Genomic DNA, 226,245 nt, shown 5'->3' with positions numbered 1-226,245 from the left:
CGTGCCGTCGGCGCACCGCCTCGGCTCACGGAACCGCCGCGGCCGTGGAAGAAAGCGATCGGCACGCCGGACGACTTCCCGAGTTGGGTCAGCTTGTCCTGAGCCTTGTAGAGCTCCCAATTCGAGGCGACGAAGCCGCCATCCTTGTTCGAATCCGAGTAGCCGATCATCACCTCTTGCACGCCGCCCTGCCAGCGGGTGGAGCGGCGGACCACCGGGATCGAGAACAGCTCCTTCATGATCGAGGGCGCGGCGCGAAGATCGTCGATGGTCTCGAACAGCGGAACGATCGGCAGGCAGCAGATTTCGGTGCCGGTGGCATCGAGGAAGTTGCCGGCTTCCTTGGCGAGGAGATACGCACCGAGGATGTCGGGGACCGAACGGGTCATCGACAGGATGAAGGAGCCGAAGGCCTCGCGGTCGAGCTGCTCGCGCATCTCGCCGACGAGGGCGAAAGTCTCCAGCGTCTCGCGGGCGTCGTCGGGCAGGCTCTCGAACGAGCGCTCGCCGTGCATAGGCCTCGCCAGTTCGGCCAGCAGCCAGTTCTTCCACTCCGCCGAATCGAGGGCGGGCGGCGTCTTGTTCTGGCCGTTGGCCTGGTGCCAGAGCGCGTGCAGGGTCTTCGTGGTGCGCGTGGTGTTCTCACGCAGGTCGAGGCGCACCGTGGAGAATCGGAAGATTTCCACCATGCGGCGCACCGGGCGCACGAGGTCTGTGGCCAGCGACGGGCAATTGGCGTCGGCGAGCCCGGCCTCGAGGTGGCGCAGGTCGTTGATGAGCCCATCGGCGCTGGGATAGTCCGGGCCGGTCGAGCGTAAGCCTTTGTTGCGCGCGATCGTCGCCTCGATCTTGCGCAGGATGCAGGTGAGGAACTGGCGATAGGCCTCGCCGGGATTGCGGCTGGCGATGGCGCGCCCGTCGCCGCTTTCGGTGAGCAACTGGGCCAGCTCCGACTTGAACGATGCCGGCACGGGGAGCGAGCGCTCGGTGAGGGAGAGTGTGCGGCCGAGTGCGGTGACGCCATCGCGATAGCGCCGAAGGGAGGCGAGCGCATTGCGTTGAAGTGTGGCGCGCGTCACCGACGAGGTGACGTAGGGGTTGCCGTCGCGGTCGCCGCCGATCCACGAGCCGAACTGGAAGAAGGCCGGCACCTCGAACTTCTCGTCCGGGTAATACTCGGCCAGGGATTCCTCCAGCGAGTAGAGGACTTCCGGCAGCATCTCGAACAGGGTCTCGTCGAAGAAGTGCAGGCCCCAGGCCACCTCGCGCTCGACGGTGGCCTTCTCCAAATGGAGTTCGCCGGTCATCCAGACGAGCTCGATCTGGTCCCGAAGCTCGTTCATCAGGCCGTTGCGCTCACGCTCGGTCCAGCGCGGCAGTTCGAGCTCGCGCAGGACGAGATAGATGCGGCGGAACTTCTCCAGCACCGTCACACGCTTTCCCTCGGTGGGGTGCGCCGTGATGGTCGGCCGAATGCGCAGGTCCTTCAGAAGGGCGTGGATCTCGGGCGCCTTGATGCCGTTCTTGACCGCATCCGCCAGGACCGCGCTGAAGCTGCCGGAGAGTTCCGCCCGCCCCTTGCTGCGCTCCACATGGCGACGCCGGCGCATGGCGGCATTCTGCTCGGCGATGGAGAGGAGTTGGAACCAGATGCCCTGGACCTGAAGCGCGCGGGCAAGAAGCTCCGGCGAGAAATCCGAGATGTTGGCCGTGCCGAGGAGGACGGCTTCGAGTTCCGGCTCGTGGCGGCGGGCGACTTCGAGCAGGGCGTGGAAGAGTATGTCGAGCGCTTCCTTCGACGAGGTGCCGGTGATGACCGGCGGCGCGAAGGGGTGGTCGAGCGATCCGACCGGGGCGTGGAGAGTATCGGTCATCGGATGGCCACCTCGAACAGAGTTGAGCCGATGGCCGCCGACATCGTGCGGGCAACGGTGAAGAGCAGCCGCTTCGGCAGCATGGAACGCAGCGCCGGAGCGATCAAGGGGGTGGTCTGGCGGGTTGGGCGAGGCGAGCAACGCTTTACCGGAAGTGGCGGCGCTGCCCCTCACTTCCGCTCGCTCAGTCACCACCCTCCCCCGCTGAGGGGGGAGGGTTCGTCGGCTTACGCCGCGATCTTGCGCATCACCTGTTCGACCGTCGAACCGAAATCGCCGGGGCTCGGGGCGACGGTCAGGCCGTAGGAGCGCATGATCTCGGCCTTTTCGGCAGCGCTGTCGCCGGTGGCGGAGATGATCGCGCCGGCATGGCCCATGCGGCGACCCTTCGGGGCGGTGAGGCCGGCGACGAAGCCGATGACGGGCTTCGTCATGTTCTCCTTGATCCAGGCCGAGGCCTCGGCCTCCTGCGGACCGCCGATCTCGCCGATCATCAGCACGGCCTTGGTCTCGGGGTCCTGCTCGAACAGGGCGAGATGGTCGAGGAAGGACGAGCCGTTGATCGGGTCACCGCCGATACCCACCGAGGTCGTGATGCCGATGCCCCGCTCCTTCATCTGAGCGGCGGCCTCGTAGCCGAGGGTGCCGGAGCGCGAGATCACGCCGACATTGCCCTTGAGGTAGATGTGGCCGGGCATGATGCCGAGCATCGACTTGCCCGGCGAGATGATGCCGGCGCAGTTCGGGCCCACCACCATGGTGCGCTTGTCCTTGGGGTAGCGGCGCAGATACCGCTTCACCCGCATCATGTCCTGCGCCGGGATGCCGTCGGTGATCGAGCAGATCAGCGCGAGCCCCGCATCGGCCCCTTCCATGATGGCGTCGGCGGCGAAGGGCGGAGCGACGAAGGTAATCGAGGTCGTGGCTCCGGTGGCCTCCACGGCCTCCTTGACGGTGTTGAACACCGGCACGCCGAGATGGGTCTTGCCGCCCTTGCCCGGGGTGACGCCACCGACGACGTTGGAACCGTAATCCAACATCTCCTTGGCGTGGAACGTACCCTTATCGCCGGTGATGCCCTGGACGATGATCGGGGTCTTCTCGTCGATCAGAATGCTCATGACGTATCCTCCCCTCGTCTCAGTGGCTGCGCTTGGCGGCGTCGCAGGCGGCGACGGCCTTGGTGGCGGCGTCCGACAGGCTGTCGGCGGTAATGAGGTCGAGCCCGCTCTCGGCCAGGATCTTCTTGCCCGCCTCGACATTCGTGCCGGCGAGCCGGACGATGAGCGGCACGTCGATCTTCACTTCCTTCGCCGCCTGGATCACGCCCTGGGCGACCCAGTCGCAGCGGTTGATGCCGGCGAAGATGTTCACCAGGATCGCCTTGACGTTGCGGTCCGAGAGAACGAGGCGGAAGGCCGTGGCCACGCGGTCGGGGCTGGCGCCGCCGCCGACATCGAGGAAGTTGGCGGGCTCGCCGCCCGCATGCTTGATCATGTCCATGGTCGCCATGGCGAGGCCGGCGCCGTTGACGATGCAGCCGATTTCACCCTCGAGGCCGATATAGCTGAGGTTGTGCTCGGCGGCCTGGGCCTCACGCGGATCGCCCTGCGAGGGATCGTGCATGTCGGCGATGTTGCGCCGGCGGAACATGGCGTTGTCGTCGAAGGACATCTTGGCGTCGAGCGCCAGGACGCGGTCGTCCTTGGTGACGACGAGAGGGTTGATCTCCAGCATGGTGCCGTCGCAATCGCGGAACGCCCGGTAGGCGTTCATGATCGTCTTCACGGCCGCCGAGACCTGCTTGATGTTCAGGCCGAGCTGGAACGCGATCTCGCGGGCCTGGAACTGCTGCAGACCGACGGCCGGCTCGACCACGACCTGGATCAGGGCTTCGGGCTCGTTGGCGGCGATCTCTTCGATATCCATGCCGCCGCGCTGCGAGGCGATGACGCGGACGCGCTCGGCCTTACGGTCGAGGACGTAACCGAGATAAAGTTCGCGCTCGAATGGATCGGCGGTCTCGATGTAGACGCGCTGAACCGGCTTACCCTCGGGGCCGGTCTGGAGCGTCACGAGGCGCTTGCCGAGGAGATCCTTGGCCGCGTCGCGGACCTCGTTATAGGTCCGGCACAGCTTGATACCGCCGGCCTTGCCGCGCGCACCGGCATGGATCTGTGCCTTCACCGCCCAGAACGAGCCGCCGAGTTCGGTGGCGGCGTAGACTGCCTGGTCGGGGCTGAAGGCCACCGCGCCCTTCGGAACCGCAACGCCGAATCCGGCGAGCAGCTCCTTGGCTTGATACTCATGCACGTCCATGTGCGTTCTCCTCGGCGTTTTTCCCTGGGACAGACACTCTCGTAAATTTCACTTCACGGAAAGAGCTTCTGCTGTAATATTTTTTTACATTCTCTTTCACTCCGCCTTTAATGGCGGCTGGAATGTATTTTGTAGACAAAAAGGCCGGCTGAGTTTGTTCTCGCCGGCCTGTCGTTGATCTTAGTTCACCTTGGCCTTTACGACCTCGTAGATCTTTTCGTTCAGTGGTCCTGCCGGCCCGAGCAATTCTTCGAGTTGCTTCAGGCGCTCGTCGGAAAATCCGCGATCGTCCAGGCCCTTGGCGTTGACATAGACGTTGAGCGCGGCGCTGCGCAGGCCGGCATGAGCGGAGAGAACTGCGACCCCGGCATCGGAGATGACGTTGAGATTGCCTTTCTCAGCCACGGCCTCGGCGAGGTCGATGACCTCGCGGCAGGCGCGGCAGCAGGCGAGCGGCACGTCGGTGGCGACCTTGAGGGCCTCTTGGATCCTTGCGGCGCGAGCCGCCTTCTCCTCGTCGGTGCCCTTGGGCAAGCCGTAGGCCCCCATCACGGCATCGAAAGCCTCGACGTCATCGGCGATCATGCCGGTGAGTTCGGCCCGGAGCGCCTCCGATTTGCCGAGGATCTCCTTCAGCTCGCCTTCGACCTCGACGTATTTCTTCTTCCCGATGGTGAGGTTGCACACCATGCTGAGAAGCGCGGCACCCATGGCACCGGAGATGGCGGCGGCTCCGCCGCCTCCGGGAGTCGGGGCCGAGCTTGCCAGCCCGTCGAGGAAGCTCTGGATGGTTTCGTTGGCAGGTGAGGTCTTCTCGCTCATGGGTCAGGCCATCGTCTTGGCGAGGGCGTAGATCTCCTCGGCGTCGAAGACCTTCTCGGCGCTGTCGAAGAGCTGGCCGACGCAGGCGCGGTGAAGCTTCAGCTTCAGGCCGCCGATGCCGAGGGCGCCGAACACCTTCTTGCCGTGGCGCTCCTTGCCCTTGTCCATGGCGTCGATGCCGCCGAAACCGAGGGGCGGCTGGGCGTTGTAATCGGCGATGAACTCAATGCTGGCCTCGTCCTTCCAATCGGCTTCGGCCAGAAGCTCGAGGCCGATGGCGCCGGCGGAGAAGACCAGGTTCTGGCCCTTGACGATGGCGGCGCGAGACGCGGCGTCCGGCGTGGCGGCAGCGCTGATCTGGACCTTGAAGCGCTTGTTGATGGAATCGGCGGCAGCCTGAGCCTTATCGAGAGAGCGACCGCACAGAACCACGGTGGCGCCTTCCTGAGCGAGGAGTGCGGCCGAGCGCATGCCCACCGGACCGGTGCCGGCCAGAACGACGGCCTTCTTCCCCTGAAGCGAGCCGGCAGCCTTCTGAACCAGAGCGACGCCTGCGGCGGCCGTGGTGTTCGAGCCGTTCGAATCGAGCATGATCGAAACGCGGAAGGGGCCGAAGAAGCGCTTCTTCACCGCCTCGAACACGGCCTCGCCAGCCGCCATGCTGCCGCCGCCCACGAAGATCGCCGTGGACTTCTTCTCGGAACCGCCGCGGGTGTAGATGGTCCCGTCCACCAAGGCGCCGACATTGTCGGGCGTCACGTTGCCGTAACCGGTGATGCGATCGGCGCCACCATCGTAGCCGACGACCACGTCGAACACGCTCGGAACGGTATCGGTATCGAATTGGAACAGCAGCTTCTTGGTCATGTCGTTTCCTCTGCCCGCGTCGCTGCGCGGCTGACGTATCGTTGTCATTGGCGCGTCTCGTCATATCGCGCGATGGACCGTCCCCATCGTCGTGGGGCGCCGCCGGCGAGACCGTAATTCCGGCTCGCCCTCGGTGCGGACTCGATCGGCGTCCGCATTCATGGTGTCCGGGGTATCGCCTTGCGACCCCCGAATGATTACGGCTCCGGGGAGCCGACTCGTCGTCGCGTTCAGCCTTCGACCACGTTCTGCGGTTTGCCCGCAACATAGGCCTCGACATTATCCACGAGCTGGTCGGCCAGGATCTGCATCGCTTCCTTGCTCGCCCAGGCCACGTGCGGCGTGACGATGAGGTTCGGCAGGTCGAGCTCGCACAGGATGTTGCCGTTCTTGGGCGGCTCGGTCATCACCACGTCGAATCCGGCGCCACCGATCGTTCTGGCCTTGAGCGCCTCGGCGAGCGCTTCCTCGTCGACGAGGCCGCCACGCGCCGTGTTGATCAGGATGGCGTGCTTCTTCATCTTGGCCAGCTGCTCGGCGCCGATCATGTTCCGGGTCTCCGGCGTCAGCGGCGCATGGAGGGTGATGACGTCGGATTCGGTCAGGATCGTCTCGAAATCCACGAGGCCTTCCTGCGGGAACACATCGTAGGCAATGACCTTCATGCCGAGCGCTTCCGCGCGCTTGGCGATCGACTTGCCCAGAGCCCCGTAGCCGACGATGCCCAGCGTCGAGCCGGCTATGTCGTGGATCGGATAATCGAAGTAGCAGAACTGGGTGGACTTCGCCCAATCGCCCCGGCGTACCGAATTCGCATAGGGCACGATGGCGCGCCGCAGGGCGAACATCAGGCCGATCACGTGCTCGGGGACGGTGTTGAAAGCGTAATTACGGATGTTGACGACAGTGATGCCGAGTTCCTTGGCGGCCTTCTTGTCGACGACGTCGGTGCCGGTGGCGGCGACAGCGATGAGTTTGAGATCGGGCAGCTGCTTCAACGTGTCGGCGCGCATCGGCACCTTGTTGATCAGTGCGATCTCGGCACCCTTCAGGCGCTCGACGATCTCTTCCGGCGTCCAGGTCGACTCGTATTCGGTATATTCATGCGGGAAATTGAATTCGCGCACCTTGGCATCGAGGGATTCACGGTCGAGGAAGACGATTTTGTGCGCCATTGGAACCCTCAAGCGACGTTCCGCGCCAAGCGCGACGTTACGCGATACACACTTCTATAGACGATGCCCCGAGGCCGGCGAGAGGCCGGCCCCGGGAAATCACGGTGATCAGGACTTCGCGAGCGGGTTTTCGCGCAGGTAGCTGGAGGCAGCGGCGACGCCGGAGCCTGGCTGCACCTTCACGCCGTTGTCGAGCATGGCCATTTCCGCGCCCGCGATGGCGCCGAGGAGCGAGAGCTCGTTCAGGTCACCCACGTGGCCGATACGGAACACCTTGCCGGCCACCTGGCTCAGACCAGCGCCGAGGGCGAGGTTGTAGCGCACGAAGGCGTGCTTGATGATCGCGGCGGCATCGACGCCTTCGGGAACGAGGATCGCGGTCACCGTGTCGGAGTTCCACTTGGCTTCCTTGGCGCAGGTCTTGAGACCCCAGGCCGCCACGGCCTGACGGGTCGCCTCGGCGAGCACGGCATGGCGGTGGTAGACGTTCTCGAGACCTTCTTCCCGCAGGCAGGCGAGTGCCTCGCGCAGGCCGTAGAGAAGCGGCAAAGCGGGGGTGTAGGGGAAGTAGCCGGCGCCGTTCTGCTTCTGGTGGTCGGCCCAATCGAAGTAGACATGCGCGAGGCGATCGTTCGGACCCGACGACGACTCGGCAGCCTTCAAAGCCTTCTGGCTGACGCAGATCACGCCGAGACCGGCGGGGAGCATCAGGCCCTTCTGCGAGCCCGCGATGGCGCAATCGACCTTCCACTCGTCGGCGTAGAACGGCAGCGAGCCGATCGAGGACACGCCATCGACGAAGAGAAGCGCCGGGTGGCCGGCCGCGTCGATCGCCTTACGCACGGCACCGATGTCGCTGGTGACGCCGGTGGCGGTCTCGTTATGGACCGTCATGACGGCCTTGATCTCGTGGTTCGTGTCGGCGCGCAGCGCCTCCTCGATCCGCTGCGGGTTCGCACCCGTGCCCCACTCTTCTTCCTGAACGATCACGTTCAGGCCGAGGCGCTGGGCCATATCGATCCAGAGGTGGCTGAACTGGCCGAAGCGCGAGGTCAGAACCTTGTCGCCACGGTGCAGCGTGTTCGTCAGCGCGGATTCCCAGATGCCGGTGCCGGACGCGGGGAACAGGAAAATGGTGCCTTCGGTGGAGCCGAAGACCGCCTTGGTCTCTTCGAACAGGGGCTTGGTCAGCGTCGGGAAGTCGACCGAACGGTGATCTTCCGAGGGGACGATCATCGCCCGCTGAACGCGGTCAGGAATGTTCGTCGGGCCCGGAACGAACAGATGATTCCGACCCGGTCGTCTCGTTGCCGCCATGTTGTGTCTCCGGTTCTTCTTTGGTTCGCGTGCACGCAGCGCACGACGCTGGGTTCGAATACGGTAGTCTAAGGTCGCGATCCGGCTTGGGTCGACGCCAGTGCGGTTCCTAAGCTTTGGATGAGGATACGACAACGTTGCCGAACGCCCGGCTCACGTTTTTCCGGCCGGATGCGATGGCATGGTCCGCGTCAATCGACGGGTGGCGTGAGGCCAGCCCCGAGGCATCTTCGATGCCCGCGAGGTCCGGAATGCTCGACGCAACCGCCTTCGACTGAATCAAGCCTCTCTCCGTTGGCCGGGGCGCGCGGTATTCGCACACTCCCATGGCCGTGGACGTCGTTTCTCACCTCGTCGGCGGCCTTGATTTTGCCTCGTGCGGGCTCCGGACACACGCTTTCCAGCGCGATCCGGTGGGTCACCTTGGACCTGACTATGCCGAGGTTCGCGGTCGAAGGAAAATGCAAAAAACTTCGTCGCCACTCAAAAAATTTGTGGCGCAATGCAGCATCTCTGCGCCTTGCTTGAAAGGGGTCCGCTGCGAAGCGAGCAGAGGTCGCGTCATCAAACTGATACGGGAATCCGGTTTGGCTCAACGCACCGAAGCCATTCGGAGTGGGTCGTGGGCGAAGATACAGAGAAGACGATCCGCGTGAGGACGCTCTTCCTGTCCGATATGCATCTGGGCACGAAGGGCTGTCAGGCAGGGTTACTGCTGGAATTCCTGCGGGATTACGACGCCGATGAGATCTACCTCGTCGGCGATATCGTCGACGGCTGGCAGCTCAAATCGGGCTGGTTCTGGCCGCAGAGCCACAACGACGTGGTGCAGAAGCTGTTGCGCAAAGTGCGCAAGGGCTCGACGTTGATCTACATCCCCGGCAACCACGACGAATTCCTGCGCGATTATCTCGGCATGACGTTCGGTGGGATCGAGGTGGTGGACGACCGGATCCACGTCGCGGCAGACGGCAAGCGCTACCTCGTCATCCACGGCGACCAGTTCGACATGGTCGTTCGGCATGCCAAATGGATCGCCTTCCTGGGTGACGGGGCTTACACGTTCGCGCTCTTCATCAACACGCATCTGAATACGATCCGGCGCCGCCTCGGCCTCGCCTACTGGTCACTCTCGGCCTGGGCGAAGCTGAAGGTGAAGAACGCCGTCAATTTTATCGGAAAGTTCGAGGAGCTTTTGAGCGCCGAGGCGAAGCGCGTGGGCGCCGACGGCGTCATCTGCGGACATATCCACCATGCCGCTCACCGCCAGATCGCCGGGCTGACCTATCTGAACACCGGGGATTGGGTGGAATCCTGCACCGCCATCGTCGAGCATTACGATGGCACCATGGAGGTGCTGCATTACCCGAGCGTGCTGCGGGCACGCGCTGCCGCCGAAGAGGCGGAACGAGGCGCGGTCCTCTCGAATCCGGCAAGGGCGGTCGCGTGAGGCTGCTGATCGCCACCGATGCTTGGCACCCGCAGGTCAACGGGGTGGTCCGTTCGCTCGAGAACATGGCCAGCGCCGGCCGCGAGCTCGGGTTCGAGACGGTGTTCCTGACCCATCAGGATTTCGCTTCGGTGCCGCTTCCGGGATATCCCGAGATACGGCTTTCCTATGCCACGAAAGGTAAGGTCGCACGCCTCTGGGCCGATCTTGCGCCGACCCATGTGCATGTGGCGACCGAGGGGACCGTCGGCTACGCGACACGCCGCTATTGCCTCTCGCATGGCCGCCCGTTCACCACGAGCTACCACACGCGCTTTCCCGAATATCTCGCCGCCCGCGCGCCCGTTCCGGAAAGTTGGAGCTACGCCTGGCTGCGGCGTTTCCACGGCGCGGCGAGCGGTACGATGGTATCGACCCCATCCCTCGAGCGTGACCTCGCCTCCCGTGGGTTCGGTAACCTGATGCGCTGGACGCGGGGAGTCGATACCGACCTCTTTCGCCCCGCTGGGCCGGATGACGTCCTGCCGGATACCCTGGTCGGGTTGCCCGGACCGTTCTTTCTTTTCGTCGGCCGGCTGGCGGTGGAGAAGAACGTCGCGGCCTTCCTCGATCTCGACCTGCCGGGCACGAAGGTTGTGGTGGGAGACGGACCGGACAGGGCGCGTCTCGCCGGCCTGTATCCGCAGGCGTGCTTCCTCGGCACCCTCACCGGGGCGGCGCTCGCCCGGATCTATGCGGCGGCGGACGTCTTCGTGTTTCCGAGCCTGACCGACACGTTCGGCATCGTGCTGCTCGAAGCCCTGGCCTGTGGCGTACCGGTGGCGGCCTACCCGGTGACCGGACCACTCGACGTCATCGGTGGCACCGGCGCGGGAATTCTCGGGCTCGACCTGCGCGAGGCCGCGCTTGCCGCCCTGTCGATTCCTCGTGAACGCTGTCGCGCGGAAGCCCTGCGCTATACCTGGAGCGAGAGCGCGCGCCAGTTCTTCACCAACATCTCGTTGGCGCACGGCACCGGCCTTCCCGTCCCCCGGCGCCGATCGTTCCGGGCCGCACCGGCCGTGTGACCAGGCGACGAGGGATGGCTCCGTGATCCCGCTGGTAGAAGAGATCGGCCTCCCACACGTTTCTGCCCGTCCATCCCGTGACCGTCGGACGGGACGGGTGTAGGCAGACGGCCTGATGCCCAGACCGTTCACCGATTCCGTCGCCCGCACCCTCCCCGCTCTCATCGGTTGCGACGAGGTCGGGCGAGGCGCCCTATCCGGCCCCGTGGTCGTGGCGGCGGTGTGGTTCGATCCGGCCGTGTTCCCGGCCTCAGTGCTCACCTGCCTCGATGATAGCAAGAAGCTCGATCGGGCGACGCGGGAGCGCCTGACTCCTTTGATCAGGGAACATGCCGAGGTTGCGGTTGCCGCCGGCTCGCGTGCTCTCGTAGACCGGATCAATGTCCGCGCCGCGACCCTCGCCGCCATGAAGAGAGCCGTCGAGAAACTCGGGCTCGATGCGCCCGTGGCCGTCGATGGCCGCGACAGCATTCCCGGCCTTGCTCTTCCGTGCCGGGCGGTGATCGGTGGCGACCGGCTCGTACCGCAGATCGCCGCGGCGTCCATCGTCGCCAAGACCTTGCGGGACGATCTCATGCGGGTCCTGGCCACCCGTCATCCGGCCTATGCCTGGGATCGCAATGTCGGATACGGGACCGCTTCCCACCTTGCCGGCCTGGAGAGAATGGGCCGTTCGGCGCATCACCGGGTGAGCTTCACCAAGCGTTTTGCTTCATCGCCCGCGGCAGTCACAACAGGCTGAGCTGAGCCCCGATGGCGGCCGTGCGGTCGAAGAGATCCGTGCGCAGGGTGATGCGTGAATCTGCATAGCCGAGACGCTGCTTTGCGAGCCGCATGCGTTGGGCGATGAGGTCGGCATAGGCGCCGCTGCCGGTCATCCGCCGGCCGAAAGTCGCATCATAGGCTTTGCCGCCGCGGGCCTCTCGCACGAGCGACATCACATGGCGCTGGCGTCCAGGATAATGTTCGGTGAACCAGTCGTTCACGAGGTCGTCGAGTTCGAGAGGCAGCCGCAGAAGGACATGCCGCGCCTCGACGGCACCGCATTCCCGCGCCCGCTCCAACACCGCCTCGATCTCATGGTCGTTCAGCGACGGAATGACCGGCGCCATCATCACCATGACCGGGATACCGGCGCGGCTCAGCTGGCGGATCGCATCGAGGCGCCGAGCCGGATGGGGGGCGCGTGGCTCCATGCGCCGGGCGAGGACCGGGTCGAGAGTGGTCACCGACATCGCCACTTTGACGAGTCCGAGTTCGGCCATCGGCGCCAGAATATCGATATCGCGGGCGACGAGATTCGATTTAGTGACGATACCGACGGGATGGCGGAAACGCGCCAGCACGCCGAGCACGGCGCGGGTGATGCCGTGGTCGCGTTCGATGGGCTGGTACGGGTCCGTTGCCGTCCCGAGGGCGATCGTCTCCGGCACGTAGCCCTGCACCGAGAGCTCCCGCTCCAGCAACTCGGCCGCGTTCGCCTTGTGGAACAGCTTCGTTTCGAAATCGATGCCCGGCGAAAGGCCCACATAGGCATAGTTGGGCCGGGCGAAGCAGTAGACGCAACCGTGCTCGCAGCCGCGATAGGGATTGATCGAGCGATCGAACGGCAGGTCCGGCGAAGTATTCCGTGTCAGGATGCTGCGTGCGCGCTCGGGAAGATCTTCCGTCGGCAGGCGCCGGACCGCGTCATCCGAAGCCCAGCCGTCGTCGAACGTCTCGCGCTGCGCCGGCTCGTAGCGACCGCTGGGGTTGGCCGTCGCCCCACGTCCCTTGCGTGCGCTTGTGGGGAAGGTGCTTCCCGCAAGCCGCCGAGCGGGGACGGCGAATGGGTCGTCGCATTCGCCGCCACCATCCTTCACCGCTCGGACCACGCTGCGAGTTCCGTCCCGGCCGGGTCCGTGAAATGAAAGCGACGGCCGCCGGGAAAGGTGAAGATCGGCGCTACGATCGTGCCACCTGCCGCCTCGACGCGGGCCTGCATGGCTTCGAGATCCTCGGCGTAGAGCACGGGCAACGGCATCGCTCTCGGTGCATCGGCATCGAAACCGCCATCGAGGCCCTGTTCGAAGGCGGCGTAGCGAGGGCCGTAATCGACGAATCTCCACCCGAAAGCCGTCCCGTAGAACGCTTTCACCCGGTCGAGATCGCCGCCCGGCAATTCGAGATAATCGATCTTACCATCTTGTCGCATCCGTGACCCCCAATTCGCCCTGACGCCAAAACCATACGGCGACTTTAGCCTTCGCTTTCGCCACCCGTCCTTACGATCCGAACATATCAGGAACACGACGGCTGGCGCTGCCCTTATTTCGAGCAATCGCCGGCTTATGACGCCCCGGAACGGTTTCTTGCGGAGCTTTCGCGGCCACCTGGCTTCTCCCACGCTGAAAATACGCTATGCGCGCGCATGATTTCGGCTCTGATCCATGTGGCGAGGCCGGCCGACCCCTTGGCGGTCGACCAGCTCGCCGACACCCTGGGGGCTCTCGTCGAGGGCGTTGCTGCCGGGCTCGTCGGCGATGCGGTGATCATCGCCCCAACCCATAACGCAGCGATCGATGCCGTCGCCGAGGCAACCGGCGCGACCTTCGTGGTCCGTTCGGGTGGTACGCCCCCTTGGTCGGCTGGTGCGAAGGCCGCGCGGCGGGAGTGGGTCCTCTGCCTCGAAGCAGGCGACGTTCCGGCCGAGGGCTGGATCCGCACGATCGATCGGTTCATCGGCACGGCGCGGCCGGAAATGGTCCTCGGGCGATTGCGCCGGCCGCATGCCGGGCTGCCGTCGCGTCTTGCGGCGCAGGGTGAGTCCGTGATCGGTGTCCGTGCGCCCCGCGCAGGGGACCTCGTGCGCCGCGACCGCCTGATCGCAAGCGGCGTCTTCTCGACCCGCCTGCATCCGCGACGGGTGAATGTGCGGCTCAACCGAGGGTGATCAGACTGGGATCGAAGCGCCGCGTCGAAGGTGTTCGTCCAGGCGTGGCATGATCTCGACGAAGTTGCAGGGCCGGTGCCGATAATCGAGCTGAGCCGAGAGAATGCCGTCCCAAGCGTCGCGGCAGGCACCCGGCGATCCCGGTAGGACAAAGACGAATGTCGCGTTCGCGAGTCCTGCCGTGGCCCGCGACTGGAGGGTGGACGTCCCGATCTTGTCGTAGGAGATACGGTGAAAGACCGCCGAGAAGCCGTCCATCCGTTTTTCGAATAGCGGCTCGATCGCTTCCGGCGTCACGTCGCGTCCAGTAAAGCCGGTGCCGCCGGTGGTGATCACGACGTCGACCAACGGATCCCGCGTCCAGGATTCCACTTGTGCCCGGATCGCAGCTACTTCGTCGGGCACGATGGCTCTGCCAGCGAGGCTGTGGCCGGCCGCGACGAGTCGCTCACACAGCGTGTCGCCGGAGCGGTCGTCTTCGGCGACACGTGTGTCGGAGACGGTCAGCACCGCGATGGAAAGCGGGATGAAGCTACGGGTCTTGTCTGCGGCGACCATGGCTAGGTGCTCTCGGCTCGGCGATAACGCTTCGTTCTACCCGTGAATGGGCCCGATGGTCGATCCCGACATATGAGCGTCCTCGGCCGCTGCCCAGTGCGGACACGATACCGTGCCCGGCTCTTGTCGCAGCTGCCGCCTCAGTTCCGCGCCGCGCGGAACGTATCGCAGGACTTGGTCTGGCCGCTCTTGTAGCCTGTCATGAACCACCGCATCCGCTGGTCCGACGAGCCGTGCGTGAAGGAATCCGGCACGGCGTAGCCCTGCGACTGCTTCTGGAGCTTATCGTCGCCGATGGCACTAGCTGCCTGCATAGCTTCCTCGATGTCACCGGGCTCCAAAGAGTTATACTTGTCGTTTGAGTTCTTGGCCCAGACGCCGGCGAGGCAATCGGCCATCAACTCCACGCGTACCGACAACTGGTTAGACTCGACCTTGCTGGATGCCGCCTGCTGGCGACCCTGGACCTTGCCCAGAATGCCCAGTTCGTCCTGCACGTGGTGGCCGACTTCGTGAGCGATCACATAAGCATAGGCGAAATCGCCTTTGACCCCGAACTTCTGCTCCATTTCCTTGAAGAACGACGTGTCGAGGTAGACCTTCTTATCGAGCGGACAATAGAACGGCCCCATCGCGGCCTGCGCCGATCCACAGCCGCTGCGCGTGCCTCCGGTGTAAAGCACCATGCCGGTTGGGCGGTACTGCTTGCCGGTCTGGTTCGGGAGAATTTCCTTCCAGACGTCCTCGGTATTACCGAGGATCGCAGCCGCGAAACGTCCGCTCTCGTCCGCCGGCTTTGTCTTGCGCTGGGCCTGGGTCTGCGGATCGACACGCTCCTGGCGCGGTTGTCCGCCGCCGCTCATCTGCTCGGCGCCACCGATCAGGATCGCGGGATTGATGCCTGTGACCCAGCCGATGATGCAGAGGATGACGATGGTGCCGATGCCGAGCCCGCCGGCACCGCCACCCGGAAAGCCTCCGCCGCCTCCACCGCCCTCGCCACGGCGGTCCTCGACGTTGTCCGAAGAGCGGAAATCTTCCCAGCGCATGATCTCGTCACCCTTCGTGGCGTAGCCCTACCGGAACCCGGTCGCCACTCGCATCACTGTCTTCGGTCCCGTGTGCCCGAACTAATCCCGCGGTGAAAGATACGGTTCCGCTTCCACCCCGGCTTTCGCCCTACGCTTTGCCGTCGAGGGTTGCCCTCAGCAGGCGGAAATCCCGCCACGCGAGACGTTTTTGAAGTGGCTGGCGTAGGAGATAGGCCGGGTGGAGGGTCGCCAGAGCGTTCACCTCCCGGTCACCCACCCGATAGGGATAGAACCGTCCTCGCGCCTTCAGGATACCGTCTTTCGTGCCGGTGATCGCCTGTGTGGCCGGACTGCCGAGGCAGACGATGATGTCCGGGTCAGCGAGTTCGATCTGGCGTTCGATGAAGGGTTTGCAGATCGACACCTCTTGTGGTGTCGGGTTGCGGTTTCCCGGTGGTCGCCATGGCACGATGTTGGTGACGTAGGCTTTTGTCCGGTCGAGACCGATCGCCGCCATCATCCGGTCGAGCAGTTGACCCGAGCGGCCCATGAACGGCTTGCCGACGCGGTCCTCGTCCGCTCCCGGTGCCTCACCGATGAACATGAGTTTCGACGCCGGGTTTCCGTCGGCGAAGACGAGATTCTTGGCTGTGAACTTGAGGGGGCAACCATCGAATGTGGCAAGCAGTGCCTCAAGCTCTTCGAGGGAGGCGACGTCGCGAGCCCGCGCCCGAGCGTCGCCCGCAGCCTCTCCGGGTTTCGCTGCCGCGGATTGTCCATAGGTCCGCGCCGGCGGGGCCGACGGCGCCTGCCCTCGCGCCGGCAACTCGCGGCGAGGCGGCACCGGATCGGCCTGCGGCCCCTCGTGAGACAGCTCGGCCCGCTGCGACGATACGGGGGATGGCGATCCGCGCTGTATCGTCGCCGGGCGCCAGGGCGCGGGATCGTCGGTTTCGGAGAAGCGATCGTGCGGGCGTTCGTCGAGACAAAGATCGACGCCGGATTCCACATGGAAGTCCAGTTCGGCGATCACGTCGCGCTGGTGGTCGGGGCCTTGGCTCATGGTTCTCGATGTGGCTCTTGCGGAGCCTGTGGACAACACTTCGCGGGGCGGGATCTACCATCGTCTGCATGGCTGCGGGACGGCCAGAACAAAGCTGAGACCATCCGCAGGCTTGCGTTCCCAGCTTGGAATGGGTTGAGAGTGTTCGCAATCATAACATCGCGCATTCGACGGCTGGTCTCGATCGGTTTCGGGTCGCGCGGCAGGAGGAGTTTATAGGATGGCGTTGCCCGAGCGCGAGGGTATGGATTTCGACGTGGTGATCGTCGGTGCGGGGCCCGCTGGCCTTGCCGCCGCGATCCGCCTCAAGCAGATCGCCGCCGATCTCACCGTCGTCGTGGTCGAGAAGGGGTCCGAGGTCGGCGCGCATATCCTGTCCGGCGCCGTGATCGATCCGCTCGGGCTCGACCGACTGCTCCCCGATTGGCGTCAGGACGAGGCCCGGCCGCTCAAGACCGAGGTCGAGCGCGACGAGTTCCTGTTCCTGACCAAGAACAGCGGCATCGCGCTGCCGAACTTCGCTTTCCCGAAATTCATGTCGAACCACGGTAATTTCGTCGGCTCGCTCTCGAACATGACGAAGTATCTCGGCGCCAAGGCCGAGGAACTCGGCGTCGAGATCTATCCAGGCTTTCCGGCCTCGGAAGTGCTCTACGACGATGCCGGTACCGTCATCGGCGTGGCCACCGGGGATCTCGGCATCGGCAGGTCCGGCGAACCGCGGGACGACTACACCCGCGGCATGGAGCTGCGCGGCAAGTACACGATCTTCGGCGAGGGCGCGCGCGGCTCGCTCACCAAGACGCTGATCGACCGCTTCCAGCTCAACCGGGACAGCGATCACCAGAAGTATGGCCTCGGCGTCAAGGAACTCTGGCAGCTGAAGCCGGAGACGTTCGAGCCCGGTCTCGTGCGCCACACCATGGGCTGGCCGCTCTCGAACAAGACCGGCGGCGGCTCCTGGCTCTACCATTTTGACGATCACCTGCTCTCGGTCGGCTTCGTCACGCATCTGAACTACGAGAACCCGACCCTGTCGCCGTTCGAGGAGTTCCAGCGCTTCAAGACCCACCCGATGATCCGCGACGTGTTCGAGGGCGCCAAGCGCATCGGCTACGGCGCCCGCGCGATCATGGAGGGTGGCTGGCAATCGGTGCCGAAGCTCGTCTTTCCGGGCGGCTGCCTCGTCGGCTGCTCGGCCGGCTTCGTCAACGTCCCGCGCATCAAGGGTTCGCACAACGCCGTGCTCTCCGGCATGCAGGCGGCCGAGGCCATCGCGGCCGCCCTCACCGCCGGCCGGCAAGGCGACGAACTCACCGATTACGAGACGGGCTGGCGCGACAGCGACATTGGCCGCGACCTCAAGCGCGTGCGCAATGTCAAGCCGCTCTGGTCGAAATACGGCACGCTCGTCGGCGTAGGCCTCGGCGGCCTCGACATGTGGTCGCAGACGATCCTCGACGCCTCGCCCTTCGGCACGCTCAAACACGGCAAGCCCGATCATCTCGCTACCAAGCCGATCTCGGAGGTGACACCGATCGTCTATCCGAAGCCCGACGGCAAATTGACCTTCGACCGGCTCTCCTCGGTCTATCTTTCGAACACCAATCACGAAGAGGACCAGCCGCCGCATCTCAACGTCAAGGACGCGGCGCTCCAGAAGTCCTCGGAGCACGACGTCTATGGCGGCCCCTCGGCGCGGTACTGCCCGGCGGGCGTCTACGAATGGGTGCAGGAGGGCAATGGCGTGCGCTACCAGATCAACGCGCAGAACTGCGTCCACTGCAAGACCTGCGATATCAAGGACCCCAACCAGAACATCAATTGGGTGACGCCGGAGGGGCCGGGCGGGCCGAACTATCCCAACATGTGAGGACGCACCGGACCCTAACTGCCCGCCATCCTTTCGCCTTGCGAGGATGGCGGGAAGAGTTCAGTGTCCCCGCCCGATCGGCATCGGTCCCTGACGGACGATGCGCTACAAACGCGACTGGTGCCCATGAACGGAAACGCCGCGACCCGCCGGACCCTCTCGGCTCTCGCCCTGTGCCTCGCCGCCTCCGTGGCGACGTCGGTCACGGCCCTGGCCGCCCAGCCCCGGGAATCGGCTCCGGTGACGGAGTACGAGCCGGCCGAGTCGCTGGAGGGCAACTTCCTGTCCGCCTATATTGCTGGCGCGTCCAAGGACACCTCCGCCGCCGCAAGCTTCTACCGCGAGGCCGTGAAAGCGGACCCGCGCAATGCGGAACTGCTCGAGCGCGCCTTCGTGTCGCTTCTCGCGGACGGAGCACTGCCAGACGCATTCCGCGCGGCCGAGCGCCTCACCGCCCGCGATGGATCGAACGGCCTCGCGCAGCTCAGCCTTGGGGTTCGCCAGATCAAGGCCGGCCAGTTCGCGCAGGCCCGCCAGAACTTCGCCCGCAGCGGACGGGGTGCTGCAGCCGATCTCACCAGCACTCTCCTGACCGCTTGGGCCTATGCCGGTGCCAATGATGGCAAGCGCGCCCTCGAAGTGGTGAACAAGCTGAAGGGTGAGCGCTCATACAATACCTTCCGCGACTTCCACGCCGGGTTGATCGCCAACCTCGTCGGCGATCAGGCGGAGGCGGAGCGCCGGCTCAAGGCCGCCTACGACGCCGACCAGAACACTCTGCGCATCGTCGATGCCTATGCCCGGTTCGAAGCGCAGGCCGGCCGTACGGACCTCGCCATCCAGGCCTATACCGCCTTCGATCAATTGCTGCCGCGCCACCCGATCGTGCGTGACGCCCTCGACAAGCTGAAGGCCGGCAAGCCCCTCACCCGCCTTGTCAACACTGCTCAGGAGGGCGCCGGCGAGGTACTCTACGGGCTCGGCTCGGCCGGATCCACCCAAGGCGACGAGTTGCCCGCCGTGGTCTATCTGCGCCTCGCACTCTATCTCGCCCCCGAACACGCCCTCGCCCGCCTGACCCTCGCCGACACGCTCGACCGGATGAAGCAGACCGAGCGCGCCAACGATGCTTATGCGCAGATGCCGGCATCTTCGCCGCTGAAGCTCAACGCCGATATCCAGATCGGCCTCAATCTGGAGCAGATGGGCAAGGGCGAGGAGGCGACCCAACTCCTCGACGCCGCCATGAAGGAGCATCCCGACAGCATCGACGTCGTGACCGCCCTCGGCAACGTCCAGCGCTCGCGCAAGAAGTACGAAGAGGCGGCGGCCACCTACAGCCGCGCCATCGAGCTCATTGGCAAGCAGCCGGCCTCCAATTACTGGACGACCTTCTACTTCCGCGGCACCGCCTACGAGCGGGCCAAGCAATGGCCCAAGGCCGAGGCGGACCTCAAGAAGGCGCTGGAACTGGTTCCGCCGAACCAACCGGCGGCGCGGGCGCAGGTGCTCAACTACCTCGCCTATTCCTGGGTCGACCAGAACATGAATATCGATGAGGCCTTCACCATGCTGAAGCAGGCCGTCGATGCGAGCCCGCGCGACGGCATGATCATCGACAGCCTCGGCTGGGCTTATTTCCGCCTCGGGCGCTACGACGATGCCGTGCGCGAGCTGGAGAAGGCCATCGAACTCAAGCCCGGCGACCCCACGATCAACGACCATCTGGGCGATGCGTACTGGCGCTCGGGCCGGAGGCTCGAAGGCAAGTTCCAGTGGCAGCACGCCAAGGACCTGAACCCCGAGCCGGACGATCTCGTCAAGATCAACGCCAAGCTCAAGGATGGCCTGCCGGAACTCGAAAAGCCCGCTGCCACCGCCGAGAATCCTCCCGAGGCGGAGAAGGTGAATCCGGATCTGCCGAAGGGCGCCCCGGCTCCGAGCGAGCCCCCCGGCGCGGCCGACAAGAAGACCGGCGGCTGACACCGGCTTGACGGGTGGGGGATCGCGGGGCCAGACCGGCCGCGCATTCCCGCGGTCGACAGATCCGCCCCTCTCCGACAGAGCAAGCCGTGCCCATCCTCGTCACCCGCGCTCCGGCGAAGATCAATCTCACCCTTCACGTCCTCGGCCGTCGTGAGGGAGACGGCTACCACGAGCTCGAAAGCCTCGTGGCCTTCACCGGTTCGGGGGATACGCTCAGCCTGGAGCCCGGCACCAACCTAACCCTGGACGTGTCGGGACCCACCGCCGGACCGGCCGGTCCCCTCGACGACAACCTCGTGATCCGTGCCGCCACAGGACTGGCCAAGGCCATCCCAGGGCTTCGTCTCGGTGGCTTCCACCTCAGCAAGCGTCTACCCGTGGCAGCCGGGATCGGAGGCGGATCGTCGGATGCCGCCGCCGCCCTGCGGCTGCTGGCGCGCCTCAACGACCTTTCCCTCGATCACCCCGCAATCGTCGAGGCCGCCCGCGCCACCGGGGCGGACGTTCCCGTCTGCCTCGATCCGCGCGGTCGGATGATGAGGGGTGCCGGAGAGGATGTCGGACCGTCGCTGGGTTTCGCGCCGTTGCCGGCCGTGCTGATCAATCCCGGTGTGCCGGTCGCCACCGCGCCGGTCTTCAAGGCGCTGGGGCTGACGGCGGGGCAGCGCCACGCTGGCGAGGCCCACCCGCTCCTCGCGCGAGGTCTCGGCTTCGGCGAGATCCTGGCGGCGGTGACGCCGGCTCGTAACGATCTCGAGGCGCCGGCGCTCACGGTCGCCCCCGTCATCGCAGATACGCTCACGGCCCTGCGCGACCGGCCGGGATGCCGGCTCGCCCGCATGTCCGGCTCCGGTGCTACGGTGTTCGGCTTGTTCGCCACCCGATCCGATGCGGTTCGGGCGGCTGCCGCCATCCGCGCGATGCAGCCATCCTGGTGGGTCCGAGCCGCTTTGCTGCGGTGACGGCCTTCCCTGCACGGCTCGTGTGACGAGCCGTGATCGGCTGGCCGCTTTCGGCTCAGTGAGCCCGGGCGATGCAGAAATCCACCACCTGAAGCAGGGCTGATTTCATCGGCCCGTTGGGGAACAACGCCAGGGCGTCACGGGCGATGGCGCCGTAATGCCGAGCGCGGTCGATCGTGTCTTCAAGGGCCCGGTGCTTCCGTAGGATGGCGAGGGCCGTGTCGAGATCGGACTCTTCGACCTGACCGTCCTGGAGTGTGCGACGCCAGAAGGTCCGCTCCTCCTCGCTGCCCCGTCGGAAGGCCAGGACGATCGGCAGGGTGATCTTCCCCTCGCGGAAATCGTCGCCGACATTCTTGCCCATCGAGGCACTGGTGCCGCCGTAATCGAGCACGTCGTCGATCAACTGGAAGGCGATCCCGAGATTCATGCCGTAGGAGCGGCACGCCGCCTGCTCCGCCCTTGGGCGGTCGGCGATCACCGGGCCGACTTCGCAGGCGGCGGCGAACAATTCCGCCGTCTTCGCGCGGATGACGGCGAGATACTCGTCCTCCGAGGTCTCGGTGTTTTTGGCGGCGGTGAGCTGCATCACCTCGCCCTCGGCGATGACAGTCGCGGCGGCCGAGAGGATGTCGAGAGCACGTAGAGAGCCGACTTCCACCATCATGCGGAAGGCTTGGCCGAGAAGGAAATCACCGACGAGCACGCTCGCCTCGTTGCCCCACTTGATCCGCGCCGCAACGCGGCCGCGCCGCATGTCGCTCTCGTCCACCACGTCGTCGTGGAGCAGGGTCGCGGTGTGCATGAACTCGACGCTGGCTGCGAGCTTCACCGCCCCCTCCCCGGCCCCGTAGCCGCAGAGATCGGCGGTGGCGAGGGTGAGGATAGGGCGAAGGCGCTTGCCCCCGGACGCGATGAGATGGTTGGCCACCTCCGGAATCATCGCGACATCGGATCCGGTGCGCGACAGGATGGTCGCGTTCACGCGCTCCATCCCCTTGGCGACCAGGGCCACAAGATCGTTCAGGCTCGACTCCGGATCGGAGCGGCCCTCATCGAAGGAAACGACGACACCCAAACTCGATGCCTCCCGAGCTTTTCACACCAGGCAGATCCCGGCGGCGCACCCGCCGCTCGGGCCGATCCGCTCGGCCGGGCTATCCCCCGTGACCAACATCCACGCGGGCACCCCTTCGCATGCGCGCCGAGGCGCTGCAACATCCCGCGTTTCTCGCTGTATACAAAGGGTGGCGGCAGGGAGCCGCCGATGGGGCGGGTGGACGCATGAGAGAACTCATCCGGAGCAACGACATCGTCCTGATGGGCTTTGCCGAGTCGCTCCTTCAGGGGGCGGAGATTCCGGTCCTCGTCGCAGACATCCACATGAGCCTGCTGGAAGGTTCGATCGGCGCTTTCGCACGAAGGCTTCTCGTGCCCGACGACCATGCGACCGAAGCGCGCCGTCTGCTGGAGGATGCCGGCCTCGCGCACGAACTGCGCGATGCCTGAAGTAGTTGGCGAGCAGGCGGAGCTTAGGCCGAATCTCTGGCTCGGCGGACGTCTTCGTCTGTATCAGCCGCCGCGAGGCGCCCACCGCGCGGGGACGGATGCGGCATTACTGAGCCGGTTGGTGCGACCGAAGCCGGATTCCACGATCGTCGATGTCGGTGCGGCAAGCGGAGCGGTGGGTCTCGCGGCGGCGCTAGAGGAACCGAGCGCCAGGATCGTCCTCGTCGAGAGAGACGCGGACCTCGCTCGTCTCGCCCGCAGGAATATCGAGGAGAACGGACTTCAGGGTCGGGCGGTCGTCATCGCCGCGGACGTCTTCTCGGTCGAAGCCCGCCGGGCGGCCGGGCTCGGACCCGAGATGGCCGACATCGTGCTCACCAACCCTCCCTTCTTCGAGGTGGAGCGTCACAGGCCATCGCCCGTCGCGGGGAAAGCCTCGGCCCATACCTTCGCGGAGGGCGGGCTCGAACCCTGGCTGAAGGCCTGCCTCGATGTGCTGAAGCCCGGAGGGACGCTTGGCCTGATCCATCGCGCCGATGCCCTCCCCGACTGCCTCGCCGCCATGAAGAGGCGCTTCGGAGGGATCATGGTTCGACCGGTCCATGCGCGAGCCGGGCGACCCGCGATTCGCGTTCTGATCACGGGCATCAAGGGAAGCCGCGCGCCTTTTTCGCTGGCGCCGCCGCTCATCCTGCATGGCGAGGACGACGTGATGACGCCGGAGGCCGACGCTATCCATCGCGGGCAGCCCTGGCCGGCTTGAACAAGGCGACGGCGAGGGCATAGGCCCCCGCCGCCAGACGATACGGCACGTTCGCTGAAGCGTCAGTAGAACCGGCGCCAATGGTGGTGGCGGTGGTGCCAATGCCGGCGGTGCCAGTGGTGACGATGCCAATGATGACGGCGATGCCAGTAGGGCCGGCGCCATCCATAGGCGGGACGGTGGTAGCCGTAGACCGGGCGGTAGAAATGTGGCCGCCAATAATGCCGCCTGTAGCCGTAATGCGGCCGGTGCCAGACGTGACGACGATGCCAGTGATGGCGGCGGTGCCAGCGGTGACGGTGCCAATGGGCCTGCGCCACAAGCGGCGTTGCGGCAGCTCCCTCAATGGCGGTGACGGGCAGTGGAGCGGCGCGCGCCTGGTTCAAGGAACCATAGGCTCCGCCCAATACCCCCATCAGAACGACCATCCACGTCGCGATACGCATGATGCTCTGTCTCCCTCCTCTTGTCCGGGCGTCGCCCGGTGGCCTCCGCGCTGCGGCACCGTGCTGCAACCCAGGCAGAGAAAAACGGCGAAGCCTGTAAATCGGTTCGGTCATCTCCATTTCGTGACTGTTGCCGGGTGGGGAGATGTCGCTCGTTCCCCAATCCAAGCGGCCCAGAACTTTCCAGCGAGACGAGACTGATGTCCCTTCCCCTGCCACGCTTCCTCGACCCAATTCTCCCCAAGGCGTGGCGTGGCCGCAAACCGACCGTGGCGGTTATCCGTCTCAGCGGCGTCATCGGTGCCGTCTCGCCGTTGCGGTCCGGCCTTTCCATGGCCACCGTGGCCTCGAGCCTCGAGAGCGGCTTTGGAATGACCGGCATCTCGGCGGTGGCGCTGGTCATCAACTCGCCCGGAGGATCACCGGCCCAGTCCCATCTCATCCACCGCCGCATCCGCGCGCTGTCGATCGAGAAGAGGGTGCCCGTCTACGCCTTCGTGGAGGATGTCGCTGCGTCCGGCGGCTACATGATCGCCTGCGCGGCGGACGAGATCATCGCCGATCCGACATCGTTGATCGGTTCGATCGGGGTGGTCTCGGCGGGGTTCGGCTTCGACAAGCTCATTGAACGGATCGGCATCGAACGCCGGGTCCATACTCAGGGCGAAGCCAAGGCGATGCTAGACCCGTTTCGCCCGGAGAACCCGGAGGACATCGTCCGCTTGAAGGCGATCCAGGCGGATGTGCAGGATCTGTTCACCACGCTCGTGTCCGAGAGGCGTCCCGCGGTTCGAGCTAGCGGCGACAACCTCTTCACCGGCGCGGTGTGGACCGGGCGGCAGGCGCTGCCGTTGGGCCTCGTCGATGGCCTGGGTGATGCCCGCTCGACGTTGCGGGCGCGGTTCGGGGACGACGTCGTGCTGAAAGTCGTGGCCGAGAAGCAGGGTTCGTTCGTCAGCAGGCTCCTGCGCCGGGCCGTTCCGGGCTCCACGGTCGTCGACGGCCTTGCCGCCGACGCCCTCGCGGCGGTCGAAGAGCGGGCGGCCTGGGCTCGCTACGGGTTGTGAGGTCTCAGCGAGTCGCGATGGTGCAGGCCGAGGACGGCGCGCCGTAGCCGGAATACACCACGCGCACTTTGCGGGTGCAGGTCTCGGACAAAGCAGGAGCCGGCACGCTAGCGACTTCGATCGGCGTCACCAGAGCGGGCATGGCGACGAGATCGGTCTTGTCCGTGGTGGCCAGCGCATTCGATGCCCCCATGACGAAGGGCGTTGCGGTCAGGGAAGCTGCAATGAGAGCCGCGAAGACAGTGAACGACTTGCGCATGGTCCGGTTTCCGCAATGTTCGCCGGTCGGTTGCGACCGGGCTGATCCCTTGATTTGTGCTAAGAACTTAGATCAAGCGAGACAGTTCCGGACGTAATGGCAATCGTGGCGGAAATGTGTGCCGCCGCGCACCCGCGTGGGTGCGGGGCTTCGGCTTGACAGCGCGGGCACGCCTCTTAAACGCTGGCCGCTTTCCCGCTTACCGGAAGCTAGCCATGTCGAGCGCACAAGCCCTGCCGAGCGCTGTCGATCTCGCCCCCAAGACCTCCTTCCAGGGCTTGATTCTCACCCTGCAGAATTTCTGGGCGGCGCAGGGCTGCGTGATCCTCCAGCCCTACGACATGGAGGTGGGCGCCGGCACGTTTCATCCGGCGACGACCCTGCGCGCCCTCGGGCCGAAACCCTGGAAGGCGGCCTATGTCCAGCCGTCCCGCCGGCCGAAGGACGGGCGCTACGGCGAGAACCCCAACCGGCTGCAGCATTATTACCAGTTCCAGGTCATCCTGAAGCCGAACCCACCGAACCTGCAGGAGCTCTACCTCGCCTCCCTCGACGCCATTGGTGTCGACCTGAAGCTGCACGACATCCGCTTCGTCGAGGACGATTGGGAGAGCCCGACATTGGGCGCCTGGGGCCTCGGCTGGGAGTGCTGGTGCGACGGCATGGAGGTGAGCCAGTTCACCTATTTCCAGCAGGTCGCCGGTGTGGAATGCGCACCGGTGGCGGGCGAACTGACCTACGGGCTCGAGCGGCTGGCCATGTATGTGCAGGGCGTCGAGAACGTCTACGACCTCAATTTCAATGGCGGTGCAGGCGACGAGAAGGTCACCTACGGTGATGTCTTTCTCCAGGCCGAGCAGGAATACTCGCGCCACAATTTCGAGGCGGCGGATACCGCGATGTTGTTCCGCCAGTTCACCGACGCGGAGAAGGCCTGCCGCACCTATCTGGATGCGGGCGCGCCGGCGGAAGATTCGGGAACCCACCGGATGGTCCAGCCTGCCTACGACCAGTGCATCAAGGCGAGCCACGTCTTCAATCTGCTCGACGCCCGCGGCGTCATCTCGGTGACCGAGCGCCAGAGCTATATCCTGCGCGTGCGCGAACTGGCCAAAGCCTGCGGGGCCGCCTGGCTGAAGACGGCGGGCGGCGGAGCGGGTTGAGTCGCGGCACTGCTGCCCTTGCACGACTTCAGGCGCCCGGCGTCGTCTTCGTGACATGCCCGGTCATTCTCTTACCTTCGCATGATGATCGTCGGGCGCGCCCTTGGCGCCGACGACATCCTGGAACAACATCTCGGACGCCCGCTCCCCATGCCTGATCTTCTCCTCGAACTGCGCTCCGAAGAGATTCCTGCCCGCATGCAGCGGCGTGCCGCGGAAGATCTGAAGAAGCTCGTCACCGACGCATTGGTGGAACGCGGCTTCCTCTACGAGGGAGCGAAGGCCTTCTCGACCCCGCGCCGACTGGCGTTGCATGTGGCAGGCCTCCCGCCACGCGGGAAGGACGTCCGCGAGGAACGCAAAGGGCCCCGCGTTGGCGCGCCGGACGGAGCAATTCAGGGATTTCTCAAGAGCGCCGGTCTCGCGAGCCTCGATCAGGCGACAATCGTCACCGATCCGAAAAAGGGCGAGTTCTATGTCGCCGTGATCGAGCGGGCCGGCCGCGAGACGCTCGACGTGCTGGCCGAGATCCTGCCCGCCATCCTCAAGAGCTTCCCCTGGCCGAAATCCATGCGCTGGGGCGCAGCGTCTTCCCAGCCGGGGAGCCTGCGCTGGGTGCGGCCGCTGCAATCCATCGTGGCGACCTTCGGCCCCGAGACCGAGACACCCGAAATCGTGCCTTTCACCGTGGACGGGATCGCGGCCGGCACCACCACCTACGGGCACCGCTTCCTGGCCCCGGATGCCATCGAGGTGCGGCGGTTCGACGATTACATCCAGGCGCTGGAGCGCGCCAAGGTCGTGCTCGACCCGGATCGGCGCAAGGACATCATCCTGCACGATGCGCGTGACCTGGCCTTCGCGCGCGGTCTCGAACTCGTGGAAGACGAGGGCCTGCTCGACGAGGTCGCCGGCCTGGTCGAATGGCCCGTCGTGCTGCTCGGCACCTTCGATCCGAGCTTCCTCGACATCCCGGCCGAGGCGATCCGTGCCACCATCCGCGCCAACCAGAAGTGCTTCGTGCTGCGTGAAACGGGCTCCGACACGCTGGCTCCCGCCTTCATCCTGGTCTCGAACCTGATCGCCAGCGATGGCGGCCTGGCGATCACCGGTGGCAACGAGCGCGTGGTGCGCGCCCGCCTCTCGGACGCGAAGTTCTTCTGGGAGACCGATAAGGCGATCAGTCTCGAAGACCGTCTGCCGAAGCTCGACAGCATCGTCTTCCATGAAAAGCTCGGAACTCAGGGCGAGCGGGTGAAGCGCATCGCGTCGCTGGCGCGCGGGATAGCACCCAATATCGGCGCGGATGTACAACTCGCCAGTCGCGGCGCTCAACTTGCGAAGGCCGATCTCGTGACCGAGATGGTTGGAGAGTTTCCCGAGCTTCAGGGCCTCATGGGCCGCAAGTATGCGGCGCTTCAAGGCGAACATCCGAGTGTCTGCGCGGCGGTGGAAGAGCATTACAAGCCCGTCGGTCCATCCGACCGAGTACCGACCGATCCTGTTTCGATCGCCGTGGCCCTGGCCGATAAGTTCGACACCCTTGCGGGTTTCTGGTCCATCGATGAAAGGCCCACCGGCAGCAAGGATCCCTACGCGCTTCGTAGGGCAGCCCTTGGCGTGGTCCGGCTGATTCTTGAGAATGGATTACGTCTGAACCTCCGAGAGGATGTGCTGGAGGACGCCTTTTATGTTCAGAAGAACCGTCACGTCGTCGACATATCCCTTTCCGGGAATGACGAGCACGATATGGCCGCGCTGGAGAACAATGGCAGCCTCGACAACCCCATGCCTGGCGATCTCCTCAACTTCTTCGCCGACCGCCTGAAGGTCTATCTTCGCGACCAAGGCGCCCGCCACGACCTGATCGACGCCGTCTTCGCCCTGCCCGGCCAGGACGACCTCCTGATGGTCGTGCGTCGGGTCGAGGCGCTGGGCAAGTTCCTCGAGACCGATGACGGTAGGAACCTGCTCGCCGGCTACAAGCGCGCGGCCAACATCCTGCGGATCGAGGAGAAGAAGGACGGGCGCAGCTACGAGGCCGAGCCCGACCGCGTCGCCATCGCCGCCTCCGGCGAGCCGGAGGAGCAGGCTCTGTCCGAGGCGCTGGTGACCGCCCGGGAAGCCGCGTCTGCGGCCGTGGCGGCCGAGGATTTCTCCGGGGCCATGCGCGCTTTGTCGATCCTGCGCGCGCCCGTTGATGCTTTCTTCGAGAAGGTCATCGTCAATGCCGACGATCCGGCCCTGCGTGAGAATCGCCTCGCCTTGCTCAACGCCTTGCGGGCGGCGACCCGGGAGGTCGCAGACTTCTCGAAGATCGAAGGATAGTGCGCGACCCTACCTGCGATGGGAGAATTTGGCGGGTTGGGGGGCGAAATGGGAACGGTCTAGCTCGTATCGCCGTTGGGCGCATGGTTTTGAAGGAGATTGCCATGCGTCATTCCATGCTTGCCACTGCTGCCCTGCTGACGCTCTTCGGGGTTTCGGCGGTTCAGGCCCAGACCACGATCATCGAGCGCGAGGCGCCCGAGCGCGTCATCGTCGAGCGGCCGGAATCTGAGTCCCGTACCGTGGAGACGCGCGAGACCCGTGACGGCTGCCGCGTGAAGTCGGTCACCCGCGAGAACGAAGTCGGTGACCGCAAGACCGTCACCCGCGAGAACTGCGACTAAGCCCTTTCCGCTCCCTCCCCGATATCGGGGAGGGGCGACGGCCTACAGAGGCTTCTCGTAGCGCCAGGCTTCCATGCTGTCCTCGTAGTACTCTTCGAGGACAGCGAAGCGCACGTAGCCGTGACGCTCGTAGAGTCGGATGCCGGCGCCGTTATCGGCTCTCACTTCGAGTCGCAGCTTCGTGCATCCATGCGCTCGTGCGTCGTCTTCCGCGGCATCGAGCATGATGCCGCCAAGACCCTGACCCGCGCGTCCGGGAGACACCGCGATGGAGGAGAGCCTGCAACTGCGGCTTCCCTTGCGGCGCTCCAGCGTGGCCGCCGCCACCAGGATCGAGCGGTCTTCGGCATCCAGAGCGACCAGCAGCGACATCGACGGAGAGCCGATGGCATGGCGGATCGCCCGCCGTTCCGCCCGGTCTCCCGAAAACGCCGCGTGTTCCAGGGCGACCAGGGCGTCGAGGTCGCCCAATGTCGCCGGACGGATGGTGACCGGAGCGACCGTCTGCCGTTTGTGGGCTTGGGCGCTCACGCTGTGGTCCAGGGATAGACCCAGGTTTCCGACAACGCTCGACCGCTAGCGCGCAGGAAGGCGCGGAGTTCGGTAGATTGGTCCGCCGCGTCGAGGGTGATGTCGATCGCTGCCCGCAATCCTCCGATATGCGGGTTCGGAGTGAGCGAAGTGGCGGTGATCCGTCCCTGTGAAGCTCCGGCTACCACCTCCACCTTACTCGGGTCCGAGAGATAATAGGGCAGCTCGCCGCCGGCGAAATCGATGAGGAAGCGGCGGCTCAACGTCCCTTTCGCCTCTTCCCCCTTGGCGGCACCGCTGGCGCTTGTGGCGGCCAGGAAGGTATTGGCCACATATCCGCCCGGATGCAGTCTGGTGTTCGAACTCCTGGCGCGCACGCGGTACGACATGCGGACCGGTTCGCCGGCCGGATAAGGCTGCTTCGGACGCCAATAGGCGACGATGTTATCGTTGACCTCGGTATCGGTCGGCAGTTCCATCAAGGTCACGGCGCCCTCGCCCCAGTCACCCTCGGGTTCGACGAAGTAGCTCGGCCTCCGCCCATAGGAGGCTTCGAGGTCTTGGTAGGATTCGAAGGCGCGGTCCCGCTGCATCAGTCCGAACCCCTTCGGATCGCGATCGACGAAGGACGAGATGCGTCGCACCTTCGGATTGTCCAGGGGGCGCCAGATCCATTCGCCCGATCCGGCCGCGATCTGAAGACCATCGGAATCGTGGAGTTCGGGCCGGTAATCGTCGGAATGGTGCCGGTCGTTCTCGCCGATGAAGAACATCGAGGTGAGCGGCGCGACGCCCACCGATGGGAGCGCGACCCGCGGGAAAAGCGTTGAGCGAACGGCGACGCTGGTCTCGTCGCCCGGCTTCACCGTGAAGGCGAAGGCACCCGTCACCGAGGGGCTATCGAGAAGGGCATGAATCAGCAGCGAATCGGCGTTGGTCTCAGGCATCGTCACCCAGAATTCGCGGAAGACCGGGAATTCCTCCGGAGCGCCCTCCCCCTCGACGTTGAGGGCGAGCCCACGGGCGGATAGGCCATACAGCTGATCGCGTCCAAGGAAGCGGTAATAGCTGGCGCCGAGAAACACGATGAGTTCGTCGAGCAGGTTCGGCTTGTTGAGGTAGCTGTGGAAGCGGAGACCAGCGAAGCCGAGATCGACCGGCAGCGGCTTGTCGAGCTTCGTCCGTCCCATGTCGAACAGGCTCGACTGATAGGCGATCGGCGTCGCGATGCCGCGACGCACGAGGTTCACCGTGACGGGCCGGTTATAGAGGAAGCCGACATGGAAGAGCTGCAGCCGGAACGGACTGTTCTCTCCGCCGAGAAAGGCCTTGTCAGGCTTGAAACGGATGTCACGCCAGGCGTCGTAATCGAGCTTTGCGATGGGAGCCGGAAGGGGCGGTACCCGCGCATCGTAGGCGACCTTGGCGAGCTCCTCGGCGCGGCGCTCCACCTCCTCGAAATCGAAGGATTTGGGTGCACGCCCCTCCTGCGCCGTCGACGCTGTGCCGGCGACGGACAGGGCGGCGATACCGGTGAGAAGCGCGCGGCGGGTGGGCTCGGTCATGGTCCTGCGGCTCTGGTCGGTGGTGAGGGACGATCGGGCTTCCCCGCACGGTCCCATCCAGCCCACCTCACCCCGAGGTGCCCATCCGAGCGGGCCTCGTAGGAGCCTCCCAGAGGTCGCAATGCGTGATGGAGCCCTGCCTCGAGGCCTCCGCTACGCTCTGGCACCTCGGGATGAGGCGGTGGATCGGACTGGTTCGATCAGCATGAAAACCGCCTGCTCAATGACCCGTTCGTGACGCCTTGGAAAGGGCCTACCGACACGGGTGCGCTTTTTGGGTCACATTGAGGCGGTAAGGTCGGGTTTCGGATGAGAGGAAACCGGTTTTTCCTTGTCGCGGAGACGCATCGAACGTATATGTGCCTTGCCCAATTTCGCACGTGCCTGTGGCCGCGTGTCGGTTGGTGGGCATCCGGCCAACTGCCGGACAGCCGCCAGGGGTCTTAAAGGATCGATGGTCGACAGGGTGGATTCCCTCCGGCCGGCATCCAGGTGGCAACACCGGACCCCGACAACAACCGGCAGCCGGAGGCGAAACCGGCGAACCCCGCTCTCCACGGGGGACGCAGCTTAAAGCAACGACGAACGGGCTTTTTTGGTCTCGTCGGCCCTCCAAAGGCCGGCACCGAAGAGGCTTGTTTCTCTTTGCCCGGCGTGCGGTGGGGATCTCCCTTCCAATCCACGGCAGCTTCCGGGTGCTGATGCGCCCGCGGTCGACGACGTGTCTCCAAAGCACGTCGCGTATCGCGTCGCGTCGCCCCCAGACGCCGGACGGCTCATGGCCGTCCAGATTTCGATAGCGCGCCCCGCGAACGGGCGCTCGCGAACCTGTGGGTTGGAACGACCATGACCGATCGTATCCGTGATTTTCTGCGCGCTCGCCGTGACATGGGCCAGGACGAAGGCCCGGTGATGGTGCTCGACCTCGATGTCGTGCGCGACAACTTTACCGCCTTCGCCCGCGCGCTGCCCGATACCCGCGTCTTCTATGCCGTGAAGGCGAATCCGGCGCCGGAAGTCTTGCGTCTGCTTGCCGAGATGGGCTCCTGCTTCGACACGGCCTCTGTGGTCGAGGTGGAGATGGCTCTGGCCAGCGGTGCCACCGCCGACCGGATCTCATTCGGCAACACCATCAAGAAAGAGCGCTGCATCACCCGTGCGCTCAAGCTCGGCGTTCGCCTGTTCGCCGTCGATTGTCAGGTCGAGGTCGAGAAGATCGCCCGTGCTGCCGAGGCCGCCGAGGTCGAACTCGGCTCGGTGCAGGTGTTCTGCCGCATTCTCTGCGACGGTGCCGGTGCCGAATGGCCCCTGTCACGCAAGTTCGGCTGCGTGCCGGAGATGGCCGTCGATGTTCTGGAGCATGCCTGCCGCCAGGGTCTGCATGCTTACGGCGTGTCGTTCCATGTGGGTTCGCAGCAGGGTAACACCGAAGCCTGGGACGGGGCGCTCGCTTCCGCCTCCACGATCTTCCGTGAATGCGCCGACCGCGGCATCACCCTGTCCATGGTCAATCTCGGCGGCGGCTTCCCCACCAAGTACCTGAAGGCGGTGCCTGGCGTGGAATCCTACGGCGATGCGATCTTCCGCGCCCTCACCAAGCATTTCGGCAACCAGCTGCCGGAGACGATCATCGAGCCCGGTCGCGGCATGGTCGGCAATGCCGGCATGATCGAAGCCGAGGTGATCCTGGTCTCGAAAAAGTCCGATGCCGAGGACGAGATCCGCTGGGTCTATCTCGATATCGGAAAGTTCGGCGGCCTGGCCGAAACCATGGACGAGTCGATCCGTTACGCGATCCGGACGGAGCATGACGAGGACCGCATGGCCCCCTGCGTGCTCGCGGGACCGACCTGTGATTCAGCCGATGTCCTCTACGAGAAGGTGCCCTACCCGCTCCCCGTCTCGCTTTCCATCGGCGACAAGGTGCTGATCGAAGGGGCCGGAGCCTACACCACCACCTACGCGGCGGTGGCGTTCAACGGCTTCCCCCCCCTTCAGCAATACGTCATCTGACCGCCATATAATCGGAGCTCGGGCGGCTTAACCGCCGCCCGGCAGCGGGCGAGGACGGTTCCATCGCATGTGACTGGTGCGGGATCCGCGCCGTCACGTCAGATGGGTTGACCAGCCAGGACTGGGAAAGGGCACGGCCTTGATCGAGATTCGTGACGAACGGTCAACCGATGTTTCGGCTCGGGAGCAATTGCTCGATACTTGCTTCGGCCCGGCGCGATTCCTCAAGACGTCCGAGCGGCTGCGCGAGGGGCGCCTTCCCGCTCACGGATTGTCACTGACCGCGGAACTGAATGGCCGGATCGTCGGCACCGTCCGTCTCTGGCATGTGGAAGCGGGACGTGGACGGCCTGCCTTGCTTCTGGGGCCGCTCGCGGTCGATCCATCGCTCCAGGGCCATGGCCTCGGCAGCACTTTGATGTGGGCCTCGATCGGTAGGGCACGCGCCCTCGGTCACGGCGCCATCGTCCTCGTCGGCGATGCGCCGTATTACGCCCGCTTCGGTTTTTCCGGTGATCTCATGAGTGGGTTGTCCATGCCGGGCCCGTTCGAAAGGACGCGGTTGCTCGGGGTCAACCTGCGCAGGGGCGCGCTCGACGGCGCGACCGGCATCCTCTCCGCTTCAGGCATCCTGGATGAGGCTGCCTGTCCGGAGGGATTGGATTCACGACGACAGGCGGCGTGAGCGCTAGACGGCAGTCGTGGTCGTCGCCTGCTCGCAGCGGCGGCGGAAGGCTGCATCGTGCTGGCGGCGAACGGCACGGATCAGAGCTGCCGCGAGGGTGATGACGCCAGGATCGCGATCGATCGGCTCTTCGGCCGGCGCGGGGGTATTGGCGATAAACAAGGATAACATCGGAACTCCGTGATGTGGCGTTCTGGCGTTTCCCGTCCCGTAGGTGTGTCGATGTCGTGTTTGTTGCATTGCAATATCGGCGTGTCGCGGATCATTCGCAACGGTGCCCAACGGGAAGGCGACCCGCGTCTGAATCATGCGTCGACGTAACTTCATGTTAATGATCTTCCCTCGTGGACCACTCGTGGTCCACGAAGCTGAAGCCGGCGATGTGGTTGACCACACGCCATCAACCGGCCACTAGCCCGTCGCCTGACCGTCATTTCCGCCGACTAAGGACGTGCCTCGCTCGTGAGTTCGAGCGGGGCCGAGAAGAAGGATTGCCCGCATGACCGAAGCCGCCACCTCCTGGCCCGTCCACGGCCGCATCAGCGGTCCCATCGTGATGATCGGCTTCGGCTCGATCGGCCGCGGGACCCTTCCGCTCATCGAGCGTCATTTCGAGTACGACAAGGCGCGCTTCACCGTCGTCGAGCCCTCCGATGCGCATAAGGCCCTGGCCGATCAACATGGCCTCCGCTTCGAGCAGGTGGCGCTGACCAAGGACAATTACCGCGAGATCCTCACGCCCCTCCTCACCGAGGGCGGCGGCCAGGGCTTCTGCGTGAACGTGTCCGTGGACACCTATTCCCGCGCCATCATGGAATTGTGCCGTGAACTCGGCGCCTTCTACATCGACACCGTCGCCGAGCCCTGGCCCGGCTTCTATTTCGACAAGTCCAAGGGCCAGGGCGACCGCACCAACTACGCCCTGCGCCAGGACATCCTCGACGCACGCGCCGCGAACCCCGGTGGCACCACCGCCGTCTCGTGCTGTGGCGCCAATCCAGGCATGGTTTCCTGGTTCGTGAAGCAGGGGCTCCTCAACGTCGCGTCCGATCTCGGCCTGACCACGCCCGAGCCGAAGACCCGTGACCAGTGGGCCGCCCTCATGCGCGAGGTCGGCGTCAAGGGCATTCATATCGCCGAGCGCGACACCCAGCGCGCCAAGGGCCCGAAGCCCATGGGCGTCTTCGTCAACACCTGGTCGGTGGAAGGCTTCGTTTCCGAGGGCAACCAGCCGGCCGAACTCGGCTGGGGAACCCACGAGACCTGGCGCCCGGACAATGCCCGTGATCAGGAGAAAGGCTCGCGCTGCGCGATCTACCTTCTCCAGCCCGGTGCCGACACCCGCGTGCGGTCGTGGACGCCGACGGCCCAGAGCCAGTTCGGCTTCCTCGTGACGCATAACGAGGCGGTTTCGATCTCCGACTATTACACCGTGCTGGAGGGCGAGCGCGCTGCCTACCGCCCGACCTGTCACTACGCCTACCACCCCTGCAACGACGCGGTGCTCTCGCTCCACGAGATGTTCGGCAAGGCTGCCGAAGTGCAGGAGAAGCACCACATCCTCGACGAGAACGAGATCGTCGATGGAATCGATGAACTCGGCGTGCTCCTCTATGGCCACGAGAAGAACGCCTATTGGTTCGGCTCCCAGCTCTCCATCGAGGAGACCCGTCGCATCGCCCCCTATCAGAACGCCACCGGCCTTCAGGTTACATCGGCGGTCCTCGCCGGCATGGTCTGGGCGCTTGAGAACCCCGAAGCCGGCATCGTCGAGGCCGACGAGATGGATTTCCGTCGCTGCCTCGAAGTCCAGATGCCGTATCTCGGTCCCGTCGTCGGCGTGTACACCGACTGGACCCCGCTGAGCGGGCGCCCCGGCCTGTTCCCCGAGAACATCGACGAGAGCGACCCCTGGCAGTTCCGGAACGTCCTCGTTCAGAGCTGAATGGACGAACGGAGCGCGGGATCGTCCTCCCCGCGCTCCGTGCCCTCTGCTTGGCGCCAAGGGCCAGACCATGATGGGCGAGGACTCAACGCCACGTCTTTTCCCAGGCCGCGCTGTGGAGCCCAAGATCCCGCCCGAGCACGACTGCATCGCGGCTTCCTCTGCACGGATGTTGCAGGGTTTCGGCGGGATGCTACCATCCCGTATCCGATCGGGAGCCCCCGCCATGGCCGTCGCCGCGCGCCGCGATACCCGCATGACCGTCGCCGAGTTCCGCCTCTGGGCCGAGCCCCGGCCCGACGAGGAACGCTGGGAACTGATCGACGGCATAGCCCTGCTGATGTCGCCGCCTTCCGCGCGCCACCAGCGCATCGTTTCCAACCTGATCCGACGCCTCGACGAGCTCGCGGAACGCCGGGGCCGCAACGCGCTTCCCGGCCTCGGCGTGCTCAGCGCGGCGATGGACGAGGTCAGGGTCGAGGCCTGGCGCCGGACCGAGGCGGGGAGCTGGACGGTCGAGGCCCTTTACCGTGACGACAGCCTCTACCTTCCCGAACTCGGTGGCGCCGTGCCGGTCGGCGCCCTCTATACCGGACTGCCCCTCTGAGCCTCCCATCGCCCTCGCCGCGTCAGGTCCCGCCCTTGCCCCACTTTGAAGATTTCTACGCCGACAAGCTGCGCGGTTCTCTGGGAGTCACCGATGCGGAATCCGTTCTCGACCTGCGTGGGACGAACCGTCCGACGGCCGAAGCGTCCTTGAACGACATGCTGGAGCGCAGTCGCTTCGGCAAAGGCAAGACCGTGGCGATCCGCTTCGATCCCCCGCCGGAAGGCGGCGGAGAGACCCTGTTCCAGCCCGTCGGCAGGCTGTTGCTGGACGCGAAGCGCAAGGGGATCGTCGATCGACTTCAGACACTTCCGGCCGGCGATGGCCTCGGCTTCTATGTTGCGCTCGCCGGCAAGGCGACACGCGCCGGCGACTAGGAGGCTCCGGTCTCGTGCCGGCAAAGAAATGACGGCCATGCCGGAGCGGTCCGAGCCCGAACGGCGTTGGAGGGAACGCGGTCCGTCCGCTCGTCTCCGCCACAGGTCATCGTGAAAGTCTCCTCGTGAAGCGAATGGGCCGCAATACGATCGAGCGTCTCGCCCGCATGGGGTTCGGTGCGAGAGGCATCGTCTATTGCATCGTCGGCGGGCTGGCGCTGCTCGCCGCTCTGGGCCAGGGCGGTCGGGCGGGCGATAGCGAGAGTGCGATCCGGTGGGTCTTCCTCGGACCGTTCGGGGCCATCCTCGTCGGGCTCATAGCGCTGGGACTGTTTTGTTTCGCCGCCTGGAGGTTCGTCGAATCCGTCACCGACGCCGACCGGCACGGCACCTCGGCGAAGGGGCTCGTCGTTCGGCTGGCGCATTTCGGCAGCGGCATCGTGGCTGTCGGCCTCGGCATCACGGCGGCCAGTCTCGCCCTCGGCCTCGGCAGACGCGCCAGCGGCGGCGGAGGATTGCAGGATTGGACCTCGTGGCTGCTGGCCAAGCCATTCGGCCCATGGCTGGTCGGCCTCATCGGCCTGGGCATCATCGGCGGAGGAATCGCCTTCCTGGTGAAGGCCGGGAAGGGCGATGTCACCGACCGGCTCTCTCTCGACGAGGCCCATTGCCGATGGGTCAAGCCGTTGGGTCAGTTCGGATACGCTGCGCGCGGGGTCGCGTTCGTGATCATCGGCGGCTTCGTGCTGGTCGCCGCGTGGTACCAAGCCTCCTCGGAGGTGAAGGGTTTGGCAGGCGCTTTCTCCGCCTTGCGAGCTCAGCCCTACGGTTCCGTCCTTCTTGGCATCGTCGCCGCCGGGCATCTCGCCTTTGGCGTGTATGGCCTGATCCAAGCCTGGTACCGCCACATCGACGCACCGGATCTCGACGAAACCGACGATGCCGTCCTGCGTGCCGTGCGCAATCTGAACTGATGTGTAGCCCCGTGGTTCGTGGGGTGCGTTGACAGAGGGGCGTTCCGTCGCCGATACCGCGCCCGGCCCGGAGCCCATGCAGCAGCGCATCTACAAGACAGCGGTGATGGTGGTCCACGATTGCGTGGCGACCGTCCTAGCCGTGACACTCACCTTCGTTTTCCGCTTCAACGGTGAGTTGCTCGCCGAACGCCTCGACGCGCTTCCACTTCTGCTGCCGCCGTTCGTGGCTTTCGCCGCGCTGGTCTACGGTCGGTTCAAGCTCTACCGGACAAAGTGGCGCTTCGCCTCGCTCCCCGACCTCGCCGGAATCGTCAAGGCGGCGAGCGTCCTCGCCCTCACGCTCCTCGTCGTTGACTACGTGCTCGTTTCGGCGGACATGTATGGATTCTACTTTTTCGGAAAGATCGCCATTGCCCTGTACTGGGTGCTGCAGATCTTCCTGTTGGGGGGCACCCGGCTCGCCTTCCGCTACCTGAAATACACGCGTTCGCGGCAGAGCCAAGCTCGCAGCGCCACGACCCCGACGCTGCTGCTCGGGCGTGGCAGGGATATCGAACTCCTGCTTCGCGCCATCGAAGCGGGCTCGGTGCGGCGCCTGTCCCCCAAGGGCATCCTTGCGCCACGCGCAAACGAGACCGGCCAGATCATGCGCGGCGTCCCCATCCTGGGGGCCTTCTCCGACCTTGAGCGAGTCGTCGCTAACCTAGCCAGTGAGGGTACCCCGGTACGCCGCCTCGTCGCCGTTCCAAATGCCCTGACACCGGAGGCGGAGCCCGACGACCTGATTGCCCGCGCCCGTCGACTCGGCCTTCCGCTGTCGCGGGTCACCAGTCTCGGCGAGGGCATGCGCGATGCCGAACTGGCGCCCCTGGAGATCGAGGATCTCCTCTTGCGACCCACTGTCTCCATCGACCGGCCGCGCCTCGAGCGTTTCCTTAATGGGACGCGCGTCATCGTCACGGGTGGTGGGGGTTCCATCGGCTCCGAGATCGTCGCCCGGGCCGTGGCCTTCGGCGCAGCATCCGTCCTTGTCGTGGAGAATTCAGAGCCTGCCCTGCATGGCATCCTGAGCCAGCCCGCCATCGCAGCGGCCGATGTCACCGGTGCACTCTGCGATATTCGCGACCGCGAACGTCTGCACGAGGTCTTTGCCGGTTTCCGACCGGATTACGTGTTCCACGCCGCAGCCCTGAAGCAGGTGCCGTATCTGGAGCGGGACTGGTCGGAGGGCATCAAGACCAACGTCCTGGGTTCCATCAACGTCGCGGATGCGACGGTAGCGGCTCGTGCGCGCGCCATGGTGATGATTTCCACCGACAAGGCGATCGAGCCCGTCTCTCAACTCGGCGTCACCAAGCGCTTCGCCGAGATGGTGGCCCAGGCGCTCGATTCCGAGCAAGCGACCGCGTCGCAGGGCAAGCCGACTCGTTTGATCGCGGTGCGGTTCGGCAACGTGCTCGGCTCGGTCGGTTCGGTGGTGCCAGTGTTCAAGGCGCAGATCGCCCGAGGCGGCCCGGTCACGGTCACCGATTCGGAAATGGTGCGCTACTTCATGACCGTGCGCGAGGCCGCCGACCTCGTTCTGACCGCAGCCTCGCATGGCGACCGCGAGGGACGCTGCCTGTCTCTGACCGCCCCCGAATCCGACCAGCGGGCTGCAGTCTACGTTTTGAAGATGGGTCAGCCCGTGCGCATTCTCGATCTCGCCGAGCGGATGATCCGGCTCGCTGGTTTCGAGCCCGGCGAAGACATCGAGGTGGTCTTCACGGGCTCGCGGCCGGGGGAGCGTTTGAACGAGATCCTGTTCGCCCGCGAGGAGCCCCGTGTCGCCCTCGACGGGATCGACGGTGTCATGGCGGCCAAGCCCGTCTTCGCCGACCGTACCGTGCTGGAGGGCTGGATCGCCGCGCTGAAACAGGCGGTCGCCAATCATGACAGGGCCGCCGCCGATCTGGTGTTCGAAACCGCTATTCCGGATTACCGCAACCGGCCGAAAGCGGTTCCCGCGTCTCAACCCGCGCCGATGACCATCCCCGCCTAGGCTGCACTCTCCATGCGGGCCAGGGCCGCAAGCCCCTGGGATGAGGTCGATTGCGGGGACCAACCCAGCGCAGACAGCCCCTTGGAGTGCGCCACGAGGTCGCCGGAAAGGCGCTCGAAAATCTCACGCCGACCCGTCATCCGGCAGGCGAGACCGAACAGGCTCGGCGGACAGGGTACGAGACCGGCGCGGCGGTCGAGGCCGGCCCGTAAGGCCGCGATCATGCCGGGCAAGGTCAAGGCGTCCGGCTCTGCCGCCACTAGTGCCCGGCCAAGCGGTCCTTCGTGACGAAGTACCGTGAGGATGGCTGCCGACAAGTTCTCCACCGAAATCAGGGACCGACGCCCCGTCAGGCTCGCGAGTGGGAGGGGATAGGGTGTTCGCGCGAGCCGCAGGAGCGCGGCCATGTTGCCCTTCACCCCAGCGCCATAGACGAGGACAGGGCGCAGGGCGACCCAGTCGATCCCGATCTCGGCCAAGGCTTCCTCGGCGGCGAGTTTCGAGCGGCCATAGGCATCGGTGGGATTTGGATGATCGACTTCGGTGACGGTTCCGGCCGCGCTGATGCCGGTCTGCGCCCTGATCGAGGAGAGGAAGACGAAGCGCCCGACCCGCGCCTTGGCCGCTGCTTCGGCGAGACGTCGCGTCGCCTCGATGTTCGAAGAGCGGTAATCGTCCTCCGGCGTGCCGGACATGGCATGGGCGAGGCCGGCCGAATGGACGATGGCGTCGACGCCGGAAAGGGCCGCCGCCATGTTCATGGGCCGGCTCAGGTCGCCCACCACGGCGCCGCTGGCGCCGGGCGGCAACTCCACTGGGCGTCGCAGCAGCACCCGGACCCGGTAACCCTGATTCGCGAGCGAGCGCAGCAGGTGACGGCCGATAAAGCCGGTGGCACCGGTCAGCGCGATGACGTTTCCGCTCAAGCGGCGATTCCTTCTCGCAAGGTCGAGAACCGACGCAGCGTCGCGGCGACCAGGGCCGCGCCTGCAGCAAGTGCTGCGAGCGTGACAAGCCGGGACGGCCAAAACAAGGTGGCGCCCGCCAGAACCGCCAGCGCCGTGTTGAGGACGAAGACCCGCCCGACCACCTCCGTCACCGTGAAGCCGTTCGAGGTCGCGCGCTGGTAGTAATGGCTGCGATGCGCCTTCCAGACAGGCTCGCCCTTGGCCGCACGGCGCAGCAGCGTCAGCGTGGAATCGGCGATGTAGTAGAGCGGAAGAAGGATTGCTGCCGCCAGACCGTGCTGAAGGCCGAGGCGGTAGAGCAGCCACGCCACCAGAAGGCCGATCGGCAGGGACCCGACATCCCCCAGGAAAAGGCGGGCCACCGGGCGATTGAAGGGTGCAAAGCCGATCAGCGCACCGAGGAGGGACGCGGCCACGAGGGTCGGCAGCGGCGGTAATTCCCCGCCGAGTCCGGCGAGCATCAGCGCGGCCGAGACCGGCACCATGGCCGAGACCGTCATCCAGTCGAGCCCGTCCATGAAGTTCGTCAGATTCACGAACCAGACTCCGGCCAGGACAGCGAGGGAGCGCTCAGCAATGAGCGGAATCTCGGGTAGGAGCCGTCCCTCCACCGACAGGACAAGGCCGGTCACCGCAAGCGTCTGGAGACCGAGTCTCAGCGTGGCCGGCATCGGCCTGATATCGTCGACAGCACCCACGATGGCGAGGAACACCGTCGCATGAGCGAGGACCAGCGCCTCCATCGTCGCTGGCATAGGCTGCATCAGGGATGCCAGGAGCCCACCGGTCGCCAGGATGGCGAGGACGATCGCGATGCCGGCCCCTTGGGGGGTCGGCACGCTGTGGCTCGACCGCGCGTTCGGCCGGGCGAGCGCATAGCGTTGAAGGATCGGTTTGAGCAGCACTATCAGGACCGCGCTGAGGCAGGCGGCCAGCGGTACGGCGACGAGCGGCGCGAAAGGCATTGTCTTGTGAGGGTCCGCTGATGTCGCGAGGTCGTGCGGAGTGCCTACCCGTTTTTGCCGCTGGCGGGGAGAGTGCACCTTTCGGAGAGGCAGCCTCTCCGAACCGGTTGCATAGGCACCTTCCCCCGAAGAGGGAGGAAGGTACGTAGACGCGTCAGAACACCTTTTCGCCGCCCTCTCTGACGGAGGATCCGCCGATGCCGGCCGCGGCATCCGCCTTCTCTGCAGCGCGCTTGTCGAGGGCGCGGCCCACCACCTTGGCGATGCCGATCATGATCGTGTCGAGGATGTAGTCCTTCGGCGTGTAGACCGCCGTGACGCCCATGTTCTTGAGGACGAGTTCGTCGTCCGGCGAGATGATCCCGCCGACGACGAGGGGGACGTGGTCGAGGCCCGCCTCCCGCATCTTCGCCTTTACGTCGCGCACCAGCGGTACGTGACTGCCGGACAGGATCGACAGTCCGACCACGTGGGCGCCGGTCTCCTTGGCTTTCGCCACGATCTCGGCCGGGGTCTGGCGGATGCCGTCATAGGTCACGTCGAATCCGACGTCGCGGGCGCGGAGCGCGATCTGCTCGGCGCCATTCGAATGGCCGTCGAGACCGGGCTTGCCGACGACGAGCTTGGGCGTCTCGCCCAGGCGCTCCCCGAGATCGGCGATGAGGAGCTTGGCGTCCTCGGCCGCACCCGAGGAGATCGTCTCGAGGCTGACGCCGGTGGGGGCTCGGTATTCACCGAAGACCTGGCGCAGGCGCGTGCCCCATTCGCCGGTTGTGACGCCGGCCTTCGCCGCCGCGATCGAGACCGGCATGATGTTGGCGCCCGAGCGCGCGGCGGCTTCGAGTTCGTCGAGGGCCTTCTCCACGGCCTTGCCGTCGCGCTTGGCCCGCCAGTCGCGGATGCGCTGCTCGGCTTCCATCTCCACCGTCTCGGAGACCGTGAAGATGGCGCCCTCCCCGGCAGTGAGCGGCGAGGGCTCACCGGCCTGGAACTTGTTGACGCCGACGACAACCTGATCGCCCGCCTCGATGGCCGAGATCCGCTTGGCGTTGGATTCCACGAGAGCGCGCTTCAGCGCCCCGGTCTCGACCGCCGCCACCGCGCCGCCGATGCCGCCGATCTCTTCGAGGGCCTTGCGGGTCTCCGCCTTCAGAGCTTCGACCTTGGCGTCGATGACCTTCGAACCGTCGAAGATGTCCTCGTACTCGAGGAGGTCGGTCTCGAAGGCGAGGATCTGCTGCATGCGCATGGACCATTGCTGGTCCCAGGGGCGTGGTAGGCCGAGTGCCTCGTTCCAGGCAGGGAGCTGCACCGCACGGGCGCGGGCGCGCTTCGACAGGGTGACGGCCAGCATCTCGATCAGGATGCGGTGGACGTTGTTCTCGGGCTGCTGTTCCGTCAGTCCGAGCGAGTTCACCTGGACGCCGTAGCGGAAGATGCGCTTCTTCGGATCGGTGATGCCGTAGCGCTCCTGGGCGATCTCGTCCCAAAGCTCCGAGAACGCCCGCATCTTGCAGATCTCGGTGACGAACCGCATGCCGGCATTCACGAAGAAGGAGATGCGGCTGAACACGTCGGCGAAGCTCGCCTCGTCGAAATCGGGGTCGTCGCGCACCGTGTCGAGCACCGCGATGGCGATGGCCAGCGCGTAGGAGAGCTCCTGCACCGGCGTCGCCCCAGCCTCCTGCAGGTGGTAAGAACACACGTTCATCGGGTTCCACTTCGGCACTTCCTTGGTCGTGAACAGGATCACGTCCTTGGTCAGGCGAAGTGATGGGGCCGGCGGGAACACGTAGGTACCGCGCGACAGGTATTCCTTGATGATGTCGTTCTGCGTCGTACCTTGGAGGCCGCTGAGCGGCGCGCCCTGCTCCTCGGCGACCGCGAGGTAAAGCGACAACAGCCACGGTGCCGTGGCGTTGATCGTCATCGAGGTGTTCATCTGCTGCAGCGGAATCTGATCGAACAGAGTCCGCATGTCGCCGAGATGTGCGATCGAGACGCCGACCTTGCCAACCTCACCGCGCGCCAATTCGTGGTCGGGATCGTAGCCGGTCTGCGTCGGCAGATCGAAGGCGACCGACAGTCCGGTCTGCCCCTTGGCCAGATTGCCCCGATAGAGTTCGTTCGATTCCTTGGCGTTGGAATGGCCGGCATACGTCCGGATGATCCATGGCTTGTCGCGCTTGACCTCGGCGACGGTCGCACTCGCGCTCATTCCACTGACTCCACTCGATTCCAAGGCTGCGCGATCTCACGCTTATTGTGCGGCACCCTAACCAAGCCTCGGCCATACGTCATCTGGCCGATGGTCCAACTTGGCGGTCGACGGCCCAGAATGCTTCGAAAAATTCTAGACGACAGGATCAAGCGAATTGAAGAGCGCTTTGTCCGGCAACTGAGGTGAGCTTCCTGTAAATCCTTGACCTCGATGCGGAATATCGAAAACGAGCCGTTCCGCATCAAAGACTTTATTATGAATACATCAATAGGCGGCGGGTCAGCGCACGCACTCGAGGACGCAGCACCCGATCCTGGCCTTTTAGGGGGCCTTGGAGCAGTCCAGGTTCGTGGATATAGGGTCGCACAGAAAGAATAATGGGAGAGCCAAGATGTCGGCGAGTGCTGCCTTGAATACGACCGAGGGCAAGGACCTCTACGAGCTGGGTGAAATTCCGCCCCTCGGCCATGTTCCGGCGAAGATGTATGCCTGGGCGATCCGGCGCGAGCGCCATGGCCCGCCGGAGGAGTCGATGCAGGTCGAGGTGGTGCCGACCTGGGAGATCGGCGACGACGAAGTCCTGGTCTACGTCATGGCGGCTGGCATCAACTACAATGGTGTCTGGGCCGGCCTCGGCGAGCCGATCTCTCCCTTCGACGTGCACAAGGCCGACTACCATATCGCCGGTTCGGATGCCTCGGGCATCGTCTGGGCCGTGGGCGCCAAGGTGAAGCGCTGGAAGGTCGGCGACGAAGTCATCGTCCATTGTAACCGCGACGACGGCGACGACGAAGAGTGCAACGGCGGTGACCCGATGTTCTCGCCTTCACAGCGGATCTGGGGCTACGAGACGCCGGACGGCTCGTTCGCGCAGTTCTGCAGGGTCCAGTCGCGCCAGCTGATGAAGCGACCGCAGCACCTCACCTGGGAAGAAGGTGCCTGCTACACACTGACCCTCGCCACCGCCTACCGGATGCTGTTCGGCCACGCTCCGCACACGGTGAAGCCGGGCCAGAACGTGCTGATCTGGGGCGCCTCGGGCGGTCTCGGCGTGTTCGGCGTCCAGCTCTGCGCCGCCTCCGGTGCGAACGCCATCGCGGTCATCTCGGACGAGTCGAAGCGCGACTACGTGATGAGCCTCGGCGCCAAGGGCGTCATCAACCGCAAGGACTTCGATTGCTGGGGCCAGCTGCCCAAGGTGAACTCGCCGGAATTCCACGCCTGGACCAAGGAAGCGCGCAAGTTCGGCAAGGCGATCTGGGACATCACCGGCAAGGGCAACGATGTCGACATCGTCTTCGAGCATCCCGGTGAGGCGACCTTCCCGGTCTCCGCGCTCGTCGTGAAGCGTGGCGGCATGGTGGTGTTCTGCGCCGGTACCACCGGCTTCAACATCACCTTCGATGCCCGTTACGTCTGGATGCGCCAGAAGCGTATTCAGGGTTCGCACTTCGCGCATCTGAAGCAGGCTTCGGCCGCCAACCAGTTCGTACTGGACCAGCGCATCGACCCCTGCATGAGCGAGGTGTTCCCCTGGGATAAGATCCCCCAGGCGCACACGAAGATGTGGAAGAACCAGCACCCGCCCGGCAACATGGCCTGTCTCGTCAACGCTCCCCGCGCTGGGCTCCGCACGCTGGAAGACGTGATCGAGGCCGGCCCGAAGCGCTGAGATCGAGGAAGGTGCTCAGCGCTTGCCGCCGCCCTCGGCCGGCAGGTGCTGGGCATAGGCCTCGCGTTCTTCGCGCTCCTTGATGAGATCGGCATAGGCCTGGCGCATTTCCGGTGACACGGAAACGCTCCGGGCCTTTTCCTTTTTGCGCTTGGGCGCCTTCTTGAACTGATTGCTCGTCTCGTTCATCGCGTCGCCCCGGTTGTCCGTCGACGATAAGCATAGCCAAGTTGCGTGACGGCTACGAGATGGCACCGCCTGCTTTCGAGATGCCAAGGCGACTGGTAAGGAGAGGAAACAGGATCATCCGGTGATTGCCCTTCCTTTCCCGAGCGCGGGAGAGGCACGGGCGACGGGCCGGTTCACGAACGGCGAAGCATCATGGAAAAGTTCACCACCCTCACCGGCGTTGCCGCGCCGATGCGCATCACCAATGTCGATACCGACCGGATCATCCCGAAGCAGTATCTCAAGACAATCAAGCGCACCGGTCTCGGCAAGGGGCTGTTCTCCGAGATGCGCTACAACGACGATGGCTCCGAGAACCCGGATTTCGTGCTCAACCAGCCGGCTTACCGTAATGCCAAAGTGCTGGTGGCCGGCGACAATTTCGGCTGCGGCTCGTCGCGGGAGCACGCGCCGTGGGCGCTCGCCGATTTCGGTATCCGCTGCATAATCTCCACGAGCTTCGCCGATATCTTCTTCAACAACTGCGCCAAGAACGGCATCCTTGCCATCATCGTTTCGCCGGAGGATCTGGAGAAGCTGTTCGACGATGCCGAGCGCGGCTCCAACGCCACCCTGACGATCGATCTCGAGAGCCAGACCATCAAGGGGCCTGATGGCGGCACGCTGCATTTCGACATCGATGCCGGGCGCAAAGAAAGCCTGCTCAACGGGCTCGACGAGATCGGCCTGACCCTCATGCGCGCGCCGAAGATCGACGCCTACGAGGAGAAGCTCGCCGCGCGCGGATTTGCCTGAGCGCCGACATCATCACGGTTCGTTTACCATGCGCGCGGCTTAAAGGTCGGGAAACGCCGAAAACCGCCGGGAGACCGCCCATGACGTCGCGCGCGAAGCTGACCGCCCTCCTCTGCCTCGCGAGTGCGGCAGCGTCCGTTCCTGCCAAGGCCGACTTTCGCTCCTGCCTCGCCTCCCTCCAGGGCGAGGCGGCGGCGCAAGGGATCTCAGCGCAGACGTTCCGCGCGGCGACCGACGGGATCGCCTTCGACGACAAGGTCATCGAACTCTCCCAGGCGCAGCCCGAATTCAAGACGCCGATCTGGGACTACATGGCCGCCCTCGTTGACGAGGAGCGGGTGGACGACGGCAAAGCGGCGATGAAGCAGCATGGCCAGGCTCTCGCCAATGCCGAGGCACGCTACGGTGTCGACCGCTACACCATCGCCGCCGTCTGGGGGGTCGAATCGAATTTCGGCAAGAACCTCGGTAAGATGCCGCTGGTTCAGTCCTTTGCCACTCTGATCTGCTCGAACCACCGCCGCGCGGGCTTCTTCAAGGGCGAGCTGATGGCGACCCTGAAGATCATCGAGCGCGGCGACATCGACCCGTCCCGCTTGACGGGGTCATGGGCCGGCGCCTTTGGCCAGACCCAGTTCATGCCCACCACCTACCAGCGCCTCGCCGTCGACGGCGACGGCGACGGGCGCCGTGATCTCGTGGATTCGGTGCCTGACGCGGTGGCCTCCACCGCCAACTTCCTGCGCGTGGCCAAATGGTCGAACGGCCAGCCATGGGGCTACGAGGTGCGTGTGCCGAAGGGCTTCAATGCCGGGGCCGCCGGGCGCAAGAACAAGCACGCCGTGGCACATTGGGCCTCCATGGGTGTCACCCGGATCGACGGACGCCCGCTCTCCGGCGACGGCCCCGCCGGCATCCTGCTCCCGGCCGGTATCAACGGTCCGGCCTTCCTGGTGACCCGGAATTTCGACGCGCTCTATTCCTACAACGCCGCCGAATCCTACGGTCTGGCCATCGCGGTGCTGTCCGACCGCCTGCGCGGCCGCTCCGGTGTCCAGGCGGAATGGCCTACCGATGATCCGCCCCTGTCGCGCGCCGAGCGCCGCGATCTTCAGACCAGATTGGCGGCCCAGGGCTACGATGTCGGCGAGCCGGACGGTAAAGTCGGCGCCAAGACCCGAGACGCGATCAAGGCCATTGAGCGTAAGCTCGGCATGCCGCAGACCGGGCGACCGGGTGGAAAGGTGCTCGAGGCCCTACGTCGGGGATAGTGGTGTGAAGGGGTCGGGACGTCTTCATTCGATCAGCCGACCCGACCTCCGATCTGCCCTTTCCGGGACGCTGATGAAGCTGACCCATCCTCCGAGGCGGCGCCGGCCGCTGCCTCGGGCTATGATGGCCGGGGCTCCGGCCTGAGGGAATGGTTCCGAAGATATCCTCTCCTCACTTGGACCCAAGCGGCCTGGTCGCTTTCGTAAGATGATGCAGATATCGATCGATACTTATCGAGATCTTTTTCGGAAGTGAAATCTCTATTTATTTTGCTATGTGCCGCCATCTTGCTGATGGTCTTCTTCGTATTGCCTTGGCGAGACCACGTTCGGATCGCGTCAGGAGGTTAATCCGCGCGTTCGAACACAATGTCAGGCCTTTCCTCTTGGCCCGTGTGACGCCGCACCCTGTTCACGGACTGGGCTGACTGGCGCAGGATTAGGCATTGTTGGCCGTCCGTTGACCCTTATGTAGCTGAAACATGCACTAAGGAAAATCATGCTGTATAAAAATGTAGCAATTGCCACCGTGCTCATTCTCGCAACGGCTTCCTCGGCGGCGGTTGCCCAGATTGCGGGGAAGCGCGGCGTTCAACAGCGTCATCAAGATATCGATGCGACCCATGCGATCGACCAGCGCTATGAGCCGTCGCGGATGTTGAGCCCTGCGCCGAAGCAGGAAATGAAAATGATCCCCTTCCCCCGTGGTGGTCGGATGGAGATGATCCTCGTGCCGGCCAATCCGTCCTCGTAGATGTTGCAGTCGAGGATGGGGGGCGAGCATGTCTCGGGATGCGAGACTGCTTTGGGATGGATGCCGGTGCGGCGTCCATCCGCCAACGAAAAAGGCCGGGCAATGCCCGGCCTTTCGCAATTCTAACGAGGCTCGCCGTACAGCTTATTCGGCTGCGGTCTTGGCAGCGGACTTTGCGGCCTTCTCGGCCTTGCGGGCGTCCTTGTTGGCCTTCGAGGCATCGGCCTTGGCGGCCTTCTCGGCGGGGCGGTCGGCGCGCTCGACGATACGGGCGGACTTACCGCGACGGTCGCGCAGGTAGTACAGCTTGGCGCGACGCACCTTACCGCGACGCACGACGGCGATCGAATCGATCATCGGCGAATAGACCGGGAAGACGCGCTCGACGCCCTCGCCGTAGGAAATCTTGCGGACGGTGAAGCTCTCGTTGAGGCCGCCACCGGAGCGCGCGATGCATACGCCTTCATAGGCCTGCACGCGGGTACGCTCGCCTTCCTTCACCTTCACGTTCACGGTCACCGTGTCGCCGGGCTGGAAGTCGGGAATGGTCTTGCCGAGCGCAGCAATCTGCTCCTGCTCGAGCTGCTGGATGATGTTCATGGTCAAGTTCCTGCCGGTGCGCGCCCGCGATCCCAGGAGGGGAATGCGTGCGTCAGGATTTCGGCATCCTGTTTTGAGTTGCCGCGGGCCATACAGGAAGCGTCGGCCCTTGTCGACATCCCCGTCGAAGAACACGAACGGGCCTGTCCACCGCCCGGTGCGTGCAGGTTGAGAAAATCCCGCATACGGTCCACATGGATGGGTAAGCGCGGGGCGTTCCTCGCGCCCTTCCCGGCCGGCCTTGAACCGGCGCAGCGGACGAGGATACGACACAGCCATGTTCATCCAGACCGAAGCCACTCCTAATCCCGCCACCCTGAAGTTTCTGCCGGGGCGCGTGGTACTTCCCGAATCGACCTTCGAGGCTCGGGATGCCGAAGCCGCTGCTCGGTCGCCGCTGGCCCAGCGCCTCTTCGACGTACCCGGTGTCGCCGGCGTTTATTTCGGACACGACTTCATCTCCGTGACCAAGATCGAGAACGAGCACGGCTGGCCGCAGGTGAAGCCGGCGATCCTCGGCGCGATCATGGAGCATTTCCAGTCGGGCGCCCCGGTCCTGGCAGAGGGCGTCGTTCTCGGTAGCGACGATGCCGAGGAATTCTACGATGCGGCGGATCACGACACCGTCGTCACCATCAAGGACCTTCTCGAGACCCGGGTGCGCCCTGCGGTTGCCAGCGATGGCGGCGACATCACCTTCCGCGGCTTCAAGGAGGGCGTGGTCTATCTCGAAATGAAGGGCGCCTGTTCCGGCTGCCCTTCCTCCACCGCCACGCTCCGGCATGGGGTGCAGAACCTGTTCAAGCACTTCCTTCCCGAAGTGCGCGAGGTCCAGGCGGTCTGATTGCCGTCGCAAGCGCGCAACACCCTGCGTCCTTCGTTGCTTCCGAGGGCCGTCCCGCACTGACGGGGCGGCCTTTTTCATCGTAAACTCATGCGCCCGACGGGCATCCCGATCTGGAGTGACGTTGCGTATCCTGGCTATCGACACGGCGCTGGACGCCTGCTCCGTCTGCATCGCGACGGATCTCTCCGACGATCTCCTCGCCGAAGAATCCATGACCTTGGCCCGTGGCCATGCCGAAGCGTTGCTCCCGATGCTGGAGCGCGTGATGGCGCGTGTCGAAGGCGGGTTCGAGAGCCTCGACCGGGTCGCGGTCACCGTCGGTCCAGGGAGCTATACCGGCCTTCGCGTCGGCCTGTCGGCCGCTCGCGCCGTTGGCCTCGCGACGCAGGTCCCGGTGGTCGGCGTCACGACATTGTCCGCGCTCCTGGCGCCCTTGCTCGCCACCAACGGCCAGGGCCTGATTGCCGCGGCGATCGATGCCCGGCACGGCTCGGTGTATTTTCAGGCCATGAACATGGCGGAAGGCATCGTCGTGCCCCCGAGCCTCCTGCGGATCGAGGAAGCGGCCGATCACGTCGGGCGTAGCCCCGTCACCCTGGTTGGATCCGGCGCGCCGGCACTGAGCAGCCTGCTGAGATCCCGTGGCGTCGCGGCATGTATCAGTGATGCCGGCCCGCCGCAGATTGCCTGGATCGCCTCCCTCGGCATGCTGGCCGACCCTGCCCAAGCCATGGCGCGTCCGCTCTACCTGCGTGGACCGGACGCCACTCCCCAGGATCACGCGAGGCTGGCCCGTCGATGATTCGTCCCGTCTCTCCGCTTTGGGCTCTCGATTGGTGGCTGGCCTGGTGGGACGCCTGGGGCGGCGAGCCCTACGTGACGCCTCTGCGCGATTCTTCCTCCGCCTCCACCCTTGCCCGCCTGCACGCCACCTCCTTCGCGCGGCCCTGGGATGCCCATGAATTCGAGCGGATGCTGTGCGAACGCTCCACCGAGGCTCACGCCCTCTGGCGCGCCGGCACGATCCAGGGGTTCATTCTTTCGCGCCGCGTCGCCGACGAAGCCGAGATCCTCACCGTCGTCCTGGCACCTGCCGCACGGGGCGGTGGCCTGAGCCACAAGCTCGTACGCGAGCATCTCGGGCATCTCGCGCTGAACGGCGTGCGCCATGTCCATCTCGAAGTGGACGAGGGCAATGCGGCTGCATTGAAGCTCTATGCTCGGCACGGTTTCCAGCGCGTCGGCGAGCGCACGGGGTATTACACCCGCGCCGATGGCACTCGCGCCACCGCCTTCACCATGACTGCGACCCTGTCGTGATCCGCGCTTCTTGATCGACGTCGGACGATGACGCGTCTCGGCACCGCCCTTCGGCTTCTCGTCTGCGTCCTGGCCTTCGGGGTGCTGGTCGGTCCGCATCTCCTCAGCTTGAGATTCGGGCGCGGCCGGATCGCTGCTCATGCGCCGACCTACTTCCACCGGATCTTCCTGGCGCTGTTCTCCGTGAGGGTGACCCAGAGCGGCACGCCCCCTGCCCTGGGGGAGCCGGCCCTCGTCTTGTCCAATCACATCTCCTGGCTCGATATCCTCGTCCTCGGATCCTTGCGGCCGCTCTCCTTCGTGGCGAAATCGGAGATTTCCGGGTGGCCCGTCGTGGGAACCCTGGCCCGGCTCCAGCGCACCGTCTTCATCGACAGAGCGCGCCGTGCCGCGACAGCCAGCGTCAACGCCACGGTGGCGAGCCGGTTGACCGATGGCGATCTCATCGTTCTCTTCGCCGAAGGTACGACGGGTGACGGGACACGTCTGCTGCCGTTCCGCTCGTCCCTCGTGGGAGCCGCCCGCGCCGCCATCGATTCCGAGGGCGGCACCCGCGACCGCGTCCGGCTCCAGCCCCTCGCCCTCACCTATCCGCGCCGCAACGGCCTGCCCGTGATCCGGTCCGAGCGGCCGGGCATCGCCTGGTACGGTGACATGGAGCTGGCGCCGCATCTTGCGGTGTTCCTTCGAGAAGGGCCGATCGACGTCCACGTGGTCTGGGGCGATCCCATTGCCTTCGAAGCCGGCACCGACCGCAAGCGCGCCACCGCCATGGCCGAAGCCTCGGTGCGCAGGGCGATGCAGGCATCCGTAACGGGCCGGTGGGAGGGCGTAGCGGTGGCGCTGCCCGTCGCGGAGCCCCTCATCGCAACGCTCCCCTCCTCGAATGTCGCTGCCTGAACTCCTTCGGCCGTGTTCGTAATGTCGCAAGGAAGCGACGGGCCGGGTGAAACGTGCTAGCACCGCCGGCAGCAGGGGGCGTCCGAGCGACGCCCGAGGTCTATCCGGTGCTGGAACGGTCGCGTTGAAGAAAGCCTACGTCAAATCCTACGGCTGTCAGATGAATGCCTACGATGCGGGTCGCATGTCCGACCTGCTCGGTAGCCAGGGCTATGCCGCCACGGAAAGCGTCGAGGACGCGGATGTCGTCATCCTCAATACCTGCCACATTCGCGAGAAGGCCGCCGACAAGGTCTATTCCGAACTCGGCCGACTGCGCGTTCTGAAATCGGCTCGTGCCGAGGCTGGGCTGGACACACGGATCGTGGTCGCGGGCTGCGTCGCACAGGCTGAGGGCAAGGAGATTCTGGCGCGTTCACCCGCCGTCGACGTGGTCGTGGGCCCGCAGAACTATCATCGTCTGCCCGATCTTCTGGCTCGTTCCGGCTCGGCGCGCGTCGTCGACACGGAGTTTCCCGTCGAGGACAAGTTCGACCACCTGCCCATCAGGCGGACGGCTGCGGTCTCGTCGTTCCTCACCGTGCAGGAAGGCTGCGACAAGTTCTGCGCCTTCTGCGTCGTCCCCTATACGCGCGGGGCCGAGGTCTCGCGCTCGGTGGAGGCGATCCTGGATGAGGCGCAGAAACTCGTTCGGGGCGGTGCTCGCGAGATCACGCTGATCGGGCAGAACGTCAACGCCTATCATGGGGTCGGCGCCGATGGCGCATCGGTGACGCTTCCCACGGTGATGCGCGCGCTCGAAGCGATACCGGGCCTCCTGCGCCTGCGCTACACCACGAGCCACCCCAACGACATGGCTGACGATCTGATCCGGGCGCATGGGGAAATCGCCGCGCTGATGCCTTACTTGCACCTGCCGGTTCAGTCGGGCTCCACCCGCGTGCTGCAGGCGATGAACCGCAAGCATACGGGCGATGCCTATCGCCGGCTCATCGAGCGCGTGCGCCGGGTGCGCCCGGATATCGCCCTGTCCTCCGACTTCATCGTCGGGTTCCCCGGCGAGACCGACGTGGAGTTCGACGAGACGATGCGCCTCGTGGCCGAGATCGGCTTCGCGTCGGCCTATTCGTTCAAGTACAGCCCGCGCCCCGGTACGCCGGCCGCCGAGCGCGAGGACGCCGTGCCCGAGGCCGTGAAGTCCGAGCGCCTCGCAGCACTCCAGGCCTTGCTCGATGACCAGCGCCACGCCTTCAACGCGTCCGCCGTGGGCCATGTCGTCGAGGTGCTGGTGGAGAAGGCCGGACGTCATCCGGGGCAGGTCGCCGGCAAGACACCGCATCTCCTGCCCGTCCAATTCGACGCTCCGGCCGCCACCATCGGTACGATCGTGCCCGTGCGGGTAGTCCGGGCCGGCTCGAACAGCCTGTTCGGCGAAGCCGTTACCGACGAGGCGGCGGCCGCTTGACGAGGCTCATGCCACGCTGCCGCATTTCCATCCCGGGAGACGGGATGGCCGCGTCATGCCGTCCCGACCCCATTCGTGACGCTCAGCGATACTCACAGCAAGGAGCCTTTGCGTGCCGGCATCTGACGGTCTGAGTGGACGGGGAGCGCCCCTTCGTGGGCGTGGGCCGGCGGCGCGGGTGGGAGAGATCGTGGAGACGGTAGACGTCTCCCTGACCTTCGATGACAACCGGCTCGCCAGCCTCGTTTTCGGCCAGTACGACCAGAACGTCGCCCATATCGAACGGCGTCTGGCCGTCACCGCCACGGCCCTGGGCAACCACCTCGTGGTGAAGGGACCGCCGGATGCCGCCGAGAGGGCGCGCAAGGTGTTCGAACGGCTCTATGCGCGTGTGAAGGCCAGCGGCACCGCCCTCACCCTCGGCGATGTCGACGGCGCGATCCAGGAGACGACGCTTCAGGGCAACCTCTTCCCCTCCGCGGAGGTGAGCGCCGAGCCGGATCGCCCGCATTTCGACCAGATCGCCACGCGCAAGCGCGGCGCCGTGCGGGCCAGGAACGCGGCCCAGGACACTTATATCAAGCTTCTTCGCAACCATGAGCTCGTCTTCGCCGAAGGCCCCGCCGGCACCGGCAAGACCTGGCTCGCGGTGGGCTACGCGGTGTCCCTGCTGGAACAGGGCCATGTGGAACGGCTGATCCTGTCACGGCCCGCCGTCGAGGCCGGCGAGCGTCTCGGCTTCCTGCCCGGCGACATGCGCGAGAAAGTCGATCCCTACCTGCGTCCGATCTACGACGCGCTCTACGATTTCATGGAGGCGCGGCACGTTGATCGCAGCCTGCAGACCGGCGTCATCGAGATCGCGCCGCTGGCCTTCATGCGCGGCCGGACCCTGACCAACGCCGTGGTCCTGCTCGACGAGGCGCAGAACACCACCTCGATGCAGATGAAGATGTTTCTCACCCGTCTCGGCGAGAACTCGCGGATGATCATCACCGGAGACCCGAGTCAGGTCGATCTCCCGCCCGGCCAGAAATCCGGGCTCGTCGAGGCCGTGAACATCCTCGATGGTGTCGAGGGGATCGGCCGGGTGACCTTCCGGGACGTCGACGTGGTGCGCCATGACCTCGTTCGCCGCATCGTCACCGCCTACGAGACGGCTGCCCATGGCGAGGGCGATGCGGACCGCTCGCCCATGTCCCGCCGCAGGCCGCTTTCGTGATGCCGGGGTCTGAGATCGAATCCGAGATCGACGTCGCCGTGGAGGACCCACGTTGGGAAACCGTGGTGCCGGACCTCGAGGCTTTCGTTATCCGGGCGGTAGAGGCAGGACTTGCCATCGTGCCCGATACGCCCGCCCATCCGATCGAGGTGAGCGTGCTGCTGACCACGGATGAGGTGGTCCAGGACCTCAACCGGACCTGGCGTGGCAAAGACAAGCCCACCAATGTCCTGTCTTTTCCTGCTTCGCCGCAACCCGCCCATGCTGGTGTCGCGGTGCCGCTCGGCGATGTCGTTCTTGCGTATGACACGATGCTGCGCGAGAGTGCCGAGCAGGGAAAACTGCTTCAAGACCACCTCGCGCATCTTCTGATCCATGGCACGCTTCATCTTCTCGGCCAGGACCACGAGACCGGCGACGCGGACGCGAACGCCATGGAGGCCTTGGAGACCGAAGCCTTGCACGGCCTCGGCATCGCCGACCCCTATGCCGAGTGAGGGGCGATTCCGCCCGCAATTCCAGATCAGAGAGACATGACGAACGATCGAAGTCGCGGCGCGGCTCAGGCTGCGCCCAGTAGCGGTGACGGTGAGGCTCAGGCGCGGGAGCCCTGGTACGACCGTCTGCTGCACGCCTTCCATCTCCGGCCGCGCGATTCGTTGCGCGACGATATCGAGGATGCGCTGGCCGAACCCGATTCGGGTGAGAACCTGTTCTCCCCCCTCGAACGGGCCATGCTCAAGAACGTCCTCGGGCTGCACAAGGTGCGGGTGGACGACGTGATGATCCCGCGCGCGGACATCGTCGCCGTCTCCATGGAGACGAGTCTCGGCGATCTGTTGAAGCTGTTCCGCACCGCCGGCCATTCGCGCCTGCCGGTTTACGGCGAGACGCTCGACGATCCGCGCGGCATGGTCCACATCCGCGACTTCGTCGATCACATCGCCGCCAAGGCTGAAGCGACCACTCGCCGACCGAGCGCCGCGATCGCCACTGCACTTCCCGATACGGCGGGCGATGTCGCAGCCGTGGTACCTCCGCGCCCGCGCCGTGGCACTCGTGCCCTGAAGGCACTCAACCTCGGCAATGTCGATCTTTCGGCGACCCTGGCCTCGACCCGGATCCAGCGCCCGGTCCTGTTCGTGCCGCCATCCATGCCGGCCATCGATCTGTTGGTACGGATGCAGGCGACGCGCACGCACATGGCCCTCGTCATCGACGAATATGGCGGGACCGACGGGCTCATCTCCATCGAAGATCTCATCGAGATGGTGGTCGGCGATATCGAGGACGAGCACGATGTGGCCGAAGGCCACCTGGTTCAGCGCGTCGAGGGCGATGCCGACATGTTCATCGCCGATGCCCGCGCTGGACTCGCCGAGGTATCCGAGGTGAGCGGCGTCGATCTCGTCGCCGCGGTGGGCGAGATGGCCGAGGAGATCGACACGATCGGCGGCCTCATCGTCACGCTCGCCGGACGCGTTCCCTCGCGCGGCGAACTCATCACCGGGCCGGGCGACCTCGAATTCGAGGTGCTCGATGCCGACCCGCGCCGGGTGAAGCGGTTGCGGTTGCATCGCGGCCCGATGAAGATCGCCCCGCTCATACCCCTGGCCCTTCCGCCGCCGAGCAGCAGTCCGATCGCCGAAGCCTCGTAGCGCCTCGTTCCGGATCGAGCGCCCCGGATCCTGCACCAGGCTTTCGTCTCACATCAGCTTTTCCCGAAACGTGACGGTCACGTCTCGGGCTGATGCCTCAGCCGGGATGACCCGAAGATGAGCTACGCCTTCGACGGTGCCGGGTCGCGCCCTGCGCCCCTGCGCGGAAGCGCGACGGGGCCGCTCGCTCACCTCGCGCAATGGATCATGCTGACCTCCGGCTGGCGTCGCCTGCTCGTGTCGATCGCCGCCGGCGTCGTTGGGGCACTGGCCATGCCGCCTTTCGGTGCCCTGCCCGCCCTCGTCGTTTCGCTGAGCATCGCCGTCTGGTTGATCGACGGTGCGGCAACGGGGCGGCGGGGAAACCGTGGCGCGGTCCTCGCCTGCGCGGTCATCGGCTGGGCCTGGGGCTTCGGCTACCTCACCGCCGGTCTGTGGTGGCTCGGCTCCGCGTTCCTGGTAGAGGCGGACGAGTTCTTATGGGCGTTGCCCCTCGGTGTGATCGGCCTGCCCGCGGTGCTCGCGCTGTTCTACGCCGCGGGTTTCGCGCTGGCGCGCGTGCTCTGGTCACAGGGTCCCGCACGTATCGCCGCTCTCGCTGTCGGCATCTCTGCTTCTGAGTGGCTACGCGGTCACCTCTTTACCGGGTTTCCCTGGAACACGCTCGGCATGGCGCTCGGCCAGAACCTTTGGCTGATGCAATCCGCCTCGGTGATCGGGCTCTACGGCCTTACGCTTCTCGCTGTCCTGATCGCGGCAGCGCCCGCCACCCTCGCGACCGGCACAACGGCACGAGGGCGTTACGCACCGGCCCTGGCGGCCTCCGCCGGACTCGCCGCGATGGCGCTGTTCGGGATCGTTCGTCTGCCGCCGACAGCCACGGCGACAGTGGAAGGGGTACGTCTGCGGCTGGTCCAGCCGAACCTCAACCAGGACGCCAAGTTCCGCCCGGAAAATCGGGCCGACATCATCGACTGGTACATCGGTCTCAGCGATCGTGCCGCCGCGCCGGACCGTACCGGCATCGCAGACGTCACCCACGTGATCTGGCCCGAATCGGCGTTCCCCTTCCTGATCCAGCGCGATCCGGACTCGCTCGCACGCATCGCCGCCGCTTTCCCCCCGGGGCGGCAGCTCATCACCGGCGCGGCCCGCGCCGAGGAGCCGTTGCCGAATGAGCGCCCGCGTTTCTTCAATTCGATCCTGACGATCTCGTCCGGTCCGAAGCTCGGCGACATCTACGACAAAGTCCACCTCGTGCCGTTCGGCGAGTATCTGCCGGGGCCACTCGACGCAGCGTTGAGGGCGGTGGGTCTACGCCAGTTCGTGTCGATTCCCGGCGGATTCACGCCCGGCGCCCGGTCCGGCCAGCGTCTGCTCGACATCGCGGGACTTCCCCCCGTTGTCGCGACGATCTGCTACGAGGCGATCTTTCCCGGCGAAATCCTGCCCGGATACGCGCCCGACGGGTCGTCTCCCGTTCCGGGGCTGATCCTTAACGTCACCAACGATGCCTGGTTCGGCGATACGCCTGGGCCGCGCCAGCACTTCGCCCAGGCCCGATTGCGGGCCGTGGAAGAAGGGTTGCCCATGGTGCGCGACGCCAATACCGGCATCTCGGCGGTGGTCGACCCGTATGGACGCATTACTGCCAGCCTGCCCGTGGGGGTAGAAGGCATCCTCGATGCGGATCTCCCCGTTCGGTTGCCCGGCCGCACAGTCTACGCCGTCCTGCGTGACCTGCCCTTCGCCGGGATGCTTGCCGGCCTCGGCCTCATCGCCCTCTTGGTAAGGCGCCGCATCGCGTGACCGATCCCACCTTGCGGAACGCCCGCCCGGTCCTCGTCGGGCTCGGGATGATGCTGGTCGCGTTCAACATGCGCCCCGCCCTCACTTCCCTCGGTCCCCTACTGGACGCCATCCGCGCCGAGACTGGCCTGACCGCCGCGGGGGCGGCGTTCCTGACGACCCTGCCGGTCCTGTGCCTCGGCCTCGCCTGCGTGCTCGGCCCCGTCATGGTCCGGCGGACGGGGGCGGAGCGTGGTGTGCTGGTCGCGATCCTGGTCATCGCCCTCGGCTCGGCCCTGCGCGGGCTCGGAGGGCTCCCTCCCCTTTTCGCCGGGGCCTGTATCGCGGCCGTCGGGATCGGCCTTGCGGGCGTCCTGTTGCCCGGATTGGTGAAGCGAGACTTCTCCGGGCAGGCCGGTTTGATGACCGGACTCTACACGATGGTTCTCTGCCTCGGCGCGGCGACGGGCGCCGGATCGGCGGTGCCCCTGGCCGATGCCTTCGGAGGCTGGACGCGTGCGATGGCGGCCTGGGCCGTACCGGCCGTGGCGGCGGCCATAGCCTGGATCGTCTTCGTCCCCCATCGCGAGAAGGGGCCGCCGCCCGCCCGCCGCCGCCCGCTCTGGCGCGATTCCCTCGCCTGGCAGGTCACCGGGTTCATGGGCCTGCAATCGTCCCTCGCCTACATCACTTTCGGCTGGCTCCCGGTCGTGCTGCAGAGCCGTGGCCTATCGGCGGTGGAGGCCGGATTCGTCACCTCCATCATGAGCATCGGACAGGCGCCGAGTGCCCTCCTCGTGCCGGCTTTCGCCGCGCGGCTGCGGGACCAGCGCGGTATCGCGATCGCCCTTCTCATCCTGTCGGCGGCGAGTTTCCTCGCCCTCGTTGATGGACCGGTCGCACTCGTTCTCCCGTTCGGCATTGGGCTCGGTCTCGGAATCGGCGGCTTGTTCGGCCTCGCCCTCACCATCGTGGTGCTGCGCGCCCGCGATGCGGTCGGCGCGGCCGATCTCTCGGCGATGTCCCAGGCGGTGGGCTATTCCATCGCCGCCCTCGGCCCGCTGGGGTTCGGCCTGGCGCACGACCTTTTCGGGGGCTGGCGCGTCTCGGCCGGTCTGTTCTGTGCCATCGCCCTGGCGTCCGGAATCTTCGCCCTCGGCGCGGGCCGCGACCGGAAAGTCGGCGCGGCTTCCGCCGCGGAATGACCGCATAAAAAATCCCCGCGATCACGAGGATCGCGGGGAGGTCATGGTTCAGTCCGAACGACCGGAGCTTATTCGGCGGCGACGCGATGCGCCTGGCTGCCGTCCGTGTAGGTCTCGGCCTGGAGGCGCTTGCCCGGAGCCGCGCGGCCCGGCAGCGGCGGCAGGGCCTTGGCCTTCTCCAGATCGATGCCGGCACCTTCGGCAACGCGACGGCCGTAATCCTCGTCGGCATGCCAGAAGTGCCAGACCATCCGCAGTTGGATGGCTTCCGGGCACTGCTTCATGTCGCCGACGAGATTGGCGATCAGGTCGTCACGCTCCCAATCCTGGAACGAACGGTAGCGGACGCCGGCCTGGGTGTAGTCGTCCTCGGTGCGCGAGGTCTGGTAGCGGCCGAGCTGGCCCTGGACCGGCTGGTGGTAGTCCTTGGCGGGCTTCGGAGCCTCGCGCAGGCCCTCGGCCAGCGTCGAAGGCTCGTAGTTGATGTGCCGGTTCGGACCGGTGCCGTCGACCGAGTAGGTCATCTGGCCGTCACGCTGGTTCGAATAGACCTTCACGCCGGGCTGCGGCGCATTGATCGGCAGCTGCAGGTAATTGGCGCCGACGCGATAACGCTGCGTGTCCGAATAGGATAGCGTCCGGCCCTGGAGCATCTTGTCGTCCGAGAAGTCGATGCCGTCCACGAGCACGCCGGTACCGAAGGCCGACTGCTCGACTTCCGCGAAGAAGTTGTCCGGCACGCGGTCCAGCACCATGCGGCCCACGGGCAGAAGCGGGAAGTCCTCGACCGGCCACAGCTTGGTGTCGTCGAGGGGATCGAACGACAGGTGGTCGTTCGGGCCGTCCGGCATGATCTGCACGCAGAATTCCCACTCGGGGAAGTTGCCCTTCGAGATGTTGTCGTAAAGGTCACGCGTGGCGTGGCCAACATCCTTGGCCTGGATCTCGGAGGCCTGCGCCGAGGTCAGATTGCGGACGCCCTGCTTTGGCTCCCAGTGGAACTTGCAGAGCACGGCTTCGCCCTGGTCGTTGACCAGCTTGTAGGTGTTGACGCCCGAGCCCTCCATCTCGCGATAGTTGGCGGGAATGCCCCAAGGCGACTTCAGGTGAGTCACCATGTGGATGGCTTCAGGGTGCTGGGACACGAAGTCGAAGAAGCGCCACGCCTCCTGACGGTTCGTCACCGGGTCCGGCTTGAACGCGTGGATCATGTCGGGGAACTTGATCGCGTCGCGGATGAAGAAGACCTTGAGGTTGTTGCCCACGAGGTCCCAATTGCCGTCGACGGTCTTGAACTTCACCGCGAAGCCGCGCGGGTCGCGCTCGGTCTCCGGGCTCTCCTTGGCACCGGCCACGGTGGAAAAGCGCACGAACATCGGCGTCTTCACGCCGGTCTCGTTCAGGACGCGGGCGCGGGTGTACTTGGAGGCAGGCTCGTTGCCGATCTTGCCATAGGCTTCGAAATACCCATGGGCGCCGGCGCCGCGGGCATGGACGACACGCTCGGGAATACGCTCACGGTCGAAATGAGTGATCTTCTCGATGAACTGGTAGTTCTCGAGGGTCGCCGGTCCCCGCTCGCCGACCGTGCGCGTGCTCTGGTTGTCACGGACCGGATGGCCCTGGCGGGTGGTCAGTATCGGGCGTTGATCGCTCATGCGGAACTCTCTCCTAGAATGTCGGGACGATCCGGATCGGGCGTGCGGTCTCGCGTCGCCATCCTGGAATCGTTCTGAGACACCCTTATGAACCGTGCCCGATCGTTTGGCTAATGCATCGTCGCAAAGGCTGCGATAGACAGAGCCTATGAATGTATCGGGTCTGTCCCTCCGGGATCTGGAATATGCCGTCGCCGTTGCCGAGGAGAATCACTTCGGACGGGCGGCCGAACGCTGCAATGTGAGCCAGCCCACACTCAGCGTGCAGGTCCGCAAGCTCGAAGAGGCCTTGGGCCTCGTTCTCTTCGAACGCGGCAACCGACGGGTGATGCTGACTCCGGCGGGTCAGAGCATCGTCCGCCAGGCCCGCACGGTGCTGGCCGAGGCGCAGCGGCTGCTGGCTCTGGCGAGCGAAGGGCGCGGCGCGCCCCTTACCGGACGCCTGGTCCTGGCCGCCATCCAGACCCTGGGGCCGTATCTGTTTCCCCTCGTGCTGAGAACATTGCGGCAGGAATTTCCTATCCTGTCCCTGGCATTGAGCGAGGCGAAGACGGCCGAAATCCTGGAGGGGCTGCGCGACGGCAGGGTCGACGCCGCCTTGATCTCCCTGCCGATCCCCACGTCCGGTCTCACCGTCTCGCCGCTCTTCATCGAGCCGTTCCTGCTCGCTTGTCCCGCCGATCATGCCCTCGCCCAGGGCGGGGCGTTGCGGGCGACGGACATTGCCGGGCCGGACCTCCTTCTCCTCGACGAGGGTAATTGCCTTCGCGATCAGGCCGTCGCCGCGTGCGGGGCCGGCTCCGCGGCGGGCCGCCATGCCACCTCGCTCGAAACCCTGCGCTCGATGGTGGCGGCCGGCGCCGGCTACACCCTGCTCCCCGCGCTCGCCGTGCCGGCCGGGGCCGATGCCAGCGGCCTTACCGTGACGCGCGGCTTCGATCTCGACGGGCCGGGCCGGACCATCGCTCTGGCCTGGCGCTCCAGCGACCCGCGCGCCAGCGGCCTTGCGCATCTGGCGAGCTTCTTCAGGGCGCACGCGCCCGCCGGGACAACGGCGTTTCGCGACGATGCCCCGGCGGGTCGTGACAGCGTCGCCGAACCGGTGTAGCGCCGGCTGCCTTCCCAAGAATGGTCTCCCGTGATCAGCCCGCGCTCCCTCGGCCTCTGGACGGCGCTCGTCGCCGCCTCGGCGGTCATCGCCTACAGCCTCACGCTCGCGCAGTTCCCGGCGGCGCTCCTCCTGGGGCCGATGCTCGTCGCCATCGCTTTCGGGGTCGGCGGTGCGAGCCTGTCGTTGGCGAAACCGGGTTTCCAGGCGGCGCAGGCCATCATCGGCTGCCTCGTCGCCAAATCCGTGACCGCCGACATCGTCGGGACACTTCTCGATGACGGGCTGCTGATCCTCGCCGTGGTGTTGGTCACCGTCATGGCCGGCGCCCTTGTCGGCTGGGCGCTGACCCGCCTGCGAATCCTCCCGGGTAGTACCGCCGCCTGGGGCTCGTCCCCTGGCGGAGCCGCCGCCATGACGGCCATGGCGGAAGAATACGGCGCGGATCCGCGCCTCGTCGCCTTCATGCAATATGTCCGCGTCGCTGCCGTGGTCCTGTCGGCCTCGGTGGTCGCCCGCATCCTCACCGACACATCGATTCCGGCAAAGGCCGCATCGCTGGAGGAGGCCAGTATCCTCCCTGTGCTGGTGACGCTCTCAGTCGCCGGGATCGGCGCCGCGCTGGCCCGCTTTCTGCGACTGCCGGCGAGTGCTCTCGTCGGGCCTATGATCCTGGGCGCCGTGCTCCACGCCATGGGCCTCGTCTCGATGGCCCTGCCGGAGCCGCTCCTCGATCTCGCCTATGCTTGTATCGGCTGGTATGTCGGCCTGCGTTTCACCGTGCAGACGTTGCGCGAGACCGTCGCCGCCCTGCCGGGCATCCTCACCGCCACCCTTGCGGTCATCGCCCTTTGCGGCGGCTGGGCCTTCGGCTTGACCTTCCTGCTTCCGGTGGACTTCCTCACGGCGTTTCTCGCGACGAGCCCCGGTGGGCTCGATTCCGTGGCGATCATCGCCGTCGGCTCGAAGGCCGACGTCTCCTTCGTCCTGGCGGTGCAGACCCTGCGCCTGTTCGTCGTCCTGATCACCGGACCGCTTCTGGCCAAGTGGATCGCGCGCGGCGCTCCGGCGGATCGCTGAAAGCATGCGCGCGCTCTACTTCGCCTTCCTGAATTCCTGGCGCGGGCTCGTCTTCGGCGCCCGGACCGAACGGGCCTTGCGCCTGGAGCTCGTCCTGTTGGTGGTCGGCGTTCCGGCGGCCCTTCTGCTCGGCGGAACGCTCTGGATCCGCGTGGCACTCCTGGCCAGCCTGCTCCTCATGCTGGCGGCCGAATTTCTGAATACGGCGATCGAGAAACTCTGCGACCACCTCCACCCGGACCACCATGCGCGGATCGGCGTGGTGAAGGATCTCGCATCCGCCGGGGCCTTCATGGCGCAGGCCGTGGCGGCCCTGGTGTGGCTGGCAGCCCTGGTCGACAGGTTCTTTTAAAGTCGACCCTCGTTCGCCATCTCCGCTACGGGCGGCGCCTTGTCCCACCGGGCCGGTGGATCGCCCCTCGCTTCTTCGTCGCCTCGGGCGTATCCCGAGGCACACCCGACATCGATTCTGAACCCCCGACGGAGCACGCGTCTCCTTGACCGACTATATCCGCAAGATCCTCACCGCCCGCGTCTACGACGTCGCCATCGAGAGTCCGCTCGATCCGATGCCGCGCATGTCCGCGCGCCTGGGGCGCCCGATTCTGCTCAAGCGCGAGGATCTGCAGCCGGTCTTCTCGTTCAAGCTGCGCGGTGCTTACAACAAGATGTCCGGCCTCTCCTCCGAAGTCCTGGCGCGCGGGGTCGTCTGCGCTTCGGCCGGAAACCACGCGCAGGGCGTCGCCCTGGCGGCGGCCCGTCTCACCGTGCGCGCCGTCATCGTGATGCCGCGCACGACCCCCGCCATCAAGGTCGATGCCTGCCGCGCGCGCGGAGCCGAGGTCGTGCTGTTCGGCGATACGTTCGACGAGGCGCTCGGCCATGCCCGCCAATTGGAAGGCGAGCAGGGTCTCACGTTCCTTCACCCGTTCGACGATCCCGATGTGATCGCCGGACAGGGCACCATCGGCATGGAGATCCTGACCCAGCATTCCGGGCCGATCGAGGCGATCTTCGTGCCGGTCGGCGGCGGCGGTCTCGCCGCCGGCATCGCGACTTTCGTGAAGTACCTGCGGCCGGAGACGAAGGTCATCGGTGTCGAGCCGGACGATGCCGCCTGCATGGCGGCGGCCCTGGCCGCCGATGAGCGTGTCGTTCTGCCGACCGTGGGATTGTTCGCCGACGGTGTCGCCGTGCGCCAGGCCGGCGAGGAAACCTTCCGTCTCTGCCGCGAGCATCTCGACGGGGTCATCACCGTCGATACCGACGCCATGTGCGCGGCAGTCAAGGACATCTTCGACGACACCCGCGCCGTCTCCGAGCCGTCCGGAGCCCTGGCTCTGGCCGGTGCCAAGGTCTATGCGGCGCGCGAGGGCGGCTCGGCGGGGACGCTGGTGGCGATCTCCTCCGGGGCCAACCTCAACTTCGATCGCCTGCGCCACATCGCCGAGCGTGCCGAGATCGGCGAACAGCGCGAGGCGCTCCTCGGCGTGACGATCCCCGAAGAGGCGGGTTCCTATCGCGCCTTCATCCGCCATCTCGGCCCGCGTGCGATCACCGAGTTCAACTACCGTTACGCGCCCTCCGCCGAAGCGCAGATCTTCGTGGGCATCAACTTGCCCGGCGGAATCCCCGAGAAGCGCGACCTCATCGCCGGCCTCAGGGCCGACGGCTACAGCGTGGTCGATCTCAGCGACAACGAGATGGCCAAGGTGCATATCCGCTACATGGTCGGCGGTCGCTCGACCGAACTCACCGACGAGCGCATCTACCGCTTCCAGTTCCCGGAGCGTCCGGGTGCCCTCCTGCGGTTCCTCGACGGTTTGGCGGACGGGTTCAACATCACCCTGTTCCACTATCGTAACCACGGCGCCGATTACGGCCGGGTGCTCGCTGGAATCAGCGTTCCCCGAGAAGAGCGCCAGCGCTTCGATACCGCCCTGGACGATCTCGGATACCCGTATGTGGATGAAACGGACAATCTCGCCTACCGCCTGTTCCTGGCAACGGGAGAGATTGCCCGGTCGGAGCTTGAGGTTTCCGATCGTACTTCTGGCTAATGAAGGCGCTGCAAGTTTCGGTTGAAGCGCGGTCGCGCGGGCACGCTTCAATGAGGGAAAGGCGTCGAGGCCTCGGATGAAACATTTTTTTGATGTTTGCCTTGGCGTCCTTCCACGTAAGCCAGGGGCATGCCGAAACAGCATTCCTCGGCCGTGAAAATTACGCAGTCCCCACTCTAAGGAACACTTTCTAAATTTGTCATAGGATAATTTGCGCCCTAGTTTCTCCAGGGACCTACTTCCTTATGTCCATAGCCAGCAGTCTCAACGTCCGCCTTCCCGTTATGATCGTCGGTCTGGCAATGGTCAGTACTGCCCTCATGGGCAGCCTGAGCTGGTATTCGGCTAGGTCCGGATTGACATCCGCTGTGCAAGAGCGACTGGAATTCGCCGCTACGGCTCGTAAGACCGGGCTGGAACTGATCGCCGACCGCGCCCGCGGCGATCTGATCGCTACCGCCGGCAATAATCAGGTCTCCAGCAATGTCGGCGATCTGGTCGAAGCCCTCGATCCCAATAAGGCCGATTATGCCGGCCTCGTGCAGGCCTTCACCAGCCCGACGACCGTGCAGGAACGCATGGCCGTCGAGGGTACGGGCACGATGTATGGCCGACGCCACGCCAAGGTTCAGGAAGTCGCCCGCAAACTCCTGGAGCGTCCCGGCTATGCCGACCTTCTCTTCGTCGATGAGGAGGGGCGCATTGTCTACACCACGACGAAGGGCGCGGATTTCACCCATAGTCTCTCGGAGCCGGACCTGCAGAAATCCGGTCTTGCCAAGCTGATCGAGCGCCTGAAGACCGCCGAGCCCGACAGTGTTCTGTCGCAGGACTTCGCCGCCTATCCCACGGATTCCGGTCCCTCCGCCTTCATGGGCCGTGGCATCTACCGTCGCGCCAACGTCGCCATGGGAACCGGCCAGGCCGCCTCGCGGATCGGCTTCCTCGTGCTGCGCGTGACGCCCGCCCTCTTCGACGCTTCGCTGTCCGAACGGAACGGCCTGGGCGATACGGGACAGGTCATGGCAGTCGGTTCCGATGGGCTGCTGCGTGGTAACCCACCCCTGAACTCTGCCGTGAAGGCGGGCATGCCCGTCACGATGGCCGGGCTTGACGCCGAGAGCCTGAAATCCGGCAAGCCCTTCGTCTACGGCAGCGGCGACAAAGCCCGCCTGGCCGCCACCGCCTCGATCTCGATGCTGGGTTCGCCCTGGACGATCGTCGCCGAGCAGGCCCAGAGCGAGGCGCTGCATTCCGTTAACAGCCTGACGAAATCGCTGCTCATGTCGGCTCTCGCGGTTCTCGCCGCCACGGCTCTTCTCGGCCTGCTCTTCGCCCGCAGCATCGTCCGGCCTCTCGGTGCCCTGGCGCGTGCCCTCCAGGCCTTGGCCCGTCGCGAGACCCTCGACGAGGTCCCCGGCAGCCGTCGTGCCGACGAGATCGGCGAGATCGCCCGCGCCGTCGTCACCATCCGCGACATTTCGCTGGAAGACGCTGCCCACCAGCTTCAAACCACCGAGGCCTCCCGCATGCGCGCCGAGATCGAGCGCCGCGCCCTGCTCAACGAACTCGCCGACAATTTCGAGCGCTCCGTCGGCCGCATCGTGGATGGCGTGTCGTCCGCCTCGGCGAGCCTGCATGATGCGTCGAACAGCATGACCATGACCGTTGACGGCACGGTCAGCCGTTCGACCTCTGTCGCTGCTACCGCCCACCAGACTGCCGGCAACGTCAACGCGGTGGCCGCGGCCGCCGAGGAACTCGGCGCCACGGTGCAGGAGATCGGCCGTCAGGTCGAGCAGGCCGCCGATATGTCGCGCTCCGCCGTCGAGGAGGCGAGCCGTACCGCGGAGACCATGCGCACGCTGTCGGTTGCCGCGACGCGCATCGGTGACGTGGTCGGCATGGTCCAGCAGATCGCTTCGCAGACCAACCTGTTGGCCCTCAACGCGACCATCGAAGCCGCGCGTGCGGGCGAAGCCGGACGCGGGTTCGCCGTCGTGGCGGCCGAGGTGAAGAGCCTCGCCGAGCAGACCTCCCGTGCCACGGCCGAGATCCACCAGCAGGTGGAGGCGATCCAGGGCGCGACCAACGGCGCATCGGGCGCGATCCAGGGCATCGTCTCGCGGATCGAGAGCATGAGCATGGTGACCAGCAGCATCGCTGCGGCGGTCGAGGAGCAGAGCCTCACCACCCAGGAGATTGTCCGCAACATGGGGCAGGCTTCGGCCGGGACCGGCGCGATGACCAAGGACATTGAGGAGGTCGCCCGCTCGGCGGCCGAGGCCGGCACCTCCGCCGGCCGGGTCCTGGTGGCCTCGGAAGACCTGTCGACACAGTCCGACAGCCTGCGTTCGGAAGTCGGTCAATTCCTCGCGACGGTGCGGGCCGCCTGACCCATCATGGGCCTCCCGCGTCGACCGAGGGTTGACGCGGGAGGCCCGGAACGTCCACAGCCGGCCCCATTCCTGGAGGCCAGCCGATGCCGCCGTTGCTCGCCCTGCCCTTTCCCGCCATCGATCCGGTGGCGGTGGCGATCGGCCCGATCACGATCAAGTGGTACGCCCTGTCCTATATCGCCGGCCTCGTCGGCGGCTGGTTTTACGCACGCCGGCTGGTGGCGGCGGACCGGTTCTGGGGTGTCGTGCGACGACCGAGCCTCAACGACATCGACGACCTCATTGTCTGGGTCGCCCTCGGCGTCGTCCTCGGCGGTCGCATCGGCTACGTCCTGTTCTACAATTTGCCGCTTTATCTCGACGATCCCCTCGAGATTCTGGCGATCCGCAACGGCGGCATGTCGTTCCACGGCGGCTTTCTCGGCGCGGTGCTGGCGATGGTGCTGTTCGCCCGATCGCGAAAACTGTCGCCCTATACCCTTCTCGATCTCGCCGCCGTCGTCGTTCCCATCGGCCTGTTCTTCGGCCGCATCGCCAATTTCGTGAATGGCGAATTGTGGGGGCGGATCGCGCCGGATTTCGCCTACGCGGTGGTGTTTCCCTCCGGCGGCCCGCTGGCGCGGCATCCCAGCCAGCTTTATGAGGCGGTCACGGAAGGCGCCCTCCTCTTCGTGGTGATGGCGTTGGCCGTCCGTCGCTTCGGTTTCCGTAAGCCAGGTCTCCTCGGCGGGATCTTCGTCCTCGGCTACGCCCTCGCCCGCACGTTCTGCGAATTCTTTCGCGAACCCGACCGGCAACTCGGATACCTGTTCGGGACGGGGGACTGGCGCTATGGCGGCATCACCATGGGGATGCTGCTCTGCGTGCCCATGGCGCTGATCGGCCTCACCTACATCGCCCTCGCGCTCCGCGGCGTGACGCGGCCGCGCCGGCCCGTCGAGGAGACGGTGCGGGCTGATACGGCATGACCACGCCGCTCTTCGTCGAGATTCGCGACGAGATCGTCGAGGCGGGGCCGATGAGCCTCGCCCGCTACATGGCCCTCTGCCTCGGCCACCCGATCCATGGCTATTACCGCACCCGCGATCCCCTCGGCGCGCGCGGCGATTTCGTGACGGCCCCCGAGATCAGTCAGATGTTCGGCGAGCTGATCGGGATCTGGATCGCCGTCACCTGGGCCTCCATGGGAGGGCCGAGCGATCTCGTCCTGACTGAACTCGGCCCCGGGCGCGGTACGTTGATGGCCGATGCCCTGCGGGCGCTGGGCCGGGCGGCGCCGTATTTCCAGCCCGCCGTCCATCTCGTGGAGACGAGCCCCCTGCTTCGGGCGGCACAGGCCTCCCGCCTCGGAGCCGTGTCTCCGACCTGGCACGATGGGATCGAGACCCTGCCCGAAGGGCCGATGATCGTGGTTGCCAACGAATTCTTCGATGCGCTTCCCGTTCGCCAGTTCCAGCGTACGGAACGCGGCTGGTGTGAGCGTCTCGTCGGCCTTTCGCCGGATGGCGGTCGTCTCACGTTCGGTCTTGCCGCCGAACCCGATCGCGAGATCAGCGCACAGGCGCCGGTCGGCGTGCTGATGACCGTTCCAGCACCGGCCCTTGGCATCTCGCGAAATCTCAGCCGCCGGATCGTTGCCCAGGGCGGCGCGCTGCTGGCCATCGATTACGGGCATGCCCGACCCGGATTTGGCGATTCGTTCCAAGCGGTATCGGCTCACCGCTTCGCCGATCCCCTGCTGTCTCCCGGTGAGGCGGATCTGACGACCCATGTCGATTTCGCCGCCCTCGGCCGAGCGGCCAGGGGTGAAGGCGCCCGTATCGACGGTCCGCTGGACCAGGGAGCGTTCCTCCTGAACCTGGGACTGCGCCAACGCGCCGATCGCCTGAAAGTCGGGGCGAGCCGTGCGCAGGCCGACGCGCTCGATACCGCGTTTCATCGGCTCACGGCATCGGGAAAACGAGGCATGGGCAGCCTGTTCCAGGCCATTGGGATCGCCGATCCAAGACTGCCCGTTCTCAGCGGTTTCAACCCGGCCTAACTACGATCTCGGCGGTCTGCGACGACGCTCGGGGCACGGGCGATGCGGTCGCGCAGGTCCTGCACCTACCCAGGATCTCTCGAAGACTTCGAACAGATGCGGCCGGAGGTGGAGGTGGTCATCGCGCCTATCCGTGCCACTCGAACAGCTTCGCTCTATCGAGCCGAACCTCCTCCGGCTCGGATTGCCGAACATTGGCGTTGGGCCTTGTCCGGCCGAGGATTTGCCGAGATGACGCCTGACGCATAAGAACATTCGCCACACCGGGCGATGAAGCGAGGCCCAAGCGCATGAAGGTTGTCGATCTCGATCGGGAAACGGTCAAACGCGGGCTCGACGACGGTTCGATCCTGCTCATCGATGTGCGGGAGCCGCACGAATATTCGGCCGGGCATATTCCGGGTTCGGTCACTCACCCGCTATCGACCTTCGACACGCAAGCGTTGTCGGCCCTCATCTCCGAGGACGGGCGCCGCCCGGTGTTTTCGTGCGCGGCCGGTGTCCGTTCGGTTCATGCCTTGGCCGCCGCGCAATCCGCCGGGATCCCGGTGGAGGAGCATTATGTCGGCGGGTTCAAGGACTGGTATCGTGCCGGCGAAACGGTCGAGTCCTGAACATCCGGTGTCCGAAGTCCGGCCGGTCGGCGGTTCGGCGATTATTCCACGCCTCAATCCCATCGCTCCACGGGCTATGTGCGGCAGCGCACGACATCGCGGGAACGGTGCCTTTAGCTCGCTGGGCGCAGGGAAAAGCAACATGATCAAGCGTCCGCTCTCCGGATGGTCGTCCGCGATCCTCCTGTCCGCAGCATTTCTAGCCTTCGCATCTCCGGTCTCCGCGCAGGCGCCCGGTGGGCCGCCTCCCAAAGTGACCACGGCCAAGCCGGTGGTGCGTGAGATCGTCGAAACCGACATGTATACCGGGCGGTTCGATCCGGTAGAGATCGTCGACGTCCGGGCGCGGGTCACCGGTTATCTCGAGAAGGTCAACTTCGTGGATGGCGCGACGGTGAAGAAGGGCGACCTGCTCTTCGTCATCGACCGCCGCCCTTACAAGGCTGCCCTCGACCAGGCCAAGGCCGCCCTCACCTCCGCGCAGGCCGGGCTGACCTTCTCGCAGACTGACCTCGAACGCGCTCAGACCTTGAGCCGCTCGGGCAACATCTCAGAGCAGGTGACGGATCAGCGCCGTCAGGCGTCGCAGACGGCACAAGCCAATGTCGACAGCGCCGATGCCCAGCTTCGACAGGCTCAGCTCAATTACGACTTCACCGAAGTCCGCGCCCCGATCTCTGGCCGGATCAGTCAGCGCCTCGTCACCGAGGGCAACATTGTCATCACCGATCAGACCCAGCTGACGACCATCGTCTCCCTGGACCCGATCTATTTCGGCTTCACCGTCGATGAGCGCTCGTTCCTGAAATACCAGGGCAGCCTCGGCATAGGCATGGGCCAGACCCAGAAGGGCAAGGGCGTTCCGATCCTGATCGCCTTGACCAACGAGACCAAGCCCACCCGCAAGGGCACGCTCGACTTCGTGGATAACCGGGTCGACAACGCCACCGGTACGGTGCTGCTGCGCGCCACGGTCGAGAACCCGGACGGCTTCATCAAGCCGGGCCTGTTCGGCATCGTTTCGCTGCCGGCGACGAAGCCGTTCCAGGGTATCCTGCTCCCCGACGAGGCCATCTCGGCGAACCAGGACAAGCGCATCGTCTACATAGTGGCCGACGATGGTTCTGTGAGCACCCGCGACGTGAAGCTCGGGCCGAAGGTCGATGGATACCGCGTGATCCGCGAAGGCTTGAAGGGCGACGAGAACGTCGTCGTCAACGGCCTGTCCCGCGTCCGCCCCGGCGCCAAGGTGACGGCAGAGGCGAGCACGCTGCCGCCGAGCCGCAGCTGACGCGACCCCATTCTAGACCGGGCCCGCTCGTTTCCGCCTTCCGTTTTAGGGGCGTGACATCAGGCGGGCTCGTGACGGCGAACGAAGAAACATTCCCGCAGAGGTTGCCCAGGGCTCCTATGCGGCGAGAGGTTTGACCGATGCGCTTTGCCCACTTCTTCGTCGATCGGCCGATCTTCGCGTCGGTGACGTCGATCATCTTCCTGATCCTCGGCTACGTCTCCTACGAGTCGCTGCCCGTCGCGCAATATCCCGAGATCGTTCCGCCGACCGTCGTCGTGCGCGCCTCCTACCCGGGCGCCAATGCCGAGACGGTTGCGGCGACGATCGCGACGCCGATCGAGCAGGAGGTGAACGGCGTCGACAACATGCTCTACATGACGTCGTTGTCGACCAATGACGGCAACATGCAGCTGACCGTCACCTTCAAGGTCGGCACCAACCTCGATATCGCCAACGTGCTGGTGCAGAACCGCCTTTCGGTGGCGCAGCCGCGTCTTCCGCCGGACGTGCGCAACCTCGGCGTCACGGTGCGTAAGTCGTCGCCCGATCTGATGATGGTCGTGCACCTGCTCTCGCCCGACAACACCTACGACCAGAACTACCTCTCGAACTACATCTACCTGCGGATCCGCGACGAACTGCTGCGCCTCGATGGCGTCGGCGACATCACCGTGTTCGGCGGCAGCGAATACGCGCTCCGCATCTGGCTCGATCCGAACAAGCTGTCCGCCTACGGGCTCTCGACCACCGACGTCATCTCGGCCCTGCAGGAGCAGAACGTCCAGGTCGCTTCCGGCGCCCTCGGCGCCCCGCCCGCGCCGAAGGACAACGCCTTCCAGCTCGTCGTCCAGTCCCAGGGCCGCTTCCAGACCCCGGAGGAGTTCACCGAGGTCATCGTCAAGGCCAGCGACGGCCGCCTCGTGCACGTAAAGGACATTGCCCGCACCGAGATGGGCCAGAAGGACTACACCACGCAGTCCTTCCTGAACGGGACCCCCGCCGTCGGCGTCGGCGTGTTCCAGCGTCCGGGGACGAACGCACTCGAAGCCGCCTCGCAGGTGCGGGCGACGATGGAGACGATCAAGAAGAGCTTCCCGCCGGGGGTCGAGTACCGCATCGCCTACAACCCCACGGAGTTCATCGAAGAATCGGTCCACGAGGTCTACAAGACCCTGTTCGAAGCCGTGGCCCTCGTGGTCGTCGTGGTCATCGTCTTCCTGCAGAGCTGGCGCACGGCGCTGATCCCCGTGATCGCGATCCCGGTCTCGCTCATCGGCACCTTCGCCGCCATGCAGGCCTTCGGCTTCTCCATCAACAACCTGACCCTGTTCGGGCTCGTTCTCGCCATCGGCATCGTCGTCGACGACGCGATCGTCGTGGTGGAGAATGTCGAGCGCAACATGGCCGAGGGACTCTCGCCCGGAGACGCCGCGCACAAGACCATGGACGAAGTGGGCGGCGCGGTACTCGCCATCGCCCTCGTCCTGTCGGCGGTGTTCATCCCGACGGCGTTCATCCCGGGCATTTCCGGCCAGTTCTACAAGCAGTTCGCGTTGACCATCGCGGCCTCGACCATCATCTCGATGTTCAACTCGCTGACGCTGTCACCGGCGCTCTGCAAGCTTCTGCTGAAGCCCCACCACGAACATGCCAAGCCGAAATTCTTCCTGACGCGGTTCTTCGGCTGGCTCGCCGACTTGTTCAATCGGGGCTTCGACAAGCTCTCGCATTGGTATGCGGCGACGATCGGCTTCCTGACCGGACGCATGATCGGCTTGCTCGGTATGATGGTGGTATATGCCGCGATCATCGCTGGAACGCTGCATGTGGCCACCACGACGCCCACCGGCTTCATCCCGCAACAGGACCAGGGCTACCTCATCGGCGTCGTCCAGCTGCCGGCGGGCTCGGCTCTGGAGCGCACTACCGCCGTGGTGCGGCGGGCCGCCGACATGGCCCTGAAGGTCGACGGCGTCGCCGATGCCGTCATCATCTCAGGCTTCGACGGGGCGACCTTCACCAACACCACCAACGGCGCCGTGATGTTCCTGGTCCTGAAGGGGGCAAAGGAGCGTGCCACGACGGGTAGGACGGCGGCGGCCATCACCGGCGACGTGTTCAAGGCCACGGCCTCGATCCAAGAGGCCCGCGTCCTGTTCATTCCGCCGCCGCCCGTCCGAGGCCTCGGTACCGGCGGTGGCTTCAAGATGCAGATCGAGAGCCGCCAGAACTCGGCCATCGCTCCACTGCTGGCCGCCACGAACGAGATTCTCGGTCAGGCGAACCAGAGCAACGACGTCCAGCGCGTGTTCACCACCTTCGGCAACGACACACCTCAGCTCTTCATCGACATCGATCGCACGATGGCGCGGATGCTGAACGTGCCGCTCGCCTCGGTCTTCGCCACGCTGCAGACCAATCTCGGCGGTGCCTACGTCAACGACTTCAACACGTTCGGCCGTATCTATCAGGTGCGTGCCCAGGCCGACGCGGCCTTCCGCCTGGAGAAGGGCGATATCGAGCGGCTGAAGGTGCGTTCCTCCACCGGCGCTCTGGTGCCGATGGGAACCCTCGCTTCGATCCGCGAGATCAGCGGGCCGCAGATCGTCCAGCGGTTCAACCTGTTCTACTCGGTGCCGATCCAGGGCGATGCCAAGCCCGGCGTGTCGACCGGCCAGGCGCTCGCAGCGATGGAGAAGATCGCTCAGTCCCTGCCGGAAGGCTACGCCTACGACTGGACCGAGATCGCCTTCCAGCAGAAGGCGACGGGCAACACCGCGATCTACGTCTTCGGTCTCGGCGTGCTCCTCGTCTTCCTGGTGCTCGCGGCGCAGTACGAATCCTGGGCGCTGCCGCTGGCGATCATCCTCGTCGTGCCGACAGGTGTGCTCTCGGCCTTGGGCGCGGTCCAGTTCAGGGGGCAGGACAACAACATCCTGACCCAGATCGGGCTGATCGTGCTCATCGGTCTGGCGGCGAAGAACGCAATCCTGATCGTGGAATTCGCTCACCAGCTCGAGGAGACGGAGAAGAAGGGGCCGGTTGCCGCTGCGGTGGAAGCCTGCCGCCTGCGCCTGCGCCCGATCCTGATGACGGCCTTCGCCTTCATCCTCGGTACGGTCCCCCTCGTCATCGCCACCGGTCCCGGCGCGGAGATGCGTCAGGCTCTCGGAACCGCCGTCTGTTTCGGTATGATCGGCGCGACGTTCTTCGGGCTGTTCCTGACCCCGGTCTTCTACGTGGCGATCCGCAACATACTGATCTGGTTCGCCAAGAAGCGTGGCAAGGATCCGCACGACACCACCCCCGACAAGCACGATCCCCACGCGACGCCGTCGCACGCGTGAAGACGACAAGGTCCGGCGCATGAAGCTCTGCGCCGGACTCGCGGAAAAGGGGTTGCACGGGAAGGACCGTGAAGCTAAGACCCCTCAGCCCGTTACAGGGCGTCGAAGCGGAGCGCAGCCCAGTCAGCGCGTTGGTCCTCGGACCAAGGACTGGATCGGTGTCTTTCGCAATCGATCGGGAGTCAGGACGGTTCTTGACGGAGTATAGCGCAGCCCGGTAGCGCACCTGTCTGGGGGACAGGGGGTCGCAGGTTCAAGTCCTGCTACTCCGACCATTAAAACGCGGTGACATTGGCCTTCGAGCTTATGTCGTCCGTCCTGACGGAAAGGCCGGGGTGCGCAGCCCCGGCCTTTTTTGTTTGCCCGGGGATTCCGGATTTCGGCATCGGCTCCGGATGCATCGCGATACGGCTGAATTGAGATCAGACGCCGATCGGGCGGCGGGGACGGCTACGCGGCCGGCGAGGTCCGGTGTACCGAACCTCAGGCCGTCAGCCTGCTGAAGGTCGCACCGATGGTCTCCTCGCCGCGCCATACCACGCGGCAGACTTCCATCCCCGCGACACAGGAGGAGTACAGGATGAACGTGTCAGGGACCTGGATGGCTTCCGGGAGGGTGAGGCGCACACCGGAGGCGGACATGTCGTAGACGATGCAGGGGATCGTCGTGTGTTCGTCTATGGCGATCAGGCCAGCCTCGTCCTTGCGGAGCCGCTCATCGATCCGACGCTCACTCATACAAACCTCGCCATTTGCGCCTTCGAGGATGGGTGAGCGCCTGCGAAGGAAAGGCGAGCGCGATGGATCAAATACGATGCATCGCGGCTCAATCCCGTGTTTTCCGGCCCGTCAGAAGAAGATCGGCCGCGCCGCCGCGTGATGTTCGGCGAGGATCGCGCCCGTCGCCGGGTCGATTTCTTTCAGCACCGCGTCGTAGCCCCAGAGATCCGCCAGATGCTGCAGGACGCGTCTGGCATCGTCGGCCTGGAGCGTGATGCGGTTCAGCGCCTTGTGATGGACGATGAGGCGGCGGTCGCCCTCCAGGTCGACATCCACCACCTCGATATCGGGATCGAGCCAGGCGACGTCGTATTGTCGTGCGAAGGATCGGCGTAGCTTGCGGTAACCGCGCTCGTCATGGATCGCCTCGACGCGCAGTTCGGCTTCGTCGGGATCGTCGACGACGTGGAACAGGCGCATGTCGCGCATGAGCTTTGGGCTGAGGAACTGCGCGATGAAGCTCTCATCCCGATAATTCGCCCAGATGTCGCGCAGGGTCGCCATCGCGTCACCCGTGCCGGCGATCTCGGGGAACCAATGCCGGTCTTCCTCCGTCGGCTGCTCCACAATGCGGGCGATGTCCTGCATCATCGCGAAGCCGATGGCGTAGGGATTGTGCCCGCCATAGCCGCGCTCGTTGTAGTTCGGCTGGCGAATGACGTTGGTGTGCGACTGCAGGAATTCGAGATAGGCGGCTTCGTTGATGAGCCCCTTCTCCGACAGCGAGGTCATGATCCGATAGTGGCAGTAGGTGGCGCAGCCCTCGTTCATCACCTTGGTCTGGCGCTGGGGATAGAAATACTGCGCCACGAGACGGACGATGCGCAGGATCTCGCGCTGCCAGGGCCGGAGCCTGGGGGCGGCCTTCTCGAGAAAATAGAGCAGGTTCTCCTGCGGTAGCTCCAGCAGCGCCTTGCGGCGCTCCAGGGCCGCATCCGGCCTGGCGCCGGCGGTCTTTTGCGGGAGGGTTCGCCAGAGATCGTTGTAGATCTGTTCGCCATGCTCAGCCCGCTCCCGCTCGCGACGTTGCTCGGAGGCGAGGTCGGGCCGTTTCTTGCGGGGATAGCGATGGATGCCCTGGCTCATCAGCGCATGCGCGGCGTCCAGCACTTGCTCCACGGCATGGTGGCCGTAGCGCTCCTCGCATCGGGAGATGAAGCCCTTCGCGAAGTCGAGGTAATCGAGGATACCCTCGGCATCGGTCCATTGCTTGAACAGGTAATTGTTCTTGAAGAAGTGGTTATGGCCGAAGGCGGCATGCGCGATCACCAGCGTCTGCATCGTCGCCGTGTTCTCCTCCATGATGTAGGAGATGCACGGATCGGAATTGATGACGATCTCATAGGCGAGCCCCATCATCCCCCGCCGGTAACCGGCCTCGTGCTGGGCGAAATGCTTGCCGAAGGACCAGTGCTTGTAGAACAGCGGCATGCCGATGGAGGCATAGGCGTCGAGCATCTGCTCGGCGGTGATGATCTCGATCTGGTTCGGGTACCAGGACAGGCCGAGTTCCCGCGCCTCGGCCTCGCACGCGTCATGAATGCGGCGGATGGTGTCGAAATCCCAGTCGTTCCCGCTGAACAGGGGTGTCTGGCGGCCCGAGATCGTTTGGGGAAGCGTGAGTGTCATGCGTGGTCCCGATCTATGCGTCGGTATAGTCCGCCCGCCTCATCGCTGAAGACCGAGAGGCCGGAACAGGTCTTCCCTCCTCCGTAGCGGGACGAGGGTCGCGCGCGAGAGCGCCGCTCACCCCTCCGCCTCCGCCCGGGCGTCCTTTCGCCCGAACAGGTCGCGGAAGACGGGGTAGATGTCGCGGCGGTGGTTGACCTTGCGCATGGCGATGGCGCCGCCCGATTTGGCTAGCCCCTCATAGGTGCGCCAAAGGGTGGTGCGGTGCTCCACGAAGCCGGCGCGAGGACCGTTCTCGTCGCCGACTTCGAGATAGGCGAAGTGCTGACAGGCGGGCAGGATATGCGCCCGCAGCAATTCGGTGGCAGTCGGCCCGTCGCTGGAGACGTTGTCGCCATCAGAGGCCTGCGCGGCGTAGATGTTCCAATCATCCGGGCTGTAGCGCTCGGTGATGACCCGCTTCATCTCCACCAGGGCCGAAGAGACCAGCGTCCCGCCGGTCTCGCGGGATCCGAAGAACGTTTCCTCGTCCACCTCCGTCGCCTTGTCGGTATGGCGGATAAAGACGATCTCCACGTGGCGGTAGCGCCGCGTGAGGAAGATGTGCAGCAGGATGTAGAAGCGCTTGGCCAGATCCTTCATGTGCTCGGTCATCGAACCGGACACATCCATTAGGCAGAACATGACCGCCTGCGCGATGGGGCGCGGATAAGGCTCGAAGCGGCGGTAACGAAGATCGATCGGGTCGACATAGGGAATGCGCCGGGTGCGCTCGCGCAGGGCTTCGAGGGCGAGCTTCATGTCCGGAAGAAGCGGATCGGTCCCGTGGGCGTCGGCGATCCGCGCCTCGAGTTCCGCGATCTCGTTCGGCTTCGGCCGCTTCAGAGCGATGCGGCGCGACATGGAATTGCGCAGGGTGCGCGTCAGGGCGAGGTTGGCGGGTGAGCCGGACACCGTATAGCCCGCCCGACGCAGTCCCTCGGTTTCCACTACGGAGAGGCGTCGCTTGGCGAGGTCGGGGAGTTCGAGGTCTTCGAGGAAGAGTTCGAGGAACTCATCCCGCGTCAGCACGAAGTTGAAGGCGTCCTCGCTGTTCTCGGAGCCTTCACCGCCCTCCCCCGAACCCTTTCCGCCGCCGCCGCCGGGTGGACGCTCGATCCGGTCTCCCTCCACGTAGGTCTTGTTGCCGGGAAGAATGTAATCTTGAAATCCGGTGCCGGATTGCCGGCTGAATCTCGGTTCGCGAACGCCGTCGCCCGGAACCGTGACGCGGCCATCCTTGCCGAGATCCTTGATGTCCTTCTCGCGGGCCGATTCTCGCACGGCACGTTGGGCCATGTCTTTGACCCGGCGCAGGAAGCGCTGACGGTTCGCGAGGCTCTTGCCTCCTGGATTCAATCGACGGTCGACGATGTGCATCCGGTGTTTTCGCCCTCGCCTTCAAGACTCTGGCAGTTCGCTGGTCGTGGCGGGCGGACATCGATGATGCCCGCCCGTCTATCCGTCGCGACGGGACGCGCTCGGAAAGCTAGCCCGCCTGTTTCACCCTCATGTACCATTCGACCAACCGTCGAACCTGCCTTTCGGTGTAGCCGCGCGCCACCATGCGGTCGACGAACTCGCCATGCTTCTTCTCGGTGTCGCCGTCCTTCTTCGAACCAAAGGAGATCACCGGAAGCAGTTCCTCCACCTGGCTGAACATCCGGCGCTCGATCACCTCCCGCAGCTTTTCGTAGGAGGTCCATAACGGGTTGCGGCCGCCATGCTGGGCCCGCGAGCGAAGGGCGAACTTCACCACCTCGTTGCGGAAATCCTTGGGATTCGCGATGCCGGCCGGCTTCTCGATCTTGGTGAACTCCTGGTTCAGGAGTTCACGGTTGAGCAGTTGTCCGGTCTCGGAATCCTTGAAGTCCTGGTCCTCGATCCACGCATCGGCGTAGTCGATGTAACGGTCGAACAGGTTCTGGCCGTAATCGTGGTAGGATTCGAGATAGGCTTTCTGGATCTCGTGGCCGATGAACTCGGCATAACGCGGCGCAAGCTCGGTCTTGATGAATTCGAGGTAGCGCTTCTCCGTTTCCGGCGGCAATTGCTCGCGGCGCAAGGCCTGTTCGAGCACGTACATCAGGTGCACCGGATCAGCTGAAACCTCGGTGGTGTCGTGGTTGAACGTCGCTGCCATCACCTTGAAGGCGAAGCGCGTGGAGATGCCGTCCATGCCCTCGTCGACGCCTGCCGAATCCTTGTATTCCTGCATGGAACGGGCGCGGGGATCGACCTCCCGCAGGGATTCGCCGTCGTAAACGCGCATCTTCGAGAAGGCGTTGGAATTCGCGTGTTCGCGCAGGCGCGAGAGCACAGAGAAACGCGCCAGCATCTCCAGCGTGCCGGGAGCGCAGGCCGCGTCCGCCAGTTCGGAGCCCGAGACCAGCTTCTCGTAGATCCGCTGCTCTTCCGTCACCCGCAGGCAGTACGGCACCTTGATCACGTAGATGCGGTCGATGAAGGCTTCGTTGTTCTTGTTGGTCTTGAAGGTCTGCCACTCGGACTCGTTCGAGTGCGCCAGGATGATCCCGGTGAAGGGGATCGCGCCGATATTTTCGGTCCCGACGTAATTGCCCTCCTGCGTCGCCGTGAGCAGCGGGTGCAGCATCTTGATGGGCGCCTTGAACATCTCGACGAATTCGAGAACGCCCTGGTTCGCCCGGTTGAGGCCGCCCGAGTAGGAATAGGCATCGGGGTCGGCCTGGGACAGCGTCTCCAGGCGGCGGATATCCACCTTGCCGACCAGGCTCGAGATGTCCTGATTGTTCTCGTCGCCGGGCTCGGTCTTGGCGATGCCGATCTGGCGCAGGCGTGAGGGCCGGACCTTGATGACCTTGAACTGCGAGATATCGCCGTTGAACTCGTCGAGGCGCTTCAGAGCCCAGGGGCTCATCAGCCCGGTGAGACGGCGGCGGGGAATGCCGTAGCGCTCCTGGATCTCGGCCCCCAGCACTTCGGGGTCGAAGAGGCCGAGGGGGCTTTCGAAGACGGGCGAGACCTCGTTACCGGCCTTGAGCACATAGATGGGGTGGACCTCCATCAGCGCCTTCAGCCGCTCGGCCAAAGACGACTTGCCGCCACCCACCGGGCCGAGCAGGTAGAGGATCTGCTTGCGCTCCTCCAAACCTTGCGCGGCGTGCCGGAAGAACGAGACGATCCGCTCGATCGTCTCCTCCATGCCGTAGAATTCAGAGAAGGCAGGGTAGATCCGGATCGTCCGGTTCATGAACACCCGGCCGAGGCGGGCATCCTTGGACGTATCGACGAATTCCGGTTTGCCGATCGCATCGAGGATGCGTTCGGCCGCTGTCGCATACATCAGGGGTTCGTCGCGGCAGGCCTCGAGAAATTCGGAGAGGCTCATCTCCGTGTCGCGGCGTGCTTCGTAACCCCGGGTAAAGCTCTGGAACAGGTCGTTCGTCGATGGCATTGGCATCCCGATCCCTTCACGACTGACGTAGCTTCATCCTGTCTCGGCTAGGATGCAACTGACAGGCCCAGTTTTGTCGCAGTGCGGTCGCGACGGCAATTGAGCGTGGGAAGCTTGCCACAGTGCGGAGTCCGGCGGCGTGGATACAGGCCGCCGGACGCGTCATGCCTGAATGGTCTCAGGCTAGGCTCACAGGTCGGTGGCGCCCTTCTTGCTCTCGTCACCGCCCTTTGTGGCCGAACCGCCGACGGTGATGTTGATCGTCTGGGTCGTGGTCTTCCCATCGGCCTTCTTCACCTCGACCACGACTTCGTCGGTTCCGGTGAACCCGTCCTTGCTCTGGTAGAAGACACCCGTCGCGGCGGTCTTCTTGTTCGGGCATTTGTGGCTCGACGGGGTCGTGACGCTGCCGGTCTTGGTGATGAGCGATCCGTTCTTGGGCGACGTGCTGATGCGGATCTCGGGCATCGAGCCCGGCTTGCAATCGTCCTTCAGGTTCGAGGCGATGAGAATGCGGACGCTCTTGCCGGGTGCCGCGGTCTCAGAGCGGGTCGCGGTGTCCTGGGCGATAGCCGGGACGCTGGCCAGGGCGAGAAACAAGCCTGCTGCGAGAGAGGTCTTCGATTTGACGGCGTACATCGGGCGGTCTCCGGTGATGCCTGGCGACCTTATGGGACGAAAAAAGTGCGACCGCCGTGGCCGGATGCATGTGGGAGGGCGCCTGCCCGCCGTCGAGGGCACCGGAACGTTTCCTTCGCGAGAAGGGGTCCGCACGCTCTCGGACACAAACGATCCATCAGGTGCAAAACGTCCCTCGCGCCGACCCCGATGGACGTCTCAGGAGTGAGCCGAAGGATCCGACGGGTCGCGGAGATGCCGTAGAGCATCCCGGCACGCGTAAAGGTCGTCCAGCACTGCCCTCAGAGCCTGTCGATCGAGGCTCTGGCGCTCGTCGCCGGCGAGATGGCTGACCGCTTCGTCCTCTGCCTCAGAATCCCCGGCGTCCAGATCGCGCTGGCTCGGCGCCGCCACCTCCGCTTCGCCTCGGCCGACCGATTGCACGAAGCGGATGCCATTCTCCTTAAGGACACGCTGGGCACCACGGATCGTGTAGCCCTGGTCGTGAAGCAGGCGGCGGATGCCCTTGATCAGGTCGACGTCTTCGGGCCGATAGTAGCGCCGACCGCCGGCACGCTTGACCGGCCTGACCTGGGTGAACTTGGTTTCCCAGAACCGAAGGACGTGCTGCGGAACGTCGATATCGTCGGCGACTTCGCTGATGGTGCGGAAGGCGCCGGGGCGCTTCTCCAAGGTGTCGCGGTGATCCATCAGGCCGGGGATGCTCGCCTCGAAGGAGCCGTCCCTGCCGGAGGTCGGATCGGTCGGAACCTTGGCTGCCAGCGGCATGATAGACCTCAATCGTCGTCCTGTTCCGCGACGCCGTTCACGCCGTTGATCCGGGCCTTGAGCACGTTGGAAGGTTTGAACACCATTACCTGGCGCGGTTCGATGGCGACCTCGACGCCGGTCTTGGGGTTGCGGCCGACGCGCCGGCCCTTGCCGCGAACGACGAAGGAACCGAACGAGGACAGCTTCACCGTTTCACCGGATGCGAGGCAACTGCAGATTTCCGACAACACGGTCTCGACGAGAGCCGCGGATTCCGTCCGCGACAGGCCGACCTGCTGATAGACGACCTCGCTCAGATCGGCGCGTGTGACCGTCTTCCCTGCCATGCGTCATTCCCCAAACGAATCGTATTTTCTAACGTATCTCTATGATTGGACACGCTAATCTTCGTTTGCCCCGCGGTCAACCGCGCGTCCGATCCAAAGCTTGGCCATGCCATGGAAGCGTGGCGCGCCCTACCAACGGATGAGTGAGGCGCCCCAGGTGAAACCACCGCCGATGGCTTCGATCATCACGAGATCGCGGCGCTTGATCCGACCGTCCTTGCGGGCCGCATCGAGGGCGAGCGGGATGGAGGCCGCCGAGGTGTTGCCGTGCTGGTCGACAGTGAGGACGACCTTGCTCCGGTCGATGCCGAGCTTGTCGGCGGAGGCTTCGATGATGCGCCGGTTGGCTTGATGCGGCACGAACCATGTCAGGTCGTCCGCGCTCGTCCCCGTTGCGGCGAACGCGTCGGCGATGACATCCGTCACCGAGCCTACCGCGAAGCGGAAGACCTCCTTGCCTTCCATCCGCAGGTGGCCGGTCGTGCCGGTGGAGCCGGGGCCGCCATCGACGTAGAGCTTCTCCCGGTGCCGTCCATCGGACCGCAGGTGGCTGGTGAGTACGCCACGATCGTCACTCGTCCCTTCGCCGTCCTGGGCTTCGAGCACGATCGCCCCTGCCCCATCGCCGAACAGCACGCAGGTCGTGCGGTCTTCCCAATCGAGGATTCGCGAAAAAGTCTCGGCGCCGACCACGAGCGCGCGTTTCACGCTCCCGGAGGCAATGAACTTGTCGGCGGTGGCGACGCCGTAGACGAACCCGGCGCAGACTGCCTGGAGGTCGAAGGCGAAACCCGACCGTATCCCCAGCCCCGCCTGGATCTGGGTCGCCACGGACGGAAAGGTATGGTCCGGCGTGGACGTGGCGCAGATGACGAGGTCGATATCCTCCGGACCGAGCCCGGCATCTTCCAGGGCAGCGGCAGCGGCCTTGATGCCCAGGGTCGATGTGGTCTCACCGGCATCGGCCAAGTAGCGCTGACGGATACCCGTGCGCTGGACGATCCATTCGTCGGAAGTGTCGACGGTCTTCGTCAACTCGTCGTTTGTCACCAGGCGAGCGGGAAGGGCCGAGCCCGTTCCCGCCACTACGGAGCGTATAACCGCCATGTCAGATCCGATCCGGCATCGACCACCTCATGCGGAGGCGGCCATGGGCGTGAGTTCGAGCATGTCGCGAATGGTCCGCATCAGGTCGTGACGCGCCATATCGTGCGCAAGATCGACGGCGGCTGCGAAACCATGGGCATCTTCCGAGCCGTGGCTCTTGATGACGATACCCTCCAGACCGAGGAAGACGCCACCGTTTGCCCGGCTCGGGTTCATCTTGTCGCGGAGTGCCTTGAAAGCCTGCCGGGCGAAAAAGTATCCGATCTTGGCCGAGAGGGTCCGGCTCATGGCCGCGCGCAGGTAGCTGCCGATCTGCTTGGCTGTGCCCTCCGCGGTCTTCAGCGCGATATTACCGGTGAAGCCTTCGGTGACCACCACGTCCACGGTGCCCTTGCCGAGGTCGTTGCCCTCCACGAAGCCGTGATAGGTCAGGTTCGGCAGATCGCTTTCGCGCAGGCGCCGGGCAGCTTCCTTCACCGCCTCGTTGCCCTTCATCTCCTCGGTCCCGACATTGAGCAGGCCCACCGTCGGCTTATCGAGATCGAACACGATCCGGGCCATGGCGGCACCCATCAGGGCCATCTCCACCAGATGCTCGGCGTCGGTGCCGATGGTGGCGCCGACATCGAGGACGACGCTCTCGCCGCGCACGGTCGGCCAGAGGCACGCGATGGCAGGGCGCTCGATGCCGGCCAAGGTCTTCAGGCAGATCTTCGACATCGCCATGAGCGCACCGGTATTGCCGGCGGAGACGGCCGCATCGGCCTCCCCGTCCTTCACGGCCTGGATCGCGCGCCACATCGAGGACTTGCCTCGGCCCGAACGCACGGCTTGGCTCGGCTTCTCGTCCATGGAGATCGCCACGGTGGTATGGCGGATCTCTACGGCGCCCTTCAGGCGCGGTTCGGCCGCCACCAGCGGGGCGAGGATGGCCTCGTCCCCGAACATCAGGAACGTCATCTCGGGATGGCGCTCGCGCGCGATGGCGGCGCCGGGGACCACGGTCGTAGGACCGTGATCGCCGCCCATGGCGTCGAGCGAGATGCACACTCTTTGAGACATGTGGTTCGGCCGGAGGCCTCTTTCAGGACGGACAGACCCCTCTTGCAAAAGGGTCGATGAGACGCCCTTCGGCAAGAAGGGATGGTCGAGAGGCATGGACCCGCATGGGCGGGCCCCTCCTCGGCGCGGCGGAAAATAGCGGTTCGAGCCCGGCGGGCAAACGAAATCTCAGCTTTTCCGGAATCCGTATCGCGACTTCGGCGCCGGAACCCTGAAAATCCGTCGCTCGGGCCGAGCGTCAGGCCTCGTCGCGCTTCAACGTCTTGAGGATGGCCAGCGGCGATTCCGTCGCGTCGGTGACGGGCTCGAAGTCGATGCCGGGCTTGCGCGGATACGGATCGAGGCCAAGCGCCAGGAATTCGGCGGTGACCTGTCCGAGGTCGATCGTACCGTTGACGATCGGGTCCGGGATATCGGCCTCCTCGTCTCCGGCGTCCTTTTCCGGCTCGTGATCACTGAACACGATCTCGACCGGTTCGGAGATTTCCGCCTCGAACGGTTCGAGGCTGATTGTGCAGACCTGCGTGACGAAGGCCGAGACCGTGCCGGTGATGACGAGGCGGGCGGACGTTCCGCTCCAGTGTAGCCGGCCCACGAGATCGCGGATGGCCGGAATCCGGAAATCCGCCGCCAGCGCCGCTTCTTCCTCGGGGGTCGCATCAATGACGATCCCTGCCCTGTCCCTGGGCAGGCGGTCGACCCGGAATGGCCGCGACAATGGCCCGGCCGTCGACTTTGCCGTCATGTCAGATGTCTCCTGATTGGCTGAGGGTGAGCGGGGAGGGAAAGCCCGGCCCGTGCGAGACGATTTGGTCGAGGTCGCGCGCATCGAGAAGATCGACGCTTATCAGCACGTAGCGCGCGAGGCCGGCACCCGCCTCCGGTGTCTCGGTGCCGATGACGTTGCGGGCCAGGGCAGCCTTGAGGCCGTCCTCGTCCCTCGCATCCAGGGCGCCGTCGTAACCCGCCGCGCGACCGTAGAAGGCCGCACCCAATTTCTTCATGCGCTTGGGCACGCCGAAATCGCCGATACCGAGTTCGCGCAGTGAGGAATCGAGCTGGAGGAAGACCGCGTTGACCAGATCCTGGGCGATGTCCGCCGCGGGAGCCGGCAATTGGTTCATTCGTCGCAGAACCATGATGACGTGGAGCGTCAGGCATTCGAAACGGCCCTCCACGGTGTCGGGGACGCCGAGATGGGTATAGAGCCCCGGCGCCCGCGAGGCTTCGTTGATCCGCAGATGCAACGCCTCGACGACGCTGGCGCGCGCCGAGCTTCGCTTGAAGAATCGCGAAATCATGCCGTCCACCGGAGGCGCGAGGGGTGTGGCCGAGCTTGCCTTGTCAAAACCATAACCTCGCGGTACGGCAACCGACAGCCAGGGCGCAAGCTCCACCGGAACGTCCAGGTGGAGATCTGCACCGAGCTATGACGTTCAAACGTCGTGTTGTCTCAACAGATCAAGGGTGGCTGATGTCGCGCCGTTTCGTCTCGTCGATCAGCCGTCTCGTCGTCATCGGCCTTGTCGGAGTGGGAATCTCCGGCTGCATCGGTGAGGATCTCCGGCACGGATACCAGATCGATCAAGCCGCTCTCGCCACGGTGAAGCCTGGCATGAGCGCGGAGCAGGTGCTCCAGATCCTCGGTACGCCCTCCACGGTATCCACCGTCGGCAACAAGACTTGGTACTACATCACCCAGAACTCGCGCCGCACGGTGCTGTTCCTCGGGGAACAGGTGGAGGACCAGAAGGTCACCACCGTCTATTTCAACGCCGGCTTCAAAGTGGAGCGCATCGCCCTCTACGGCCTGCAGGACGGCAAGGTGTTCGACTTCATCGAGCGCACCACGCCCACGAGCGGCGCCGATCGTGCCTTCCTTGGGCAGCTGTTCCGCGGCCTCACCCGCTACGAGCCCTTCGGTAGCGGCTCGGGCGCTAGCATTGTGCCCGGGGCCAAGAACGGCCTGTAACCCCGTTTCCTAGGGAAACGAAAAAGCCGCGCGCCCATGGGGCGCGCGGCTTTTTCGTGTCGACTGTCACCGCGGAGCGGTGACGTCCTATACGAAGTCCCGGTGAGCCCGCCCCATGGGGGCGCTCACCAAGGCCGGGTGTTACGCCGCCTTCCGGGCGATGGCGGCGAGCGCTTCGCGCGGATCGATGCGGCCGTCATAGAGCGCACGCCCGGTGATCGCCCCGGCGAGCATGGCGCAATCGGGTTCGAGCAGGCGATGGACGTCGTCGATCGAGGCCAGGCCGCCAGACGCGATAACGGGGATCGTCACGGCCTGCGCGAGGGCGAGGGTCATCTCGATGTTCAGGCCCTTGAGAATGCCGTCGCGGGCGATGTCGGTGTAGATGATGGCGGCAACGCCCGCATCCTCGAACCGGCGCCCCAATTCCTCGGCCGTGGTGCTTGAGGTCTTCGCCCAGCCTTCCACCGCCACGCGACCGTCCTTGGCATCGACGCCGACGGCGATCTTGCCCGGATACAGGCGGGCCGCTTCGCGTACGAAGGCCGGGTCGCGTACGGCGGCCGTGCCGATGATGACCCGGCTGACGCCCTTCTCGATCCAGGCTTCGACCGTACGCATCTCGCGGATGCCGCCGCCGAGCTGAACCGGAAGGTTGGTGCGGGCGAGGATGGCGTCCACCGCCGACGCATTCATCGGCGCGCCCGCGAAGGCCCCGTCGAGGTCGACGACGTGAAGCCAGGAGAAGCCCTGCTCCTCGAACACGCTCGCCTGCGCGGCCGGATCGTCGCTGAAGACGATGGCCTGCGCCATGTCACCCTGGACGAGGCGAACGCAACGCCCTTCCTTCAGATCGATCGCCGGAAACAGGATCACGGTGGATGTCGCTTTCTGAATGTCAATGAGCGGTGGGGCGTCTACGGACGCCAACGCAGGAAGTTCGCGATCAGCGCCAGACCGAGATGCTGGCTCTTCTCGGGGTGAAACTGGGTTCCGGCGACGTTGTCGCGCGCAACGAGGGCGGTGACCGGACCGCCATACTCGCTATCGGCCACGACATCGCGCCGGTCCACCGGATCGAGGGCGTAGCTATGGACGAAATAGGCGTGCAACCCGTTCTCGCCCGTGGCGATGCCATTGAGAAGCGCATGCGGACGCTCGAGCCGAAGGGTGTTCCAACCCATATGGGGAACCTTCAGGTCGGGGTCGGACGGGCGGATCGGGCTGACATCGCCGGCGATCCAGCCGAGCCCCGGCGTGACCTCGTATTCGAGGCCCCGGCTGGCGAGGAGCTGCATGCCGACGCAGATCCCGAGAAATGGGCGGCCGCGTTCGTGGGCGGCATGCGTCATCGCCTCGACCATGCCGGAGACGGAATCGAGGCCCTTGCGGCAATCGGCATAGGCGCCGACGCCGGGCAGCACGACGCGGTCTGCGGACGACACCACGTCGGGATCGCTGGTGACGACGATGCGGGTCGCGCTCAGTCCAGCCTCCCGGGCGGCGCGCTCGAACGCCTTGGCGGCCGAATGCAGGTTGCCCGATCCGTAATCGATGATGGCGACGGTCTCGGACATCACGAACGACGCGGCTCGGCGAAGGGGAACATGCCGATGGCGGTATCGACCGGTCGCGCCGATGCGGCAGGATAGGCGCTCGGACCCGGCCGGACCACGGGGGGAGCCGTCAGCCAGCGGTTCACGGCCTTCATCTCGGCCTCTTCGGCGGAATGGGCGACCACGGCGTCACGGTCGGGACGACCGCGCCTGGCATAGGTCCACCGGCGCAGGCTGGATGCCTCCATCCCCACTAGAAGGAGCAGGAGAATCGTGATGAGGAAGCCCGCGAAGGTGCCGAGCCCCAGGAAACGGCCGGCGAAACCGGCTGCCACGAGGAGGGACAGCACACCGAGACCGGCCAGCCAGAGTCGATGAAAGAAAAACCAGAGCGGACCGAAGACGAAGGCCTGGAGCGAGAACCCGTCGGGGACCATGACCGCCCGGTCGAGACCGTGAGATTCGCCCGCGACGGCATCCGACGGCAGGTGAATGGTGTAGGTGCGCATGCGTCTGTCCGCCTCTTCCCGCCCCTGAAGGCCCTACAGAGAACCCTTCGTCGAGGGAATCCGACCGTCTTCGCGCGGATCGACCGCAACCGCTTTCCGCAAGGCACGGGCCAAGCCCTTGAAGCAGCTCTCCGCGATATGGTGCGCGTTGTCGCCGTACAAAGTCTCCACATGCAGGGTGATCCCTGCATTCATGGCGAAAGCCTGGAACCACTCACGCACCAGCTCGGTGTCGAACTGCCCGATCTTCTCCACCCTGAACGTGGTGCGGAACACGAGGAAGGGCCGTCCGGAAATGTCGATGGAGACGCGCGTCAGTGCCTCGTCCATGGGCATGTGGATATCGGCGTAGCGCGCAATTCCACGCTTGTCGCCCAACGCCCGCGCAAAGGCCTGCCCCAGAGCGATGCCGGTATCCTCGACGGTGTGGTGGTGGTCCACATGGAGATCGCCGGTGACCTTGGCCTCCACGTCGAACAGCCCGTGCCGGGCGAAGAGTTCGAGCATGTGGTCGAAGAAGCCGACTCCCGTCGAGATCGTCGATCGGCCGGTTCCATCGAGTCCGATGGACACGCTGACGTCGGTCTCCGCCGTCCGGCGGCTGATGCTTGCGGAGCGCATCGCTGAGGGTTCGCTCATGGTTTGACCGTCACGGACAGGGCCGCCTTCAAGAGCATCGGCTCATGGGGGACATCGCCCACGAGCCTATGCCGAACGAGAACTCCGGACCGTCGATCCGGATCGCTATCGGGACCGACGCTCTAGAGGCAAATGCCTTCCTCTGGGAAGGCCTTGCTGTCGAATGCTGCCAGGTCAGGCGTCGAGTACGCGTCCCGCCACGGCATCGAGCTTGGCCAGGAGCTCCGGATCGCGGTGGGACGGTGCGGTCATGATTGCGCCGTCCAGGGCACGGTGGGAGCCCGCCGGGCATTCCTCGCGCTCGGCCGGGAAGTCGCGGGCGATCCGCGAGATGAGGCGGGCCGCCTTGTCGGCATTCGCGCGCGCGACCGCGACGACTGAGGCGACGTCGACATCGGCATGGCCCGGATGCCAGCAATCGAAATCCGTCACCATGGCGATGGTGGCGAAGGTGATCTCCGCCTCGCGGGCGAGCTTGGCCTCCGGCATGTTGGTCATGCCGATCACGTCGTAGCCCAGGCCCTTGTAGGTCCGGGATTCGGCGAAGGACGAGAATTGTGGGCCTTCCATGCAGACATAAGTCCCGCCGCGATGGACGGGCAGTTCCTCGGCAGCGGCGGCTGCCGCGATGCGCGCCTGAAGGGCCGGCCCTACTGGATGGGCGAAGGGCACATGCGCCACGCAACCATTGCCGAAGAACGACGATTCCCGGCCGTGAGTCCGGTCGACGAACTGGTCGACGAGGACGAACAGGCCGGGATGAAGCTCGCTCTTGAACGAGCCGCAGGCCGAGACCGAGACGATGTCGGTGACGCCGGCGCGTTTCATCACATCGATATTGGCGCGGTAATTGATGCCGGAGGGAGAGAGGCGATGGCCCCGTCCGTGACGGGCGAGAAAGACCACCTTGGTCGCGCCAATCCGACCGATCCGCAACGAATCGGAGGGTTCGCCCCAGGGCGAGACGATGGCTTCTTCACGGATGTCTTCGAGGCCTGGCAGATCGTAGACACCGGATCCGCCTATCACGCCGAGCACTGCTGCGGTCATGCCGAATCTCCTGTGTTCGTCATCGAGGGCGCGCCGGGCGTGCCCGCAGGGTGGAAACGAAAACGGGCCCGCCACAGCGAGCCCGTCGGTCGTGAACCGCCTTTAAGGGGCTCAGCTCGTCTTGTGAAGCTCCGGCTGCAGGCCGTGGACCTCGCCGCCCACATCGGCCCAGACCTTCTTCTTCACGTAGTAGAGAAGGCCCGACAGGATGAGCAGGAACAGGATCACTCGGAAGCCGAGGGCCTTGCGGGCTTCCATATGCGGCTCGGCCGCCCAGGACATGAACGCCGCCACGTCGTGCGAATATTGCTCGACCGTTTCGGGAACGACGGGATTGCCCTCTGCACCCTTGGCGTAGGTCACCTGGCCGTCGCTCAGGGGCTTCGCCATCGCGATGAGGTGGCCGGGATAGTACTTGTTGTAGTTCGTGCCCGCCGGGACATCCATTCCCTTCGGCGCGTCCTCGTAGCCGTTCAGGAGCGCGTGGATGTAGTCCACGCCCTGTTCCGAATAGCCGATGAAGGGCATCGCATCGAAGATGAAGTAGGGGAAACCGCGCTCGTAGGTGCGGGCCTTGGCCAGCACCGAGAAATCGGGCGGGGCCTTGCCGCCATTGGCGGCCGCCGCCGCCTTATCGTTCGGGAAGGGAGACGGGAAGGCGTCGGCCGGGCGGCCGGGCCGCTCGAACATGTCACCCGCGTCGTTGGGGCCGTCCTTGATCTTGTACTCGGCTGCCAGAGCCTTGACCTGACCGGCCGAGAAGCCCGGACCGCCCTTCTCGGCGAGGTTGCGGAACTTCACGAGGCTCATGCTGTGGCAGTTCGAGCAGACCTCACGATAGACCTGGAAGCCGCGCTGCAGCTGGGCCTCGTCGAACTTGCCGAAGATTCCGGCGAAGCTCCACTTCTCCCGCGGCGGGTTGGGCGTGGAGTGACCGTCCTCGGCGCTGACCGAGGCAGAGCCGAGAAGGGTCGCGACGAGCGTGACGGCGAGGATGCGCGATGTGTTCATGCTTTTCACGATCCGCACCTCAACCCTTCGACGATGGTGCGGCGGCCGCACCGGCTGGCATGCCCGAACCGCCATATTGCGGATGAGGTCCGGTCACGCTTTCCAGGATCGATCCCGGCATCGCCTTCGGCGTTTCGAACAGCCCCACCAGCGGCATCACGATGAGGAAATGCGCGAAGTAGTAGGCGGTACAGATCCGCGACGCGAGGACGTAGCCACCCTCGGGCGGCTTGGCGCCGAGCCAGCCGAGCACCACGCACACCGCCACGAACAGCCAGAAGAACTGGCGGTAGATCGGACGGTAGTTGGACGAGCGGACACGGGACGTGTCGAGCCAGGGTGCGAAGGCGAGGATGATCACGGCGCTGAACATCAGGATGACGCCGCCGAGCTTGTCCGGAACCGCGCGAAGGATCGCGTAGAAGGGCAGGAAGTACCATTCCGGCACGATGTGGGCCGGCGTCACCGAGGCGTTGGCGGGAATGTAGTTGTCCGCGTGGCCGAGGTAGTTCGGCTGGTAGAAGATCCAGTAGGCGAAGAAGACAAAGAACACGACGGTGGCGAACACGTCCTTGATCGTCGCGTAGGGCGTGAAGGGCACCGCGTCCTTGCCGGTCTTGATCGGGATGCCGGTCGGGTTGTTCTGGCCGGTCACGTGGAGCGCCCAGACGTGAAGCACCACGACGCCGAGGATCATGAAGGGCATCAGGTAGTGCAGCGAGAAGAACCGGTTGATCGTCGGGTTGCCGACGGAATAGCCGCCCCAGAGCAGGCTCTGGATGGTGTCGCCCACGACCGGGATCGCGGCCAGGATGTTGGTGATGACGGTGGCGCCCCAGAAGCTCATCTGGCCCCACGGCAGGGTGTAGCCGAGGAAGGCGGTGGCCATCATCAGGAGGTAGATGATCACGCCCAGGATGTAGAGCACCTCGCGCGGGGCCTTGTACGACCCGTAATAGAGCGCGCGGAAAATGTGGATGTAGACCGCCACGAAGAACATCGAGGCGCCGTTGGCGTGCATGTAGCGCAGCAGCCAGCCGTAATTCACGTCGCGCATGATGTGCTCGACCGAGTTGAAGGCGTTGCCGGCCGAGGGGTCGTAATGCATCGCCAGCCAGATGCCGGTGACGATCTGCGCCATCAGCATCGCGATCAGGATCGCGCCGAAGGTCCAGAAATAGTTCAGGTTGCGTGGGACGGGGAACGAGACGAACGACGAATGGACCAGCCCGACGATGGGCAGCCGCGATTCGAACCACTTGGCGATCCGACTCTTGGGGACGTAGGTGGCGTGACCGCTCATGAGGTTACCCGCTTCGAAGTCTGTTTCGCTCAGGTCCGTCGCTGCCGGACCCCTCCCCTCATCGCTCGTAAGCGATGCTGCCGAAGTCAGGCGACGGCCTTGCCGCCGTCTTCACCGATCCGGATCTTGGTGTCGTTCAGGAATGCGTAGGGCGGAATCGGCAGGTTGGTCGGTGCCGGTCCCCGGCGCACGCGCCCGGACGTGTCGTAGAGCGAGCCGTGGCAAGGGCACGACCAGCCTTCATACTGGCCCTGGTGCCCGATCGGCACGCAGCCGAGATGGGTGCAGTTGCCGTAGACCACGAGCCACTTGGCGTGGCCTTCCTTCACGCGGGCGGAATCGGGCTGCGGATCCATGAGCTCGCTGAGCTTCGTGTCCTCCGATTCCTTGATTTCCTTCTCGGAGCGGTTGCGCACGAAGATCAGCTTGCCGCGCCAGAACACGTTGACGATCTGGCCTTCCTGAATCGGCGACAGGTCGACCTCGAGGGGCGCACCGGCGGCGATCACCTCCGCATCCGGGGCCATGGACGCCACGAAGGGCCAGGCCAGGGCACCGGCGCCCACGGCGAGACCGGCTCCGGTCGCCAGGAACAGGAAGTCGCGGCGGGACCCGTCGTGACCTGATGAGGGAGGGGTGTTCGCCAAGATCGACACTCCGGTACAGGATGGCTCCGGTTCGGCGACCCGCAGAGTGAGGGCGCGCCGCTTCCGTTCGCCGAGATTTAGAGGCGCTCGAAAGAAGCGCGTAGGGCAGACGCAGACACGATTGCACAAATCTGTGCAATGCGACCGGGCGTCACCCGAGACGAGCCTTCTGAGGCAGGTTTCTCTGGCACGCCAGATGCGAACCTGTCTAGAGTAGGCCCGTGACGGGAAACAGTATTCGTCACGAGCGCGAAATGACGCTGCCGCTAAGCCATAGCCAGCGCCGCACCAGCATCACGGCGACCACCGCCAGACCGGCGCAGAACCCCATCCAGATCCCCGATCCACCGAAGCCCAGGCCCCAGGCGGCGAGGATGCCGGACGGGATTCCGACGATCCAGTAGCCGAACAGGGCGATGGCCATGGGCACGCGCGTATCCTGCATGCCGCGCAGCGCGCCGAGGGCGACCGATTGGATGCCGTCCGCCATGGCGAAGAGCGCGGCAAAGCCGATGAAGGTGACGGCGTAGGGGATGACGTCGACATTTCCCGGCGCGTCGAGGTCGAGAAAGAGGCCGATGAGCGGTCTCGGCAGCGTCACCTGGACGAGCGCGCATGCGCTCATGAAGCCGAAGCCGAGGAGGATCGCGATGGTGCCGGCCCGGCGCATGGCCATGCGGTCCCCCGCCCCGAAGGCCCGGCCGACCCTCACCGTCGCGGCTTGGCCGATGCCGTTGGGCACCATGAAGCAGATCGCGGCGATCTGGATCGTCACAGCATGGGCCGCCAGCGGGGCCGTGCCGAACAAGCCCATCCCCAGAACGGCCGCCTCGAACAGGCTCGCCTCGGCCAGTCCCGTCGCCGCCATGGGCAGGCCGAGACGGAACATGGTGGCGAGGCGCGCGGCATTGGGACGCCAGACACCGAGGAAGAGCCGTCGCCGGCGAAGGGACGGCGCCAGCATCATCACGCCGACGAGGGCGGCCAAGGACAGAAACGCGGCGAGCGTCGTGGCGAGGCCGACACCGACCATGCCGAGGCCGAGCAGCCCCGGCCCCTCGAAGGCGAGCCAGATCGCGAGCCCGACATTGACCGGCAGCGCCGCGATGCTGATTGCGAGGGGCCAGCCCGGTCGTTCCAGGGCGGACAGACTGGCGCGCAACGCCATGAAGGCGAGCGCCGGCCACATCGACCATTGCAGGGCGCGCATGTAGAGCCCGGCACCCTCGGCGAGCTTCGGTTGCTGCCCCATGGCGAGCAACAGCGACTCGGTGTGCCAGAGCGCGAGCATCACCGGGACGATCGCGATGGTGACGGCCCAAAGCCCGGCACCGACGATACGGCGCACGTCATGCTCGGCCGAATCTCCCCGGCCGATGGCGCCCGCGATCAGGGGAGAGACCGCCGAGGCGAGGCCGATCCCGCAGATGAACAGGATGAAGTAGAGGCTCGTCGCCAGGGCGCCTGCCGCCAGCGGCTCCGCCCCGAGACGCCCGAGCAGAACCACATCGGCCGTGACCAGGCCGTGCTGAGCGAGATTGGTCAGGATTAGAGGCGCGGCGAGCACCAGCGTCGCCCGCAGTTCGGTGAGCCACGGACCGCGCGAGGGCCGCTGCCGCTCAGCTGCCCCAGCCGAAGCATTGAGGGCGATCATTCCGCCGCGTCCTCGTAGACGGTCGGCGAGACGTCACCGAGAAAGCCGCCGGACTGGCGCTCCCATAGGCGCGCATAGAGCCCGCCGGTGCGGATCAGTTCCGCATGGGTCCCCTCCTCCACGATGCGGCCGGCATCGATCACGATCAGCCGGTCGAGAGCGGCGATGGTGGAAAGCCGGTGCGCGATGGCGAGCACCGTCTTGCCCTGCATGAGGGTGTCGAGACTGTCCTGGATCGCCGCCTCGACCTGGCTGTCGAGGGCGGATGTCGCTTCGTCGAGGATCAGGATCGGCGCGTTCTTCAGGATGACGCGCGCGATGGCGATGCGCTGGCGTTGGCCGCCGGAGAGCTTCACGCCCCGCTCGCCGACCTGGGCGTCGTAGCCTGTCCGGCCCCTGTTATCGACGAGACCGGCGATGAACCCGTCGGCCTCCGCCAGATGCGCCGCCCGCTGGATCTCCTCCAGCGTCGCATCCGGCCTGCCATAGGCGATGTTGTCACGGATCGAGCGGTGCAGGAGCGAGGTGTCCTGGGTGACCATGGCGATCGCCTCGCGCAAGGAATCCTGCGTGACGCCCGCGATGTCCTGACCGTCGATGAGGATCCGGCCGTTCTGGATGTCGTGCAGCCGAAGCAAGAGCGCGGTCAGGGTGGTCTTGCCCGCGCCGCTGACGCCAACGAGACCGACCTTCTCGCCCGGACGGATATGGAGGCTGAAATCCTGGATGACCGACGGCGTGCCGTCGCCGTAGCGGAAGCCGACCCTGTCGAAGCGGATGTCGCCCCCGTCGACCACGAGCGTCCGCGCGTTCGGAACATCCACGATCCCGTGCGGGCGCGAGATCGTCTGCATGCTCTCCTGGATCACGCCGACATTCTCGAAGATGCCGCGCACCGTCTGCATGACCCAACCGGACATCGCCATCAGCCGCAGCACGAGGGCGAGACCCGCTGCCGCCTCGCCGGTGGTCATTCCACCGCTGCGCCAGAGCAGGAGACAGGCGGTGGCGGTGGCGACGATGAGCGCGCTGTTGAGGATGCCGAGCAGCGTCGTCGTGGTCGTCACGAGCCGGAACTGGTGGAGATGCGCCGTGGTGTGGACGTCGATGGCGTCGCGCACGGCCGCGCGTTCTTCCCGGTCGCGGGCGAAGAGCTTCACGGTGAGGATGTTGGTGTAGCTGTCGACGATCCGCCCGATGAGAATCGACCGCGTGTCGGCGGTCACGAGGGAGCGCGCTCGGGCACGGGGCACGAACCACCAGGTCAGCACCGAATAGGCCGCCACCCAGACGATGACCGGCAGGGCCATCCATAACGAGATGGAACCGAACAGGCCCACTGCCGTCACCGCGTAGATCGCCACGTAAAGAAGCGTATCGATGAAGACCACGGCCAGTTCGCGCACGGCCGGTCCGACCTGCACGACCCGGTTGGCGAGCCGTCCGGCGAAATCGGCCTGGAAATACGAAAGCGAGTGGCCGAGCGTATAGAGATGCGTACGCCAGCGGACCTGGTTGGTCGCCTGCGGCACGAGCAGCTGGTTGGACATCACCTCGTGCAGCCAGATCGTGAAGGGACGAACCACGAGGAGCAGCATTGCCGCGAGGCCGAGCTTCCATCCGTGGTCCTGCAGGATCATGGCCCGGTCGGCATTGTTCAAGAGGTCGATGAACCAGCCCATGAGCAGGTAGAGCGATGCCTCAACTGTCCCGGCGGCCACTGCCACGAGGAACAGCATCACCAAGGCGGTCCGCATCGGCCTGAGATAGAAAGCGGCGAAGCCCGTCACCGTCTTGGGCGGCATCCGCCCGTCTTCGAAAGACGCGAACGGGTCGATGCGGCGCTCGAGCCAATCGAGAAACATAATCTGGTCCGGTGTTGGAGGCTTGCCTGAGGTAGTGGGCCTTGACGACGTGCCAACCGCGAGGCGATGCCGCAGACGCAATGCAGCCGCCCGGTCCGATGCTCCGTCTCGCTCTCTACCAGCCTGACATTCCCCAGAATACGGGGACGATCCTGCGGATGGCGGCGTGCCTCGACGTGGCCGTCGACATCATCGAGCCGGCAGGATTCGATGTGTCCGACCGGCACCTGCGCCGCTCAGGACTCGATTATCTCGACCATGTGGCGATCACGAGGCATCGCTCCTGGGCCGCCTTCTCGCAGTGGCGGGAAGAGACCGGAACACGGGTCGTCCTCGCCACCACCGCCGGCGCCCTTCCCTACACCGCCTTTGGCTTCCTCCCCGGTGACTGCATCCTGCTCGGACGGGAATCGGCGGGTGTCCCCGCATCCGTCCACGAGGCGGCCGATGCCAGGATCGTCATTCCCATCCGCAAGGGAATGCGCTCGCTCAACATCGCCGTGGCGGCGGCGATGATCCTCGGCGAGGGGCTGAGACAGATCGAGTCGTGTGCGTGACAAGATTTTGAACGGTGTGCAGTTGAGCACTTGAACGCCGTTCAAATATCGTCAAGACCATGAGTGTGAACAGCGTTCAAACGCCGGAGGCACACCATGCTCAAGTTGTTTCGGCTCCTCGCCCGCGGCGCAGCCGCCCAGGCCGAGGAAGCGGTGATCGATCGCCACGCCTTGCTCATCCTCGATCAGCAGATCCGCGAGACGCGGGTCTCGTTGGAGCGCAGCCGGCTCGCCCTCGCCGCCGCAATGGCGGGTGACAAGGCGGAAGAACGGCGTTTCGCCGAGGTCGAAGCCCGCGCGGCGGATCTCGAAGAGCGTGCCCTGGCGGCGCTGACGGCGGGACGCGAAGAACTGGCGTCTGAGGCGGCTGAGGCCATCGCCGAGCTCGAAGCCGAACGGGACGCCATCGGTGAGGCGCGCCTGAGATTTGCCCGCGAAGTCGCCCGCATCCGCTCCGTCGTCGCCGACGCGACCCGTCGTCAGAGCGAACTGGAGCGTGGACGCCGCATCGCCGCCGCGGCGGAGGCGGCACGACGCCTCGGCGTTCAGGCCAACCCCAATGATCGGGCGACGCTGAAGGAGGCGGAGGCGACCCTGAACCGGCTGCGTGCCCTCCAGACCGAGGCCGCCGACACGGAAGCGGCGCTCGCCGAGACCGAGCCCGGCCTCTCCATCGCGGAACGGCTCGAGCGCGAAGGCTTCGGCGCCAGCACCCGCCCGAGCGGCGGTGCCGTCCTCGATCGCCTGAGGCGCAGGGTCGAGGCGCGCACGACGGTCTGAACCCCTTGCTGCCTTTCATCCAAGCTTCGCTTCATCCTCTCCTTATAAGGACCACGACCATGACCATGAACAACGAGACCACTCAGCATTCCGGCGCCTGGGTCACCTTCACCTACGCCTCCTTCATCGGCTCGGCGGCCATGGTCGGCCTCGGCATCCTGTTCATGCCCATGGATATCTGGATCAAGGGCTACCTCGCCATGGGCACGATCATGCTGGTCCAGTCCTGCATCACCGCCACGAAGACGATCCGCGACGTCCATGAGGGTCGCCGCATGGTCAACCGGATCGAGGACGCCAAGACCGAGCGTCTGCTGATGTCGGTGGGTAAAGATTGACCGGACCTCGATTGACGATGGGCGGGAGGGATGGGACATCCCTCCCCCATGACGATGTCCGACACGACTCCGCCACCGCCCCCCGAGGCCGAACTCGCGCTCCTCAAGGACGAGGTGACCACGTGGTTCGCGAGCCTGCGCGACCGGATCCTGGCGGAGCTGGAAGCGATCGAGGCGGAGGCCGTAGGGCCGTTCCATCCCGATGCCCCGGCCGAGGCCGGACGCTTCGTGAAGACCCCCTGGAAGCGCACGGACCATAGCGGCACGCCCGGCGGCGGCGGCACCATGTCGATGCTGCACGGGCGCGTGTTCGAGAAGGCCGGTGTCCACGTCTCGCAGGTCTTCGGCGAGTTCGCGCCGGAATTTCGCGCTCAGATGCCGGGCGCATCGGAAGACCCGCGCTTCTACGCCACAGGCATCTCGCTCATCGTCCATCCCTGGAACCCGCATGTTCCGACGGTTCACATGAACACCCGCTTCGTCTCCACGACGAAGACGTGGTTCGGCGGCGGGGCCGACCTGACCCCCGTCCTCGACCGGCGCCGGACGCAGGACGATCCGGATACGCTGCGGTTCCACGCGGCGATGAAGGCGGCGTGCGACGCCCATGCGCCGGCGGCGGATTACGACCGCTACAAGGCGTGGTGCGAGGAATACTTCTTCCTCAAGCACCGCAACGAGCCGCGCGGGATCGGCGGAATCTTCTACGACTACCACTGGACCGGCGATCCGAAGGCCGATCTCGCCTTCACGAAGGATGTCGGCCTCGCCTTCCTGGATGCCTATCCGGCGATCGTGCGCGCGAACCTCTCGACGCCATGGACGGAGGAAGACCGGTTGGAGCAGCAGGTGCGGCGCGGGCGCTACGTGGAATTCAACCTGCTCTACGACCGGGGCACCATCTTCGGCCTGAAAACGGGCGGCAACGTCGCCTCGATCCTGTCCTCGCTGCCGCCCACCGTGCGCTGGCCGTGAGCGACGACCTTCCGACCCGGTTCGCGCCCCAGCAGGACGCGGCGCTCAAAGCCATCGCCGAGTGGCGCAAGGCCGGCGGTCCGCAGGTGTTCCGCCTGTTCGGCTATGCCGGCACCGGCAAGACTACCCTGGCGCGCCGGATCGCTGACGATGTCGAGGGCAATGTCGTCTTCGGCGCCTTCACGGGCAAGGCCGCCTCTGTGATGCGGTCGAAGGGCTGCCACGACGCCGCGACGATCCACAGCCTGATCTATCGCAGCAAGGAGACCGAGGAGGGAGGACCGGCCTTCACCCTCAACCGCACCGGCCCGGTCTCGAAGGCGGAACTCGTCGTCATCGACGAGTGCTCCATGGTCGATTCGGATCTCGGCAACGACCTGCTCTCCTTCGACAGGCCGGTCCTGGTTCTCGGCGACCCCGCCCAATTGCCGCCCGTTCGCGGCGGCGGCTTCTTCACCGAGGCCGAGCCCGACGTGATGCTCACCGACGTCCACCGGCAGGCCGCCGACGACCCGATCGTGCGTATGGCCATGACGATCCGTGAGGGCGGCCGGCTCAGCATCGGCGAGTATGGCGAGAGCCGCGTCGTCTCGCGCCGCTCCCTCGACCCGTCGAGCGTGCTCGAATGCGATCAGGTCCTTGTCGGGATGAACAAGACGCGGCGGCTCTACAACAACCGCCTGCGGGAGCTCGCGGGCCATACCGATCCGATGCCGGCGGTGGGCGAGAAACTAGTCTGCTTGCGCAACGACCGCACCAAGGGCCTGCTCAACGGCTCGACCTGGACGGTCCATGCCCTTCGCGCCGCGCCGCGCGCCGACACGATCCGCCTCGATGTCGTGCCCGACGACGACCCGGCCCTGCGCCGCCGGCCCATCGACATCAAGGTCCTGCGGGCGGTGATGTCGGGCTCCGAGGAGGAGATCCCGGCCTTCCTCAAGCGCGAGACCGACGAGTTCACCTATGGCTACGCCCTCACCGTCCATAAGGCGCAGGGCTCGCAATGGGACAATGTCGTGCTCTTCGACGAATCCTTCGCTTTCCGCGAGCACCGGGCCCGCTGGCTCTATACCGGGCTGACCCGTGCCGCCCGCGCCATCACCGTGGTTGTGTGAGCGAGGGCGATGCGGACTTGCCCGCGTCATCGTCCTCTGGGACAACGGCGAGAACGAAGGGGGAACTCACATGGTCTTGACGGGACGGTGCCGCTGCGGAGCGATCCATTACAGCGCCGAGGGCGAGCCGAGCCATAGCGCCCTGTGTCATTGCGCCGATTGCCGGCGCTCGTCCGGTGCTCCGGTGGTGGCCTTTGCCCTGTTCCCGGCCGAGCGGGTGACGATCTCGGGTCACCCGACCGATTACGAATCCTCGCCCGGCGTTATCCGGCAGTTCTGCGGCACCTGCGGCACGGGGCTGTTCTACCGTAACGAGGCGGTCTTTCCTGGCCAGATCGACATCCATACCGCGACCCTGGACGATCCCGAGGCGCTGCCGCCCCAGGTCAGGATTCAGATCGCCGAGGCCGCCTCGTGGTTCGCTCGGTTCGAGACCCTGCCGGCCTTCCAACGCTACCCGGAATAGCGCGGTTACGCTCCGGCGGAGGTTGGAGTCCGCGTTCTGAAAGACTACCTGACACCGGTCAGAACCAGACCGGAGTCAGCCTTGTCCCATTGCGCATCCGGCGGCCCGCCGCAAATGCACGCCACCACGATCCTGATGGTCCGCAAGGGCGGCAAGGTGGTCATCGGCGGCGACGGGCAGGTCAGCCTCGGCCAGACCATCGTGAAGGGCAATGCCCGCAAGGTGCGCCGCCTCGCCAAAGGCTCCGTCATCGGCGGGTTCGCCGGAGCGACGGCCGATGCCTTCACCCTGTTCGAGCGGCTCGAAGTCAAGCTCGATCAGTATCCCGGTCAACTGACCCGCGCCTGCGTCGAACTCACGAAGGATTGGCGCACCGACCGCTACCTGCGTCGTCTCGAAGCGATGATGTTGGTGGCAGACAAGGATGTCAGCCTGCTTCTGTCGGGCGCGGGCGACGTGCTCGAGCCGGAAGGCGGCGTCATGGCGATCGGCTCCGGGGGAAATTATGCCCTCGCCGCTGCCCGCGCCCTGGAAGATGGCGAGCACGATGCAGAGGCGATCGTCCGGCGAGCACTCGGGATCGCGGCGGAAATCTGCGTCTATACGAACGGCAATCTCGTCATCGAGCAGCTGGAGTTTTCTGCATCTTAGTGCCGGATTGCAGCTTCGATTAACGTAAACTTGCGGATGTTCCCCTAGCGCTATCGGCTGTCTTTCTCGGAAAGCTGGCCGACGGCGATGCGCATCAAAGCTAAAATTCTAGGTTTCGTCGGTCTCTGCTCGATGGTGACGCTCGTCGTCGCCACGATTAGCATCATGTCGCTCCAGACCTTCAACACTGCGCTCACGGATGCGAAACTCGCCTCCCAGCGGGCCCTCGATGCCGCGAACATGAACCGGCTCGTCACCAGCGTGGTGGTCGAGTCGCGCGGCATCTACGCGGCCAAGGATACGCAGGATGCCGAGAAATACGCGGCCCGGCTGAAGAAGAACCTCGAGGCGATGAACGTTCTCCTGACCGCATGGGCTCCGAAAGTGCCCGCGAGCGAGCGGGCGCTCTTCAAGAAGATCACCGCCGAAGCCGCCGGCTTCACTACTCTGCGTACGGAAACCGCACGTCTCGGCACGCAGGTTTCGCCGAAGGCCGCCGCCGAACAGGGCTTCAACGAGGCCAACCGCGCCAACCGTCAGGCTTTCCAGGACAGTATCGAGACGCTCGTGGCTCATAGCTCGGCCGAGGTCGAGGCTATCGACCGCTGGACGGACACGCTCTACGCCGAGCGCCTGAACCTGCTCCTGGCCTTGGCGATCGGCGGAACCCTGGGCAGTCTTCTCATCGGCGTCTTCGTCGGAGCGCGGGCGATCGCCCGGCCCCTGGCCGGCGTCTCCGCCGCGATCCGCCGCCTGTCCGAGGGTGATCTCACCCTTCCCGAGACGAAGGCCCGACGCGACGAGATTGGCGAGATCTGGACCAGCATGCGGGTCTTCTCGGCAACGATGAAAGAGGCAGCGGCGCTGCGGATCCAACAGAACGAGGCCGCTGGTATCGCGGGCCAACGTCGCCATGCCGAGATGGGCGCCCTGGCGGATCGCTTCCAGGGAAGCGTCGGCCAGATGGTGGGCACCCTGGCTGGCTCGGCCGCCGAGATGGAACTCACCGCCCGCACCATGGCCGCCACCGCCGACCAGACCAACCGGCAATCCACCGCCGTGATGAACGCGGCAAACGAGACCGCCATGAACGTTCAGGCCGTCGCGGCGGCGACCGAGGAACTCGCGGCGACGGCCAACGAGATCGGCGCGCAAGTGTCCCAGACATCCGCCGCCGCCGCCGGCGCGGTGGAGAGCGCGCGCCGAACTTCGGAGCGTGTCCGCGTCCTCGCCGACAGTGCGTCCCGCATCGGCGACGTGGTCGCCTTGATCTCCAACATCGCCAGCCAGACCAACCTGCTCGCCCTGAACGCCACCATCGAGGCCGCTCGCGCCGGTGAGGCCGGTCGCGGCTTCGCCGTGGTCGCAGCCGAGGTGAAAGGGCTCGCCGCCCAGACCGCGAAGGCGACGGACGAGATCACGGTTCAGATCGCCACGATCCAGGAGGCGACCCGCGACACGGTGGGCGCCATCGAGGAGATCGGCTCCACCATCGGCACCGTCCATACGATCGCGATGGGTGTCGCGGCGGCGGTGGAGCAGCAGCAAGTGGCCACGCAGGAGATCGCCCGGAGCGTCAACGATGCCGCGCGCGGAACCCAGGCCGTCACCGAAACGATCGCGGACGTGCAGCTGGCCGCCGTTCAGACCGGGGCCGGCGCATCCCAGGTTCTGGCCGCCGCCGAGCAATTGACGCAGCAATCCAACAGCCTGGGCAACGAGGTCGAGGATTTCGTCGGCGGCATCCGCGCAGCCTGACCGTCTTGCCCGACCATCTGGAAAGGGCGGGTGCCGACGCTTAGATCGGGGTCGTGCAAGACCGCGTGCTTCTCCTGACCCACCGCAACGATCCCGCCGCAGGCTCGCCGCATCTGGCCGGGCCGGCGGCGTTCCTGCATGAATGGGCTGGCACTTCCGACAGGTCGGCGTGTCGTCTCATCGCTGGCCTGTCCCGGTACTCGCCCGCTGCAGGCCGCGTCGGGTATCATTCGCTGACGGATCGGCTCGGCGCCCTCCCCTCATCTCGGGCAGCTCAACTGCCGCATTCGACCGGAGCGTGATGACAATTTTTTCTCCCCGCGAAATCGTCTCGGAACTCGACCGGTTCATCGTCGGCCAGCATGACGCCAAGCGTGCGGTCGCTATTGCCTTGCGGAACCGCTGGCGCCGTCAGCAGCTCGTGGGGCCATTGCGCGAGGAAGTCGCGCCGAAGAACATCCTGATGATCGGCCCCACTGGCTGCGGCAAGACCGAGATCGCCCGTCGACTGGCCAAGCTCGCCGGAGCGCCGTTCCTCAAGATCGAGGCGACGAAATTCACCGAGGTCGGCTATGTCGGCCGCGACGTCGAGCAGATCGTGCGCGACCTCGTGGAGGTCGGTATCGGCCTCAAGCGCGAGGAGAAGCGTCGTTCGGTCAAGGCGAAGGCCGAGGCGGCGGCGGAATCGCGCATCCTCGATGCCCTGGTCGGACCGACATCGGGCCAGGCCACCCGCGAGAGCTTCCGTAAGAAGCTGAGGGCCAGCGAGCTCGACGACAAGGAGGTCGAGATCGAATTGTCGGGCGGATCGCCAACCGGTTTGCCGATGTTCGAGATTCCCGGAATGCCCGGAGCCTCCATGGGGGCAGTCAATATCGGCGACATGCTCGGCAAGGCGCTCGGCGGCCAGAAGGGCAAGCCGAGGCGTATGACCGTGCGCGAGGCCTACGCTCCCCTGCTCGCCGAGGAATCCGACAAGCTGGTCGATTCGGAATCGCTGACGCAGGAGGCGATCCGCGAAGTCGAGAACAACGGCATCGTGTTCCTCGACGAGATCGACAAGATCTGCGCGAAGGAAGGCCGCTCATCGGCAGATGTTTCACGGGAAGGCGTACAGCGCGACCTGCTGCCGCTGATCGAGGGAACCACGGTGGCGACGAAGCACGGTCCGGTGAAGACCGACCACGTGCTGTTCATCGCCAGCGGCGCTTTCCACGTCTCCAAGCCGTCCGATCTTCTGCCCGAGCTACAGGGGCGCCTGCCGATCCGCGTCGAGCTGCAGCCTCTGACGGTAGAGGATTTCAAGCAGATCCTCACCACCACGGAGGCGAGCCTGCTGAAGCAGACCGTGGCGCTGATGGCCACGGAAGGCGTGACCCTGGATTTCACGGACGATGCCGTGGACGCCCTCGCACGGGTCGCCGTGGAGGTGAACAATTCGGTGGAGAATATCGGCGCGCGCCGGCTCCAGACCGTGCTGGAGCGGGTGATCGACGACATCTCCTTCACTGCCACCGACCGGTCGGGGGAGACCGTGGCGATCGACGCCGCCTATGTTCGCGAGCGTGTCGAAAGCCTCGCCGCGAACGCCGATCTCAGCCGGTTCATCCTGTAGCCCTCGTCCCGGCGAGGATTCAGGCCGCGACGGCCGTGAGGAAGCGTCCGATCTCGGCTTCGAGTTCGGCCGCGACGTTTTCCACCTGGGCGGCGCTGCCCTGGACACTTTCGGCCATCGTGGCTGTGCTGCGGGCTGCACCCGTGACGGTGCCGAGATCGCGTGCGATCTCCACTGAGGTGGCGGCGGTGTTCCCGGCATTGCGTGAGATCTCGCCGGTCGCCGCGCCTTGTGCGGCGACGGCTGTCGCGAGCTCGGTGGTCATCGCGCTGATCGCACCCATCCGATCCGTCACACGGCCGATGGCATGGGCGGCCTGATCCGTCGAAGTCTGGACGGATGCGACCTGACTGGCGATCTCGTCCGTCGCCTTCGCGGTCTGGCTCGCCAGGGCTTTCACCTCCGCCGCCACGACCGCGAAACCACGGCCGGACTCGCCGGCCCGCGCGGCCTCGATCGTGGCGTTCAGGGCGAGGAGGTTGGTCTGTTCCGCGATGGCCCGGATGAGACCCACGACGGTGCCGATGCGTTGCGCGGTATCGGCGAGCTGCCCCATCTGCTGGTTGGTGGCGGACGCTTCGCTAAAGGCTGCGTCGATCTCGGCCTTGGCGACATCGAGGCGGGCGCCGATCTCCACGATCGAAGCGGAGAGCTCTTCGGCGGCGCTTGCGACGGTCTGCACGTTGGCGGAAGCCTCGCGCGAGCCTGCCGAGGCGCCTTCCACCGCACGGGTGGCATCCGAAGACGCGTCCGACATGGCGGCGGCGCGGGTCCGAAGCTCGCCCGTCTGCGCGCCGACCAACCGGACGGATTCTGCGACTTGCGCTCGGAAACGGGCGATCTCGGCCTCGATGAACGCACGGCGGTCCTGAATGTCCTTGGCACTCGCCATCCGCTCGGCTTCCAGTTCGCGGGCCTTCAGGCTGGTTTGCCGCAAAGCCTCGAGGGCACGGGCCACGGCACCGACTTCGTCTCGTGCGTCGCGATAGGGGATCGCACCCTCGAGATCCCCTGAAACGAGACGGGAGGTCCGCTCCGCGACCACGCGAATGGGTCGAAACATGCGGAACGCGGCAAAGCCCAGGACGAGACAGGCCAGGAGCGCCACGGACAAAATCGTCCAGCGCACCGTCGAGATGGTCTGGGCCTGGACCACGTCGTAGGCTTCGAGGGACACGCCTACGAACAGGATGCCGTTGACCCGACCCTTCGCATCTTGCGTCGGTTGATAAACGGTGAGGTACCGGCGGCCGAACAGGGTCGCGGGCCCGAAATAGGGTTTTCCGCTGCGGATCAGTGCCTGAGCGGGGTGGTCGACGGCGAGGTCGGTGCCCACTGCCCGCTCGCCATTCTCCTTCTTCACCGTCGTGACGCGCCGCACGAAACGGTCGCCCGCCGAATCGTAGGCGAAGACCGTAGCGGTTCCCCCGACATAGGCGACGGTGCGGTCGACGATGGATTGATCGCTTAATGCGCCGAGGTCCGGCGATCTGGCCAAGGTTACCCGATCCCCGTCGAATCCGATCTCTGCTCCGGGGACCGCATCTCGATAGACCAAACTCAGCGTTCGCAGATGACGGTTCCCATCGGCAGCCTGCTTCTCCTTGAGCTGGTGATCGATCTCCCAGTTCGTTGCCATGAGAAGAGTCACGGATACCAGAATAATCATTGCCGCCGTGAGGAGGATGACTTTCCCGGTCAATGATCGAAGATACAACATCATGCCACAATCCAAGCACAGAAATATGGTCGAGGCATGTAGTGAAGCACGATATATTTATCGGACTATTAATAGTGCCCGTTGATTTGACAAAGCAGTCTAATTTTTCATCTACAATTATATTTCTGATTTCTACTCGGTCCGCGGTAGATAAGGAGATGAATTGTGCTGTTAATAGTCGCCCCTATGGAACTGCCGGGCGCCGAACCGCTATCCGTCTCACCGGGGTTCCCAGACTTGTCCCGGACGCAGGGCAACGAACCGCTCCGGCGGAATTCCGCCTGCCGCGCATGCCGCCGCCAACGCCTCCGCCGGCTGTTGGATGCCCTCATCGGTGAGGCGGAACGTGCCCCAATGGTGCCCGAGTAGCTGGTCCGCTCCGAGCAACCCGGCCGCGACGACGGCGTCGGCCGGGTTCATGTGCTGGGCTTTCATGAACCACCGTGGCTCGTAAGCCCCGATCGGCAGGGTCGCGAGGCGGGGAGGACCGAAGCGCTCGCGGGCATCGCGGAAGATCGCGCCATCGGCGAGACCGGTATCGCCGGAATGATAGACGACACCGGACGGGCTGGTCAGGACGTAGGAGCACCACAGCGCCATGCGCTTGTCGTTCAGCCCTCGCGCCGACCAGTGGTTGGCCGGTGTCATATGCACGGTCAGGTCGCCGCCGAGATCGATGGACTGACCCCAGTCACGCGTCTCCACATGCATCGTATCGTCGTAGGACCGAAGGATGCTGTCATTGCCCAGCGGCGCGACGATCAGGGGCTGATAGCTTTGCCAGAGCCGCGCCACGGTCGGCCCGTCGAGATGGTCGTAATGGTTGTGAGTGATGAGCACGACGTCGATGGGCGGAAGAGCGTCGAAGGCGATGCCCGGAGGATTGACCCGCTTCGGACCCGCCAGGGAAAACGGGCTGGCGCGGGGGGCGAAAACCGGATCGACGAGGATGTTGCGGCGCGCGACCTGGAACAGGTAGCTCGCATGGCCGATGAACGAGACGCGCAACCCGTCGACGCGCTCGGGCGGCGTATCGCTGAAGGGGCTCGGAAACGACGTCGGCCAGGCGATCCCGGCCCGCTCCCGCTTCCAGCGCAGGATGTCACCCAGCACCTTGTCGGGCGGCTGATCGACGCCGTGGAATTGAAGTCCGTCGAAATTATCGGTGACGGGGCCGTTGTAATAGGGGTTTCGGCCCTTGCTGCGCCGGTGCGCCGCGTAGCCGACGCCGCCTAGCGTCATGACGGTGACCGCGGACAGGGTCGCGAGAAGGCTTTGCCGTTTCATCGTTCCGAGATGGCGGTGGCCGCCGGGCAATCAAGACGCGTGCGTCAGGCTTCGCACTCCTTCGGCATCACGGCGACCAGTTCACCAGCGAGCGCGCGGATCTTGCGATGAGCCTCAACCTCGACCTCCTCGCGGGTCTTGTTCTCGGTGGGAATGGCGACCACGCCGGTGATCCGCCCATGCACGCCGATGAGCGTGAAATTGAATCGTCCCATGCGGCTGCGGCGAACGACGTAATGCGGCAACGGTTCCGTCCCTTCCAGAAGGCATCGGCCTGAAAGGAGCAGCTACGGGGCGGCTGACGGAAAAGTTTCAGGACCGCCAGCGCAATTCCTGCTGAACCAGCGGGTTGCGGAAGGGCCGCGTCTCGCGCGCCGCCTGAAGGGCTTCCCGCTTGAGACGGAAGTACCATTGCGAAGGGAGATCGCTCTGGCCGAACAGCACCATGGTCGGCTTCCGGTCGAGGCCGGCCTGGGCGTGCTGGAGCACCTGCTGGTCCTGCGTCAGGAACTGCCGCATGAGCGGCCGCGCAAGCGGCTTCAGCAGGTTGAGGAGCGGCATGTTCCAATAGAGGGCGTTCGTCAGCAGGGTGCGATTGTGCGTGAGCGGCGTCGCGAATGTGTAATTGGCCACCCGCTTGGCTCCGGCCTCGATCCGCTCCAGCCGCACGCCCGGCAGGCGAAACTCGATCTCGACCTCCGGTACACCGCCCAGCAACTTGTAGACCGGCGAACTCGTCGTCGTGGAATGACTCGACATGGTGAAACCGTGCGGCGTCGGCGTGAACGTCTTCACCTTCTCTCGTAATTCCTTCGACGGCCGGAACCACCAGGAATCGTGGACGAAGGCCACGTGGCCGGGGTCGACGAGGCTCAATGTGGTGAGGTCGAACGAGGCCTCGACCACGAGTTCGACCACGAGGGAGCCCGCCGCCTCGAAGCCGAGCTCCGGTAGGGGCGGCAGGTCACCGCCCGGCGCACCCAGGAAGGGATTCACCCAGACGAAGCCGGCGCTCTCGCGAATGGGGAAGCGCTGGACCGTGATCCGCGTGAAATCCGCCGCATCGGCGGAGGAGAGGGTCGGTACGTCGCGGCAGCGTCCGTCCGTGCCGAAGCGCCAGCCATGGAACGGGCAGGTCATCGCATCGCCGTCGAAACGTCCCTTCGACAGGGCCATGCCCCGGTGCGGGCAGCGGTCGCGCATGGCGAAGGCGGCTCCGGCCTTGTCGCGGCCGAGCACGATCTGCTCGCCGTTGAGTTCGACCGCCCGCAAGGTGCCGGCTTTCAGCGTGTCGGAGCGGCCGACGCAGTAGAAGGCGTCGGGCAGCGGCTGGCGCATGGCGTCCGGGTCGAGTGCCGCGTCGTCGATCGCCGAATGCGTCGCCGTATCGGCCTTTGCCTGGGTCGGCAGGGATGAGAGCATGACGGGCTGCGATAGTCCTGTATCGGTCTCGCCTCCGGCGACGCCCGATCCGTTCGGATATCGGCCGACGCGTGGCGAAGGGCGCCCCGTCTTACGCTTCGGTGGCGGCGGTGACCATAAGCGGAAAAGGCCAGCCGGGACCGTGGTCCCCACATGATCGGAATTGTGCGCCGTCCCGCTCGCCGACGGAGATCTAGCCCGCTCCTGGTGCCGGTCTTCGGCACAGGGAAGCGACGAGCCATCAATTCCTGAAGGAGCTGTCGCGGGATGTGGACATGCAGGAAACCGCCGCTGGCAAAACTAAATGTAGCACAAAATAAATAACGGTCATTTGTTACGATCGTTCCATCGTTTTAACAATTTTTTAATCTCCATCATTTCATTTATGTAGTCTGGTGATCCATATTGAGACGCTGCGATGATTGGATCGACAATATACAGCTCTTCTTCCGCGACGCGGACGGGCTTTGCCGTGGCCGACCCGAAACAGGCCGCCGTGACGTCGCCTCAAGCCCGCAGCAGTCAAGCGGAGGGCTCGAATCAGTCGGTCGGCACAGTCTCGCCAACTCAGACGACCGCGCAATCTGCTCGCGCCAAACTTGATGCGGATTATGCCAAGGCAGTAACGCAAGGAACAAACATTGTCGCGGATACCGCGCATGGCGGCCGGCACCTCGACGTATCGTCTCTGAATGACGAAGAACTGGCCGCCGTATCAGCAGGTGGTGGCTTCAGCGATGATGAAAGCCTGACAGCGAAAGCAGAATTGGCTGTACGCATGTGGGCTACCTTGGCGCCTTTCGAGGGGAATCCGCGCGCATCGGCTATGGCTGTCAGGGCCCTCTATCCGGCGCTTAGCGCCACTGTTCGCGAAGCGCTTGGTTGGAACGAGGAAACTCTCTCTTCAAGCGACGCGCTTATCCGGAATTTTAGTGGATCCGACCAGAACCGGGAAAAAGACACCGTTCTCGAGAAGCTGCGAACTATGCCGCAGTCTTTAGACACGTTGAAATTCGATGCCTCTCTGATGCCTTTGAAAGGCGGTACGGTCGATGTTCTAGCCTAGTCTGGAAGACTGAGCATTGGGCGCTCGCATTGCTGAATGCGAGTTCAGAAGGAGATCAATTCTGCCGATTGCCGCCGATGCCCCTCGGCAGAGTTTCATGGATAAGTTGACGATATTGAGGGAGTACGCGTGGAACTCCGGATGGCAGCGGGAAGTGCGCGGGCGGGACCGCTCCAGAACATCTCGACCGGCTCGTCGACATTCGCCACGGAATAGGAGTGGCCAGAGGAGCACGGAGAGCAACAGGCCGATACGCAGGTAATCGAAGCCCGACGTGAAACCGGATCCCTTCGCCATTTTGCCGTCGATGGACATCATTGCCCGAAAGCCTATGGCCAGCAACGAAGCCTTCACCACCATGGAAATCGTGTCGTAAAAATGCTCCATCGTGACGCGATCACAATCGGTGTGATTCGAACCGCTAGCATCAACGGCATCGCGCCGCGCGGGCATCCGCCGCATCCCTCGAGGGTTGCTCTCACGGAGCATGCGCGGGCGGTCGGAAGCCCCCCAGCGGCGAGGCGCCGCGCCCACCGCATCGGGGCTTTTCAAGCTGCGGATCCGTGATTAGCTTGGGGTTCTCGCAACGAACGAAAGGAGGTGATCCAGTGTCTCATTGCCTAAATCAGCCGCTTACCTCGGCTAACCGGACCTGGAACGTCGCCTCCGGCGCGCACGCCTAGCGCGTTAGAGGACCCCTCATCGGGTTCGGCCGAACGGATAAGTGGTTCGGCAATGGAAGGGCCGCCCTCATGGGGCGGCCCTTCGTCGTTTGGGTGTTGGCGGTTGGATCGTTCAGCGCTTCTGGAAGAGAGGCTGCGCCAGCGCCTCCGCACGGGCCATCCAGAGATCGCGGTCGGAGCAGGCCTCGGCGAGTTCAGCTGCCTCTCTCTCGGAGCGCATGCGCGCCTCGTCGAGTTCCTCGATCAAAAGGGCCTGCAATTCGCTGAGACGGTCGCGCTCGGCGCGCAACTCATGAAGTTCGGCCATTTCCTTCTCCACATGGAAGCGCAGGCGGCGTAGCTCCTGGGCGAGAACCCCTTGGAGCTGGTCGTACCGGTCGCCCTCGACCTGGAGCTTGGCCTTGAGCATGAGATTCTCGGCCATGAGTTCCGAGAGATCGTCCTCTGCCGGTTCGGCTTGAGCGGGCGGCGGGACGACCCGGGGCGACCAGGACTGAGCCTGCGGCTCGGGCTTCTCGACCGCGGCCGGCCTCTCGAACAGCGCGACCTTGTCAGCCGCCGGCCTGTGCGGCTCGGCATGCTGCGACGCGACCGCCGCCTGTTCCTGTGCGGTGGTGGCGGCCTTCATGGCCGCCAGCCAATCCCGCAGGGGTCCGGGTGCCGGACGCCCATTTACTTCCTGTGCCTGGTTGTGACGGGCTGGTTCCGACATCGCTCGCGTCCTCATGTGTGAGGAGCATTGGATCAAACCATGCTTAACGAACCGTAAAAGTTAAGGAAAATTAGCTGTCCCGAAACGCGGAAAATCCGAGGCTTTTACATTGAGGCGGACGTCCTCGGGTCGTCTTTGCACGGCGTGGATCGCCCGGGATGGAACCTGCGTCATCGGGCCCCCGGCGACTGGCCCTGACCGGGCGCAATCCGCCAGTACCACCAAGCCACTCCCCTCTCCGGCGGGAGCCGGTGCTATAGGGTGGCCGACATTCTCCGAAGGACGGACACGGCGCATGCATATCGAAGCCCCCAGCCTCGCGGGCCAGCCCGGGATCAGGCACGCCTTCTTCACCCGTCTTGGCGGCGTCTCGGACGGATTCTATGCCGGCCTCAATGGCGGCCTCGGCTCCCAGGACGAGCCGTCCCTCGTCGTCGAGAACCGCCGTCGCATGGCCGAGCATCTCGGGGTGCCGGCGAGCCACCTCGTCAGCCTGTATCAGGTCCATTCGGCCGAGGTCGCCGTGATCGAAGGCCCGATGGCCCTCGCCGAACGTCCCCGCGCCGACGCCATGGTGACGCGGGTGCCGAACTTGGCCCTCGGCATCGCCACGGCCGATTGCGGCCCGATCCTCTTCGCCGATCCGGTCGGACGCGTCGTCGGCGCCGCCCATGCGGGATGGAAGGGGGCGTTGACCGGTGTGATCGCTGCCACCGTCGACGCCATGGTGCGCCTCGGATCGGAGCGGAGCGACATCGTCGCCGTGCTCGGCCCGACGATCTCTCAATCCGCCTATGAAGTCGGGGACGATTTCCGCAGTCGCTTTTCCGCGGAGGTTCCGGGTTCCGATGTCCACTTCTCGGAAGGCGCGCGCGAGGGGCATGCCCAGTTCGATCTGCCGGGCTTCATCGCCCGTCGCCTGGGTGAGGCCGGTATCGAGAAGGCATCGGTCCTGGGCCTCTGCACCTACGCGGATGCGGAGCGCTTCTATAGCTATCGCCGTACGACCCATCGGGGCGAGGCGGATTACGGCCGCCTGATCTCCGCGATCAGCCTCGCTGCATAGCGGCCGCCGTCATACGTTCCCTCGGTGCGACATCTTGTCATGAAATGGATGCAAAAAAAGCGTGGCCGTAGTTGAACCTTGGCCGTTCATCTGAGTTTTCGGAGTGCACGACCTCCAGCGAGGTGGTCGCCGCCACAAAGGGGCCGTGTTCAACACACGCGGCGTGGTTGCGATGCAACAGCTTCCTGAGGGATGCTGAGATATAGACGGGGAACTGCGCAGGACCGCTCCGAAAAAAAGCGGCCGCGCTAACGAGTAGAGGACCAGTCCATGAAATCCTTCCTTCGCGGCACCACCGCCCTTGCCGGCATTGTCATCGCCGGCTCCGCTTTCGCTGCCGATCTGCCGCGCCGCGCCGCTCCGCCGGTGTTCGTTCCCGTGCCGGTCTTCACCTGGACGGGCGCCTACTTCGGTATCAACGCCGGTTACGGCTTCGACGCTGGCAGCAACAGCGACCGTTACAACCTGCCGGCCGGCTCCGTGCTGAACGGCGGCCCGGTCAACCGGGTGTTCAACGCGAACAGCAGCAACGACCTCGAAGGCTTCGTCGGCGGTGGTCAGGTCGGCTACAACTACCAGTTCACCCCGGGTTCGGGTGTGGTCGTCGGTATCGAAGCTGACGCCCAGTACACCGATTTCGGCAACAAGACCCGCACCGTGAACGGCACGTTCAGCCCGGTCGTCGGCGGCCTCAACGGCACCACCGCCGTTCGCCTCCCCGGCAACGAGATGAACTTCTTCGGCACCGTCCGCGGCCGCATCGGTTACGCCTTCGACCGCACCCTCGTGTACGGCACCGGCGGCTTCGCTTACGGCGACGGCGGCACCGGCTCCGACGATTTCCGCACCGGCTACACCGCTGGTGGTGGTATCGAGTACGCTCTCCCCACGGACTCCTTCTTCAACTTCTTCAAGTCGTCCGCTGTGACGCTGAAGGTCGAAGGCCTGTACGTGAACCTCGAGCAGGACGGCCGCGGCAACCGCTCCGTCTACAACCCCACCACGAACGTGCTTTCGCTCAGCCCTTCGGCTCGCGAAGCCGAGTTCGCCGTGGTCCGCGCCGGCCTGAACTACAAGTTCGGCTCGTACTAGGCCTTACAGAACCAACGCTCCGCCTCATGGCGGAGCACGAGGTCTCTCAGAAGGAGCTCGGCCGAAAGGCCGGGCTCTTTTTGTTGCGTGACGAAGACGCGTAACTCCGGCACCGTCACCTTTCCGAAATTTCATGCTCCGAACCGGAGCTCCCGTGCATCCGCAACGGCGAAGTTCGCGTTGACCCCCTGACAAAGCCAGTGGCGCCACCCCATCTCGGAGGCGCCGGGGCGGCATGGCCCGCAGGCTTCTCTCAGGAGGACGACCCCATGAATAGCGAAGAACGCGAGGTCATCGGCGGCATTTTCCAGCGTCTGGAGCAGGCCGCGAGCCAGCCCCGCGACGCCGATGCCGAGCGCTTCATCGCGGACAAGCTCCGCGCTCAGCCCTACGCGCCCTATGCGATGGCGCAGCTGATCTATGTGCAGGAAGAGGCGATCAAGAGCTTGAACGAGCAGCTCGAGCAGGCGCGTCAGGCGGCACAGCAGCCGCAGGGCGGCGGCGGCGGCTTCCTGTCGAGCATCTTCGGCGGCGGGTCTCGCCAGCCGGAGCCCCAGCGCCCGACCGGTCAACCGTGGGGCGGCCAGGGCGGACCTCAGCAGGGATATGGTCAGCAGCCGGGCTATGGGCAGCAGCCCGGTTACGGCCAGCAGCCGGGTTATGGCGGACCGCAGCAGGGTGGCCCATGGGCCGGCCAGCAGGCGGCACCCGCTCGCGGCGGCGGCTTCATGGCGACGGCCCTTCCGATGGCGGCCGGCGCGGCCGGCGGCATGCTGCTCGGCAGCGCCTTGTCCAACGCCTTCGCGGGCGGTCATTCGGCTCTCGGCAGCGCGGCGGCGGCAGGACTTCCCTCTGCGGGCGCGGCGGCCGGTAACGAAGATCTCGGTTCGGCCCTCGGCGGCGGCAACGACTTCCAGGACGCGTCGTTCGACAGCGATCCGGGCGGGGATTTCGGCGGCGACCTGGGTGGCGGCGGCGACGACGACTGGGTGTGAGCGACAGCCACATCCATCACCGCGCGTGATGGCCCCATGACAAGAAAGGCCCGGTGCGTGGAGACGCGCCGGGCCTTTCTCGTGAGCGGCCCGGAGGCCGTTAGAGGACTTCGACCCGCGTTCCCACGGGGGTCCGTTCATACAGGTCGATGACATCCTCGTTCATCATCCGGATGCAGCCCGACGAGACGGATTGCCCGATCGTGTGCGGCTCGTTGGTGCCGTGGATGCGATAGAGGGACGAGCCGAGATAGAGCGCCCGCGCACCCAGAGGGTTGGCCGGGCCGCCGGCCATGTGGCGCGGCAGGTCGGGGCGACGCTGGAGCATCTCCGCCGGGGGCGTCCAATCCGGCCATTCGCGCTTCTGGCTGATCGTCTTCATTCCCGACCAGGCAAAACCCGGCCGACCGACACCGATACCGTACCGGATGGCCTGACCGCCTGGCTGGACGAGATAGAGAAACTTCGTCTGGGTATCGATGACGATGGAGCCGGGCTTCTGCCGGCCATCGAACGAGACGACCTGGCGGGCAAAGCGCGCGTCGGGCGCGCGCTCGATTCCCGCGATTTGTCTTTCGGGATCGGCTTGAGCAGGCAGAGCTTGTGACGGCAAGGCAGCGAGCCGCGTGCGAACGGGGGCCTGGTAGAGATCGGGATCGGGGATGCGATCGCCCGAATGGAGCACGCGCGGCATCGGCTCGCCACCGTAACCCTGGGCCGCCGGATGTCGTGGAAGCACGCCGTCATCCGCGAGGCCGGGACGCCGGGCGCGCGGCGGCGTTCCATGACCCGTCACCAGGAATTCGATGAAGCCCCCGCCGTATTGGCCGGAGGGAACCTGGGCTTGTGCGGCCCCTCCCGCCACCGTGGCGGACAGGCAGGCCATAGCGACGCACAATTCGAGACGCTTCAACACGCGCGATACTCCGGACCAACACGAACCTCGCGCTCAAGCTGGCCGGATGGGACGAGAATCGGGTGAAAAAACGTGGTGAATCGTTCAGGTCACCGCTGCTCTACTGCTAGCTTCAAAGAACAGCATGAATTGTTTGTAAAAGTGCATCGGCCGTTCTCTGTGTTGAAGAAATGGCAACGACTTTGTCGCATGGTGGCTCGAAGGCTTCTCGGATCGGGATTCGCGTCGTTCACCAGGATGACGGCGCCCGGTCCATGCTGCCCTGTCGCTGACCCAGTTACTCCTGCCGGCTGATCATCCCCGATGAACATGAAGCGCTACCGCATCGAAGACAGCCTCGGTTTGGCAAGCGTGCGACCCGTCGTGGAGGTCGCGCACGCCAAGGAGCGTTCCGGCTCCGACGACGTGAAGCTCGATGAGATCCTCTCGGCGATCCAGGAGCTTCGCCGTGTCACGCAGACGAGCACGGTCGAGACCATCGAAGCCTGCCGGAAGGAGCTCAACGAGGCCTTCGCGATGCGCTCCGAACTCGACGTGATGAAAGATGCGATCACCCGGACGAAGAAGGAGATCGCGACGCTCTACCACTCGGAGAATACCGGGAAGGGAATGAAGCGGGTCGCGGGAGAACTCGACGCGGTGGTGGAATCCACCGAGCTGGCGACGAGCACGATCCTCGGCGCCCTGGAAGAGATCGAGACGAATGCCGGTGCGCTGCGGGCCATGCGGCAGGCCGCCGGCGGCGAAAACATCGACATGATCCTCGAGCGGGTGATCGTCGCCTACGAGGCCTGCAACTTCCAGGACCTGACCGGCCAGCGCATCAACAAGATCGTGGGTGTGCTCAAGTTCATCGAGGAACATCTCGACCGCATGATCGAGGCCTGGGGCGGCCTCAACTCGTTCAGCGAGATCCTCGGCGTCGTGCCCCAGGGCCCCAGCATCGACGACGAGAGCTCCCTCCTCAACGGACCCAAGCTCGACAGCGATCCGGGCCATGTGGACCAGGGCGATATCGACGCGCTGTTCGATTAAGACGCGCATGCGCCGACCTTCCCGGGTCGGCGAGACCGGGAGCCCCTTCCCTCTCGAATCCCCGGCGCTTAAGTCTCGGGCATGAGCCGCCAGCCCGCGAAAGACCTGTCTTCCCAACGAGACCTGCCGCCGGATTCGTTCGACGAGCGTGAGGACGCGGACGAGACCCCGGAACGTATCGACGACGGACCGGAAATCGATTTCGATTTCGAGGAAGGCGCTGTCAAAGCCGGCACGGAGATCATCCGCCGGTTCTGGACGACGCTGCCGTCGGGACCGGGCGTCTACCGCATGTTCGACGAGAAGGGTGATGTCCTCTACGTCGGCAAGGCAAAGAACCTGAAGGCCCGAGTCGGCTCCTATGCGAGGGGTCAGGCCCATTCCAATCGCATCGCCCGGATGATCTCGCAGACGGCGGCGATGGAATTCGTCACCACGGCCACCGAGACCGAGGCGCTGCTGCTCGAGGCCAACCTCATCAAGCAGTTGAAGCCCCGCTTCAACGTGCTGATGCGGGACGACAAATCGTTTCCCTACATCCTGGTCACGGCCGATTCCGAGGCGCCGCAGATCGTCAAGCACCGCGGCGCACGGCGGCGCAAGGGCAGCTATTACGGCCCGTTCGCCACCGTCTGGGCTGTGAACCGCACGGTCAACGCGCTCCAGCGCGCCTTCCTGCTGCGCACCTGCACCGACAGCTATTACGAGAACCGCACGCGGCCCTGCCTGCTCTACCAGATCAAGCGCTGCTCGGGCCCCTGCACCGGGGAGATCGGCCTGCCGGAATATCAGGCGCTCGCCGAGAATGCGAAGAGCTTCCTCGCGGGCAAGTCCAACGCGGTGAAGGACCGTATGCGCGAGGAGATGCAGGACGCCTCCGAGAAGCTCGAATTCGAGCGTGCCGCCCGCTTCCGGGACAGGATCACCGCGCTCTCGGCGATCCAGGGGACCCAGGGCGTCAACACCCAGGGCATCGAGGAGGCGGATGTGTTCGCCCTCGACGAACAGGCCGGCCAGTTCTGCATCGAGGTGTTCTTCTTCCGGAACTTCCAGAACTGGGGCAACCGCGCCTATTTCCCGAAGGCCGATCGCAGCATGATGCCGGACGAGGTGCTCGCCTCCTTCATCAGCCAGTTCTACGACGACAAGCCGGCCCCCCGGATCGTCCTCGTCTCCCATGCAATCGAGGATGCGGAGCTGATGGCAGCCGCCCTGTCGAGCCGCGCCGAGAACAGGGTGGAAGTCCATCAGCCTCAGCGCGGCGAGCGCAAGGCCCTGGTGGAATATGCCCAGCGCAACGCCAAGGAGGCCCTGGCCCGCAGGCTCGCGGACACCGCCTCGCAGGGCAAGTTGCTCGTGGCGCTCGGGCAATCGTTCGGATTGCCCGCCCCACCCCGCCGCATCGAGGTTTACGACAACTCACACATCATGGGCACGAACGCGGTCGGGGGCATGATCGTCGCCGGCCCGTCGGGTTTTGCGAAGACGCATTACCGCACCTTCAACATCAAGTCGGAGGAACTGACGCCGGGCGACGATTTCGGGATGATGAAGGAGGTGCTCCAGCGCCGCTTCAAGCGTCTCGTGAAGGAAAACCCGCGTACCGCCAACGAGGCGGCGATCTCAGCGAGCGAAGGCGGTGCGGCCGAGCCGGTTCCCGAATCGGACAGCGAGACCATGCCGGCCTGGCCGGATCTCGTCCTCATCGACGGTGGCAAGGGCCAGCTCGAAGCCGCCCGCACAGCGCTGGAGGAACTCGGAGTCACCGATGTCGCCCTCGTGGGCATCGCGAAGGGTCGCGATCGCGATGCCGGACGCGAGACCTTCTTCGTGCCCGGAAAGGCCCCGTTCAAGCTGCCGCCGCGCGATCCGACCCTCTACTTCGTCCAGCGCCTGCGGGACGAGGCCCATCGCTTCGCCATCGGCACGCATAGGGCCAAGCGCAAGCGCGAGATGATCAAGAACCCCCTCGACGAGATCGCCGGCATAGGCCCGACCCGCAAGCGCGCCCTGCTTCACCATTTCGGGACGGTGAAGGCGATCCAGCGGGCCTCCCTGGAGGATCTGGCGACCACGCCCGGCGTCAACGCAGCCACGGCACGTGCGGTGTATGATTTCTTCCATGCCGGAGGCTGAGGCTCATAAACGCCTGCGTCAGGTGGGTTCGGTGCCGGGGTCGTCGTCTGACCGGCGATACAGAGCCTCGTAATCCTTCCCGCCATTGAAGATGTTGGTGATCTGGACCCTGTCGTCCTCGACCAGATAAGCGATCACGGCGGAACGCTCGAATGGTACCGTGCGAAGGCCGGATACGAGGTCGTCGCGTGGTCGACCGGCACGAGGCGCATCTCCGATTCGATCACATCGGGACTTGATGCGTCGTACGAACGACGCGGCGACCGAGACGCTTCCACTCGCTTCGCGAACGAAGCGAAAAATGTCGCCAAGGTCGACCAACGCATCCGGCCGGAAGAAGACCGGGAGTCTACGCACCCGAGGTCTTGACGCCCTCGCCGGCGAACAGGCGTGCGAGGTGAAGGTCCGCTTCCATCGCCGTCAGATCCTGCCGGGCGTCACCAAGTGAGCGGCGAACACGAGCCCGTATCTCGGTCAAGCGCTCCGCTTCTTCGAGCCGTTGCCGCTGCCATAGTCGCAGCGCATCACGCATGACCTCGTTGGTCGATGAATACTCACCTGCCTCGATGCTTTCACGTACCGCCTGATGGAGATCGGGCGTCATGGTGATGCTGATCGTGTCTGCGGACGACATGCGTGAGCACTCTATTCCCTCAGCGCATTGGTAGCACAAAATCCGGCTCGGCACATTCGGTTGCGATGGGCCCAGCGCGACGGCCTAGGCGCTATCGAAGCAGCTTGTCCGTTTGCATCATCGTGGTTGACCCCTCCCCCCCGCCCATGGTTTCACCGCGTCGATGACTGTCCTTCCTCTCCGACGCCGGTCACCGGCCTGGACGCTGGCGAATTGCCTGACCTACGGGCGGCTCGTCGCCGTCCCCGTCGTCGTGGCGCTGCTGTACTGGCCGGACGAGCATGCGGCACGGTTCGCGGCTCTCGGCGTCTTCATCGCGGCCGCCATCACCGATTATCTCGATGGCTACGTCGCCCGGACCTACGATCAGAGCTCGGCCCTGGGGCGCATGCTCGATCCGATCGCCGACAAGCTGCTCGTCGCCGCCTGTCTGCTGATGCTGGTGGCCGACAAGACGATCCATGACTGGAGCCTGTGGGCGGCCATCGTCATCCTGTGCCGCGAGATCCTCGTCTCGGGCCTGCGCGAATATCTGGCGGAGTTGAAGGTCAGCGTACCGGTCAGCCGCGTCGCCAAATGGAAGACCACCCTTCAACTCGTGGCGATCGGCTTCCTTGTGGCCGGAAAGGCGGGGGAGACGATCCTCCCCCATACCGTCATCGCCGGAGAGGCCCTGCTCTGGATCGCCGCGGCCCTGACGCTCTACACGGGCTACGATTATATGAGAGCCGGCATCCGGCACGTGATGGACGATCCGCGCTGACCCGCCGATGCCACAGCCGGAAGGGCAGACCATGAAGCTCGTCTATTTCGCCTGGGTGCGCGAACGCATCGGCAAGGCCGAAGAGGTCGTGACCCCGCCCGCCGGGACCGAGACGGTCGCCGACCTCGTGGCCTGGTTGAGTGGCAGGGGCGAGGAATATGCCTACGCGTTCGAGAATGCCGGCATCGTGCGGGCGGCCATCGACCGCGTCCATGCCAAGCCGGATGCGCCCATCGCCGGGGCCACCGAGATCGCGTTCTTCCCGCCGATGACGGGCGGCTGAGCCGCCTCAAATCGTCTGCGAGGAGACCCTCACGTGATGACGCCCGTGATCCGTGAATTCCAGGACGCCGATTTCGATGGCGTCGCGGCCCTATGGCTCGCAGCCGGAATCTCTCGGCCGTGGAACGATGCGGGCAAGGACATCGCCTTCGCCCGCCGCGATCCGCACTCGACCATCCTGGTCGTCGAGCGCGAGGGGGCCGTCGCCGCCACCGCCATGGTGGGCGAGGACGGTCACCGGGGATGGCTCTATTACGTCGCCGTCGACCCGCGGTATCGCGACCTCGGCCTGGGCAGGGCGATCATGGAAGCAGCCGAGCGGTGGCTGTCCGCGCGTGGCGTCTGGAAGGTTCAGCTTCTCGTGCGCGAAGAGAACGAAGCGATCCGCCACTTCTACGAACATCTCGGCTACCGGGACACCCGGACGATCTGTCTGCAGAAAGTCATCGGCGAGACGGCGGGGTGAGTGGCTCCAGCCCAAAACCCCGCCGGGCACTCACTTCTTGCCGAGAGCCGCGCTGAAGGCGGCGATATTGCTGCGCATCATGGCCAAGTAGGTGGCCGCCGGACCATCGGGACCGGACAGGGCGTCGGAATAGACCTTGCCGCCCACAATGGCTCCGCTCTCCCGCGAAATCTGCTGCATCAGGCGGGGATCGGCCACGTTCTCGAGGAAGACGGCCGGGATCTTGTCGCGCCGGATCTGCCGGATGATGCGGGCCACATCCTTCGGGCTCGCCTCGCTGTCGGTGGAGACGCCCTGCGGGGCGATGAAGTCGAGGCCGTAGGCGGCGGTAAAATAGCCGAACGCATCGTGCGTGGTGATGATCTTGCGATGTTCGGGGGGAATCGCCGCGATGGCCGCGCGGATGTCGGTCTCCAAACCCGCCAGGGTCGTCAGATAGGCCTTCGCGTTGGCTGCGTAGTCGGCGGCGTGTTCGGGATCGATCGTCGAGAGCCCGTCGCTGATGTTGCCGATGTAGATCCGCACATTGGCGATGCTCTGCCAGGCATGGGGATCGTCATGATGCGCGTGTCCCGCATGCCCTCCGCCATGGTCGTCGTCACCCTCGATGGGCTTCACGCCCTTGGTCGCGACGATGACGGGCGCCTTCGTCCCGGAGGCCTTGATCAGTCTGTCGAGCCAGCCTTCCAGGCCGAGGCCGTTGACCACGACGAGATTGGCGGCGGTGAGTTTGCGCGCGTCCCCGGGGGCCGGGTTGTAGCCATGTGCGTCGGCATCGGGGCCGACGAGGGTCGAGACCTCGACGCGGTCGCCACCCACCTGCTTCACCAGGTCGCCGAGGATCGAGAAGGTCGCCACCGCCTTCAGCGGCTCGGCGGCATCCGCATTCCCGCCGAAGGCCGTGAGAGCGAGGGCGATACCGACCCACGCCGAAAGGCCCGTCTTCATGGCGTGACGTCTCGATCGCATACCCGTCGTCCTTCGCATCGGCTCCCTGAACCGGGCAGACCAGATGATCCGTCGCGCCGTGTAATGTAACACTATCACATTGCCAAGCCCGATGGCCTTGCTTGATCTTCCGGTCTCCGACCGGCAAACCCCCGACCGAGAGCCGGGAGCCCCCGTGCGACAGACAACGGATGAGCATGGCCCGTCGGCCGCTTCTGAGGGGTGAGACCCTCCCCCTCCTCGGCCGGGTCTGGCGCGAATGGCTGCGGCCGCATCGGGGCACCCTCGCCGTGGTGCTGGTGCTCATCGCCATCATCGGAGCGGCGACGGGTTTATATCCCGCCCTGATCAAGGGGGCGTTCGACGCGTTCGACCAAAAGGACCCGTCGGCCCTCACCTACGGACCGCTCATCGTCATCGCCATCACCTCGATCCGGGGCTTCGCCCTGTTCGGGCAGACGGTGCTGACCAATCGGGTCGTCACGCGGGTCGAAGCCGACATGCAGGCGGCGCTCTACGGCCACCTCATCGATTCCGACCTCGCCCAGCTCGGCCGCGAGAGCCCGGCGGCGTTCACCCAGCGCTTCACCACGGATTTCGCCTTCATCAAAGAGGCGCTGACCCGCATCTCCACGGTGCTGCTGCGCGACCTCGCGATGCTGATCGCCCTCGTCGTCGCGCTACTCTGGATGGACCCGGTGCTCACCCTCGTGGCCGGCGTGGTCGTGCCCTTCGTCGCCGGCCCCATCGGCCGCATCGGCAAGAAGCTGAGGCGGGTCTCCACCACCACGCAGGAGCAGATGGGCCTCACCGCCAGCCTCATCACCGAGAGCCTGCAGGGCGCGCGCATCGCCAAGACCTACGCGCTGGAATCCTACCTGAAGGGCCGTGCCTCGGGCGCGTTCGATACCGTCCGCCGCTTGAAGATGAAGGCGGCCAATGCGCGGGGACGCCTCGACCCGTTGATGGAGATCGGCGGGGGCTTCGCCGTGGCGGCGGTGCTGGTCCTGGTGGGCCAGCGCGTCATGTCCGGTGATCGCACGGTGGGCGATTTCACCGGTTACGTGGCGGCCCTGCTCCTGGCCGCGCAGCCCGCCCGCGCTTTGGGCACCCTCAACGCCATCCTTCAGGAAGCCGGCGCGGCGCTCCATCGCTACTTCGCCCTGATGGACGAAGCACCGCGCATTCGTGAAAAGCCCGATGCCGTGCCGCTGGTCATCACCGGCGGCGAGATCCGCTTCGAGGAGGTCCGCTTCCGATATCGCGAGGATGCGCCGGCGCTGGAGGGCATCGACCTCACCGTTCCTGCAGGCGCCACCGTCGCCCTGGTCGGCCGTTCCGGCTCCGGCAAGTCGTCTCTGCTGAACCTCGTGCCCCGACTGTACGACGTGACGGGGGGCCGCGTTCTCATCGATGGCGCGGATCTGCGCGACGTGACGATCCCATCCCTGCGCGCGGCCGTGGCAGTGGTCTCCCAGGACGTGGTGCTGTTCGACGATACCATCGCGGCCAATATCGGGTTCGGCCGCCCCGGTGCGACCCGCGCCGAGATCGAGGCCGCTGCGGAGGCCGCCGCAGCGCATGGATTCATCACCCGGCTGACGGAGGGTTACGAGTTCCGCGTCGGGCCCTCCGGCGGGCGCCTGTCCGGTGGCGAACGCCAGCGCATCTCCCTGGCCCGCGCCTTCCTCAAGGATGCGCCGATCCTGCTTCTGGATGAGGCGACGAGTGCCCTCGATTCCGAATCCGAGCGGCTGGTCCAGGGCGCGCTGCTGCGCCTGATGCAGGGGCGGACCACCCTCGTCATCGCGCACCGCCTCTCCACCGTGCGCGATGCCGACATGATCGTGGTGATGGAGGCCGGCCGCATCATCGAGACGGGGACGCATGACGCCCTGATGGCCTCGCAGGGTGGCTATGCCCGTCTGCATCGCATGCAATTGTCCGGAGATGCGGAAGAGCCCGCCGCCCCCTGATCCGCATTCCGTGCGTTGAAGCGTCACGAATCCTCGCGCGTGAAACGGATGCCGGCATGGCAGGACAGCCCTTCGGACGGACGAAGGATGGGAGCCCCGTCACTCGATACAGGCTCGCCCGATCTCGCCTGCGGGTCGATATCCTCGATTATGGCGGCGTGGTCAGCCGGATCGATACGCCCGACCGCGAGGGAGCCTGGACCAATGTCCTCCTCGGTGCGCGTGACGTCGCGGGCTACGAGGCCAGCGACGCGCATTTCGGCGCCATCATCGGACGCTACGCCAACCGCATCGCCAAGGGACGCTTCAGCCTCGACGGACACGAATACCAATTGCCGCGCAATGTCGGTGGCAACACCATGCATGGCGGGACGAATGGGTTCGACCGTCGCGTCTGGCGGGTGATCCAGGCGGACGAGACGACCGTGGTTCTCGGCTATCGCTCAATCGACGGCGAAGAGGGTTTCCCCGGCAATCTCGATGTGGAAGTCGCTTACTCCCTCAGCGACGACCAGACCCTGCGGATCGACTACACGGCCTGGACCGACCGGCCGACCATCCTTAACCTCACCAACCACAGCTATTTCAACCTCTCCGGCGAGGGCTCCGGCGACGTGATGCAACATCGGGTCGCCATCGCGGCGGACCATTACCTCCCCACCGATGCCGAACAGATCCCCACGGGCGAGATCAGACCCGTGGCCGGCACCGCCTTCGATTTCCGCGAGCCCGAAGCCCTGGGCTCACGCATCCGCGACGGGGATTCGCAGCTCGCTCTGGCCCACGGCTACGACCACACTTTCGTGCTGCGCGAACCCGGCTCCCTCCGGCATGCGGCGTCTTCCGTCGATCCGTCGAGCGGGAGACGGCTCGACGTCGCCACCACCCAGCCGGGCCTGCAACTCTACACCGCCAACATGCTCGACGGCACGGTGATCGGGTCCGGCGGGCGGCTGTACCGATCCGGCGACGCGGTCTGTTTCGAGGCGCAGGGGTTTCCCGACGCGCCGAACCGGGCGGAGTTTCCCTCCACGACGCTCCGCCCTGGCGAGGTCTTCACCGCGACGACGACCTATCGTTTCAGCGCGGACTGACACACCGCCCCTCATCGCCCAAAGCGGTGATCGCTTGACTTGTGTTCTTTTATGTCTGTAATTTCTTTCATGACAGAAATTACAGACATCCCCGAAAAGCTCCCCGTGGCGGTAGAGCGCTTCATCCTCCACTGGGGCGATCTCGGCGGGCAATGGGGCGTCAACCGTTCCGTCGCCCAGATTCACGCCCTGCTCTACCTGTCGGACAGGCCCCTGGCGGCGGAGGAGATCGCGGCGACGCTGGGCATCGCGCGCTCCAACGTCTCGACCTCGCTCAAGGAGCTGTCCGGCTGGAGCCTGATCCGGCGCGTCCCCATGCTGGGCGAGCGCCGCGATCACTTCGTCGCCGAGACCGACCTGTGGGAGATGGTCACGCGCATCGCCGCCGGCCGCAAGGAGCGCGAGATCGATCCGGCGATCGCAGCCCTGCGTACCTGCGTGGCGCAGGCCGAGGGCGATCCGACCATCGGCGCCGTCGCCTCTCGCCGCCTCAAGGCGATGCTCGAATTCACCGAGACCATGGATCGCTGGCACAGCCAGATGCTCGGCGTTCCGCACGCGACCCTCGCCAAGCTGATCCGCCTCGGCAGCCGGATCGTGCGCTTCCTGCCCTCCAAGCCCGAAGGCTGAACCGGGGACCGCGATCATGACCCTGACGGCAATGCGAGGGCCTTCCATGGGCCGGACGGCGCCTCCCCTCGGCGATAGTCCGGTGATGGCCCGTGCGCACGAGGCCGACCTCCGCGACCTGCGCTTTCGCAGCCTGATCGCGGACGAGGACTGGACCACTCTGTCGCCCGCGATCCGCCGGCGCTTCACCAAGCGTCTCCGCCCCGGCACCAGCGCCGTCTATGTGGGAACCGTGATCGAGACGCGGATGAGCCGCCTCGGCTGGGTTCTGGCACAAGCCGCCCGCCTCATCGGCGGCCCGCTCCCCACCTCCCGGGCCACGGGCCTCGCCAGCGTCGTCTCCGTGACGGAGGACCGGTCGCGCGGCGGGCAGGTCTGGACGCGGCTCTATGCGCGGCCGGACGGATTTCCCCAGACCGTCAATTCGGCCAAGCGCTTCGCCGGGCCCACCGGCCTCGAAGAGCATGTGGGCGGCGGTCTCGGCATGAGCCTCGATGTCGCCGTCGTCGACGGCGGGCTGGTCTTTTCGAGCCGCCGCTACTTCCTCCGGCTGGGTAGATGGCGTCTGCCGCTTCCCGGTTTCCTGACGCCGGGCACCCTCACGGTGACCCACGGCGAGACCGGGACGAACCGCTTCGCCTTCATCCTCACCGTTCGTCATCCCTGGTTCGGCACGCTGATCCGCCAGGAGGCGGAGTTCCGCGACGTCGTCGACGCCTGATCCATCACGGGGGAGACCCGACATCATGACCTCGACCTTGCTGTGGTCGCTGATCGCCGTGCAGATCGCCATGGGGGCCTTCGACACCCTCTACCACCACGAACTGACCGAGCGCCTCGCCTGGCGCCCGTCCCAGCGCGGCGAGTTGCGTCTCCATGCCGTGCGCAACTGGCTCTATGCCCTGCTCTTCCTCACCCTCGGTTTCGCCGAACCCAAGGGGCTGCTCGCCTGGGCCATCATGGGCGTGCTCATCGTCGAGGTCGTGATCACGCTGATGGACTTCGTCGAGGAGGATCTGAGTCGGCGCCTGCCGGCCACCGACCGGGTCAACCACACCCTCCTGGCGCTGAATTACGGTGCGATCCTCGTCCTCATTCTACCGGTGCTGCTCGGCTGGGCCAGGGAGGCCACGGGCATCGCCTGGGTGAGCCACGGAGCCTGGAGCGCCCTCGCCCTCGCCGCCTCGCTCTCCGTCGCGATCTTCGGCCTGCGCGACTGGTTCGCCGCCGGGCGGTCCGAGCGCCTGGGCCTGCCCGCGCCGGCCGGGCTCGCGGACGTGCTCGCTCCGGCGCGGGCGATCCTGGTGACAGGCGCTACCGGCTTCGTCGGCCAGCGCCTCGTGGCGAGCCTCGTGGCGGCCGGCCACGAGGTGACGGTCCTGACCCGTGACGGGGCGAAAGCCGCGGCACTGCCCGCGCCGTTGCGGATCGTCACCTCCCTCGACCAACTGCCGGACGGCGCGCGGCTCGATGCCATCGTGAATCTCGCGGGCGAACCGATCGCCGACGGGCTGTGGACGCCCTCCAAGCGCCGCGCGATCCTCGCGTCGCGCCTGAGGATGACTCGGAGGCTCGCCAAACTGGTGGCCCGCCTCGACAGGGCACCTTCCGTCGTCGTCAGCGGCTCGGCCGTCGGATGGTACGGCCTGCGCGGCGATGACAGCCTCACCGAATCGAGCCCGGCGGCTCCAGCCTTCACCCAAAGGGTGTGCGCGGCCTGGGAGCGGGAGGCGATGGCAATCGCGGCCCTCGGCCCACGGGTCGTCCTCCTGCGCACCGGGCTGGTGCTCGGAATCGAGGGCGGCCTCCTCGCGCGACTTCTCATGCCGTTCGAGTTCGGCCTCGGGGGACGGATCGGCTCCGGGCGGCAATGGATGTCGTGGATTTCCCGCGACGACCTCGTCCGCCTGATCTGCCATGCCATCGCGACGCCGACCCTGGCGGGACCGGTGAACGCCACCGCGCCGGAGCCCGTCCGCAATGCCGATTTCACCGCATCCCTGGCGCGGCAGCTCCACCGCCCGGCAATCTTCCCGCTTCCGGCGCGGCTCCTGCGCTGGCTGGGCGGCGACTTCGCCGAGGAGATGCTCCTGGGCGGGCAGAGGGTGCTGCCCGAAAAAGCACTCGCCAGCGGGTTCGCCTTCCGGCATGCCCGGCTGCATTCGGCACTTGGATCCATTCTGGGCCGGAATGTCGGGCGGGAGGCGGAAGCCCGGTCCTCGCGGGCCGTCGTCCCGGTGAGAGAATGACCGGCCTGGGAACGCGGTGCGCGGACCCCCTTCGTGATGGAGCGAACCCCTGATCACCGCCCTCGTCTATACAGGCGCCGCTTTGGCCGAGATCGCCGGGTGCTTCGCCTTCTGGGCCTGGCTGCGGCTCGGCCGGTCGGCCTGGTGGGCGCTGCCGGGCGTGGTATCCCTCGTCCTCTTCGCCGTGCTGCTCACCAGGGTGGAGAGCGACGCGGCGGGCCGGGCCTATGCCGCCTATGGCGGCGTATACATCGCCGCCTCGATCCTGTGGCTCTGGCTCGCCGAGAGCCAGAGGCCGGACCGGTGGGATATGACCGGTGCCGCGATCTGCCTCGTCGGCACCGGGATCATCCTGTTCGCGCCGCGCGCCTGACGGCGCGCATCACATCTCGTGCGGATCGGGCTCGACCAGGATCTCGCGTTTGCCCGCATGGTTGGCCGAGCCGACGATCCCATCCACCTCCATCCGCTCCATGAGCGAGGCGGCGCGGTTGTAGCCGATCTGTAGGCGGCGCTGGATGTAGCTGGTGGAGGCCTTCTTGTCCCGCATGACCACCTGCACGGCTTGGGCGTAGAGATCGCCGCCGCTCTCGCCGAAGCTGCCCTGGTCGAAGACCGCGCCGTCGACCTCGATCTCGTCGATCGAGCCCTTGGCCGATTTTCCGCCTTTGGTCCCCTTGTCGTCGTCCTCGCCATCGTCGGCGGTGACAGCTTCGAGATAGGACGGCCGTCCCTGGCGCTTTAGGTGGGCAACGACGCTCTCGACTTCCGAATCCGAGCAGAACGGGCCGTGGACACGGGTGGTGCGGCCACCACCGGCCATGAACAGCATGTCACCCTGGCCCAGCAGCTGCTCGGCGCCCATCTCGCCGAGGATCGTGCGGCTGTCGATCTTGGACGTGACCTGGAAGGAGATCCGGGTCGGGAAGTTCGCCTTGATCGTGCCGGTGATGACGTCCACCGACGGGCGCTGCGTCGCCATGATGAGGTGGATGCCGGCTGCGCGCGCCATCTGAGCCAGGCGCTGGATCGCGCCTTCGATGTCCTTGCCCGCCACCATCATCAGGTCGGCCATCTCGTCGACCACGATGACGATGTAGGGGAGCGGATTGAGGTCCATCTCCTCGGTCTCGTAGACCGCCTCACCCGTCTCGCGATCGAACCCGGTCTGGACCGTACGGGTCAGGACCTCGCCACGCCCACGGGCCTCGGCGAGGCGCGCGTTGAACCCGTCGATGTTGCGCACACCGACCTTCGACATCTTTTTGTAGCGCTCTTCCATCTCGCGCACGGCCCATTTGAGGGCGATGACCGCCTTCTTCGGGTCGGTGACGACGGGGGAGAGCAGGTGCGGGATGCCGTCATAGACGGAGAGTTCCAGCATCTTCGGGTCGACCATGATCAGGCGGCATTCTTCCGGCTTCATCCGGTAGAGGAGCGACAGGATCATCGTGTTGATGGCCACCGACTTGCCGGAGCCGGTGGTGCCGGCGACGAGCAGGTGGGGCATCTTGGCGAGATCGGCGATGATCGGCTCACCGCCGATATTCTTGCCGAGGCACAAAGCGAGGCTCTGCTTCGTCTCGACGAAATCCGCCGAAGCGAGAAGCTCGCGCAGATACACGGTCTCGCGCCTGGCATTGGGCAGTTCGATGCCGATGGCGTTGCGGCCGGGCACCACCGCCACGCGGGCCGAGACCGCCGACATGGAGCGGGCGATGTCGTCTGAGAGCGAGATCACGCGGCTCGACTTGGTGCCGGGGGCCGGCTCTAGTTCGTAGAGCGTGACCACCGGGCCGGGGCGGACGGCGAGGATGTCGCCGCGCACGCCGAAATCGCTGAGCGTCGCCTCGAGCAGGGTCGCGTTCTGCTCCAGGGCTTCCGTCGAGACCTGGCTCGCCAGGGACAGGCTCGGTGCTTCGGCGAGCAATTCGAGAGCCGGATGAGCGTAGCTCTCCGCACCATAGTTCTGGGCGACGGGCGCGCGCCGGATCGGCGCCGGAGCGGGAGACGGTGCCACCGGGGCGACGCGGGAGCGCGGGGCCGGCACTGATGCGGCCGGTTCCTCGGACGCATAGAACTCCTCGCCGCCATCATCCGGCTCGTCGTCGTGCAGGATCGGCTCCGGGAGGGGCCGGCGTGTCACCGGCCGGGGCTCCGCCACGGGCTGCGGCTCGAAGACCGGCTCGCGACGCGCCGAGGCGGCATCGCCTCTCGCCGGGTTTCCCATCTCCTGCGGTGCGTGGGTCGACCAGGGCGCGTCGTCTCCATCCGAGAACGCGCGGCGCGCGGCCAGAGCCGGCGAGGCGCCCGCATAGGCGAGGTCCGTGGCCGCCGCCGCCCTTTCGGCACGCCATTCGGCGATGCGCCTGGCGAGGGCGGTCCGGCCGCCCATGAGGAGATGCGCCAGGGTGCCGAGGGAGACGATGCCGAGGCTCGGCTCGTCCTCTTCATAGCGGCCGTCATGCCGTGCCGATGATGGCGGACGCTGGTTGGACGCGGACGGAAGGGGCTGATCGTAGGGCTCCTCCTCCGGCTCCGCTCCGGCGCGGCAGGCACCCGTGAGGCAGAGGATCGCCACCGCCGCGAAGGCGAAGCCCACGAGGGCAGCCGCCGGCGACGCGATCGCGCCGACGATGAGCCGCGCGGTATGGATCAGGGCATCGCCCGCCACCCCGCCGAGACCGGTGGGAAGAGGCCAGCGGGCGGTGGGCGGTAGAGCGCTCGCCACCGCGCTCGCGGCAAAGAATCCGATGATCCAGAGGGTGAGCCGCAGCCCGCCTCGGGGCAATTCGCGCGATCGCATCAGCTGCACGCCCCAGAAGGCGGGCGGCAGGGCGAAAGCGAGAGAGCCCAGCCCGAGGAGCTGCATCGCGAGGTCCGACACCACCGCACCGCCGGTGCCGAGCACGTTGTGCGCGGCATGATCGGTGGCGTGGTTGATGCTCGGATCGTCGATGGACCAGGTCGCCAGAGCGACCGTGAGCGCGGTCGCGCCGGCAAAGAGGATGAGACCGCCCATCTCCGTCATCCGCTTGGCCAAAAATGGCCGAAAGCTGTCGACGAAGGTGTCGTAAGGCGATGCGGAACGGCGGAGCGAGCGCATACGGGACCAGACGCAGGGAGAAACGATCCGGTAACGCTATGGCGACCGAGTTAACGGCTGTTTAAGGCTTAGAGATCGTTAGCGCGGTGCGTACAGATGTCCGTGCTTTCATGCGCTGTCACCACGCGCCTTGCCGGAATTCATCCGCGCCGCCAACGAAGAAAGGCCCCGGATCGCTCCGGGGCCTTCTTTGTCAGTTGCTGAGCTTGGGGCTTAGCGGAAGAGGTTCAGGAGGCCGCCCGGCTCGGCATAGATGCCAGGAGCTGCAGTCGACGTCTGGAAGGTGATCGAGCCGATGACGGCATCGCCACACCACTTGGAGGTTCCGCCGTTGTTGAAGCCGCGGTAGTCGCCGGTGAAGTTGAAGCAGTCGGTCTTGCTCAGGTTGGTGTTGTGGTAGCGAACGTCGAGGACGATGTTCTTGTAGGTGTAGGACAGGCCGACGTTGCCGTAGAGGTAGCTCGGCAGGTTGAACGCGGTCTGGCCGGTGGCCGAGGTCTTGGCGGCGGTCAGGAAGTAGTAGCCGAGCTCGGACGAGAGCGAGAAGCCGCCCGAATAGGCCTCGGGAAGGAACGAGAACCAGTTCGCCGGCAGGGTGTAGGCGGCGGTACCCGAGGTGTAGGTGCCGTTGGCGTGCTGGCCGAGGAAGTTCGGCGAGAAGAACACGTTGAGGCCGAGGGTCAGCGCATCCGACGCTGCCCAGGTGCCCTTGGCGGCATATTCCATGAAGTCGGTGTTGGCGGTGGTCAGGAACGCGCCGCCGGGACCGAGCAGGCGCTTCTCGTTCGGGTAGAAGTAGTAGAGCACGCCGAGATCGAGGGTGAACTTGTCGAAGGTCGGACGGATACCGGCGGCGAGATCGAACTCCATGTCCGGCTGCGTGGGCAGGCGGGTCTGGTAGGTGGCGAGGCCGGTATAGGCGAAGCCGCCGAAATACTGGGCCTCGAAGAAGGACTGGTAGCTGCCCTGGCGGTTCGACTGCGACACACCGCGGAAGTTGTAGTCCGTCTGGTAGCGCGAGCCGAACGAGAAGCCGATCAGCGGGTCGGCGACCTTCGCCTCGACCGGCATGACCTTCGGAGCGGCAAGGTCGGCGGCGTTGACGCTGCCAACGCTCAGGAACGCGGCGAGGGAAGCGGCAGTCCCCAGTGAAGTCAGCTTCAGTGTCATTAGAGTTCAGCCCCAGTTATTCTGTGAGAGCCAAGTTGCCCAATCCCGCCGATCTTCGCAAAACTAACTTTGATGCAATTGCCCAGCAAATAGGCAAATACGGCTTCTGGCGGGACTTGCCATCGGGATGTTGCATTTGCATCACATTCTCGCCCCAGTCCGGCGGGGTGAGCCGGCCCTGCCCGTATACCGAGGGGCGGTCGATGCCTCTTCGCGGGCCTTCACGGCCATGAAAAAGGCCCCGGTCGCATGGCGACCGGGGCCTCTCGGTGCGGTGAGATCGCGCTAGAGCAGGATCAGTAGTTGTAGGCGCGCTCGCCGTGATCGGCGATGTCGAGGCCTTCGCGCTCTTCGTCCTGGGTCACGCGCAGACCGATGGTCAGGTCGACGAGCTTGTACAGGATGGCGGAGCCGATGGCGGACCACAGGATGGTAAAGCCGACGGCCTTACCTTGGGCGAGGAGCTGGGCCGCCATATCGTAGGCGCCCACAACCAGTTCGCCGGGCTTGCTGGTGTAGTCGGGGATGCCGACGCCGCCGAGGTCCGGGCTCACAAGGATACCGGTGGCCAGGGCGCCGAGGATGCCGCCGATGCAGTGGACGCCGAAGACGTCGAGCGAATCGTCGTAGCCGAGGGCGTTCTTGACGGTGGAGCACATGATGAAGCAGGCGCCGCCGGCGACGAAGCCGAGGACGATCGATCCCATCGGGCCGGCGAAGCCGGCAGCGGGCGTGACGGCGACGAGGCCGGCAATGGCGCCCGAGAGCATGCCCAGGAGAGAGGGCTTGCCCTTCAGCATCCACTCGACGAACAGCCAGGAGACGGCGGCGGCGGCGGTGGCGACGAAGGTGTTGATCATGGCCAGACCGGCCGAGCCGTTGGCTTCGAGGTTGGAACCGACGTTGAAGCCGAACCAGCCGACCCAGAGCAGCGAAGCGCCGATCGTGGTCATGGTCAGCGAATGCGGGGCGAGCAGGTCACGGCCGTAGCCGATACGCTTGCCGAGCATCAGGCAGCCGACGAAGCCGGCGATGCCCGCATTGATGTGCACGACGGTGCCGCCGGCGAAGTCGAGGGCGCCCCACTTGAAGAGCATTCCGGCATCGGCGTTGACGGCGTCCAGGGCAGCCTGAGCGGTTGCCTTCGAGGCGTCGTCCGTCGCGGCCGCAAGAGCCTTGGCTGCATCGCCGACGACGTCCGGACCACCCCAGTACCAGACCATGTGAGCCATCGGGAAGTAGATCAGCGTGACCCACAGGATGGAGAACACGAGCAGGGCGGAGAACTTCATCCGCTCGGCGAAGGCGCCGACAATGAGGCCGGGCGTGATCATCGCGAACGTCATCTGGAAGCAGATGTAGACGTATTCGGGGATCACGACGCCGTTGGAGAAGGTCGCCACGGTGGTGGACGGATCGACCCCCTTCAGGAAGACCTTGGAGAAGCCGCCGACGAAATCGTTGAGGCCGCCGCCATTGGTGAAGGCCATGCTGTAGCCGAAGGCGACCCACAGCAGGCTGACGACCGCCGCGATGGCGAAGACCTGCGTCAGGATCGAGAGCATGTTCTTGGTGCGCACGAGGCCGCCGTAGAACAGCGCCAGGCCGGGCACCGTCATCAGCAGCACCAGGACCGCCGAGATCATCACCCAGGCGGTGTCGCCCTTGTTCGGAACGGGTGCGGCGGCAGCCGGGGCCGAGACGACTTCTGGCGTCGGCGACTGTGCGAGGGATGGCTCGACGAACAGGAGGGCCAGCGCGGCGCCTCCCATCCCGAGCGCAAGGGCATTGCGAAGTTTCATGGAAACGGAACTCCCGGTCGCGGTGCGATGGTGATGTGGGGAAAGCGGGGGAAGGCAGGCCGGAGCGTCGTCCAGCCGGGCCTTTGGATCAGAGCGCGTCGACGTCGGTCTCGCCCGTGCGGATGCGGACGGCCTTCTCGAGCGGCACGACGAAGATCTTACCGTCGCCGATCTGGCCGGTGCGGGCGGCGGCGGCGATGGCGTCGATGACGCTGCTGGTCAGGTCGGACGCGACGGCGACCTCGATCTTCAGCTTCGGCAGGAAGCTCACCGCATATTCGGCGCCGCGATAAATCTCGGTATGGCCCTTCTGGCGGCCGTAACCCTTGACCTCGGTCACCGTGAGGCCGTGCACGCCGATCCCGGTCAGCGCATCCCTGACCTCCTCGAGCTTGAACGGCTTGATGATAGCCATCACGATCTTCATGGGCGGCGCCCCCTTTGTTCTGGATGCCCCCGGTCACCGGCGCGATCTACGTCGCGGCCCGGCGATCCGGCATTTTCGCACCAGCCAGAATGGCCAAGCGATCGGCGCCCATCATTCAAGGATTATGCCAAAGGGAACTTTTCCCGATTTTGCCATCTGCACACAAAGTGACCGATCACTGACGCGGGATCGGGCGAAATTTCTGCGTCAATCGCCTAAAGAATACTCATTCAGACGATATCGTGAGCAGAGTGGCAGCCAGTAAAGCAAAGGTTGCAGGAGTTCAGGATCCATCGCCGATCGGGCGTATCAGGCCTTCCTGAGCCACGGAGGCCACCAGCTCGCCACGTCGAGTGAAGAGCGATCCTCTGGCGAAACCGCGCGCGCCGGAGGCGGACGGGCTGTTATGGACATAGAGCAACCATTCATCGGCGCGGAACGATCGGTGGAACCAGAGCGCGTGATCCAGGCTGGCGGATTGAACCGACGCGTCGAACACCGTCTTGCCGTGCGGAATCAGGGTGGCGTCGAGGAGCATCAGGTCGGAAGCATAGGCGAGTACGGCCCTCTGTAGCGCCGGCTCGTCCGGTAGCCGCTCTCGCGCCCGCATCCAGACGTGGAACCGAGGCTCGCGCGGATCGCGCGACAGATAGCGTTCGACCTCCACCGGCCTCAACTCGATCGGGGTGGCCCGTCCGAGATAGGCACGCATGGTCGCGGGGATCGCCGGCCCCGCCGCCGCGGCGAGAGCGGGGGCGTCGAGCAGCGCCTCGGGGGCCGGAACATCCGGCATGACGGCCTGATGGAAAGCACCGTCCTCCTCGATGTGGAACGAGGCCGAGAGGGTGAAGATCGCACGGCCATGCTGGTGGGCCACGACCCGCCGCGTGGCGAAGCTGCGCCCATCGCGGATCCGCTCCACCGCGTAATCGATCGGGGCGGCGGGATCGCCGCCGAGGATGAAATAGGCGTGGAGGGAATGAGCCGGGCGGCTGGCCTCCACGGTACGCGACGCGGCCACCAGGGCCTGCCCGAGCACCTGGCCGCCGAAGACGCGGAACCATCCGGTCTGGATGCTCTGTCCACGGAACAGGTCGTCAGCGAGCGGTTCAAGGTCAAGGCAAGCGAGGAGTTCGTCGACGGATCCGGTCATGCGGGCCTTTGCAGGACAGTGACACCGAGGGTGTCGTGCAACGCGTATTATTGGGCATTGGCATCGCCACACCGGGCACGGAATGCAAGGCGCGCGGGTGAAAGCCACGCATCGGACGTCTCGCCCACGTGCCGAGCCTCGCCAATGCACCAAGCCTCGCCTTCGCGCGTTGGCTCCGGCAAAGCGCATGGCCTCGGGCAAGAAACGTTGCCTCGGATGAAACGCGGTGCCAGTGCAGGCCCGTCGGATCGCAGCCGGCGCGGAGGGGGACGAGGTGAAGAGCATGGGCGGATCGATGGACGGTCGCGCACCTCGCAAGGTGATCGTCGCGGGCGGCGGTATTCCCGGCCTCAGCCTGGCGCTGGCTCTGCGCCAGGCCCATGGCGAATCGTTGGATGTGGCCGTCTTCGATCCGGGGCTGGATCGTGCGGCTTTACGCCATCGGGGGCGTGCCTTCGCGGTGGCGGCTGGCGGCCGGCGCATGCTGACGAGGCTGGGGGTCTGGGACGACATCGCTCATGCGGCCGAACCGATCCTCGACATGGCGATCAGCGACAGTCGGCTGACGGACCCGGTCCGGCCCATCTTTCTCACCTTTGGCGGACATGGCGCCGATGACGGAGCGGAGGCCGGCGAGCCCTTCGCGCACATGGTCGAAGCGGAGTTCCTGGTGGAATCCCTGCTCTCGGCATCGAGAGCCTGCGGCGTTGTCCTGGAACCGGTCGGCATCCGCCATGCACAGGCGCGGGGTGCCGGCATCGCCGTCGCCCTGTCCGACGGGCGCGGGGCCGTCGCCTCCCTGCTGGTGGCCGCGGATGGATCGCGTTCGAGATTGCGCGAGGCCGCGGGGATCGGTTGGGTCGGACGCTCCTATCCGCAGATGGGCATCGTCGCGACAATCGGGCATGAGCATCCGCATGGTGGCCGCGCCTTCGAACATTTTCTGCCGAGCGGCCCCTTCGCCATCCTGCCGCTGGTGGATGGCGGCGCGCTGGGTCATCGCTCCTCCATCGTCTGGACCGAGCGGACCTCGGATGTGGAGGCGCTGATCGGCGGCAGCCGGGAAGAAACGCTTGCGGAAATCGAACGGCGCTTCGGGCTCAATCTCGGTCGTCTCGTCCTCGAAGACGGGCCGAGCGCCCACCCGCTGTCCCTCGGCATGGCGCGGAGCTTCCGGGGCGAGCGACTCGCCTTGCTCGGCGACGCGGCCCACGTGATCCACCCCATCGCCGGGCAGGGATTGAATCTCGGCCTCGCGGATGCCGCTTCGCTGGCGGAGGAAATCACGGAGGCCCTGCGTCTCGGCCTCGACCCGGGGGCGAAGGATGTGCTGCAGCGCTACGAGCGCAGCCGGCGCTTCGACACTTTCGCCATGGTGGCGGCCACGGATGGGCTGAACCGGCTGTTCTCCAACGATGTCCTGCCGGTTCGCCTCGTGCGCGATCTCGGGCTCGGCCTCGTCGACAGGCTCCCCGGCCTGAAATCGCTGTTCATCGGCGAGGCCTCTGCCTCGCGGGCTGCCTCGCCCCGGCTGTTGCGGGGCGAGGCTTTGTGAGGCGATTTCGCCGCCCCTTTGGGTTCTCTTTCCAAGGCTTTACCTCATCCTGAGGCGCCGCGTAGCGGCCTCGAAGGAGCCCTCCAGGGATCGCGCGATCACTGGAAGCTCCTTCGAGGCCCTTTGCCGAAGCAAAGGGCGCCTCAGGATGAGGTGGTCGGCTTGGATGATCGCCTTTGGCATCGGCCGCCGCTGAGAGATTCGATCCATAAAGGCTCTCAGGCCTTCTCGGCCTTGGCGCGCTCGATACCCTCGTTGATGAGGCGCTGGGCCTCGGCCTTGTCGCCCCAGCGCTTGATCTTGACCCACTTGCCGGGTTCCAGATCCTTGTAATGCTCGAAGAAGTGCTGGATCTGCTGGATCGTGATGTCCGGCAGGTCGGTGTAGTTCTCGATCCGGTCGTAGCGCATCGTCAGGTGGCGGGACGGCACGGCGATGATCTTCTCGTCCTCGCCGGCATTGTCCTCCATCACGAGGACGCCCACCGGCCGAACGCTGATGACCGCGCCGGGAGCGATGGCGCGCGTATTGGCCACGAGAACGTCGCACGGATCACCGTCACCCGAGAGCGTGTGCGGGATGAAGCCGTAATTCCCCGGGTAATGCATCGCGGTGTAGAGAAACCGATCGACCACCAGAGCACCGGATTCCTTGTCCATCTCGTACTTGATCGGATCACCGCCGATCGGAACCTCGATAATGACGTTGACGTCGTCCGGCGGATTCTTACCGATCGAGATGGAATCGATGATCATGGGGTCCTCTCTCTAACCTGCAGCAACCTGGGGCGCTGTTTGACGCGTCTCTTAAATCCCTTCCCGGTTAAAAGAAATCGGCCTTCGCCCGTTGCGCGGGGCTTTTGCCCCAAATCGTTACCTCAGGGTGCAGCGACGCCCGCCCGGTGAAGCGTCCATCGAGCCCGCTTCCGGTTGATCGCCACGACGTCCACGTCGTCGATCAGGGCTTGTTCTTCGGCGAGCCGAACCAGCGCTGCCAGACGCCCTCGATCCAACGGGCCGAGCGTTCGAGCGGGACCTTGAGTGCCGGGATGTCCTGGCTGAGGAGAGCCAGTCCCACCGGCAGCATCCAAAGCCCGAGCACGGGCAGGATCGAGAAGATTCCGCCGAGGATGAACAGCAGCGCCGCGCCGATCCTGATCCAGCGGCGATGGGGTTCGCGAAGCCACTCGATGGCCTTGCGCAAAGTGTCCGGCAGCTTCTCGGTGAGGCGGGTGACGCGGTCGTCCCAATCCTGCGCCGTGCAATCGCGGCGCGACACGTCCTGCTGACTGGTGGTCATTGTGGTCCTTGTTCCGGCGCAGGGAAGTCCGGGCCGGCCCCCGACATGTGGGAGCGGTCCGGCTTCAGCGCAGGATCAACGATCCATGCCGTGCTCAGGGTTCCGTGACGGGGACTTCTGACCGGCCCGGCGGCCGGATGTCATTCGAAGCGGTAGGCCGCCTTGTCGAGGACGGCGCCCGCCATGCGGTCGACGGCCTCGGCCACCCTCTTGCCGCCGAGACCGGCGTAGAACGCGCAGGCGCGCTCGTTGCCCGTCAGCGTCCAGACCCCGATCCGTGTCAGGCCGTGGTCGATCAGGTCGTTGCGGATCGCGCGGAACAGGCGGCGGCCGAGCCCCAGGCCCTGATAGGCCGGCAGGATGTAGAGCTCGTCGATCTCGCCCGCTGCCTTGAGCGCGCTCCCCCTTGCCTGCCCGTAGATGGCGTATCCGACGATCTCGTCGCCGATCTCGACCACGACCAGGGGGCGGTTGCGCTGGGCCGCGCCGACCCACCATTGCGACGAGCGCTGGGAGATCATCCGCTCCAGGGAAATGCCGGGGATGATGCCGCGATAGGCCTCCCGCCAGGTTTCGTCGAAGACGTCGCTCAGCCGGTCGGCGTCTCCCGAACGGGCGCGGCGGATGCTGGTGGTGCTCGTCTTCATGACTGTCCCTACGCTCGGTGGAAACGGGAACGACGTCGCATCGAAATCCACGATACGGGCATGATGAAGGCAAGCCGGATGCCGAATTCTCGTGGCCGGGAATATCGATGCCCGATGGCGCCCTTCCGCGACACGCGTTTGCCCGATCCTCTACCGGCTGTTAGAGCCGCAGCACTGTCCTCCCGACCGGTTCCAGCAGCCACCCGTGTTCAACAGATTCATCAAGCCCGAGATCCGCTATGCCCGGCGCATGGCGCGGATCGCCCGCTTCGAGCAGCCGATCTCCGGTCGGAGCGCACGCGTGCGGGCCTGGGCCAACATGCTGCTCGTCGACCACGGCGTGTTCCGTCTCGCCTATCTGAACCGTCACAAGATCGGGACCGGCAAGATCTGGCGCTCGGCCCAGCCCACACCCCACCAGCTCGCCTGGTTCCGGCGGCAGGGCGTGCGCACGGTGATCTCCCTGCGTGGCGGCCGCGAGCACGGCTCCTGGCCGCTCCAGCGCGAGGCCTGCGCCCAGCAGGGGCTGAACCTCGTCGAATTCGTGCTGCGCTCCCGCGAAGCGCCCTCGAAGGAGACGATCCTCGCCGCGAAGGCGTTTTTCGACGGCGTCCAGTATCCCGCCGTGATGCATTGCAAGTCGGGAGCGGACCGGGCCGGCCTCGGCGCTGCCCTGTTCCTGATCCTGCACGAAGGCGTGCCGGTCTCGGAGGCGATGCAGCAGCTCTCGGCCCGGTACGGCCATTTCCGCTTCGCCAAGACCGGGATTCTCGACGCCTTCTTCGACCTCTACCTGCGCGACGGCGAGGCGAAGGGTCTGGATTTCCTGACCTGGGTCGAGGCGGTCTACGACCCCGAGGCCTTGAAGCGCGATTTCCGCCCCGGCTTCTGGTCCGACCTCGTGGTCGACCGGGTGATCAAGCGCGAATAGGTCCCTCTCCCGCGCCTACTCCGCCGCCAGCCGCGTCGTCTCGCGGAACGGATGGGCCGGGTAGGTGCCGATGATGCGCAATTCGCGCGAGAAATAGGCGAGTTCGTCCAGCGCGCGGGCGAGGCCCGGATCCTCCGGATGCCCGTCGACCTCAGCATAGAACTGCGTCGCCGAGAACTGGCCCTCGACCATGTAGCTTTCGAGCTTCGACATATTGACGCCGTTGGTGGCGAAGCCCCCGAGCGCCTTGTAGAGCGCCGCCGGAATGTTGCGGACGCGGAAGATGAAGCTCGTCACCGTCGGTCCGGTATTGGCTGGCACTTCCGCAGCCTCGGGCGAGAACACCACGAAGCGCGTGGTGTTGTGGCTCTCGTCCTCCACGTCACGGGCGAGGATATCGAGCCCGTAGACGCCTGCCGCCATGGCCGGCGCCAGCGCGCCGCGGCTGGGATCCCCGGCCTCGGCGACTTCGCGCGCCGCGCCCGCCGTGTCGCCGGCCACGATGGCCTTCAGCCCCAGCCGCCGGATGATCTTGCGGCACTGGCCGAGGGCGTGGACATGGCTGTGCACCGTTTTGATCGCCTCGATCGGCGTGCCGGGAAGCGCCATCAACTGGAAATGGATCGGCAGGAAATGCTCGGCCACGATGTGCAGGCCGGATGTGGGGATGAGATGATGGATGTCGGCGACACGGCCGGCGATGGAGTTCTCGATCGGGATCATCGCCAGCGCCGCGCGGCCGTCATTCACCGCCGCGAAGGCTTCTTCGAACGAGGCGCAGGGCAGCGGGGTCCAGTCCGGATAGGCCTGGGCGCAGATGATGTGCGAGTTCGCGCCCGGCTCACCCTGGTAGGAGATCGTCTTACGGGATTCGGACGTGCGGGATTCGGACGTGCGGGGCTCGGTCGTCTGGGACATTGAGGTGATGACTCGGTTCGTCAGTTGAGGCGCCGGGCATTGAGCACGGCCCGCGCGCGCTCGAGGTCGGCGGGGGTGTCGACGCCCAGCGGCAGGTCGTCGACGATGGTGGCGTCGATGCGCATGCCCGCCTCCAGCGCCCGCAGCTGTTCCAGCTTCTCGCGGGTCTCGAGCTCCCCGGGCGGCAGGGCCATGAAGCGGGTGAGCGCACGGCGGCGATAGGCGTAAAGGCCGATATGGTGGAACAGCGGCCCCTCCCCCCAGGGCGCCTGCGCCCTGGTGAAATAGAGGGCGCGCAAGCGGTTCGGCGTCACGTGATGGCCCACGAGTTTCACCACGTTGGGATCGTGCCGCTCCTCGTCGCGGGTGATGAGGGCGCAGAGGGTGGCGATATCCACAGCCCGATCCGCGAGTGGCAGGATCGCGGCCGCGATGGCCGCCGGGTCGATCGTCGGCAGGTCGCCCTGCACGTTGACGATGACGTCGTGGTTGCCCTGCGGATCGATGATCTCGAGGGCCTCGGCCAGCCGGTCCGATCCGGAGGGATGATCGGCCCGGGTGAGGGTCGCGAGGCCTCCGACCCGCTCGATGGCATCGACGATCTCGACGGCATCAGTCGCCACCACCACGGGGCCGATGCCGGCCTCCACGGCCCGGCGCCAGACATGCACGATCATCGGCTCGCCGGCGATGTCGGCCATGGGCTTGTCGGGCAGCCGCGTGGCCGCCATGCGGGCGGGGATCAAGACGAGGGGATCTGACATCGACCGGCGGATCTCTCCAGTGAGGGGGCGGATTAGCAGGGGCGATGCGGGTTGTCATCGTCGCCGGGGCGGCGCACGGGTGACAGCTTCGCCTCTGCGACTACGCGGCCCGTGACTCCGGCATTGTCAAGATCGGTCGAGTACCGCTATTCACCCTCGAACATTTCCAGAGTCCGGGGCATCCGCTCACCGGGCCTCGCATGCCGCCGCAACCGGCGGACGCCCCCGGAGTTGTCGAGAATGGACTCTTTCGAGCTGAACAAGGTCGCGGGCGCCGTTCTCGGCACTCTTCTTCTCGCCATGGGCTCCGGGTTTGTCGCCGAGTTGATCTATTCTCCGAAGCCCGCCGGTAGCGCGGGCTACGCCCTCCCCGAGCCTCAGCCCGAGGCTGCGGGCGGTGGTGCGGCCGCCGCTGCCAAGGTCGAGCCGCTTCCGGTTCGCCTCGCCAGCGCTAGCGTCGAGAAAGGCACCGGCGCCGCCAAGAAGTGCGCCGCCTGCCACAGTTTCGAGAAGGGCGGCCCCAACAAGGTCGGCCCGCATCTCTGGGGCGTGGTCGATCGTCAGCGCGCGCATGAAGGCGGGTTCGAGTATTCCGCTGCCCTGAAGGAAAAGGGCGGCACCTGGACCTACGACGAGCTCGACCACTTCCTCGCCAATCCGAAGACCTACGTGCCCGGCACCAAGATGGCCTTCGCCGGGATCCAGGCTCCGCAGGAGCGCGCCGATGTGATCGCTTACCTGCGCTCGCTCGCCGATACGCCGGCTCCGCTCCCCGCCGTGGAGAAGGCCGCGGCTGCAGACAGCCCGGCTGGCGACAAGCCTGCCGATCAGAAAGCGCCGGAAGAGAAGCCCGCGCAGTAGGCTACGCGACTGGGGGAAGTTCCCGCATTGATGAACGATCGGAAAGGCCGGGCTTGCCCCGGCCTTTTGCGTTCCAGGACGTGCGCCGCGTTTCCAACGAGGGAATCACCCGGGCCGACAGCATCCCGCACTGCAGCAAAATAATGTGAAAGCCGGCTCACCCGGTGACTGAGGCGGTGCGGATCGCATGATCGTGATGACACCAAATTAAGCACGATAATCCTGCGCTTTGAGTCGAAAAACAGCCTCACTTTCGACTTTGTGTAAGGATTTCCCAGTCGGACGGGGCACGGGACACCACCATATTGAGTTAGAATTATATCAGTTATTGCATTGCACAATACAAATGATGCAGGAAAGCCCCGTAATCTGGGCCGTGGAAACGGCGCATAGGTCGAACGGATTTGAAGGGCAGAGTGTTATGAGCGAGCATGCATCGATCCACCGTCGCAAGCTGCTGACGTATTTCTCGACCAGCCCGCTTTTCGCACCGAGCGCTGCCCGCGCCCTGGCCGGCATCGCCGCTTTCGGAACCACCGACGCCGTGGCCCAGAGCTACGACGTGCTCCGCGCCGCTCCCGTGATGAACGGCGACCTCATCGCCTCCCCGGCGCAGGCCCTCAACGTGTTCGATTTCGAGCCCGTGGCGAAGAAGGAATTGCCGCCGGCGCATTACGGCTACCTCGCCAGCGGCGTCGACGCCGACAAGACGCTGAAGGCCAACCGCGACGATTTCGACAAGATCCACGTCCGTGCCCGTCGCCTGATCGACGTTCGCAAGATCGACACGACCGTGAAGATCTTCGGTGAAACCTGGGCCAGCCCGATCGCGCTCGCCCCCGTCAGCAGCGTGGGCGCGTTCCACCCCGAGGCGGAGTCCGCCGCCGCCCGCGCCTGCAAGGTCAAGGGTCACCAGATGATCCTGTCCACGGTGGGCAGCACCTCGATCGAGGATGTCATCAAGGAGCGCGGCGCGCCCGTCTGGTACATGCTCTACCCGACCGACGATTGGGCCGTGACCGAGAAGCTGGTGAAGCGGGCCGAGGCGGCCGGCGCCCCGGCCATCGTGCTCACCGTTGACCGCCAGGGCGGCCGCAACACCGAGACGCTGTTCCGCGAGCGCCGCGCCGACACCCGCACCTGTACCGATTGCCACACGCCCGGCTTCAAGAACGAAGTCAGCCGCAAGCCGATGTTCGACGAGATCGACGTGTCGAAGGTCACCAACCTCTACGGCACCGGCATGACCTGGGATTACGTGAAGCGCCTGCGCGGCATCGTGAAGGGCAAGCTCGTCCTCAAGGGCATCATGACCCAGGAAGATGCCAAGATCGCCCTTACCCACGGCGTCGACGCGATCATCGTCTCCAACCACGGCGGCCGCGCCGAGGAGAGCCTGCAATCGACCATCGGCGCGCTGCCCGAGGTGGTCGCTGCCGTGAACGGCAAGGTGCCGGTCCTCATCGATGGCGGGTTCCGCCGCGGCACCGACGTGCTCAAGGCCCTGGCGCTCGGCGCCACCGCCGTCTGCGTCGGTCGTCCCTACATCTGGGGCCTCGCCGCCTTCGGCCAGCCGGGCGTCGAGATGGTGCTCACCCTGATGCAGCGCGAGTTCGAGACGATCATGCGCCAGGTCGGCGCCACCAAGATCGCCGAGATCACGCCCAAGAGCGTTCAGATCGTCTGACGTCCGGTCGATCGGATTTGTCCTACGGATGATCAGGCGTGAGCGGATCATCCGTAGCAGTCGATTATCCAATCAGACCACCTCATCCTGAGGTGCCCTTTGCCTGAGCAAAGGGCCTCGAAGGAGCCCTCCAGTCTGCTATATGGGTTCTGGAGGCCTCCTTCGAGGCCGCTGCGCGGCACCTCAGGATGAGGTAAGCCCTTGGGAGAACAGCCTAAACAGGTTCTTCCCCTCTCTCACGAAACTCCCGCTCCCGCTCCCGCTACGGTGTGGTACGTCGCGGGAAAATCGACCCTGATCTAGAGTTCCGTCAAGCACTCGGACGTCCTTCGGAGGACGGTCCTCCCACGCGTTCAACCGACGCGCCTGGGACTTGCCCGCTTGGCGTGCCCCGCCCCGGCGTCCTAGAAGGACATGCCGCCTGAGCCCTCTACGGCTTCGGCCATGGAATTCGGGAGACAGCCGCCTCGTGAAGCGAACAGCCCTGATCGGACGCCTACTCGCCGCTACCTTGGCAGTCTCCCTCGCCGTGGCGAGCTTCGCGGAGAGTGCGCGCGCCGCCACGCAGGAAAGCGGGTGGGCCCATGCCCTCACGCTGATGGGCGAGCCGAAATATCCGGCCGATTTCAAGCATTTCGATTACGCGGACCCGAAGGCCCCCAAGGGCGGCCTCGTCCGCCTCGGGGCCCAGGGCGGGTTCGACAATTTCAACCTCGTCGTCTCCGGGCTGAAGGGCGATCTCGAGAGCGGGATCGGCCAGATCTACGATACCCTCATGACGGAATCGCTCGACGAGCCCTTCACCTCCTACGGCCTGCTGGCCGAGGGGGCGAAACTCGCCGACGACCTCTCCTCCGTGACCTACCGCCTGCGCGAGAACGCCCGCTGGCACGACGGCAAGCCGATCACGCCGGAGGATGTGGTCTGGTCCTACGAGACCCTGAAGGCCAACAGCCCGTTCTACGCCGCCTATTACCAGACGGTGGCGAAGGGCGAAGTCACCGGCCCGCGCGAGGTCACCTTCACCTTCGCCGAGAAGGGCAACCGCGAATTACCGCAGGTGCTCGGCCAGCTCCGCGTGCTGCCCAAGCACTGGTGGACGGGCAAGGACGCGGAAGGGCGCCAGCGCGACGTCACCCAGACCACTCTCGAGATGCCGCTGGGCTCCGGCCCCTACCGCCTCGCCAAGTTCGAGCCGGGCCGCAGCGCCACCTATGAGCGCGTGGCCGATTACTGGGGCGCCGACCTGCCGGTGAATGCCGGACGCAACAATTTCGGCACGATGCGCAACGAGTATTTTCGCGATTCCACCGTGCTGATCGAGGCGCTGAAGGGCGACCTGTTCGATTTCCGGGCCGAGAACGTCGCCCGCAACTGGGCCACGGCCTATGACGATTTCCCCGCCGTGAAGGAGGGGCGCCTGATCAAGGAGGAGTTCCCCGATCGCGGGAACGGCACCATGCAGGCCTTCGTCTTCAACACCCGCAAGGCGAAATTCGCCGACGAGCGGGTGAGGCGCGCCTTCAACCTCGCCATGAATTTCGAGGAGATGAACCGCTCGCTGTTCTACGGCCTCTACAAGCGGATCGACTCCTACTACTTCGGCTCGGAACTCGCCTCGTCGGGGCTCCCCCAGGGTGAGGAACTGGCGATCCTCGAGGCGGTGAAGGACAAAGTCCCGGCCTCCGTCTTCACGACCCCTTACGCGAACCCGGTCAACGGCACGCCCGATGCCGTGCGCGCCAACCTCCGCGAGGCCGTACGCCTCCTCAAGGAGGCCGGCTACGAGCTTCGTGATGGGCGCATGACCAACGTGAAGACCGGTGAACCGCTCACGGTCGAGTTCCTTGAATTCCAGAGCGTGTTCGAGCGGGTGATCCTGCCCTTCTCGGCTCAGTTGAAGCTCATCGGCATCCAGACCTCGCTCCGCGTCATCGACCAGGCGCAGTACCAGAACCGGCTGCGCGGCTTCGACTTCGACGTGACCACGAGTTCCTGGGGCCAGTCGCTTTCGCCCGGTAACGAGCAGCGCGAATATTGGGGCTCGGCCGCGGCCGACAAGCAGGGATCGCGCAACCTGATCGGCATCAAGGACCCGGCCATCGATACGCTGATCGAGCGTGTGATCTTCGCCAAGGACCGCCCGGGCGTGCTTGCCGCCACCCACGCCCTCGACCGGGTGCTCCTCGCCCACAACTTCGTCGTGCCGCAATGGGCCTCGAACGTGTCGCGGACCCTGCGCTGGAACCGGTTCGCGCATCCGGCGACCCTGCCGCTCTACGGCTCCTCCGGCTTCCCGACCACATGGTGGTACGACGAGGCGCTCGCCGCCAAGACCGGGGCGCCGCGGTGAAGTTCGCGCCGACCCGCCGGGACTTCGTCGCCGGGGCCGGCGCCCTCGGCATCGCCACCGCCCTGACGAAGCGGGCGTCGGCCGCCCCCACCGGGGCGAGCCACGGCATGTCGAGTTTCGGGGAACTGAAATACCCGGCCGACTTCACGCATTTCGCCTATGTGAACCCGGGGGCCCCGCGCGGCGGCCGGTTCTCGGCGCAGCTCTCCTCCACCCTCGGCAACCAGGCCGGCGACACGTTCAACACCCTCAACATCTACGTCCTGCGCGGCGACGGCGCCGCGGGCATGAACCTCACCTTCGATTCGCTGATGGTGCGGGCGCTGGACGAGCCCGATTCGCTCTATGGCCTCGTCGCCCGCAGCGTGGAGGCGAGCGAGGACGGCCTCACCTACCGTTTCGCCCTGCGTCCCCAGGCACGGTTCCACGACGGCACGCGCCTCACCGCCGCCGATGTCGCCTTCTCCCTGAATCTACTGAAGGAGAAGGGCCACCCCGAGATTTCGCAGGTGATCCGCGACATGGCGGATGCCGTGGCCGAGAGCGACGAGACGCTGATCGTGCGATTCGAGAAGGGCCGCAGCCGCGATCTGCCGCTCTTCGTCGCGACGCTGCCGATCTTCTCGAAGGCCTATTACACCGGCCGCGATTTCGAGGCCTCGACCCTGGAGCCGCCGATGGGGTCCGGCCCCTACAAGGTCGGGCGCCTGGAAGCCGGTCGCTTCATCGAGTTGGAGCGAGTGGCCGATTACTGGGCCGCCGACCTGCCGGTGATGATCGGCCAGAACAATTTCGAGCAGATCCGCTACGAGTATTTCCGTGATCGCCAGGTGGCGTTCGAGGCCTTCAAGAGCGGCATCTTCACCTTCCGCGAGGAGTTCACCGCCCGCGTCTGGGCGACGGGCTACGAGTTCCCCGCCTTCCGCGAGGGTCGTGTCCGCAAAGAGGTCGTGCCCGATGCGCGACCCTCCGGCACGCAGGGCTGGTGGATCAACACCCGTCGCGAAGCCTTCAAGGATCGCCGGGTCCGCGAGGCGATCGGCCTGTGTTTCGACTTCCCCTGGGCGAACAAGAACCTGATGTTCGGCGCCTATATCCGCACGGCCTCGTTCTTCGAGAATTCAGACCTCAAGGCCACCGGGAAACCCTCGGCCGAGGAGCTCGCGCTGCTCGACCCCATGCGTGCCGGCCTGCCCGACGAGGTCTTCGGCGAGGCCTGGCAGCCGGCCCAGTCGGACGGCTCCGGCCAGGACCGGGCGCTCCTCAGCCGTGCCGTAGCGCTCCTGCGTGAGGCGGGCTGCACACGGGAAGGCGGCACCATCGCGCTGCCGGGGGGCAAGCCCCTGGAGATCGAGTTCCTCGACGCCGATCCGGCCCTCGAGCCGCACACCCAATCCTTCATCCGCAATCTCGGCCTGCTCGGGCTCAAGGCCACCATCCGGCGGGTGGACACGTCCCAGTATCAGTCCCGCCTGAAGGATTTCGACTTCGACATCACCTCGCGCCGCTATAGCAACGGCCCAACGCCGGGGCCGGAACTGAGGCAGGTCTACGGCTCGGCCAGCGCCGCGACGCCGGGCTCCGACAACCTCGCCGGGATCTCCAACGCCACGGTGGACGCCCTGATCGGCCGGGTGCTCGATGCGTCCACCCGCGCCGATCTCACCGTTGCCGCCCGCGCCCTCGACCGTGTGCTGCGCTCGGGCCGCTACTGGATTCCGATGTGGTACAAGGCCGATCACCGCCTTGCCCTCTGGGACGTCTACGGCCACCCCTCCCCCGGCCCGGCCTACGATCTCGGCGCGCCGGCGATCTGGTGGCACGATGCCGACAAGGCCCGGCGAATCGGCAGGAATTGAGGACCAGACGTGCTCGCCTACATCCTGCGCCGCATCGCCCTCATGGTCCCGACGATCTTCGGGATCATGCTCATCACCTTCGTCATCGTGCAATTCGCCCCCGGCGGGCCGGTGGAGCGCGTGCTGGCGCAGCTGCAGGGCCAGAGCGAGGGCAGCCTGTCCCGCGTCACCGGCGGGGCCGGCGATCTCGGCGGCGGCGGGCGCTCGGCCGGCGGCGGCTCGGAGGCGAGTTCGCGTTATCGCGGCGCGCAGGGGCTCGACCCGGCCTTCATCAAGAAGCTCGAACAGCAATTCGGCTTCGACAAGCCGGCACCCGAGCGCTTCGCCAAGATGCTGTGGGACTACGCCACCTTCGATTTCGGCAAGAGCTATTTTCGCGATGTCTCGGTGCTGCAGCTGATCCGCGAGCGCCTGCCGGTCTCGATCTCCCTCGGCCTGTGGATGACGCTCCTGTCCTACGCGATCTCGATTCCGCTGGGCATCCGCAAGGCGGTGAAGGACGGCTCGCGCTTCGACCTGTGGACCTCCAGTATCGTCATCGTCGGCTACGCCATCCCGAGCTTCCTGTTCGGCATCGCCCTCATCATCCTGTTCGCCGGCGGCTCGTTCCTGCAGGTCTTCCCGATCCGCGGCCTCACCAGCGAGGGCTGGGAGAACTTTACCCTCTGGGGCAAGATCGTCGATTACGCCTGGCACATGACGCTGCCGCTCACCGCGCTGGTTCTCGGCGCCTTCGCCACCTCGACCCTGCTCACCAAGAACTCGTTCCTCGACGAGATCCGTAAGCAATACGTGATGACGGCCAGGATGAAGGGGCTCACCGAGCGGCGGGTGCTCTATGGCCACGTGTTCCGCAACGCCATGCTGATCGTGGTCGCGGGCTTTCCCGGCGCGTTCATCTCGGCCTTCTTCGCCGGCTCCCTGCTCATCGAGACGATCTTCTCCCTCGACGGGCTCGGCCTCCTGTCCTTCACCGCCATCGTCGGGCGCGATTACCCGATCGTCTTCGCCACGCTCTACATTTTCTCGCTGATGGGTCTGGCGGTGAACCTGCTCTCCGACCTGATCTACACCTGGATCGATCCGCGCATCGATTTCTCCGCTCGCGCCACATGACCAGCCTGCCTCTCGTCATTCGGCCCGAGCGGCCGGGCGATGCCGATTCCATCGAACGCCTCCACGCTCGCGCCTTCGGGCCGGGACGTTTCGCCCGCACCGCCAATCGCCTGCGCGAAGGCGCCCGGCCCATGGCGGATCTCTGCTTCACCGCGCTGGTCGGCACGTATCTGGTCGGCTCGGTTCGTGTCGCTCCGGCGGAGGCGGGAGGGCCGCTTTTGGTGCTGGGGCCGCTCACGGTGGATCCGAGCTTCGGTAAGCGTGGCATCGGCGGATCGTTGATGCAGGCGAGCCTCGACGCCGCGCGGGCCGGCGGCCACGGGCTCGTCATTCTGGTGGGAGACGCGCCCTATTACCGTCGCTTCGGCTTCGCGCCCGTGCCGCCGGGCCGCCTGCTGCCGCCGGGACCGGTCGACCCCGCGCGCTTCCTCTGGCTCGAACTCCGTCCCGGCGCCTTGGAGACGGTATCTGGGATCGTCAGGCCCGTTCGTCCGCTCGCAATCTTGGGCGGCGAGACGCGAGGCTGACCCCCCAGAGGGTGAGACGCACGCCACTCCTTCTCCCCTCTGCGGGAGAAGGTGGCCCGCAGCTAAGTCGGATGAGGGGAGCGCCATCATCGGAGAGGTCGCCCCCTCTCCCGGTCGCTCCGCGACCACCCTCCCCCGCAGAGGGGGGAGGGTCGACAATCTCTACGCCACCCGGCCGCGCCGGCCCTCCACCAGCCACATCGCCAGCACCGCACCGGCCAAAGCCACCAGCGCCCACAGACCGAGCGCCAGGGGATAGACCTCGACGCCGCGAATGACGGCGCTGTCGCTGGGGCGGAAGCCGATCCAGTCGGCGCCGGCCAGACGCCCGCTGCGCACGGCCTGAAGGCGCGGCACCACGGTGGTCCCGCCCGCATCGGCGACGCGGCGGATCGAGCCGCCGGTCCCTTCGGCCAGGGCCTTCAGACGCTCGGTATCGCTGAACACGTCGGTGAGTTCGCGCGGGTTCGGCGGCCCGACGCTGACGAAGGCGATGAGCGAGCCGGAGCGCAGGGTATGGAGCCCGAGCTCCGTGGCCGCGAAGGTCGTGCTGAACAGGCCGGGCTCCCCGGCCGTGAGGGTGAGCGTCCGCTCCGGTCCGCTCGGTCCCTTCACGGTGACGGGGTCGGTAGTCTCGGCCATGGTCTGGCGCTCGACGCGGACTTCGCGGCCATGCCCCGTCGTCTGCGCCCGCAATGCCTCTTCTTCGAGCGCCGGCTCCTTCATCAGCCAATGGCCGAGGCGGCGCAGCAGGTCGAGATAGGGGCCGCCCTCCTGGTAGCCGCGTGCCCAGAGCCAGGCATGGTCGGACAGAAGAAGGGCGACCCGACCCTTGTCCTCCCGCGAGAGAGCGAGGAGCGGCAGGGCGTTCGGCCCCTGCAGGATCGGCTGGATGCCGGGCTTGGTCTGGGCGGAGACGATGCGCAGCCAGTCACCCCAGGCCGGGGGAGAGGCCTCCGAGCCCGGCAGGGCGCGGGTGACGGGGTGGCGGGTGCCGGTGCCCGTCAGCGCCGCCTTGTAGGGCTGCTCCACCACCCGACCATTGGGCTCGCCCGGCAGGATCTGGGAGAGCCGGGTACGGGCGAGGCTCGCCGAGGAGGCGAATTCCGGCCCCGCCGCGATGAGCAGCGCGCCGCCATCGCGGACATAGCGGACGATGTTGTCGAAATAGGCCGAGGGCAGCACGCTCTGGTTGGCGTAGCGGTCGAAGATGATGAGGTCGAAATCCTTGATCTTCTGGACGAACAGCTCGCGCGTCGGGAAGGCGATGAGCGACAGTTCGGAGATCGGCGTGCCATCCTGCTTCTCCGGTGGCCGCAGGATGGTGAAGTGGACGAGATCGACGTTCGCGTCCGATTTCAGCAGGTTGCGCCAGGTCCGCTCACCCTGGTGCGGCTCGCCCGAGACGAGGAGCACGCGCAGCTTCTCGCGGATGCCCTCGATGGGCAGGACCGCGCGGTTGTTGATGGTGGTCAACTCACCGGGTAGCGGCTCGACCTCGATCTCCACGACGTTGGGGCCGCCATGCTCGATCTTGGTGGTCAGCGAGAAGGGCTGGCCGGTGGGGAAGGTGCGGCGTCCGATCTCCTCGCCGTCGCGGCGCACGGTGACGGTGGCGTTGCCGGTGCCGCCCCGCTCCATCACCTCGGCGCGAATGGTGAGATCGCGCCCGACGATGCCGAATCGCGGCGCCTCGATCAGCTTGATCTGCCGGTCGCGCTCGTCGGGATGGCCGGTGACGAGGACATGGAGCGGCGCCTTGATGCCGAGTGCCGCGACAGTGGCCGGGATGTCGTGGACCACGCCGTCCGTCAGCATCACCACCCCGGCGAGGCGATCCGGCGGGACGTCGGCAAGGCCCTGGGACAGGGCCGTGAACAGCTTGGTGCCGTCATCGCCGTCCTTGGCGTCGGGCACATCGATGAAGCGCGGCTCGATGTTGCTGAGCGATCCGAAGCGCCTCTGCAACTCGGCCCGCACCGTATCGGTCATGGCCGGACGGTCACCGAGACTTTGCGACCCCGACCGGTCGACCACGATGGCCGCGATGTCCTTCACCGGCTCGCGGTCCTCGCGCACCAGCGACGGGTTGGCGATGGCCAGCAGCACGAGCCCGAGGGCCAGCGCCCGCAGGATCGCCGTGCGCCCCCGCGCCACGAAGGCGAGGACGACGAAGATCGCCACCAGAACGCCGAACCCGGCAATGACTGGCCACGGGATGAGGGGGGTGAAGCTGAGGCTCAGCATGGGCTAGCGGCCTCTGTGGTTGTGATGAACTGGCACGGCGTTGCCGCCGAACCCCCTCTCCCCTCTGCGGGGGAGGGTGGCCCTCGCGTCAGCGAGGGTCGGGAGAGGGGAGCGCGCTGTCCGGAGAGGTCGCCCCCTCTCCCGGTCGCTCCGCGACCACCCTCCCCCGCAAAGGGGGGAGGGACGAGCCCGTCCCGATACGCAGTCTGAAAGCTCATCACTGTCCCAACCGCTCCAGCAGGGCCGGGACGTGGACCTGATCCGCCTTGTAGTTGCCGGTGAGCGTGTAGATCACGAGGTTGATGCCGCCGCGGAACGACATCTCGCGCTGGCGCTGGTCGCCGCCGACGATGGGGTAGAGCGCCTCGCCGCGCTTGCCCACCGCCCAGGCGGAAGCCAGGTCGTTGCCCGTGATGACGATGGGGGAGACGCCGTCGCCGGCCCGCGCGGGGCGGCGTTCGGCCCCGTCTCCGGCGGGCGGCAGGGTCTCGACCCAGGTCTGGCCGGTGGCGTAGCGGCCGGGAAAATTGTCCACGAGGTAGAAGGCCTTGGTGAGCACATGGTCCGCCGGAACCGGCTCCAGTTCGGGCACTTCCAGCGTGGAGAGCATCTTGCGCAGATAGGCCCCCTCCGGTGTCGGCGGGCCGCCCGGCCGAGCCGTGAGCGCGTCGCGGGTGTCGAACAGGACAGTCCCGCCATTGCGCATGAAGGCGTCGATCCGGCGGATCGCGGCTTCGCTCGGCTGCGGACGGCTGGCGACGATGGGCCAGTAGATGATCGGATAGAAGGCGAGCTCGTCCTTGCCCGGATCGATGCCGATCGGGTCGCCCGGCTCCAGGGCGGTCCGGCTGGCCAGCATCTGCGTCAGGCCGTTGAGCCCGGCGCGGCTGGCCGTATCCGTCGCCTCGTCGCCGGTGACGACGTAGGCCAGACGAGTGGCGAGGGCCGAGTCGAACGTGTTCGGCCGCGCCCCCCCCTGCGCATGGGTGCCGCTCGACAGGCCGGCGACGCCGATGCCGGCCACGATGAGCACAGCCGCCGCCCGTCCGGCGAAGCGTCCGAACAGCCCCCCGCGCGAACGGTTGAAGAGGCCGCCAAGCCAGAGGCCGGCGAGGGTGTCGAGGATCAGGAGCATCAGCGCCAGGGTAAACAGCGTGGCGCGCAAGTCGAGGGTGTCTCCGCCGGTGAGCGAACCGGTGCGTGCGTCGGTGAAGGCCGATAGGTCGAGGGGTTTCAGGCGGTCGTCGGGCCTGAGCGCGTTCACGGCGACGCCGCCATCGGCCGGGCCATAGAACCCGGCCGGATGTTCGAGGCTGGCCCGCTCGCCATAATCGTCCGGCACCGCCGTGGCGCCAGCGGGTGGGCTGCCGAATGCCCCGAAACCGTCGAGGGTGAGGCGGGGCGCCAGGACGGCGGCGGCGGGCCGGGTCGACCCCTCCCCTCCGTTCGGCGCAGCGCTGCCCGACAGGGCGACCACGCGGCGCAACATGTCGATGAACAGGCCGGAGAGCGGCAGGTTCGACCAGGTCGTGTCGGCGGTGACGTGGAACAGAACGATCTGCCCCTTGCCGCGCTTCTCGGCGGTGACGATGGGCGTGCCGTCCTGCAGCGACGCCCAGGTGCGGCCCGGCAGGTCGCCATCCGGCTCCGCCAGGATCTGGCGACGCACCCCGATATCCGCCGGGGGGACCAGCCCGGCAAACGGACTCTCCGGGGCAAAGGTCGCGAGCGTCTTGGGGCTGTCCCAGGACAGCGTGCCGCCCAAGGTCCTGCCTCCCCGGCGCAGGCGCACGGGGACCAGGGTGTCGTTGCCGGCAGCCAAACGCGGCCCGGCGAAGCGCAGCAGCAGGCCGCCCTCGTCCACGAAACTCGCCACCCGGCGCATGGTCGCCTCGTCGAGGGCGCCCACATCGGCGAGGACCAGCACCGAGACCTGATTGTCGAGGAGCTGCCCGACGGATTCGGCCACTCCCTTGGCCCCGCGTGCTTCCTGGACATCCGCGAACGGGGTCAGGGCGCGGGAGAGATAGTAGGTCGGGGCCAGGAGCGGCTGCGCCTGATCGTTGGTGCCGCCGAAGACCAACCCGACGCGGCGGCGCTTGCCGCGCTCGTCCATCAGCGTCACCGCGCCGGCCGAGCGCTCGGCGGCGATCTCGAGCCGGCTGATGCCGTTGCGGAGCTCCACCGGAAGCTCGAACTGGACCTCCGTTTCGGTGGCCCCGTCGGCGAAGCGGAAATCGTGCTCGGCCAGCGGCAGGCCCTTCTGGTCCAGGGCACGGACCACGCCGGCATCGCGGCCATTGGCCGAAGCGCGCAGCACTCGGGCGGTGAGTTTGCCGCCGCTCTCGGCCGCGGCGAGGGCCAGAGCCGGTGGATTTTCCGCGCGCAGGATGGTGAGACCGGCGCCGGCCTTGTTCAGCGCGTCGGACAAACCCTTGCCGAACGCGTCGGATGCGGCACCCGCAACGCCATCGGCGATCCAGACCACAGCGACCGCCGGATGGCGGTCGAGGAAGGCTCCGATGGCGGTCAAATGGACGTCGCGTTGCGGTAGATGCGAGCGCGGCGCGACGGCCCGGAGACGGTCCAGGGCGGCGGCGGGCGTCTTCGCTTCCAACGCGGCCGGGGCGTCGGCCAGGGCGATCACGGCCACAGGGCGACCGTCCCGCGAGGCCGCCTCGATTTCGTCGGTGGCGGCCCGCATGCGCTCGCGCCAATCATGTGCGGCTGAAAACCCGTTATCGATCATGACGATAAGCGGCGTCCGGCCCGAAGTCGCGCCGGTGCCCGATGGGTTCCAGACCGGCCCCGACACGGCGAGGATCAGGCAGGCGGCGGCAATCATCCGGAGGATCAGCAGCCAGGGCGGGGTCCGCGCCGGAGTCTCGCGCTTGGCCAGCAGGTCGGCCATGATCCGCAAGGGCGGAAACTCGATCCGCTGCGGCCGGGGCGGGGTCACCCGGAGCAAATACCACAATGCCGGCAATGCGATAAGCGCCGCGAGCGCCAGCGGCGCAGCGAAGGTCAGGGGCAATCCGAACATGTGCTGCTCCTCACCTCGTCCCGCGCGCGGCGGCGACCAGCGTGAGGAGACGCAGGGCCGCCTCGCTCGCCGGCCGGTCGGTACGATGGATCGTCAGGGTCCAGCCCTGGGCTCGGGCGATCTCGGCGAGACCCTCCCGATGCGCGGCGATGCGGGTGCGATAGGCCGCCCCCCACGACGCCGCGTCACCGATATCGAGGCTCATCTTGGTCTCAGGATCGTGCAGCACGGCTTGCCCCGCGAAGGGAAAGGTCTCCTCCACCGGGTCGACCACCATGACGAGATGGCCTCTCGTGCCGGAGCCCGCCAGCGAGCCCACAGACTCTCTAACCTGTTCCAGAGGCGAGAGAAAATCGCTGATTAGGATCGCCTCGTCGAAGCGGCCCGGCGTGGCGCGCGGCGGCATGTCCTGCGTAAGACCTGCTTTGTCGGCCACCAGGGCGTGCGCCATCGTCTCGACAATGCGGCGTGAGGCCGTGGCTCTGGTGAGACCGAGAAGCCCCGCCCGCTCACCCCCCTCGACCAGGGCATCGGCGACGGCAAGGCCGAGCACGAGGGCGCGCTCGACCTTCGGCCCCTGCCCGAGGCTCGACGAGAATCCCATGGAGGCGGACCGGTCGATCCAGAACCAGATATTGTGGGTCGCCTCCCATTCGCGCTCGCGCACGTAGAGCCGGTCGTCGCGGGCGGAGCGGCGCCAATCCACCCGCGCCGCCGCTTCGCCAGCCACGAAGGGTCTGAACTGCCAGAAGCTTTCCCCCTGCCCCGCCCGGCGTCTGCCATGCAGGCCATGCGCGAGCGTCGAGGAGACACGGCGCGATTCAAGGATCAAACGCGGCATCCGCTCGGCGAGAGAGAGCGCGCCTTCGGTCTCGTGTCGCCCAGGAGCGCGCTGGGCCGCGTCGAGAACCCGGGTCGCGATCATCCGGCTAAAGCTTCGCAGCCAGCTGGGCGATGATCCCCGGCACGGTCTCACCGTCGGCGCGCGCCGCAAAGCTCAGCGCCATGCGGTGCTTGAGCACGGGCTCCGCGAGCGCCTTCACGTCGGCGACCGAGGGTGCGACGCGGCCTTCGATCAAGGCGCGAGCGCGCACCGCCAGCGTCAATGCCTGACTGGCGCGGGGACCAGGCCCCCATAGGAGCTTTCCCTTCAGAGAAGGATCGCCCCCTTCCGGTCTTCCGGAGCGGACAAGGTCGAGGATCGCGTCCACCACGGCGTCGCCGACTGGCAGGCGACGCACGAGGCGCTGCGCCGTGAGAAGCGCCTCCGTGGACATCACCGCCTGCGGGCTATGGTCCCCGATTCCCGTCGTCTCGATGAGGATCCGACGCTCAGCCGCGCGGTCAGGATAGCCGACATCGATCTCGAGCAGGAAACGGTCGAGCTGCGCCTCGGGGAGCGGGTAAGTACCCTCCTGCTCGATCGGGTTCTGCGTCGCCAGCACATGGAACGGGCGCGGAAGGTCGTGCCGCTCACCGGCCACCGAGACGAAATTCTCCTGCATCGCCTGCAGCAGAGCGGATTGGGTGCGCGGGCTGGCCCGGTTGATCTCGTCCGCCATCAGCAATTGCGTGAAGACAGGGCCGCGCACGAAACGGAACGAGCGGCGGCGGTCTTGGTCCTCGTCGAGAATCTCGGTGCCGAGGATGTCGGAAGGCATCAGGTCGGGGGTGAATTGAACGCGCCGGGCATCGAGCCCGAGCACGGTGCCGAGCGTCTCGACGAGCTTGGTCTTTGCCAGACCGGGCAGTCCGACGAGCAGGCCGTGGCCACCCGCCAGAATGGTGATGAGGGCGAGGTCGACCACTTTTTCCTGGCCGAAGATGACCTTGTGGATCGCGTCGCGGGCCTGTCCCACCTGGCCGAGACACGCCTCCGCGGTGGCAACGATGCCGTCGTCGAGAGAGGTGGCCGTCGCCGGCGTGGAGCCTGAAGTCATGCGTTCGATCCCGGTTTGCCGCGCGGCCGATGGTCAAGATCGCGGTGGCACGTGGGTGCAGCCTGGCGGCGGCATTGGGAGAGAGTGTGGCGTTCTTTCCCGCATGCTGGCAAGGTCGGCGCGACGACGCAGGCATTTTGCGGTCCCTCGTCGACGGCGAAGGACGATTTCGCGTCTCGGCTACCGCGGGACCCGCTACAAGAATGGCGCATCCGCGATCAGGCTGGAGACGTGCAACGTCGGCAACTCACGCTTCTCACCGCTGCGGGAAGTTGCCCGGTGATTCAGAAGTGGCTGAAGGAGCGCGTGGCGAAGGCGTACTCACTGCCGTCCGGCCGGCGGAACGCAGGCGGGCGGTCGCCTTCGACGACCGATCCTATCCGCGCCAGCGGAACCCCCAACGAGAGGGCTTCAGCGATGAACGCCTCAACCCGGTCCGGTGCCACCGCGCAAAGGATCTCGTAATCGTCGCCACCGGTTACAATCGGGCTGATCAGCGCCGGGTCGAGAGCAAGCGCAGCACGGGCGGCATTGGAAAGCGGCACATCGGAAAGCGTGATCTCGGCGGTCCGGCCGGCACCCATCAGCATCTTCGTCAGATCGCCGGCAAGCCCATCGGAGACGTCCATAGCGGCCCGCGCATGGCGGCGGAGAAGCGGTGCGAGCGCGCTACGCGGGCGCGGATGGCGATAGCGGTCGATCAGGACATCTTGACCCTCCCTCCCCAAGCGCTCGGCCCATTCCGGCATCACCCCATTCAGGGCCAGTAAGCCGAGGGCCGCGTCGCCGATCGTGCCGCTGACGCAGAGGACGTCGCCGATCTCCGCACTCATCCGCCGAACCATGCTGCCGCGCGGCACTTCCCCGAGGGCGGTCACGCCAATGAGGGCGGGACCCGCCGCGCGGACGGTATCGCCTCCTAGAAGCGGGCAATCGAAAGCAGTCGCTGCTTCCCTGAGGCCGTCGGCGAAGCCGGCAAGCCACGCTTCCGTCCAGTCGTCAGGCAGGGCGAGCGTCAGGAGGAACCCACGCGGCATCGCCCCCTTAGCGGCGATATCGGACAGGTTCACCCCGAGCGCTTTGCGCCCGATGGATGCGGGAGGGTCGCCGGCCAGGTAGTGGACGCCCGCCACGATAGCGTCTGCAGTCAACACCAGATCGCAGCCTGGACTTGGCACGAGGGTGGCGGCATCATCCCGCAGCCTATCCGCGCCATAGCCAGCCCAGGGCGCAAAGTAGCGCGCGATCAGCCCGTTCTCATCGGAACGAACGGTGGGGGGCGTGATCGTCAAGCGCGCCCGGAGCCGGGGAGCCCGGCGAATTCCGATCCGCGAACCTCACGGGCGACCTTATCGAGGACCGCGTTGACCATGCCGGGCTCGTCGCCGGCATAAAAGCTATGGGCGACGTCGACATACTCCGAGATCGCAGCGCGAGCTGGCACATCCTTGCGGAACATGAGTTCGTAGGCCCCAGCGCGCAGGATAGCGCGCAAAACTGCTTCGATGCGCTTCAGCGGCCAGCCGCTCGACAATGCCTTGTCCAATTGCGGATCGATCGCACGCTGCTCCTCGACGACACCACGCAAGAGATCGCGGAAGAATGAGATTTCGGCGGGGGGCTGTTCGACGCCGTCGACGTCGCGGCCGATCCAATACGCCTCGAACTCGGCAAGTGCTTCGATGACGCCCTTGTCGGAGATTTCCATCTCATACAGCGCTTGAACCACGGTGAGGCGTGCGCCGCTGCGCTCGATCGTCTTGGCCATGGGGTTCTCAATCCTCTCCCACGGGCGCGGCAGCCGCGGCACGTTTGAGCGCCAGGACGGCCAGGGCTGCCTCCGCGGCACCCGCACCCTTGTTCAGGTCGGAAACGCGGGCGCGGGCAAGCGCCTGCTCCATCGTTTCCACCGTCAGAATGCCGTTTCCGAGGGGAAGGCGACCCACCACGGACAAGTCCATGAGAGCCCGGGCGCTCTCAGTCGCTACGATGTCGTAATGGCCGGTCTCGCCACGGATGACGCAGCCCAAGGCAACGGCAGCGTCATAGGGCTGACCTGCACGGGCGGCCTCCTCCACCAGAATGGCAATGGCGGCTGGGATCTCGAGGGCACCTGGCACCGTCACCACGATGCCCTCGGCCTCCGCTGCGTCGAGGGCACCCTGTGCTCCGGCAAGAAGCTCATCGGAAATGTCGTCGTAATATCGCGCTTCTACCACGAGGACGCGCGCGCCCTTCACGTTCGTAGGCGTTGCCGGCCGGGCGGCGGGTGAGGGCGAAACCATCGTAGGCCTTGTCTGTAGTGGCGAAGGGCAAGATCGGCACGGATGTGACGAATGAGCCGTTAGCGCGGATCGTCGGCGTCGCCACCCAGTATGACCGGGTCGACCCGGTTCGAAATCTTGCGACCGATGACGCCTGAGACGCGGACCGGCGACGTGTCGTTCGCGGTGGGCGAGCGATAGACTGAAGGGTGGCGTATCACAAGATAGCGCGTCAGGAGGCACGATTCTCGAATAGGCGGGCAGCATAGCGAGCGATCAGGTCGACCTCTAGATTGAGCTTGTGGCCGGTTCGCCGGTCACCCCAGGTCGTAACCGCCAGGGTGTGCGGAATGAGCAGGACCGAGAAGAGGTCGCCATCCACAGAGTTGACCGTGAGTGACGTTCCGTCGAGGCAGATCGAACCCTTCTCTGCAATGAAGCGCGATACGGATGATGGCGCACGCAACACGAATCGGTCGCTTGGTGCCCATTGCGGATCGCCGGTCCCACCCGTCACGCTCTCGCGAGCGACGATCTCGGTGACGCCGTCCACATGCCCGGTCACAAGATGGCCGCCGAGTTCATCCCCGATCTTCAACGAACGTTCGAGGTTGAGGCGCGTACCTTCAGCCCAGCCGCCAACGGTGGTCCGCGCTAAAGTTTCGACCGCGGCGTCAATGGCAAAGATACAGCCCTTGGCCTCGCGCTCGATCGCCACCACGGTGAGGCAGGGACCGGAACACGCGATGGATGCACCGAGGGCGATAGTTGCGGGATTGTAGGAGGACCGGATGCGGATTCGGCGCAGACGCTCATCACCCTCGACACTGAGGACCGATCCCACATCGCTTACCAAGCCAGTGAACATCTAGACGCTCCGTTCGTAGGTAACACACTGGTCCGGTCCGAAAGCGCGAGTTTCGGTAATGCTGAATTCGGGCTCTTGGAGGCGCGCCGTCAACGCATCGCCGACTGCCGGAAGGCCTCCCCCGCCGATGGCACGAGGGCCAGTCACGAGTGTGCAGACATCCACCAGATCTGCGGCTGCAAGAGAATCGGCGAGGTGGGGACCACCTTCGCAGCAGATCCGCGTCACTCCACGCTCGGCCAGTTGTGAGAGCGCGGCACACAGGTCGATCCGACCATGTGAGCAGGCCTCGACCTGGATCGTTTCGACCCCAAAAGAGACGAGCATCCGCTTGGCGTGAATGGGAGCCGATCGTGTCGTCACCACAAGAGTCGGGATGTCCCGTGCGCTTCGCACGAGGTGAGAGGCCGGCGAGAGACGAAGTGTCGAATCGAGGATGATGCGCAGCGGCGATCGTTGCGAGAGACCAGGTAATCGCACCGTCAGCGACGGGTCGTCAGCCCGCGCCGTTCCAATCCCTACGAGAATTGCGTCGGCATGAGCGCGCCAGAGATGGACCGCGCCATCGGCAATGGGGCCCGTGATGCGAAGGCGCTCATCCGGCGCGCCAGCCGCAAATCCGTCCAGGGTACGGGCAAGCTTGAGATGTAGGCTGGGACGTTTCTTCGTCACGCGCGTGACGTGTCCGCGATGATCCCTTGCGGCCTCGTCGCAGAGTACATCCTGTGTCACGGCGATACCGGCCTGGGCGAGGCGGGCATGGCCCCTCCCCGCCACGCGCGGATCCGGGTCTGCGATCGCAGTGACGACTCGAGTGATTCCCGAAGCGATGATAGCGTCGACACAAGGGGGGGTGGCCCCGTGGTGAGAGCAGGGCTCGAGTGTGACGTAGAGAGTCGCGCCGCGCGCGCGCTCTCCGGCCATTGCGAGAGCAAGAGGCTCTGCATGGGGACGTCCTCCCGGTGCCGTTACGCCCTGCCCGACGATGCGCTCCTTGCCCCTCTCACCCGCGACCACCACCGCGCCGACGGACGGATTAGGCCAGGTCCGCCCGAGATTGCGCCTGCCGATCGCCAGAGCCAGGCGCATGAAGCGGCGATCATCCGTGCTGGCTGTCTGATAGTCGTTCATGACCGCCCCCGCGTCTGGCGCTTCGCAGGTGGTTTGGCCGGCGGGCTACCACTTGACATGACTTCATGGAGAGCGTGTTGGTCGCTCATTCCATCGTCTCGTAGCCTTGCGATATCGGGAGTATCACCGAGGGTTCCGAGCAGCGCCTTGAAGTCGCTCGCCTCACGGAAGTTCTTGTAAACCGAGGCGAAGCGGACATAGGCCACGTCGTCTAGGCCCTTCAGCCCCTCCATCACCAATTCACCGATGGCCTCGCTGGCAATCTCAGCCTCGCCGCCGCTTTCGAGTTGGCGGGTGATCCCACTGACCAGACGTTCGATCCGTTCCGGATCCACCGGCCGTTTGCGGACGGCCACGTCAATAGAGCGTTGAAGCTTATCGCGATCAAACGGTACGCGCTTACCCGAGCGCTTGAGCACCGTCAGTTCCCGCAGCTGCACCCGCTCGAAAGTGGTGAAGCGGCCGCCGCAGTCCGGGCAGACCCGCCGCCGGCGGATTGCCGCTGAATCATCGCTGGGACGCGAATCCTTCACCTGGGTGTCGGGACCGCCGCAATAGGGACACCGCATCGGGCGGATACCTGCATGGTTGGTGAAAAAATGAGAACGGCCGCGGATATGGCGATCCGCGGCCGTCTCTATCATGACGTCATCTGCGGGGGCACCCGCAGACGGAGGCTTCAGCCGTAGATCGGGAAGCGGTGCGTGAGGGCGTGGACCTTGTCCTTCACCGCGGCCTCGATCGCCGGATCTCCGCCTTCACCTTTGGCCACCAGACCGTCGAGTACCTCAATGATGAGGGCACCGATCTGCTTGAACTCCGCGACGCCGAAGCCGCGCGAGGTGCCGGCAGGTGTGCCGAGGCGGATGCCCGACGTGATCGTCGGCTTGGCCGGATCGAAGGGCACGCCGTTCTTGTTGCAGGTGATGTGGGCGCGGCTGAGTGCGGCTTCCGCCGCCTTGCCGGTCAGGCCCTTCTTCTGAAGGTCCACCAGCATGAGGTGGTTGTCGGTCCCACCGGACGTGATGTCGTAGCCGCCGGAAATGAGGGTATCGGCGAGCGCCTTGGCGTTCTCGATCACCTGCTTGGCGTAGATCTTGAACTCGGGCTTTAGCGCCTCACCGAAGGCCACGGCCTTGCCGGCGATGACGTGCATGAGCGGTCCGCCCTGCAGGCCGGGGAAGATCGCCGAATTGAACTTCTTGGCGAGCGCCTCGTCGTTCGTCAGGATCATTCCGCCGCGCGGGCCGCGGAGTGTCTTGTGGGTCGTCGTAGTGGCGACATGGGCGTGTGGGAACGGCGACGGGTGGACACCGGCCGCGACGAGACCCGCGAAATGGGCCATGTCCACGAAGAAATAAGCTCCGACCGCATCGGCGATCTCGCGAAACTTGGCAAAGTCCCAATGACGCGGGTAGCCCGAGCCGCCAGCGATGATGACCTTGGGCTTATGTTCATGGGCTAGACGCTCAACCTGTTCCATGTCGATGCGCTGGTCGTCGCGACGCACGGTGTAGGAGACGGGCTTGAACCATTTGCCGGACACATTCGGCGGGGCGCCGTGGGTCAAGTGGCCGCCAGCAGCGAGGTCGAGGCCCAGGAAGGTGTCACCCGGCTGCATAAGAGCCATGAACACGCCTTGGTTCGCCTGACTCCCGGAATTCGGCTGAACGTTTGCGAATCCGCAATCGAACAAGCGCTTAGCGCGCTCGATTGCAAGGTTCTCAGCGATGTCGACGAACTCGCAACCACCATAATAGCGACGGCCGGGATAGCCTTCCGCATACTTGTTGGTGAGGACCGAGCCCTGGGCTTCCAGGACCGCACGGGAGACGATGTTCTCCGACGCGATCAGTTCGATCTCGTGCTGCTGCCGACCGAGTTCCTGGCCCACCGCCTTCGCGACTTCCGGATCTGCATCGGCCAATGATGCGCTGAAGAAGGAATTCGAAAAATGCTTGTCGCTTGCAGTACCGGCGCTCATGGAAAGCCTCGATTGTTGAACGGGCGAGGGCGTCCGTTATCCGCTGGCGTAGGGCGGGCGGTCGCTCGAAGCGTGATTTACTACACGTGCCGCGGGGCGAGGCCAAGCACAGCTAATTTGTAGCCCCGGGCAAAAAAAATTCGGTGCATCCTGTATTTGTCGGTGCGCCAATGACATCCGCGGGATACTGGCCGCGCCGATCGAGAGTTTGGCGACCCTATGTCGCGACGCTTGCATGCATGTGTCGCGCTCGAAAGCTATCGGCGTCTCGCGACTAAGGGGCGAGCAGGAGCCGCGTCATACCATGGCGGCGAACCAAGCTTTCTCGAGGCGATCTGTTTTTCAAGACCTGCGATCGTAAATCAAAACCAAAGAGGCGGGATTCGCTCTCGAATCCCGCCACCGGCTTTCGCGCACATAAGTGAAGTGATCAGTTCTCTTCGTCACCCGGTTCGAAGGTCTGAACTTGCTCAGCGCTGGCGACCGGAGTTGGCCCAGACAAGGTTGAAGGCACATTGACACCGTCGCGCTTGTAGATGTCGTCGCGGAACTGGACGAGACCGTCTGGGGTCGCCCAGGCCGTGATGTAGGTCCAGTAGACCGGAACCGGGCTGCTCAGAGTCGCGTCGACGCGCTTGCCGCTCTCGATCGCCTGTTCCACTTGGTCGCGGCCCCAACCGGGCGTGTCCTTGAGAAGCCAGGTGATGTACTCGCGCACATTCTGCACGCGAACACATCCGGAGGAGATGAAGCGGAAATCGTCTCCGTACACACCCTTCGAATTCGTGTCGTGCATGAACACGCCGTGCGGGTTCGGGATATTGATGCGGACGATTCCCATCGAGTTGAAATCGGCGCCCGAGTCCTGACGGTAGCGATAGCGCGTACCCTCATCCGAGTTCCAGTTCACCGAGGCCGGCGAAATCTCGGTGTCCCCAGTGAAGATGCGGATCTTATTCTCGGTAAGGTAATTCGGATCCTTCTGCATCTTGGGGATGAGGTCCTTCTTCACGATGGAAGCCGGAACCGTCCAGAAGGGGTTGAAATTAATCTGCGTCGCCTTGGTATTCATGATCGGCGACTGACGGTCGATCTTGCCGACGCCGGCGGCGTGCAAGGTCACGACTTGGCCATTCTCTACCGTCTGGACCAGGGCGGCGGGAATGTTGGTGATGACGAAGCGATTGCCGAGATTGCCCGCGTAGGAGCGGAGGCGGACGGCGTTCACCTCGAGCTGCTTCAGGCGGATATCGGCCGAGACGTTCATCGCCTGCTGGGTGGCCATGCTCATGGAGCCGGTCTGGCTCAGCCCGTGACGGGCCTGGAAGCGCTTCACCGCAGCGGCGACGTAGGAATCGTAGACACCCGAGCTGCCCGACGCCGAGTCGATGTCGCCGGTCACGGCGAGACGAGCGCGCAGAGCCGCCACAGCTGGACCCTTGGCGCCGACGCGCAGGCGATCCGCGCCGGAGACCGGGCGCCAACCGCCGCGTGCGACGATGTCCTTGTAGCGTTCGACCATCTGCTCTGTCGCCGCCATCGTCTGCGGAGAAAGAATCGGTGTCGAGGAACGCTGCACCTGCATCGTTGCAGGCGAGGCATAATCCTGGGCCCACTCCGCCTGAGCGAAGCCGGCCGCTTCGCGCGCAGTGGCCGTTTGGGCGAAGGCGGCGGCGCTGGCGAGAAGCGCGAAGCCCAGCGAGCGGGCGATGGGAGCCTGTTTCAGCATCGGACGGAAACTCTAATCTGACCTGTGAAGCGGCACGAGGCCGTCGGGGCATGGTTGGGGTGGATACCGACCACCGAAAGTCCTGTGCCGCGAACGTGTCGGGGCACGGTTAAGAAGTCATGCCGTCCGGGCTAGATTGTGGCGCGGCCGCGATAAATCACAGGCTGTGCTGTACTGCAGCGCACATGCAACATGACGGCTCGTCCGATTGTGAAAGAGATGGCGGGATTATGTCCGTTGCGCTAAGCGCTGAAGGATGATGTCGCGAGATTCAGGGGCTGGCGGCTTGCGCGCGATCACTGCTGTGATCGCGCTCTACGCGTTGGTTCTTCAGGTCTTCCTTGGCACCCTGATGCCATTGCCCTCCCTCGGCCATGTCGGTCCGCTCTGCTCGAGTCTGACCGATGGGACGGATACCGATCAGAGCCCGGTGAAGTCCGGGCACGGCAAACACGACTTCTGCTGTACGTCCGCGTCCGCGGTTGCAGTGGCGACAGTGATTGGGCTCGTCTCGAGCCAGACGGTCTGGCCGCTCTCGGCGGGCATCCGCCTGACATGGCTTAGTGAGGCCCGACCCGGTGGGCGCGGTCCCCCTGGCACCATTCCTCAACCGCGTGGTCCTCCTATCGTCTGAAGCGATCCGAAATCTCGATCCCTTCAGACACGGACAGCCATCATGAAACGGATAGTGCGGGCAGAACTTGCCGCGACCCTTCTCCTCACCGTCTCGACCAATGTTGCTTTCTCTCACGCCACGCTCGAGCGGAAGGAGGCTAGCCCGAACGCCACCTATCGGGGCGTCATTCAGATCACCCATGGCTGCGAAGGCACGCCGACGAAACGCGTGAGCGTGACCATTCCAGAGGGCGTCATTGGTGCCAAACCGATGCCGAAGCCCGGCTGGACCCTGTCCTTGGAAAAAGCTCCCTATGCCAAGGCCTATCCATATTACCACGGCGATATTTCAGAAGGCGTGAAAACTATAACCTGGAGCGGAGGAGAACTGCCCGACGATCAGGTCGACGAATTTACGTTCCTCGCCCGTGTCACAGATACATTCGCCCCCGGTGCGATCGTGTACTTTCCTGTGGAGCAGGATTGCGTGAAGGGCGCGTATCGCTGGAGCGAGATTCCCGCACCGGGCCAGAACGCTCACTCGTTGCAATCTCCCGCTCCCGGCGTGACCATCGTTGCCGCGCGCACTAAATCGTCGTCGAGCGCTGCGTCCTCCCCTGCGAACACCATCCAGGCCGGTGATCTCGTCATCGATACACCGTGGATGCGTGCCACTCCCGGTGGCGCGACGGTTGCTGGCGGCTACGTCCGGATCACGAACACCGGAACGCGCCCGGACACGCTGATCTCCGCCTCCATTCCGTTGGCTAGCACCGGTTCAATCCATTCCATGACCATGGATGGCGGAGTGATGAAGATGGCCGCGGTGGATGGCGGCCTCGTCATCAAGCCCGGCGAAACCGTGGAGCTCAAGCCCGGCGGCGTCCACTTGATGTTCGAAGGGCTGAGTGCGTCGCCGAAGGTCGGTGAACCGGTTTCCGGAATACTGGGCTTTCAGCGCACGGGCGAGGTGCGGGTCACCTTCGCCGTCGCTCCAATCGGCGCCAAGGCCCCTAATTCGCCTGCTGCGACCGAACCCGCCGGACATCATCAGCACTGACGAATCACGTCGACGAATCGGTTTCCCCTGGGGAACACGATGCCGCAATGATGCCGGATTTGATCCCAGGCTTTCCGTTGCCGCGTGATCGCCTGGGCTAAGGCCGATCCCATCTCTTTCTCTTTCAGGATCCGCTGCTCCTCCGCGCTGACCGCGCGGAGTGATTGAGGGCGCGGGGTCCGGAGCCTATTTCCATGCAGAATTCCTACTTCGGAAGTGCGCTCGCCTTCCTACTTTTGTCCTCGACATCGGCCCTCGCACAAGAAGTGGCCAATGCCGAATTGCCAGAACTCAGCGTTCAGGGCGCTTCGGCCGGGTCCCTCACGGTGCCGAGCGTCGCGGCGCAACGCGCTACGGTGAATGCCACCGTCGGGTCCGTCGCCTTCATTGATGCCAATGACTTTCAGAACCGCTACGCCAATACGCTACGCGATGTTCTCAAGGATACGCCCGGTGTCTTTGTGCAGCAGCGTTATGGTCAGGAAATGCGCCTTTCCCTGCGCGGATCGGGCATCTCGCGCGGTTTTCACCTCCGCGGCATCGAGCTGCTTCAGGACGGATTTCCGGTGAATGCCGCCGATGGAAGCGGTGATTTCTACCAGATCGATCCCCTCGCCCTGCGCGCCGTCGAGGTCTACAAAGGCGGCAACGCCTTGACCTACGGCGCCACGACGCTCGGCGGGGCGATCAACTTCGTGACACCGACGGCGCAGACCGCCCTTGCGCCAAACGTCGTGCGCGTCGATGGCGGCAGCTTTGGTACGATCCGCGAGCATTTCCAGTTCTCGCGTTTATCAGGACCAGCCGATTTCCTCATCAGTGGTACGATCACCAATGCTGATGGGTTTCGGGATCACGAGGCCCAGCGGACGCAGAACTTCAACGCCAATCTCGGCTATCAGCTAGCCCCCGGTGTCGAAACGAGATTCTATGTTGGAGTTTACCTTACAGACCAGAAGCTCCCCGGCACCCTGAGCCTGTTCAACAGTCTGAAAAATCCGACCATCGCGAATCCTGGCGCCATCGCGGGCAATCAGTCCCGGAAGGTGGAGACTGAGCGCGTTGCCAACCGAACCTCGTTTGCCCTCGACGTCGGCAAGCTCGATATCGATACCTGGGCGATCCACAAGTCGCTCTACCATCCGATCTTTCAGGTCATCGACGAGGATGGCTGGACATACGGTATCTCACCTCACTGGGCCGGCACCTTCGACATCGCCGGCTACCGCAACGACACGATACTGGGTCTGCGCGCGTTTGCCGGGCAGAACTCGTCGCTTCGCTTCACCAATCTTGCCGGTCAGCGGGGCGCGCAGACTCTGAATGCGCTGCAAAGTTCATCGAATTACGAGGCTTACGGTGAGAACCGCTTCTGGTTCCTGCCTGATGTCGCGCTGATGACGGGCGCGAAGGCCTTCTCGTCGAACCGGACCTATAGCGACAAGGGCGGCTTCAGCTCGAACTCCGGCGCCAAATTTGACAACCAGACCTATCAGGGCGTCAACCCGAAACTTGGTGTGATCTGGCAGCCTGTGCCGGATGTCCAGGTCTTCGCCGACATCACACGTTCACGCGATGTGCCCGACTTCACTGATCTGACCCAGACCATCGGGGTAACGACGCAGTTCGTGCCGCTTCAGGCTCAACGCGCCTGGACTTACGAAGCAGGCACGCGCGGCCGGCTCGATGGGATTGCCTGGGACGTGACGCTCTATCGGTCGGAAGTTCGGGATGAGCTAGTCAATTTCAGCGTCAATCCGGGACTGAACATTCCGGCAGCTACGTTCAATTCACCGCGTACGATCCACCAGGGTGTCGAGGCGGCAATGACCCTCGACCTCGTTCGCGACGTCACCGGCAGTGGCGACCGTATCTCGGCTTCGCAGATCTGGACGCATAACGACTTTCGCTTCGTAAGCGACCCACAATTCGGAGACAACCGCATCGCCGGAATCCCGCAGGACGTGTTGCGGAGCGTCGTGACCTACACCCATCCGAGCGGTTTTCACCTGAGCCCATCAGTGGATTGGGTACCGCGCGGAGCTTTCGCGGATCATGCCAACACCCTTCAGGTGCCCGGCTACACCCTCGTCAACGTCCAGGCCGGTTTTGACTTTCCCAACGGAGTTTCGCTGTTCCTGGATGCGAGAAATCTGGGGGATATCCGATATGTCTCTGACATTTCGGTGTTGAACGACGCGGCCGCGATGGGCGGCAATCCGATCGCGTTCTATCCCGGCACCGGCCGCAGCGTATTCGGGGGGATCCGCGCCTCGTTTTGACGGCAGGTCGAATGAAGCCGCCTATTCACGCCAGCAGAAGGGCGTTTGATATCGGCACTTTTCTTCGATCGACCGGCGCCGTTATGGCGACACTTCCCGGACCACCGCTCGCCCGAGCGTCGGGTGTCCGGGAAGGGAGAGAGGCAGCCTAATACAATCCGCCTGCCTGCGCCGCACGGTCTGCATCCGCAGGCGCTGCAGCGGGCGCGGAAGGTGCCGCCACATAAGCGTCCGGCGGGGCAGTGCCCGGCTTGAAGGCTTCGAGGATCGTACCTGAACCCTCGCCCGAGCCGGCGCGCATGCCGGAGGCGACATTGACGCGGATCAGCTTGATCCCCGGAGGCACGCGGAAGGGGGTCGGTGGCTTGTCTTTGAGAGCCTGCTTGAGGAAGTCGAGCGCGATGGGCGCCGACAACCCGCCGCCGGTGGCCCGGTCGCCGAGTGAGCGAGGCTTGTCGAAGCCGAGATAGACACCGACCGCGAGATCCGGCGAGAAGCCCACGAACCACGCATCCTTGGCGTCGTTCGTCGTTCCGGTCTTACCGGCCAGGGGCTTCCCAACCTGTTTCAGGATCGTCGCCGTGCCGCGCTGGACCACACCCTCCATGATGGAGACCATCTGGTAAGCCGTCAGCGGATCGAGGACCTGCTCCGAATCGTCCACGAGCTTGGGCTCATCCTGGCCGGACCACTTCTCGGCATCGCAGCCAAGGCACTTACGGTTGTCGTGCTTATAGATGGTCTCGCCGACGCGGTCCTGAATCCGGTCGATCAAGGTCGGACGGATGCGGCGGCCACCATTGGCCAGCATGGAATAGGCCGTGACCATACGCATGACCGTGGTCTCGCCGGCCCCAAGGGACATCGGCAGGACAGGGAGCATGTCGTCATAGACGCCGAAGCGGCGGGCATATTCGGCGATGAGCGGCATGCCGACATCCTTGGCCAGCCGCACGGTCATTAGGTTCTTCGAATGCTCGATGCCGTAGCGCAGCGTGTGCGGACCACCCGACTTGCCGTCATAGTTCGAGGGCGACCACGCTTCCTGGCCTGGTCCAGCCTCGATGGTGATCGGTGAATCCTGCACGATCGAGGACGGGGTGTAACCATTGTCCAGGGCCGCCGAGTAGACGATCGGCTTGAACGAAGAGCCCGGCTGGCGCTGGGCCTGTGTCGCTCGGTTGAACTGGCTCTCGTCATAGGAGAAGCCGCCGACCATGGCGTGGACGCGCCCGGTGAACGGGTCCATCGCGACGATGGCACCAGAGATTTCTGGGCGCTGACGGAGGCGATATTGTCCGCGACCGCCGTCTATAGCTTCGACATAAATGACATCACCGGCGTTCAGCGCGGCCGAGGGTGAGCGACCGGTCCAACGAGTACCGTCAGCGGCGATTGTTCCGGTCTCGCGCTCCTTCGAGACTTGGCCAGAGGCTTCGCGGCGGGGCTGAAGACCGATCTGCGCGACGCCGCCCGTGGTGCTCAGGACGACGGCAAGCCGCCATGGCTGCACGTCGCCAAGGCCCGGAACTTCCGCTACGGCGAGGCCCCAATCACGACCGACGAGATCGACCTTGGCCTGCGCACCGCGCCAGCCATGCGACTGGTCGTATCGGATAAGGCCGTCCACCAGTGCCTTGCGCGCCCAGGCCTGCATCTTTGGATCGAGGGTCGCGCGTACGGAGAGGCCACCCTCATACAGCTTCTTCTCGCCGTAGCGCTCGGTGATCTCTCGCCGGACCTCTTCGGTGAAGTAGTTGGCGTTCGCCGCGTTGGCAAAGGCGACGCGCGGGTTCACGCCCAGCGGCATCTTGCGGGCAGCCTCACCTTCTTCCTTGGTGATGTACCCGTTCTGGGCCATCAGGCCGATGATCTCATTGCGGCGGTCGAGGGCCTTCTGGGTCTGACGGTAGGGGTGGTAGTTGTTCGGGCCCTTCGGCAAAGCGGCGAGATAAGCGGCCTCGTTGATGGTCAGCTCGTGGACGGACTTGCCGAAATAATCGAGCGCCGCGGCGGCAACCCCGTGTAGGTTGCGACCGGGCACGATGGTGCCGAGGAAGATTTCGTTCAGATAGAGTTCGAGGATCTTGTCCTTCGAATAGGTCGATTCGATCCGAAGCGCGATCAGCGCCTCCTTGATCTTGCGGTCGAAGGTCTGCTCGTTGGTGAGCAGGAAGTTCTTCGCCACCTGCTGTGTGATGGTCGAGGCGCCCTGCTTTTTGCCGCTCTTGGCATTGGTCAGAATTGCGCGAACGACACCTTCGGGGTCGATGCCGCCATGCTTATAGAAATTCTTGTCCTCGGCCGAGAGGAAGGCCGCCACCACGACCTTCGGCATCGCCTGGATCGGTAGGTAGAGACGGCGCTCGTTGGCATATTCGGCGAGCAGGCTGCCATCCGCCGCGTGGACGCGGCTCATCACCGGCGGCTCGTAATTGGCGAGCGCGGCGTGGTCGGGCAGGTCCTGGCTGTAGGTGTAGTAAAAATACGCCCCGGCTGCGGATAGCAGTACGAACAGCATCGCACCGATGCTGAACAGGAAGCCGAAGAAACGAAGGATGAAGCGCATCCGGGTCCCGTCCGTCGATGATCTGCCGCTGCCGGTCCGGCCGAGAGGCGAGGATGACCGAGACCTCGATTATCCCGGAAAGGCAAGAGTGACGCGACGACCCGTGATCGACCGGAGGCGGTGGAACGCCTGTTCCGAGGCCGGGGCGCCGTGAGCCCCGGTTTCACACCGTATCTATGGTGAAACTGGGGCGATTGCCGCAGAGCGGCGCGGCGGCACAGGCCGGGTCAGCGAAGTGCGGTTGGCGAAGAACGCGTCGATCGCCTTCGCCATGCCTCCGGTGACGTCAGCGCGCCAAGCTTCGGATTGAAGCATCTCAAGGTCGCGCTTGCTCGATAGGTAGCCGAGCTCAACCAGCACCGAAGGCACGTCGGGCGAGCGTAGGACCACGAAGCCGGCCTCACGATGAGGCTTGTTGCTCAGCTCCATCACGGGGCTGAGATAGGACATCAGCCCTTTGGCAAAGCCCGACGAGAAGGTCCGCGTCTCCCGCAGGGTCAGTTCCTGGAGGATGTCGGCGATGTGGCCGGGGCCTTCGCTGGAATCCGTGCCGGCGGTCGAATCTGCTTTGTTCTCACGCTCAGCGAGCTTGGCCGATTCGGCGTCAGTGGCCTTCTCGGAGCCCGTATAAATGGTGGCGCCACGCACCTGCGGCGCGGAGGAAATGGAATCGGCGTGAATCGAGACGAAGAGGTCGGCGCTCGCCTCGCGGGCGATCCGCACGCGCTCTGACAGCGGCACGAACACGTCACGATCTCTGGTCATCCGGACACGGTAACGGCCGGAGGCTTCGAGCTTCCCAACCAGAGCCTGGGCGAAGCCGAAGACGATGTCCTTTTCAAAAACACCGCTGGCGGCGATAGCGCCCGGATCGATTCCGCCATGGCCAGCATCGATCATGATGAGTGGTCGGGAATCGGTCGGCTCCGCCACGGCTTCCTTCCGGCTTGGCGGAGATGGGTCGTTGGAAACGGCGGCTCGGCGGAAGGCGTCGCGGTCTGCTTTCTGGAACTCGACCGTCAGCAGAATGGCGCCGTCACGCGTACGTGTCGTCGTCTCGATTCGTCCGACTGTAGCTGGTTGCGCGAGATCGACGACGATGCGGGAGCGTCCGGGCGCAAACAGGCCGTAGCGGAACGAGGAAACCAAGCCTTCGCGGCGGCGGCCGGTTTCTGGCCCAAGCTGAAAGTTCACTTCCGCGAGGTCGATGACCGCCCGGTCCGGCCGCTCCATAACGAAGACGCGTGCCTCGATGGGTTTTGACAATGTCAGTGTCAGCTTCGTCGAGCCGCTCGAACCGACGGAAAGGTCAGCGGCAATGGCGACCGCCGATTGTTGGCTGGATACCGCTGGGCTGGTTCGCAGACCGTCCTGGGCCACGACCGGAACGGCCGCCGCGACGACACACAGAATCAATGCGGAACGGAGCAGGCGAGCGAGAGGCAGCATCGGTCCGGCAGTCGTTGTCCTGGAACCATAAGGTCCTTCGGAAGCGCGAGCGTTCGTTAAGGGATACGATCGGGATGGTTAACCGTTCCTATCGTCCCTGATTCGCAAAGTGGCTAGGATGGTGCCGTGGGGCGACAGGTGCGAGCCGGATGCCGCGCACCCTACCACGGCGGCAAAGTTGAGACGGCGGCTGCGTTGCTGCTTGCCAAGCGCCCGCGACGATCTGTAATGGTAATGTCCCTTCCTGGGTGCCGTGCGGTCGTCACCGTGGCCCGCGGGTGCGTCATGGCCTTTCGCCGCGGCGCCTCGCAGTCGGCTCTCCGCGTCAAGTTCGCCGGTAACTTCAATCCGGGTGGGTATCGGTGCATGCGGCGATTGTTTCGCCGAAGCGCCGTTCTTGAAATCAGCGGCCGGCAATTGCTCGGCTTCAAATTATTCGTGAGGTCAGGGAGCGGATGGGCGGACGCACAGCATCGGTTGCCGTTGCTCGTGTTCAAAGCGTACGCGTTTCGCGTGGCGCCGGTTCCCCGTCGGCCCTGGCCAGGTTCAACCCCAGTCGCGCCGATCACCGGCGCCTAGCGGCGGTTGACGGCAGTCCCTTCCTTAAAGCCCCCTTGGCCCGCTTCTGTGGGCCTAAGCGTGCTCTCCCCTCGACGGCCGATGGGCCGGGATCGGGCAGCGCCTCGCCGGGACAATTCGGCTGCAGAAGGACGACGTCGACCGCCATGAAAGTTCGTCATGGCCAACAACAACAAGATGCTCATCGATGCGATGCACCCGGAAGAGACCCGGGTCGTCACGGTGCATGGTTCCCGGGTTGAGGAGTTCGACTTCGAGGCGGCGAACCGCCGGCAGCTTCGGGGCAATATCTACCTCGCGAAGGTGACCCGAGTGGAGCCATCGCTCCAGGCTGCGTTCATCGAATATGGCGGTAACCGCCACGGCTTCCTCGCCTTCAGTGAGATTCATCCCGACTATTACCAGATCCCCCTCGCGGATCGTCAGGCACTGTTGGAAGACGAGGCGCGGGACGCCGAGGAGCATCGCGAGCGCGAGGAGCGTAAGCCACGCCGGCGCTCGCGCGGTCGCCGCGCTGAAGCCGCATCCGCCAAGACCAGCGATACGGTGAGCGTCGAGGACGTGTCCGAGGCCGTCGCGGCGCGTTCTTCCGACGACGCGACGCCGCAGGATCACACACCGCAGAACAACGAGTCGGGTGAACATCCCATCGTGCCCGAGGCTGTCGGGACGGCCGATTCCGTCGTGTCCCCGGAGAATGCCGTCGACGAGTCTGTGAAGGACGAGGCCACTTCAGCCGATCCCGTCGCGCCTGACGCCACTTTCATCGAGCCCGGTTCGGACGCGTCGTCGGACCTGCCGCCCGCATCCCTCGAAGGCGAGGCTCCTGCTCCCGTCGAGCCCCCTGCCCTCAACTTGGACAGGACGGCTCACTCAGACGAGGCCGTCGAAGAGCCGTCGGCTGAAGCCCATCCGGATGCCTCCGTTGCCGAAAACGAGACCGATGAGGACGACGATTCCGATGAAGACGAATCGGATGAGGACGAAGATTCGGACGACGAGGACGACTCCGATGACGAAGATTCGGACGACGAGCATGAAGGCGAGGATGGCGAGCACAAGATCGCCCAGGTAGGTGGCAACGGCGACGCGTTGGCCGAGATCCCCGAGCGGCCGCGCACCTATCGCCGTCATTATAAGATCCAGGAGGTCATCAAGCGTCGCCAGATCATCCTGGTTCAGGTCGTCAAGGAAGAGCGCGGCACCAAAGGCGCGGCGCTCACCACGTACTTGTCGCTGGCGGGTCGGTATTCCGTGCTGATGCCCAATACCGGTCGTGGTGGCGGCATATCACGCAAGATCACTTCGGCAGCGGACCGTAAGCGCCTCAAGGAGGTCGCTCAGGATCTCGAAGTGCCGGAGGGCATGGGCGTAATCCTTCGCACCGCCGGTGCGTCTCGGACCAAGCCCGAGATCAAGCGCGATTTCGAGTATCTGATGCGCCTTTGGGAGAGCGTTCGCGAATTGACGCTGTCCTCATCCGCGCCGGCCCTGGTCTATGAGGAAGGCTCACTGATCAAACGCGCGATCCGCGACCTCTATAACAAGGATATCGACGATATCCTTGTGGCTGGCGACGAGGCCTACCGCGAAGCACGCGACTTCATGCGCATGCTGATGCCGGGCCAGTCCAAGGTGGTTCAGCCCTATCGGGACGCGACGCCGATCTTTGCGCGCCACGGTGTCGAGCAACAGCTCGACGCGATGTTCTCAACCCATGTCACACTCAAATCCGGCGGCTACCTCGTCATCAATCCGACGGAGGCGCTCGTCTCCATCGACGTGAATTCGGGCCGTTCGACCCGCGAACACGACATTGAGGATACGGCGCTCCGCACCAATCTGGAGGCGGCCGAGGAAGTCGCCCGCCAACTCCGTCTGCGCGACCTCGCTGGCCTCGTCGTCATCGACTTCATCGACATGGAGGAGAAGCGCAACAACCGCGCTGTCGAGAAGAAGCTGAACGATTGTCTGAAAAACGATCGCGCCCGTATCCAAGTCGGTCGGATCTCGCCGTTCGGTCTGCTTGAAATGAGCCGCCAGCGCATTCGCACCGGCATGCTCGAGAGTTCGTCGCTCCCCTGCGTCCATTGCGGCGGTTCGGGCTACGTCCGAGCTACGGCATCGGTTGCCCTGCAAATCCTGCGCGCCATTGAGGAATCGCTCCTCAAGAGCACGACGCACAACCTTATCCTGCGTACCCGTACCGAGGTGGCGCTCTACATTCTCAACCAGAAGCGCGCGCATCTGCGCGAGCTGGAGATCCGCTTCGGCGTCAGCGTTACCATTGCTGCAGACGAGCGCTTGGCCGCGACATCCGCGTTCCAGCTCGATCGAGGTGAGCCGGCGATCCGAAGCGAGGGGCCCGCAACCGGTATACGCGCCGTGGCGATTTCGCCCCAGGTGGATACCGACGACGATTTCGACGGCGACGAGGAAGAAGAGGCCGTCGTCGAGGCCGAGGCTGAGGCGTCCGAGGTTGACGGTTCGCGTGAGAATTCGAGTGACGGCAATGGCGAGGGGCGCTCCGGTGGCCGCCGCCGCCGTCGGCGCCGTCGGGGTGGTCGTCACGAGACCGGTGAATCGACGGGTGAGCACTCCGCTAGCGGCGATGATCATTCCGGTGACGGTGACGCCGATGGAGAGAGTCAAGATCCAGACGATCAGGCCGGCGAGGCTCAGGACAATACGGCTCGCGAGAATGCGGCCGACGAGATCGTCGTTGGGGATGCTCCGGACAGCGAGACGACGCCCCGCTCCGAACTGTCAGAAGACGAAGGCGCTGGCCGCCGGCGTCGCCGCGGACGCAGGGGTGGACGCGGTCGGGATCGTAACGAGAGCCGCCCGCGCGACGATGCCGATGAGGAGCGGAACGCCTCAGACCCCGTCCCAGAGGGGGCTCCGGTTTCGGTCGATCTTCCGCCAGACGCATCGGAAGCGGCACTCGCACCTGTTTCGGTGGACCTGCCTATTGCTGACGAACCCTCGCTCAAGCCCATCGAGGCGGCGACTCCCGAGGCCCCGGACAATCTTCACGATACGTCTATATCGGACTTGTCCCCTGAGCCGGCTCCGGCGCCAATTCCTGCTCCCGAGCCGGTAGCGGTGGTGCTGACGCCGATCGATCCCGATCGTCCGAAGCGCGCCGGATGGTGGTCGCGGACCAAGGCTGCGCTCACAGGCGAATAATCCAACCTCCGACGACGCCGAGCGAACCAAAATGGGCCGCATCCTAACTGGATGCGGCCCATTTCATTTCCGGCTCCGTGTGCACCGTGCGAGACCACCGCGCGCGACTGGCCACTCGGCCTCATTGCAGATGCAGGTTCTTAGCGACAGTGATACTTGTCGTGCATTTCAAGTATATTTATTACGCATATTGCATATGTATTCGTCTATTTTTGGTTTTTTCAATATGTCCCATGTGATTGGCGGGCTCTGTTGCAGCAAAGTCATTTTTCTCAAAGGCGTAGTCCCTTAAGGTCAAGCTTGAGTTAGGGGCGAAAGAGATGACGTCAGAAAAGACAGTCATCATCCCAGCCTTCACTGGCGCTAGAAAACCGAGCTGTTTGCACGTCGATCTAGAAGCCAGGGGGATCTCATTGAAATGGGGTTTGTGTCGCCACAGCCCCTTCGGCGACCACTAGAAGGATCGGGCCATGCGCCGTTTGTACACATCACTCCTGGCCTTCAGTACGCTTGCGAGCGTCGCTGTCTCGCCGACGATTGCAGCCGATCTTTCCGTACCCAAAGTCATGCCGGTCGAGGCGAAGGCTGCCGATCCGCTGATCGGCTTCTCGTTCGGCTCTCGCTACCAGACGGATTATAACTTCCGCGGTGTGTCGCAATCGAACCTGCAGGGCAGCTATCAGACCTTTTTCGAAGCACAGTTCTTGAACAACTTCGCCTATGCGGGTTTCGCGACTTATCAGACCCGCCTGCCGACGCGACCAGACATGGAGTTCGATCTGATTGCCGGTATTCGCCCGACCTTCGGTAAGTTCGCCTTCGATCTCGGTATTCTGTACTACTTCTACCCGAACGAGCAGCAGGTCGTCCTGCCCGGCGGTACGGCGTTCTCCACCAAGAACTCCGATTTCTACGAAGCCGCTGGAAAGATGCTGTACACGGCGACGGATTCGCTGACGCTCGGTACGAATGTATTCTTCTCGCCGAACTTCTTCGGCACGCACGCCATCAGCACCTATGCTTCGGGTACTGCCGCTTACGCGCTGCCAGCCTCACTTTTCCCTTTCTTGCCTGAAGCCTATGCAGGCGGGTTCTCGCTGTCGTCGGAACTCGGCTACTTTTTCCTCGGTGCTGCAAAGAACTCCGCTACCGGATTCAACGCGGATATCGGGCGGTTCAATTCGATCAACCTGCCCAGTTACCTCTATGGGAACGTCGGCCTGTCCTACACCTACAAGAACATCGTTCTCGACGTACGCTACCACAACACCGATCTAACCAAGACCGAATGCGCCGTCTTCAGCGGCGACTTCCGCCAGGTTACCAATGGCGGGACCTCGAAATGGTGCGGTGATGCGGTAATCGGTTCGATCACGTTCCAGACCTCCACGGCGGCCCCGAGCATCTATGCCGAGCCGGGCGGATTCCTGAACCTGTTCCGCTAAGCACGGCGCTCAGATACATAAAATGGCCCCGGAGCGCTTCGGGGCCATTCTCATGTCGATGGCCAAAAGCCTTCAACCGAGCCAAGCCTTCAGGCGACGAACCGCCTCTACGCAATCCCGTTCGGACCCCGCGAAGGAGAACCGCACATGGTGGCTTCCCTCCGCAGCGTCGAAATCAAGTCCCGGGGTTGCGGCCACACCGGATTGCTCCAGCATCCGGCGACAGAAGGACGATGCGTCGTCGGTGAGGTTGGCGACGTCGGCATAGAGGTAGAAGGCGCCATCGGCCGGATGGGTACTTCCCAGGCCGAGAGAGGGAAACGCGTCGAGCAACAATGCCCGGTTGGCGGCATAGCCGAGGCGAATCGCCTCCGCCTCTTCCATCGCGTCAAAGGAAGCCAACGCCGCCACCTGCGACAGGTAGGGGGCGGAGATGTAGAGATTCTGCGCTAATCGCTCGACGGGACGAGCTAGCCAAGGCGGAACCACCATCCAGCCAATGCGCCAGCCGGTCATGCAAAAGGTCTTCGAGAACGAGTTGATGACGATGGCATCGTCATCGAACTTCAGTGCGGTTTCGGTGGGCATACCGTAGCTGAGACCGTGGTAGATTTCGTCCGAAATGAAAGGGAGCCCCAAGTCGCGGGCCGTGGCGCAGAGTTCCGCGAGCCGGGCAGGCTCGATGACCGTGCCGGACGGGTTGGCGGGACTCATCACCAGGATGCCGGAAAGTGAGTCGCGACGATGCATGGTGCGCAGAGCCTCACTCGTTGGAGCGAAGCGGTCTTCGTCCCGCAGCGTCATAGGCACCGGAACGAGATCCAATGCGTGGAGAATGCTGCGATAAGCGGGATAGCCCGGTTGTGGCACCGCAACGCGCGCGCCTGCATCGAACAGTCCGAGAAAAGCCAGCACGAAGCCGGCTGAGGAGCCGCTGGTGACGACGATCCGATTGGGTGACACCGTGACACCATAGGTGTCGCGATAATGCCGGGCGATGCGCTCGCGCAGGGCCGGAATCCCACAGGCATCGGTATAAGGCAGCCTGCCGGTTTCCAAAGCACGCTGTGCAGCCTCGATCACACGACGCGGCGCGGGAGCCGAAGGCTGGCCGATTTCCATATGGATCACGCCGTCACCCTGCCTGTCACGCAGAGCAGCGGCGGCCATGATGTCCATGGCGAGAAAGGGCGCTACGCGGCTTGCGCGCAGTGAGGCTCTTGCGGCAATGCTGCTGTCGGGGCGATCGGCGGCTGACGTCATGGTGCTGGCTTACTCCCCTCCGCCCTTCTCTTCCAGGCAGCTTACCCATTCCTCGCCGCCACGGATTATGGCGCATCGGGCGATGCGATTGACCCGCCGCCGCGAAAACGCCTAACCCGGCGACTAACGACCGGTCGTCCCGAGCCGGATCACGGCCGACGGGACGCGACCCCGCGAGGATCAATGCGCCTGCTTCGCCACTTTATTTCGTCCGTCGCCCTCGCTGGCGCTCTGACCTCCGGCGTTTCGAACGCTAATGCGCAGGCGCCGGCTCCCGCTCAGATGGCCCCGGCTTCGGCTGCAGCCTTCACCGATGTGCAGCGCCAGGCGATCGAGGCGATCATCAAGGATTACCTAGTCAAGAATCCTGATGTTTTGCAGGAGGCCATCGCCGAGGGCGAGCGCCGCCAGCAGGAGACACAGAAGCTGGCCCAGGCCGCCGCGCTGAAGGAATCCCGCGAGGCACTCGTGAACTCGCCGCACGGCGTAGTGGTCGGCAATCCGTCCGGCGACGTCACCCTGGTAGAGTTCTTCGACTATAATTGCGGCTATTGCCGCAAGGCGCTCGCCGACATCCAGACGTTGGTGAAGGGGGATCCCAGGCTGCGGGTCGTGCTGAAGGATTTCCCCGTCCTCGGAGCGGAATCACTGGAAGCCAGCAAGATCTCGCTGGCGGCCAAGCAGCAGCTCAAGGGCGAGAAGCTATTCGAGTTCCACGTCAAGCTTCTGGAGAGCAAGGGGCGGGTCAACGGCGAGCGCGCGGTTGCGCTGGCCAAGGATATGGGCCTCGACATCGCCAAGCTGCAGAAGGATGCACAGGGAGCGGAAGTGAAGGCGGCGCTGGCAGAGAATGTCGGCCTCGGCGACAAGCTCGGTCTCTCCGGTACGCCGGCCTTCATCATCGGTGAGGAGATCATCCCCGGTGCCGTGGGCGTGGAGCCGATCCGCAAGACCATCAGCGATATCCGGCAATGCGGCCACGCGAGCTGCTGAGGCGCATCATGCCCGGCGATTGCCCGGGCAATGCATCTGTCGCTTCCGGCGGCGATCGTCTAGGACCACCGCCCCGGCTCATTGGTGCGGCCGGCGCTTCGAACGCGATGTCATGATCCCGATCCACGTCCTTCATGGACCGAACCTCAACCTCCTGGGACGCCGCGAGCCAGGCATCTACGGGACCGCCACGCTCGACGACATCGAGCGCGACCTACGCGCGCGCGCCGAACCCCTCGGCGTCATGTTGACCGTCCGCCAGACCAACCACGAGGGCGAACTGGTCGGTTTCGTGCAGGAGGCGGGCCTTGTGGGCGCCGGGGTGCTTATCAACGCCGCCGCCTACACCCATACCTCCGTCGCCCTACGCGATGCGATCGCCGGCAGTGGTGCCATCGCGGTTGAGGTGCATCTCTCGAACGTGCATGCGCGCGAGGCCTTCAGGCATGTTTCGCTCATCGCACCGGTCTGCGCTGGAATCGTCTGCGGTTTCGGTCCGCACAGCTACGGTCTGGGTCTGGAAGCCCTGGTGCGGTTGCTCCAGGCTCGCTTGCCGTCTCTCCCTTCTCTCCTGTCCGATGCTTCGTCGGACGCCAACTCTCAAGACTGACCGGAATGGCCAAGGTGCCGATGCCTAAGAACGAACCTTTCGATCCCGAGCTCGTACGCGAACTCGCCAAACTCGTGACCGAGACGGATCTGACCGAAATCGAGGTGGAGAAGGGTGACCTGCGCATCCGCGTGGTCCGTCGGATCGAGCCCGTTCACGTTCAGGTGGCTGCTCCCGCCCCTGCACTGGCGATGTCGGCTCCCGCGGCGGCTGCGGCGCCTGTCGCCGGCCCCGGCACCGCCGGTGATCGTACCAAGGCCGGGGCGGGACACCCCGGAGCCGTACCCTCGCCAATGGTCGGTACCGCGTATCGTCGACCCTCCCCGGATGCCAAGGCCTTCGTCGATATCGGCTCAACAGTCGCAGCTGGCGAGAAGCTCCTTCTGATCGAGGCCATGAAGACGTTCAATGAGATCGTCGCCCCCCGCGCCGGAACGGTGACCGCGATCTTCTTCGAGGATGGGCAGCCGGTCGAGTTCGGCGAACCTCTCCTCGTCATCGAGTGATTGCGCGTCCCATGTTTGAAAAGATCCTGATCGCCAATCGCGGCGAGATCGCACTTCGCGTCCTTCGCGCGGCCAAGGAACTCGGGATCGCCACCGTAGCGGTGCATTCCACAGCTGATGCCGATGCGATGCATGTGCGGCTTGCCGACGAAAGCGTGTGCATCGGGCCCCCGTCGGCCCGGGACAGCTACCTCAACATTCCGTCAATCATCGCCGCCTGCGAGATCACGGGGGCGGATGCGGTGCACCCGGGCTACGGATTCCTGTCGGAGAACGCCCGCTTCGCCGAGGTGCTGGCGCACCACAATATTGGTTTCATCGGCCCCAAGGCGGAGCATATCCGCATCATGGGTGACAAGATCGAGGCCAAACGAACGGCAAAGCGTCTGGGCATCCCTTGTGTGCCGGGCTCCGAGGGTGGGGTCGACGATCCGGTAGAAGCCAAGCGGATCGCGGCCGAGATCGGATATCCCGTGCTGGTGAAGGCCGCCTCCGGTGGGGGTGGCCGCGGTATGAAGGTGGCTCGGACGGAGGCCGATCTCGAGCAGGCCCTCGATATGGCGCGCACCGAAGCGAAGGCGGCTTTCGGTGACGATGCGGTCTATCTCGAGAAGTATCTCGAGAAGCCGCGCCATATCGAAGTTCAGGTTCTTGGTGATGGCCGAGGCCGGGCCGTCCACCTCGCGGAGCGCGATTGCTCGCTCCAACGGCGGCACCAGAAGGTCTGGGAAGAAGGCGGCTCGCCGGTGATCGACGAGGCGACTCGCGCCGAGATCGGCGGCATCTGCGCCAAGGCGATGCAGGAGCTCGAGTATATCGGCGCCGGCACCGTAGAATTCCTCTACGAGGATGGTCGCTTCTACTTCATCGAGATGAACACCCGCATCCAGGTCGAGCACCCGGTCACAGAGATGATTACGGGTGTCGATCTCGTGGCCGAGCAGATCCGTGTGGCCGCTGGCCTACCCCTCTCCGTGACACAGGACGACATCAAGGTGTCCGGGCATGCCATCGAGTGCCGGATCAATGCCGAACACCCGGCCACCTTTCGTCCATCGCCTGGTCTCATCACCTACTTCCATCCGCCGGGTGGACTCGGCGTCCGCGTCGATTCCGCCGCCTATCAGGGATATCGCATCCCGCCGAACTACGATTCCCTCATTGGGAAGCTTATCGTTCACGGGCGCACCCGCCAGGAATGCCTCATGCGCCTGCGTCGCGCCCTCGATGAGTTCGTTGTCGCCGGCGTCGACACCACGCTTCCGCTCTTTCGCACACTCGTGCGAAATCCGGAGGTCCTCGACGGAGCGTACGATATCCATTGGCTGGAGGGTTTTCTCGAAGCTGGCGGTCTCGCGGACGCCGCAGTCTGAAGAGGTTCTACAATCGGCTAAGCGGAACTGCTCCGCTAGAAGCTCGTTCTTTAGGTGAACAGTTTCTCATTGTGCGCAATCGAGCGTGATTGTGCCACCGTGATGAGAACAGGAATCAGCAAGGACGAACTTTATGCGTATCGCAAAGCTCACTGTCGCCGCCATGCTTATCGCAGCCTCCCCGGCTCTGGCGCAGTCACCTTCGGGTAACGTCTCGCAGCCGGAACGGGCCGTACCGCAGGCTGGCACGACCACAGGTGGGCCGCTCGACAACCCGTCGACGCGCGATATGCCGCCGGCCACGGGCAGCACGAGCCGTCCAGCCGGGGAGAACGGAATGTCGCCGGGTGCCGGCGCGGTCGATTCTGCGAAGGGCGGTAATGCCGATCAGACGAACAAAGGCATGGGGGCCAATATCGGCTCGACCTCCGGCGGCCCCGCCCGCTAATTGCACATAATTCCAAAGTGACGATACAGAACAGTCGGCCTCAACAGGTCGGCTGTTTTGTTTTGCCGGCCTCTGAAAGCGTAGGTCATTCTCGATTAGTGCGGATGAGCACGATGATGGATATTCCTACCTCCGTGATTTGGAAAGCGAGCTAGTCATTTTTTCTAAGAATCACTGCACTGGCGCCTATTAAGAGCAAAATACAGTTCTCTCTGGGGCATCCATAGCATGGCGGTCATCTGATCTAGTTTTTCACCCCCGGTGGGATGTGACACATCGCCGGCTCAATATCTCCGGAACGTCTTGGGTCGTCAGAGCTTATTCGACCAGTCCGGCCCGGCCAGCGCCTTTCTATTCTCACCAGGCAGCCACCGAGAGGCCGATTCTCTTCCTACCGACTGAGTTCCAATCATGCGCACCCTGACACTCGCCCTCGTGGCTGCTACCCTGAGCGCCACCGCCGTTCTCGCCCAGGCACCAACTGACTTTGTTGGCGCGTCCGACAGGATCGTACCGCTAGCGGGTACCAATGGTGTCGACGCAATCGATCGCCCGCCGGTCTACGGTACTTATCGCGATGCAGAAGGCCGTATCGACGTTGAGGACACAGGAAGTGTCCGCGGCGGTTCCTTCAACTCCAACCGTGAGGCCGTGTTCGAGGATTCTGCGAAGGGCGGCAATGCCGAGCAGAACCAGCGCTCCTACCCCAACCTTGGCACGACCTCGGGCGGCCCGGAATTCTGAGCTCGGCTCGTTTAAAACGTAAGTGGGCGGAGCGGAGGCTCCGCCCTTTTTCGTTGGGCGCGACGCTGGGTGACGTTTTGTTGCTCTGGCTTTCGCGCGCGGGAGACGTCACATTAGTAGCCATGCACCACGACCACGACGGCGATTGCGTGGACATCACTCCGCAGATCCTGTTGAAAGCCTATGCCGCCGGCATCTTCCCCATGGCGGAGGATGCCGAGGACCCGACGATCTACTGGGTCGAGCCGAAGGCTCGCGGCGTCCTGCCAATCGACTATTTCCACGTTTCGCGTCGGCTTGCCCGAACCATTCGATCCGACCGTTTCGAGGTGCGGACAGATTTCGATTTCGATGGCGTCATCTCGGGCTGTGCCGCTCCGCGAGGCGATGGCGAGAAGACCTGGATCAATGCGCGCATCCGCGAACTCTACGGCGCACTTTATGATGCAGGCCACGCACATACGATCGAGGTCTATGCCGAAAGTCGGCTGGTCGGCGGGCTTTATGGCGTTTCGCTCGGAGCGGCCTTCTTCGGCGAGAGCATGTTTCACATCTCCCGCGACGCTTCGAAGGTTGCCCTCGCGCACCTGATGGCGAGACTGCGGAAGGGCGGATATCGCCTCGCCGACACACAATTCGTCACGGACCATCTGATCCAGTTCGGAGCCGAGGAGGTTCCGCGCCATGTCTACAAGCGTCGCCTCGCCGAGGCGATCGCTGCTGAAGCAGTTTGGGACGTTTGGCCCGAGGAACGGGCGGTCAGCGGCGAGGAGGTGCTTGCCTCGCTTGCTCAGGCCCAGGAAACCTGAGTCGCGAGCCGCGTTAGCGACCTCGATCGAGCGCCATACGAAGTGCGAGGCTCCCCAGGACGCCCCCCATGATCCAGCGCTGGGCCTTCAGCCATCCGGGATTGCGGGACAGGAAGACGGCGATCGATCCCGCCGCCAAGGCGATGAGCGCGTTCACCGCGATGCTGATCACGATCTGAACGGAGCCGAGCATCAGCGTCTGTCCCAGCACCGAGCCGCCTGTTGGCGTCACGAATTGCGGCAGCAGCGCGAGGTAGAGCATCGCGATCTTTGGGTTGAGGAGGTTGGTGAGGAAACCCATGGCGAAGAGCCGCGTCCGGCTGTTGGGGGCGAGCCGGCTCACCTCGAACGGCGAGCGACCGCCGGGCTTCAGGGCCTGCCAGGCGAGATAACCGAGATAGAGGGCGCCGGTCAGCCGCAGCGCGTCATATGCATAGGGGATCGCCAGGATCAGCGCCGTGATGCCGAACGCAGCGCACAGCATATAGACGACGAAACCCAGCGCGACTCCGCAGAGGGAGACCAGTGCTGCCGCGCGGCCCTGGCAGATCGCGCGGGAGACCAGATAGGCCATGTTCGGCCCCGGCGTCAGCACCATCCCAAGGGAGACGCCCGCGAAGGCCAGGAAGGTGACGGCGTCGGGCATGCTGGGGAACTCCGTTGCCCGGCCGATCCTATCGGAAGATAGCGTCGAAGATCGATTGTGGCTGCGGCGGCGGCGCGGGGGCCGGGCCTTCATTCGTCGGGAAGAACTTGCGCGAGGGCTTCTGCTTGGGCTGTACCGGAACGCCACGCGGCGCTTCCACGTCGACCTGCCCGTTTGGATTGACCTGCTGAGCCGTCCGCGTCGGGTCGGCATTTTTCTGGCGTTTCGTCCTTTCCGGCTTCGACGCCATAGCAGGCACGTCCTCCTGCTCTCGGGCCTCGGCGATGATGTCGTTGCCGCCTTTGCAATCAACGAGCCATACATCGTAGATCGGATGCTCGATGGCGTGGAGGCCCGGGCTGGCCGCGAACATCCAGCCAGTGAAGATGCGGCGGTACTTATTGTCGAGGGTCACCTCGTCGACTTCCAGGAAGGCCGTTGTCTTCGGGCTCTCGGTCGGCGGCCGGCTGTAGCAGACGCGCGGCGTCATCTGCAGCGCGCCGAACTGCACGGTCTCGTCGACAGCGACCTCGAAGGACACGATCCGCCCGGTGATCTTGTCGAGGCCGGAGAACACGGCGGTCGGGTTCTTGATCTTGTCGGCGAGGGCCTGCCCCGTCATCGGCAATCCGAGCGCCACCGCGCCCGCGAGCATGAGGCCGGCCCTCAGGGCAATGTGCAATCGGCGTTGAACGAGCATGCGGCTTACCCGGAGCGGGACGATGAGGCGTCTGCCCTAAGCCAGGGCGGTCGCGATGTCATGCACCGATAGACAGACCAAGCATGGTGTAAAAAGGGCGGCGTGCCTGTCCATGGGTGTCGGGCGTTCGCCGATGGCGCTTTACCCCTGCGGGCCGAGGAGAGGGAGCCAGATCGCCAGCGCCGCGAGGGTGACCAGCAGGACCGGCGGGGTGATCACCATCCCGATCTTCATGTACTGGGCCCAGGTGATGGTCTGTCCCTTCGCGGCCAGCACATGCAGCCAGAGCAGGGTGGCGAGGCTGCCGATCGGGGTGAATTTCGGGCCGAGATCGCAGCCGATCACGTTGGCGTAGATCATCAGTTCGCGGGTCAATGGCGACAGGTCCGGGGCTTGCTGGATCGACAGCGCGCCGATCAGCACGCTCGGCATGTTGTTCATCACCGAGGACAGGATGGCGGCGGCGAAACCGGTGCCGATGGTGGCCACCCACGGCCCCTGCCCGGCCAGCCAGGTGAGGCCCTTGGCCAGTTCGCCGGTGAGGCCGGCATTCCTGAGGCCGTAGACCACCAGATACATGCCGAGGCTGAACAGGACGATCTGCCAGGGCGCGCCGGTCAGCACCTTGCGGACCGGGATGATCCGGCCGCGCAGAGCGAGGCCGAGCAGCAGCGCGGCACCGAGGCCGGTCACCGCCGAGACCGGCACGCCGAGCGGTGCGGTGAGCGTATAGGCGAGCAGCAGCAAGCCGAGCAGCGGGAATGCAGTCCGGAACACGACGGGATCGCGGATGGCGTCGCTGGGCGTTTCCAACGCGTGCATCGGATAGGCTTCGGGGATGTCGCGCCGGTAGGCGAGCCACAGAACCACCAGGGTCGCGGTCAGCGATACGAGGTTCACCGGCACCATCACGGCCGCATAGCGCCCGAAGGGCACGGCGAAATAATTTGCCGATACGATGTTGACGAGGTTGGAAATCACCAGCGGCAGGCTCGTCGAATCGGCGACGAAACCGCAGGCGACGATGAAGGCTAGCGCTGCGGGCGGTTTAAAATCGAGCCGCAACAGGACCGCGAGCACGATGGGGGTCAGGAGCAGAGCCGCACCGTCATTGGCGAAGACCGCCGCAATGGCGGCGCCGAGCACAATCACAAGGGGGAACAGCCGCCGGCCCCTGCCGCCGCCCCAGCAGGCGATGTGCAGGGCCGCCCAATGAAAGAACCCGGCTTCATCGAGCAGCAGCGAGATGATGATGAGGGCGACGAAGGTGAAGGTCGCATCCCAGACGATGTGCCAGACGATCGGGACGTCGCCCGGCTGGATGACCCCGGCGGCGAGCGCCAAGGTGGCCCCGGCCAGGGCGCTCCACCCGATCCCGATCCCCTTCGGCTGCCAGATCACGAATACCAGGGTGACGAGGAAGATGGCGAGCGCAAGCATCCGGGTCGTTTCTCGTAATGGGTCGAACCGCGCTCAGGCGGTGGCGACGCGGCGTCCATGCTCGTCCACCACCCGCTCGCCATCCTCCTTGACGAACTCGCCGTGCTGGACCGGCAGGAGGTCGAGCACAACCTCGGAGGGGCGGCACAGGGCGACGCCCCTCGGCGTCACCACGAGCGGGCGGTTGAGCAGGATCGGATGCGACGCGATGGCGTCGAGCAACTCCTCGTCTGTCAGGGTCGGGTCGCTGAGGGCGAGCGACAGGTAGGGTGTGCCCGTCTCGCGCAGGATGTCCCGGACACAGAGCCCGGCCCGGCCGAGCATCTGGCGGATCAGGTCCGGGTTCGGCGGGGACTTCAGATACTCGACCACATGCGGCTCGATCCCGGCATTGCGGATCATCGCCAAGGCGTTGCGGGACGTGCCGCAATCCGGGTTGTGATAGATCACGACGTCGAACGGTTCAGACATGGGTGCGGTCTCCATAGGCCTCGTCGCTGGTGGGACTGGGACAGGCGGCGAGCGCGTTCACGGCCGGTGCGCAGACCTCCGCTCTGCCCCGGCAGCAATCGCGCATCAGGAACTCGATCAGCCCCGACAGGGCCGGATAGGTGGCGCTGTAGATGATCGATCGGCCGTCGCGCCGGGATTGGATCAGCCCGGCATGGCTCAGTTCCTTGGCGTGGAACGACAGGTTGGTGCCGGAGACGCCAACCTCGCCCGCCAGCGCGCCCGCGCTCAACCCGTCCGGACCGGCGGTGACCAGGGCGCGGATGATCCGCAACCGGTTCTCCTGGCCGAGGGCCGCGAAAGCCGCGACGGCTTGCCGTTCTTCGATCATCGATGCAATATCTCAATCATTATTGAAATATAAGGGAAGATCGATCCTTGGACAAGGCCGGACAGCCCTTCACCGACGGATTGCCAAGCCTCAGCGAAGCCCATTTCGCGGTGCCGCTACCGGAGCATCTGCGGGTCAACGAGCCCTTCAGCCACGCGCCGCGCTTCCTGATCCTGTACGGGTCGTTGCGTGAGCGGTCGTTCAGTCGATTCCTCGCCCACGAGGCTGCTCGCCTGCTTGAAGCCATGGGCGGCGAGGTACGCACCTACGACGCAGATGGCCTACCCCTGCCGGATGACGCCACCGCCGCTCATCCGAAGGTGCAGGAGCTGCGCCGGCTCTCGCTCTGGTCGGAGGGGCAGGTATGGGTGTCGCCCGAGCGCCATGGCACCCTGACGGGTGTGATGAAGAGCCAGATCGACTGGTTGCCCCTCAGCGAGGGAAGCGTACGCCCGACCCAGGGGCGCACCCTGGCGGTGATGCAGGTCTCCGGCGGCTCTCAGAGTTTCAACGCGGTGAATGCCCTGCGCCTGCTCGGACGCTGGATGCGGATGATCACGATCCCGAACCAGTCCTCGGTGCCGATGGCCTACAAGGAATTCGACGAGGCCGGCCGGATGAAGCCGGGGCCGCTCTACGAGCGCGTGGTGGATGTCTGCGAGGAACTGATAAAGTTCACGCTCCTGACGCGCGAGAGGGCCGACTATCTCGTCGACCGCTACAGCGAGCGCAAGGACCGCCAGCCGGAGCGGCTGACGGAAGTCGCCGCGGATACAGGCTTTGCCAAGCCTCCGGAGGCGCCCTGAGTCACAAAGGGATAGCTGACAGGCGCCGCCCCGCCGGGCGACCGCCGGATTGAGATGCCGGTTCGCGCGGGCTCCGGGTTATTCCGGGCTCCAGGCCGCGTAATCGCCCGCCGTCAGCGGCTTGGAGCCGGGATTGAGCTGAGAGCCCTTCGGCCGGTAGGCCGCGCTGGTGCCGGTCAGATTCTCCACATGCGGCTTCTGCCATTCACGAGGGATGTAGGTCTCCTCGCTCGGAGGCACGTCGCTGTTATGGCACAGCCAGCCGCGCCAGCCGGGCGGTACCTTCGAGGCGTCGGCATAGCCGTTATAGATCACCCAACGGCGCTCCGGGCCGACCGAGCGATCGATCAGCGGGCCGAGCGCCTTGTAATAGGTGTTGCCGAAATCGTCCGTGCCGACGAGCTGGCCATGCCGGGCCGTCATGAGAGCGAGCGACATGGTCTGCCCGTTCCACCACGTGAAGATCCGCAGAAGCGTGTCCTTGAGAGCCATCGCACTTGCCTGAACCGGACCGGCTCGACCGCCCGCCCTTCGTGGGCCGGACTATGGTGAGGGGCCGATGCGAAGTCCAGCTTTTGTCGGGTCCTGCCCGCCGGTCCGGGCGGGACCGGTGCGGCCGGAATCCCACATCGCGAGCTTCTTAACCAAACGCTTACTTTGACCGACCCCCGCCCGGCCTGTGAACCGAAAATTTTCCGCGCCGAATCCTCCAAGCTGAAAGGACACTTATCGGTGTGGCTGCGATATCCACAGGTTTCTAAGCGGAACCACAACATCTAGCGCGGAACGTAGCCGGCACACACAAGTTGTTGACGGGAAGGCCCCGGTCGCGATAGCGTTCGATGGTCACCGGAGCGGTCGAGTCCGCTGGGTGGTTCAAGACATTTCCGGCCAGGGGACAGCGCATCGCGAGCGTTCGCGGGCGCTTGCCTTCGTCAGACTCAGCAAGAATTCGGCGGCGCGCGACGCGGCGTCGCCATCGATACTTCGGCAAGGGATACAGGGTTCATGCGGTTCGAGCGGCGTTACACCACGGCCGGGCAATCCCCCTACGCGACCATCGCCTTCCGCAAGGCGCTGAGCGAGATCCGCAACCCGGACGGATCCATCGTCTTTCGCCTCGACGGTATCTCGGTGCCTGAGAGCTGGAGCCAGGTCGCCAGCGATGTGCTGGCGCAGAAGTATTTCCGCAAGGCCGGCGTGCCGGCGCGTCTGAAGAAGGTCGAGGAGAACGACGTTCCCTCCTTCCTGTGGCGCTCGGTGGGCGATGAGGCCGCACTGGCGGAACTGCCCGAGGCCGAGCGTTCGGGCTCCGAGATCTCCTCCACACAGGTGTTCGACCGCCTCGCCGGCTGCTGGACCTACTGGGGCTGGAAGGGCGGCTATTTCACCTCCGAGGAGGATGCCGCCGCCTTCCTCGACGAGCTGCGCTTCATGCTCGCCCGCCAGATGGTGGCGCCGAACTCGCCGCAATGGTTCAATACCGGTCTTCACTGGGCCTACGGAATCGACGGCCCGGCGCAGGGCCACCATTACGTCGATTACCGCACCGGCGAACTGGTGAAGTCGGCCTCGAGCTACGAGCACCCGCAGCCGCATGCCTGTTTCATCCAGGGCGTGCAGGACGACCTCGTGAACGAGGGCGGCATCATGGATCTGTGGGTCCGCGAGGCGCGCCTGTTCAAGTACGGCTCCGGTACCGGCTCGAACTTCTCGATGCTGCGCGGCGAGAACGAGAAGCTCGGCGGCGGAGGCAAGTCCTCGGGCCTGATGTCCTTCCTGAAGATCGGCGACCGGGCGGCCGGCGCGATCAAGTCGGGCGGCACCACGCGCCGCGCCGCCAAGATGGTCATCGTCGACATCGACCACCCGGATATCGAGCAATACATCGACTGGAAGGTGAAGGAGGAGCAGAAGGTCGCCGCCCTGGTGACCGGCTCCAAGATCGTCTCGAAGCATCTCCAGGCGGTAATGAAGGCCTGCACCCAGTGCGAGGCCGAGGGTGACGCCTGTTTCGATCCCGAGCGTAACCCGGCGCTGAAGAAGGCCGTGAAGGCCGCCCGCAAGGAGATGGTGCCGGATGCCTACACCAAGCGGGTGATTCAGTTCGCCCGCCAGGGCTTCACCAAGATCGATTTCCCCGTCTACGACACCGACTGGGATTCGGAGGCCTACCTCACCGTCGCCGGTCAGAATTCGAACAATTCCGTCTCGCTCACCGATGACTTCCTTCGGGCGGTCGAGGCCGATGGCGACTGGAACCTGACCGCCCGCACCACCGGCAAGCCGGTGAAGACCCTGAAGGCGCGTGAGCTGTGGGACAAGATCGGCGAGGCCGCCTGGGCCTCGGCCGATCCGGGCCTGCACTTCAACACCACGATGAACGACTGGCACACCTGCCCCTCGGCGGGCCGCATCCGGGCTTCGAACCCGTGCTCCGAGTACATGTTCCTCGACGACACGGCCTGTAACCTGGCTTCAGCCAACCTGCTGACGATGTATGACCGCGCCAGCGGCCAGTTCGACGTCGCCGCCTTCGAGCATCTCAACCGTCTCTGGACCGTAGTCCTCGAGATCTCGGTGATGATGGCGCAGTTCCCGTCAAAGGAGATCGCGGAGCTGTCCTACCGATACCGCACCCTCGGCCTCGGCTTCGCCAATATCGGCGGCCTGCTGATGAGCATGGGCCTGCCCTACGATTCGCATCAGGGCCGGGCCCTCGCCGGGGCGCTGACCGCGATCATGACCGGCGTTGCCTACGCCACCTCCGCCGAGATGGCGGCCGAGCTCGGGCCGTTCCCCGGCTACGATGAGAACGCGGACGCCATGCTCAAGGTGATCCGCAACCATCGTCGTGCCGCTCACGGCGAGGCCGCGGGCTACGAGTTCCTCTCTATCGCCCCCGTTCCCCTCGACATTGCCAACGTGCCCCAGGCCGATCTGGCCGAGCGTGCCAAGGTGGCGTGGGACCGGGCCCTGGCGCTCGGCGAAGAGCACGGTTACCGCAACGCCCAGGCCACCGTCATCGCGCCCACCGGCACGATCGGCCTCGTGATGGATTGCGACACGACTGGCATCGAGCCGGACTTCGCCCTGGTGAAGTTCAAGAAGCTCGCCGGCGGCGGCTACTTCAAGATCATCAACCGCGCTGTGCCGGATGCGCTGCGCTCCCTTGGCTACCGCGAATCCGAGATCGCCGAGATCGAGGCGTATGCGGTAGGCCACGGCTCGATGGGCCAGGCACCGGCCATCAACCCCGGATCCCTGCGTGCGAAGGGGTTCACCGACGACAAGCTCGCGGCCATCGAGGCGGGCCTGAAATCGGCCTTCGACATCAAGTTCGTCTTCAACCGCTGGACGCTCGGGGACGACTTCCTGACGAGTGTACTGAAGGTCCCGACCGAGAAGCTGGCCGACCCTACCTTCGAGATCCTGCCCTTCCTCGGCTATTCGAAGAAGGACATTGAGGCCGCCAACACGCATATTTGCGGTGCGATGACCCTCGAAGGTGCGCCGTTCCTGAAGCAGGAGCATTACGCGGTCTTCGATTGCGCCAACCCGTGCGGCCGCATCGGCAAGCGCTACCTCTCGGTGGAAAGCCACATCCGCATGATGGCGGCGGCGCAGCCCTTCATCTCGGGGGCGATCTCCAAAACCATCAATATGCCGAACGACGCCACGGTCGAGGATTGCAAGAGCGCCTACAAGCTGTCCTGGACGCTGGCCCTCAAGGCCAACGCCCTTTACCGCGACGGCTCGAAGCTGTCCCAGCCCCTGAACTCGGCGCTCATCGCCGATGAGGAAGAGGATGCCGAGGAGGCGATCGAGGCGCTGGTGGCCCAGCCGGCCAACGCCAAGGCGGCGCAGCTCGCCGAGAAGATCGTCGAGCGCGTGATCGAGCGGGTGGAGCGCATCCGGTCCCGGGAGAAGCTTCCCGACCGGCGCAAGGGCTACACCCAGAAGGCCGTGGTTGGGGGCCATAAGGTCTACCTGCGCACCGGCGAATACGAGGACGGCCGCATCGGCGAGATCTTCATCGACATGCACAAAGAAGGCGCCGCCTTCCGCTCGCTGATGAACAACTTCGCCATCGCGATCTCGATCGGCCTGCAATACGGCGTGCCGATGGAGGAATATGTCGACGCCTTCACCTTCACTCGGTTCGAGCCCTCGGGCTTCGTGCAGGGCAACGACGCGATCAAGAACGCCACGTCGATCCTCGACTACGTGTTCCGCGAACTCGCCGTCTCCTATCTCGGCCGCATGGACCTCGCCCATGTCGACCCGTCCGAGATCGGCAACACGGTGATGGGCAAAGGCGAAGGCGAAGGCACCCGCAACGGCGACCGGCCGGACACGATGGCCTCGAGCGTCGTCTCGCGCGGCCTGCTGCGCGGCTCGGCCGACCGGCTCACCCTGATCCAGGGTGGTCCGGGCGGCGGCACGGTGGGCGTCGGATCCGGCACGGCCGGAACCAGCGCTCCGGCTGGGGGCGTCGTCCACGCCCTGCGGGGAGCGACGGCGCTGAAGGCCGAGCCGGAAGTGGCGGGCCAAGCCGAAAGCCTCGTCACCGCCCTCCCCTTCGTCAAGGCCGAACGCACCGTGTCGGACCGCCGAGCCGAGGCCAAGATGAAGGGTTATGTCGGCGAATCCTGCCCGGAATGCGCGAATTTCACCCTCGTGCGCAACGGAACTTGCCTGAAATGCGATACGTGCGGGTCCACGACTGGATGCTCCTAACGTGTCGAGCAAAGATCATATTCTCTGGCACTCGTATTGTTGCAAGGTCTGAGATAAGATGGGCCTTCGTTGCCGGAAAAATTCCTGAAAACTCACTATAAAATAAGTAAAGGCCAGCCTCTCAGCAGGCTGGCCTTTTTGATTGGCATTTACGTTCTCAAGGTTCTCCGAGAGGACAGGATTTAAAGCAGGTGTGGTACCGTCGGCTCCGTGCATCGGCGGAGGGCTAACGAAGCGGCAATTTGCGAGCCGTCACGATCTAACGCTGCGTACGCCGTTCCGCATTGGGGCGGGGGAAAGCAATGGGTCAGCTTGGCCGAAGAAATTTTCTTAGGGCTGCCGCAACGGCAAGTGGTCTCGCGCTCCCCTCGTTCCGCGCGCTCGCCGGCGAGCGCGCGACGCTCCCCTTCGCCAACGGGGAAAGGCCGCTGGTGGCTTACCCCGGTAAGCGACCATTGCTGCAGACGACGGCATGTCCGCCTCAGCTTGAAACTCCGTTCCAGGTTTTCGACGAGGGGGTGATCACGCCGAACGATGCGTTCTTCGTGCGTTATCACCTCGCCGATATCCCGACCTCCATCGATCCAGACCTGTTCCGGCTGGAGATAAGCGGCCATGTCGACAGGCCGATCTTCCTTTCCTTGAGGGAACTGAAGAGCCTTCCCGTCATCGACCTCGTGGCCGTGAACCAATGCTCGGGGAACTCTCGGGGCTTCTTCTTGCCCCGTGTCGCCGGGGGGCAATTCGGCAATGGCGCCATGGGGAATGCCCGCTGGACCGGCGTCTCGCTCAAATCCGTGCTCGACAAAGCCGGGGTGAAGCAGGGCGCCGTGCAGGTGGCGTTCACCGGTCTCGACGGGCCGGTTCTGCCCGACACGCCGCGTTACGCCAAGGCTCTCGCTATCGATCATGACGAGGATGGCGAGGTGATGCTGGCCTGGGCAATGAACGGAGAGGAGCTTCCCTGGCTGAACGGCTACCCGTTGAGGCTCGTGGTACCGGGTTTCTACGGCACCTACTGGATCAAGCACCTGAGCTCGATCACGGTGCTGGACACCCCCTTCGATGGGTTCTGGATGCAGAAGGCCTATCGCATCCCCGACAACGAGTGTGCATGTGTCGAGCCGGGAGCCGCCTTGGGGAAGACGGTACCGATCCATCGGTTGCCCGTTCGCTCCTTCATCACCAACCTGACGGATGGTGCGACGGTTCGCGCGGGAACGGTAGCTCTGCGCGGTATCGCCTTCGATGGAGGTTCCGGCATTACGGCCGTCGACATCTCATTGGATGACGGGACGACATGGTCGGCAGCACGGCTCGGCCAAAATATTGGCCAATACTCGTTTCGGTCCTGGAGTTATGAGGCCGATCTCAAGTCGGGCTCGCACGTGGTTCGCGTCCGCGCCAAAGCCGGAGACGGGACGACGCAGCCGATAGAGCCGCGTTGGAATCCGGCGGGATATATGCGGAACGTCATCGAGACCACCCGACTTGAGGCGCTGTGAGGAGAAGCGAGATGAGACACCATCGTTTCGCGGCCGCCTTTGGATCGCTCGCCCTTCTCATCGGTGGAACGGCCTGGGCCGCACAGCGCAGTTATGACGTCCCGGAGCCAACAGCGGAGTTGCTGCCCGTTCAGGGTCACGAAGCCGGTTTCGAGGCAGCGCAAACCTATTGCACCATGTGTCACTCGGTGGATTACATCCTCACGCAGCCGCCCGGAAAAGGCGCCGCGTTTTGGAATGCCGAGGTCACAAAGATGGTGAAGGTCTTTCACGCACCGATCGAGGAAGCCGAAGCCAAAGCGATCGCCGCCTATCTCGCAGCCGCCTACTAACTGGCGGCCATCGATCTCAGTCTAGCGGATTGCCGTGACGAAAGCCGCGAACTGCGCCTGGGCAAGCGTCATCGTCTGATCGAAGGTCTGCTCGCTAAAATAGATCCGGCCCGCGGTGAGCGTAAGTGCCAGAGTCCAGAACACTGCGATAGCGGCATTGCGTGCGCGCCGATCACCCTGCATCGTGGAAGCGTTGCGGTCGTCGCTGACCGGTTCGCCATACGGATCGAAACTGGTGGAGCCGAAATTCGAACGAGCACTCATAAGCGGTAAGATCGATGTTTGGTTGCCATCGATCAATGGATGGGTCTTTTGAAGATAGAGCCATATGGAGAGGGGTTTTCTCCTTTCTGCGCCCAAGGCAGAAGTTTGTTTTTGGAACGGCCTGCTGGCTGATCCCGGCAGGTGGAATGGGCGTGAAAACATCATCGAATACGGGTCTTCCCGCGGGTGAGACCACCCCACGCATGCGGCCGGCGCTGCTGCCCGGCCTGATCATCTGCCTCGCCGTGACCGCTTCCGCCATGGCTATCCAGGCTTGGGAAGAGCGGGCCACCGGTCACCCCTATATAGAGGCATTAGTCATCGCGATCCTGTTCGGTATCGCCATCCGCACCGCATGGGTGCCGGGTGAACGCTTCCGAGCCGGGATCGCCTTCAGCGCGAAGCAACTGCTCGAAATCGCCGTGACGTTGCTGGGAGCTTCCATCAGCCTCGGTGCCATCGTTGCCTCTGGCCCGGCTCTGCTCACCGGCATCGTCGGAACGGTGTTTCTCGCGATTCTGGCGAGTTACGCGATCTGCCGGGGGCTCGGTCTGCCGGCCCGCATGGCGATCCTTGTCGCCTGCGGCAACGCCATCTGCGGGAACTCGGCTATCGCTGCCGTGGCGCCGGTGATTGGGGCCGACAGCAAGGACGTCGCTGGCTCCATCGCATTCACCGCCGTGCTCGGCGTGCTGATGGTACTCGGGCTGCCCTTGTTCATTCCCCTCGCCGGCCTGTCAGACCACCAATACGGTGTGCTCGCCGGCCTGACGGTTTATGCCGTGCCCCAAGTCCTGGCCGCTACGGTACCGGTTGGGCTCCTGAGCACCCAGGTCGGCACGCTGGTCAAGCTGGTTCGCGTTCTGATGCTCGGCCCCGTCGTGGTGGCGTTCTCGCTTCTCGCGCACCGGCTGCCCCCGGAGGCAGGCGTGCAAAGCGCGTCGCCCCGGAGACTGGGATTCACCAGGCTCGTGCCCTGGTTCATCCTCGGATTCCTCGGGCTCGCCACCCTGCGCTCCCTCGGGCTGATCCCTGACGCTGCCTCCGGCCCGGTGCGGCAAGTGGCCGGTTTTCTCACGATCATGTCGATGGCTGCCCTTGGGCTCGGAGTCGATGTCCGGGTCCTGGCGCGCATGGGCGGCCGGGTCACCCTGGCCGTCACCGGCTCGCTCGCCGTCCTTCTCGCCATCAGCCTCATCCTCATCAGGGCCCTCGGCATCTCCTGATCGGCGCAAAGCTGATGAGCGGTAAGAATGCCGGACTGGTTCGCTGTGGTGGCGCCGGTGCCGACCGGCTACGGTCGGGCCTCTGCCGGTTCAGCGGCTCCGAATCCTCCTCAAGCAGTCGCCCGATGGTTCATACCGGCTACAATCCCGCCCTCGTCGCCCTGTCCGTCGCTATCGCGATCTTCGCGTCCTACACGGCTTTGGATCTTGGAGCTCGGGTACACAATGCAGCGCCTGGCCGCCGCATCGCGTGGATCGGAGGGGCGGCGCTGGCCATGGGTGGCGGCATCTGGTCGATGCATTTCATCGGCATGCTCGCCTTCGAGATGGGGATGCCCACCTCTTACGAGGCCGGTCTCACCGTGCTCTCGCTCGTCATCGCCATTGGCGCAACCGGCGGCGCCTTCGCCTGGGTCGGCCGACCGGGAGCGAAAGCGCAGGACATCCTTGTGAGCGGCACGCTGATGGGGATCGGCATCGCCGGCATGCACTTCATCGGCATGGCCGCCCTGCACATGCCCGGTAGCGTTACCTACAATCTTCTCCTTGCCGCCGTATCGGTGCTCATTGCCGTGACGGCAGCGACGGTCGGGCTCTGGCTCACGTTCCGAAATCACGGAGCGTGGCAAAAAATTCTCGCTGCTTTCGTGATGGGGTTCGCCGTCTCCGGGATGCACTATACCGGCATGGCCGCCGCGTCCTTCACGACCGGAGAAACCGGCGCGCATGCGAGCCACGTTACGGGCCTCGCCCCAAGCCAGCAGAACCTCGCCCTCTTCGTCGGGGCGGCGACCTTCCTCACTCTGTTCCTCGCCATGCTGGCCTCCTCCATCGACCAGCAGCGCGTCCAGCGTGAATTGAGCAATAGCGAGGCGCGGTTCCGCGCGGCGATTCAGGCTGTGCGCGGCGTGCTCTGGACCAACGATGCCGAGGGGCGGATGGTCGGCGAACAGCCGGGATGGTCAGCGATCACCGGCCAATCCTTCGAGGAGTACCAGGGGTTCGGATGGGCCAACGCCGTGCATCCGGACGATTCTCGATCGTCCGTGGACGCCTGGAACGAAACGGTCCGGGAGAGGCGAACCTTCGTCCACGAGCATCGCGTCCGGGTGAGCGACGGGACGTGGCGGCATTTCGCGATCCGTGCCGTCCCGGTTCTGGCCCCCGATGGGTCAATTCGTGAATGGGTCGGCGTGCATACCGACATCACCGAGCAGCGCGAGGCGGAAGCGGAACTCCGAGAATCCAACGAGGAGATTCAGCGCTATGCCTACATCGTCAGCCACGACCTTCGCGCCCCCCTCGTGAACGTCATGGGTTTCACGAGCGAGCTCGACGCTACGCGCGAGGACATCCGTTCCGCCCTGAAGTCCCATCCCGACGCGGAGAGGATCGACGCCGATCTTGGTGAGGCGCTCGGCTTCATCAGCGCCGCGGTGACGCGGATGGAAAGCCTGATCGCCGCGATCCTGAAACTGTCCCGCGAAGGGCGGCGAAGTTTCAGGCCAGAACCCCTCGACCTTCACGCGCTGCTTCAGCGCCTCGCCGATGCCCAGCGCCATCAGACCGACGCGGCCGGCGCGGAAGTCGTCGTCGCGCGCGATCTGCCGAGGATCACGGCGGACCGACTCGCCCTCGAACAGATCTTCGGCAATCTGCTCGACAATGCGGTGAAGTATCTGGATCCCACTCGCGCCGGTCGAATCACAGTGACTGCCGCGGCCGTTGGGCCGCGAATTCGTATCGACGTCGCTGATAACGGCAGGGGAATTGCTGCACGTGACCATTCCCGCGTGTTCGAACTGTTCCGCCGCTCCGGAGCGCAGGATCGGCCGGGCGAAGGGATCGGTCTCGCCCATGTCAAAGCTTTGGTCCGGTCGCTGGGTGGACGGATCGACGTCGCCTCCAAGCTCGGTGAAGGCACCACCTTCAGCGTGACGCTGCCCCGCGGGAGCGCTACAGCTGTATACGAGGGTGTTTCGGCGACGTCCCTCGCAGCGGAATGAGGCGTGATCCGAACGTGAACCCCGTCAGTATCGTGATGATCGAGGATGACGAGGGTCATGCCCGGCTCATCGAGCGCAATATTCGCCGCGCGGGCGTCAACAACGAGATCATTCCGTTCCGAGACGGGACGTCGGCGCTCGCTTATCTGCTCGGACCAGACGGCACCGGAGAGGCCAGCGCCAAGCGCCCTCTCCTGATCCTGCTCGATCTCAATCTTCCCGATATGACCGGGATCGACATCCTGGAGAAGGTCAAGGCGAACCCGCATACGCGGCGCTCGCCCGTGGTCGTTCTCACGACGACGGACGACAGCCGCGAGGTCCAGCGTTGCTACGATCTCGGCGCGAACGTCTACATCACCAAGCCGGTGAATTATGAGGGCTTCTCGAACGCTATTCGTCAGCTCGGGTTGTTCTTTTCCGTGATGCAGGTGCCCGAGAACCCATGAAAATCCGCACCGCATGAGCGCTCCCCTCGCCCCGGAGCGCGGTCGCATCCTCTATGTCGACGACGATCCCGGCCTCGGGCGCCTCGTGCAGAAGGGCCTGAACGCACGCGGCTATATCGTGGAACTTGCCGCCACCGGCGACGAGGGTCTTGCGCGTCTGGGCCAGGGCGGCATCGATCTCGTGGCCCTCGATCATCACATGCCCGGCCAGACCGGTCTCGACGTACTCCCAGCCATCCGCGCCATGCCCTTCGCCCCGCCGGTAATTTATGTCACCGGGTCTGAGGATAGCCGCGTCGCGGTGGCCGCTCTGAAGGCCGGGGCCGTCGATTACGTCTGGAAAGACCTGCAGGGCCAGTTCCGCGAACTCCTCGGCGAAGCTATCGACACGGCTCTGCGCCAGGAGGCCATGAGGCGCGACAAGGAACGGGCCGAGGCAGAGGTCCGTGAGGCCCGAGACCGCGCGGTCATGTTGCTGCGCGAGGTGAATCACCGGGTCGCCAATTCCCTCGCCCTCGTGGCGGCCTTGACGCATATGCAGACCAACGCTGTCTCCGATCCCGCTGCCAAAGCGGCCTTGCGCGAGATGCAGGCGCGGATCTCGGCCATCGCCGGCATTCATCGGCGGCTCTACACCTCCGATGATGTCGAGGCGGTGGAACTCGACGCCTATCTTTCGAGCCTCGTGGAGGAACTGCAGGGAGCGATGAAGGCAGCCGGGCGCGACCATGCCATTCGCCTCGTTGCGGAGCCGATCCGGCTTGCCACGGACAAGGCGGTCTCCGTCGGCGTCGTGGTCACCGAACTCGTGACGAACGCCTATAAATATGCGTATCCGCCGGAAGTCCCCGGCGAGATCCGTGTAGCGGTGGCGCGCGACGGGGCGGACGGTTTGAGCCTGACCGTCGAGGATGACGGGATCGGGTGGACGGGCGAAGGCCAGCCTCGCGGCACCGGTCTTGGCTCGCGCATCGTCAAGGCCATGGCCACCAACCTCCGTTCCGCCCTTATCTATCGAGAGAGCGGACCCGGAACCAAGGCGACGCTGCTGTTCCAGGGCTGAGCGGACGGCTGCTTTGCCAGCGAACCCAGCACTTCGCTTACCGAGTGGAATGCAGTATTTCCCGTGCCCTCCTCATCGGACATCCGGGCCGGATCATGAAACCTGTCGTCGTCGCCGTCGCCATCACCGGTTCCGTCCCGCGCAAGACCGACAATCCAGCCCTTCCGGTGACGGTCGCCGAGCAGATCGAATCGACGCGCCAGGCCTACGAGGCGGGTGCCGCCCTGGTGCACATCCATGTGCGCAACGACGACGAAACGCCCTCGTCCGATCCCGACCGTTTCGCCGCCGTGCAGGAGGGAATTCGCCGCCATTGCCCCGGCATGATCGTGCAGTTCTCCACTGGAGGACGCGGACGCGATCCGGCCAGCCGTGGCCTGTCGCTTCGCCACCGGCCGGATATGGCCTCGCTCTCCACCGGCTCGGTCAACTTTCCGACCATCGTCTATGAAAATCCGGCGAGCCTCGTCACCGATCTCGCCGGTCAGATGCTGGCGCATGGTGTCCGGCCGGAGATCGAGATCTTCGATCTCTCACATCTTCATGGCGCCCGGCGGCTGGTGGATGAAGGGCTCATGGATGCCCGCCCCCACGTCCAATTCGTCATGGGAGTGAAGAATGCTCTGCCGGCCGACGAGCGCCTGCTCGATCTGCTCCTGGGCGAACTGAAGCAGGTACTGCCCGAGGCGACCTGGACCGCTGCCGGCATCGGACGCCATCAGGCCGAGGTCATGGACTGGGCACTTGCCCGTGGGGCGTTCTCGGTACGAACCGGATTGGAGGACAACATCCGGGTGACGAAGCACCAACTGGCAGCGAGCAATGCCGAACTGGTCGGGCTGGCCGTGGAGTGCGTGAAGCGGCACGGTCGTACCGTGGCGACACCCGCCGAGGCTCGAGCGGCACTGGGGTTGGCAGTCTGAGCGTTAGCGGGACCGATTGGGGACAGGCTAAGAGCCGGACGAGGCGAGGCTCGTCCGGGTATAAGGGTCGGGTTCAGTTCACGCCGAGCAGTTCCACGTCGAAGATGAGCGTGGCGTTCGGCGGAATTAGCCCACCGGCACCGCGCGCGCCGTAGCCGAGGTCAGAGGGGATGATGAGCGTGCGCTTGCCGCCAACCTTCATCGTGGCGACACCCTGATCCCAACCACCGATCACCTGGCCGATGCCGAGGGTGAAGCTGAAGGGCTGGCCACGGTCGCGCGAGGAGTCGAACTTCTTGCCCGGCTTGCCGCCCTCATCGAGCCAGCCGGTATAATGGACGCTGACTTTCTTGCCGGTCTGCGGCGTAGGGCCGGTCCCGACGACTTCGTCGCGATATTGCAGGCCCGAAGGCGTGGTCACGGTCTCGGCGGATGCGGAAGCGGTCATGGCGATCAACAAAGCTCCGGTGAGGGCAAGAAGCGGACGACGCATGCGGATGGTTCCTGTCTGGCGTGCCGAACCGGCCGAGTAGCATGCCTGTGCCCGCCCGTCAGCGCCTGCCCAGGGCCCGTTTGACGCGGACCATGGCGCGCCGCTCCATCGCGATTAGGCGGATTCGCTGTTCGACCGTGATCATACGCGCGGCACCGCTAGGGGCGGCGACGATCTCGCAGATCGTCTCTCGATCAGGATAAAGATTCTCGAGGACCGAGCCGGCGAGCGTGGCCGAATCGAGCCGTTCGGCAAAGCCGGTCCCGTACAGAGCTTCGATGATCCGTGCCTCCAGCAGCAGGCCCGGAGCGCTGGAGCGCTCATTCTCTTCAAAGGTGGTCTTCAAGAGCGTGGCCGTACCGCTCGCTACGAGGGCAAGGCTGATCGAGAGCGGGCGACCATCCAACAGAAGGCTATCCGCCCGGACGCGGACCGGGCCATCGGCTCCGGTGAACAAGGCACGCGCGAAAGCCTCGTGCTGTGGGCGAGAAGCGAGCGCCGTCCCGGCCCTCCCCTTCCACCCGGCTTTCTCCAGGCTGAGAAAGCCCGCGACGGCATCGTTCAGGCGGTCGCCGCCGGTGGCGATGTCATGGCTGAGTGTGCCTCGCTTCGACAGGTTGCGATGGCGACGGCTGAGATCCTTCATGCGCGATCGATGCGGATGCTCATCAAGGAAACCGGCATATGACCCGCGACGCTCGACGATTGGTCGCTCGAAACGGCTGGCGATACTACTCTTCCAGCCGGCGCGATCCATGGCGTCGAGCAATCCGCGACCGAGCTTCGTCTCGGTGGGAAGCAGGGGCCAGCGCCAGATCCGCCCCTTGGAGGCGGATTGGAGCCCTTTCACCAACAGATCGAGGAGGTCGGGCAGGTCGGGAGCATCCGCAACGAGAGGGCTCGTCTGGGTGATGAAGGGCGACAGGAAGGGACGGGCAATGCGCGTTCCGAGCCCGCTCACATCGCGTTTCCATTCGAAGGGCAACAGAGCCTCCAGCCCGAGCCGGCCTTGCACAACGACGAAGGCGAGGTCGGTGGCGGCCAACCCCGCCCTCCGATGAGCCGCCATGACATGGCGGCTGTAATGCGGGTGCGTGGTGAGCGCATTGGCCATGAGCGCATCCCAGGGATCGGGATCGGCAGCCAGTTCCGAATATGTGGCGAGCGAGACTGAGCGTCCGGAGCGTAGGTCTTGTAAGCCCGTCTTCATGAGCCAAGCCGACCGGCGAACGGCAGGACCGTCGTAACGATACCGTGCACACGGAAAGCGGCCAAAGCCATTCCCAACCCGCGAAGCACGTTGGCTAGGGCCATCGCGATGGCCGCTCCCATGATTCCGAGGACCGGCACCAGAACCAGACAGAGCAGAGCGGCCAGGGCCAGCATCGCCAGGGTGATGCCAGCGCAGAGACGTTCACCGTCGATCATGGTGAGAAGGTCTTCGCCGGGTCCGAACAGGCTCGCTCCGACATTGCCCGCGACCAGCACGGCGAGAAGCGGATAGCTCGCTCCAAATTCCGGCCCGAACATCGCGAGCAGGAATGGGCCCGCTGTCACGATGAAGAGACCGACGATCACCGTGGCGGCGAAGGTAAGGCGGGCCTGCATGCGGACGAAGCGCGTCAGCTCGTCTGCATCCCCGGATGCGTGGATGGCGGCGAAACGCTGAGCGGTGGCCGCGGACGCGGCGTAATGCACGAAGGGGACGAATTGCTGGATCCGGGTCGCGACAAAATACAGGCCCACCGCCGCAGGTGGCATCAGCATGCCGAGGATAACCACGTCGATCATGCTGAACGCGGAATATGCGAGGTCGGCGGCCGCGATCGGAAGGCAGGCCCGGAGCCAGATCCGCCAGCGGTATCGCGGTTTCGCAGGGAGCAGACCGTCACGAAGGCGCAGGATCAGGAGCCATGCTTGGATCGCCAGGGCGATTCCAGTGGCGACTAGGGTGCAGGCGATGGCAACCCATGCCTGAGCCGGTGCCCCGATGGTGACGGCGCCCGCCATGATGACCATGATGAGCCCCTGGCGCAGGAGGTAGGGCGGCGCGATGGCGAGCACCGCCCAGTTCTGGCTTCGAGCGACGCCCTCCAGATAATCCTGCATCGTGAAGAGCGGCAGAACGAGTGCTGCGAGGAGCAAAGGCCCAGCATACGGCCCATCGAGGAGGATGCCCTGCATCCAGGCAATGGCGAGGCCGATGCCTGCAACTATAGACGCAGCGGCAATGGTCACCCATGCGCCCACGAGGAGGAACCCGCGCATATGGGCGGCATCGCCTCTCGCCTGATCGGCGGGCAGGAAACGGCAGGCACCTTGAGCGAAACCCAGTGTGGAGGAATGGCCGAGGATGGCGATCCACACCCATATCGATGCGAACACTCCGTATTCTGAGCGCCCCATGAGGCGCGCCATCATGACCTGTGCCCCGTAGGCGAAGATGGCGGCGGCAATGCGAATCGCGAAGACGTCGAGCGCCGCTCCCGCCGCGCCTGCGCGAAACGTCCTCAAGCGGCTGAAGGCCGCGCCGAGGGTCCAGCCCTCCGTCCCGTCCCACACTGACCCCACTCCACGCCCCGAACGCTCAGGCCGACCCTATCTGTTTCCGACACAAACTCCGTTACGCTTTCGGGCTCTAAGCGAAACCCGTCCCGGAATGGACACGGAAAAGGGCTCTTCTCTAGCTTCGCCCCGGAAGGTCGCCCGGCTTTTGATGACGGCCCACGTGTTCGCGTCAGCCTACAACACCATCCGAACGAGACATTGCACGATGGCGCTATAGATCTATGACCTACGGACCGACCGAGTATCGCCGCGATCGCTATGGCAAGCCGATCAGGGTTGCTCTTGAAGCGAGGCACCACCGCTCCGGGGCGGTGAAGGCGGCTTCACCGCCGCATCCTTCGGCGGTGCGACGATGACCGACGGAGCAGTTGCGGTTCCGGTCGCAGACGGGTCGGGCTGGAGCAGCGAGAGGGTGATGGCTCGCGTAACATGCTCGGCCATGCAGCGCAGGCCAAGGTCGTTGAGACGGAACTGTCGTCCCAGCATATGTGCTTCGCCCTTGTCGCTGCTCCCGGACAGGTAGCGCATCGCCTCGTAGCGCTGCACGAGCGGCACTCCCTCGCGCAGTGCAACCTCCTGCACCTTCCGGACAATGCTGCTGTAATACTCGTCCTGGGCAAGCGAAGCCGTGTAGACTGGATTGACCAGCACCACGTCGATCTCGTGGGACTTGATCCACTGAACCGTCTCGTCGAGGACGCTGGCGAAGGCGTCGAGATCGACCCGGGCGAGCGCGTCGTGGGTACCGACCTGCCAGACCACCAGGTCGGGCTCGACCTCGGCCACCATGCTGCGCAGGCGCTCCGCCGCGCCCGAGGCGATCTCGCCCTGCATGCCTCGGCTCTCGACCTCCACATCCACGTTGGGAAGCGAGCGCTCAAGGGCCGTTTCCAGCTTGACCGGATAGGTCGCCGAGGCACCTGCCCCCGCCGAGGACGACCCGATGGCGAGAACCCGTACGGGCCGCTTCTCCTTGAGCGCGGCCTTCACCGAGCTCAACCGGGCCAGAGTATAGAGCTTCGATCCCGGCACCCGGCATTCGGGCGACAGGCTCACATCGACGGCCTCCGACGCTTCGCCACCGGGAGCCGGGGCCGCCGCAGTCGGGGGTGAGACGATCGTCGCGCTGCCTTCCGCTCCGGCGCGGGATGATCCGGAGATCGTCCCGAGGGAGGCAAGGCCGAGTGAGATCAGGAGAGCCGAGGTTTGCGCGAGCGCCATTCGACGAACCATGCAGTGAAGCCCAGAGCGAACAAACCGAATCCCATGGCGCCGACATCCACGAGAAGGCCGCCCCCCGTCCAGAACCGCACGAGTTGCGCGGCGAGGCTCAAGAGCGAGCCGATGGAGAAGACTGCCAGTGAATTACGACCGAGTCCCGCCAAATATCGACCGATCGCACCGATGTGTGGGACGATGAGCGCGTAGACGCCTTGAAAGGCGAGCAACACGCCGATGAAATGGATCAGTCGCGCCGGCGAAAGATACGTTTTGTCGAAGGAGAAGACGAGACGAGGATCGGGAACGAGCAGCGGGTCTGGCCGGAGGTCGAACACGGACAGGACAATTCCGAGCACGACGATGACGACGCCGAGGGGCATCAGCCGTTGAGACCAGCGCCGGAGCGTGCCGGATCGCTGGTTCAAGTCTTGGGCAACGAAGCCGAGCACCAGGAGAAGCTGCCAGCACAGAGGATCGAAGAACCAATCCCCCTCGCCCGGCCAGGACGGCAAGTTCCATTCGAAGACGAGGCTTGCCGAATAGAGGCCGAAGGACAGGACGAGCGCCGCAATACGGCTCACGCGGGCGATCAGGATGAAGATCGGGGCAATGCCCAAGAGCACCACGTAGAGCGGCAGGATATTGAAGAAGCCGAGCTGATGCGTGAGTGCGACGAAACCGATCGTGGTCTGGATCGGGTCGGCGAAGAAGCCTCCGGCATTGTGCCATTCGAGAAGGAGCGGATTGTCGAGGATCAGAGCCGTCCCGGCGATCATGGCCAGGGCGATCGCCATAGTGGTGATCTGTGCACGGTAGACTTCGATCGTGCGCGACAGGAGCCTCAGCACGCTTTTCAGACGCGGTTCCGGCCGGCCGTCACGCCCGCGCGTGGCGATCCCGATCGACCATCCGGCCAGGAAGACGAACAGTTCCGCGGCATCCGAGATGCCGTACTGCGAATAGGTGTAACGTTCGAATGTGTTGCCCGGGATGTGGTTGACGTAGATCGTCACGAGGGCGAGGCCACGCCAGAAGTCGATCGCGTTCGGTTCGCGCATTATGGGATCCGAACTCCGGACTATCAGGTTGTGGGAGGAGCGCGAGGCGGTAGCGGCTGCCGCCTCGCAGCGCGGCGGCACGGTCTGATAAGGCGACGCACGACAATCTGCAAAGCCTGTTATTCCCGCCCTCTCGAATGGCATCGGCTCCTGGTGTGGCCGATTTATCGAGGACAGACCCGCCGGGGAAATTTATGTTGAACCGTTGCCGTATCCACCGGACATGTTGATGCCATCCAGTGACGCCCCCGACGCCCAACCGATCCCCACGGGAGTGCCGGGGTTCGATGGCATCCTTTCGGGAGGTTACGCGGCCCGCCGTGCGCATCTCGTGGAGGGTCGGCCGGGAAGTGGCAAGACGACCCTCGGCCTCCAGTTCCTCATCGACGGCGTGGCGCAGGGGGAGACCTGCCTCTACATCACCCTGTCGGAAAGCCGGCGGGAGTTGCTCTCCGTGGCGGGACGCCATGGCTGGTCCCTGGACGGGATCGAGATCTACGAGCTCGTGCCGCCAGAGCTGAGCCTCGATCTGAAGCAGCAACAGAGTCTCGTGCATTCGTCGGACCTCGAACTGGGCGAGACCGTCCGCATGGCCCTGGGCGAGATGGAGCGGGTGAAACCGACCCGCGTCGTCTTCGACAGCCTGTCGGAGATCCGGCTGCTCTCGCAAGGATCGCTGCGCTACCGCCGCCAGGTTCTCGCGCTCAAGAGCTACTTTCTTCTCAATGACATCACGGTGCTGATGCTCGACGATCTCAGCGCCGAACATGACGATCTGAACCTTCACTCGATCAGCCACGCGGTGATCCGGCTCGAACAGGTGACCCCGCCTTACGGCGCCGTTCGGCGGCGCATCCACGTCATCAAGATGCGCGGAACCGAGTATCAAGGCGGCTACCACGATTTCGTCATCAGGAAGGGCGGCATCCGCGTTCATCCGCGCTTGGTGGCGAGCGAACACCATCGCAGCTTCGTCATCGATTCGGTGGCGAGCGGCGTTCCCGAACTCGACCGGGTTCTCGGCGGCGGCCTCGATCGCGGGACGGCGAGCCTCGTGATCGGGCCATCGGGGGCCGGGAAATCGACGCTCGCCGTGAGCTACCTCGTCGCGGCCCTGAAACGCGGGGAACGCGGGCTGATCATCAGCTTCGATGAAACGCGCAACATCCTGCTGCAGCGCGCCCAGAGCGTGGGAATGCCTCTGGGGGCTTTTGTCGAAGCCGGAATGCTGCAGATCGAGCAGATCGACCCGGCCGATGTCTCGCCCGGCGATTTCTCCGGCCGCATCCGCGACGCTGTAGAGCGAGATGGAACGCGGATCGTCATCATCGATAGTCTGACCGGCTATCTCAGCGCCATGTCGGGTCAGCCGTACCTAGTCATGCAGATGCACGAACTGGTCACCTACCTGAACCAACAGGGGGTCGTGACGATTCTGATCCTGGCCCAGCATGGCATGGTCGGAAAGATGGAATCGCCCGTGGACCTGACCTATGTCAGCGACACCGTGATCATGCTCCGCTTCTTCGAAGCCGCCGGCCGGGTCCGTAGGGCTCTGTCCGTCCTGAAGAAGCGGACAGGCGCTCATGAGGATACGATCCGCGAGTTCAAGATCGATGCAGGCGGATTGCGGGTGGGCGAACCGCTGGAGCGGTTCCGCGGTGTTCTCACGGGCGTTCCGACCTATGACGGCGACCGGGATCATCTGCTCGCGGAACGGATCCGGACGGATGGAACGATCGTGAGCGAGCCCGGCCGCGATGCCGCATCCTGAACCGGTTGTCCTGATCCTCGCGCCGCTCGGACGGGATGCGATGGTGGCGGCGACGATCCTGGCGGAAGTCGGTATCGTGTCGAAGGCGACGTCGACCTTGGACGATCTCGTGGCCCATCTGGACCACGCCGCCTGCGCGGTGATGACGGAGGAAGCGCTTCTGCATTGGGACCGGCAGGAGATCGCTCGATGGGTCGAGCGGCAACCGCCCTGGTCGGACTTTCCCTTCGTGCTGCTCAGCTATCGCGGCGGCCCGCCGGATGTGAGGCTCACCGACCTACTCGGCAACGTCACGGTCCTGGAACGGCCGTTCCATCCGGCCGTGCTGGCGAATGCGGTTCGCTCGGCTCTTCGCGCGCGGCGGCGGCAACGCGAAGTGCAGGCGTATCTGGAAGAACGCCAACGGACGCACGAGCGCCAGGCGCTGCTGATCCGGGAGCTTCACCATCGCGTGAAAAACACGCTCGCCACGGTGCAGGGGCTCCTCGGTGCCACGGCGCGTTCGACCAAGGATGTGGACACATTCTACCAGTCCTTCTCGGACCGGATCGTCTCGCTCGGCAAGACGCATAACCTGCTCACGGAGGATTACTGGCAGACGGCGCCCCTGCGCGAGCTTCTCCAGAACGAGCTCGGCCATTACAATGACGGGACAGCCAATCGGATCACGCTCGAAGGGCCCGCGGTCGAGCTGGCCGCAGATCTTGCCGTACCCACCGGTATGGCAATCCACGAACTGACCACCAATGCCACCAAGTATGGGGCGCTGTCGCTGCCGAGCGGGCGGGTCACGGTCAGCTGGAGCGTGGATCAACGCGATGCCAAGCGCGTCCTGGAACTCAGCTGGGTGGAATCGGGCGGACCCGTGGTCAAAGCTCCGGAACGCAAGGGCTTCGGCTCGACGCTGCTCCAGCGCGTGCTCGCACAGCAATGCAATGCCGATGTCGACATCAGCTATGAGGCCGAGGGCCTGCACTTTCGCATGGTAGCGCCCTTGCCCGGAGACAGGTTGGTGCCGGCCTATTGATCCGACCGGTCAGGATTTGACGATCCGGTCGAGGCGACCGTTGACGAAGAAATACAGCTCCTTCGCTCCCGGCTCGCTGTAGAGCACCTGTACCTCCCGGCCTGAACGGCCTTCGCCGATCAACACGTCCGTCGCAGGCTTCGCCTTCAACCGGACGAGATCGCATTCGCCGATCCCAGGCTCGATCACGGTTGCGCTGGCTGCGGAGGTCTGGCTGCACGTCCCATCGGCGTTGAGCACCGGACCCGTGACGGACGGCGACGGGAGCGGTACGACGGCGACCTTCGCCGGTACCGCCGCCGGTGCCTCGCGCTCGCTCGTCGTACACGCGCCGACGATATTGAGACCCATGAGACAAGCGGCGAAGCCCAGCCGCGACGACATCCTCGTCACTTCACGTCCTTTGCAGCGCCCGACCGCGCCTTGAGCGATGCAGCGTATAGCTCGGCCGCATCCCTATGAAAGGCCGCACGCGAATCGGGACGCGAATAGAACATATGGCCGCCGGGATACACAGTGAGGTCGATCCGCCTGTCCGTGCCGAAGGCCGGCAACTGGTCGATGAGGAGTTTCGACGTGAAGTACGGGGTCACGAGATCGGTGAAACCGTGGGCGACGAGGACGCGCAGGTTACCATCGAGCGCCATGACGCCGCGCAGGGCTCCGAGCGATTCCGGTGCCATGCGTCCGCCGCCCCAGCCCCACCCTCGGCTGACCGCACCGTTGAGGAGTTCGTAGCGAAGATCGGGCACGCGATAGTTCAGTTTCGTGCCGTAGAGTTCGAGCATGGCGCTGGTCAGCGGCGCCTGCATGGCTGTGAGCAGCGGGTCCTCGAAGCCCGAGAATGTGGCGGCCGGGTCCGGATCCCATCCGGTGATGCCGGTATCGTAGGCGCTGGCGACCCTCCCCTCCTCCTGGCCGATCTCGCGTTGGACGCTGTTCGAACTCAGGCGTCCGGCTTGGCGGCGGACGAAGTTCGGATCGAGACCCGTGATGGCTCCGACCCTTTCGCCGAGCCGGGCCAGCGCCGCTTGGTCCGACGGGCCCTTGAGCAGGTCGGTGAGATAGTCGCCGGTGGCATAGTCCTCGGTCTCTGCCAGAGCCTTCCGGCTCGGCGTGCCACCGGCTCGTTCGATGGCGGCGGCGGCAAAGGACGGCAACTTCGTCACGTGGCCCCAGGGGGTCGTGCGCGGCGATTGCAACCAGGCGAAATCGAGGACGGGTGACAGGAGAACCATGCCGGAGAGGCCGATGCCGATCTCCTCCTGCAGCTTTGCCGCGATGAGCGGCCCGCGGAAACCGCCATAGCTCTCGCCGACGAAGAACTTGGGTGCCGCGATCCGATCGTTCGTCCGCAGCCAGCGGGCGATGGCCGAGGACAGGACCGACGCATCCGAGTCGACGCTCCAGTAACGCTTGGCATCGCCGTCCGATGCGCGGCTGTATCCGGTCCCCACCGGGTCGAGGAAGACGAGATCGGTGAAATCGAGCCAAGTGCCGTCGTTGGGGACGAGGCTCACCGGCGTGGAGGGGCTGATGCTCGTGCCGTCGAGAGGAAGGCGCCAGGGGCCGATCGCGCCGATATTGAGATAGGCCGATGCCGCGCCGGGACCGCCGTTGACCGCGAAGGTGACGGGCCGGGTCGCTTCGCTCGTGTCCGCGAGACGATAGGCGATGAAGGCGATCTCTGCTTGGAGTTTTCCGCTCTCATCCACGAGGGGAAGGCTGCCCGCGGTGGCGGTAAAGCGAAGAAGGCGTCCATCCGGCAGGGTGACACTGTGCTCGGTGGTGACGTCGGAGGGAAGCTTGCGTCCCTCTGGGCCCCGTTCGGCGGCCCGCCGCTCCTGAGGCTTGTCGGCACCGTGGGGGGACTGCGCCATGGCGGGCTGCCCGGCGACGAGGAGCATGGCGGACAAGACGAGTGCGAGGCGCCTGGTGCCGCCTGCCAGAATGGACCGAAGCCCCGCGGGGATTGTGCCCAGTTTGGCCACACCACCGGGCCGGCATAAAACCGTGACGGTCGAACCTCGGTTCATGCGATTCTCGCTACAATGATGGGCAAAAGCGCTCACGCTTTTTTCTGCCAGCGTCCGGATTCGTCCTGCTGCCAATAAGCGATGGCATGGCCCGCTTCCTTCGCCTGCTTCCACTGCGCCCGCGCACCGAGCAACGCGTCCTGATCGTTACCGTCGAACAGGATGCATATCCGCTGATAGTCCGACGCATCCGGCGGCAGTGGGGCGCCATCCACGAGAAAGCGGATGGCGGCGGCGTTGGGATTACCATCCTGGAGCGTCAGGACGACGGGCTGGCTCGCCGCTTGCGGATCGCGATCCGTCCCATGCGGCAGAAAGCTATCGTCGCGATAGGTCCAGAGGTGATCGTCGAGAGCCTGAAGCCGCTCCTCGCCCGATGCCTGGATTGCCGCGCGCCAGTTGCGCTCCAGAGATCGCTCCACGAGGTTCGGTAGAACCGTCTCGAGAGGCTGCTGCTGGAGATGATAGAAGAGGATTTCGGTCACGGGAACCAGGATAGGGTAAAGCCGCCGATTTGAAAGCGGCGGGTTGCCGCTCTCAACCAGGCTCGATGAAGTGAGGGACGAACAGGGCTGAATTGCCGGTGATCGGTCCCGCGCTTTCGCGAACGCACAGCCCCGCCGGTTCGTCGCCTACGATCCAGGAGCCGATCACGGGGCGGCGGCCTTCGAAATCCGGCAATTCGGCCAGGGCCTGTCGCACGCAGCGCCCGCCGCCATAGGGTCCGTGATCCTGTGCCAGCACGGCACCGTCGCGCAGCATGAGGATGTTCGCCCCCTCCCGTGAAACCAACGGCTTCTTGACGAAGGAGGTGCCCAATGACGCCTTGCGGGAATCGTTCTCGAAAAAGGAGGGCAACAGGTTGGGATGGCCGGGCTCTCTCGCATGGAGATGGGCCAGCAATCCCTTGTTCGAAAGGACGGCCTTCCAGGGTGGCTCGATGAACCGGGTCGTCGTGGTGCCGAGATCCTTTCCGAAAGCGTCGCTGAAGGCCCATTCCCAGGGATAGAGCTTGAACAGGCGCGGGATCGGCGCATCGACCCGGTCGACGAAGCGTCCGTCCTCGTCACGTCCGATGTCGGAGAGGTCGAGGAAGCAGGTCGCGAGCCCCGCTTGGCGCGCGCAATCTTCGAGATACGCCACCGTCCCCCTGTCCTCGGGCTCAACGGCATAAGCGGTGAAGGCCATCGCTCCGTCACCGCGAAGCGTGCGGAACCGGGCGATCAGCTTTTCGTGAAGGGAATTGAACTGGTCGGCTGTCTCGGGGAGCGAGCCGGTTCGCAGCCCTTCTTCCAGCCAGAGCCATTGAAACACGCCGGACTCGTAGAGGGCTGTGGGCGTGTCGGCATTGTATTCGAGGAGCTTTGCCGGCCCGGCGGATGCCCCTCCGTAGGAGAAATCCAGGCGTCCATAGAGGGAGGGGTCTCCCCGCCTCCAGCTCGCGCGGATCGCGTCCCAGGCATGGGAAGGAATGTCGAGCGAGGCCAGGATCCGCTCGTCCTCCACCGCATCGGCGACGAAAGCGAGGCACAGGGCGTGGATCTCGGTGCTCGGCGCTTCGAGATCGTCCTCGATCTCAGCCAGCTTGAAAGCGTAGGCGTGGCTCTCGGACCAATACGCTTCGCCATCGAAGGTGTGGAAGGTGAAACCATGCCGGCGCGCGGTCTCCCGCCAATCCGGTCGTTCGCCGATGGGCACGCGCCGCATCAGCCGCCGCTTCCATGGCTCGACCAGCCGTGCGACGAGAACGAACGGCCCGTGCTTCCAAAGCCACCGTATGCGACCTTGCGCACCGCCGAAGACGCGACCCGCGCGCTGGAGGACGCACCGCCCGAAGACGTGGTGATCCGTCCGCCCCAACTCGTGCAATAGCCGGCGCCACCCGAGTGGCCGGCGCTTCCGCTATGGGACGCTTCCGAATTCGGAGCATGGTCGAAGATCGGCTGTGGCGGCAGGTTCTGATCGATCCGCCTGCCGATGACGTAGCCGGCCATCCTCGGGACGAAGCGTCCGGCAGCACTCACGGCGACGCCGTCTCCGGGCAGGCAATGCGATGGGCCGTGATGCGCCTCGCAATCGGTCACCATGGCGTAACGCGGTGCGACCTCGGGATAGGCGGCACGCGCCGTCAGGTACTCGCTCCGGCAATCCTCCTCCGTTCGCCTGGTTCCGGCGATACAGGCGTCCGCATTCGCATAGACGAGCACGGATTCTTCGTCCTGCGACGGATCGAGACGAGCAAGCCCGAAGGCGGCGGCGCCCGCACCCGCCAGCATGACGAGGGTCACCGTCTGCGAGCGCATGAGGCGCGGCGGCTTTACGGGTGTCGGAGTATCGGCCTCGGATGGCATCCTACTGAGGACCGCCTTTCGACGATCCGCTCCCTCACGGCACGATGCCGCACAGACCCGAATGTAGGATCGAGCTTGGCCGTTTGAAACCGGCGATGGGACATTTCCCCGAACGCCGGCTCAGTAAGTCATGGATGCCGCGTTGACGATGCCGCCCGCCAGAGACGACGCGGCGAGCAGGATGGATGCAGCGATCTCACCGGCTTCGATGCGCCGCGAGAGGTCCGGCAGGATCAGCCGCACGACGAAATAGGCCAGGATCTGCACGATGAGGGCGACGAGGCCCCAGACGATGCAGTCGAGGATCGATTGAGCGTTATAGATCGCCACCGAGAGCGGCAGCGTATAGCCGATGAGGCTTCCGCCCAGCGCGATGGCGGCCGAGGCATTGTTGGCGCGGATCAGCGCGATCTCGCGATGGGACGTCGCCGACAGGTAGACCGCGAGATAGACCGCCACGAGGCCGAACGCCGCCGCCACATAGGCGATGAAGGCGGGCAGACCCGAGATCGAGACCATGGCGCCCGCCCCTCCCTCAGACCAGCCGGCTCTGCACGATGGCGGCCGAGATGAAGCTCTTGAACAGCGGATGTGGCTCGAACGGCCGCGACTTCAGTTCCGGGTGGAACTGCACGCCGATGAACCAGGGGTGGCCTGCATGTTCCACCGTCTCGGGAAGCAGACCGTCCGGTGATAGCCCCGAGAACCGCAGGCCCTTGGCTTCCAGCCGCTCGCGATAGGCCATGTTGACCTCGTAGCGGTGCCGGTGACGCTCGGAAATCTCGGTGCCGCCGTAAATCTCGGCGATCTTGGTATCCGCACCGAGGGTGGCCTTGTAGGCACCGAGCCGCATGGTGCCGCCGAGATCGCCCTGTGCAGCGCGCCGCTCCAGTTCGTTGCCCTTGAGCCATTCGGTCAACAGGCCGACCACAGGCTCGCCGGTCTCCCCGAATTCCGTGGAATTGGCGTCCTCAACCCCGGCCAGGGAGCGAGCCGCTTCGATCACGGCCATCTGCATGCCGAAACAGATACCGAAATATGGGATCTTGCGCTCACGGGCGTAACGGGCCGCGCGGATCTTGCCCTCTGCGCCGCGCTGTCCGAAGCCGCCGGGGACGAGAATGCCGTTGATACCTTCAAGGAACGGCGCCGGATCTTCACGCTCGAAGACCTCGGATTCGATCCATTCGAGGTTCACCTTCACATTGTTGGCGATGCCGCCATGCGTCAACGCCTCGGACAGGGACTTATAGGCGTCCTTGAGGCCCGTATATTTACCCACAATGGCGATGGAGACCTCGCCTTCGGGATTGCGCACGCGCTCGGAGATCGTCGTCCAGCGCACGAGATCCGGTTCGCCCTTCGGTTCGATGCCGAAATGCGCGAGCACCTCACGGTCGAGGCCGGCCTCGCGGTAGGAAAGCGGCACGTCATAGATCGACGCCACGTCGCGCGCCTCAATGACGGCGGTCTCACGCACGTTGCAGAACAGACCGAGCTTGCGCCGCTCTTCCACCGGAATCGGACGGTCACAGCGGCAGAGCAGGATGTCCGGCTGGATACCGATGGAGCGGAGTTCCTTGACGGAATGCTGCGTCGGCTTGGTCTTCAATTCGCCTGCCGAGGGAATGTAGGGCAGCAGAGTCAGATGGACGAAGGCGACAGTGCCGCGCGGCAATTCCTGGCCGAGCTGGCGGATCGCCTCGAAAAACGGAAGGCCTTCGATGTCGCCCACCGTGCCGCCGATCTCGACGAGGACGAAATCGAATGCTTCGTTTCCATCGAGTACGAACGTCTTGATGGCGTTGGTGACGTGAGGGATGACCTGGATCGTCGCGCCGAGATAATCGCCGCGCCGCTCCTTAGTGATGATGTCGAGATAGATGCGACCGGTGGTGATGTTATCGGCCTTAGTCGCCGGAAGACCGGTGAAACGCTCGTAATGGCCGAGGTCGAGATCGGTCTCCGCACCGTCGTCGGTAACAAAGACCTCGCCGTGCTGCGTCGGGCTCATCGTGCCCGGATCGACGTTCAGGTAGGGGTCGAGCTTGCGCAGGCGGACCGTGTGGCCGCGCGCCTGCAGGAGAGCTGCGAGAGCCGCAGATGCGAGGCCCTTGCCGAGCGAGGAGACCACGCCGCCGGTGATGAATACGTACCGCGTCATGGGCTTCGGCTCATAAACAAGGGTGGATGATTCGACAAACTTCAAACGACCCCGCCGCTGGTGGCGGCAGGGCTGCATCGGTTCGGATTCTGTGGAACGCCGGGTGGGGACGGTTCGGAGCGAGAGGTGTCCGAGCCGTCATTCCGCATCGACCTTCGATCAGCGCGACTGGGGCGCTTCGGGCGTGGCAGGCTGAGCCGGCGCGGTCTGGCCAGCGCCCTGACCGGGACGAAGGGTCTCGAGAATATTGCCGTTGGGCGCCGCCGGCTGCGTCGTCGCGGCTCCGTCGAGGATCGACTTCGGCGCGGCGCTCCGGTGGGAGATCACCGCGAGGGTCATGCTCGTCGTGAAGAACAGGGCCGCCAGGATCGCTGTAGCCCGCGTGAGGGCGTTGGCTTGGCCACGTCCGGTCATGAACCCCGACACGCCGCCACCGCTGCTACCACCGCCGAGCCCGAGTCCGCCCTCAGAGCGCTGCAGCAGGACCACGGCGATGAGTGCGAGAACCACGATGAGGTGAATGGAGATCAGGACGGCATTCATGTCGTTTCAGTCCGATGTTCCTGGTCCGTGAACCACGTAGGCCGTATCCGGCGCCCGAAGAGGCCCGGCGAGGAACGTCCGCAAAGGGCAGGCTCCTACACGAGATGGTGTCTCACGCCAAATCCTGCATCGCCCCAGGGCGGCGAATGTTTCAGGCGTAGGCGGCCGCTATCCCCAGGAAGTCGGAGGCGACGAGACTGGCGCCTCCGACCAGCGCCCCGTCCACATTCTCTACCGCCATCAATTCGCGGGCGTTACCCGGCTTCACCGAACCGCCATAGAGGATACGGACCTTGGCGGCTTCCGCGCCGATGAGTTGTCCGAGCATCTCACGCAGGGAAGCATGGACTTCGGCGATGTCGGACGGGGTCGGGGTCAGGCCGGTGCCGATGGCCCAGACAGGCTCGTAGGCGATGACCGTATCGGAGGCCTTCGCCCCCTTGGGGACGCCGATGGCGAGCTGGGCGCGGACGATATCGAGCGTCCGGCCCTCTTCCCGTTCCTCCTGCGTCTCGCCGACGCAGATGATGCCGCAGAGTCCGGCGCGGCGGGCACCCAATGCCTTGGCATGCACGCCATCGTCGGTCTCGTGGTGATAGGCGCGGCGCTCCGAATGCCCGACGATGACGTAGCTCGCCCCGAGATCGGCCAGCATCTCGGCGGAGATGCTGCCGGTGAAGGCGCCGCTGGCCTTGGCATGAAGGTTCTGACCGCCGATGGCGATGGCGGACCCGTAGACCGCCGCCACACAGGAAGAAATCAGCGTCGAAGGGGGGCAGACGAGGACGTCGATCCGGGATGCGAGTTCGGGCGAGAGCCCGTCGCGGATGGCCTCGACCACGGGAACCGAACTGCGCAGGCCGTTCATCTTCCAGTTGCCGGCGATCAGCGGCCGCCGTCCCGACTTCGACATCGTATTCCTCGCGCTCAGATGCTGCTGGTCCGGCTTCACCGGATCGTGAGCGGGGCCGTAACAGAGCCGACTAGCGGGCGCAAACATGCGCTCGAGGATTCGCCCGGCCTTTGCTGGGGCCACCGGATGGTCTATCGCGGGCGGCCTGGAGCGTGCCTTAGGTACGCCATCACGACGGATTTTCGAACGTTCCGATGCTGCAGAACATGCGTAGTGCGAGCCAGCATTGGCTCGGCAAGATCATTCTTACGGTGGTCTTCACCTTCCTCATCGCTGGCGTTGCGATTTTCGGGGTGGAAGATTTCTTCCGCTCGAACTCGGCCACGACCGTGGCTACGGTGGGCAAGACGCAGATCACTTCGGAGGCGGTGCGCTCGGCCTATCAGCTGCAGCTGCAGCGCTATCAGAGCCAGCTTCAGCGCAGCCTGACTCCCGAACAGGCCCGGGGCCTCGGTCTCGACCGGCAGGTCCTTTCGCAGCTGATCAGCGAGGCCTCCCTCGACCAGCAGGCCAAGGATCTCGGTCTCGTCATCCCGGATTCGGCAGTATTGCGCGCGATTCAAGAAGAGCCGACCTTCAAGGGGGCCAACGGCTCCTTCGACCAGACGCTCTTCTTCCAGACGCTGCAGCGCGCCGGCATCAACGAGGCGATGTTCGTGCGCGACCAGCGCGCCGCCGCCGGACGGCTCCAGATCGCCGAGGCCGTGGCCGCGGACATTCATGTCCCCGCCGCCCTGCGCGAGGCCGTGCGTCGTTACACCACCGAGCGCCGGTCGGCCTCCTTCATGATGCTGCCCCCTTCCGTGGCGGGAGACATTCCCGCACCGACGGACGAGGAGGTGAAGACCTTCTACGACGAGAACAGGAGCGCATTCCGCGCGCCGGACTACCGGGCCGTGACCCTCCTTGCCCTCGATCCGCAGGCGATGGCCAAGCCCGACGCTGTCACGGACGAGGATGTGCAGAAGCGCTACGAGCTCGCCAAGGCGCAATACGGCACGCCGGAGCGGCGCACGATCCAGCAGATCGTGTTCCCTGACGAGGCCTCCGCCGAGGCGGCGCGCAAGGAGATCGAATCCGGCGAAAAGCCGTTCGAGGCCGTCGCTCTGGCGCGCGGCGTGGACGCGAAGGAACTGTCTCTGGGGAACCTGACGAAGGCCGAACTGTTCGACCCGGCCGTCGCAGAGGCCGCCTTCTCGCTTGCCCAGAACACCGTGAGCGCCCCGGTCAAGGGTCGCTTCGGCACCGTGCTCCTCCGAGTCACGGCCATCGAACCCGAGACACGCAAGCCCCTCGCCGACGTGGCGCCGGAGATCCGCAAGACCATCGCTCTCGAGCGCGCCAAGACCGCCGTTGAAAAGGACCACGACACGATCGAGGACGAGCGCGCCAACAGCAAGCCGCTGGCCGAGATCGCCAAGGAGCGGGGCCTCACCCTCGTGACGGTGCCGGCGGTGAGCGCCCAGGGACTCGACCCGTCGGGCAAGCTCGTCGATTCCATTCCGGATCGCGACACGACGCTGCCGATCGTGTTCCGCTCCGAGATCGGGAGCGACACCGAGGCGCTTCGCCTGAAGTCCGGCGGCTACGTCTGGGTCGACGTCACCGGCATAGACCAAGCCCATGACAAACCCCTCTACCAGGTGCGCGATCAGGCAGCCGCCCAATGGCGCGCTGCCGAGGTGGCCAAGCGCCTGTCCGACAAGGCACGCAGCCTGACCGAGCGTCTGGACAAGGGCGAGGCCATCGACACGCTCGCGGCGGAAGTTGGCGTGCAGGTGCAAACCTCCACGGACATCGCCCGCAGCCAGGCCAAGGACGGCCTCTCGGCCGACGTGGTCAACCGCCTCTTCGCCGTCCCGGTGGACAAGGCCGTCTCGGTCGAATCCGGCGAGTCGCGTGTGGTCGCCAAGGTCACGGCGGCGACGATGCCCGCCTTCGTGCCCGGCAGCCCCTCCGACGAGGCGATCTCGAAGCGGTTCCAGGCGACCCTCATCGATGACATCCTCGGCGAGTACATCGCCGACGTTCAGAAAAGCGTGGGGATCACCGTCAACCAGACGGCGTTCCGGCGCGCGATCGGCGGCGAGTACTGAACCGATCATGTTTCAGGAGCCGGATTACGCCGCCTTCGCGGAGGCCTACGAGGCAGGGCGGCCGACCCTCCTCAACCTGACCCTGGTGGCCGATCTGGAGACTCCGGTCGCGGCTTTCCTCAAGCTGCGGGCGGTCCATGCCGGGCCGGCCTTCCTCCTCGAATCCGTCGAGGGCGGTGCGGTGCGCGGCCGCTACTCGATGATCGGCCTCGACCCCGACCTCGCCTGGCGCTGTCGCGACGGCCGACCGGAGACCGCACGGGGCAGCGACCTGTCGGTGTTCGAGCGCGATGACGCGTCGCCGCTGGCAAGCCTCCGGTCCCTCATCGCCGAAAGCGCCATCGGAGCCGATGCCGATGTCGAACTCCCGCCCATGGCGGCGGGCCTCTTCGGCTATCTCGGCTACGACATGGTCCGGGCCATGGAGCGGCTCGGTGATTCCAATCCGGATCCCCTTGGCGTTCCCGACGCGATCCTCGTGCGACCGCGCGTCATGGTGGTGTTCGATGCCGTGCGCGACATCATCACCGTGGTCGGCCCGGTGCGCCCGAGCGCAGGGGTTTCGGCGCGTGCGGCCTATGAGGGCGCCCTCGCCCGGCTGGAGCGCGTGGCCGATGTCCTGGAAGGTCCGCTACCGGTGGAATCTCGGATCGACCCCCGCTCCATTGCTCATCCCGAGCCGGTCTCGAACACCTCGCCGGACGCCTATCTCGACATGGTCGCGCGGGCGAAGGAGTACATCGTCGCCGGTGACGTTTTCCAGGTCGTACTGTCCCAGCGTTTCGAGGCGCCGTTCACGCTGCCGGCCTTCGCCCTCTACCGGTCCCTGCGGCGGACCAACCCGGCCCCCTTCCTGTGCTACCTCGACTTCGAGGATTTCCAGGTCGTGTGCTCGTCGCCCGAGATCCTGGTGCGGGTGCGAGAGGGGCGCGTCACGATCCGCCCCATCGCCGGCACCCGCCGGCGTGGCGCCACTCCGTCCGAGGACAAAGCCCTGGCCGAGGAACTGCTGGCCGATCCGAAGGAACGCTCCGAGCACCTGATGCTGCTCGATCTCGGCCGCAACGATGTCGGTCGGGTCTCGCGCATCGGCAGCGTGACAGTAACGGGGTCGTTCTTCCTCGAATATTACAGCCAGGTCATGCACATCGTCTCGAATGTCGAGGGCGATCTCGATCCGAGCCACGACGCACTCGACGCCCTCTCGGCCGGGTTTCCCGCGGGCACCGTCTCCGGTGCGCCGAAGGTCAGGGCGATGGAGATCATCGACGAGCTCGAACGCGAGAAGCGCGGCCCCTATGGCGGCTGCATCGGCTATTTCGGCGCACGCGGCGAGATGGATACCTGCATCGTGCTGCGCACCGCCATCGTGAAGGACGGGCGGATGCATGTTCAGGCCGGCGCCGGCATCGTCTACGATTCCGATCCGGCCTCCGAGCAGCAGGAATGCGTGAACAAGGCCAAAGCCCTGTTCCGCGCCGCAGAGGATGCGGTGATGTTCGCGAGCCGGGCGCGCCGGGGGCAATAGTCCTTCCGCGCACCAAGGCACTCCTTCCGCTTGGCCCGCGATTGCCGATAGACATCGAATCGGTCGTATATCGACGGGTTGCGATGGTGGAGGAACGTGATGGCTGGGACCGAGATCGATGCCATCAGGGATCTTCTCGCCGCCAGTCCACGGTCTTCGAATCTCGCTGAGCGCCGTGAGCGGCTCGACGGGTTCGGCGCGCATTATCCTGTTCCCCCCGACGTGACGGTCGTGCCCGTGGATGCGGGCGGGGTGGCGGCCGAATGGACCGTGAGCCCGGGGGCGGACCCGACCCGCGTCGTCCTGTTCCTGCATGGCGGCGGATACGTGTCCGGGTCGCTCAACAGTCACCGGCACATGATGGCCGAGACCGGCCGCGCCGCCGGAGCGCGCACGCTGGCCCTGGATTACCGGCTCGCGCCGGAACATCCGTTTCCCGCGGCCCTCGATGACGCCCTGGCGGGTTACCGCTTCCTGCTCGAATCGGGTGTCAGCCCCAGGAACATCGTCCTGTCCGGGGAGAGTGCCGGCGGCGGGCTTGCCGTCGCGACGGCCCTCTCGCTGCGTGATGCCGGTCTGCCGCTTCCGCGCTGTCTGTGGCTCACATCGCCCTGGGTCGATCTGGAGATGACCGGTGCCAGCATGGACACCAAGGCGGCGGTCGACCCCCTGATCCAGCGGGAATACCTGACGGAACTCGCGGAGGCCTATTCCGCAGGAAAGAATGCTGCGATCCCGCTGATCTCGCCGCTTCATGCCGAACTCGGAGGCCTGCCGCCGATGCTGGTCCAGGTCGGCAGCGCCGAGACCCTGCTGGACGATTCCCTTCGCCTCGCCGGGGTGGCCGCCTCGGCGGACGTCGCCGTGACGCTCCAAGTCTGGCCGCACATGATCCATGCCTGGCACATGTTCTATCCTCAGCTTGCCGAGGGGCGACAATCGCTGGCGAGCGCCGGTGCCTTCATCCGCGCGCATCTGGGGGACGGAACCGACGGCCGGCATCCGACGATCGGGGTCTGAGAGCGGACGCGGCGCGAGAACGCTTGACCCTCTCGGCTCACCTAGTCACACGAGGGGGATCAAGAGAAGCGCGATCATGGCCAACGTCCTCGTCATCGACAACTACGATTCCTTCACCTGGAATCTCGTCCATCTCATCGGGCCGCTTTGCGGATCGATCGATGTCGTGCGCAACGATCAGGTCACCATCGACGAGATCCGCGAGCGCGCGCCCGATGCGGTGGTGCTGTCGCCGGGGCCGTGCACGCCTAACGAGGCGGGTATCTGCCTCGACGTGGTGCGCGACCTCTCCGGCGAGGTGCCGATCTTCGGAGTCTGCCTCGGCCTCCAGGCGATCGGGCAGGCCTTCGGCGGCGACGTGGTGCGGGCGCCAAAGCCCATGCATGGCAAAGTCTCGAGCATTACCCACAGGGCAACGGGGGTCTTTCGCGGGCTGAACGGCCCCTTCGATGCCACGCGGTATCACTCGCTCGTAGTGGAGCGCGGCGGGTGTCCGCAGGATCTCGTCGTCACGGCGGAAGCGGACGGGCTCATCATGGCGCTGGAACACGCGACGCTGCCTGTCCACGGCGTGCAGTTCCACCCGGAGAGCATCCTCTCGCATCACGGCTCGCAGATCCTGCGTAACTTCCTCGACATTGCTGCGGCCTGGAACGCGGGACGTGACAAGCGCGGGTCCGGCGTGCATTGACGCATCGATCAATTTTGATTGACGCTTCCGAGCCATGGACACTTTCAAGCCGCTCCTCGCGAAAGTCGCGGCCGGGTCGAGCCTCGACCGGGCGGAGGCGCGCGCCGCCTTCGACGACCTGCTCTCGGGCGAGGTGACGCCGGTCCAGGCCAGCGCCTTCCTCATCGCCCTGAAGGTGCGTGGCGAAGCCGAGGACGAGATCGTCGGCGCGGTGGAGGCCATGCGGGCGCGGATGGTACGCGTGGCCCCGGTTCCCGGCGCCATCGACATCGTCGGCACCGGCGGCGACCATTCGGGCAGCTACAACGTCTCGACTCTCGCCGCGATCCTCACGGCGGCCTGCGGCGTGCCGGTGGCCAAGCACGGCAACCGCGCGGCCACCTCGCGATCCGGCGCGGCCGATGTCCTCGTCTCCCTTGGCGTGAAAATCGGTCTCGAACCGGACGGGCTGGCCCGCTGCCTCGCCCGGGCCGGCCTCTGCTTCATGTTCGCTCAGACCCATCACGGCGCCATGCGCCATGTGGCGCCGGTGCGCTCCGAACTTCCGACGCGGACGATCTTCAATCTGCTCGGGCCGCTCTCGAATCCGGCCGGTGTCGAGCGCCAGCTTCTAGGCGTCTCCACCGAGGCCTGGGCCGAACCCCTGACGCGTGTATTGGGCGAACTCGGCAGCACGCGGGTCTGGACGGTGCACGGGTCGGACGGGCTCGACGAAATCACCGTCACCGGGCCGACGCCGGTGGTCACCCTGGAGGACGGGCGGATCGGCCGTTTCACGATCGATCCGCGCGAAGTCGGCCTGCCGCTCTGGACTCTCGAGGATCTGCGCGGCGGCGATCCCGACCATAATGCGCACGCGCTGAACGCCGTCCTCGCGGGCGAGCGCAACGCCTATCGCGACATCGCCGTTCTCAATGCGGGGGCCGGCCTCGTCGTCGCCGGTTCCGCGCAGACCTTGAGCGAAGGTGTGGCCCGTGCCGCTTCCGCCATTGATGACGGCGCGGCACGAGCAACCCTTGCACGCCTCGTGGCGGTCTCGAACACATGAAAGAGGCCCCGATGAGCGAGGCGAAACCCATTGCGGACGTCGTTGCACCACCGGCCACCACCGACCGGCGTGACGTGCTTGCGCGGATCGAGGCCTATAAGCGCCGCGAGATCGCCGAAGCCAAGCTGCGCGTACCGCTCGCGAAGCTCGAGAAGCGCATCGAGAAAGCCTCGCCGGTCCGGCCCTTCGCCGACGCGATCGCTGCTCATATCGCGCAGGGTCGACCCGCGCTCATCGCTGAGGTGAAGAAGGCGTCGCCGTCAAAAGGCCTGATCCGCGCCGATTTCGATCCCGCCGTGCTTGCCGCCGCCTACGAGACGGGCGGTGCAACCTGCCTGTCGGTGCTCACCGACACGCCCTCCTTCCAGGGCAAGCCGGAATACCTCACCGAGGCGCGGGACGCCTGTTCGCTGCCCGTGCTGCGCAAGGATTTCCTGTTCGAACCCTACCAGGTGTTCGAGGCTCGTGCCTGGGGCGCCGATTGCGTTCTGGCCATCATGGCGTGCCTCGATGACGACGAGGCGCTGGCCATCGTCGAGACCGCGCACGATCTCGGCATGGATGTGCTGGTCGAGGTCCATGACGAGGAGGAACTCGCCCGCGCCATTCCGCTCGGCACCCGGCTGCTGGGCATCAACAACCGCGACCTCAAGACATTCGAGGTCTCGTTCGATACGGC

The 226,245-nt window shown here is 65.3% G+C and carries 206 protein-coding genes, 1 tRNA gene and 1 pseudogene (2 of these 208 only partly in view); 106 read left to right on the top strand and 102 right to left on the bottom strand.

The window, feature by feature from the left end; translation table 11 throughout:
* From ACYQML_RS12205 to ACYQML_RS12170, 8 genes are all read right to left on the bottom strand, one after another.
* Positions 1-1,874, bottom strand: partial view of a phosphoenolpyruvate carboxylase gene (locus ACYQML_RS12205; protein ID WP_461224764.1) — the 5' portion only. It extends 886 nt beyond the left edge of the window; the window shows 1,874 of its 2,760 coding nt (coding positions 1-1,874); the start codon lies at positions 1,872-1,874; the stop codon falls past the left edge of the window.
* A 227-nt stretch (positions 1,875-2,101) separates the two neighbouring features.
* On the bottom strand, positions 2,102-2,995 hold the full coding sequence (gene sucD, locus ACYQML_RS12200) for a succinate--CoA ligase subunit alpha (RefSeq protein ID WP_056430080.1): 894 nt from the start codon (positions 2,993-2,995) through the stop codon (positions 2,102-2,104).
* A 19-nt stretch (positions 2,996-3,014) separates the two neighbouring features.
* Positions 3,015-4,193 carry a malate--CoA ligase subunit beta gene (locus tag ACYQML_RS12195; protein WP_056430078.1) on the bottom strand — a complete coding sequence of 393 codons (1,179 nt, stop codon included), beginning with the start codon at positions 4,191-4,193 and terminating at the stop codon, positions 3,015-3,017.
* 180 nt (positions 4,194-4,373) lie between these two features.
* Entirely contained in the window at positions 4,374-5,015 is a 642-nt protein-coding gene (fchA, locus tag ACYQML_RS12190; RefSeq protein WP_461232954.1) for a methenyltetrahydrofolate cyclohydrolase, read from the bottom strand.
* Positions 5,016-5,018: 3 nt separating this feature from the next.
* On the bottom strand, positions 5,019-5,882 hold the full coding sequence (locus tag ACYQML_RS12185) for an NADP-dependent methylenetetrahydromethanopterin/methylenetetrahydrofolate dehydrogenase (protein WP_056430072.1): 864 nt from the start codon (positions 5,880-5,882) through the stop codon (positions 5,019-5,021).
* Between the two features lie 230 nt (positions 5,883-6,112).
* On the bottom strand, positions 6,113-7,057 hold the full coding sequence (locus tag ACYQML_RS12180; RefSeq protein ID WP_461232953.1) for a D-2-hydroxyacid dehydrogenase: 945 nt from the start codon (positions 7,055-7,057) through the stop codon (positions 6,113-6,115).
* A 108-nt stretch (positions 7,058-7,165) separates the two neighbouring features.
* Positions 7,166-8,374, bottom strand: coding sequence for an aminotransferase class V-fold PLP-dependent enzyme (locus ACYQML_RS12175; RefSeq protein WP_056430067.1), 1,209 nt, complete (start codon positions 8,372-8,374; stop codon positions 7,166-7,168).
* Positions 8,375-8,483: 109 nt separating this feature from the next.
* A complete protein-coding gene (locus ACYQML_RS12170) occupies positions 8,484-8,657 on the bottom strand; it encodes a hypothetical protein (protein WP_156467843.1) in 174 nt (57 codons plus the stop codon).
* Between the two features lie 339 nt (positions 8,658-8,996).
* Here ACYQML_RS12170 and ACYQML_RS12165 point away from each other — a divergent pair, with 339 nt between their 5' ends.
* The 3 genes from ACYQML_RS12165 (at position 8,997) to ACYQML_RS12155 (ending at position 11,633) form a co-directional block, all read left to right on the top strand.
* On the top strand, positions 8,997-9,824 hold the full coding sequence (locus tag ACYQML_RS12165; RefSeq protein WP_056430064.1) for a UDP-2,3-diacylglucosamine diphosphatase: 828 nt from the start codon (positions 8,997-8,999) through the stop codon (positions 9,822-9,824).
* Entirely contained in the window at positions 9,821-10,891 is a 1,071-nt protein-coding gene (locus tag ACYQML_RS12160) for a glycosyltransferase family 4 protein (RefSeq protein ID WP_461232952.1), read from the top strand. Before ACYQML_RS12165 ends, ACYQML_RS12160 begins: the two co-directional genes overlap by 4 nt.
* Before the next feature lie 115 nt (positions 10,892-11,006).
* Positions 11,007-11,633 (top strand): ribonuclease HII, encoded by a 627-nt coding sequence (locus ACYQML_RS12155; protein ID WP_461232951.1) that lies wholly within the window; start codon positions 11,007-11,009, stop codon positions 11,631-11,633.
* Here ACYQML_RS12155 and ACYQML_RS12150 read toward each other — a convergent pair.
* Together ACYQML_RS12150 and ACYQML_RS12145 are read right to left on the bottom strand one after the other, a co-directional pair.
* Positions 11,620-12,753: a PA0069 family radical SAM protein gene (locus tag ACYQML_RS12150; RefSeq protein WP_461235717.1), complete on the bottom strand. Its 1,134-nt coding sequence runs from the start codon at positions 12,751-12,753 to the stop codon at positions 11,620-11,622. The genes ACYQML_RS12155 and ACYQML_RS12150 overlap by 14 nt on opposite strands.
* Positions 12,750-13,085 carry a VOC family protein gene (locus ACYQML_RS12145; RefSeq protein WP_461232950.1) on the bottom strand — a complete coding sequence of 112 codons (336 nt, stop codon included), beginning with the start codon at positions 13,083-13,085 and terminating at the stop codon, positions 12,750-12,752. Before ACYQML_RS12145 ends, ACYQML_RS12150 begins: the two co-directional genes overlap by 4 nt.
* Positions 13,086-13,301: 216 nt before the next feature.
* On the opposite strand from ACYQML_RS12145, the gene ACYQML_RS12140 reads away from it, so the two are divergent.
* Positions 13,302-13,823: a hypothetical protein gene (locus tag ACYQML_RS12140; protein ID WP_207410715.1), complete on the top strand. Its 522-nt coding sequence runs from the start codon at positions 13,302-13,304 to the stop codon at positions 13,821-13,823.
* Here the strand turns inward: ACYQML_RS12140 and moaB are convergent, their stop codons facing one another.
* From moaB to ACYQML_RS12125, 3 genes are all read right to left on the bottom strand, one after another.
* Positions 13,824-14,381: a molybdenum cofactor biosynthesis protein B gene (gene moaB, locus ACYQML_RS12135; RefSeq protein WP_461232949.1), complete on the bottom strand. Its 558-nt coding sequence runs from the start codon at positions 14,379-14,381 to the stop codon at positions 13,824-13,826.
* A gap of 140 nt (positions 14,382-14,521) precedes the next feature.
* Positions 14,522-15,430 carry a KPN_02809 family neutral zinc metallopeptidase gene (gene ypfJ, locus ACYQML_RS12130; RefSeq protein ID WP_056430046.1) on the bottom strand — a complete coding sequence of 303 codons (909 nt, stop codon included), beginning with the start codon at positions 15,428-15,430 and terminating at the stop codon, positions 14,522-14,524.
* Between the two features lie 130 nt (positions 15,431-15,560).
* On the bottom strand, positions 15,561-16,475 hold the full coding sequence (locus ACYQML_RS12125; RefSeq protein WP_461232948.1) for a uracil-DNA glycosylase: 915 nt from the start codon (positions 16,473-16,475) through the stop codon (positions 15,561-15,563).
* A gap of 220 nt (positions 16,476-16,695) precedes the next feature.
* Between ACYQML_RS12125 and ACYQML_RS12120 the strand changes: the two genes are divergently transcribed.
* The 3 genes from ACYQML_RS12120 (at position 16,696) to ACYQML_RS12110 (ending at position 21,296) form a co-directional block, all read left to right on the top strand.
* Entirely contained in the window at positions 16,696-18,348 is a 1,653-nt protein-coding gene (locus tag ACYQML_RS12120) for an electron transfer flavoprotein-ubiquinone oxidoreductase (RefSeq protein WP_056430040.1), read from the top strand.
* A 126-nt stretch (positions 18,349-18,474) separates the two neighbouring features.
* A complete protein-coding gene (locus tag ACYQML_RS12115) occupies positions 18,475-20,331 on the top strand; it encodes a tetratricopeptide repeat protein (RefSeq protein WP_056430037.1) in 1,857 nt (618 codons plus the stop codon).
* A gap of 89 nt (positions 20,332-20,420) precedes the next feature.
* On the top strand, positions 20,421-21,296 hold the full coding sequence (locus ACYQML_RS12110; protein ID WP_461232947.1) for a 4-(cytidine 5'-diphospho)-2-C-methyl-D-erythritol kinase: 876 nt from the start codon (positions 20,421-20,423) through the stop codon (positions 21,294-21,296).
* Positions 21,297-21,351: 55 nt separating this feature from the next.
* On the opposite strand, the gene ACYQML_RS12105 is transcribed toward ACYQML_RS12110, so the two are convergent.
* Entirely contained in the window at positions 21,352-22,374 is a 1,023-nt protein-coding gene (locus ACYQML_RS12105; RefSeq protein ID WP_056430030.1) for a polyprenyl synthetase family protein, read from the bottom strand.
* A gap of 206 nt (positions 22,375-22,580) precedes the next feature.
* Between ACYQML_RS12105 and ACYQML_RS12100 the strand changes: the two genes are divergently transcribed.
* The gene (locus tag ACYQML_RS12100) at positions 22,581-22,805 is read left to right on the top strand and encodes a putative signal transducing protein (protein WP_207410779.1); all 225 of its coding nucleotides are present in this window, start codon (positions 22,581-22,583) and stop codon (positions 22,803-22,805) included.
* Positions 22,798-23,568 (top strand): tRNA1(Val) (adenine(37)-N6)-methyltransferase, encoded by a 771-nt coding sequence (locus tag ACYQML_RS12095; protein ID WP_461232946.1) that lies wholly within the window; start codon positions 22,798-22,800, stop codon positions 23,566-23,568. Before ACYQML_RS12100 ends, ACYQML_RS12095 begins: the two co-directional genes overlap by 8 nt.
* 62 nt (positions 23,569-23,630) lie before the next feature.
* Here the strand turns inward: ACYQML_RS12095 and ACYQML_RS12090 are convergent, their stop codons facing one another.
* A complete protein-coding gene (locus tag ACYQML_RS12090; RefSeq protein ID WP_461232945.1) occupies positions 23,631-24,014 on the bottom strand; it encodes a hypothetical protein in 384 nt (127 codons plus the stop codon).
* A 200-nt stretch (positions 24,015-24,214) separates the two neighbouring features.
* Here ACYQML_RS12090 and ACYQML_RS12085 point away from each other — a divergent pair, with 200 nt between their 5' ends.
* Positions 24,215-25,081, top strand: coding sequence for a S49 family peptidase (locus ACYQML_RS12085; RefSeq protein WP_461232944.1), 867 nt, complete (start codon positions 24,215-24,217; stop codon positions 25,079-25,081).
* A gap of 4 nt (positions 25,082-25,085) precedes the next feature.
* Here ACYQML_RS12085 and ACYQML_RS12080 read toward each other — a convergent pair whose 3' ends face one another.
* Positions 25,086-25,340, bottom strand: a complete 255-nt coding sequence (locus tag ACYQML_RS12080) for a hypothetical protein (RefSeq protein ID WP_461232943.1) — start codon at positions 25,338-25,340, stop codon at positions 25,086-25,088.
* Positions 25,341-25,555: 215 nt separating this feature from the next.
* On the opposite strand from ACYQML_RS12080, the gene ACYQML_RS12075 reads away from it, so the two are divergent.
* From ACYQML_RS12075 to ACYQML_RS12065, 3 genes are all read left to right on the top strand, one after another.
* Positions 25,556-26,503, top strand: coding sequence for a glycine--tRNA ligase subunit alpha (locus ACYQML_RS12075; protein ID WP_419951511.1), 948 nt, complete (start codon positions 25,556-25,558; stop codon positions 26,501-26,503).
* A gap of 150 nt (positions 26,504-26,653) precedes the next feature.
* Positions 26,654-28,831, top strand: coding sequence for a glycine--tRNA ligase subunit beta (gene glyS / locus ACYQML_RS12070; RefSeq protein WP_461232941.1), 2,178 nt, complete (start codon positions 26,654-26,656; stop codon positions 28,829-28,831).
* A gap of 104 nt (positions 28,832-28,935) precedes the next feature.
* On the top strand, positions 28,936-29,175 hold the full coding sequence (locus ACYQML_RS12065) for a hypothetical protein (RefSeq protein ID WP_207410726.1): 240 nt from the start codon (positions 28,936-28,938) through the stop codon (positions 29,173-29,175).
* Positions 29,176-29,217: 42 nt separating this feature from the next.
* Here the strand turns inward: ACYQML_RS12065 and ACYQML_RS12060 are convergent, their stop codons facing one another.
* Together ACYQML_RS12060 and ACYQML_RS12055 are read right to left on the bottom strand one after the other, a co-directional pair.
* The gene (locus ACYQML_RS12060) at positions 29,218-29,706 is read right to left on the bottom strand and encodes a GNAT family N-acetyltransferase (protein WP_056430005.1); all 489 of its coding nucleotides are present in this window, start codon (positions 29,704-29,706) and stop codon (positions 29,218-29,220) included.
* Positions 29,703-31,271, bottom strand: coding sequence for an OpgD/OpgG family glucan biosynthesis protein (locus ACYQML_RS12055; RefSeq protein WP_461235630.1), 1,569 nt, complete (start codon positions 31,269-31,271; stop codon positions 29,703-29,705). The genes ACYQML_RS12060 and ACYQML_RS12055 overlap by 4 nt, the downstream gene beginning before the upstream one ends.
* Before the next feature lie 846 nt (positions 31,272-32,117).
* On the opposite strand from ACYQML_RS12055, the gene ACYQML_RS12050 reads away from it, so the two are divergent.
* Positions 32,118-33,284, top strand: a complete 1,167-nt coding sequence (locus ACYQML_RS12050; RefSeq protein ID WP_311275361.1) for a type III PLP-dependent enzyme — start codon at positions 32,118-32,120, stop codon at positions 33,282-33,284.
* A gap of 139 nt (positions 33,285-33,423) precedes the next feature.
* On the top strand, positions 33,424-33,969 hold the full coding sequence (locus tag ACYQML_RS12045; RefSeq protein WP_461235629.1) for a GNAT family N-acetyltransferase: 546 nt from the start codon (positions 33,424-33,426) through the stop codon (positions 33,967-33,969).
* A gap of 3 nt (positions 33,970-33,972) precedes the next feature.
* Here the strand turns inward: ACYQML_RS12045 and ACYQML_RS12040 are convergent, their stop codons facing one another.
* On the bottom strand, positions 33,973-34,278 hold the full coding sequence (locus tag ACYQML_RS12040) for a hypothetical protein (protein ID WP_461235628.1): 306 nt from the start codon (positions 34,276-34,278) through the stop codon (positions 33,973-33,975).
* Positions 34,279-34,468: 190 nt separating this feature from the next.
* Between ACYQML_RS12040 and ACYQML_RS12035 the strand changes: the two genes are divergently transcribed.
* The 5 genes from ACYQML_RS12035 (at position 34,469) to ACYQML_RS12015 (ending at position 39,916) form a co-directional block, all read left to right on the top strand.
* A complete protein-coding gene (locus tag ACYQML_RS12035) occupies positions 34,469-35,914 on the top strand; it encodes a homospermidine synthase (RefSeq protein WP_207410731.1) in 1,446 nt (481 codons plus the stop codon).
* 226 nt (positions 35,915-36,140) lie between these two features.
* Positions 36,141-36,521 carry a Uma2 family endonuclease gene (locus ACYQML_RS12030; RefSeq protein WP_461235627.1) on the top strand — a complete coding sequence of 127 codons (381 nt, stop codon included), beginning with the start codon at positions 36,141-36,143 and terminating at the stop codon, positions 36,519-36,521.
* 35 nt (positions 36,522-36,556) lie between these two features.
* Complete coding sequence (locus ACYQML_RS12025) at positions 36,557-36,898, top strand: hypothetical protein (RefSeq protein WP_056429987.1); 342 nt, start codon at positions 36,557-36,559, stop codon at positions 36,896-36,898.
* Between the two features lie 134 nt (positions 36,899-37,032).
* Complete coding sequence (locus ACYQML_RS12020; protein ID WP_461235716.1) at positions 37,033-37,872, top strand: DUF1206 domain-containing protein; 840 nt, start codon at positions 37,033-37,035, stop codon at positions 37,870-37,872.
* Between the two features lie 76 nt (positions 37,873-37,948).
* Positions 37,949-39,916: an SDR family NAD(P)-dependent oxidoreductase gene (locus ACYQML_RS12015; protein WP_461235626.1), complete on the top strand. Its 1,968-nt coding sequence runs from the start codon at positions 37,949-37,951 to the stop codon at positions 39,914-39,916.
* Here ACYQML_RS12015 and ACYQML_RS12010 read toward each other — a convergent pair.
* The 3 genes from ACYQML_RS12010 to ACYQML_RS12000 all read right to left on the bottom strand — a co-directional run bounded on the left by ACYQML_RS12010 (position 39,913) and on the right by ACYQML_RS12000 (position 44,067).
* Complete coding sequence (locus ACYQML_RS12010; protein WP_461235625.1) at positions 39,913-40,842, bottom strand: NAD-dependent epimerase/dehydratase family protein; 930 nt, start codon at positions 40,840-40,842, stop codon at positions 39,913-39,915. The genes ACYQML_RS12015 and ACYQML_RS12010 overlap by 4 nt on opposite strands.
* Positions 40,839-41,849, bottom strand: a complete 1,011-nt coding sequence (locus tag ACYQML_RS12005; protein WP_461235624.1) for an MraY family glycosyltransferase — start codon at positions 41,847-41,849, stop codon at positions 40,839-40,841. The genes ACYQML_RS12010 and ACYQML_RS12005 overlap by 4 nt, the downstream gene beginning before the upstream one ends.
* Positions 41,850-42,003: 154 nt before the next feature.
* Positions 42,004-44,067: a protein meaA gene (locus ACYQML_RS12000; RefSeq protein WP_311275369.1), complete on the bottom strand. Its 2,064-nt coding sequence runs from the start codon at positions 44,065-44,067 to the stop codon at positions 42,004-42,006.
* Between the two features lie 394 nt (positions 44,068-44,461).
* On the opposite strand from ACYQML_RS12000, the gene ccrA reads away from it, so the two are divergent.
* On the top strand, positions 44,462-45,742 hold the full coding sequence (ccrA, locus tag ACYQML_RS11995) for a crotonyl-CoA carboxylase/reductase (protein WP_027172596.1): 1,281 nt from the start codon (positions 44,462-44,464) through the stop codon (positions 45,740-45,742).
* Between the two features lie 15 nt (positions 45,743-45,757).
* Here ccrA and ACYQML_RS11990 read toward each other — a convergent pair whose 3' ends face one another.
* A complete protein-coding gene (locus ACYQML_RS11990) occupies positions 45,758-45,931 on the bottom strand; it encodes a hypothetical protein (RefSeq protein ID WP_200919143.1) in 174 nt (57 codons plus the stop codon).
* Between the two features lie 192 nt (positions 45,932-46,123).
* Between ACYQML_RS11990 and leuD the strand changes: the two genes are divergently transcribed.
* The 3 genes from leuD to ACYQML_RS11975 all read left to right on the top strand — a co-directional run bounded on the left by leuD (position 46,124) and on the right by ACYQML_RS11975 (position 48,751).
* Entirely contained in the window at positions 46,124-46,726 is a 603-nt protein-coding gene (leuD, locus tag ACYQML_RS11985; protein ID WP_056429968.1) for a 3-isopropylmalate dehydratase small subunit, read from the top strand.
* A gap of 80 nt (positions 46,727-46,806) precedes the next feature.
* Positions 46,807-47,997, top strand: coding sequence for a lytic murein transglycosylase (locus ACYQML_RS11980; RefSeq protein ID WP_207410737.1), 1,191 nt, complete (start codon positions 46,807-46,809; stop codon positions 47,995-47,997).
* A 499-nt stretch (positions 47,998-48,496) separates the two neighbouring features.
* Positions 48,497-48,751 (top strand): hypothetical protein, encoded by a 255-nt coding sequence (locus ACYQML_RS11975; RefSeq protein WP_461235623.1) that lies wholly within the window; start codon positions 48,497-48,499, stop codon positions 48,749-48,751.
* A gap of 144 nt (positions 48,752-48,895) precedes the next feature.
* On the opposite strand, the gene rplS is transcribed toward ACYQML_RS11975, so the two are convergent.
* A complete protein-coding gene (rplS, locus tag ACYQML_RS11970) occupies positions 48,896-49,351 on the bottom strand; it encodes a 50S ribosomal protein L19 (protein ID WP_018042354.1) in 456 nt (151 codons plus the stop codon).
* A 277-nt stretch (positions 49,352-49,628) separates the two neighbouring features.
* Between rplS and ACYQML_RS11965 the strand changes: the two genes are divergently transcribed.
* The 10 genes from ACYQML_RS11965 (at position 49,629) to ACYQML_RS11920 (ending at position 59,756) form a co-directional block, all read left to right on the top strand.
* Positions 49,629-50,195, top strand: a complete 567-nt coding sequence (locus ACYQML_RS11965; protein ID WP_056429959.1) for a NifU family protein — start codon at positions 49,629-49,631, stop codon at positions 50,193-50,195.
* Between the two features lie 124 nt (positions 50,196-50,319).
* Positions 50,320-51,000 carry a tRNA (adenosine(37)-N6)-threonylcarbamoyltransferase complex dimerization subunit type 1 TsaB gene (tsaB, locus tag ACYQML_RS11960; protein WP_461235622.1) on the top strand — a complete coding sequence of 227 codons (681 nt, stop codon included), beginning with the start codon at positions 50,320-50,322 and terminating at the stop codon, positions 50,998-51,000.
* Positions 50,997-51,518 (top strand): GNAT family N-acetyltransferase, encoded by a 522-nt coding sequence (locus ACYQML_RS11955; RefSeq protein ID WP_056429952.1) that lies wholly within the window; start codon positions 50,997-50,999, stop codon positions 51,516-51,518. The genes tsaB and ACYQML_RS11955 overlap by 4 nt, the downstream gene beginning before the upstream one ends.
* 27 nt (positions 51,519-51,545) lie before the next feature.
* On the top strand, positions 51,546-52,418 hold the full coding sequence (locus tag ACYQML_RS11950; RefSeq protein ID WP_056453936.1) for a lysophospholipid acyltransferase family protein: 873 nt from the start codon (positions 51,546-51,548) through the stop codon (positions 52,416-52,418).
* A gap of 124 nt (positions 52,419-52,542) precedes the next feature.
* A complete protein-coding gene (gene miaB / locus ACYQML_RS11945) occupies positions 52,543-53,883 on the top strand; it encodes a tRNA (N6-isopentenyl adenosine(37)-C2)-methylthiotransferase MiaB (RefSeq protein WP_461235621.1) in 1,341 nt (446 codons plus the stop codon).
* Between the two features lie 112 nt (positions 53,884-53,995).
* On the top strand, positions 53,996-55,105 hold the full coding sequence (locus ACYQML_RS11940) for a PhoH family protein (RefSeq protein WP_461235620.1): 1,110 nt from the start codon (positions 53,996-53,998) through the stop codon (positions 55,103-55,105).
* Positions 55,105-55,602, top strand: a complete 498-nt coding sequence (ybeY, locus tag ACYQML_RS11935; RefSeq protein ID WP_461235619.1) for an rRNA maturation RNase YbeY — start codon at positions 55,105-55,107, stop codon at positions 55,600-55,602. Before ACYQML_RS11940 ends, ybeY begins: the two co-directional genes overlap by 1 nt.
* A gap of 36 nt (positions 55,603-55,638) precedes the next feature.
* Positions 55,639-56,763 (top strand): hemolysin family protein, encoded by a 1,125-nt coding sequence (locus ACYQML_RS11930; protein WP_056429940.1) that lies wholly within the window; start codon positions 55,639-55,641, stop codon positions 56,761-56,763.
* A gap of 117 nt (positions 56,764-56,880) precedes the next feature.
* A complete protein-coding gene (gene lnt, locus ACYQML_RS11925; RefSeq protein WP_461235618.1) occupies positions 56,881-58,572 on the top strand; it encodes an apolipoprotein N-acyltransferase in 1,692 nt (563 codons plus the stop codon).
* On the top strand, positions 58,569-59,756 hold the full coding sequence (locus tag ACYQML_RS11920) for an MFS transporter (RefSeq protein ID WP_461235617.1): 1,188 nt from the start codon (positions 58,569-58,571) through the stop codon (positions 59,754-59,756). Before lnt ends, ACYQML_RS11920 begins: the two co-directional genes overlap by 4 nt.
* Before the next feature lie 68 nt (positions 59,757-59,824).
* Here ACYQML_RS11920 and ACYQML_RS11915 read toward each other — a convergent pair whose 3' ends face one another.
* The gene (locus tag ACYQML_RS11915) at positions 59,825-61,414 is read right to left on the bottom strand and encodes a catalase (RefSeq protein WP_056429937.1); all 1,590 of its coding nucleotides are present in this window, start codon (positions 61,412-61,414) and stop codon (positions 59,825-59,827) included.
* A 148-nt stretch (positions 61,415-61,562) separates the two neighbouring features.
* Between ACYQML_RS11915 and ACYQML_RS11910 the strand changes: the two genes are divergently transcribed.
* The 11 genes from ACYQML_RS11910 (at position 61,563) to ACYQML_RS11860 (ending at position 75,632) form a co-directional block, all read left to right on the top strand.
* On the top strand, positions 61,563-62,522 hold the full coding sequence (locus ACYQML_RS11910; RefSeq protein ID WP_056429935.1) for a LysR substrate-binding domain-containing protein: 960 nt from the start codon (positions 61,563-61,565) through the stop codon (positions 62,520-62,522).
* Between the two features lie 30 nt (positions 62,523-62,552).
* Entirely contained in the window at positions 62,553-63,602 is a 1,050-nt protein-coding gene (locus tag ACYQML_RS11905) for an AbrB family transcriptional regulator (protein WP_461235616.1), read from the top strand.
* A gap of 4 nt (positions 63,603-63,606) precedes the next feature.
* A complete protein-coding gene (locus tag ACYQML_RS11900; RefSeq protein ID WP_419951528.1) occupies positions 63,607-63,954 on the top strand; it encodes a diacylglycerol kinase in 348 nt (115 codons plus the stop codon).
* Between the two features lie 145 nt (positions 63,955-64,099).
* Positions 64,100-65,662 carry a threonine ammonia-lyase, biosynthetic gene (ilvA, locus tag ACYQML_RS11895; RefSeq protein WP_207410747.1) on the top strand — a complete coding sequence of 521 codons (1,563 nt, stop codon included), beginning with the start codon at positions 64,100-64,102 and terminating at the stop codon, positions 65,660-65,662.
* A 245-nt stretch (positions 65,663-65,907) separates the two neighbouring features.
* Positions 65,908-68,058, top strand: a complete 2,151-nt coding sequence (locus tag ACYQML_RS11890; protein WP_461235615.1) for a methyl-accepting chemotaxis protein — start codon at positions 65,908-65,910, stop codon at positions 68,056-68,058.
* 86 nt (positions 68,059-68,144) lie between these two features.
* Complete coding sequence (gene lgt, locus ACYQML_RS11885; RefSeq protein ID WP_461235614.1) at positions 68,145-69,029, top strand: prolipoprotein diacylglyceryl transferase; 885 nt, start codon at positions 68,145-68,147, stop codon at positions 69,027-69,029.
* Positions 69,026-70,102 carry a class I SAM-dependent methyltransferase gene (locus ACYQML_RS11880; RefSeq protein WP_461235613.1) on the top strand — a complete coding sequence of 359 codons (1,077 nt, stop codon included), beginning with the start codon at positions 69,026-69,028 and terminating at the stop codon, positions 70,100-70,102. The genes lgt and ACYQML_RS11880 overlap by 4 nt, the downstream gene beginning before the upstream one ends.
* A 290-nt stretch (positions 70,103-70,392) precedes the next feature.
* Positions 70,393-70,716, top strand: coding sequence for a rhodanese-like domain-containing protein (locus tag ACYQML_RS11875; protein ID WP_311275384.1), 324 nt, complete (start codon positions 70,393-70,395; stop codon positions 70,714-70,716).
* Between the two features lie 142 nt (positions 70,717-70,858).
* Positions 70,859-72,007, top strand: coding sequence for an efflux RND transporter periplasmic adaptor subunit (locus ACYQML_RS11870; RefSeq protein ID WP_461235612.1), 1,149 nt, complete (start codon positions 70,859-70,861; stop codon positions 72,005-72,007).
* 140 nt (positions 72,008-72,147) lie between these two features.
* Positions 72,148-75,357, top strand: a complete 3,210-nt coding sequence (locus tag ACYQML_RS11865) for an efflux RND transporter permease subunit (RefSeq protein ID WP_461235611.1) — start codon at positions 72,148-72,150, stop codon at positions 75,355-75,357.
* Between the two features lie 198 nt (positions 75,358-75,555).
* Positions 75,556-75,632: transfer RNA gene (locus tag ACYQML_RS11860), tRNA-Pro, on the top strand.
* Between the two features lie 208 nt (positions 75,633-75,840).
* Here the strand turns inward: ACYQML_RS11860 and ACYQML_RS11855 are convergent.
* The 11 genes from ACYQML_RS11855 to ACYQML_RS11805 form a co-directional block, all read right to left on the bottom strand.
* On the bottom strand, positions 75,841-76,095 hold the full coding sequence (locus ACYQML_RS11855; RefSeq protein ID WP_461235610.1) for a PilZ domain-containing protein: 255 nt from the start codon (positions 76,093-76,095) through the stop codon (positions 75,841-75,843).
* Positions 76,096-76,206: 111 nt separating this feature from the next.
* Positions 76,207-77,766, bottom strand: a complete 1,560-nt coding sequence (locus ACYQML_RS11850) for a SpoVR family protein (RefSeq protein WP_419951535.1) — start codon at positions 77,764-77,766, stop codon at positions 76,207-76,209.
* 117 nt (positions 77,767-77,883) lie between these two features.
* Entirely contained in the window at positions 77,884-79,185 is a 1,302-nt protein-coding gene (locus tag ACYQML_RS11845; RefSeq protein ID WP_056429901.1) for a YeaH/YhbH family protein, read from the bottom strand.
* Between the two features lie 109 nt (positions 79,186-79,294).
* Positions 79,295-81,247: a PrkA family serine protein kinase gene (locus ACYQML_RS11840; RefSeq protein WP_461235609.1), complete on the bottom strand. Its 1,953-nt coding sequence runs from the start codon at positions 81,245-81,247 to the stop codon at positions 79,295-79,297.
* A 183-nt stretch (positions 81,248-81,430) separates the two neighbouring features.
* Positions 81,431-81,880, bottom strand: a complete 450-nt coding sequence (locus tag ACYQML_RS11835; protein WP_056429894.1) for a hypothetical protein — start codon at positions 81,878-81,880, stop codon at positions 81,431-81,433.
* A 198-nt stretch (positions 81,881-82,078) separates the two neighbouring features.
* Positions 82,079-82,570 (bottom strand): MerR family transcriptional regulator, encoded by a 492-nt coding sequence (locus ACYQML_RS11830; protein WP_461235714.1) that lies wholly within the window; start codon positions 82,568-82,570, stop codon positions 82,079-82,081.
* 86 nt (positions 82,571-82,656) lie between these two features.
* Complete coding sequence (locus ACYQML_RS11825; RefSeq protein WP_461235608.1) at positions 82,657-82,977, bottom strand: integration host factor subunit alpha; 321 nt, start codon at positions 82,975-82,977, stop codon at positions 82,657-82,659.
* 129 nt (positions 82,978-83,106) lie between these two features.
* Positions 83,107-84,084: a beta-ketoacyl-ACP synthase III gene (locus ACYQML_RS11820; protein WP_056429888.1), complete on the bottom strand. Its 978-nt coding sequence runs from the start codon at positions 84,082-84,084 to the stop codon at positions 83,107-83,109.
* 27 nt (positions 84,085-84,111) lie between these two features.
* Positions 84,112-85,146, bottom strand: a complete 1,035-nt coding sequence (plsX, locus tag ACYQML_RS11815; protein WP_056255658.1) for a phosphate acyltransferase PlsX — start codon at positions 85,144-85,146, stop codon at positions 84,112-84,114.
* Between the two features lie 238 nt (positions 85,147-85,384).
* Entirely contained in the window at positions 85,385-85,891 is a 507-nt protein-coding gene (locus ACYQML_RS11810) for a YceD family protein (RefSeq protein WP_056429883.1), read from the bottom strand.
* Position 85,892: 1 nt separating this feature from the next.
* The gene (locus ACYQML_RS11805; protein ID WP_461235607.1) at positions 85,893-86,447 is read right to left on the bottom strand and encodes a ubiquinol-cytochrome C chaperone family protein; all 555 of its coding nucleotides are present in this window, start codon (positions 86,445-86,447) and stop codon (positions 85,893-85,895) included.
* Between the two features lie 173 nt (positions 86,448-86,620).
* Here ACYQML_RS11805 and ACYQML_RS11800 point away from each other — a divergent pair, with 173 nt between their 5' ends.
* Positions 86,621-87,118 carry an outer membrane protein assembly factor BamE gene (locus tag ACYQML_RS11800; protein ID WP_461235606.1) on the top strand — a complete coding sequence of 166 codons (498 nt, stop codon included), beginning with the start codon at positions 86,621-86,623 and terminating at the stop codon, positions 87,116-87,118.
* A 141-nt stretch (positions 87,119-87,259) separates the two neighbouring features.
* On the opposite strand, the gene hisA is transcribed toward ACYQML_RS11800, so the two are convergent.
* The 10 genes from hisA to ACYQML_RS11750 form a co-directional block, all read right to left on the bottom strand.
* Positions 87,260-87,994 (bottom strand): 1-(5-phosphoribosyl)-5-[(5-phosphoribosylamino)methylideneamino]imidazole-4-carboxamide isomerase, encoded by a 735-nt coding sequence (hisA, locus tag ACYQML_RS11795; RefSeq protein ID WP_056430488.1) that lies wholly within the window; start codon positions 87,992-87,994, stop codon positions 87,260-87,262.
* A 41-nt stretch (positions 87,995-88,035) separates the two neighbouring features.
* On the bottom strand, positions 88,036-88,695 hold the full coding sequence (gene hisH, locus ACYQML_RS11790) for an imidazole glycerol phosphate synthase subunit HisH (protein ID WP_461235605.1): 660 nt from the start codon (positions 88,693-88,695) through the stop codon (positions 88,036-88,038).
* Complete coding sequence (locus ACYQML_RS11785; protein WP_461235604.1) at positions 88,695-89,183, bottom strand: DUF2628 domain-containing protein; 489 nt, start codon at positions 89,181-89,183, stop codon at positions 88,695-88,697. Before ACYQML_RS11785 ends, hisH begins: the two co-directional genes overlap by 1 nt.
* A 33-nt stretch (positions 89,184-89,216) precedes the next feature.
* Positions 89,217-89,804, bottom strand: coding sequence for an imidazoleglycerol-phosphate dehydratase HisB (gene hisB, locus ACYQML_RS11780; RefSeq protein ID WP_461235713.1), 588 nt, complete (start codon positions 89,802-89,804; stop codon positions 89,217-89,219).
* Between the two features lie 192 nt (positions 89,805-89,996).
* Positions 89,997-90,872, bottom strand: coding sequence for an S-methyl-5'-thioadenosine phosphorylase (locus tag ACYQML_RS11775; RefSeq protein WP_461224843.1), 876 nt, complete (start codon positions 90,870-90,872; stop codon positions 89,997-89,999).
* A 111-nt stretch (positions 90,873-90,983) separates the two neighbouring features.
* Positions 90,984-91,883: a cytochrome c1 gene (locus ACYQML_RS11770; RefSeq protein ID WP_461235603.1), complete on the bottom strand. Its 900-nt coding sequence runs from the start codon at positions 91,881-91,883 to the stop codon at positions 90,984-90,986.
* Between the two features lie 19 nt (positions 91,884-91,902).
* Positions 91,903-93,186: a cytochrome b gene (locus tag ACYQML_RS11765; protein ID WP_056429863.1), complete on the bottom strand. Its 1,284-nt coding sequence runs from the start codon at positions 93,184-93,186 to the stop codon at positions 91,903-91,905.
* A gap of 86 nt (positions 93,187-93,272) precedes the next feature.
* Entirely contained in the window at positions 93,273-93,833 is a 561-nt protein-coding gene (gene petA, locus ACYQML_RS11760) for a ubiquinol-cytochrome c reductase iron-sulfur subunit (protein ID WP_056430481.1), read from the bottom strand.
* Positions 93,834-94,074: 241 nt separating this feature from the next.
* Entirely contained in the window at positions 94,075-95,487 is a 1,413-nt protein-coding gene (locus ACYQML_RS11755; protein ID WP_461235602.1) for an MATE family efflux transporter, read from the bottom strand.
* Positions 95,484-97,352 (bottom strand): ABC transporter ATP-binding protein, encoded by a 1,869-nt coding sequence (locus tag ACYQML_RS11750; RefSeq protein ID WP_461235601.1) that lies wholly within the window; start codon positions 97,350-97,352, stop codon positions 95,484-95,486. Before ACYQML_RS11750 ends, ACYQML_RS11755 begins: the two co-directional genes overlap by 4 nt.
* A 98-nt stretch (positions 97,353-97,450) precedes the next feature.
* Here ACYQML_RS11750 and ACYQML_RS11745 point away from each other — a divergent pair, with 98 nt between their 5' ends.
* From ACYQML_RS11745 to hslU, 9 genes are all read left to right on the top strand, one after another.
* A complete protein-coding gene (locus ACYQML_RS11745) occupies positions 97,451-97,909 on the top strand; it encodes a tRNA (cytidine(34)-2'-O)-methyltransferase (RefSeq protein WP_461235600.1) in 459 nt (152 codons plus the stop codon).
* Positions 97,910-98,005: 96 nt separating this feature from the next.
* Complete coding sequence (locus ACYQML_RS11740; protein ID WP_461235599.1) at positions 98,006-98,689, top strand: PspA/IM30 family protein; 684 nt, start codon at positions 98,006-98,008, stop codon at positions 98,687-98,689.
* 65 nt (positions 98,690-98,754) lie between these two features.
* A complete protein-coding gene (locus ACYQML_RS11735; protein ID WP_018042308.1) occupies positions 98,755-99,027 on the top strand; it encodes a YiaA/YiaB family inner membrane protein in 273 nt (90 codons plus the stop codon).
* A gap of 54 nt (positions 99,028-99,081) precedes the next feature.
* The gene (gene hemF, locus ACYQML_RS11730; protein ID WP_200919154.1) at positions 99,082-100,002 is read left to right on the top strand and encodes an oxygen-dependent coproporphyrinogen oxidase; all 921 of its coding nucleotides are present in this window, start codon (positions 99,082-99,084) and stop codon (positions 100,000-100,002) included.
* Positions 99,999-101,117 (top strand): ATP-dependent DNA helicase, encoded by a 1,119-nt coding sequence (locus tag ACYQML_RS11725; protein ID WP_056429842.1) that lies wholly within the window; start codon positions 99,999-100,001, stop codon positions 101,115-101,117. Before hemF ends, ACYQML_RS11725 begins: the two co-directional genes overlap by 4 nt.
* Before the next feature lie 70 nt (positions 101,118-101,187).
* Complete coding sequence (locus ACYQML_RS11720; RefSeq protein ID WP_207413589.1) at positions 101,188-101,583, top strand: GFA family protein; 396 nt, start codon at positions 101,188-101,190, stop codon at positions 101,581-101,583.
* A gap of 114 nt (positions 101,584-101,697) precedes the next feature.
* Entirely contained in the window at positions 101,698-102,234 is a 537-nt protein-coding gene (gene hslV, locus ACYQML_RS11715) for an ATP-dependent protease subunit HslV (protein ID WP_461235598.1), read from the top strand.
* An 87-nt stretch (positions 102,235-102,321) separates the two neighbouring features.
* Positions 102,322-103,992: a methyl-accepting chemotaxis protein gene (locus ACYQML_RS11710; protein WP_461235597.1), complete on the top strand. Its 1,671-nt coding sequence runs from the start codon at positions 102,322-102,324 to the stop codon at positions 103,990-103,992.
* 301 nt (positions 103,993-104,293) lie between these two features.
* Entirely contained in the window at positions 104,294-105,607 is a 1,314-nt protein-coding gene (hslU, locus tag ACYQML_RS11705; RefSeq protein WP_461235596.1) for an ATP-dependent protease ATPase subunit HslU, read from the top strand.
* Positions 105,608-105,626: 19 nt separating this feature from the next.
* On the opposite strand, the gene ACYQML_RS11700 is transcribed toward hslU, so the two are convergent.
* From ACYQML_RS11700 to ACYQML_RS11685, 4 genes are all read right to left on the bottom strand, one after another.
* Positions 105,627-107,105 carry a methyl-accepting chemotaxis protein gene (locus ACYQML_RS11700; protein WP_246748121.1) on the bottom strand — a complete coding sequence of 493 codons (1,479 nt, stop codon included), beginning with the start codon at positions 107,103-107,105 and terminating at the stop codon, positions 105,627-105,629.
* A gap of 441 nt (positions 107,106-107,546) precedes the next feature.
* Positions 107,547-108,614 carry an MBL fold metallo-hydrolase gene (locus ACYQML_RS11695; RefSeq protein ID WP_207413581.1) on the bottom strand — a complete coding sequence of 356 codons (1,068 nt, stop codon included), beginning with the start codon at positions 108,612-108,614 and terminating at the stop codon, positions 107,547-107,549.
* A 44-nt stretch (positions 108,615-108,658) separates the two neighbouring features.
* The gene (locus ACYQML_RS11690) at positions 108,659-108,829 is read right to left on the bottom strand and encodes a hypothetical protein (protein ID WP_461235595.1); all 171 of its coding nucleotides are present in this window, start codon (positions 108,827-108,829) and stop codon (positions 108,659-108,661) included.
* A 97-nt stretch (positions 108,830-108,926) separates the two neighbouring features.
* Positions 108,927-109,952, bottom strand: coding sequence for a Rieske 2Fe-2S domain-containing protein (locus ACYQML_RS11685; protein ID WP_461235712.1), 1,026 nt, complete (start codon positions 109,950-109,952; stop codon positions 108,927-108,929).
* Between the two features lie 556 nt (positions 109,953-110,508).
* On the opposite strand from ACYQML_RS11685, the gene ACYQML_RS11680 reads away from it, so the two are divergent.
* Complete coding sequence (locus ACYQML_RS11680; protein ID WP_461235594.1) at positions 110,509-111,102, top strand: hypothetical protein; 594 nt, start codon at positions 110,509-110,511, stop codon at positions 111,100-111,102.
* Here ACYQML_RS11680 and ACYQML_RS11675 read toward each other — a convergent pair.
* On the bottom strand, positions 111,094-111,555 hold the full coding sequence (locus ACYQML_RS11675) for a hypothetical protein (RefSeq protein WP_461235593.1): 462 nt from the start codon (positions 111,553-111,555) through the stop codon (positions 111,094-111,096). The two genes, ACYQML_RS11680 and ACYQML_RS11675, sit on opposite strands and share 9 nt — an antisense overlap.
* A gap of 342 nt (positions 111,556-111,897) precedes the next feature.
* Positions 111,898-112,497, bottom strand: coding sequence for a hypothetical protein (locus ACYQML_RS11670; RefSeq protein WP_461235592.1), 600 nt, complete (start codon positions 112,495-112,497; stop codon positions 111,898-111,900).
* Positions 112,498-112,792: 295 nt separating this feature from the next.
* Between ACYQML_RS11670 and pgeF the strand changes: the two genes are divergently transcribed.
* The 3 genes from pgeF (at position 112,793) to ACYQML_RS11655 (ending at position 115,650) form a co-directional block, all read left to right on the top strand.
* Complete coding sequence (pgeF, locus tag ACYQML_RS11665; RefSeq protein WP_461235591.1) at positions 112,793-113,563, top strand: peptidoglycan editing factor PgeF; 771 nt, start codon at positions 112,793-112,795, stop codon at positions 113,561-113,563.
* 270 nt (positions 113,564-113,833) lie between these two features.
* Positions 113,834-114,655 carry an outer membrane protein gene (locus ACYQML_RS11660; RefSeq protein WP_056429813.1) on the top strand — a complete coding sequence of 274 codons (822 nt, stop codon included), beginning with the start codon at positions 113,834-113,836 and terminating at the stop codon, positions 114,653-114,655.
* Between the two features lie 269 nt (positions 114,656-114,924).
* On the top strand, positions 114,925-115,650 hold the full coding sequence (locus tag ACYQML_RS11655) for a DUF2076 domain-containing protein (RefSeq protein ID WP_461235590.1): 726 nt from the start codon (positions 114,925-114,927) through the stop codon (positions 115,648-115,650).
* Positions 115,651-115,750: 100 nt separating this feature from the next.
* Here the strand turns inward: ACYQML_RS11655 and ACYQML_RS11650 are convergent, their stop codons facing one another.
* A complete protein-coding gene (locus ACYQML_RS11650; RefSeq protein WP_311275428.1) occupies positions 115,751-116,536 on the bottom strand; it encodes a L,D-transpeptidase in 786 nt (261 codons plus the stop codon).
* A gap of 333 nt (positions 116,537-116,869) precedes the next feature.
* On the opposite strand from ACYQML_RS11650, the gene ACYQML_RS11645 reads away from it, so the two are divergent.
* Both ACYQML_RS11645 and uvrC read left to right on the top strand, forming a co-directional pair.
* Positions 116,870-117,601, top strand: a complete 732-nt coding sequence (locus tag ACYQML_RS11645; RefSeq protein WP_207413573.1) for a chemotaxis protein — start codon at positions 116,870-116,872, stop codon at positions 117,599-117,601.
* Positions 117,602-117,682: 81 nt separating this feature from the next.
* On the top strand, positions 117,683-119,737 hold the full coding sequence (gene uvrC / locus ACYQML_RS11640) for an excinuclease ABC subunit UvrC (RefSeq protein ID WP_461235589.1): 2,055 nt from the start codon (positions 117,683-117,685) through the stop codon (positions 119,735-119,737).
* Positions 119,738-119,755: 18 nt separating this feature from the next.
* Here uvrC and ACYQML_RS11635 read toward each other — a convergent pair whose 3' ends face one another.
* Both ACYQML_RS11635 and ACYQML_RS11630 read right to left on the bottom strand, forming a co-directional pair.
* On the bottom strand, positions 119,756-120,094 hold the full coding sequence (locus ACYQML_RS11635; protein WP_461235588.1) for a type II toxin-antitoxin system RelE/ParE family toxin: 339 nt from the start codon (positions 120,092-120,094) through the stop codon (positions 119,756-119,758).
* Positions 120,087-120,371 (bottom strand): ribbon-helix-helix domain-containing protein, encoded by a 285-nt coding sequence (locus ACYQML_RS11630; RefSeq protein ID WP_461235587.1) that lies wholly within the window; start codon positions 120,369-120,371, stop codon positions 120,087-120,089. The genes ACYQML_RS11635 and ACYQML_RS11630 overlap by 8 nt, the downstream gene beginning before the upstream one ends.
* 163 nt (positions 120,372-120,534) lie before the next feature.
* Here ACYQML_RS11630 and pgsA point away from each other — a divergent pair, with 163 nt between their 5' ends.
* From pgsA to ACYQML_RS11615, 3 genes are read left to right on the top strand one after another with little or no spacing between them, the layout of a single operon-like run.
* Positions 120,535-121,134: a CDP-diacylglycerol--glycerol-3-phosphate 3-phosphatidyltransferase gene (pgsA, locus tag ACYQML_RS11625; RefSeq protein ID WP_419951554.1), complete on the top strand. Its 600-nt coding sequence runs from the start codon at positions 120,535-120,537 to the stop codon at positions 121,132-121,134.
* A 31-nt stretch (positions 121,135-121,165) separates the two neighbouring features.
* Entirely contained in the window at positions 121,166-121,417 is a 252-nt protein-coding gene (moaD, locus tag ACYQML_RS11620; RefSeq protein ID WP_056430470.1) for a molybdopterin converting factor subunit 1, read from the top strand.
* Positions 121,418-121,453: 36 nt separating this feature from the next.
* Positions 121,454-121,882 carry a GNAT family acetyltransferase gene (locus tag ACYQML_RS11615; protein ID WP_056429793.1) on the top strand — a complete coding sequence of 143 codons (429 nt, stop codon included), beginning with the start codon at positions 121,454-121,456 and terminating at the stop codon, positions 121,880-121,882.
* A 30-nt stretch (positions 121,883-121,912) separates the two neighbouring features.
* Here the strand turns inward: ACYQML_RS11615 and ACYQML_RS11610 are convergent, their stop codons facing one another.
* Complete coding sequence (locus ACYQML_RS11610; RefSeq protein WP_461235586.1) at positions 121,913-122,830, bottom strand: metal ABC transporter substrate-binding protein; 918 nt, start codon at positions 122,828-122,830, stop codon at positions 121,913-121,915.
* Between the two features lie 197 nt (positions 122,831-123,027).
* Between ACYQML_RS11610 and ACYQML_RS11605 the strand changes: the two genes are divergently transcribed.
* From ACYQML_RS11605 to ACYQML_RS11580, 6 genes are all read left to right on the top strand, one after another.
* Positions 123,028-124,806, top strand: a complete 1,779-nt coding sequence (locus ACYQML_RS11605) for an ABC transporter ATP-binding protein (RefSeq protein WP_461235711.1) — start codon at positions 123,028-123,030, stop codon at positions 124,804-124,806.
* A gap of 56 nt (positions 124,807-124,862) precedes the next feature.
* Positions 124,863-125,900: an aldose epimerase family protein gene (locus tag ACYQML_RS11600; RefSeq protein ID WP_461235585.1), complete on the top strand. Its 1,038-nt coding sequence runs from the start codon at positions 124,863-124,865 to the stop codon at positions 125,898-125,900.
* Positions 125,901-125,969: 69 nt separating this feature from the next.
* Positions 125,970-126,530: a GbsR/MarR family transcriptional regulator gene (locus ACYQML_RS11595; protein ID WP_461235584.1), complete on the top strand. Its 561-nt coding sequence runs from the start codon at positions 125,970-125,972 to the stop codon at positions 126,528-126,530.
* Positions 126,531-126,576: 46 nt separating this feature from the next.
* Positions 126,577-127,251, top strand: coding sequence for a DUF4166 domain-containing protein (locus tag ACYQML_RS11590; RefSeq protein WP_461235710.1), 675 nt, complete (start codon positions 126,577-126,579; stop codon positions 127,249-127,251).
* 25 nt (positions 127,252-127,276) lie between these two features.
* Positions 127,277-128,779: a TIGR01777 family oxidoreductase gene (locus ACYQML_RS11585; protein WP_461235583.1), complete on the top strand. Its 1,503-nt coding sequence runs from the start codon at positions 127,277-127,279 to the stop codon at positions 128,777-128,779.
* Between the two features lie 49 nt (positions 128,780-128,828).
* Positions 128,829-129,152, top strand: coding sequence for a YnfA family protein (locus tag ACYQML_RS11580; RefSeq protein ID WP_461235709.1), 324 nt, complete (start codon positions 128,829-128,831; stop codon positions 129,150-129,152).
* 9 nt (positions 129,153-129,161) lie between these two features.
* Here ACYQML_RS11580 and ACYQML_RS11575 read toward each other — a convergent pair whose 3' ends face one another.
* From ACYQML_RS11575 to tesB, 5 genes are all read right to left on the bottom strand, one after another.
* Complete coding sequence (locus ACYQML_RS11575; RefSeq protein ID WP_461235582.1) at positions 129,162-131,885, bottom strand: DNA translocase FtsK; 2,724 nt, start codon at positions 131,883-131,885, stop codon at positions 129,162-129,164.
* A 213-nt stretch (positions 131,886-132,098) separates the two neighbouring features.
* Positions 132,099-133,055, bottom strand: a complete 957-nt coding sequence (locus tag ACYQML_RS11570) for a TorF family putative porin (RefSeq protein WP_244478085.1) — start codon at positions 133,053-133,055, stop codon at positions 132,099-132,101.
* Between the two features lie 296 nt (positions 133,056-133,351).
* The gene (locus tag ACYQML_RS11565; RefSeq protein ID WP_056429781.1) at positions 133,352-134,857 is read right to left on the bottom strand and encodes an ammonium transporter; all 1,506 of its coding nucleotides are present in this window, start codon (positions 134,855-134,857) and stop codon (positions 133,352-133,354) included.
* An 88-nt stretch (positions 134,858-134,945) separates the two neighbouring features.
* The gene (locus ACYQML_RS11560) at positions 134,946-135,284 is read right to left on the bottom strand and encodes a P-II family nitrogen regulator (protein WP_018044676.1); all 339 of its coding nucleotides are present in this window, start codon (positions 135,282-135,284) and stop codon (positions 134,946-134,948) included.
* Between the two features lie 283 nt (positions 135,285-135,567).
* Positions 135,568-136,437, bottom strand: coding sequence for an acyl-CoA thioesterase II (tesB, locus tag ACYQML_RS11555; RefSeq protein ID WP_461235581.1), 870 nt, complete (start codon positions 136,435-136,437; stop codon positions 135,568-135,570).
* 283 nt (positions 136,438-136,720) lie between these two features.
* Between tesB and ACYQML_RS11550 the strand changes: the two genes are divergently transcribed.
* Positions 136,721-137,992: an FAD-dependent monooxygenase gene (locus ACYQML_RS11550; protein WP_461235708.1), complete on the top strand. Its 1,272-nt coding sequence runs from the start codon at positions 136,721-136,723 to the stop codon at positions 137,990-137,992.
* Positions 137,993-138,210: 218 nt separating this feature from the next.
* Here ACYQML_RS11550 and ppa read toward each other — a convergent pair whose 3' ends face one another.
* From ppa to ACYQML_RS11535, 3 genes are all read right to left on the bottom strand, one after another.
* Positions 138,211-138,747: an inorganic diphosphatase gene (gene ppa, locus ACYQML_RS11545; protein ID WP_018044679.1), complete on the bottom strand. Its 537-nt coding sequence runs from the start codon at positions 138,745-138,747 to the stop codon at positions 138,211-138,213.
* 202 nt (positions 138,748-138,949) lie between these two features.
* Positions 138,950-139,291 carry a hypothetical protein gene (locus ACYQML_RS11540; RefSeq protein WP_461235580.1) on the bottom strand — a complete coding sequence of 114 codons (342 nt, stop codon included), beginning with the start codon at positions 139,289-139,291 and terminating at the stop codon, positions 138,950-138,952.
* 140 nt (positions 139,292-139,431) lie between these two features.
* Positions 139,432-139,938 (bottom strand): GNAT family N-acetyltransferase, encoded by a 507-nt coding sequence (locus ACYQML_RS11535; RefSeq protein WP_056429776.1) that lies wholly within the window; start codon positions 139,936-139,938, stop codon positions 139,432-139,434.
* A 205-nt stretch (positions 139,939-140,143) separates the two neighbouring features.
* Between ACYQML_RS11535 and ACYQML_RS11530 the strand changes: the two genes are divergently transcribed.
* A complete protein-coding gene (locus tag ACYQML_RS11530) occupies positions 140,144-140,869 on the top strand; it encodes a fused DSP-PTPase phosphatase/NAD kinase-like protein (RefSeq protein ID WP_461235579.1) in 726 nt (241 codons plus the stop codon).
* Between the two features lie 15 nt (positions 140,870-140,884).
* Here ACYQML_RS11530 and ACYQML_RS11525 read toward each other — a convergent pair whose 3' ends face one another.
* Positions 140,885-141,787 carry a prephenate dehydratase gene (locus ACYQML_RS11525; RefSeq protein WP_461235578.1) on the bottom strand — a complete coding sequence of 301 codons (903 nt, stop codon included), beginning with the start codon at positions 141,785-141,787 and terminating at the stop codon, positions 140,885-140,887.
* A 20-nt stretch (positions 141,788-141,807) separates the two neighbouring features.
* The gene (locus ACYQML_RS11520; protein ID WP_056429770.1) at positions 141,808-142,551 is read right to left on the bottom strand and encodes a 3-deoxy-manno-octulosonate cytidylyltransferase; all 744 of its coding nucleotides are present in this window, start codon (positions 142,549-142,551) and stop codon (positions 141,808-141,810) included.
* A 240-nt stretch (positions 142,552-142,791) separates the two neighbouring features.
* Here ACYQML_RS11520 and ACYQML_RS11515 point away from each other — a divergent pair.
* The 6 genes and pseudogenes from ACYQML_RS11515 to ACYQML_RS11490 all read left to right on the top strand — a co-directional run.
* Positions 142,792-143,403: pseudogene (locus tag ACYQML_RS11515) on the top strand (c-type cytochrome); the annotation flags it as partial.
* 430 nt (positions 143,404-143,833) lie between these two features.
* Positions 143,834-145,099 carry an alpha-hydroxy acid oxidase gene (locus ACYQML_RS11510; RefSeq protein WP_461235577.1) on the top strand — a complete coding sequence of 422 codons (1,266 nt, stop codon included), beginning with the start codon at positions 143,834-143,836 and terminating at the stop codon, positions 145,097-145,099.
* Between the two features lie 529 nt (positions 145,100-145,628).
* Positions 145,629-147,452, top strand: a complete 1,824-nt coding sequence (locus ACYQML_RS11505) for an extracellular solute-binding protein (protein ID WP_244478098.1) — start codon at positions 145,629-145,631, stop codon at positions 147,450-147,452.
* The gene (locus tag ACYQML_RS11500) at positions 147,449-149,311 is read left to right on the top strand and encodes an extracellular solute-binding protein (RefSeq protein ID WP_461235576.1); all 1,863 of its coding nucleotides are present in this window, start codon (positions 147,449-147,451) and stop codon (positions 149,309-149,311) included. Before ACYQML_RS11505 ends, ACYQML_RS11500 begins: the two co-directional genes overlap by 4 nt.
* A 9-nt stretch (positions 149,312-149,320) precedes the next feature.
* Positions 149,321-150,427 carry a microcin C ABC transporter permease YejB gene (locus ACYQML_RS11495; protein WP_207412419.1) on the top strand — a complete coding sequence of 369 codons (1,107 nt, stop codon included), beginning with the start codon at positions 149,321-149,323 and terminating at the stop codon, positions 150,425-150,427.
* Entirely contained in the window at positions 150,424-150,954 is a 531-nt protein-coding gene (locus tag ACYQML_RS11490; protein ID WP_461235575.1) for a GNAT family N-acetyltransferase, read from the top strand. The genes ACYQML_RS11495 and ACYQML_RS11490 overlap by 4 nt, the downstream gene beginning before the upstream one ends.
* 162 nt (positions 150,955-151,116) lie before the next feature.
* Here the strand turns inward: ACYQML_RS11490 and ACYQML_RS11485 are convergent, their stop codons facing one another.
* From ACYQML_RS11485 to ACYQML_RS11430, 12 genes are all read right to left on the bottom strand, one after another.
* Positions 151,117-153,201 carry a hypothetical protein gene (locus ACYQML_RS11485; protein WP_461235574.1) on the bottom strand — a complete coding sequence of 695 codons (2,085 nt, stop codon included), beginning with the start codon at positions 153,199-153,201 and terminating at the stop codon, positions 151,117-151,119.
* Positions 153,202-153,418: 217 nt separating this feature from the next.
* Positions 153,419-156,244, bottom strand: a complete 2,826-nt coding sequence (locus tag ACYQML_RS11480; protein ID WP_461235573.1) for a DUF4159 domain-containing protein — start codon at positions 156,242-156,244, stop codon at positions 153,419-153,421.
* 10 nt (positions 156,245-156,254) lie between these two features.
* Entirely contained in the window at positions 156,255-157,169 is a 915-nt protein-coding gene (locus ACYQML_RS11475; RefSeq protein ID WP_461235572.1) for a DUF58 domain-containing protein, read from the bottom strand.
* A 4-nt stretch (positions 157,170-157,173) separates the two neighbouring features.
* Positions 157,174-158,184: an AAA family ATPase gene (locus ACYQML_RS11470; protein WP_461235571.1), complete on the bottom strand. Its 1,011-nt coding sequence runs from the start codon at positions 158,182-158,184 to the stop codon at positions 157,174-157,176.
* A gap of 284 nt (positions 158,185-158,468) precedes the next feature.
* On the bottom strand, positions 158,469-159,470 hold the full coding sequence (gene thiL / locus ACYQML_RS11465; RefSeq protein WP_461235707.1) for a thiamine-phosphate kinase: 1,002 nt from the start codon (positions 159,468-159,470) through the stop codon (positions 158,469-158,471).
* 2 nt (positions 159,471-159,472) lie between these two features.
* Positions 159,473-159,952 (bottom strand): transcription antitermination factor NusB, encoded by a 480-nt coding sequence (gene nusB / locus ACYQML_RS11460; protein WP_056429745.1) that lies wholly within the window; start codon positions 159,950-159,952, stop codon positions 159,473-159,475.
* A 7-nt stretch (positions 159,953-159,959) separates the two neighbouring features.
* On the bottom strand, positions 159,960-160,469 hold the full coding sequence (ribH, locus tag ACYQML_RS11455; protein WP_056429743.1) for a 6,7-dimethyl-8-ribityllumazine synthase: 510 nt from the start codon (positions 160,467-160,469) through the stop codon (positions 159,960-159,962).
* A 211-nt stretch (positions 160,470-160,680) separates the two neighbouring features.
* The gene (locus ACYQML_RS11450) at positions 160,681-161,316 is read right to left on the bottom strand and encodes a riboflavin synthase (RefSeq protein ID WP_461235570.1); all 636 of its coding nucleotides are present in this window, start codon (positions 161,314-161,316) and stop codon (positions 160,681-160,683) included.
* Positions 161,317-162,447 carry a bifunctional diaminohydroxyphosphoribosylaminopyrimidine deaminase/5-amino-6-(5-phosphoribosylamino)uracil reductase RibD gene (gene ribD / locus ACYQML_RS11445; protein WP_419951570.1) on the bottom strand — a complete coding sequence of 377 codons (1,131 nt, stop codon included), beginning with the start codon at positions 162,445-162,447 and terminating at the stop codon, positions 161,317-161,319. It abuts the gene before it with no gap.
* On the bottom strand, positions 162,444-163,016 hold the full coding sequence (gene nrdR / locus ACYQML_RS11440; protein ID WP_056430453.1) for a transcriptional regulator NrdR: 573 nt from the start codon (positions 163,014-163,016) through the stop codon (positions 162,444-162,446). The genes ribD and nrdR overlap by 4 nt, the downstream gene beginning before the upstream one ends.
* A 110-nt stretch (positions 163,017-163,126) precedes the next feature.
* The gene (glyA, locus tag ACYQML_RS11435) at positions 163,127-164,431 is read right to left on the bottom strand and encodes a serine hydroxymethyltransferase (RefSeq protein WP_056429738.1); all 1,305 of its coding nucleotides are present in this window, start codon (positions 164,429-164,431) and stop codon (positions 163,127-163,129) included.
* A 430-nt stretch (positions 164,432-164,861) separates the two neighbouring features.
* Complete coding sequence (locus ACYQML_RS11430; protein ID WP_056429736.1) at positions 164,862-166,160, bottom strand: L,D-transpeptidase family protein; 1,299 nt, start codon at positions 166,158-166,160, stop codon at positions 164,862-164,864.
* A 676-nt stretch (positions 166,161-166,836) separates the two neighbouring features.
* On the opposite strand from ACYQML_RS11430, the gene ACYQML_RS11425 reads away from it, so the two are divergent.
* Together ACYQML_RS11425 and ACYQML_RS11420 are read left to right on the top strand one after the other, a co-directional pair.
* Positions 166,837-167,835, top strand: a complete 999-nt coding sequence (locus ACYQML_RS11425) for a DUF1775 domain-containing protein (RefSeq protein ID WP_461235569.1) — start codon at positions 166,837-166,839, stop codon at positions 167,833-167,835.
* 194 nt (positions 167,836-168,029) lie between these two features.
* Positions 168,030-170,117 (top strand): TonB-dependent receptor family protein, encoded by a 2,088-nt coding sequence (locus ACYQML_RS11420; RefSeq protein ID WP_461235568.1) that lies wholly within the window; start codon positions 168,030-168,032, stop codon positions 170,115-170,117.
* 148 nt (positions 170,118-170,265) lie between these two features.
* Here ACYQML_RS11420 and ACYQML_RS11415 read toward each other — a convergent pair whose 3' ends face one another.
* On the bottom strand, positions 170,266-172,686 hold the full coding sequence (locus ACYQML_RS11415; protein ID WP_207412408.1) for a penicillin-binding protein 1A: 2,421 nt from the start codon (positions 172,684-172,686) through the stop codon (positions 170,266-170,268).
* Between the two features lie 174 nt (positions 172,687-172,860).
* Positions 172,861-174,135 carry an N-acetylmuramoyl-L-alanine amidase gene (locus ACYQML_RS11410; protein ID WP_461235567.1) on the bottom strand — a complete coding sequence of 425 codons (1,275 nt, stop codon included), beginning with the start codon at positions 174,133-174,135 and terminating at the stop codon, positions 172,861-172,863.
* Between the two features lie 738 nt (positions 174,136-174,873).
* On the opposite strand from ACYQML_RS11410, the gene ACYQML_RS11405 reads away from it, so the two are divergent.
* Together ACYQML_RS11405 and ACYQML_RS11400 are read left to right on the top strand one after the other, a co-directional pair.
* On the top strand, positions 174,874-177,903 hold the full coding sequence (locus ACYQML_RS11405; protein WP_461235566.1) for an Rne/Rng family ribonuclease: 3,030 nt from the start codon (positions 174,874-174,876) through the stop codon (positions 177,901-177,903).
* Between the two features lie 470 nt (positions 177,904-178,373).
* Positions 178,374-179,348, top strand: a complete 975-nt coding sequence (locus ACYQML_RS11400; RefSeq protein WP_461235565.1) for a TorF family putative porin — start codon at positions 178,374-178,376, stop codon at positions 179,346-179,348.
* Between the two features lie 72 nt (positions 179,349-179,420).
* On the opposite strand, the gene ACYQML_RS11395 is transcribed toward ACYQML_RS11400, so the two are convergent.
* On the bottom strand, positions 179,421-180,611 hold the full coding sequence (locus ACYQML_RS11395) for a pyridoxal phosphate-dependent aminotransferase (RefSeq protein ID WP_461235564.1): 1,191 nt from the start codon (positions 180,609-180,611) through the stop codon (positions 179,421-179,423).
* A 183-nt stretch (positions 180,612-180,794) separates the two neighbouring features.
* On the opposite strand from ACYQML_RS11395, the gene ACYQML_RS11390 reads away from it, so the two are divergent.
* The 7 genes from ACYQML_RS11390 (at position 180,795) to aat (ending at position 186,094) form a co-directional block, all read left to right on the top strand.
* On the top strand, positions 180,795-181,604 hold the full coding sequence (locus ACYQML_RS11390) for a DsbA family protein (RefSeq protein WP_461235563.1): 810 nt from the start codon (positions 180,795-180,797) through the stop codon (positions 181,602-181,604).
* Between the two features lie 112 nt (positions 181,605-181,716).
* The gene (gene aroQ / locus ACYQML_RS11385; protein ID WP_461235562.1) at positions 181,717-182,214 is read left to right on the top strand and encodes a type II 3-dehydroquinate dehydratase; all 498 of its coding nucleotides are present in this window, start codon (positions 181,717-181,719) and stop codon (positions 182,212-182,214) included.
* Positions 182,215-182,234: 20 nt separating this feature from the next.
* A complete protein-coding gene (accB, locus tag ACYQML_RS11380; protein WP_461229569.1) occupies positions 182,235-182,720 on the top strand; it encodes an acetyl-CoA carboxylase biotin carboxyl carrier protein in 486 nt (161 codons plus the stop codon).
* 11 nt (positions 182,721-182,731) lie between these two features.
* Complete coding sequence (gene accC / locus ACYQML_RS11375; RefSeq protein ID WP_056430648.1) at positions 182,732-184,093, top strand: acetyl-CoA carboxylase biotin carboxylase subunit; 1,362 nt, start codon at positions 182,732-182,734, stop codon at positions 184,091-184,093.
* A 133-nt stretch (positions 184,094-184,226) separates the two neighbouring features.
* Positions 184,227-184,541 (top strand): hypothetical protein, encoded by a 315-nt coding sequence (locus ACYQML_RS11370; protein WP_461235561.1) that lies wholly within the window; start codon positions 184,227-184,229, stop codon positions 184,539-184,541.
* Between the two features lie 411 nt (positions 184,542-184,952).
* Complete coding sequence (locus tag ACYQML_RS11365; protein WP_056430654.1) at positions 184,953-185,285, top strand: hypothetical protein; 333 nt, start codon at positions 184,953-184,955, stop codon at positions 185,283-185,285.
* Between the two features lie 122 nt (positions 185,286-185,407).
* Positions 185,408-186,094, top strand: coding sequence for a leucyl/phenylalanyl-tRNA--protein transferase (gene aat / locus ACYQML_RS11360; protein WP_461235560.1), 687 nt, complete (start codon positions 185,408-185,410; stop codon positions 186,092-186,094).
* 13 nt (positions 186,095-186,107) lie between these two features.
* On the opposite strand, the gene ACYQML_RS11355 is transcribed toward aat, so the two are convergent.
* From ACYQML_RS11355 to ACYQML_RS11335, 5 genes are all read right to left on the bottom strand, one after another.
* Complete coding sequence (locus ACYQML_RS11355; protein WP_461235559.1) at positions 186,108-186,740, bottom strand: LysE family translocator; 633 nt, start codon at positions 186,738-186,740, stop codon at positions 186,108-186,110.
* A gap of 28 nt (positions 186,741-186,768) precedes the next feature.
* Positions 186,769-187,440 (bottom strand): DUF2155 domain-containing protein, encoded by a 672-nt coding sequence (locus tag ACYQML_RS11350; RefSeq protein ID WP_207412398.1) that lies wholly within the window; start codon positions 187,438-187,440, stop codon positions 186,769-186,771.
* A 141-nt stretch (positions 187,441-187,581) separates the two neighbouring features.
* On the bottom strand, positions 187,582-188,880 hold the full coding sequence (locus ACYQML_RS11345) for an arsenic transporter (protein WP_461235558.1): 1,299 nt from the start codon (positions 188,878-188,880) through the stop codon (positions 187,582-187,584).
* 33 nt (positions 188,881-188,913) lie between these two features.
* Complete coding sequence (gene arsC, locus ACYQML_RS11340; protein WP_461235557.1) at positions 188,914-189,351, bottom strand: arsenate reductase (glutaredoxin); 438 nt, start codon at positions 189,349-189,351, stop codon at positions 188,914-188,916.
* A complete protein-coding gene (locus tag ACYQML_RS11335) occupies positions 189,344-189,721 on the bottom strand; it encodes an ArsR/SmtB family transcription factor (protein ID WP_207412395.1) in 378 nt (125 codons plus the stop codon). The genes arsC and ACYQML_RS11335 overlap by 8 nt, the downstream gene beginning before the upstream one ends.
* A gap of 47 nt (positions 189,722-189,768) precedes the next feature.
* Between ACYQML_RS11335 and arsH the strand changes: the two genes are divergently transcribed.
* Positions 189,769-190,527, top strand: coding sequence for an arsenical resistance protein ArsH (gene arsH / locus ACYQML_RS11330; protein ID WP_461235556.1), 759 nt, complete (start codon positions 189,769-189,771; stop codon positions 190,525-190,527).
* A gap of 78 nt (positions 190,528-190,605) precedes the next feature.
* On the opposite strand, the gene ACYQML_RS11325 is transcribed toward arsH, so the two are convergent.
* Positions 190,606-191,019 (bottom strand): NADH:ubiquinone oxidoreductase subunit NDUFA12, encoded by a 414-nt coding sequence (locus ACYQML_RS11325; protein WP_207412393.1) that lies wholly within the window; start codon positions 191,017-191,019, stop codon positions 190,606-190,608.
* A 516-nt stretch (positions 191,020-191,535) separates the two neighbouring features.
* On the opposite strand from ACYQML_RS11325, the gene ACYQML_RS11320 reads away from it, so the two are divergent.
* The 3 genes from ACYQML_RS11320 (at position 191,536) to sorB (ending at position 197,104) form a co-directional block, all read left to right on the top strand.
* Complete coding sequence (locus ACYQML_RS11320; RefSeq protein WP_461235555.1) at positions 191,536-195,267, top strand: vitamin B12-dependent ribonucleotide reductase; 3,732 nt, start codon at positions 191,536-191,538, stop codon at positions 195,265-195,267.
* Positions 195,268-195,569: 302 nt separating this feature from the next.
* Positions 195,570-196,772 (top strand): SorA family sulfite dehydrogenase catalytic subunit, encoded by a 1,203-nt coding sequence (sorA, locus tag ACYQML_RS11315; RefSeq protein WP_461235554.1) that lies wholly within the window; start codon positions 195,570-195,572, stop codon positions 196,770-196,772.
* A gap of 11 nt (positions 196,773-196,783) precedes the next feature.
* A complete protein-coding gene (sorB, locus tag ACYQML_RS11310; protein WP_461235553.1) occupies positions 196,784-197,104 on the top strand; it encodes a SorB family sulfite dehydrogenase c-type cytochrome subunit in 321 nt (106 codons plus the stop codon).
* A gap of 21 nt (positions 197,105-197,125) precedes the next feature.
* Here the strand turns inward: sorB and ACYQML_RS11305 are convergent, their stop codons facing one another.
* Positions 197,126-197,533, bottom strand: coding sequence for a hypothetical protein (locus ACYQML_RS11305; protein WP_461235552.1), 408 nt, complete (start codon positions 197,531-197,533; stop codon positions 197,126-197,128).
* A gap of 38 nt (positions 197,534-197,571) precedes the next feature.
* Between ACYQML_RS11305 and ACYQML_RS11300 the strand changes: the two genes are divergently transcribed.
* The 5 genes from ACYQML_RS11300 to ACYQML_RS11280 all read left to right on the top strand — a co-directional run bounded on the left by ACYQML_RS11300 (position 197,572) and on the right by ACYQML_RS11280 (position 203,035).
* Complete coding sequence (locus ACYQML_RS11300) at positions 197,572-198,594, top strand: YeiH family protein (protein ID WP_461235551.1); 1,023 nt, start codon at positions 197,572-197,574, stop codon at positions 198,592-198,594.
* Between the two features lie 125 nt (positions 198,595-198,719).
* Positions 198,720-200,600: an MHYT domain-containing protein gene (locus ACYQML_RS11295; protein WP_461235550.1), complete on the top strand. Its 1,881-nt coding sequence runs from the start codon at positions 198,720-198,722 to the stop codon at positions 200,598-200,600.
* 35 nt (positions 200,601-200,635) lie between these two features.
* The gene (locus ACYQML_RS11290) at positions 200,636-201,049 is read left to right on the top strand and encodes a response regulator (RefSeq protein WP_405030676.1); all 414 of its coding nucleotides are present in this window, start codon (positions 200,636-200,638) and stop codon (positions 201,047-201,049) included.
* A 13-nt stretch (positions 201,050-201,062) separates the two neighbouring features.
* Complete coding sequence (locus tag ACYQML_RS11285) at positions 201,063-202,112, top strand: response regulator (protein WP_461224944.1); 1,050 nt, start codon at positions 201,063-201,065, stop codon at positions 202,110-202,112.
* 95 nt (positions 202,113-202,207) lie between these two features.
* Complete coding sequence (locus tag ACYQML_RS11280; protein WP_461235549.1) at positions 202,208-203,035, top strand: beta-keto acid cleavage family enzyme; 828 nt, start codon at positions 202,208-202,210, stop codon at positions 203,033-203,035.
* A gap of 73 nt (positions 203,036-203,108) precedes the next feature.
* Here the strand turns inward: ACYQML_RS11280 and ACYQML_RS11275 are convergent, their stop codons facing one another.
* The 5 genes from ACYQML_RS11275 to ACYQML_RS11255 all read right to left on the bottom strand — a co-directional run bounded on the left by ACYQML_RS11275 (position 203,109) and on the right by ACYQML_RS11255 (position 208,375).
* Positions 203,109-203,528 carry an FKBP-type peptidyl-prolyl cis-trans isomerase gene (locus ACYQML_RS11275; RefSeq protein WP_056427046.1) on the bottom strand — a complete coding sequence of 140 codons (420 nt, stop codon included), beginning with the start codon at positions 203,526-203,528 and terminating at the stop codon, positions 203,109-203,111.
* 58 nt (positions 203,529-203,586) lie between these two features.
* Positions 203,587-204,738, bottom strand: coding sequence for a GNAT family N-acetyltransferase (locus ACYQML_RS11270; RefSeq protein WP_461235548.1), 1,152 nt, complete (start codon positions 204,736-204,738; stop codon positions 203,587-203,589).
* On the bottom strand, positions 204,735-206,099 hold the full coding sequence (locus ACYQML_RS11265) for a lipopolysaccharide biosynthesis protein (protein WP_461235547.1): 1,365 nt from the start codon (positions 206,097-206,099) through the stop codon (positions 204,735-204,737). Before ACYQML_RS11265 ends, ACYQML_RS11270 begins: the two co-directional genes overlap by 4 nt.
* Positions 206,100-206,366: 267 nt before the next feature.
* On the bottom strand, positions 206,367-207,317 hold the full coding sequence (locus ACYQML_RS11260) for an SGNH/GDSL hydrolase family protein (RefSeq protein WP_056427038.1): 951 nt from the start codon (positions 207,315-207,317) through the stop codon (positions 206,367-206,369).
* On the bottom strand, positions 207,287-208,375 hold the full coding sequence (locus ACYQML_RS11255) for an OpgC family protein (protein WP_419951743.1): 1,089 nt from the start codon (positions 208,373-208,375) through the stop codon (positions 207,287-207,289). The genes ACYQML_RS11260 and ACYQML_RS11255 overlap by 31 nt, the downstream gene beginning before the upstream one ends.
* Before the next feature lie 223 nt (positions 208,376-208,598).
* On the opposite strand from ACYQML_RS11255, the gene ACYQML_RS11250 reads away from it, so the two are divergent.
* Both ACYQML_RS11250 and ACYQML_RS11245 read left to right on the top strand, forming a co-directional pair.
* Entirely contained in the window at positions 208,599-210,149 is a 1,551-nt protein-coding gene (locus tag ACYQML_RS11250; protein WP_461235546.1) for an ATPase domain-containing protein, read from the top strand.
* Complete coding sequence (locus tag ACYQML_RS11245) at positions 210,136-211,176, top strand: sensor histidine kinase (protein ID WP_461235545.1); 1,041 nt, start codon at positions 210,136-210,138, stop codon at positions 211,174-211,176. The genes ACYQML_RS11250 and ACYQML_RS11245 overlap by 14 nt, the downstream gene beginning before the upstream one ends.
* Positions 211,177-211,185: 9 nt before the next feature.
* Here ACYQML_RS11245 and ACYQML_RS11240 read toward each other — a convergent pair whose 3' ends face one another.
* The 9 genes from ACYQML_RS11240 to tpiA all read right to left on the bottom strand — a co-directional run bounded on the left by ACYQML_RS11240 (position 211,186) and on the right by tpiA (position 219,183).
* Positions 211,186-211,560 carry a hypothetical protein gene (locus ACYQML_RS11240; RefSeq protein ID WP_461235544.1) on the bottom strand — a complete coding sequence of 125 codons (375 nt, stop codon included), beginning with the start codon at positions 211,558-211,560 and terminating at the stop codon, positions 211,186-211,188.
* A 5-nt stretch (positions 211,561-211,565) separates the two neighbouring features.
* Positions 211,566-213,083 carry a S10 family peptidase gene (locus ACYQML_RS11235; RefSeq protein ID WP_461235706.1) on the bottom strand — a complete coding sequence of 506 codons (1,518 nt, stop codon included), beginning with the start codon at positions 213,081-213,083 and terminating at the stop codon, positions 211,566-211,568.
* A gap of 161 nt (positions 213,084-213,244) precedes the next feature.
* Positions 213,245-213,697, bottom strand: coding sequence for a DNA polymerase III subunit chi (locus ACYQML_RS11230; RefSeq protein WP_207412378.1), 453 nt, complete (start codon positions 213,695-213,697; stop codon positions 213,245-213,247).
* A gap of 52 nt (positions 213,698-213,749) precedes the next feature.
* On the bottom strand, positions 213,750-214,919 hold the full coding sequence (locus ACYQML_RS11225; RefSeq protein ID WP_311276454.1) for a glutathionylspermidine synthase family protein: 1,170 nt from the start codon (positions 214,917-214,919) through the stop codon (positions 213,750-213,752).
* Positions 214,919-215,563, bottom strand: coding sequence for a DUF1190 domain-containing protein (locus ACYQML_RS11220; RefSeq protein ID WP_461235543.1), 645 nt, complete (start codon positions 215,561-215,563; stop codon positions 214,919-214,921). Before ACYQML_RS11220 ends, ACYQML_RS11225 begins: the two co-directional genes overlap by 1 nt.
* 120 nt (positions 215,564-215,683) lie before the next feature.
* Positions 215,684-216,082 carry a DUF350 domain-containing protein gene (locus tag ACYQML_RS11215; protein ID WP_056427008.1) on the bottom strand — a complete coding sequence of 133 codons (399 nt, stop codon included), beginning with the start codon at positions 216,080-216,082 and terminating at the stop codon, positions 215,684-215,686.
* A gap of 16 nt (positions 216,083-216,098) precedes the next feature.
* Positions 216,099-217,727, bottom strand: a complete 1,629-nt coding sequence (locus ACYQML_RS11210) for a CTP synthase (protein ID WP_207412375.1) — start codon at positions 217,725-217,727, stop codon at positions 216,099-216,101.
* A 159-nt stretch (positions 217,728-217,886) separates the two neighbouring features.
* Positions 217,887-218,270, bottom strand: coding sequence for a preprotein translocase subunit SecG (gene secG, locus ACYQML_RS11205; RefSeq protein ID WP_056427002.1), 384 nt, complete (start codon positions 218,268-218,270; stop codon positions 217,887-217,889).
* A gap of 151 nt (positions 218,271-218,421) precedes the next feature.
* On the bottom strand, positions 218,422-219,183 hold the full coding sequence (gene tpiA / locus ACYQML_RS11200; RefSeq protein ID WP_056427105.1) for a triose-phosphate isomerase: 762 nt from the start codon (positions 219,181-219,183) through the stop codon (positions 218,422-218,424).
* Positions 219,184-219,377: 194 nt separating this feature from the next.
* Here tpiA and ACYQML_RS11195 point away from each other — a divergent pair, with 194 nt between their 5' ends.
* The 6 genes from ACYQML_RS11195 to trpC form a co-directional block, all read left to right on the top strand.
* On the top strand, positions 219,378-221,279 hold the full coding sequence (locus ACYQML_RS11195) for a peptidylprolyl isomerase (protein WP_461235542.1): 1,902 nt from the start codon (positions 219,378-219,380) through the stop codon (positions 221,277-221,279).
* Between the two features lie 7 nt (positions 221,280-221,286).
* A complete protein-coding gene (gene trpE, locus ACYQML_RS11190) occupies positions 221,287-222,807 on the top strand; it encodes an anthranilate synthase component I (RefSeq protein WP_461224973.1) in 1,521 nt (506 codons plus the stop codon).
* A gap of 99 nt (positions 222,808-222,906) precedes the next feature.
* Positions 222,907-223,827, top strand: coding sequence for an alpha/beta hydrolase (locus tag ACYQML_RS11185; protein ID WP_461224975.1), 921 nt, complete (start codon positions 222,907-222,909; stop codon positions 223,825-223,827).
* A gap of 76 nt (positions 223,828-223,903) precedes the next feature.
* Complete coding sequence (locus ACYQML_RS11180; RefSeq protein ID WP_461224977.1) at positions 223,904-224,518, top strand: anthranilate synthase component II; 615 nt, start codon at positions 223,904-223,906, stop codon at positions 224,516-224,518.
* A gap of 34 nt (positions 224,519-224,552) precedes the next feature.
* Positions 224,553-225,566: an anthranilate phosphoribosyltransferase gene (gene trpD / locus ACYQML_RS11175; protein WP_461224979.1), complete on the top strand. Its 1,014-nt coding sequence runs from the start codon at positions 224,553-224,555 to the stop codon at positions 225,564-225,566.
* 11 nt (positions 225,567-225,577) lie between these two features.
* On the top strand, positions 225,578-226,245 hold the 5' portion of the coding sequence (gene trpC, locus ACYQML_RS11170) for an indole-3-glycerol phosphate synthase TrpC (protein WP_461224981.1). 190 nt of this gene lie beyond the right edge of the window; 668 of the gene's 858 nt are visible here — the first part of the coding sequence; it begins with the start codon at positions 225,578-225,580; its stop codon lies beyond the right edge, outside the window.

This window comes from Methylobacterium sp. CM6244, assembly GCF_054817885.1.
This window is presented reverse-complemented; position numbering and strand designations above follow the sequence as displayed.

Excerpts from the sequence above, each read along its gene's own strand:
- sucD (WP_056430080.1), bottom strand. The coding sequence starts at position 2,995 with ATGAGCATTCTGATCGACGAGAAGACCCCGATCATCGTCCAGGGCATC.
- ACYQML_RS12195 (WP_056430078.1), bottom strand. The coding sequence starts at position 4,193 with ATGGACGTGCATGAGTATCAAGCCAAGGAGCTGCTCGCCGGATTCGGC.
- fchA (WP_461232954.1), bottom strand. The coding sequence starts at position 5,015 with ATGAGCGAGAAGACCTCACCTGCCAACGAAACCATCCAGAGCTTCCTC.
- ACYQML_RS12185 (WP_056430072.1), bottom strand. The coding sequence starts at position 5,882 with ATGACCAAGAAGCTGCTGTTCCAATTCGATACCGATACCGTTCCGAGC.
- ACYQML_RS12180 (WP_461232953.1), bottom strand. The coding sequence starts at position 7,057 with ATGGCGCACAAAATCGTCTTCCTCGACCGTGAATCCCTCGATGCCAAG.
- ACYQML_RS12175 (WP_056430067.1), bottom strand. The coding sequence starts at position 8,374 with ATGGCGGCAACGAGACGACCGGGTCGGAATCATCTGTTCGTTCCGGGC.
- ACYQML_RS12155 (WP_461232951.1), top strand. The coding sequence starts at position 11,007 with ATGCCCAGACCGTTCACCGATTCCGTCGCCCGCACCCTCCCCGCTCTC.
- ACYQML_RS12145 (WP_461232950.1), bottom strand. The coding sequence starts at position 13,085 with ATGCGACAAGATGGTAAGATCGATTATCTCGAATTGCCGGGCGGCGAT.
- ACYQML_RS12140 (WP_207410715.1), top strand. The coding sequence starts at position 13,302 with ATGATTTCGGCTCTGATCCATGTGGCGAGGCCGGCCGACCCCTTGGCG.
- moaB (WP_461232949.1), bottom strand. The coding sequence starts at position 14,381 with ATGGTCGCCGCAGACAAGACCCGTAGCTTCATCCCGCTTTCCATCGCG.
- ypfJ (WP_056430046.1), bottom strand. The coding sequence starts at position 15,430 with ATGCGCTGGGAAGATTTCCGCTCTTCGGACAACGTCGAGGACCGCCGT.
- ACYQML_RS12125 (WP_461232948.1), bottom strand. The coding sequence starts at position 16,475 with ATGAGCCAAGGCCCCGACCACCAGCGCGACGTGATCGCCGAACTGGAC.
- ACYQML_RS12120 (WP_056430040.1), top strand. The coding sequence starts at position 16,696 with ATGGCGTTGCCCGAGCGCGAGGGTATGGATTTCGACGTGGTGATCGTC.
- ACYQML_RS12115 (WP_056430037.1), top strand. The coding sequence starts at position 18,475 with ATGAACGGAAACGCCGCGACCCGCCGGACCCTCTCGGCTCTCGCCCTG.
- ACYQML_RS12100 (WP_207410779.1), top strand. The coding sequence starts at position 22,581 with ATGAGAGAACTCATCCGGAGCAACGACATCGTCCTGATGGGCTTTGCC.
- ACYQML_RS12095 (WP_461232946.1), top strand. The coding sequence starts at position 22,798 with ATGCCTGAAGTAGTTGGCGAGCAGGCGGAGCTTAGGCCGAATCTCTGG.
- ACYQML_RS12090 (WP_461232945.1), bottom strand. The coding sequence starts at position 24,014 with ATGCGTATCGCGACGTGGATGGTCGTTCTGATGGGGGTATTGGGCGGA.
- ACYQML_RS12085 (WP_461232944.1), top strand. The coding sequence starts at position 24,215 with ATGTCCCTTCCCCTGCCACGCTTCCTCGACCCAATTCTCCCCAAGGCG.
- ACYQML_RS12080 (WP_461232943.1), bottom strand. The coding sequence starts at position 25,340 with ATGCGCAAGTCGTTCACTGTCTTCGCGGCTCTCATTGCAGCTTCCCTG.
- ACYQML_RS12075 (WP_419951511.1), top strand. The coding sequence starts at position 25,556 with ATGTCGAGCGCACAAGCCCTGCCGAGCGCTGTCGATCTCGCCCCCAAG.
- glyS (WP_461232941.1), top strand. The coding sequence starts at position 26,654 with ATGCCTGATCTTCTCCTCGAACTGCGCTCCGAAGAGATTCCTGCCCGC.
- ACYQML_RS12065 (WP_207410726.1), top strand. The coding sequence starts at position 28,936 with ATGCGTCATTCCATGCTTGCCACTGCTGCCCTGCTGACGCTCTTCGGG.
- ACYQML_RS12055 (WP_461235630.1), bottom strand. The coding sequence starts at position 31,271 with ATGACCGAGCCCACCCGCCGCGCGCTTCTCACCGGTATCGCCGCCCTG.
- ACYQML_RS12050 (WP_311275361.1), top strand. The coding sequence starts at position 32,118 with ATGACCGATCGTATCCGTGATTTTCTGCGCGCTCGCCGTGACATGGGC.
- ACYQML_RS12040 (WP_461235628.1), bottom strand. The coding sequence starts at position 34,278 with ATGATTCAGACGCGGGTCGCCTTCCCGTTGGGCACCGTTGCGAATGAT.
- ACYQML_RS12035 (WP_207410731.1), top strand. The coding sequence starts at position 34,469 with ATGACCGAAGCCGCCACCTCCTGGCCCGTCCACGGCCGCATCAGCGGT.
- ACYQML_RS12030 (WP_461235627.1), top strand. The coding sequence starts at position 36,141 with ATGGCCGTCGCCGCGCGCCGCGATACCCGCATGACCGTCGCCGAGTTC.
- ACYQML_RS12020 (WP_461235716.1), top strand. The coding sequence starts at position 37,033 with ATGGGCCGCAATACGATCGAGCGTCTCGCCCGCATGGGGTTCGGTGCG.
- ACYQML_RS12015 (WP_461235626.1), top strand. The coding sequence starts at position 37,949 with ATGCAGCAGCGCATCTACAAGACAGCGGTGATGGTGGTCCACGATTGC.
- ACYQML_RS12005 (WP_461235624.1), bottom strand. The coding sequence starts at position 41,849 with ATGCCTTTCGCGCCGCTCGTCGCCGTACCGCTGGCCGCCTGCCTCAGC.
- ACYQML_RS12000 (WP_311275369.1), bottom strand. The coding sequence starts at position 44,067 with ATGAGCGCGAGTGCGACCGTCGCCGAGGTCAAGCGCGACAAGCCATGG.
- ccrA (WP_027172596.1), top strand. The coding sequence starts at position 44,462 with ATGTCGGCGAGTGCTGCCTTGAATACGACCGAGGGCAAGGACCTCTAC.
- ACYQML_RS11990 (WP_200919143.1), bottom strand. The coding sequence starts at position 45,931 with ATGAACGAGACGAGCAATCAGTTCAAGAAGGCGCCCAAGCGCAAAAAG.
- leuD (WP_056429968.1), top strand. The coding sequence starts at position 46,124 with ATGGAAAAGTTCACCACCCTCACCGGCGTTGCCGCGCCGATGCGCATC.
- ACYQML_RS11980 (WP_207410737.1), top strand. The coding sequence starts at position 46,807 with ATGACGTCGCGCGCGAAGCTGACCGCCCTCCTCTGCCTCGCGAGTGCG.
- ACYQML_RS11975 (WP_461235623.1), top strand. The coding sequence starts at position 48,497 with ATGCTGTATAAAAATGTAGCAATTGCCACCGTGCTCATTCTCGCAACG.
- rplS (WP_018042354.1), bottom strand. The coding sequence starts at position 49,351 with ATGAACATCATCCAGCAGCTCGAGCAGGAGCAGATTGCTGCGCTCGGC.
- ACYQML_RS11965 (WP_056429959.1), top strand. The coding sequence starts at position 49,629 with ATGTTCATCCAGACCGAAGCCACTCCTAATCCCGCCACCCTGAAGTTT.
- ACYQML_RS11955 (WP_056429952.1), top strand. The coding sequence starts at position 50,997 with ATGATTCGTCCCGTCTCTCCGCTTTGGGCTCTCGATTGGTGGCTGGCC.
- ACYQML_RS11950 (WP_056453936.1), top strand. The coding sequence starts at position 51,546 with ATGACGCGTCTCGGCACCGCCCTTCGGCTTCTCGTCTGCGTCCTGGCC.
- ybeY (WP_461235619.1), top strand. The coding sequence starts at position 55,105 with ATGCCGGGGTCTGAGATCGAATCCGAGATCGACGTCGCCGTGGAGGAC.
- ACYQML_RS11930 (WP_056429940.1), top strand. The coding sequence starts at position 55,639 with ATGACGAACGATCGAAGTCGCGGCGCGGCTCAGGCTGCGCCCAGTAGC.
- lnt (WP_461235618.1), top strand. The coding sequence starts at position 56,881 with ATGAGCTACGCCTTCGACGGTGCCGGGTCGCGCCCTGCGCCCCTGCGC.
- ACYQML_RS11915 (WP_056429937.1), bottom strand. The coding sequence starts at position 61,414 with ATGAGCGATCAACGCCCGATACTGACCACCCGCCAGGGCCATCCGGTC.
- ACYQML_RS11910 (WP_056429935.1), top strand. The coding sequence starts at position 61,563 with ATGAATGTATCGGGTCTGTCCCTCCGGGATCTGGAATATGCCGTCGCC.
- ACYQML_RS11900 (WP_419951528.1), top strand. The coding sequence starts at position 63,607 with ATGCGCGCGCTCTACTTCGCCTTCCTGAATTCCTGGCGCGGGCTCGTC.
- ACYQML_RS11890 (WP_461235615.1), top strand. The coding sequence starts at position 65,908 with ATGTCCATAGCCAGCAGTCTCAACGTCCGCCTTCCCGTTATGATCGTC.
- lgt (WP_461235614.1), top strand. The coding sequence starts at position 68,145 with ATGCCGCCGTTGCTCGCCCTGCCCTTTCCCGCCATCGATCCGGTGGCG.
- ACYQML_RS11880 (WP_461235613.1), top strand. The coding sequence starts at position 69,026 with ATGACCACGCCGCTCTTCGTCGAGATTCGCGACGAGATCGTCGAGGCG.
- ACYQML_RS11875 (WP_311275384.1), top strand. The coding sequence starts at position 70,393 with ATGAAGGTTGTCGATCTCGATCGGGAAACGGTCAAACGCGGGCTCGAC.
- ACYQML_RS11870 (WP_461235612.1), top strand. The coding sequence starts at position 70,859 with ATGATCAAGCGTCCGCTCTCCGGATGGTCGTCCGCGATCCTCCTGTCC.
- ACYQML_RS11865 (WP_461235611.1), top strand. The coding sequence starts at position 72,148 with ATGCGCTTTGCCCACTTCTTCGTCGATCGGCCGATCTTCGCGTCGGTG.
- ACYQML_RS11855 (WP_461235610.1), bottom strand. The coding sequence starts at position 76,095 with ATGAGTGAGCGTCGGATCGATGAGCGGCTCCGCAAGGACGAGGCTGGC.
- ACYQML_RS11850 (WP_419951535.1), bottom strand. The coding sequence starts at position 77,766 with ATGACACTCACGCTTCCCCAAACGATCTCGGGCCGCCAGACACCCCTG.
- ACYQML_RS11845 (WP_056429901.1), bottom strand. The coding sequence starts at position 79,185 with ATGCACATCGTCGACCGTCGATTGAATCCAGGAGGCAAGAGCCTCGCG.
- ACYQML_RS11840 (WP_461235609.1), bottom strand. The coding sequence starts at position 81,247 with ATGCCAATGCCATCGACGAACGACCTGTTCCAGAGCTTTACCCGGGGT.
- ACYQML_RS11835 (WP_056429894.1), bottom strand. The coding sequence starts at position 81,880 with ATGTACGCCGTCAAATCGAAGACCTCTCTCGCAGCAGGCTTGTTTCTC.
- ACYQML_RS11830 (WP_461235714.1), bottom strand. The coding sequence starts at position 82,570 with ATGGATCACCGCGACACCTTGGAGAAGCGCCCCGGCGCCTTCCGCACC.
- ACYQML_RS11825 (WP_461235608.1), bottom strand. The coding sequence starts at position 82,977 with ATGGCAGGGAAGACGGTCACACGCGCCGATCTGAGCGAGGTCGTCTAT.
- ACYQML_RS11820 (WP_056429888.1), bottom strand. The coding sequence starts at position 84,084 with ATGGCGGTTATACGCTCCGTAGTGGCGGGAACGGGCTCGGCCCTTCCC.
- plsX (WP_056255658.1), bottom strand. The coding sequence starts at position 85,146 with ATGTCTCAAAGAGTGTGCATCTCGCTCGACGCCATGGGCGGCGATCAC.
- ACYQML_RS11810 (WP_056429883.1), bottom strand. The coding sequence starts at position 85,891 with ATGACGGCAAAGTCGACGGCCGGGCCATTGTCGCGGCCATTCCGGGTC.
- ACYQML_RS11805 (WP_461235607.1), bottom strand. The coding sequence starts at position 86,447 with ATGATTTCGCGATTCTTCAAGCGAAGCTCGGCGCGCGCCAGCGTCGTC.
- ACYQML_RS11800 (WP_461235606.1), top strand. The coding sequence starts at position 86,621 with ATGTCGCGCCGTTTCGTCTCGTCGATCAGCCGTCTCGTCGTCATCGGC.
- hisH (WP_461235605.1), bottom strand. The coding sequence starts at position 88,695 with ATGTCCGAGACCGTCGCCATCATCGATTACGGATCGGGCAACCTGCAT.
- ACYQML_RS11785 (WP_461235604.1), bottom strand. The coding sequence starts at position 89,183 with ATGCGCACCTACACCATTCACCTGCCGTCGGATGCCGTCGCGGGCGAA.
- hisB (WP_461235713.1), bottom strand. The coding sequence starts at position 89,804 with ATGCGCTCCGCAAGCATCAGCCGCCGGACGGCGGAGACCGACGTCAGC.
- ACYQML_RS11775 (WP_461224843.1), bottom strand. The coding sequence starts at position 90,872 with ATGACCGCAGCAGTGCTCGGCGTGATAGGCGGATCCGGTGTCTACGAT.
- ACYQML_RS11770 (WP_461235603.1), bottom strand. The coding sequence starts at position 91,883 with ATGAACACATCGCGCATCCTCGCCGTCACGCTCGTCGCGACCCTTCTC.
- ACYQML_RS11765 (WP_056429863.1), bottom strand. The coding sequence starts at position 93,186 with ATGAGCGGTCACGCCACCTACGTCCCCAAGAGTCGGATCGCCAAGTGG.
- ACYQML_RS11755 (WP_461235602.1), bottom strand. The coding sequence starts at position 95,487 with ATGATCGCCCTCAATGCTTCGGCTGGGGCAGCTGAGCGGCAGCGGCCC.
- ACYQML_RS11750 (WP_461235601.1), bottom strand. The coding sequence starts at position 97,352 with ATGTTTCTCGATTGGCTCGAGCGCCGCATCGACCCGTTCGCGTCTTTC.
- ACYQML_RS11745 (WP_461235600.1), top strand. The coding sequence starts at position 97,451 with ATGCTCCGTCTCGCTCTCTACCAGCCTGACATTCCCCAGAATACGGGG.
- ACYQML_RS11740 (WP_461235599.1), top strand. The coding sequence starts at position 98,006 with ATGCTCAAGTTGTTTCGGCTCCTCGCCCGCGGCGCAGCCGCCCAGGCC.
- ACYQML_RS11735 (WP_018042308.1), top strand. The coding sequence starts at position 98,755 with ATGAACAACGAGACCACTCAGCATTCCGGCGCCTGGGTCACCTTCACC.
- hemF (WP_200919154.1), top strand. The coding sequence starts at position 99,082 with ATGTCCGACACGACTCCGCCACCGCCCCCCGAGGCCGAACTCGCGCTC.
- ACYQML_RS11720 (WP_207413589.1), top strand. The coding sequence starts at position 101,188 with ATGGTCTTGACGGGACGGTGCCGCTGCGGAGCGATCCATTACAGCGCC.
- hslV (WP_461235598.1), top strand. The coding sequence starts at position 101,698 with ATGCACGCCACCACGATCCTGATGGTCCGCAAGGGCGGCAAGGTGGTC.
- ACYQML_RS11710 (WP_461235597.1), top strand. The coding sequence starts at position 102,322 with ATGCGCATCAAAGCTAAAATTCTAGGTTTCGTCGGTCTCTGCTCGATG.
- hslU (WP_461235596.1), top strand. The coding sequence starts at position 104,294 with ATGACAATTTTTTCTCCCCGCGAAATCGTCTCGGAACTCGACCGGTTC.
- ACYQML_RS11695 (WP_207413581.1), bottom strand. The coding sequence starts at position 108,614 with ATGAAACGGCAAAGCCTTCTCGCGACCCTGTCCGCGGTCACCGTCATG.
- ACYQML_RS11690 (WP_461235595.1), bottom strand. The coding sequence starts at position 108,829 with ATGGGACGATTCAATTTCACGCTCATCGGCGTGCATGGGCGGATCACC.
- ACYQML_RS11685 (WP_461235712.1), bottom strand. The coding sequence starts at position 109,952 with ATGCGCCAGCCGCTGCCCGACGCCTTCTACTGCGTCGGCCGCTCCGAC.
- ACYQML_RS11675 (WP_461235593.1), bottom strand. The coding sequence starts at position 111,555 with ATGCCCGCGCGGCGCGATGCCGTTGATGCTAGCGGTTCGAATCACACC.
- ACYQML_RS11670 (WP_461235592.1), bottom strand. The coding sequence starts at position 112,497 with ATGTCGGAACCAGCCCGTCACAACCAGGCACAGGAAGTAAATGGGCGT.
- pgeF (WP_461235591.1), top strand. The coding sequence starts at position 112,793 with ATGCATATCGAAGCCCCCAGCCTCGCGGGCCAGCCCGGGATCAGGCAC.
- ACYQML_RS11660 (WP_056429813.1), top strand. The coding sequence starts at position 113,834 with ATGAAATCCTTCCTTCGCGGCACCACCGCCCTTGCCGGCATTGTCATC.
- ACYQML_RS11655 (WP_461235590.1), top strand. The coding sequence starts at position 114,925 with ATGAATAGCGAAGAACGCGAGGTCATCGGCGGCATTTTCCAGCGTCTG.
- ACYQML_RS11650 (WP_311275428.1), bottom strand. The coding sequence starts at position 116,536 with ATGGCCTGCCTGTCCGCCACGGTGGCGGGAGGGGCCGCACAAGCCCAG.
- ACYQML_RS11645 (WP_207413573.1), top strand. The coding sequence starts at position 116,870 with ATGAACATGAAGCGCTACCGCATCGAAGACAGCCTCGGTTTGGCAAGC.
- uvrC (WP_461235589.1), top strand. The coding sequence starts at position 117,683 with ATGAGCCGCCAGCCCGCGAAAGACCTGTCTTCCCAACGAGACCTGCCG.
- ACYQML_RS11630 (WP_461235587.1), bottom strand. The coding sequence starts at position 120,371 with ATGTCGTCCGCAGACACGATCAGCATCACCATGACGCCCGATCTCCAT.
- pgsA (WP_419951554.1), top strand. The coding sequence starts at position 120,535 with ATGACTGTCCTTCCTCTCCGACGCCGGTCACCGGCCTGGACGCTGGCG.
- moaD (WP_056430470.1), top strand. The coding sequence starts at position 121,166 with ATGAAGCTCGTCTATTTCGCCTGGGTGCGCGAACGCATCGGCAAGGCC.
- ACYQML_RS11615 (WP_056429793.1), top strand. The coding sequence starts at position 121,454 with ATGACGCCCGTGATCCGTGAATTCCAGGACGCCGATTTCGATGGCGTC.
- ACYQML_RS11610 (WP_461235586.1), bottom strand. The coding sequence starts at position 122,830 with ATGAAGACGGGCCTTTCGGCGTGGGTCGGTATCGCCCTCGCTCTCACG.
- ACYQML_RS11605 (WP_461235711.1), top strand. The coding sequence starts at position 123,028 with ATGGCCCGTCGGCCGCTTCTGAGGGGTGAGACCCTCCCCCTCCTCGGC.
- ACYQML_RS11600 (WP_461235585.1), top strand. The coding sequence starts at position 124,863 with ATGGCAGGACAGCCCTTCGGACGGACGAAGGATGGGAGCCCCGTCACT.
- ACYQML_RS11595 (WP_461235584.1), top strand. The coding sequence starts at position 125,970 with ATGACAGAAATTACAGACATCCCCGAAAAGCTCCCCGTGGCGGTAGAG.
- ACYQML_RS11590 (WP_461235710.1), top strand. The coding sequence starts at position 126,577 with ATGGGCCGGACGGCGCCTCCCCTCGGCGATAGTCCGGTGATGGCCCGT.
- ACYQML_RS11585 (WP_461235583.1), top strand. The coding sequence starts at position 127,277 with ATGACCTCGACCTTGCTGTGGTCGCTGATCGCCGTGCAGATCGCCATG.
- ACYQML_RS11575 (WP_461235582.1), bottom strand. The coding sequence starts at position 131,885 with ATGCGCTCGCTCCGCCGTTCCGCATCGCCTTACGACACCTTCGTCGAC.
- ACYQML_RS11570 (WP_244478085.1), bottom strand. The coding sequence starts at position 133,055 with ATGACACTGAAGCTGACTTCACTGGGGACTGCCGCTTCCCTCGCCGCG.
- ACYQML_RS11565 (WP_056429781.1), bottom strand. The coding sequence starts at position 134,857 with ATGAAACTTCGCAATGCCCTTGCGCTCGGGATGGGAGGCGCCGCGCTG.
- ACYQML_RS11560 (WP_018044676.1), bottom strand. The coding sequence starts at position 135,284 with ATGAAGATCGTGATGGCTATCATCAAGCCGTTCAAGCTCGAGGAGGTC.
- tesB (WP_461235581.1), bottom strand. The coding sequence starts at position 136,437 with ATGACCGGATCCGTCGACGAACTCCTCGCTTGCCTTGACCTTGAACCG.
- ACYQML_RS11550 (WP_461235708.1), top strand. The coding sequence starts at position 136,721 with ATGGGCGGATCGATGGACGGTCGCGCACCTCGCAAGGTGATCGTCGCG.
- ppa (WP_018044679.1), bottom strand. The coding sequence starts at position 138,747 with ATGATCATCGATTCCATCTCGATCGGTAAGAATCCGCCGGACGACGTC.
- ACYQML_RS11540 (WP_461235580.1), bottom strand. The coding sequence starts at position 139,291 with ATGACCACCAGTCAGCAGGACGTGTCGCGCCGCGATTGCACGGCGCAG.
- ACYQML_RS11535 (WP_056429776.1), bottom strand. The coding sequence starts at position 139,938 with ATGAAGACGAGCACCACCAGCATCCGCCGCGCCCGTTCGGGAGACGCC.
- ACYQML_RS11525 (WP_461235578.1), bottom strand. The coding sequence starts at position 141,787 with ATGTCCCAGACGACCGAGCCCCGCACGTCCGAATCCCGCACGTCCGAA.
- ACYQML_RS11520 (WP_056429770.1), bottom strand. The coding sequence starts at position 142,551 with ATGTCAGATCCCCTCGTCTTGATCCCCGCCCGCATGGCGGCCACGCGG.
- ACYQML_RS11510 (WP_461235577.1), top strand. The coding sequence starts at position 143,834 with ATGAGCGAGCATGCATCGATCCACCGTCGCAAGCTGCTGACGTATTTC.
- ACYQML_RS11490 (WP_461235575.1), top strand. The coding sequence starts at position 150,424 with ATGACCAGCCTGCCTCTCGTCATTCGGCCCGAGCGGCCGGGCGATGCC.
- ACYQML_RS11485 (WP_461235574.1), bottom strand. The coding sequence starts at position 153,201 with ATGCTGAGCCTCAGCTTCACCCCCCTCATCCCGTGGCCAGTCATTGCC.
- ACYQML_RS11480 (WP_461235573.1), bottom strand. The coding sequence starts at position 156,244 with ATGTTCGGATTGCCCCTGACCTTCGCTGCGCCGCTGGCGCTCGCGGCG.
- ACYQML_RS11475 (WP_461235572.1), bottom strand. The coding sequence starts at position 157,169 with ATGATCGCGACCCGGGTTCTCGACGCGGCCCAGCGCGCTCCTGGGCGA.
- ACYQML_RS11470 (WP_461235571.1), bottom strand. The coding sequence starts at position 158,184 with ATGACTTCAGGCTCCACGCCGGCGACGGCCACCTCTCTCGACGACGGC.
- nusB (WP_056429745.1), bottom strand. The coding sequence starts at position 159,952 with ATGGCCAAGACGATCGAGCGCAGCGGCGCACGCCTCACCGTGGTTCAA.
- ribH (WP_056429743.1), bottom strand. The coding sequence starts at position 160,469 with ATGGTTTCGCCCTCACCCGCCGCCCGGCCGGCAACGCCTACGAACGTG.
- ACYQML_RS11450 (WP_461235570.1), bottom strand. The coding sequence starts at position 161,316 with ATGTTCACTGGCTTGGTAAGCGATGTGGGATCGGTCCTCAGTGTCGAG.
- ribD (WP_419951570.1), bottom strand. The coding sequence starts at position 162,447 with ATGAACGACTATCAGACAGCCAGCACGGATGATCGCCGCTTCATGCGC.
- nrdR (WP_056430453.1), bottom strand. The coding sequence starts at position 163,016 with ATGCGGTGTCCCTATTGCGGCGGTCCCGACACCCAGGTGAAGGATTCG.
- glyA (WP_056429738.1), bottom strand. The coding sequence starts at position 164,431 with ATGAGCGCCGGTACTGCAAGCGACAAGCATTTTTCGAATTCCTTCTTC.
- ACYQML_RS11430 (WP_056429736.1), bottom strand. The coding sequence starts at position 166,160 with ATGCTGAAACAGGCTCCCATCGCCCGCTCGCTGGGCTTCGCGCTTCTC.
- ACYQML_RS11425 (WP_461235569.1), top strand. The coding sequence starts at position 166,837 with ATGAAACGGATAGTGCGGGCAGAACTTGCCGCGACCCTTCTCCTCACC.
- ACYQML_RS11420 (WP_461235568.1), top strand. The coding sequence starts at position 168,030 with ATGCAGAATTCCTACTTCGGAAGTGCGCTCGCCTTCCTACTTTTGTCC.
- ACYQML_RS11415 (WP_207412408.1), bottom strand. The coding sequence starts at position 172,686 with ATGCGCTTCATCCTTCGTTTCTTCGGCTTCCTGTTCAGCATCGGTGCG.
- ACYQML_RS11410 (WP_461235567.1), bottom strand. The coding sequence starts at position 174,135 with ATGCTGCCTCTCGCTCGCCTGCTCCGTTCCGCATTGATTCTGTGTGTC.
- ACYQML_RS11405 (WP_461235566.1), top strand. The coding sequence starts at position 174,874 with ATGGCCAACAACAACAAGATGCTCATCGATGCGATGCACCCGGAAGAG.
- ACYQML_RS11400 (WP_461235565.1), top strand. The coding sequence starts at position 178,374 with ATGCGCCGTTTGTACACATCACTCCTGGCCTTCAGTACGCTTGCGAGC.
- ACYQML_RS11395 (WP_461235564.1), bottom strand. The coding sequence starts at position 180,611 with ATGACGTCAGCCGCCGATCGCCCCGACAGCAGCATTGCCGCAAGAGCC.
- ACYQML_RS11390 (WP_461235563.1), top strand. The coding sequence starts at position 180,795 with ATGCGCCTGCTTCGCCACTTTATTTCGTCCGTCGCCCTCGCTGGCGCT.
- aroQ (WP_461235562.1), top strand. The coding sequence starts at position 181,717 with ATGATCCCGATCCACGTCCTTCATGGACCGAACCTCAACCTCCTGGGA.
- accB (WP_461229569.1), top strand. The coding sequence starts at position 182,235 with ATGCCTAAGAACGAACCTTTCGATCCCGAGCTCGTACGCGAACTCGCC.
- accC (WP_056430648.1), top strand. The coding sequence starts at position 182,732 with ATGTTTGAAAAGATCCTGATCGCCAATCGCGGCGAGATCGCACTTCGC.
- ACYQML_RS11370 (WP_461235561.1), top strand. The coding sequence starts at position 184,227 with ATGCGTATCGCAAAGCTCACTGTCGCCGCCATGCTTATCGCAGCCTCC.
- ACYQML_RS11365 (WP_056430654.1), top strand. The coding sequence starts at position 184,953 with ATGCGCACCCTGACACTCGCCCTCGTGGCTGCTACCCTGAGCGCCACC.
- aat (WP_461235560.1), top strand. The coding sequence starts at position 185,408 with ATGCACCACGACCACGACGGCGATTGCGTGGACATCACTCCGCAGATC.
- ACYQML_RS11355 (WP_461235559.1), bottom strand. The coding sequence starts at position 186,740 with ATGCCCGACGCCGTCACCTTCCTGGCCTTCGCGGGCGTCTCCCTTGGG.
- ACYQML_RS11350 (WP_207412398.1), bottom strand. The coding sequence starts at position 187,440 with ATGCTCGTTCAACGCCGATTGCACATTGCCCTGAGGGCCGGCCTCATG.
- ACYQML_RS11345 (WP_461235558.1), bottom strand. The coding sequence starts at position 188,880 with ATGCTTGCGCTCGCCATCTTCCTCGTCACCCTGGTATTCGTGATCTGG.
- arsC (WP_461235557.1), bottom strand. The coding sequence starts at position 189,351 with ATGTCTGAACCGTTCGACGTCGTGATCTATCACAACCCGGATTGCGGC.
- ACYQML_RS11335 (WP_207412395.1), bottom strand. The coding sequence starts at position 189,721 with ATGATCGAAGAACGGCAAGCCGTCGCGGCTTTCGCGGCCCTCGGCCAG.
- ACYQML_RS11325 (WP_207412393.1), bottom strand. The coding sequence starts at position 191,019 with ATGGCTCTCAAGGACACGCTTCTGCGGATCTTCACGTGGTGGAACGGG.
- ACYQML_RS11320 (WP_461235555.1), top strand. The coding sequence starts at position 191,536 with ATGCGGTTCGAGCGGCGTTACACCACGGCCGGGCAATCCCCCTACGCG.
- sorA (WP_461235554.1), top strand. The coding sequence starts at position 195,570 with ATGGGTCAGCTTGGCCGAAGAAATTTTCTTAGGGCTGCCGCAACGGCA.
- sorB (WP_461235553.1), top strand. The coding sequence starts at position 196,784 with ATGAGACACCATCGTTTCGCGGCCGCCTTTGGATCGCTCGCCCTTCTC.
- ACYQML_RS11305 (WP_461235552.1), bottom strand. The coding sequence starts at position 197,533 with ATGATGTTTTCACGCCCATTCCACCTGCCGGGATCAGCCAGCAGGCCG.
- ACYQML_RS11300 (WP_461235551.1), top strand. The coding sequence starts at position 197,572 with ATGCGGCCGGCGCTGCTGCCCGGCCTGATCATCTGCCTCGCCGTGACC.
- ACYQML_RS11295 (WP_461235550.1), top strand. The coding sequence starts at position 198,720 with ATGGTTCATACCGGCTACAATCCCGCCCTCGTCGCCCTGTCCGTCGCT.
- ACYQML_RS11290 (WP_405030676.1), top strand. The coding sequence starts at position 200,636 with ATGATCGAGGATGACGAGGGTCATGCCCGGCTCATCGAGCGCAATATT.
- ACYQML_RS11285 (WP_461224944.1), top strand. The coding sequence starts at position 201,063 with ATGAGCGCTCCCCTCGCCCCGGAGCGCGGTCGCATCCTCTATGTCGAC.
- ACYQML_RS11280 (WP_461235549.1), top strand. The coding sequence starts at position 202,208 with ATGAAACCTGTCGTCGTCGCCGTCGCCATCACCGGTTCCGTCCCGCGC.
- ACYQML_RS11275 (WP_056427046.1), bottom strand. The coding sequence starts at position 203,528 with ATGCGTCGTCCGCTTCTTGCCCTCACCGGAGCTTTGTTGATCGCCATG.
- ACYQML_RS11270 (WP_461235548.1), bottom strand. The coding sequence starts at position 204,738 with ATGAAGACGGGCTTACAAGACCTACGCTCCGGACGCTCAGTCTCGCTC.
- ACYQML_RS11260 (WP_056427038.1), bottom strand. The coding sequence starts at position 207,317 with ATGGCGCTCGCGCAAACCTCGGCTCTCCTGATCTCACTCGGCCTTGCC.
- ACYQML_RS11255 (WP_419951743.1), bottom strand. The coding sequence starts at position 208,375 with ATGCGCGAACCGAACGCGATCGACTTCTGGCGTGGCCTCGCCCTCGTG.
- ACYQML_RS11250 (WP_461235546.1), top strand. The coding sequence starts at position 208,599 with ATGTTGATGCCATCCAGTGACGCCCCCGACGCCCAACCGATCCCCACG.
- ACYQML_RS11245 (WP_461235545.1), top strand. The coding sequence starts at position 210,136 with ATGCCGCATCCTGAACCGGTTGTCCTGATCCTCGCGCCGCTCGGACGG.
- ACYQML_RS11240 (WP_461235544.1), bottom strand. The coding sequence starts at position 211,560 with ATGTCGTCGCGGCTGGGCTTCGCCGCTTGTCTCATGGGTCTCAATATC.
- ACYQML_RS11235 (WP_461235706.1), bottom strand. The coding sequence starts at position 213,083 with ATGCTCCTCGTCGCCGGGCAGCCCGCCATGGCGCAGTCCCCCCACGGT.
- ACYQML_RS11225 (WP_311276454.1), bottom strand. The coding sequence starts at position 214,919 with ATGCGGCGCGTGCCCATCGGCGAACGACCGGATTGGCGGGAGACCGCG.
- ACYQML_RS11220 (WP_461235543.1), bottom strand. The coding sequence starts at position 215,563 with ATGCCATCCGAGGCCGATACTCCGACACCCGTAAAGCCGCCGCGCCTC.
- ACYQML_RS11215 (WP_056427008.1), bottom strand. The coding sequence starts at position 216,082 with ATGGTCTCGATCTCGGGTCTGCCCGCCTTCATCGCCTATGTGGCGGCG.
- ACYQML_RS11210 (WP_207412375.1), bottom strand. The coding sequence starts at position 217,727 with ATGACGCGGTACGTATTCATCACCGGCGGCGTGGTCTCCTCGCTCGGC.
- secG (WP_056427002.1), bottom strand. The coding sequence starts at position 218,270 with ATGAATGCCGTCCTGATCTCCATTCACCTCATCGTGGTTCTCGCACTC.
- tpiA (WP_056427105.1), bottom strand. The coding sequence starts at position 219,183 with ATGTCGAAGTCGGGACGGCGGCCGCTGATCGCCGGCAACTGGAAGATG.
- ACYQML_RS11195 (WP_461235542.1), top strand. The coding sequence starts at position 219,378 with ATGCTGCAGAACATGCGTAGTGCGAGCCAGCATTGGCTCGGCAAGATC.
- trpE (WP_461224973.1), top strand. The coding sequence starts at position 221,287 with ATGTTTCAGGAGCCGGATTACGCCGCCTTCGCGGAGGCCTACGAGGCA.
- ACYQML_RS11185 (WP_461224975.1), top strand. The coding sequence starts at position 222,907 with ATGGCTGGGACCGAGATCGATGCCATCAGGGATCTTCTCGCCGCCAGT.
- ACYQML_RS11180 (WP_461224977.1), top strand. The coding sequence starts at position 223,904 with ATGGCCAACGTCCTCGTCATCGACAACTACGATTCCTTCACCTGGAAT.
- trpD (WP_461224979.1), top strand. The coding sequence starts at position 224,553 with ATGGACACTTTCAAGCCGCTCCTCGCGAAAGTCGCGGCCGGGTCGAGC.